The organism is Streptomyces sp. NPDC014870 (assembly GCF_043081505.1).
Classification (GTDB): Bacteria; Actinomycetota; Actinomycetes; order Streptomycetales; family Streptomycetaceae; genus Streptomyces.
In genome coordinates this window covers 147,675-371,755 of record NZ_JBIBWQ010000012.1, presented here as the reverse complement: position 1 = coordinate 371,755, position 224,081 = coordinate 147,675, and the positions used below count along the sequence as shown (strand labels likewise).

Annotated in this window: 162 protein-coding genes, 3 tRNA genes and 8 pseudogenes; 110 read left to right on the top strand and 63 right to left on the bottom strand. The window is 71.4% G+C overall.

Annotation, left to right across the window (positions count from 1 at the left end; all coding sequences use genetic code 11):
• Nucleotides 1-223: 223 nt before the first annotated feature.
• Entirely contained in the window at nt 224-1,561 is a 1,338-nt protein-coding gene (locus ACF09C_RS31790) for an MFS transporter (RefSeq protein ID WP_392096529.1), read from the bottom strand.
• A gap of 297 nt (nt 1,562-1,858) precedes the next feature.
• On the opposite strand from ACF09C_RS31790, the gene ACF09C_RS31785 reads away from it, so the two are divergent.
• From ACF09C_RS31785 to ACF09C_RS31765, 5 genes are all read left to right on the top strand, one after another.
• On the top strand, nt 1,859-2,983 hold the full coding sequence (locus tag ACF09C_RS31785; protein ID WP_392096527.1) for a PfkB family carbohydrate kinase: 1,125 nt from the start codon (nt 1,859-1,861) through the stop codon (nt 2,981-2,983).
• A 106-nt stretch (nt 2,984-3,089) separates the two neighbouring features.
• Nucleotides 3,090-4,115: a PhoH family protein gene (locus tag ACF09C_RS31780; RefSeq protein WP_392096526.1), complete on the top strand. Its 1,026-nt coding sequence runs from the start codon at nt 3,090-3,092 to the stop codon at nt 4,113-4,115.
• A 9-nt stretch (nt 4,116-4,124) separates the two neighbouring features.
• Entirely contained in the window at nt 4,125-4,628 is a 504-nt protein-coding gene (gene ybeY, locus ACF09C_RS31775; protein WP_362410978.1) for an rRNA maturation RNase YbeY, read from the top strand.
• Nucleotides 4,629-4,647: 19 nt separating this feature from the next.
• Nucleotides 4,648-5,958, top strand: a complete 1,311-nt coding sequence (locus tag ACF09C_RS31770) for a hemolysin family protein (protein ID WP_392096524.1) — start codon at nt 4,648-4,650, stop codon at nt 5,956-5,958.
• Complete coding sequence (locus ACF09C_RS31765) at nt 5,948-6,301, top strand: MmcQ/YjbR family DNA-binding protein (RefSeq protein WP_392096522.1); 354 nt, start codon at nt 5,948-5,950, stop codon at nt 6,299-6,301. The genes ACF09C_RS31770 and ACF09C_RS31765 overlap by 11 nt, the downstream gene beginning before the upstream one ends.
• A 13-nt stretch (nt 6,302-6,314) precedes the next feature.
• Here the strand turns inward: ACF09C_RS31765 and ACF09C_RS31760 are convergent, their stop codons facing one another.
• A complete protein-coding gene (locus tag ACF09C_RS31760; RefSeq protein ID WP_392096521.1) occupies nt 6,315-7,718 on the bottom strand; it encodes an MFS transporter in 1,404 nt (467 codons plus the stop codon).
• 93 nt (nt 7,719-7,811) lie between these two features.
• On the opposite strand from ACF09C_RS31760, the gene ACF09C_RS31755 reads away from it, so the two are divergent.
• The 7 genes from ACF09C_RS31755 (at nt 7,812) to ACF09C_RS31725 (ending at nt 14,301) form a co-directional block, all read left to right on the top strand.
• Complete coding sequence (locus tag ACF09C_RS31755) at nt 7,812-8,699, top strand: helix-turn-helix transcriptional regulator (RefSeq protein ID WP_392096520.1); 888 nt, start codon at nt 7,812-7,814, stop codon at nt 8,697-8,699.
• Nucleotides 8,700-8,822: 123 nt separating this feature from the next.
• Complete coding sequence (locus tag ACF09C_RS31750; protein WP_392096518.1) at nt 8,823-9,560, top strand: hypothetical protein; 738 nt, start codon at nt 8,823-8,825, stop codon at nt 9,558-9,560.
• A gap of 27 nt (nt 9,561-9,587) precedes the next feature.
• On the top strand, nt 9,588-9,950 hold the full coding sequence (locus ACF09C_RS31745) for a cytidine deaminase (RefSeq protein ID WP_362410959.1): 363 nt from the start codon (nt 9,588-9,590) through the stop codon (nt 9,948-9,950).
• A gap of 197 nt (nt 9,951-10,147) precedes the next feature.
• Complete coding sequence (locus ACF09C_RS31740; protein WP_392096517.1) at nt 10,148-10,630, top strand: hypothetical protein; 483 nt, start codon at nt 10,148-10,150, stop codon at nt 10,628-10,630.
• 219 nt (nt 10,631-10,849) lie between these two features.
• Entirely contained in the window at nt 10,850-12,193 is a 1,344-nt protein-coding gene (locus ACF09C_RS31735; RefSeq protein ID WP_392096515.1) for a beta-xylosidase, read from the top strand.
• A gap of 102 nt (nt 12,194-12,295) precedes the next feature.
• A complete protein-coding gene (locus ACF09C_RS31730) occupies nt 12,296-13,261 on the top strand; it encodes a WxL protein peptidoglycan domain-containing protein (protein WP_392096513.1) in 966 nt (321 codons plus the stop codon).
• 41 nt (nt 13,262-13,302) lie between these two features.
• Nucleotides 13,303-14,301, top strand: coding sequence for a GTPase Era (locus ACF09C_RS31725; RefSeq protein ID WP_392096512.1), 999 nt, complete (start codon nt 13,303-13,305; stop codon nt 14,299-14,301).
• A 40-nt stretch (nt 14,302-14,341) separates the two neighbouring features.
• Here the strand turns inward: ACF09C_RS31725 and ACF09C_RS31720 are convergent, their stop codons facing one another.
• Both ACF09C_RS31720 and ACF09C_RS31715 read right to left on the bottom strand, forming a co-directional pair.
• Nucleotides 14,342-16,210, bottom strand: coding sequence for an exo-alpha-sialidase (locus tag ACF09C_RS31720; RefSeq protein ID WP_392096510.1), 1,869 nt, complete (start codon nt 16,208-16,210; stop codon nt 14,342-14,344).
• Between the two features lie 133 nt (nt 16,211-16,343).
• Nucleotides 16,344-16,607, bottom strand: a complete 264-nt coding sequence (locus ACF09C_RS31715; protein WP_392096508.1) for a protealysin inhibitor emfourin — start codon at nt 16,605-16,607, stop codon at nt 16,344-16,346.
• Nucleotides 16,608-16,666: 59 nt separating this feature from the next.
• Between ACF09C_RS31715 and ACF09C_RS31710 the strand changes: the two genes are divergently transcribed.
• Nucleotides 16,667-17,359: a hypothetical protein gene (locus ACF09C_RS31710; protein ID WP_392096507.1), complete on the top strand. Its 693-nt coding sequence runs from the start codon at nt 16,667-16,669 to the stop codon at nt 17,357-17,359.
• Between the two features lie 14 nt (nt 17,360-17,373).
• Here ACF09C_RS31710 and ACF09C_RS31705 read toward each other — a convergent pair whose 3' ends face one another.
• Nucleotides 17,374-18,420 carry a M4 family metallopeptidase gene (locus tag ACF09C_RS31705; RefSeq protein WP_392096505.1) on the bottom strand — a complete coding sequence of 349 codons (1,047 nt, stop codon included), beginning with the start codon at nt 18,418-18,420 and terminating at the stop codon, nt 17,374-17,376.
• A 293-nt stretch (nt 18,421-18,713) separates the two neighbouring features.
• Here ACF09C_RS31705 and leuA point away from each other — a divergent pair, with 293 nt between their 5' ends.
• The 3 genes from leuA (at nt 18,714) to ACF09C_RS31690 (ending at nt 22,777) form a co-directional block, all read left to right on the top strand.
• Entirely contained in the window at nt 18,714-20,471 is a 1,758-nt protein-coding gene (gene leuA / locus ACF09C_RS31700) for a 2-isopropylmalate synthase (RefSeq protein ID WP_392096503.1), read from the top strand.
• A gap of 194 nt (nt 20,472-20,665) precedes the next feature.
• Nucleotides 20,666-21,961 carry a choice-of-anchor A family protein gene (locus ACF09C_RS31695; protein WP_392096501.1) on the top strand — a complete coding sequence of 432 codons (1,296 nt, stop codon included), beginning with the start codon at nt 20,666-20,668 and terminating at the stop codon, nt 21,959-21,961.
• A gap of 123 nt (nt 21,962-22,084) precedes the next feature.
• Nucleotides 22,085-22,777, top strand: coding sequence for a TerB family tellurite resistance protein (locus tag ACF09C_RS31690; RefSeq protein ID WP_392096499.1), 693 nt, complete (start codon nt 22,085-22,087; stop codon nt 22,775-22,777).
• A gap of 7 nt (nt 22,778-22,784) precedes the next feature.
• On the opposite strand, the gene ACF09C_RS31685 is transcribed toward ACF09C_RS31690, so the two are convergent.
• Complete coding sequence (locus tag ACF09C_RS31685; RefSeq protein ID WP_392096497.1) at nt 22,785-24,167, bottom strand: FAD-binding oxidoreductase; 1,383 nt, start codon at nt 24,165-24,167, stop codon at nt 22,785-22,787.
• A 198-nt stretch (nt 24,168-24,365) separates the two neighbouring features.
• On the opposite strand from ACF09C_RS31685, the pseudogene ACF09C_RS31680 reads away from it, so the two are divergent.
• Nucleotides 24,366-24,599: pseudogene (locus tag ACF09C_RS31680) on the top strand (glycosyltransferase family 2 protein); the annotation flags it as partial.
• Here ACF09C_RS31680 and ACF09C_RS31675 read toward each other — a convergent pair.
• Together ACF09C_RS31675 and ACF09C_RS31670 are read right to left on the bottom strand one after the other, a co-directional pair.
• A pseudogene (locus ACF09C_RS31675) lies at nt 24,575-24,775 on the bottom strand (CDP-glycerol glycerophosphotransferase family protein); the annotation flags it as partial. The pseudogenes ACF09C_RS31680 and ACF09C_RS31675 overlap by 25 nt on opposite strands.
• 111 nt (nt 24,776-24,886) lie before the next feature.
• Nucleotides 24,887-26,671: a LuxR C-terminal-related transcriptional regulator gene (locus tag ACF09C_RS31670; RefSeq protein WP_392096496.1), complete on the bottom strand. Its 1,785-nt coding sequence runs from the start codon at nt 26,669-26,671 to the stop codon at nt 24,887-24,889.
• Nucleotides 26,672-26,911: 240 nt separating this feature from the next.
• Here ACF09C_RS31670 and ACF09C_RS31665 point away from each other — a divergent pair, with 240 nt between their 5' ends.
• From ACF09C_RS31665 to ACF09C_RS31655, 3 genes are all read left to right on the top strand, one after another.
• Nucleotides 26,912-29,038, top strand: a complete 2,127-nt coding sequence (locus ACF09C_RS31665) for an MMPL family transporter (protein ID WP_392096494.1) — start codon at nt 26,912-26,914, stop codon at nt 29,036-29,038.
• A gap of 63 nt (nt 29,039-29,101) precedes the next feature.
• Nucleotides 29,102-30,298 (top strand): sensor histidine kinase, encoded by a 1,197-nt coding sequence (locus ACF09C_RS31660; protein WP_392096492.1) that lies wholly within the window; start codon nt 29,102-29,104, stop codon nt 30,296-30,298.
• Nucleotides 30,295-30,951 carry a response regulator gene (locus tag ACF09C_RS31655; RefSeq protein ID WP_392096491.1) on the top strand — a complete coding sequence of 219 codons (657 nt, stop codon included), beginning with the start codon at nt 30,295-30,297 and terminating at the stop codon, nt 30,949-30,951. The genes ACF09C_RS31660 and ACF09C_RS31655 overlap by 4 nt, the downstream gene beginning before the upstream one ends.
• Nucleotides 30,952-31,049: 98 nt before the next feature.
• Here ACF09C_RS31655 and ACF09C_RS31650 read toward each other — a convergent pair whose 3' ends face one another.
• Entirely contained in the window at nt 31,050-32,423 is a 1,374-nt protein-coding gene (locus ACF09C_RS31650) for an FAD-dependent oxidoreductase (RefSeq protein ID WP_392096489.1), read from the bottom strand.
• 211 nt (nt 32,424-32,634) lie between these two features.
• Between ACF09C_RS31650 and ACF09C_RS31645 the strand changes: the two genes are divergently transcribed.
• A complete protein-coding gene (locus ACF09C_RS31645) occupies nt 32,635-33,105 on the top strand; it encodes a hypothetical protein (RefSeq protein ID WP_392096487.1) in 471 nt (156 codons plus the stop codon).
• A gap of 12 nt (nt 33,106-33,117) precedes the next feature.
• On the opposite strand, the gene ACF09C_RS31640 is transcribed toward ACF09C_RS31645, so the two are convergent.
• A complete protein-coding gene (locus ACF09C_RS31640; protein WP_392096486.1) occupies nt 33,118-33,966 on the bottom strand; it encodes a hypothetical protein in 849 nt (282 codons plus the stop codon).
• 86 nt (nt 33,967-34,052) lie between these two features.
• Here ACF09C_RS31640 and ACF09C_RS31635 point away from each other — a divergent pair, with 86 nt between their 5' ends.
• Complete coding sequence (locus ACF09C_RS31635) at nt 34,053-34,508, top strand: hypothetical protein (protein WP_392096484.1); 456 nt, start codon at nt 34,053-34,055, stop codon at nt 34,506-34,508.
• On the opposite strand, the gene ACF09C_RS31630 is transcribed toward ACF09C_RS31635, so the two are convergent.
• A complete protein-coding gene (locus ACF09C_RS31630; protein ID WP_392096482.1) occupies nt 34,495-34,770 on the bottom strand; it encodes a DUF397 domain-containing protein in 276 nt (91 codons plus the stop codon). The two genes, ACF09C_RS31635 and ACF09C_RS31630, sit on opposite strands and share 14 nt — an antisense overlap.
• On the bottom strand, nt 34,752-35,585 hold the full coding sequence (locus tag ACF09C_RS31625; RefSeq protein ID WP_392096481.1) for a Scr1 family TA system antitoxin-like transcriptional regulator: 834 nt from the start codon (nt 35,583-35,585) through the stop codon (nt 34,752-34,754). The genes ACF09C_RS31630 and ACF09C_RS31625 overlap by 19 nt, the downstream gene beginning before the upstream one ends.
• A 362-nt stretch (nt 35,586-35,947) precedes the next feature.
• Here ACF09C_RS31625 and ACF09C_RS31620 point away from each other — a divergent pair, with 362 nt between their 5' ends.
• From ACF09C_RS31620 to ACF09C_RS31610, 3 genes are all read left to right on the top strand, one after another.
• Nucleotides 35,948-36,163, top strand: coding sequence for a hypothetical protein (locus ACF09C_RS31620; protein ID WP_362006364.1), 216 nt, complete (start codon nt 35,948-35,950; stop codon nt 36,161-36,163).
• A 112-nt stretch (nt 36,164-36,275) separates the two neighbouring features.
• A complete protein-coding gene (gene recO, locus ACF09C_RS31615; protein ID WP_392096479.1) occupies nt 36,276-37,025 on the top strand; it encodes a DNA repair protein RecO in 750 nt (249 codons plus the stop codon).
• An 18-nt stretch (nt 37,026-37,043) separates the two neighbouring features.
• Nucleotides 37,044-37,889, top strand: a complete 846-nt coding sequence (locus ACF09C_RS31610) for an isoprenyl transferase (protein ID WP_392096548.1) — start codon at nt 37,044-37,046, stop codon at nt 37,887-37,889.
• Nucleotides 37,890-37,977: 88 nt separating this feature from the next.
• Here the strand turns inward: ACF09C_RS31610 and ACF09C_RS31605 are convergent, their stop codons facing one another.
• From ACF09C_RS31605 to ACF09C_RS31590, 4 genes are read right to left on the bottom strand one after another with little or no spacing between them, the layout of a single operon-like run.
• Entirely contained in the window at nt 37,978-38,388 is a 411-nt protein-coding gene (locus tag ACF09C_RS31605; protein ID WP_361965620.1) for a transcriptional repressor, read from the bottom strand.
• Nucleotides 38,389-38,436: 48 nt separating this feature from the next.
• The gene (locus ACF09C_RS31600) at nt 38,437-39,345 is read right to left on the bottom strand and encodes a metal ABC transporter permease (protein WP_392096546.1); all 909 of its coding nucleotides are present in this window, start codon (nt 39,343-39,345) and stop codon (nt 38,437-38,439) included.
• Between the two features lie 10 nt (nt 39,346-39,355).
• Entirely contained in the window at nt 39,356-40,144 is a 789-nt protein-coding gene (locus ACF09C_RS31595) for a metal ABC transporter ATP-binding protein (protein ID WP_392096477.1), read from the bottom strand.
• 23 nt (nt 40,145-40,167) lie between these two features.
• Complete coding sequence (locus ACF09C_RS31590; protein WP_392096476.1) at nt 40,168-41,214, bottom strand: metal ABC transporter substrate-binding protein; 1,047 nt, start codon at nt 41,212-41,214, stop codon at nt 40,168-40,170.
• A 187-nt stretch (nt 41,215-41,401) separates the two neighbouring features.
• On the opposite strand from ACF09C_RS31590, the gene ACF09C_RS31585 reads away from it, so the two are divergent.
• Entirely contained in the window at nt 41,402-42,784 is a 1,383-nt protein-coding gene (locus ACF09C_RS31585) for a glycine--tRNA ligase (protein ID WP_362410883.1), read from the top strand.
• Nucleotides 42,785-42,864: 80 nt separating this feature from the next.
• On the opposite strand, the gene ACF09C_RS31580 is transcribed toward ACF09C_RS31585, so the two are convergent.
• Together ACF09C_RS31580 and ACF09C_RS31575 are read right to left on the bottom strand one after the other, a co-directional pair.
• Nucleotides 42,865-43,449, bottom strand: coding sequence for a TetR family transcriptional regulator (locus ACF09C_RS31580; RefSeq protein ID WP_392096474.1), 585 nt, complete (start codon nt 43,447-43,449; stop codon nt 42,865-42,867).
• A gap of 39 nt (nt 43,450-43,488) precedes the next feature.
• Entirely contained in the window at nt 43,489-44,547 is a 1,059-nt protein-coding gene (locus ACF09C_RS31575; RefSeq protein ID WP_392096473.1) for an aldo/keto reductase, read from the bottom strand.
• A gap of 279 nt (nt 44,548-44,826) precedes the next feature.
• On the opposite strand from ACF09C_RS31575, the gene ACF09C_RS31570 reads away from it, so the two are divergent.
• Nucleotides 44,827-45,066, top strand: coding sequence for a DUF6243 family protein (locus tag ACF09C_RS31570; protein WP_392096472.1), 240 nt, complete (start codon nt 44,827-44,829; stop codon nt 45,064-45,066).
• A 95-nt stretch (nt 45,067-45,161) separates the two neighbouring features.
• On the opposite strand, the gene ACF09C_RS31565 is transcribed toward ACF09C_RS31570, so the two are convergent.
• A complete protein-coding gene (locus ACF09C_RS31565) occupies nt 45,162-46,631 on the bottom strand; it encodes an MFS transporter (protein WP_392096470.1) in 1,470 nt (489 codons plus the stop codon).
• Nucleotides 46,632-46,732: 101 nt separating this feature from the next.
• On the opposite strand from ACF09C_RS31565, the gene ACF09C_RS31560 reads away from it, so the two are divergent.
• From ACF09C_RS31560 to ACF09C_RS31525, 8 genes are all read left to right on the top strand, one after another.
• The gene (locus ACF09C_RS31560; protein ID WP_392096468.1) at nt 46,733-47,626 is read left to right on the top strand and encodes a helix-turn-helix domain-containing protein; all 894 of its coding nucleotides are present in this window, start codon (nt 46,733-46,735) and stop codon (nt 47,624-47,626) included.
• A gap of 33 nt (nt 47,627-47,659) precedes the next feature.
• Nucleotides 47,660-48,796 carry a tRNA dihydrouridine synthase DusB gene (dusB, locus tag ACF09C_RS31555; protein WP_392096467.1) on the top strand — a complete coding sequence of 379 codons (1,137 nt, stop codon included), beginning with the start codon at nt 47,660-47,662 and terminating at the stop codon, nt 48,794-48,796.
• Nucleotides 48,797-48,933: 137 nt separating this feature from the next.
• Nucleotides 48,934-50,151, top strand: coding sequence for a hypothetical protein (locus tag ACF09C_RS31550; RefSeq protein ID WP_392096466.1), 1,218 nt, complete (start codon nt 48,934-48,936; stop codon nt 50,149-50,151).
• Nucleotides 50,148-52,454: a caspase family protein gene (locus ACF09C_RS31545; protein ID WP_392096464.1), complete on the top strand. Its 2,307-nt coding sequence runs from the start codon at nt 50,148-50,150 to the stop codon at nt 52,452-52,454. Before ACF09C_RS31550 ends, ACF09C_RS31545 begins: the two co-directional genes overlap by 4 nt.
• A complete protein-coding gene (locus ACF09C_RS31540; protein WP_392096462.1) occupies nt 52,451-53,443 on the top strand; it encodes an AAA family ATPase in 993 nt (330 codons plus the stop codon). The genes ACF09C_RS31545 and ACF09C_RS31540 overlap by 4 nt, the downstream gene beginning before the upstream one ends.
• A 7-nt stretch (nt 53,444-53,450) precedes the next feature.
• A complete protein-coding gene (locus ACF09C_RS31535; RefSeq protein ID WP_392096460.1) occupies nt 53,451-57,023 on the top strand; it encodes an SAV_2336 N-terminal domain-related protein in 3,573 nt (1,190 codons plus the stop codon).
• Between the two features lie 367 nt (nt 57,024-57,390).
• Nucleotides 57,391-60,102, top strand: coding sequence for a pyruvate, phosphate dikinase (ppdK, locus tag ACF09C_RS31530; protein WP_392096458.1), 2,712 nt, complete (start codon nt 57,391-57,393; stop codon nt 60,100-60,102).
• Nucleotides 60,103-60,710: 608 nt separating this feature from the next.
• Nucleotides 60,711-61,799 (top strand): ArsR/SmtB family transcription factor, encoded by a 1,089-nt coding sequence (locus tag ACF09C_RS31525; RefSeq protein ID WP_392096457.1) that lies wholly within the window; start codon nt 60,711-60,713, stop codon nt 61,797-61,799.
• Here the strand turns inward: ACF09C_RS31525 and ACF09C_RS31520 are convergent.
• On the bottom strand, nt 61,769-62,929 hold the full coding sequence (locus tag ACF09C_RS31520; protein ID WP_392096455.1) for an alkaline phosphatase PhoX: 1,161 nt from the start codon (nt 62,927-62,929) through the stop codon (nt 61,769-61,771). The two genes, ACF09C_RS31525 and ACF09C_RS31520, sit on opposite strands and share 31 nt — an antisense overlap.
• Nucleotides 62,930-63,160: 231 nt before the next feature.
• Nucleotides 63,161-63,742 carry a hypothetical protein gene (locus ACF09C_RS31515; RefSeq protein ID WP_392096453.1) on the bottom strand — a complete coding sequence of 194 codons (582 nt, stop codon included), beginning with the start codon at nt 63,740-63,742 and terminating at the stop codon, nt 63,161-63,163.
• Nucleotides 63,743-63,865: 123 nt separating this feature from the next.
• On the opposite strand from ACF09C_RS31515, the gene ACF09C_RS31510 reads away from it, so the two are divergent.
• Entirely contained in the window at nt 63,866-64,276 is a 411-nt protein-coding gene (locus tag ACF09C_RS31510; protein WP_392096452.1) for a VOC family protein, read from the top strand.
• Between the two features lie 31 nt (nt 64,277-64,307).
• On the opposite strand, the gene ACF09C_RS31505 is transcribed toward ACF09C_RS31510, so the two are convergent.
• The 5 genes from ACF09C_RS31505 to ACF09C_RS31485 form a co-directional block, all read right to left on the bottom strand.
• Nucleotides 64,308-65,069 carry an SDR family NAD(P)-dependent oxidoreductase gene (locus ACF09C_RS31505; protein WP_392096450.1) on the bottom strand — a complete coding sequence of 254 codons (762 nt, stop codon included), beginning with the start codon at nt 65,067-65,069 and terminating at the stop codon, nt 64,308-64,310.
• 107 nt (nt 65,070-65,176) lie between these two features.
• The gene (locus tag ACF09C_RS31500) at nt 65,177-65,764 is read right to left on the bottom strand and encodes a TetR/AcrR family transcriptional regulator (protein WP_392096449.1); all 588 of its coding nucleotides are present in this window, start codon (nt 65,762-65,764) and stop codon (nt 65,177-65,179) included.
• A 46-nt stretch (nt 65,765-65,810) separates the two neighbouring features.
• Nucleotides 65,811-66,152 (bottom strand): nitrite reductase small subunit NirD, encoded by a 342-nt coding sequence (gene nirD / locus ACF09C_RS31495; RefSeq protein ID WP_392096447.1) that lies wholly within the window; start codon nt 66,150-66,152, stop codon nt 65,811-65,813.
• 5 nt (nt 66,153-66,157) lie between these two features.
• A complete protein-coding gene (nirB, locus tag ACF09C_RS31490; protein ID WP_392096445.1) occupies nt 66,158-68,707 on the bottom strand; it encodes a nitrite reductase large subunit NirB in 2,550 nt (849 codons plus the stop codon).
• A 1-nt stretch (nt 68,708) separates the two neighbouring features.
• Complete coding sequence (locus ACF09C_RS31485) at nt 68,709-69,953, bottom strand: NAD(P)/FAD-dependent oxidoreductase (protein ID WP_392096443.1); 1,245 nt, start codon at nt 69,951-69,953, stop codon at nt 68,709-68,711.
• 213 nt (nt 69,954-70,166) lie between these two features.
• On the opposite strand from ACF09C_RS31485, the gene ACF09C_RS31480 reads away from it, so the two are divergent.
• From ACF09C_RS31480 to ACF09C_RS31470, 3 genes are read left to right on the top strand one after another with little or no spacing between them, the layout of a single operon-like run.
• A complete protein-coding gene (locus tag ACF09C_RS31480) occupies nt 70,167-71,624 on the top strand; it encodes a ferric reductase-like transmembrane domain-containing protein (RefSeq protein ID WP_392096442.1) in 1,458 nt (485 codons plus the stop codon).
• Complete coding sequence (locus tag ACF09C_RS31475) at nt 71,617-71,880, top strand: hypothetical protein (protein WP_392096441.1); 264 nt, start codon at nt 71,617-71,619, stop codon at nt 71,878-71,880. Before ACF09C_RS31480 ends, ACF09C_RS31475 begins: the two co-directional genes overlap by 8 nt.
• Before the next feature lie 37 nt (nt 71,881-71,917).
• Nucleotides 71,918-72,706 carry a sulfite exporter TauE/SafE family protein gene (locus tag ACF09C_RS31470; RefSeq protein WP_392096440.1) on the top strand — a complete coding sequence of 263 codons (789 nt, stop codon included), beginning with the start codon at nt 71,918-71,920 and terminating at the stop codon, nt 72,704-72,706.
• A gap of 3 nt (nt 72,707-72,709) precedes the next feature.
• Here the strand turns inward: ACF09C_RS31470 and ACF09C_RS31465 are convergent, their stop codons facing one another.
• The 4 genes from ACF09C_RS31465 to ACF09C_RS31450 form a co-directional block, all read right to left on the bottom strand.
• Entirely contained in the window at nt 72,710-73,330 is a 621-nt protein-coding gene (locus ACF09C_RS31465) for a class F sortase (RefSeq protein ID WP_392096438.1), read from the bottom strand.
• A gap of 92 nt (nt 73,331-73,422) precedes the next feature.
• A complete protein-coding gene (locus ACF09C_RS31460) occupies nt 73,423-73,932 on the bottom strand; it encodes a hypothetical protein (RefSeq protein ID WP_392096436.1) in 510 nt (169 codons plus the stop codon).
• Nucleotides 73,933-74,185: 253 nt separating this feature from the next.
• Entirely contained in the window at nt 74,186-74,590 is a 405-nt protein-coding gene (locus tag ACF09C_RS31455) for a hypothetical protein (RefSeq protein WP_392096435.1), read from the bottom strand.
• A complete protein-coding gene (locus tag ACF09C_RS31450) occupies nt 74,587-76,308 on the bottom strand; it encodes a right-handed parallel beta-helix repeat-containing protein (protein WP_392096434.1) in 1,722 nt (573 codons plus the stop codon). The genes ACF09C_RS31455 and ACF09C_RS31450 overlap by 4 nt, the downstream gene beginning before the upstream one ends.
• A 162-nt stretch (nt 76,309-76,470) precedes the next feature.
• Here ACF09C_RS31450 and ACF09C_RS31445 point away from each other — a divergent pair, with 162 nt between their 5' ends.
• The 5 genes from ACF09C_RS31445 (at nt 76,471) to ACF09C_RS31425 (ending at nt 81,590) form a co-directional block, all read left to right on the top strand.
• Nucleotides 76,471-77,070 (top strand): NADPH-dependent FMN reductase, encoded by a 600-nt coding sequence (locus ACF09C_RS31445; protein ID WP_392096433.1) that lies wholly within the window; start codon nt 76,471-76,473, stop codon nt 77,068-77,070.
• A 13-nt stretch (nt 77,071-77,083) separates the two neighbouring features.
• Nucleotides 77,084-78,817 (top strand): ABC transporter ATP-binding protein, encoded by a 1,734-nt coding sequence (locus ACF09C_RS31440; RefSeq protein ID WP_392096432.1) that lies wholly within the window; start codon nt 77,084-77,086, stop codon nt 78,815-78,817.
• Complete coding sequence (locus tag ACF09C_RS31435; RefSeq protein ID WP_392096431.1) at nt 78,814-80,766, top strand: ABC transporter ATP-binding protein; 1,953 nt, start codon at nt 78,814-78,816, stop codon at nt 80,764-80,766. Before ACF09C_RS31440 ends, ACF09C_RS31435 begins: the two co-directional genes overlap by 4 nt.
• Nucleotides 80,767-80,865: 99 nt before the next feature.
• Nucleotides 80,866-81,198, top strand: a complete 333-nt coding sequence (cutA, locus tag ACF09C_RS31430) for a divalent-cation tolerance protein CutA (protein ID WP_392096429.1) — start codon at nt 80,866-80,868, stop codon at nt 81,196-81,198.
• On the top strand, nt 81,195-81,590 hold the full coding sequence (locus ACF09C_RS31425; protein WP_392096428.1) for a gamma-glutamylcyclotransferase family protein: 396 nt from the start codon (nt 81,195-81,197) through the stop codon (nt 81,588-81,590). The genes cutA and ACF09C_RS31425 overlap by 4 nt, the downstream gene beginning before the upstream one ends.
• Here the strand turns inward: ACF09C_RS31425 and ACF09C_RS31420 are convergent.
• The 3 genes from ACF09C_RS31420 to ACF09C_RS31410 form a co-directional block, all read right to left on the bottom strand.
• Nucleotides 81,544-83,772 (bottom strand): molybdopterin oxidoreductase family protein, encoded by a 2,229-nt coding sequence (locus ACF09C_RS31420; protein WP_392096427.1) that lies wholly within the window; start codon nt 83,770-83,772, stop codon nt 81,544-81,546. The two genes, ACF09C_RS31425 and ACF09C_RS31420, sit on opposite strands and share 47 nt — an antisense overlap.
• Nucleotides 83,773-83,868: 96 nt before the next feature.
• Nucleotides 83,869-84,621, bottom strand: coding sequence for a vancomycin high temperature exclusion protein (locus ACF09C_RS31415; protein ID WP_392096425.1), 753 nt, complete (start codon nt 84,619-84,621; stop codon nt 83,869-83,871).
• A 31-nt stretch (nt 84,622-84,652) separates the two neighbouring features.
• Nucleotides 84,653-85,384: an aquaporin gene (locus ACF09C_RS31410; RefSeq protein ID WP_392096423.1), complete on the bottom strand. Its 732-nt coding sequence runs from the start codon at nt 85,382-85,384 to the stop codon at nt 84,653-84,655.
• 66 nt (nt 85,385-85,450) lie between these two features.
• Here ACF09C_RS31410 and ACF09C_RS31405 point away from each other — a divergent pair, with 66 nt between their 5' ends.
• From ACF09C_RS31405 to ACF09C_RS31375, 7 genes are all read left to right on the top strand, one after another.
• Nucleotides 85,451-86,149: a hypothetical protein gene (locus ACF09C_RS31405; RefSeq protein WP_392096422.1), complete on the top strand. Its 699-nt coding sequence runs from the start codon at nt 85,451-85,453 to the stop codon at nt 86,147-86,149.
• A gap of 89 nt (nt 86,150-86,238) precedes the next feature.
• Complete coding sequence (locus ACF09C_RS31400) at nt 86,239-87,192, top strand: sirohydrochlorin chelatase (protein WP_392096420.1); 954 nt, start codon at nt 86,239-86,241, stop codon at nt 87,190-87,192.
• Between the two features lie 160 nt (nt 87,193-87,352).
• On the top strand, nt 87,353-88,684 hold the full coding sequence (locus ACF09C_RS31395) for a deoxyguanosinetriphosphate triphosphohydrolase (RefSeq protein ID WP_392096418.1): 1,332 nt from the start codon (nt 87,353-87,355) through the stop codon (nt 88,682-88,684).
• A gap of 120 nt (nt 88,685-88,804) precedes the next feature.
• Nucleotides 88,805-90,067: an NAD(P)/FAD-dependent oxidoreductase gene (locus ACF09C_RS31390; protein ID WP_392096416.1), complete on the top strand. Its 1,263-nt coding sequence runs from the start codon at nt 88,805-88,807 to the stop codon at nt 90,065-90,067.
• 22 nt (nt 90,068-90,089) lie between these two features.
• Nucleotides 90,090-91,985 (top strand): DNA primase, encoded by a 1,896-nt coding sequence (gene dnaG / locus ACF09C_RS31385; RefSeq protein ID WP_392096415.1) that lies wholly within the window; start codon nt 90,090-90,092, stop codon nt 91,983-91,985.
• Nucleotides 91,986-92,233: 248 nt separating this feature from the next.
• Complete coding sequence (locus ACF09C_RS31380) at nt 92,234-93,256, top strand: hypothetical protein (RefSeq protein ID WP_392096413.1); 1,023 nt, start codon at nt 92,234-92,236, stop codon at nt 93,254-93,256.
• A 188-nt stretch (nt 93,257-93,444) separates the two neighbouring features.
• Nucleotides 93,445-94,536, top strand: coding sequence for an RNA polymerase sigma factor (locus ACF09C_RS31375; protein ID WP_392096411.1), 1,092 nt, complete (start codon nt 93,445-93,447; stop codon nt 94,534-94,536).
• Between the two features lie 5 nt (nt 94,537-94,541).
• Here ACF09C_RS31375 and ACF09C_RS31370 read toward each other — a convergent pair whose 3' ends face one another.
• The 4 genes from ACF09C_RS31370 to ACF09C_RS31355 all read right to left on the bottom strand — a co-directional run bounded on the left by ACF09C_RS31370 (nt 94,542) and on the right by ACF09C_RS31355 (nt 100,117).
• Nucleotides 94,542-96,470, bottom strand: coding sequence for an ABC transporter ATP-binding protein (locus ACF09C_RS31370; RefSeq protein WP_392096409.1), 1,929 nt, complete (start codon nt 96,468-96,470; stop codon nt 94,542-94,544).
• A complete protein-coding gene (locus ACF09C_RS31365) occupies nt 96,470-98,203 on the bottom strand; it encodes an ABC transporter ATP-binding protein (protein WP_392096408.1) in 1,734 nt (577 codons plus the stop codon). The genes ACF09C_RS31370 and ACF09C_RS31365 overlap by 1 nt, the downstream gene beginning before the upstream one ends.
• Before the next feature lie 68 nt (nt 98,204-98,271).
• A complete protein-coding gene (locus ACF09C_RS31360; RefSeq protein ID WP_392096406.1) occupies nt 98,272-99,711 on the bottom strand; it encodes an FGGY family carbohydrate kinase in 1,440 nt (479 codons plus the stop codon).
• A 103-nt stretch (nt 99,712-99,814) separates the two neighbouring features.
• Nucleotides 99,815-100,117, bottom strand: coding sequence for a YtxH domain-containing protein (locus ACF09C_RS31355; RefSeq protein ID WP_392096404.1), 303 nt, complete (start codon nt 100,115-100,117; stop codon nt 99,815-99,817).
• A gap of 169 nt (nt 100,118-100,286) precedes the next feature.
• Here ACF09C_RS31355 and ACF09C_RS31350 point away from each other — a divergent pair.
• From ACF09C_RS31350 to ACF09C_RS31340, 3 genes are all read left to right on the top strand, one after another.
• Nucleotides 100,287-100,359: transfer RNA gene (locus tag ACF09C_RS31350), tRNA-Asn, on the top strand.
• Nucleotides 100,360-100,364: 5 nt separating this feature from the next.
• Nucleotides 100,365-100,437 (top strand) — tRNA-Asn (locus ACF09C_RS31345).
• Nucleotides 100,438-100,613: 176 nt separating this feature from the next.
• A tRNA-Ile gene (locus tag ACF09C_RS31340) sits at nt 100,614-100,690 on the top strand.
• 299 nt (nt 100,691-100,989) lie between these two features.
• On the opposite strand, the gene ACF09C_RS31335 is transcribed toward ACF09C_RS31340, so the two are convergent.
• Entirely contained in the window at nt 100,990-101,205 is a 216-nt protein-coding gene (locus ACF09C_RS31335; protein WP_392096402.1) for a UTRA domain-containing protein, read from the bottom strand.
• Here ACF09C_RS31335 and ACF09C_RS31330 point away from each other — a divergent pair, their 5' ends adjacent.
• Nucleotides 101,206-101,586, top strand: a complete 381-nt coding sequence (locus ACF09C_RS31330) for a hypothetical protein (RefSeq protein ID WP_392096400.1) — start codon at nt 101,206-101,208, stop codon at nt 101,584-101,586.
• A 107-nt stretch (nt 101,587-101,693) separates the two neighbouring features.
• Here ACF09C_RS31330 and ACF09C_RS31325 read toward each other — a convergent pair whose 3' ends face one another.
• Together ACF09C_RS31325 and ACF09C_RS31320 are read right to left on the bottom strand one after the other, a co-directional pair.
• Nucleotides 101,694-103,277: a beta-N-acetylhexosaminidase gene (locus tag ACF09C_RS31325; protein WP_392096398.1), complete on the bottom strand. Its 1,584-nt coding sequence runs from the start codon at nt 103,275-103,277 to the stop codon at nt 101,694-101,696.
• 80 nt (nt 103,278-103,357) lie between these two features.
• Nucleotides 103,358-104,326: a hydroxyacid dehydrogenase gene (locus ACF09C_RS31320; RefSeq protein ID WP_392096396.1), complete on the bottom strand. Its 969-nt coding sequence runs from the start codon at nt 104,324-104,326 to the stop codon at nt 103,358-103,360.
• Nucleotides 104,327-104,688: 362 nt separating this feature from the next.
• Here ACF09C_RS31320 and ACF09C_RS31315 point away from each other — a divergent pair, with 362 nt between their 5' ends.
• The 3 genes from ACF09C_RS31315 (at nt 104,689) to ACF09C_RS31305 (ending at nt 108,174) form a co-directional block, all read left to right on the top strand.
• Complete coding sequence (locus tag ACF09C_RS31315; RefSeq protein ID WP_392096394.1) at nt 104,689-105,546, top strand: ABC transporter permease; 858 nt, start codon at nt 104,689-104,691, stop codon at nt 105,544-105,546.
• The gene (locus ACF09C_RS31310; RefSeq protein WP_392096392.1) at nt 105,543-106,445 is read left to right on the top strand and encodes a carbohydrate ABC transporter permease; all 903 of its coding nucleotides are present in this window, start codon (nt 105,543-105,545) and stop codon (nt 106,443-106,445) included. Before ACF09C_RS31315 ends, ACF09C_RS31310 begins: the two co-directional genes overlap by 4 nt.
• Nucleotides 106,446-106,506: 61 nt before the next feature.
• The gene (locus ACF09C_RS31305; RefSeq protein WP_392096391.1) at nt 106,507-108,174 is read left to right on the top strand and encodes an extracellular solute-binding protein; all 1,668 of its coding nucleotides are present in this window, start codon (nt 106,507-106,509) and stop codon (nt 108,172-108,174) included.
• Nucleotides 108,175-108,259: 85 nt separating this feature from the next.
• Here the strand turns inward: ACF09C_RS31305 and ACF09C_RS31300 are convergent, their stop codons facing one another.
• Together ACF09C_RS31300 and ACF09C_RS31295 are read right to left on the bottom strand one after the other, a co-directional pair.
• Nucleotides 108,260-109,297, bottom strand: coding sequence for a LacI family DNA-binding transcriptional regulator (locus ACF09C_RS31300; protein ID WP_392096389.1), 1,038 nt, complete (start codon nt 109,295-109,297; stop codon nt 108,260-108,262).
• Between the two features lie 45 nt (nt 109,298-109,342).
• A complete protein-coding gene (locus tag ACF09C_RS31295) occupies nt 109,343-111,124 on the bottom strand; it encodes a heparinase II/III family protein (protein ID WP_392096387.1) in 1,782 nt (593 codons plus the stop codon).
• A gap of 120 nt (nt 111,125-111,244) precedes the next feature.
• Here ACF09C_RS31295 and ACF09C_RS31290 point away from each other — a divergent pair, with 120 nt between their 5' ends.
• From ACF09C_RS31290 to ACF09C_RS31280, 3 genes are all read left to right on the top strand, one after another.
• Complete coding sequence (locus ACF09C_RS31290) at nt 111,245-113,161, top strand: carbohydrate binding domain-containing protein (protein WP_392096385.1); 1,917 nt, start codon at nt 111,245-111,247, stop codon at nt 113,159-113,161.
• Nucleotides 113,162-113,262: 101 nt separating this feature from the next.
• Nucleotides 113,263-116,628: a PQQ-binding-like beta-propeller repeat protein gene (locus ACF09C_RS31285; protein ID WP_392096382.1), complete on the top strand. Its 3,366-nt coding sequence runs from the start codon at nt 113,263-113,265 to the stop codon at nt 116,626-116,628.
• Between the two features lie 124 nt (nt 116,629-116,752).
• Nucleotides 116,753-117,883 (top strand): hypothetical protein, encoded by a 1,131-nt coding sequence (locus ACF09C_RS31280; RefSeq protein ID WP_392096380.1) that lies wholly within the window; start codon nt 116,753-116,755, stop codon nt 117,881-117,883.
• A 6-nt stretch (nt 117,884-117,889) separates the two neighbouring features.
• Here ACF09C_RS31280 and ACF09C_RS31275 read toward each other — a convergent pair whose 3' ends face one another.
• Nucleotides 117,890-118,168, bottom strand: a complete 279-nt coding sequence (locus ACF09C_RS31275; RefSeq protein WP_392096378.1) for a helix-turn-helix transcriptional regulator — start codon at nt 118,166-118,168, stop codon at nt 117,890-117,892.
• A 16-nt stretch (nt 118,169-118,184) separates the two neighbouring features.
• On the opposite strand from ACF09C_RS31275, the gene ACF09C_RS31270 reads away from it, so the two are divergent.
• Together ACF09C_RS31270 and ACF09C_RS31265 are read left to right on the top strand one after the other, a co-directional pair.
• Complete coding sequence (locus ACF09C_RS31270) at nt 118,185-118,307, top strand: hypothetical protein (RefSeq protein ID WP_392096377.1); 123 nt, start codon at nt 118,185-118,187, stop codon at nt 118,305-118,307.
• Nucleotides 118,308-118,395: 88 nt separating this feature from the next.
• Nucleotides 118,396-118,803 carry an ATP-binding protein gene (locus ACF09C_RS31265; protein ID WP_392096375.1) on the top strand — a complete coding sequence of 136 codons (408 nt, stop codon included), beginning with the start codon at nt 118,396-118,398 and terminating at the stop codon, nt 118,801-118,803.
• A 567-nt stretch (nt 118,804-119,370) separates the two neighbouring features.
• Here the strand turns inward: ACF09C_RS31265 and ACF09C_RS31260 are convergent.
• From ACF09C_RS31260 to ACF09C_RS31245, 4 genes and pseudogenes are all read right to left on the bottom strand, one after another.
• Nucleotides 119,371-119,460 (bottom strand): annotated as a pseudogene (locus tag ACF09C_RS31260) (class II aldolase/adducin family protein); the annotation flags it as partial.
• 123 nt (nt 119,461-119,583) lie between these two features.
• The gene (locus ACF09C_RS31255; protein WP_392096373.1) at nt 119,584-121,311 is read right to left on the bottom strand and encodes a sensor histidine kinase; all 1,728 of its coding nucleotides are present in this window, start codon (nt 121,309-121,311) and stop codon (nt 119,584-119,586) included.
• A gap of 74 nt (nt 121,312-121,385) precedes the next feature.
• Nucleotides 121,386-122,207 (bottom strand): ABC transporter permease, encoded by an 822-nt coding sequence (locus tag ACF09C_RS31250; protein WP_392096371.1) that lies wholly within the window; start codon nt 122,205-122,207, stop codon nt 121,386-121,388.
• Nucleotides 122,204-123,196 carry an ABC transporter ATP-binding protein gene (locus ACF09C_RS31245; protein WP_392096370.1) on the bottom strand — a complete coding sequence of 331 codons (993 nt, stop codon included), beginning with the start codon at nt 123,194-123,196 and terminating at the stop codon, nt 122,204-122,206. Before ACF09C_RS31245 ends, ACF09C_RS31250 begins: the two co-directional genes overlap by 4 nt.
• A 313-nt stretch (nt 123,197-123,509) precedes the next feature.
• Between ACF09C_RS31245 and ACF09C_RS31240 the strand changes: the two genes are divergently transcribed.
• From ACF09C_RS31240 to ACF09C_RS31225, 4 genes are all read left to right on the top strand, one after another.
• The gene (locus ACF09C_RS31240; protein ID WP_392096368.1) at nt 123,510-124,190 is read left to right on the top strand and encodes a response regulator; all 681 of its coding nucleotides are present in this window, start codon (nt 123,510-123,512) and stop codon (nt 124,188-124,190) included.
• Between the two features lie 139 nt (nt 124,191-124,329).
• A complete protein-coding gene (locus tag ACF09C_RS31235; RefSeq protein WP_392096366.1) occupies nt 124,330-125,667 on the top strand; it encodes an alpha/beta fold hydrolase in 1,338 nt (445 codons plus the stop codon).
• Nucleotides 125,664-126,182, top strand: coding sequence for an RNA polymerase sigma factor (locus ACF09C_RS31230; RefSeq protein ID WP_392096364.1), 519 nt, complete (start codon nt 125,664-125,666; stop codon nt 126,180-126,182). The genes ACF09C_RS31235 and ACF09C_RS31230 overlap by 4 nt, the downstream gene beginning before the upstream one ends.
• A complete protein-coding gene (locus ACF09C_RS31225) occupies nt 126,179-126,640 on the top strand; it encodes a hypothetical protein (protein WP_392096363.1) in 462 nt (153 codons plus the stop codon). The genes ACF09C_RS31230 and ACF09C_RS31225 overlap by 4 nt, the downstream gene beginning before the upstream one ends.
• 185 nt (nt 126,641-126,825) lie before the next feature.
• Here ACF09C_RS31225 and ACF09C_RS31220 read toward each other — a convergent pair whose 3' ends face one another.
• A complete protein-coding gene (locus ACF09C_RS31220) occupies nt 126,826-127,440 on the bottom strand; it encodes a hemerythrin domain-containing protein (protein WP_392096361.1) in 615 nt (204 codons plus the stop codon).
• A gap of 292 nt (nt 127,441-127,732) precedes the next feature.
• Here ACF09C_RS31220 and ACF09C_RS31215 point away from each other — a divergent pair, with 292 nt between their 5' ends.
• Nucleotides 127,733-128,317, top strand: coding sequence for a hypothetical protein (locus ACF09C_RS31215; protein WP_392096360.1), 585 nt, complete (start codon nt 127,733-127,735; stop codon nt 128,315-128,317).
• Between the two features lie 376 nt (nt 128,318-128,693).
• A complete protein-coding gene (locus tag ACF09C_RS31210; RefSeq protein WP_392096358.1) occupies nt 128,694-129,587 on the top strand; it encodes a LysR family transcriptional regulator in 894 nt (297 codons plus the stop codon).
• Between the two features lie 317 nt (nt 129,588-129,904).
• On the opposite strand, the gene ACF09C_RS31205 is transcribed toward ACF09C_RS31210, so the two are convergent.
• Nucleotides 129,905-131,161 (bottom strand): SGNH/GDSL hydrolase family protein, encoded by a 1,257-nt coding sequence (locus ACF09C_RS31205; protein WP_392096357.1) that lies wholly within the window; start codon nt 131,159-131,161, stop codon nt 129,905-129,907.
• Nucleotides 131,162-131,321: 160 nt separating this feature from the next.
• Nucleotides 131,322-131,666: a DoxX family protein gene (locus ACF09C_RS31200; protein WP_392096355.1), complete on the bottom strand. Its 345-nt coding sequence runs from the start codon at nt 131,664-131,666 to the stop codon at nt 131,322-131,324.
• 1,014 nt (nt 131,667-132,680) lie between these two features.
• Here ACF09C_RS31200 and ACF09C_RS31195 point away from each other — a divergent pair.
• A complete protein-coding gene (locus ACF09C_RS31195; RefSeq protein WP_392096353.1) occupies nt 132,681-133,172 on the top strand; it encodes a pyridoxamine 5'-phosphate oxidase family protein in 492 nt (163 codons plus the stop codon).
• 12 nt (nt 133,173-133,184) lie between these two features.
• Nucleotides 133,185-133,561 (top strand): annotated as a pseudogene (locus ACF09C_RS31190) (oxidoreductase); the annotation flags it as partial.
• Between the two features lie 206 nt (nt 133,562-133,767).
• On the opposite strand, the gene ACF09C_RS31185 reads toward ACF09C_RS31190, so the two are convergent.
• Nucleotides 133,768-134,967, bottom strand: a complete 1,200-nt coding sequence (locus ACF09C_RS31185) for a pyridoxal-phosphate dependent enzyme (protein ID WP_392096352.1) — start codon at nt 134,965-134,967, stop codon at nt 133,768-133,770.
• 353 nt (nt 134,968-135,320) lie between these two features.
• Here ACF09C_RS31185 and ACF09C_RS31180 point away from each other — a divergent pair, with 353 nt between their 5' ends.
• Both ACF09C_RS31180 and ACF09C_RS31175 read left to right on the top strand, forming a co-directional pair.
• Nucleotides 135,321-135,566: a hypothetical protein gene (locus ACF09C_RS31180; protein ID WP_392096350.1), complete on the top strand. Its 246-nt coding sequence runs from the start codon at nt 135,321-135,323 to the stop codon at nt 135,564-135,566.
• 347 nt (nt 135,567-135,913) lie between these two features.
• Entirely contained in the window at nt 135,914-136,381 is a 468-nt protein-coding gene (locus tag ACF09C_RS31175; protein WP_392096349.1) for a DUF3995 domain-containing protein, read from the top strand.
• A 647-nt stretch (nt 136,382-137,028) separates the two neighbouring features.
• Here ACF09C_RS31175 and ACF09C_RS31170 read toward each other — a convergent pair.
• From ACF09C_RS31170 to dapA, 3 genes and pseudogenes are all read right to left on the bottom strand, one after another.
• A pseudogene (locus ACF09C_RS31170) lies at nt 137,029-137,115 on the bottom strand (IS5/IS1182 family transposase); the annotation flags it as partial.
• A gap of 3 nt (nt 137,116-137,118) precedes the next feature.
• The gene (locus ACF09C_RS31165) at nt 137,119-137,760 is read right to left on the bottom strand and encodes a maleylpyruvate isomerase N-terminal domain-containing protein (protein WP_392096347.1); all 642 of its coding nucleotides are present in this window, start codon (nt 137,758-137,760) and stop codon (nt 137,119-137,121) included.
• A gap of 182 nt (nt 137,761-137,942) precedes the next feature.
• Nucleotides 137,943-138,869 (bottom strand): 4-hydroxy-tetrahydrodipicolinate synthase, encoded by a 927-nt coding sequence (gene dapA / locus ACF09C_RS31160; RefSeq protein ID WP_392096345.1) that lies wholly within the window; start codon nt 138,867-138,869, stop codon nt 137,943-137,945.
• Nucleotides 138,870-138,940: 71 nt separating this feature from the next.
• On the opposite strand from dapA, the gene ACF09C_RS31155 reads away from it, so the two are divergent.
• A complete protein-coding gene (locus tag ACF09C_RS31155; RefSeq protein WP_392096343.1) occupies nt 138,941-139,882 on the top strand; it encodes a LysR family transcriptional regulator in 942 nt (313 codons plus the stop codon).
• A 46-nt stretch (nt 139,883-139,928) separates the two neighbouring features.
• A protein-coding gene (locus ACF09C_RS31150; protein WP_392096342.1) for an IS5 family transposase occupies nt 139,929-140,737 on the top strand; the annotation gives its coding sequence in 2 pieces (ribosomal slippage) (nt 139,929-140,268 and nt 140,268-140,737; 810 coding nt in all).
• A 13-nt stretch (nt 140,738-140,750) separates the two neighbouring features.
• On the opposite strand, the gene ACF09C_RS31145 is transcribed toward ACF09C_RS31150, so the two are convergent.
• Nucleotides 140,751-141,638: a PhzF family phenazine biosynthesis protein gene (locus ACF09C_RS31145; protein WP_392096340.1), complete on the bottom strand. Its 888-nt coding sequence runs from the start codon at nt 141,636-141,638 to the stop codon at nt 140,751-140,753.
• A gap of 1,530 nt (nt 141,639-143,168) precedes the next feature.
• Here ACF09C_RS31145 and ACF09C_RS31140 point away from each other — a divergent pair.
• The 8 genes from ACF09C_RS31140 (at nt 143,169) to ACF09C_RS31105 (ending at nt 152,020) form a co-directional block, all read left to right on the top strand.
• The gene (locus tag ACF09C_RS31140; RefSeq protein WP_037923936.1) at nt 143,169-143,366 is read left to right on the top strand and encodes a hypothetical protein; all 198 of its coding nucleotides are present in this window, start codon (nt 143,169-143,171) and stop codon (nt 143,364-143,366) included.
• A 67-nt stretch (nt 143,367-143,433) separates the two neighbouring features.
• A complete protein-coding gene (locus ACF09C_RS31135; RefSeq protein WP_392096338.1) occupies nt 143,434-143,862 on the top strand; it encodes a type II toxin-antitoxin system HicB family antitoxin in 429 nt (142 codons plus the stop codon).
• A gap of 200 nt (nt 143,863-144,062) precedes the next feature.
• A complete protein-coding gene (locus ACF09C_RS31130; protein ID WP_392096337.1) occupies nt 144,063-144,416 on the top strand; it encodes a hypothetical protein in 354 nt (117 codons plus the stop codon).
• 201 nt (nt 144,417-144,617) lie between these two features.
• The gene (locus ACF09C_RS31125) at nt 144,618-147,437 is read left to right on the top strand and encodes a tetratricopeptide repeat protein (protein WP_392096335.1); all 2,820 of its coding nucleotides are present in this window, start codon (nt 144,618-144,620) and stop codon (nt 147,435-147,437) included.
• A gap of 210 nt (nt 147,438-147,647) precedes the next feature.
• Complete coding sequence (locus ACF09C_RS31120) at nt 147,648-147,848, top strand: DHHA1 domain-containing protein (protein WP_392096333.1); 201 nt, start codon at nt 147,648-147,650, stop codon at nt 147,846-147,848.
• A 515-nt stretch (nt 147,849-148,363) separates the two neighbouring features.
• The gene (locus ACF09C_RS31115) at nt 148,364-149,185 is read left to right on the top strand and encodes a DUF4231 domain-containing protein (protein WP_392096331.1); all 822 of its coding nucleotides are present in this window, start codon (nt 148,364-148,366) and stop codon (nt 149,183-149,185) included.
• Nucleotides 149,186-149,505: 320 nt separating this feature from the next.
• Entirely contained in the window at nt 149,506-150,165 is a 660-nt protein-coding gene (locus ACF09C_RS31110; RefSeq protein WP_392096330.1) for a Uma2 family endonuclease, read from the top strand.
• A gap of 64 nt (nt 150,166-150,229) precedes the next feature.
• Nucleotides 150,230-152,020: a hypothetical protein gene (locus ACF09C_RS31105; RefSeq protein ID WP_392096328.1), complete on the top strand. Its 1,791-nt coding sequence runs from the start codon at nt 150,230-150,232 to the stop codon at nt 152,018-152,020.
• A 663-nt stretch (nt 152,021-152,683) separates the two neighbouring features.
• Here ACF09C_RS31105 and ACF09C_RS31100 read toward each other — a convergent pair.
• Complete coding sequence (locus ACF09C_RS31100; RefSeq protein WP_392096326.1) at nt 152,684-152,908, bottom strand: hypothetical protein; 225 nt, start codon at nt 152,906-152,908, stop codon at nt 152,684-152,686.
• A 441-nt stretch (nt 152,909-153,349) separates the two neighbouring features.
• Nucleotides 153,350-153,786, bottom strand: a pseudogene (locus ACF09C_RS31095) (transposase); the annotation flags it as partial.
• Between the two features lie 1,387 nt (nt 153,787-155,173).
• Between ACF09C_RS31095 and ACF09C_RS31090 the strand changes: the two are divergent.
• From ACF09C_RS31090 to ACF09C_RS31040, 11 genes and pseudogenes are all read left to right on the top strand, one after another.
• Nucleotides 155,174-155,938, top strand: coding sequence for an FG-GAP repeat domain-containing protein (locus tag ACF09C_RS31090; protein WP_392096325.1), 765 nt, complete (start codon nt 155,174-155,176; stop codon nt 155,936-155,938).
• A 180-nt stretch (nt 155,939-156,118) separates the two neighbouring features.
• On the top strand, nt 156,119-159,748 hold the full coding sequence (locus ACF09C_RS31085; RefSeq protein ID WP_392096324.1) for a LamG domain-containing protein: 3,630 nt from the start codon (nt 156,119-156,121) through the stop codon (nt 159,746-159,748).
• A 222-nt stretch (nt 159,749-159,970) separates the two neighbouring features.
• Entirely contained in the window at nt 159,971-166,429 is a 6,459-nt protein-coding gene (locus tag ACF09C_RS31080; RefSeq protein WP_392096545.1) for a polymorphic toxin type 43 domain-containing protein, read from the top strand.
• Between the two features lie 1,851 nt (nt 166,430-168,280).
• Nucleotides 168,281-169,627 (top strand): crotonyl-CoA carboxylase/reductase, encoded by a 1,347-nt coding sequence (gene ccrA / locus ACF09C_RS31075; RefSeq protein ID WP_392096322.1) that lies wholly within the window; start codon nt 168,281-168,283, stop codon nt 169,625-169,627.
• Between the two features lies 1 nt (nt 169,628).
• Complete coding sequence (locus tag ACF09C_RS31070; protein ID WP_392096320.1) at nt 169,629-170,627, top strand: 3-oxoacyl-ACP synthase III family protein; 999 nt, start codon at nt 169,629-169,631, stop codon at nt 170,625-170,627.
• The gene (locus tag ACF09C_RS31065; RefSeq protein ID WP_392096319.1) at nt 170,624-171,535 is read left to right on the top strand and encodes a 3-hydroxybutyryl-CoA dehydrogenase; all 912 of its coding nucleotides are present in this window, start codon (nt 170,624-170,626) and stop codon (nt 171,533-171,535) included. The genes ACF09C_RS31070 and ACF09C_RS31065 overlap by 4 nt, the downstream gene beginning before the upstream one ends.
• Before the next feature lie 124 nt (nt 171,536-171,659).
• Nucleotides 171,660-180,812: a type I polyketide synthase gene (locus tag ACF09C_RS31060; protein WP_392096318.1), complete on the top strand. Its 9,153-nt coding sequence runs from the start codon at nt 171,660-171,662 to the stop codon at nt 180,810-180,812.
• Nucleotides 180,809-185,971 (top strand): type I polyketide synthase, encoded by a 5,163-nt coding sequence (locus ACF09C_RS31055; RefSeq protein ID WP_392096543.1) that lies wholly within the window; start codon nt 180,809-180,811, stop codon nt 185,969-185,971. The genes ACF09C_RS31060 and ACF09C_RS31055 overlap by 4 nt, the downstream gene beginning before the upstream one ends.
• Nucleotides 185,972-186,115: 144 nt before the next feature.
• A pseudogene (locus ACF09C_RS31050) lies at nt 186,116-191,794 on the top strand (type I polyketide synthase); the annotation flags it as partial.
• Nucleotides 191,791-193,347, top strand: a complete 1,557-nt coding sequence (locus tag ACF09C_RS31045; RefSeq protein WP_392096316.1) for an FAD-dependent monooxygenase — start codon at nt 191,791-191,793, stop codon at nt 193,345-193,347. The pseudogene ACF09C_RS31050 and the gene ACF09C_RS31045, both read left to right, overlap by 4 nt.
• A 26-nt stretch (nt 193,348-193,373) precedes the next feature.
• A complete protein-coding gene (locus ACF09C_RS31040; protein WP_392096314.1) occupies nt 193,374-194,924 on the top strand; it encodes an acyl-CoA carboxylase subunit beta in 1,551 nt (516 codons plus the stop codon).
• A gap of 69 nt (nt 194,925-194,993) precedes the next feature.
• On the opposite strand, the gene ACF09C_RS31035 is transcribed toward ACF09C_RS31040, so the two are convergent.
• The gene (locus tag ACF09C_RS31035) at nt 194,994-195,386 is read right to left on the bottom strand and encodes a DUF427 domain-containing protein (protein ID WP_392096312.1); all 393 of its coding nucleotides are present in this window, start codon (nt 195,384-195,386) and stop codon (nt 194,994-194,996) included.
• 19 nt (nt 195,387-195,405) lie between these two features.
• Complete coding sequence (locus tag ACF09C_RS31030) at nt 195,406-196,278, bottom strand: aldo/keto reductase (RefSeq protein ID WP_392096310.1); 873 nt, start codon at nt 196,276-196,278, stop codon at nt 195,406-195,408.
• A gap of 98 nt (nt 196,279-196,376) precedes the next feature.
• Here ACF09C_RS31030 and ACF09C_RS31025 point away from each other — a divergent pair, with 98 nt between their 5' ends.
• Complete coding sequence (locus ACF09C_RS31025) at nt 196,377-197,108, top strand: TetR/AcrR family transcriptional regulator (RefSeq protein WP_392096308.1); 732 nt, start codon at nt 196,377-196,379, stop codon at nt 197,106-197,108.
• Nucleotides 197,109-197,165: 57 nt separating this feature from the next.
• Here ACF09C_RS31025 and ACF09C_RS31020 read toward each other — a convergent pair whose 3' ends face one another.
• Entirely contained in the window at nt 197,166-198,956 is a 1,791-nt protein-coding gene (locus ACF09C_RS31020) for an acyl-CoA dehydrogenase family protein (protein WP_392096306.1), read from the bottom strand.
• Nucleotides 198,956-200,212 (bottom strand): cytochrome P450, encoded by a 1,257-nt coding sequence (locus ACF09C_RS31015; RefSeq protein ID WP_392096305.1) that lies wholly within the window; start codon nt 200,210-200,212, stop codon nt 198,956-198,958. Before ACF09C_RS31015 ends, ACF09C_RS31020 begins: the two co-directional genes overlap by 1 nt.
• Before the next feature lie 234 nt (nt 200,213-200,446).
• On the opposite strand from ACF09C_RS31015, the gene ACF09C_RS31010 reads away from it, so the two are divergent.
• The 3 genes from ACF09C_RS31010 to ACF09C_RS31000 all read left to right on the top strand — a co-directional run bounded on the left by ACF09C_RS31010 (nt 200,447) and on the right by ACF09C_RS31000 (nt 204,463).
• Nucleotides 200,447-201,733, top strand: coding sequence for a cytochrome P450 (locus ACF09C_RS31010; protein WP_392096304.1), 1,287 nt, complete (start codon nt 200,447-200,449; stop codon nt 201,731-201,733).
• Between the two features lie 298 nt (nt 201,734-202,031).
• Nucleotides 202,032-203,432 (top strand): MFS transporter, encoded by a 1,401-nt coding sequence (locus tag ACF09C_RS31005; RefSeq protein WP_392096303.1) that lies wholly within the window; start codon nt 202,032-202,034, stop codon nt 203,430-203,432.
• Between the two features lie 242 nt (nt 203,433-203,674).
• The gene (locus tag ACF09C_RS31000; protein ID WP_392096302.1) at nt 203,675-204,463 is read left to right on the top strand and encodes a thioesterase II family protein; all 789 of its coding nucleotides are present in this window, start codon (nt 203,675-203,677) and stop codon (nt 204,461-204,463) included.
• Between the two features lie 168 nt (nt 204,464-204,631).
• Here the strand turns inward: ACF09C_RS31000 and ACF09C_RS30995 are convergent, their stop codons facing one another.
• Nucleotides 204,632-207,487: an AAA family ATPase gene (locus ACF09C_RS30995; RefSeq protein ID WP_392096301.1), complete on the bottom strand. Its 2,856-nt coding sequence runs from the start codon at nt 207,485-207,487 to the stop codon at nt 204,632-204,634.
• A gap of 894 nt (nt 207,488-208,381) precedes the next feature.
• Between ACF09C_RS30995 and ACF09C_RS30990 the strand changes: the two genes are divergently transcribed.
• The 10 genes from ACF09C_RS30990 (at nt 208,382) to ACF09C_RS30945 (ending at nt 221,920) form a co-directional block, all read left to right on the top strand.
• Entirely contained in the window at nt 208,382-208,798 is a 417-nt protein-coding gene (locus tag ACF09C_RS30990; protein WP_392096299.1) for a hypothetical protein, read from the top strand.
• The gene (pstC, locus tag ACF09C_RS30985; RefSeq protein ID WP_392096298.1) at nt 208,795-209,817 is read left to right on the top strand and encodes a phosphate ABC transporter permease subunit PstC; all 1,023 of its coding nucleotides are present in this window, start codon (nt 208,795-208,797) and stop codon (nt 209,815-209,817) included. The genes ACF09C_RS30990 and pstC overlap by 4 nt, the downstream gene beginning before the upstream one ends.
• Nucleotides 209,814-211,073, top strand: a complete 1,260-nt coding sequence (pstA, locus tag ACF09C_RS30980; RefSeq protein ID WP_392096297.1) for a phosphate ABC transporter permease PstA — start codon at nt 209,814-209,816, stop codon at nt 211,071-211,073. Before pstC ends, pstA begins: the two co-directional genes overlap by 4 nt.
• Before the next feature lie 50 nt (nt 211,074-211,123).
• A complete protein-coding gene (gene pstS / locus ACF09C_RS30975) occupies nt 211,124-212,863 on the top strand; it encodes a phosphate ABC transporter substrate-binding protein PstS (RefSeq protein WP_392096296.1) in 1,740 nt (579 codons plus the stop codon).
• Nucleotides 212,860-215,439 (top strand): hypothetical protein, encoded by a 2,580-nt coding sequence (locus tag ACF09C_RS30970; RefSeq protein ID WP_392096295.1) that lies wholly within the window; start codon nt 212,860-212,862, stop codon nt 215,437-215,439. Before pstS ends, ACF09C_RS30970 begins: the two co-directional genes overlap by 4 nt.
• Before the next feature lie 95 nt (nt 215,440-215,534).
• Nucleotides 215,535-216,530: a substrate-binding domain-containing protein gene (locus ACF09C_RS30965; RefSeq protein ID WP_392096294.1), complete on the top strand. Its 996-nt coding sequence runs from the start codon at nt 215,535-215,537 to the stop codon at nt 216,528-216,530.
• A gap of 13 nt (nt 216,531-216,543) precedes the next feature.
• Nucleotides 216,544-218,118, top strand: a complete 1,575-nt coding sequence (locus ACF09C_RS30960) for an Ig-like domain repeat protein (RefSeq protein ID WP_392096292.1) — start codon at nt 216,544-216,546, stop codon at nt 218,116-218,118.
• Between the two features lie 108 nt (nt 218,119-218,226).
• Complete coding sequence (locus tag ACF09C_RS30955) at nt 218,227-220,182, top strand: WxL protein peptidoglycan domain-containing protein (RefSeq protein ID WP_392096291.1); 1,956 nt, start codon at nt 218,227-218,229, stop codon at nt 220,180-220,182.
• Between the two features lie 29 nt (nt 220,183-220,211).
• Nucleotides 220,212-221,135, top strand: a complete 924-nt coding sequence (locus ACF09C_RS30950) for a sortase domain-bontaining protein (protein ID WP_392096289.1) — start codon at nt 220,212-220,214, stop codon at nt 221,133-221,135.
• 8 nt (nt 221,136-221,143) lie between these two features.
• A complete protein-coding gene (locus tag ACF09C_RS30945) occupies nt 221,144-221,920 on the top strand; it encodes a phosphate ABC transporter ATP-binding protein (RefSeq protein WP_392096288.1) in 777 nt (258 codons plus the stop codon).
• Between the two features lie 75 nt (nt 221,921-221,995).
• Here ACF09C_RS30945 and ACF09C_RS30940 read toward each other — a convergent pair whose 3' ends face one another.
• Nucleotides 221,996-222,412, bottom strand: coding sequence for an organic hydroperoxide resistance protein (locus ACF09C_RS30940; protein ID WP_362422045.1), 417 nt, complete (start codon nt 222,410-222,412; stop codon nt 221,996-221,998).
• A 116-nt stretch (nt 222,413-222,528) separates the two neighbouring features.
• Between ACF09C_RS30940 and ACF09C_RS30935 the strand changes: the two genes are divergently transcribed.
• Together ACF09C_RS30935 and ACF09C_RS30930 are read left to right on the top strand one after the other, a co-directional pair.
• Nucleotides 222,529-223,023, top strand: a complete 495-nt coding sequence (locus ACF09C_RS30935; RefSeq protein ID WP_392096286.1) for a MarR family winged helix-turn-helix transcriptional regulator — start codon at nt 222,529-222,531, stop codon at nt 223,021-223,023.
• Nucleotides 223,024-223,145: 122 nt separating this feature from the next.
• Nucleotides 223,146-223,964, top strand: a pseudogene (locus ACF09C_RS30930) (aldo/keto reductase); the annotation flags it as partial.
• Between the last annotated feature and the right edge of the window lie 117 nt (nt 223,965-224,081).

The following is a 224,081-nucleotide window of genomic DNA, read 5'->3' as shown; positions in this document are numbered from 1 at the left end:
GGCGGGGGGTGGGGGGGGGGGGGGGGGGGGGGGGCGGGGGGGGGGGGGGCCCCGGGGGGGGGGGGGGGGGGGGGGGGGGGGGGGGGGGGGGGGGGGGGGCCCGCTGCGCGGGGCTCCTTCCCCACCCCGCCCCTCCCCGAACCGGGGCTCCGCCCCGGACCCCGCGCCTCAAACTCCCCCTACGCCTGGCGGCGTGGGGGGACCCCAGCGGGGCTGGAAAGCCTCAGCCGCGGTCGCTCGGGCGGGCCAGGTGGAAGGCCTGGCGGGTGGCCTTGTGGGGCACGGGGACCGGGATCTCCGCGATCTCCTGTTCCGGCGCGCCCATCTGCGGCACCAGGCCCGGTGTCGAGCCCGTCGTGCCCGCCAGGACCGCCGCCGGGGCGCCGCCGCGGCGGCGGATCGAGCCGGGGACCAGAGGGCGGCCGGAGGTGTGCAGGGCGACCGCTGTCATCGGGGTCGCCGCCAGCAGGAGCAGGGCGCACAGGACCAGGCCCATGCCCGGGTAGCCGGCCTGTTCGGACAGGACGCTGCCGGTGACCGGGCCGCAGGCCACGCCCAGCGAGGACGCGGAGCCGACGAGCACCGCCCACCGCCCGCGCGGGTCGAGGGAGGCGGCGAGGCCGAGCAGGTAGGACAGGACGACCGGGTAGAAGACGTTCCACAGGATCTCGCCGGCCGCGAAGGCCGGGAGGCTCTCCGCGCGCGAGCTCACCAGCACGCAGACGGCGATGATCGCCGTGCCCGCGCCGATCGGCGCGGCCCGGCCGAGCCGTGAGCCGAGCGCCCCCGCGGCCGTCACGCCCGCGAGCCCGGCCCCCAGGGCCACCGCGAACACGGCGCCGACGGTGACCTCGCTCAGCCCCGCCTGGGTGAGCCCGATCCGGCCGCTCACGCCCCACAGGGCGTTCTGGGCCATGGACCAGCACAGGATCGCGGCGGCGAGGACGAGGCCCGAGCGGCGGTGGGGGAGCGGGGGGAGCGGGGTTGCCTCGCCCCGGGACGGCGTCGGTACGGGACCGTGCCCGGCCCCGCTCCCCAGCCCGCCCGTCAGCGGCCACACCGCCGCCGCCGCCACCGCGATCGACGCGAACGGCAGCCCGTGGCCGCCGCCCAGGTGGGGCAGCGTGAGGTAGAGCGCGCCGGCCGTCGCCGAGACGGTGAGCAGGCCGAGCGTGGACGCCCGGTGCGGGTCCCGCTGGGCGGCGATGCCGGCGGCGGCCACCGCCAGGGCCGTACCGGAGCCGAAGCCGCCCACGACCGCGCCGCCGATCACCAGCGGGACGCTCGTGGTCAGGGCCGCGGAGCCGTAGCCGAGGACCATCGCGCCGAGGCCGAACCGGGCCGCGCGGCGCGGTCCGATCCGTTCCACGCGGGAGGCCAGGGTGAAGCCGGCCGAGGCGGAGGCGAGCAGCAGGACCGAGCCGACCAGGCCCGCCTGGGCCGGGGTCAGGCCGAGTCCGGCGGAGAGTCTGCCGACGACGGTGGGCAGCAGGTACGGAGCGAGATAACCGGCCGTGAACAGGGCGACGAGAGGCCCCAGGGCACGCGGGCGCGACGACATGGGCGTTCCAGGGAACGGGAGGGCGAGGAGGGTGGAGCGCCCGGTGTGTGCACGGGATCTCGGGGTCCGGGATCGCGGGCCGACGGGGTCGCGGGGACATTCGTATCAAGTGATCGTGGGCCCCGAGAAGCCCGAAGAGGGCGGAAAGCCCCCATTCCATTTGTGATCTGGGTCACTATGGGGTTTGGGGTGTGTGCGCCCGGGTAGACGCGCGCGGCTCTCCGTCCCGCGTCACCCCTGTCGCCCCACCCCCATCAGGCACACTGGCCTGATCGGCACCACGGACGGGAGCAGGCCGTGACCACAGCACGAGGAGACCAGCAACGCGACGCGGGCGTCGACCCGTTGGTGCGCCTGCGCGAGGCCGGCGACCCCGCCTGCGACGTCTTCCTCACCGGCACGGTCTTCCTCGACATCATCTTCACCGGCCTCGACAGCGCCCCCGTGCGCGGCACCGAGTCCTGGGCCAGGGGCATGGGGTCGAGCCCCGGCGGCGTCGCCAACATGGCCACCGCCCTCGCCCGCCTCGGCCTGCGCACCTCGCTCGCCGCCGCCTTCGGCGACGACCACTACGGCGAGTACTGCTGGGACGCCTTGGAACAGGGCGAGGGCATCGACCTCTCGCTCTCCCGGACCGTCCCCGGCTGGCACTCCCCGGTCACCGTCTCCATGGCCTACGAGGGCGAGCGCACGATGGTCTCCCACGGCCACGAGGCCCCACCCGACGACAACGCAGCCGGCGCCCTGCCCGCCTACCCACCGCCCGCCAGGGCCGCCGTCGCCTCGCTCGTGCCCGGCCGGTCCGAGGAGTGGGTCGCCCGGGCCGCGCGGGGCGGCGCGAAGGTCTTCGCCGACGTCGGCTGGGACGACACGGGCCGCTGGAACCTGGCAGGCCTGACCGACCTGGCGCACTGCGAGGCCTTCCTGCCCAACGCCCAGGAGGCCATGCGCTACACCCGCACCGACTGCCCCAGGGCCGCCGCCCGGGCGCTCGCCGACAAGGTCCGCTACGCCGTGGTCACCCTCGGTGCCGAGGGCGCGTACGCGGTCGACGGCGCCACCGGCGAGACCGCGGAGGTGCCCGCGATCGAGGTCTCCGCCCTGGACCCGACCGGCGCAGGTGACGTTTTCGTGGCCGGGTTCGTCACCGGGACGCTCGCGGACTGGCCGCTCGCCGACCGGCTGGCCTTCGCGGGGCTGATCGCCGCGCTCTCCGTCCAGGAGTTCGGCGGCTCGCTGTCCGCACCGGGCTGGGGCGAGGTCGCCGCCTGGTGGGAGCACGTCCAGGAGCACGTCTGCCAGGACCCGGAGGCCCTGCGCGCCCGCTACGCCTTCCTGGAGCGCATGCTCCCGGCCGCCACCCGTCCCTGGCCGCTGCGCCGGGCGGTCCCGACGATCGGGTTCAGAGCGGCCCCGTCGTAAAAGCCTTCGGCCGTGTCAGCGACAAGTCGTAGGCTTGGTATCCCAGAGGTTGTCGAGCAGCGAGAACCCTGCAACGGGAGGTATGTGCAGGCCACAGTGCCGGCCCATGACTCAGACACCCACAGCCCCCAACGGCGCGCCGGGCGAGACCCGCGCCCACTTCACCGTCCCCGCCAAGCATCCGATGGTGACCGTTCTCGGTTCCGGTGACGCACTCCTGCGTGTGATCGAGGAAGCGTTCCCGAAGGCCGACATCCATGTCCGGGGCAACCAGGTCAGCGCAGTGGGAGAAGCGGCGGAAGTCGCCCTCATCCAGCGCCTGTTCGACGAGATGATGCTGGTGCTCCGCACCGGACAGCCGATGACGGAGGACGCAGTGGAACGCTCGATCGCCATGCTCAGGGCGAGCGAGAACGGCAAGGCGGAGGCGGGCCAGGAGACCCCGGCCGAGGTGCTCACGCAGAACATCCTCTCCAGCCGCGGCCGCACGATCCGCCCCAAGACCCTCAACCAGAAGCGGTACGTCGACGCGATCGACAAGCACACGATCGTCTTCGGCATCGGCCCCGCGGGCACCGGCAAGACGTATCTGGCCATGGCCAAGGCGGTCCAGGCCCTGCAGTCCAAGCAGGTCACCCGGATCATCCTGACCCGGCCGGCCGTCGAGGCGGGTGAGCGGCTCGGCTTCCTGCCCGGCACGCTCTACGAGAAGATCGACCCGTACCTGCGGCCGCTCTACGACGCCCTGCACGACATGCTCGACCCCGACTCGATCCCGAAGCTGATGGCCTCGGGCACGATCGAGGTCGCACCGCTGGCGTACATGCGAGGCCGGACGCTCAACGACGCGTTCATCATCCTCGACGAGGCGCAGAACACGAACCCCGAGCAGATGAAGATGTTCCTCACCCGGCTCGGCTTCGAATCCAAGATCGTCATCACCGGTGACATCACGCAGGTCGACCTGCCCGGCGGTACCAAGAGCGGTCTCCGCCAGGTCCGGGACATCCTGGACGGCGTCCCCGACGTCCACTTCTCCATGCTCACCTCCCAGGATGTCGTCCGGCACAAGCTCGTCGGCCGTATCGTCGACGCGTACGAGCAGTACGACAGCCGCAACGGGAAGCAGTAGAAGAGCACCATGTCGATCGACGTCAACAACGAGTCCGGAACCGAGGTCGACGAGCAGGCGATCCTCGACATCGCCCGCTACGCGCTCGCGCGGATGCGCATCCACCCCCTCTCCGAGCTCTCGGTGATCGTCGTGGACGCGGACGCGATGGAGCAGCTCCACATCCAGTGGATGGACCTGCCGGGCCCGACGGACGTCATGTCCTTCCCGATGGACGAGCTGCGTCCGCCGGCGAAGGACGACGACAACGCGGAGCCGCCGCAGGGGCTCCTCGGGGACATCGTGCTCTGCCCCGAGGTCGCCACCCAGCAGGGCAAGGACGCTCCGACGCAGCACTCCATGGACGAGGAGCTCCAGCTCCTGACCGTCCACGGAGTGCTGCACCTGCTCGGTTACGACCACGAGGAGCCGGACGAGAAGGCCGAGATGTTCGGCCTCCAGGCGGCCATCGTCGACGGCTGGCGCGCGGAGAAGGGCCTCACCGGCCCCTCCCCGGCGCCCACCGTCTCCTGACCCGGGGATCGGGCCCCCGATGAACGCATCGCTCATCCTCGGAGCGGTCGCGCTGGTGATCGTCGCGTGGCTCGCGGCCTGCGCCGAGGCCGGTATCGCCCGCGTCTCCAGCTTCCGCGCCGCCGAGGCCGTACGGTCCGGGCGGCGCGGCGCGGAGAAGCTGGCGCAGGTCGCCGCCGACCCGACCCGCTACCTCAACGTGGCCCTGCTCGTCCGGGTCGCCTGCGAGATGGCGGCCGGAGTGCTCGTCACGTACGCGTGCCTGGAGGAGTTCCCCGAGACCTGGGAGGCGCTGCTCGTCGCGATGGCGGTGATGGTGCTCGTCTCGTACGTCGCCGTCGGCGTCTCGCCGCGCACCATCGGCCGCCAGCACCCGCTGAACACGGCGACGGCCTCCGCGTACGTCCTGCTGCCGCTGGCCCGGATCATGGGCCCGATCCCGCAGCTGCTCATCCTGATCGGCAACGCGCTCACCCCCGGCAAGGGTTTCCGCAAGGGACCCTTCGCCTCCGAGGCCGAGCTGCGCGCCATGGTCGACCTGGCCGAGCAGGAGTCGCTGATCGAGGACGACGAGCGCCGGATGGTGCACTCCGTCTTCGAGCTCGGCGACACGCTCGTACGGGAGGTCATGGTGCCGCGCACCGACCTCGTCTGCATCGAGCGGTACAGGACCGTCCGCCAGGCCCTCACCCTCGCGCTGCGCTCCGGCTTCTCCCGGATCCCGGTGACGGGCGAGAACGAGGACGACATCGTCGGCATGGTCTATCTGAAGGACCTGGTCCGCAAGACGCACATCAACCGCGACGCCGAGTCCGACCTGGTGTCGACGGCGATGCGCTCCGCCACCTTCGTACCGGACACCAAGAACGCCGGCGACCTGCTGCGCGAGATGCAGCAGGAGCGCAACCACGTCGCCGTCGTGATCGACGAGTACGGCGGCACGGCCGGGATCGTCACCATCGAGGACATCCTGGAGGAGATCGTCGGCGAGATCACCGACGAGTACGACCGCGAGCTGCCGCCCGTCCAGGACCTGGGCGAGGGCAGCTACCGGGTCACCGCCCGCCTCGACATCGGCGACCTCGGCGAGCTGTACGGCTTCGGCCCGGACGAGTTCGACGACGAGGACGTGGAGACCGTCGGCGGACTGCTCGCCAAGGCGCTCGGCCGGGTCCCGATCGCCGGCGCCAAGGCGGTCGTGGACCTCCCCGACGGGCGCTCGCTGCGGCTGACCGCCGAGTCCCCTGCGGGCCGCCGGAACAAGATCGTGACGGTGCTCGTGGAGCCCGTGGCGGCCGACCCGGAAGGGACGACGACCGATGACGCCTGACCGGCTGCGCGCCTTCTGCCTGGAGTTCAACGACGCGACGGAGGAGTTCCCCTTCGGGCCCGACACCTCCGTCTTCAAGGTCGCGGGGAAGATGTTCGCGCTGTCCTGGCTCGACGGCCGGCCGCTGCGGATCAACCTCAAGTGCGAGCCGGAGGAGGCGGTCAGGCTCCGCGAGGAGTACCCGGCGATCGCGCCCGGCTACCACATGAACAAGCGCCACTGGAACACGGTGACCGTCGGCGAGCTCCCGGACCGCATGGTCCGGGAGCTGGTCGAGGACAGTTACGACCTGGTCGTCGCGGGCCTGCCGAAGGCGGTACGGCTCCGCCTCGACCGGCCGTAGGACGGAGCGCCGTTCAGGCCTTCCGCCGCAGGCCCACGGCGACCAGCACGGCCGCCGCGAGGACGATCGCCGCGTCGATCGCGAGGACCGTGCGCACCCCGTCGTACAGGCTCGGTCCCGTCGTCGCGAGGACGCCGAGCAGGGGGATGCCGACGGTGATGCCGACCTGCTGGGTCGTCGTGACCAGGCCGGTCGCCAGGCCCTGCTCCGCGTCCGGCACGCCGGAGGTGACGGTCACGCCGTACGAGATGATCGCGGCCAGGTGGAACATGCTCGCCACCGAGACGCCGACGGTCGCGTAGACCGCGCCGGACTCCGTGCCGAGGCCCAGTAGGGCGGCCACGAAGACGCCCTGACCGAGCAGCGAGACCGCCAGCGTGCGGCGGGCCCCGAACCGGCCGATGATCCTCGCGGCCGTCGATCCGGCCAGCACCGACAGGACGCCCTGCACCCCGAAGACCAGGCCGGTGCCGAAGGCCGACAGGCCCAGGGTCTCCTGCAGGTAAAGGGTCAGCACGAAGACCACGGTGGACATCATCGAGAAGGTCACGAGCCCGCCCAGGTTGCCGAAGGCGACCGTCCGGCGGCGCAGCATCGGCAGCGAGACCAGCGGCGTCTCGTGCCGGGACTCGACCGCCACGAAGGCAGCGAGCAGCAGCACCCCGCCCACCAGCGTGACCAGTACGTCCGTACCGCCGAAGCCGCGCTCGGCGGCCGTGGAGAGGGCGTAGATCACGGCGAGCAGCCCGCCGGTCACGGTCACCGCGCCCGGCACGTCGAGGCGCGGCCGCTCGGCGGTCCGCGACTCGCGCAGCACACCGGGGGCGAGCGGCAGCACGATCACGCTGAACAGGGCCAGCAGGGCCATCGTCGAGCGCCAGCCGAAGGTGTCGGTCATGACCCCGCCGAGGATCATGCCGACGGTGAAGCCGAGGGACAGGAGCGTGCCGGAGATTCCGAGCGCCCGGGCCCGCTGCGGGCCCTCGGGGAAGGTCGTGGTCAGCAGGGACATTCCGGTGGGCACGATCGCCGCCGCGCCCAGGCCCTGGAGGGCCCGCCCGGCGAGGAAGGAGGCCGGGTCCCAGGCGAAGGTCGCGAGCAGCGAGGCCGCGCCGAAGAGCGCCAGGCCCGCGAGGAACAGCTTCTTCCGCCCGAACAGGTCGCCGATCCGCCCGAAGAGCAGCAGGAACCCGCCGGACGGCAGCGCGAAGGCGGTCACCGCCCACTGGAGCGCGGACGGGCTCATACCGAGGTCGGCGCCGAGGACGGGCAGCGCCACGTTCAGGACGGAGAAGTCGAGCGCCACCATGAACTGGGCGGCGCACAGCACGAAGAGGACCAGCCGGGCGCGGCCGGTGAGGGCGGGCGGGGACTGCGGAGCGGAGGTACCGGTCGGGGAGTCGAGGGTCGTTGCCATGGACGACACCCTCGGCGCCGCGGAACAACCGTGGGGAGCGGGAACTTATCCTGTTGGTCGTACCACCAGGCATCCAGGGGGAGGAAGCGAGCCGTGGTCACAGCGGTCGAGAGCGGCGCCGCCAAGGCACACCGACTGGGCGAGCTGCGCGAGTTCCTGATGAGCCGCCGGGCCCGGGTCAGCCCCGCCGAGGCCGGCCTCCCGGACGGCGGCGCCCGCCGCCGCACGCCGGGCCTGCGCCGCGAGGAGGTCGCCGTCCTCGCGGGCGTCGGCGTCTCCTGGTACCAGTGGCTCGAGCAGGGCCGGGACATCACGGTCTCCGCCCAGGTCCTCGATTCGGTCGCCCGCGTGCTGCGGCTCAGCCCGGCCGAGCGACGCCATCTGTACGTCCTCGCCGCCCTCAACCCGCCCGCGCCCGAGGTCGATCCGGCGGCGCGGGACATGTGCGCGGGGCTGCGGCGGCTGATCGACGCGTGGATGCCGTTCCCGGCGCACATCATGGACGTGTACTGGAACGCGATCATGTACAACGAATCGGCGTCGGTGGTCCTCGGCATGCGGCCGGAGACCTCGCAGAACTGCCTGATCTCCTTCTTCACCGACTCGCTCTACCGCTCCCGCGCGGCCGACTGGGAGCGCCTCGCACCGCACGTCGTCGCCCAGTTCCGGGCCGCCTGCTCGGACTGCCCCGACGACGAGGGCTTCCGCGCGGTGGTGGAGGAGGCGAAGGCGGCGAGCGCGGAGTTCGCGGCGCTGTGGGAGCGGCGGGACATCTCCCCGGGCGGTCAGCTCCACAAGCGGATCGAGCACCCGGTCGTCGGCGAACTCCACCTGGAGGCCACGCAGCTGCGGGTACCGGCCCGCCCGGACCTGACGATCGTCATGCACACCCCGCTGCCGCTCGCCGACACCGAGGCGAAGCTGTCCTGGCTGGTCTCCCCGGAGGGCAGACGCGGCTCGATGTACCCGATCGCGGGCTGAGCACGGGGGGAGCCCGGCGCACAGGAACGTCACAGCCGCCGTATATCCTCCTGGCGTTCCGGCCGATCCCCCACTGGCGCCGGTCCCTCCGTTCCGCCCGCACCCATCAAAGGTTCCACCACCATGCGCACGCGCATCCGCCACGGCCTGGCCGCGGCCCTCACCGTCTCCGCCCTCTCCCTCGTAGCCGCATGCGGTGGTTCGGACAGCGCCAAGGACTCCGGCAAGGACAAGCCCGCCGACAAGCCGGCCGCCGAGCAGAGCACCTCGGCCGCACCGTCGTCCGCCCCGGCCGCCGCGCCGCTGACGGCCGCGCAGATGAAGGCCGCCGTCCTGGAGGTGAAGGACCTGCCGTCGGGCTGGAAGACCGCCAAGGCGGAGGAGGGCCCGACGCTCACCAAGGTCGACAAGCCCGAATGCCTGCCGATCGCGGGTCTGCTCTCGGAGAAGATCTCCGGCGCGACGCTCGGTGCCTCGGGCGACTTCGAGAATGGCGGAGCCACGACGCTCAACCAGGAGGTCCTGGCCTTCGAGGGCGCCGGTGCCACCGACTTCGTCACGAAGCTCGGCGCCGCCCTGGGGGCCTGCACCGGATTCGGTGCCACGGCGGAGGACATGAAGGTGCGTGCCACCGTCGCGAAGCTCACCGCTCCGCAGGGTGCCGAGGAGGCCCACGCCCTGCGGCTGAAGCTGAGCATCCCCGACTTCGGTTACGAGACGGAGGTGAACCTGCTGGTCGCCCGCCAGGGCACCGGCGTGATCCGGCTGGCGCACGACCCGGCCGCCGCCTCCGGCCACAAGGACTTCGACGCGCTCGCCAAGACCGCGACCGACAAGTTCGTCAAGGGCGCCAAGAGCTGACCCCGCGCCCCGACCTATCCTCGGTCCATGACACTTCAGCCCGACCACGGCGACCTCGGCGCCGAGGACCTCAAGATCATCACGCTGGCGCGCAGCGCCCGCGCTCGTAACGGTGTGCCGGAGGGCGCGGCGGTACGGGACGAGACCGGCCGCACCTACGTGGCCGGGACCGTGGCCCTGGAGTCGCTCAAGTTGAGCGCGCTCCAGACCGCCGTGGCGATGGCCGTGGCCAGCGGAGCCCAGTCGCTGGAGGCCGCGGCCGTCGTCTCGAACGCGGAGGCGGCATCGGACGAGGACCGCGCGGCCGTGCGCGACCTCGGCGGGCCCGAGACCCCGGTGCTGCTCGCCGGGCCGGACGGGCAGCTGCGCGCGGCGGTCACCGCGGGCTGAGGTTCACGAGGCGAAGCGGAGGGAGCCCGGCGGCGCGCCGGGCCCCCTTTGTGTGTTTGTGAAGAATCAACGAAACGTCTCTTGTCTTCCCCGGTCCGTTGCGCATCAATAGCAGCGACCGGTCCGACGGACCGTCAGATTCACGCCTTCACGCAGCGTCCGCACCCCTGCGTGCTTCATCGGGAAGGGGTACGACCATGAGAGGCAGCAGCAGCGGCAGGTTAGGCATCGGCGCGGTCCTCGCGGGCGCGCTCGCGGTCACCGGGCTCGCCTTCGCCCCGGCCGCCGGCGCAGTGACGCCGGGCTCGGCCACGGCCACGTACGACTGCGGGATCTGGGGCGGCGGGCTCGCCACCCTGGCGGCCACGCAGAGCGGCACCGCCGCGACGATCACCCTCACCTCGGCCGTCAAGACGCCGGTCGCGGTCGGGGCGGACACCATCAACGCCTCGCTGACGATGGCCAAGGGCGGCGGTGGCACCCGCGTGTTCACCGGCCAGAAGAATCCGGCCCTGGCCGCGAACCAGTCCGTCACCATCGGCCCGCTCAACGGGACCGTGGCCGCAGGCGACAGCCTCAACTCGTACTTCGCGGGCACCGCGCTCACGATGACTATCTTCGGCGTCACCGTGAACTGCGACGCGGTCACCTCGCAGTCGCCCGGCCCGTTCGTGTTCTAGCGCGCAACCGCTCCACCGTTCCCTCACCGGCGTCGCCACAGGCGGCGCCGGTACCTGTGCTGCCCGCGCAGGGCCGCCGCCATAACCGCTGTGACCAGGAGAAACGTCGATCTTGACAGTATCTGATGGGTCATCAGTCGGTGCATTTCGATTCCATTGACTTCTCCTGGCCCGCAGCCGTCAATGGCGCCCTCTCATCCCTCAGGAGGGGGCACACACATGGCACTTTCGCCCATCCGGACCCGGACCCGAAGACGGCGCTGGACCGCCGCCCTCGGCGCCACGGCCCTGGTGTTCGCCGCGGGCGGCGCACTGGCGGCTCCGGCCGGCGCGCTCGGGCCCACCTCGCAGGAGGTGGAATTCCCCACCCGCTGCGTCCCGCCGCCGATCGCCGGCATCCCGCCCATCGAGGGCGTCACGAAGGCCCAGATCACGGTCGACAACGCCGCGCCCAAGGTCGGCGACACCGTCACGGTGACGTACACGATCACCAAGCCGGCCGCCTCGAACCCCGTCGACCTGGCGCTGCCCGCCGACATCATGACCCCGACCGGCAAGGTCGCCCTCGGCGGCGCCCAGTCCGGCGCGGTCACCGTCACCGGGCCCAAGAAGAACCCGCCGGTCCCCGGCAAGGGCACGTTCCCGTCGTTCTCGATGACCGGCACCTTCACGGTCACCGCGCCGGGATCGATCACCCTCTCGCCCGGTGACTACAACATCCACACCAGCTACATCATGGAGCTGGACACCCCCTGCACGGTCCTCAACCCGCCCGCGCCCGTCTCCGAGACGGTCGTCGCCAGCGCGCAGCCGGGCGCCAACGAGCGGAGCGTCTCGCTCGGCGCGGCCTCCGGCGCACCCGGCGTCCGGGTCACCGTGACCGGTGCCAAGTTCACCCCGCTCGCCGAGGTCACCGTCGTCGGCCGGGCAGGCGGGGCGGAGACCGCCGACAAGATGACCGTCACGACGGACAGCGAGGGCGGATTCGTCGCCCGCCTGAAGGTCAACGACAAGGCGACCACCGGGATCGTGGCGTACGAGGGGGCGGCCTGGGACCCGGAGAAGGGCGCGGGACCGGCCGCGTACACCGTCGTCGACGACACCCCGCAGCCGCCGAACAGCCAGAGGCTGACGGCGGCGGTCACGGCGGGCCAGCTGTCGATGACCCAGGCCGGTGACGCGGTCCAGCTGTCGTCCGTCGACTTCGGTCAGGGCGGCGCGGCGACCGGCGACCTGAAGACGGTGACGGTCAAGGACTTCCGCGGCGGCCCCGCGGGCTGGTCCCTGACCGGCAAGGTCACCGACTTCACCGGCCCCGGCGGCTCCATCGGCGCCGGCGCGCTCAGCTGGACCCCGGCCTGCACCACCAAGGCCGGCAGCCCGAGCACCTGCGTACCCGGCTCGGCGGGCGCGGTCGGCAGTGGCGGGGCGACCCTCGCCTCGACCCCGAACGGCACGCTCACCGGCGGTGAGTTCACCGTCGACGCCAAGGTCTCCCTCGACGTCCCGGCGTTCACCGCGCCCGGTTCGTACGCGGGCGTCCTGACGCTGACGCTCAGCTGACCCACAGCACAGCTCTACAGCTCTACGGCTCCACAGCACGCACACGGCGGGCCGGGCGCGCACCCGGTCGGCCCGCTCCGAACCACGGGAGGTCTCCGCACCGTGCACAGCAAGCTGTACGTCCTCCTCCTCACGACGGCGCTCACGCTGATCGGCGCGGTGGCCGCCCCCGCCGCCCGGGCCGCGGAGAACGGCGAGTGGGCGGTCTACCCGACCGCGTCCCAGCTCGGCAGCCGCCCGTACTTCTACCTCTCCGCCGACCCCGGCACGACCGTGAAGGACCAGGTCACCGTCGCCAACAAGACCGGGGCCCCGCTGACCTTCCGGCTCTACGGAGCCGACGCCTACAACACCGAGCGGGACGGCGGCTTCGCCGTCCGCACCAGCCAGGAGAAGCAGACCGGCGTCGGAGCCTGGATCAGGCCCGAGCAGACCCGTGTCACCGTCCCGCCCCGCTCCGCGGTCACCGTGCCCTACACCCTGACCGTTCCCGAGGACGCCGAGCCCGGCGACCACCCCGGCGCGGTCGTCGCCCTCGACGAGCGGATCGAGGCGGGCACCGGCTCCGTCGCCGTCGGTGTCCAGCGGGCGGTCGGGGCCCGGGTCTACCTCCGGGTGAACGGCCCGACCGTCCCGGCGCTCGCCGTCGAGGACGTCACCCTCGACCAGGACCGGCCGCTCGTGCCCGGCACGGGCGCGTCCACCGCCGTCGTCTCGTACACCCTCCACAACCGCGGGAACGTGACCCTCAACCCCAGGGTGGCCCTGCGCGCCGAGGGAGTCTTCGGCCGCACCCTGCTCGCCCGCGACCTGGCGAAGATCCCCTCCGAGCTGCTGCCCCGACAGAAGATCCGGCTGAGCGAGCGATGGACGGGCGCGCCGCAGTTCGACTGGGGCGAGGTGACGCTCACGGCCACCGCCAAGGACGTACGGGAGTCCGGCCGGGCCTCCTTCCTCGCGCTGCCGTGGCTGGCCGCCGGGGTGGTGCTCGTCGGGGGCGGCGTGGCGCTGATCGCGCTGCGGGCACGGCGGGTCCGGACGGGCCGCGTGGGCTCCGCGGCGGACTGAGGAGGCGCCGAGGTACGTGAGGGGGCCGGGGATCGGGGAGAATGGCCCCCATGAGCGCTCGTAACCAAGAAACCGAAGCCGTCCACCGGGCCGGCTTCGCCTGCTTCGTCGGCCGCCCCAACGCGGGCAAGTCCACCCTCACGAACGCTCTGGTCGGCCAGAAGGTGGCGATCACCTCCAACCGGCCGCAGACCACCCGGCACACCGTCCGCGGCATCGTGCACCGCCCGGACGCGCAGCTGATCCTGGTGGACACGCCCGGCCTCCACAAGCCGCGCACGCTCCTCGGCGAGCGGCTGAACGACGTCGTGCGCACGACGTGGGCCGAGGTCGACGTGATCGGCTTCTGCCTGCCCGCCGACCAGAAGCTCGGCCCCGGCGACCGCTTCATCGCCAAGGAGCTGGCCGGGATCAAGAAGACCCCGAAGGTCGCGATCATCACCAAGACCGACCTGGTCGACTCCAAGACGCTCGCCGAGCAGCTCATCGCCGTGGACCAGCTCGGCAAGGAGCTGGGCTTCGAGTGGCGCGAGATCGTGCCGGTGTCGGCCAAGGAAGGGGCTGAGCAAAGCTCATCGGACAAGGGTGGTGGTGGGCGACGGGCGGGCAAGCAGGTCCAGCTGGTCGCCGACCTGCTGATCCCGCTCCTCCCGGAGTCCCCGCCGCTCTACCCGGAGGGCGACCTCACGGACGAGCCGGAGATGGTGATGGTCGCCGAGCTGATCCGCGAGGCCGCGCTGGAAGGCGTACGGGACGAGCTGCCGCACTCGATCGCGGTGGTCGTCGAGGAGATGATCCCCCGCGAGGACCGCCCGGCGGACAAGCCGCTCCTCGACATCCACGCGAACGTCTACATCGAGCGCCCCAGCCAGAAGGGGATCATCATCGGCCCGAAGGGCAGCCGCCTGAAGGAGGTCGGGATGAAGTCCCGCAAGCACATCGAGGCGCTGCTCGGGACCCCGGTCTTCCTCGACCTCCATGTGAAGGTCGCGAAGGACTGGCAGCGGGATCCCAGGCAGCTCAGGAAGCTCGGCTTCTAGGGCACTGAGGGGCCCGAGGGGGCCGAGGCCCCCGGAGCCGTCAGTTCCACAGGGCGGAGAAGCCCAGGCGGAACCGTTCCGTCGTCGCGTCGACGGTGGCACTGTTGCCCGCCGCCTCGGCCTCGGCCGGGGTCAGCGCCCGTGCGAAGAGCCGGACCTCGTCCAGCGCGCCCGCGAAGTGCTCAAGGCCGTCCGGCCGGGACCCGACACGGAGGACCGGCGGGTCGGCCGGGCTGATCGCACCGCTCGCGTCCGCGCCCGCGGGGGAGACGCCGGTCGCCGTGCCGTCCACGGAGAGCCGCAGCTGCTTGCCCTCGCGGGTGAGGACGGCGAGGTGCCAGAAGCCGTCGTTGTACGCGCCGGGCACCGTCACGTCGACGGCGTCGCGACCCGCGCCGGTGTCCACCAGACCGTGGATCCGCCCGTTGCCGGGCTCCGCCCGCAGCCAGAACTGCGGCGCGTCGGGCCCCTGACCGTAGGCCCACAGGATCGGGTGCGCGCCGGTCTTCGCGGAGTAGCGGAACCACGCGGTGAGGGTGAAGTCGGCCGCGCCGATCTGGAGGTCCGGCGAGCAGGACGTGGTCTGCAGCTGGTCGTCCACCCCGTCGAGCGCAAGTGCCTTGCCCGCGCCGCGCGCGGTCTGCACCGGCCCGCCCTGGACGGCGGGGGAGTCGCGGTGGTCGCCCGCGGCGTCGGTGGTCCGCTGCTCGCGCACCACGGTCTCCTGGGCCTTCAGCTGGCCGTCCGTGAAGGAGGAGAACCGGATGAAGCGGCCGTGCGGGTAGCTCAGGGCCGACTCGTAGACCATCCCGACCGTGCCGGGCGCCAGGAGGGTCAGGTCGGAGTAGCCGGCGAAACCGGGCGCGACGACCGTGCCGGTGCCGGACCAGGTCCGGCCCTCGTCGGTGGTGGAGCGGATCGTGAGGTCCTTCCGGTCCGCCACGGTGCTGCCCGTGCTGGAGGAGCCGGAGTAGAGGATGCGGTTGCCCGCGTCACCGGTGTCCGTGGCGTTCAGGCGGAGCAGCGAGCCGAAGACCGGCGGTGAGTCGAGATCCCCCACCGGCTCGAAGCCGCGGGTGAAGGAGTTGCCGCCGTCGGTCGACTCCGCGTCGAGCCGCCGCTCGTTGTAGCCGCAGGCGAGCCGGTCGCGCGCGTTGAAGAGCAGCGACCCGTCGGTCCGCTCGACGAGGGCGACCTCGCCCGGCTGCTGGGGGACGGCCGTGCTGCCCGCCGGGGCGACGGCGGGCGTGTCGGTGTACGCGCCCAGCGTCCAGTTCTGGCCGCCGTCGTCGCTGACGTACAGCTGCGCGCCGGCGCGCTGATTGTCCTTGTTCTTGTGGTCGCCGGTGACGACGAGCCGCCCCTTGTGCGCGCCACGGGTCAGCTGGATGCCGTGGCCGGGACCGACGGAGACCCAGCCCCACTCGGGCTTCATGTACGTGGGCAGCTGCCGGGGCTCGCTCCAGGAGGTGCCGCCGTCCTCGCTGTTGACGACGCGCACGGTGCGGTTGCCGCGGTCGTGCACCTTCGACGAGGCGTACACCAGGGAGACGCGTCCGGAGGCGGCGTCGACGACGGGCGACGGGTTCCCGTTGGCGAAGTCGTCGTTGGCGCCGACGACGACCTTGGCCGCCGGATCCCAGCTCTGGCCGTTGTTCGTCGACCGCTTCACGAGGAGGTCGATGTGCGTGTCGTCGGTGCAGTCGTCGACCCGGCCCTCGGCGAACGCGAGGAGGTCACCGGAGGCGGTCCTGACCACGGAGGGTATGCGGAAGCACGCGTAGCCGGCGTCGACGCCGATGTCGAACGGCGTGGAGACCTTGGGGTTGATGGCCGGCTCGGCCGCGGAGGCCGGTGAGGGAGCGAGTGCGCCGGCGGCGAGGAGGGTGAGCGCGAACGCGCTCAGCACACCGCGGCGGGCGCCCCTTGACAGAAGATGATCATTATGCACGGCTCGTATGTTTGCACGAATGTCGGGATGACGAGGGGGAGTTGATTCAGCGCGGAGCCACGAGAACTGGAGGTCAGCGCTCCGGGGAGCCCTACGCTCCCTCCTTCAGCACCCTCTCGATCAGCGCCCGCTGCGCCTCCGTCAGCCGCGGGTCGCAGCAGCGGACCGTCTCCCCGTCGACGGTGATCTCGTACGAGAACCCGTCCGGCCCGCCCCGGACGTCACCGTCCCCCTCCCGGACCACGGTCGCGGCCAGCGCGTCCCACTCCCCGGCGTCCGGCCGGCCGGAGGTCTCCACCTCGGCCGACCGCTCGATCCCCGCGAAACCACCGGTGCGCCGCACTCGAATCCGCATAGGGTCTGTCTACCAGCCCCGTTTCCACACCGGTCGGCTTCGGCTCGACCAGGAGGACCATGAGCAAGCAAATCGTCACCGTATGTCTGCCGCCGTGTGGCCCGGACGGGCTGCGCCCCGCGCTCGCTGCGGCCATGGCCCCGTTCGAGTACGACGCGCAGATCGGCAAGCCGGACGACGAGTGGCAGGGGGAGTGGGACTACTGGTACGTCGCCTCCGGTGGCAAGGAGTTCACGGTGCGGCCCGGCGGTGAGGACGATCCGCTGATCGTTCGGGACGGTCTGGACGAGGACCGGCCACCGCGTCCTCGCTCGCTGTGCGACGGCGGGCCCAAGGCCCTGTTGGACCTCGACACCGGGCGCTTCGCCGCAGCGCGGGAGGCGGCCGACGCATGGGACGCTTGGCAGGCCTTCGCCAGCACCTTCCCACCGAGCCTGCCGTACGCGCACTTCGCGCGGATGCCGGAGGCCCGGGCGGTCGAGGCCTTCGAGGCCCAGCCCGTGATCCGGGCCGTCCGGCTCGACCCCGGCCGCGAGGAGCGGTTCGGGTTCGACCCGGTGGCCTGGTTCGGTGAGGACCGCCCCGACTTCGCGGCGCGGGCAGCGGCGGACGTCCTGCCGACGTTCGCGCTTCTCACCGTCGACGGCCGGTGGGTCGAGGGCAGCTCGCATGCGCACCATGTGCGCTTCAACGCCTACCTCGACGGCCTCCCGGACGACACGGTCCTCGTCCGGGTGCTCTACCACTCGTAGGGTGCCGTGCGCGCTCAGTCCGTCGCCACGCCCACCGCCGACCACGCCTTCAGGACCGCCTGGATCTCCGCCCCGTCGCCGTAGCGGGCCTTCGCCGCCGCGACCGTGGCGGCCGCGAACTCCGTGAAGCGGGTCTCGGGGGTGAGCGCGCCGCCCGTCATCACGTCGTACCAGATCTGGCCGGCGCGCTCCCAGGCGCGGCCGCCCAGTTCCGTCGCCGCCAGGTAGAAGGCGTGGTTCGGGATGCCCGAGTTGATGTGGACGCCGCCGTTGTCCCGGCTGGTGCGGACGTAGTCGTCCATGTGGCCCGGCTGGGGGTCCTTGCCGAGGACGTCGTCGTCGTAGGCCGTGCCGGGGGCCTTCATGGAGCGCAGGGCCGTGCCCTGGACGTTCGGGTGGAAGAGGCCCTCGCCGATCAGCCAGTCGGCCTCGTCCGCGCTCTGGCCGAGGCCGTACTGCTTCACCAGGGAGCCGAAGACGTCGGAGACGGATTCGTTGAGCGCGCCGGACTGGCTGAAGTACTCCAGGTTCGCCGTGTACTGCGTGAAGCCGTGCGCCAGCTCGTGGCCGATCACGTCCACCGGGAGCGTGAAGTCGAGGAAGATCTCGTCGTCACCGTCGCCGAACACCATCTGCTCGCCGTTCCAGAACGCGTTGCCGTAGTTCCGGTCGTAGTGGACGGTCGCGTGGAGCGGCAGCCCCGCGCCGTCGATCGAGTCCCGGTCGAAGGCCTTCAGAAAGAGGTCGAAGGTGGCACCGAGCCCCGCGTACGCGCGGTTGACGGTGGCGTCCCCCGTCGCCTCCTGGCCCTCCTCGCGGACCGTGACACCGGGCAGCTCCGTGGCGCCCTGGGCGTCGAAGATCGTCCGCTTGGGGCGGGTGGGCCCGGCGCTCGGCGCGACCGCCGTCGGCGCCGCCGGGAGGGCCAGGGCGCGGTTCGTGCGGTTCGCCGCGTCGGCGACGAGGGTGCGCCGGGCGACGGCCGCGACGGCCGGGTTCGAGGACGCGGCCAGGTGCTCCAGAAGGTGGGGCGGCACGATCGTGCAGAAGACAGAAGTCATCCCAGCAATGTGGCACTGGGTCACGCCAGTGTCACTAGCGGCGACCATGATCCGCGAAATGGAGTGATACGTCACCTTTTCGTATTGACGGTCCGGCCGTCCCGCATACTGAAACAGGAGGTCCGCGCTCCACGGACCTGGGCTAGGCTGCGGCACATCATGCGTTTCGGGCTGCTTCTCCTTAGCTGCCGCGGCGAGGGCCTGTAGTCGTAGGCCGACCCCCTCCCCGCGGGACCTGGTGTTGCGTTCGACAGTCGGCCGTCCCTCTTCTGGACCCCGAGGAGCCCTACGCGATGTCCCAGCCTGTCGGCCGCCCCACGCCCATCACCAACGCCACCCAGACGCAGAAGCCGTCCGGGATGCCGATCCACAAGTACGGCCGCTACGAAGCCGTCCACATCCCCGATCGCACCTGGCCCGAGCAGCGCGTCACCAAGGCCCCCCGCTGGCTGTCGACCGACCTGCGCGACGGCAACCAGGCCCTGATCGACCCGATGAGCCCCGCCCGCAAGCGCGAGATGTTCGACCTGCTGGTGCGCATGGGCTACAAGGAGATCGAGGTCGGCTTCCCGTCCTCCGGTGAGACCGACTTCAACTTCGTGCGCTCCATCATCGAAGAGGGCGCGATCCCGGACGACGTCACCATCTCCGTACTGACCCAGGCCCGCGAGGACCTGATCGAGCGGACCGTGGAGTCCCTGGTCGGCGCCAAGCGCGCCACCGTCCACCTGTACAACGCCACCGCGCCCACCTTCCGCCGGGTCGTCTTCCGCGGCTCGAAGGAGGACATCAAGCAGATCGCCGTCGACGGCACGCGGCTGGTCATGGAGTACGCGGACAAGCTGCTGGGCGACGAGACCGTCTTCGGCTACCAGTACAGCCCCGAGATCTTCACCGACACCGAGCTGGACTTCGCCCTGGAGGTCTGCGAGGCGGTCTGTGACGTCTGGCAGCCCGAGGAGGGCCGCGAGATCATCCTCAACCTGCCCGCCACCGTGGAGCGTTCGACGCCCTCCACGCACGCGGACCGGTTCGAGTGGATGTCCCGCAACCTGACCCGCCGGGAGTACGTCTGCCTGTCCGTCCACCCGCACAACGACCGCGGCACGGCCGTGGCGGCGGCCGAGCTGGCCATCATGGCCGGCGCCGACCGCATCGAGGGCTGCCTGTTCGGGCAGGGCGAGCGGACCGGCAACGTCGACCTGGTGACGCTGGGCATGAACCTGTTCTCGCAGGGCGTGGACCCGCAGATCGACTTCTCGCAGATCGACGAGATCCGTCGCACCAGCGAGTACTGCAACCAGATGGAGGTCCACCCGCGCCACCCCTACGCGGGCGACCTGGTCTACACCGCCTTCTCCGGCTCCCACCAGGACGCCATCAAGAAGGGCTTCGACGCCATGGAGGCCGACGCGGCCGCCCAGGGCAAGACCGTGGACGAGATCGAGTGGGCGGTCCCGTACCTGCCCATCGACCCCAAGGACGTCGGCCGCTCCTACGAGGCGGTCATCCGGGTCAACTCGCAGTCCGGCAAGGGCGGTATCGCGTACGTCCTGAAGAACGACCACAAGCTGGACCTGCCGCGCCGGATGCAGATCGAGTTCTCGAAGATCATCCAGCAGAAGACGGACACCGAGGGCGGCGAGGTCACCCCGGCCGCGATCTGGTCGGTCTTCCAGGACGAGTACCTGCCGAACCCGGACAACGCCTGGGGCCGCATCCAGCTGCGCTCCGGCCAGTCCACCTCGGACACCGACGGCACCGACACCCTGACCGTCGAGGCGGTCGTGGACGGCGTCGACACCGTCCTGAGCGGCTCCGGCAACGGTCCGATCTCGGCGTTCATCGACGCCCTGGCGGCGGCCGGCGTGGACGCCCGGGTCCTGGACTACCAGGAGCACACGATGAGCGAGGGCGCCTCCGCGCAGGCCGCCTCGTACATCGAGTGCGCCATCGACGGCCAGGTCCTGTGGGGAATCGGCATCGACGCCAACACCACGCGCGCCTCGCTGAAGGCCGTCGTCTCGGCGGTCAACCGCTCCGCGCGCTGACCGAGCGTTCCGGCCGCGCCGAAAGCTCGACCGTGATCCACGTCACTCCTTCAGGTTGACTTAAGGAAGATCGGTCGGCGCTGCCTGAATTACCCGTATGTGCGGGCAGTTGACGCCACATCAGGGAGTGCCGGAAGGTTCGGCTCGTCCACTCGGACGCCCCCCTTCCGCACTCCCTGACCTGGAGTTCCGTCATGCGTACGCCCGCTGCCGCGGCCGCCGTCCTCGCGGTCACCGGCACCGCCCTCCTCTGCGCCCCGGCCGCCTCCGCCGCCCCGACGGCCGCCCTGTCGTGCGCGCCCCTCGGTGTCGCCGGCGGTTACGCCGAGTTCGTCGAGAAGGACTCCACGCGCTTCTCCGACTCCGAGGGCGCGGTCGCGGTCGGCGGGGACGCGCGCTTCGGTGACAGCGCCTCGGGCCAGGGCTTCTCGGTCGGGTCCCGGCTCTCCGACGCCGACCTCGCGAAGCTCCCGGGCGGCCACAGCCTCGTCGTGGGCGGCACCCTCCACGCCAACCAGGTCGTCGTGTCCCGGGGCGGCGCCGTCTACGGGCGGCTCGCCGACCGCTCGACGGGCAACTTCGCCGTCGACGGGCGGCACGCGCCCGGCGCCTCCCCGGTCGACTTCGGCAAGGAGTTCGCCGCCCTGCGGAGCCTCTCGGCCGGCTGGGCCGCCATCGCGCCGAACGGCACCGTCGCCGTGCCCCAGGGCTCCCACGGGCTGCTCCTGACCGGGGCGGACAAGGAGCTCAACGTCTTCGCGGTCGCCGCGGGCGACCTCCAGAAGGCCGCCGAGATCTCGATCAGGGTCCCGACCGGCGCCACGACCCTCGTCAACGTGATCGGCGGCTCGTACGACATGGGCGCCACCCCCACGTACGGCGTGAACCTCTGGGACGAGACCGCGGGCCGCTTCGTCCAGGACGACTACGCGGCCGGCAGCGCGGCCTTCCAGCGGGTCCGCTCCGAGCTGCTGTGGAACTTCCCGCAGGCCGAGAGCGTGAAGAAGAACTACACCTCCTGGCCCGGCACGATCCTCGCGCCGAACGCCACGGTGGAGCTGGGCGGCAAGGGCGTCGGCCCCGGCCACGTCAACGGCTCGGTCGTCGCCGAGGAGCTGCTCTCCGTCCCCGGCGCCGAGACGCACCAGATGACGTTCACCGGCTGCCTGCCCAAGGGCGCCGAGCCGGGCGAGCCCGTCACGCCCGAGAAGCCGCAGCCGACGCCGACCGTCGTCCCCGAGCAGCCCAAGCCAGAGGAGCCGAGGTCCGAGGAGCCCGGCGGCACGGAGTCCGGGGAGCCGTCCCCGTCGCCTTCGACACCTGCCGAGAGCGCCGCCCCCGCGCCCGCACCGACCACCCCTGAGGGTGATCTCGCCAGTACCGGATCCGCGTTCGGACCGGGTGTCGTGGGGGTGGCGGTCGCCGCCGTGGCCCTGGGCGGTGGATTCGTCGCGTACTCGGTGCGCGGGCGGCGCAGGCGGGTCTCCTGACGGTGTCGCGTCTCGGCCAAGTCGGTGGCGATCTGCTGACGGGGTGCTGACGCCACATCAAGGATGTGGCTAACATCACTCCCCACGTCGGCAAAGTCGCCGGTTCGTCAAGGGAGGTGCGGCGTGCTGTCTGCCCGAGAGTCACGTGGACGAAAAGTAATTCTCTGCGGCATTCGTACCTCCTGGAACACCATCGGAGACGGCGAGTTCTTCTGCGAGGAGTGCGGGGGCGACCGCAACTACCGCCGCAGGACCGGACGCCGGCGGTTCGCCGTCCTCGGCGTGCCGCTGCTGCCCCGGGGCCACGCCGGGCCGGTGATCGAATGCGCGGGCTGTCACACGCACTTCGGCACCGACGCGCTCGACCACCCCACCACGAGCCGCTTCGCCGCGATGCTGCGCGACGCCGTGCACACGGTCGCCCTCGCCGTCCTCGCGGCGGGCGGCACCGACTCCCGTACGGCCGTCGACACCGCCGTCGCGGCGGTCCGCTCCGCCGGGTACGACGAGTGCACCGGCGTCCAGCTCACCGACCTGGTCGAGGCGCTCGCCGCCGACACCGGCCGGTTCCTGCCGGACGCCGACTGCGGCGGCGCGGCCCTCGCCATCGAGCTGCACGAGGCCCTGGAGCCGCTCGCCCCGCACCTGGCCGTCTCCGGGCGCGAGTCGATCCTGCTCCAGGGCGCGCGGATCGCCCTTGCGGACGGGGCGTACACCCCGTCGGAGCGGGACGTCCTGAACACCGTCGGCAACGCGCTCGCGCTCTGCGCGGACGACACGGCACGTCTCCTCGCGACGGCCCGGACGCTGCTCTGAGGCCCGCTCACGGCTCGATGTTGTGGTTGAGGCGGAAGAGGTTGCCGGGGTCGTAGCGGCGCTTGACCGTCCGCAGCCGGTCGTAGTTCTGCCGGTAGTTGGCCCGTACGCGGTCCTGGTCGTCGGTGTCCATGAAGTTGACGTACCCGGCCTCCTGCGTGTGCGGCCGCAGGGCCTCGTCGTAGGCGCGGGTCCAGGCGATGTTCGCCTCGTTGTCGGCGGGGTCGGTGTGGGTCGTGCCGAACGCGGCGGAGAAGTGCGCGTCCCGGTAGGCGAAGGCGCTCTCCTCGGGGCCGACGCGGTGGCAGGCGCCGTCGATCGGGAAGATCGCGGTGTCGCTCTCCATCGAGGGCAGGGTCGCGCCGTAGCGGACGTGGACGTCGATGGCGCCGTCGGAGAGATCGCGGCTGAAGTTCCCCTTCCAGTAGTGGTAGAGCCCGGGCGGCAGGTCCTCGTCGAAGAGGGTGTTGACCATCGGGTACGGCATCCGCTCCACGAAGCGGCCGACGACGGGACCCAGCTCGTCGAGGAGCGCGAGCACCTTCGCGTCCTCGCCGGGCGGGCCGCTGAAGCAGGTCACGAGGCCGCAGACCGGGCGGCCGTGCCAGCGCTCCGGCAGGAACGGCATGTCGGGGCCGAGCACCATGACGAAGATCGTGTTCAGTTCCTCGGGTGAGCCGGCGACGAGATCACGCCAGTTCCGGGCCACGTCCGCGTCGAGCGGATAGAAGACCACGCCGCCCAGGACGTCGTCGACCGGGTGCAGCCGGTAGACGAACGAGGTGACGACGCCGAAGTTGCCTCCGCCGCCGCGCAGCGCCCAGAACAGGTCGGGGTGCCGTTCGGCGTCGCAGGTGACGAGGGTGCCGTCGGCGGTCACGACATCGGCCTCGACGAGGTTGTCGCAGCTCAGGCCGTAGCGGCGGGCGAGATTGCCCATCCCGCCGCCGAGGGTGAGCCCGGCGATGCCGGTGGTGGAGACGACCCCGCCGGTGGTGGCCAGGCCGAAGGCGTGCGTGGCGTGGTTGAAGTCGCCCCAAGTGCAGCCGCCCTCGGCGCGGGCGGTACGGGCCGCGGGGTCGACGCGCACCGCGCGCATCGGGGACAGGTCGACGACGAGCCCGTCGTCGACGGTCCCGTACCCGGCGACCGCGTGCGCGCCGCCCCGGACCGCGAGCGGCAGCCCGTGGTCCCGGGCGAAGAGGACGCCGGCGATCACGTCGCCCGCGTCGGCGGCCCGGACGACGACGGCGGGCCGCCGGTCGTGCATGGCGTTGTAGACCGCGCGTGCCTCGTCGTAGTCGGGGTCGCCGGGGACGACGACCTCGCCTCGGACGGCACCGCGCAGGGTGTCCAGCGAGTTCGTGGTGAGGGGGTCGGTGGTGTCCATGCACCCGTTGTAGGCCGGGGGAGCGGCGGCGGGCATCGCCCGAACCACCCACATCACGGGGCGGGCGGGGCATGGGCGAAACGGCCCACGCCGGGGCGGCCACCGAACCACCCGTACGCCGTATCCGCCGTGACCGGGCTCTCGGGCCGAGGTTCTCGGAGCGCAGGCCTTACACGACCTCGGTCTCTGGGAAGTTCCATGCCCCGCTTCAGCGTCATCGTGCCCGCGTATCGCGTCCAGGCGTACCTCCGGGACAGCCTGGACTCCGTCCTGAGCCAGTCCTTCACCGACTTCGAACTGATCGCCGTCGACGACCGGTCACCGGATGCCTGCGGCGAGATCATCGACCTGTACGCGGCGCGCGATCCGCGCGTCACCGCCGTCCACCTGCCCCACAACGTGGGCCTCGGCCGGGCCCGCAACGCCGGGCTCGTGTACCGGCTGCCGACCACCCACACGCCCCGGATGTGCGGGGCGAGTTCCCGGGCCGCGGCGTGGATCGCCGCCGGATTGCAGGCCGGACCCCGGCTCCAGTACGCGTTGTACAGGGCGAGGTGCGGATCCAGCGGTTGCCGAGCCCGCGCGAAGCGGTAGGCGGTACGGATCACGGGGCCACGCACGAGTCTGCGGAGAGGGAGAAGCACACCGGCTTTCTAGGCGAACGCGACATCCGGCACAACGAGCCCGTCGGCGATCCGGAGCGCGCGGGGGTGGCGGCCCTAGGCAGGAGTGGGGGTCGGGGCCGGGGGCGGGAGGAGGTCGTGGGCGAAGGCGTAGGTTGACGCGGCGGTGCGGGAGGTCACGTCCAGCTTGGCGAAGATGTTGTTCAGGTGGCGGGCGACCGTGTGCTCGCTGATCACCAGGGCCTGGGCTATCTCCCGGTTCGTGCCGCCCTCCGCGACCAGCCGCAGCACCTCCGCCTCGCGGGCCGTCAGGCCGCCGGGCAGCGCCTGGCGCCGGCGCCGGGTCAGCAGGGCCGACGCGCGACGGGCGTCGGGCACCGCACCCAGCCGCTCGAACGCCGTCCGGGCCGCCTCCAGCTCCAGGCGGGCCGCCTCCTCGTCCCCGGCGGCCCGGTCCGCGGCGGCCAGCAGCATCCGTACCTGCGCCGCCTCGTACGGCACCCGCAGCTCCAGCCAGCCCGCGAGGGCGCTGCGCAGCGGAATCAGGGCCGGTCCGTGGCCGGCGAGCGCGACGGCGCCGCGCGCGGTGTCGGCCATGGCGGTCAGGAGCGGCGAGCCCCCGGCCCCGGCGAGCCCCTCCAGCTCCACGACCGCCGCCTCTGCGCCCGCCACGTCCCCGACGGCCAGGGCGACCTCCGTCATGGCGGCCAGCAGCCTGGCCCGGCCCAGGAGCCCGTGCTGCGGGCCGCAGGCGAGGGCGAGCCGCAGACCGGCCACGGCCGCGTCGGCCTTGCCCTGCGCGAGCCGCAGCAGCGCGAGGCCGGGCTGCGGGACCCTGCCCAGCTCATGGGCGTGCGCGTACGCGCGGGCGGCGGCGTCCAGTCGCCCCTGGCGGCGCCGGATCTCCCCGGCCTCGTAGGACGCCTCGGCGGCCACGTCCAGGCTGTCCACCATCACCTCGCCGCACACCCGCCCGGCCTCGTCCTCGGCGAGCGTCCACGCCCCGAGAAGGTCCAGCACCTCGACGTGGTGGATCCGGCACAGGCCCCGGAAGGGGTTGTCCGTGAAGGAGCCGGCGCCGGGGGCGGGGGTGGGTTCAGGGGTGCGTCCGGGCGCGGGGTCCGGTGCTCCCGCGCTCCCCGGCTCCGGCGGCCGGACGTGCTGGGACCACGGCACCTCGCACCAGGTCATCGCCGCGTCCGTCCACTCCACCGCGCGGGCGAGGTCGGCCGCCTCCATGCACTGGCTGAGCGCCAGGCAGAAGAGGATGCCGGTGTACATGCCGGTCAGCTCGCCCGCCAGGACCGCGACCATCGCGTCGTCGAGGAGGGCCATGCCCTCCTCCCTGCGTCCCTCGGCCAGCAGCACCGAGGCCTCGGTCGTCCGGCTCAGGGCCAGCAGCCCCGGGTCGCCCGACGCGGCGGCGAGCCGCGTCATCCGGCGCGCGGCGGCCAGGGCCGCGGCCGGGTCCCCGCGCTCCTGGGCCTCCGCCGCGTCCGTCCAGGCGAGGAAGCACTGCTCGGGGCAGTCCGGCTCGTGCTCCAGGTGGTGCCGCGACCGGTGCAGCCAGCCTGCGGCGGCCGCCGGGCGGCCGAGGCTCTGGTACTCGAAGTGCAGCCACCAGGCCACGGCCCCCGCGCCCCGGTGGTCGCCCGCCGCCCCGTACGCCGCGTGCGCCCGCAGCCGCGCCGCGACCGACTCGTCCACGTGGCCCGTCCACCAGGCGGCGTCGGCGAGCAGGTCCAGGTCTTCGGGGGCAAGGGCCGCGGAGGGGTGCCGGTCGGACTCGCGCAGCAGGACGTACGCCTCGGCCCACGCGTCCCGGGCCGCCGCGTCCCGCGCCCGCTCGACGGCGGGAGCCTCTTCGACGGGGACGGCCATCGCCGCTCACTTCCCTTCCGGCCGTGCCGGTCCTTCCAGAATATGAGCGCCCGGCGCGTACGGCCTCCGCTTACTCCCGGCTTACTCCCGGGGGAGTAGGCGGGCCTCGGCACCGCCCCCGGCAGTAGCCCTCAACTCGGCCGTCAGCGCGACGAATCCAGGTCGGGGCGACGGGAATCTGGGATCGACCGGACGACATATCCGACCGACTCGTCCGACCGACCGGAGGGAGCCCCCGTCATGGAGGGCCGTAAGAGAATCGTGGGCTGGGGCGTACTGGCCCTGTGGGTGATCGTGCTCGCCCTCGCCGCACCCCTCGCCGGAAAGCTCGGCGACGTACAACGCGACCGCGCCGTCGACTATCTGCCCGCGAGCGCCGACTCGACCCAGGTCGCCAAGATCACCGAGCAGCTGCCCGGGGGCGACTCCACCGACCTCGTGCTCGTCTACCACCGCGACGGCGGACTGACCGCCGCCGACAAGGCCACCGCCGCCCGGGAGGTGGCGCGGGTCGCGGCCGAGCACCCGCTCACCTCGCCCCCGGTCCCCGTCCCCTCCAAGGACGGCACCACCCTGCTGTACGCCGTGTCCAGTACCGAGCCCGGTACGGACGAAAAGGCCAGGGACGCCTTCGTCCTCGACATCCGCGAGACGGTGAGCGGCGAGGTCGGCGGTCCCGGCGCGCTCGCCACCGACGCGGGCGAGGTCTACAACTCCCTCGACGGCCCGCTCCTCTACACGACCGTCGCCGTCGTCGCGATCCTCCTGATCGTCATCTACCGCAGCCCCTTCCTCTGGCTCGTCCCGCTGGTCGTCGCGGGCGTCGCCGACTACCTCTCGATGGCCGTCACGTACGCCCTCCACCAGGGCTTCGACATCAGCGTCTCCGGCCAGAGCACCGGCGTCATGACGATCCTCGTCTTCGGCGCCGGCACCGACTACGCCCTCCTCCTCGTCTCCCGCTACCGCGAGGAACTGCGCCGCACCGAGCGGCCGTACGACGCCATGGTCACGGCCCTGCGCGGCTGCGGGCCCGCCGTCCTCGCCTCGTCCGGCACCGTCGCGCTCGGGATGCTCTGCCTGCTCGCCGCGGACATGAACAGCAGCCGGGGCATGGGGCCCACGGCCGCCGTCGGGGTGCTGTGCGCGCTCGTCGCGATGATGACGCTGCTCCCCGCGCTGCTCGTCGTGCTCGGCCGGCGGGTGTTCTGGCCGCTGATCCCGGCGTACGGAAGCGAGCCGAAGGCCGCGCGCCGCTCCCTCTTCGCCGTGATGGGCTCCTCGGCGGGCCGCCGTCCGCTCGCCGTGCTCGTCACGGGCGCCGCGGCGCTCGCGGCGCTGGCGCTCGGTGCGCTGAACCTGCCGGGCTCCCTCAAGCAGGAGGACTCCTTCACCTCCACTCCGGAGGCGGTCGCCGCGATGAAGACGCTCGCCGCCGCGTACCCGGAGATGGGCACCCAGCCGATCACCGTCGTCGCCCCGACCGCCGCGGTGCCCGGGGCGCTGCGGACCGCCCTCGCGACCGACGGGGTCGCGAAGGCCGAGCGGGGCCGCAGCGGCGGCGGTTGGACGGAGATCTCCGTCGTGGCCTCCGTGCCGCCGCAGTCGGCGGCCGAGACCGCGACCATCAGGGAGCTGCGGACCGCGCTCGGCGACGGCGTGTACGTCGGCGGGCCCAGCGCCGAACAGCTCGACATGACCGACACCAACGCCGGCGACCGGAACATCGTCGTCCCGCTCGTCATCGTCGTCGTCCTCCTCGTCCTGATCGTGCTGCTGCGCAGCCTCGTCGCACCGCTGATCCTGGTCGCCGCCGTCGTCGCGGTCTGGGGCGCGGCCCTCGGGATCGGCGGGCTCGTCTTCGAGTCGCTCTTCGGCTTCGAGGGGACCGACCCCGGCCTGGCGCTGCTCTCGTTCGTCTTCCTCGTCGCCCTCGGCGTGGACTACGGCATCTTCCTGATGCACCGGATGCGCGAGGAGTGCCTGAACGGCGCGGAGCCGGGCGCCGCGGCCCTGACGGCGCTGCGGACGACCGGCGGGGTGATCGCCTCGGCGGGGCTCGTCCTCGCCGCCACCTTCGGCGTCCTCGTCAACATGCCCATGGTGCAACTGGCGGAGCTGGGCTTCGTGATCGCGGTCGGCGTCCTGCTCGACACCTTCCTGGTCCGTACGTACCTGGTCACGAGCGCGAGCGTGCTGCTCGGCCGGAAGGTGTGGTGGCCGGGACCGCTGGCCAAGGCGGGTGCGTCGACGGGTGGTTCGTCGGCGGACGGTTCGTCGACGGGTGGTTCGTCGGCGGGTGGCTCGTCCGAGGACGGTCCGTCAACGGGCGATTCGGGGTCCGAGCGGATTCCCGTACGGGTGTGATCGGGGGCGGGTGGGGGGCTTCCCGGACTGTCAGGAGCCCCGCCCGCAGGGAGGATGAACGTCATGGACTTCGCAGCGGCCTTGACCCGTGATCCGCAGGCGGCGCCGTACCCGGTGAGGTGCGACGCGGCGGCCGCCGCTGTCTTCGCCGTCCTCTCGGCGGCCATCGCGCTCACCGTCGACGACGGCCGCCGGCCGGACCTGCTCGGCTGGGCGCTGCTGCTCGCCGCGCACGTTCCGCTGGCGTGGCGTCGCAAGGCGCCGATGCCGGTGCTGCTCGCCGTGGTGGCCTGCGTCGCCCCCTACCACGCGCTGGACTACATGCACTTGGCGCCGATACCCGCCTCGATGACCGCGCTGTACACGGTCGCGGCCACCGGCCGTCCGCAGCGGACCCTGCTCGTGGGTCTTTCGGTCACGTCCATCACGCTGACCATGCAGATCTTCGTCAACCCGCACGAGATGGTGGAGTTGCTGAGGGTCTCCGGCTGGGTGATCGCGATGCTGGTCTTCGGCGCGAGCATCCGGCTCTACCGGCAGCTGGTGGCGAGCGTGGTCGAGCGGGCGGAGCGCGAGGGCGAGCGGAAGGTCGCCGAGGAGCGGCTGCGCATCGCCCGGGACCTGCACGACCTCCTGGCGCACTCGATCACCCTGATCGGCGTGCAGACGTCGGTCGCCGCCCATGTCCTGGTCGCCGACCCGGACCGGCTGGACCGGGAGGCGCTCGCCCGGGCGCTCGACGGGATAGCCGAGACGTGCCGGGAGGCCCGATCGGAGGTGCGCACGACGCTGGACGTGCTGCGGGCGGCCCCGGAGGGCCCCTTGCCGGATCTCGCCTCGTTGCCCGATCTCGTACGGTCCTCCGGCGCGGAACTGACGCTCAGGACGGGTGGGGTGAAGGTCCCGGCGGCGGTGGGGTCGGCCGCGTACCGGATCGTGCAGGAGTCCCTGACCAACGCCGTCCGCCACGGGGGTGCGGGCGGCGGTGGGGTGCGGGTCGATGTCTCGCTGGTGGACGAGGTGTTGACGGTACGGGTGGTCAACGGCGTTGCGGCTTCGGCCGGTTCGGGTGGCTCGAGCGGTTCGGGTGGTCCGGGTGGCTCGGGCGGGACAGGCGGTGGCTCGGGGTACGGGATTCTCGGAATGAGGGAGAGAGCGCGGAGCGTGGGAGGGACACTGAGCGCGGGCCCGCGGACCGGCGGGGGGTTCGAGGTCACGGCGGCGCTGCCGCTCGTGGCGAGGGAGAGGGTGACGGCGTGATCCGGGTGCTGCTCGCGGACGACCAGACGCTGGTCCGGGCGTCGTTCGCCATGCTCGTCGACTCGGCGCCCGACATGGAGGTCGTGGGCCAGGCGGCCAACGGCAGGGAGGCGGTGGAGCTGGCCCGTTCGGCGCGGGCGGACCTGGTGGTCATGGACGTCCGGATGCCCGAGCTGGACGGGATCGGGGCGACCCGCTTGATCGCCGCCGACGAGGACCTGGCCGGAGTGAAGGTGCTGGTCCTCACCACGTACGACACGGACGAGCACATCGTGGAGGCGTTGCGGGCGGGCGCCTCGGGCTTCGTGGTCAAGGACATCCGCCCGGCCGAGCTCCTCGCGGCGATCCGCACGGTGGCGGCGGGGGAGTCCCTGCTCTCCCCGGGCCCGACGGCGTTGCTGATAGCCAGGGTCCTCGCGACGCCGGAGGCGCCGGCGACGGGAGGACCGGAGGGGCTGTCGGATCGCGAACGCCAGGTGCTCGCGCTGGTGGCCAGGGGGCTGAACAACGCGGAGATCGCGGAGACGCTGGGGCTCTCGCCGCTCACGGCGAAGACGCATGTCAGCCGGATCATGGGCAAGCTCTGTGCGCGGGATCGGGCGCAACTGGTCATCGCCGCGTACGAGTCGGGCCTGGTGGCGCCGAGTCGCTGACGCGCGTCGGACATCGCGGCGCCGCGTCGCGGACACGGGCCGGGCCCCCACCGGTACGTGACCGGTGGGGGCCCGGGAGATCAGGCACGGTGGGCGGGTCAGCCAAGCTCGACCCCGCTCGCGCGGAGCATGTCCTCGCGCTCGACGATCTTCACGCGGTCGCGGCCCTGCGGCTCGCCGAGCGCCTTCTCGGCGGCGTCGAGGGCGTACCAGCCCTCCCACGTGGTGTACGTGATGCCCTTGCCCTCGAGGAAGGCGACGACCGCGTCCGTCTCCGGGTTCGCGGGCGTGAGGAGCCGGTCGTTCGCGAAGTCGTCCAGAAGGTTCGCGACCGTCTCGTTGGCGTCGCCCTTGGTGTGGCCGATGAGGCCGACGGGGCCGCGCCGGATCCAGCCGGTCACGTAGGTCGACGCAAGGTGCGCGCCGCCCTCCTCGATGACCCGGCCGCCCTCGTCGGGGACGGTGCCGCTGACGGTGTCCCAGGGGAGCTTGGGCAGCTCGTCGGAGAGGTAGCCGACCGCGCGGTAGACGGCCTGCACCTCCCAGTCCGTGGTCTGGCCGGTGCCCTTGACGTTGCCGGTGCCGTCCAGCTCTGTGCGCTCGGTGCGCAGGCCGACGACCTTGCCGTCCTCACCGAGGATCTCGACCGGCGACTCGAAGAAGTGCAGGAAGAGCTTGTGCGGGCGGTCGCCGACGTCGCGGATCGCCCAGTTCTCCAGGGTCTTGGCGACCATGTCGGTCTGCTTGTTCTTGCGGCGCTCGGCGATCGAGCCGTCGTCGTAGTCGATGTCCTCGGGGTTGACGATGACCTCGATGTTGGGGGAGTGGTCCAGCTCGCGCAGCTCCATGGGGCTGAACTTCGCCTGCGCCGGGCCACGGCGGCCGAAGACGTGGACTTCGAGGGCCTTGTTGGCCTTGAGCCCGTCGTAGACGTTCGGCGGGATCTCGGTCGGCAGCAGCTCGTCAGCCGTCTTGGCGAGGATGCGCGCGATGTCGAGCGCCACGTTGCCGACGCCCAGCACGGCGACCTTCTCGGCCGACAGGTCCCAGGTGCGCGGGACGTCCGGGTGGCCGTCGTACCAGGACGCGAAGTCGGCGGCGCCGAGGCAGCCGTCCAGCTCCACGCCGGGGATCTTCAGCTCGCGGTCGGCCATGGCGCCGGTCGAGAAGACCACGGCGTCGTAGAACGAGCGCAGGTCGTCCAGGTGTACGTCGGTGCCGTAGTCGACGTTGCCGAAGAGGCGGACCTGCGGCTTGTCGAGCACCTGGTGCAGGGCCGTGATGATGCCCTTGATGCGCGGGTGGTCGGGCGCGACGCCGTACCGGATCAGGCCGAAGGGAGCCGGCATCCGCTCGAAGATGTCGATCGACACGCCCGGCTCGTTGGCGGCCTCGGACTTCAGCAGCGCGTCAGCGGCGTAGATCCCGGCGGGGCCGGCGCCGACGATCGCTACCCGGAGGGGGCGGGTCATGTCTGGGTTCCCTTCGCAAAACGACGTGACGACGATGGGTGTCGTCACTTAGGTCACCCTAAATAACGCCCGAAGCGCGCCGGTACCCACCCCCGGTCTATGACCACATAAGGCGGACTTATGACTTCCCAAAGGAAGCCTGGGGTCCGGGGTGGGTGGCCATAGGGGGAGGGGGTAGGGGTGAAATTCTGCACCCTTTAGGGTGATTTTCATGCGTAATTGGATGTTTGGTGGGGTTTACGGCACGGTTCTTGCCGGCGCGCTCCTGGCCGCGCTGCACAGCGAGGGCGAACAGTTCACGCCCGTCTACGACGCGCTGTGGATCCTGGTCACGGCGGCCGCGGCGGGCCTCGTGCACGGGTACGCCCACCACATGGCCACCCACCACACCGGCAGCGCCTCGGTCCGCTGGCGGCGCCTCCTCACCGCGCTGGGCGAGGAATGGCCCCTGGTGGTCGCCACCCTGCCCACCGTCGCCCTGCTCCTCCTCGCGGCCGCGGCGGACTGGGGCCCGGACGTGGTCACCTCGGTGGGCCTCGGCCTCAACACGCTGCTGCTGGGTGCCTGGGGCACCTTCGCCGCTCTCAGGTCCGGCTACCGGCGCGGCTCGGCCGTGCTCGTGGGCCTGGCGGACGCGACGATCGGCCTTGCGATCGCGGGCGCCAACGCGCTCATCAAGTAGGACGGGGGGCGGTCACCCGTCGAAGGCGGGCAGCGCGAGGGCGACGACACCCCAGGCGATGAGGCCCGCGATGCCGGCGATCACCAGGCACAGGATCAGGCCCCCGATCCGATCGCCCAGGCCGGTGAGGACGACGGCGGTCCCCGGCTTGCGCGGGTGGTAGGCGACCCGGACGGTCCTGCCCTTGTCGGTGCCGCCGACGTAGCGGGTCACGCCGTCGGTGGCGGTGTAGGCGTTGGTGTCCGTGCCGTTCCGGTAGACCTGCCGCGTCTCCACGGTGATGCCGTAGCGGCGCAGGTACCAGCCCTCCCACACGGACATCAGCCCCGCCCAGGCGAGGAAGACGGCCCCGATGGCGAGTTCCCCGAGCAGGAGCGTCGCGATGCCCCGCCCCCAGTTCCCGTCGGCCACCCCGACGGCGACGGCGAGCAGCGCGATCGCGCCGTTGGCCGCCCAGGTCGCCCACTTCGCGGGCTTGGGAAGTCCGCGAGGCCGTGCGTCGTCGGCTTCCCCGTCCTCCCCGTCGTCGCCGGAGACCAGGCTCCGGGTGACGACGAGCGTCGAGCCGTCGACCGCCGGCTCGTCCGCGGTGCGCTCGGGCAGCGCGGCGTTCACCGCGTCGGCGAAGGCCGTGGCGGCGGCCGCGCTCACGTCCGTGACCCCGTACTCGGTCGGCTCGGTCCCCGCGGGGGCCGTCAGCTCGATCGTGACGGCTCGCCTCTCGGCTCGTACGCGCGCGATCGCCACGAGCGGGATGCGCAGCTCGTCGTCCCGCCGACGCAGCAGCAACCCCTCGCCCTCGGAGCGGAGTTCGGTACCTCGGTCGCCATGGAGGACGGGTATGGGCGAAGTGATCGACATGCGCGTGATCGTAAGTCGCCGGATCCCCGCGGGTGAAGAGCCTGTGGGGGTTTCGGGTGGGGCGCGTGGTGTCGTACGGTCCGCCTGTGAACCTGGTGACCGCAGTACTCGTCTGTTTCATGATCGCGTCCGTGCCGGTCTGCATCTTCGGCCTGATGCTCATCTCCGGTGAGCGGTCAGAGCTGAAGAAGATGACGGAGTTGAGCGAGACCGGCATCGAGGTGCGGTCGCGCCTCGTGCGTCTGGAGCCGTTCGGCCCGCGTGGCTACGCGAGCGTCACGTACGAGTTCCCGACCCCGACCGGAGGCGCCGCCCGGCACAACACCGGGGTCAACTTCGGCTCCGCGCACGTGGTCGGCGACGAGTACCCGCTGGTCCACCACCCCACGAACATCAAGATCGTGCACATGGGCACGATGTCGACGGTCCGCCAGGAGCGCGGGCGCCGCAAGGGCTACGTGCGGGGTGCGCAGCGGATCGCGCTCCTGTCCTTCGCGGCGGGCGTCCTCGCGACGATCGGCCTGATCGTCAGCCCTTCCTGACCCCGGCGACGAAGACCGCCCACGCGGGCGCGGCGATGACGAGCGCGGGGCCGGCGGGGTTCTTGCTGTCCCGGACGGGGACGACGCCGCCGGGAGCGTTGTCGAGGACTTCGAGGCAGTTGCCGCCGTCACCGTCGCTGTGGCTGCTCTTGCGCCAGGCGGCGCCGACGAAGTTGTAGGCCACTTCGACGCAGCTTCCGCCGTTGCCGTCGCTGTAGGAGCTCTTCCGCCACTGAGCGGTGCTCAGGTCGTACTCGCGCATCGTCTGTGGTCCTCCGCCGCCGATTCGATCAGTGCGAGGGACGCCTCCGGCGACAGCGCGGCAGCCCTGAGCAGATCGTAGGTCTCCTGAACCCGCTTCACCAGGGCAGGATCGTCCAGCAGATTCCCGGAAAACACCGCCTCTGTATAGGCGGTTGGGGGAGCGTCGTCGAACTCCATGAGAGTCACCATGCCGGTCATGAGGGCATATGCCCCGGCAGCGGTCGGCAGCACCTGTACCAGTACGCGGCGCGCACGAGCGAGCGAAGCGACGTGGCCCAGTTGCTCGGCCATGACGGCCGGACCCCCCACCGCGAGCCGAAGCGCGTGCTCATGCAGGATCACCCAATACACCGGGGTTGCGGGATTCTTGAGCAGTTGGGCGCGATCCAGCCGCCCACTGACCTTCTCCTCGATGAACGCATCTGATGCGAGCGGGTTCATGGCCAGCGTGACGGCCCGGGCGTAGTCGGCGGTCTGGAGCAGGCCCGGCATCAGCGTCGGAGCGAACTCGCAGATCTTCCTCGCCAACGCCTCCAGCTCTGCCGCCGCCTCGAAATAGGACGCGTACGGCGAGGCGTCGATGAGCTTCAGACACGCGCGTTCGAAAAAGCCACCGGTTTGTAGGACCACGTCGATTCGCCGCGCCACATCCAGCTGCGGCTTCCGAATTCCCTGCTCGAACTGGCCGATGTAGCCGCCGGAAACGAACACCAGATCGCCCAACTCCGTCTGCGTGAGCCCCTTCGTCTCGCGCTGCGCCTTCAGCTCCTGGCCGAAGAACGCCCACGTGTCCTGCCGCCTTGCTTTGGCCATGGATTAACTCCTCAACGCTGCCCCGCAGTTGTAGGACCTGCGCATCTATCGAGTTTAGGGATCCGGGACCACGCTGGGGGCGGTAAGTGAGAAATGGATTCGGAAAGGGATGCGTTGGTGAAGGAACAAGGCACGCGGTCGTTCACGGGGGCCGTCGAAGAAGCGAGCGAGACGGTGGCGGAATTGCGCGAGGCACTCGTGCGGGCGGGAATCGTGCTTCCCTCCCTCGGGCTCGACGCCGTCACCCTCGCCGCCGACTCCCCGTCCCGGCCGCCGCTCATCGAATTGGGACGCTGCACGGTGGAAACGGCACGGCTCCTCGCCGGCGCCGTACTCCCGTCAGGGGAAGAAGGGAGCCGGCCATGAAACTGCCCATCGGGTCGTACGTCGTGGAGATCCGCACCGGACGTGTGGGCACGGTCATGGGACACGAGGGGCCGTACGTACAGCTACGGCCGCTCGGCGGCGGGCGGGAGTGGGACGCCGAGCCCGAGGGGGTGAGGGAGGCCACCACGACCGAGCGGCTGCGCGCCGCGACCGCGCACGCGAACGCGCGGAGCCGGGGTGAGGTGCCGTGAAGGCGGGCCGCGCGCTCGGGGAAGCGTGCGATCGCGGCGAACACGGCCCACGAGTGGACGAGGGTGCGCAGGGGGGCCAGGGTCTGCCGTCCCGTACGCGAGAATGGGTCCCATGAGTCTGTTCCGCGACGACGGCATCGTGCTGCGCACCCAGAAGCTGGGTGAAGCGGACCGCATCATCACCCTGCTCACGCGCGGTCACGGGCGCGTACGCGCCGTGGCGCGCGGGGTGCGGCGGACCAAGTCGAAGTTCGGGGCCAGGCTGGAGCCGTTCTCCCATGTCGACGTGCAGTTCTTCGCCCGTGGGAGTGAGCTGGTCGGGCGCGGTCTTCCGCTCTGTACGCAGAGCGAGACGATCGCGCCGTACGGCGGCGGCATCGTCACCGACTACGCCCGCTACACCGCCGGGACGGCGATGCTGGAGACGGCGGAGCGGTTCACCGACCACGAGGGCGAGCCGGCGGTGCAGCAGTACCTGCTGCTCGTCGGCGGGCTGCGCACGCTCGCGCGGGGCGAGCACGCGCCCCATCTCATCCTCGACGCCTTCCTGCTCCGCTCCCTCGCGGTCAACGGCTACGCGCCGAGTTTCGTGGACTGCGCGAAGTGCGGCCTGCCCGGACCGAACAGGTTCTTCTCGGTCGCGGCGGGCGGCGTCATATGCGGCGACTGCCGGGTGCCCGGCAGCGTCGTACCCTCTCCGGAGGCCATCGGCCTGCTCAGCGCGCTGCTCAACGGCGACTGGGCGACTGCGGACGCGTGCGAGCCGCGTCACGTCAGGGAGGGCAGCGGCCTTGTGTCCGCCTATCTGCACTGGCACCTGGAGCGCGGGCTGCGCTCGCTGCGGTACGTAGAGAAGAGCTAGGAGACCCATCGCATGGCCATCGCACGACGCGGAATCCTCGGACGGAAGATCCGGGAGTACAAGACCCCGGAGCCGCACCCGTCCGGCGCGCGCCCGCCGAAGCTCCCCGGCGAGCTGGTGCCGAACCACGTCGCCTGTGTGATGGACGGCAACGGCCGCTGGGCCCAGGAGCGGGGCCTTCCGCGTACCGAGGGGCACAAGGTCGGCGAGGGCGTCGTCCTGGACGTCCTGAAGGGGTGCCTGGAGCTGGGGGTCAAGAACCTCTCCCTCTATGCCTTCTCCACGGAGAACTGGAAGCGGTCGCCCGAGGAGGTCCGCTTCCTGATGAACTTCAACCGGGACGTGATCCGGCGCCGCCGTGACGAGATGGACGAGCTGGGCATCCGGATCCGCTGGGTCGGCCGTATGCCGAAGATGTGGAAGTCGGTCGTCCAGGAGCTGCAGGTCGCGCAGGAGCAGACCGTCGACAACGACGCGATGACGCTGTACTTCTGCGTCAACTACGGCGGTCGCGCCGAGGTCGCCGACGCGGCGCAGGCCATCGCCCGTGACGTGGCCGCCGGCAAGCTGGACCCGTCGAAGGTCAACGAGAAGACCTTCCAGAAGTACCTGTACTACCCGGACATGCCGGACGTCGACCTGTTCCTGCGCCCGAGCGGCGAGCAGCGCACCTCGAACTACCTGATCTGGCAGAGCAGCTACGCCGAGATGGTCTTCCAGGACGTCCTGTGGCCCGACTTCGACCGCCGCGACCTGTGGCGCGCCTGCGTCGAGTACGCCTCCCGCGACCGCCGCTTCGGCGCGATCCCGGCGGCGGACCGCGCGGCGATGGGCTCGGTCCCGCAGCAGGGTCCTGCGGTCTGAGCCGCCTCGTACACGAGCCTCGTACGCGAAGGGGCCCGCACCGGATGCGATCCGGTGCGGGCCCCTTCCGTACTGTCCGTGCGGGCCGCTACTTCGCCGCGCACTCCGCGCACGTGCCGAAGATCTCGACCGTGTGCGCCACGTTCACATAGCCGTGCTGGGAGGCGATCGTCTCTGCCCACTGCTCGACCGCCGGGCCCTCCACCTCGACCGCCTTGCCGCAGACGCGGCAGACGAGATGGTGGTGGTGGTCGCCGGTGGAGCAGCGGCGGTAGACCGTCTCGCCGTCGCTGGTGCGCAGCGCGTCGACCTCGCCCGCGTCCGCGAGGGACTGGAGCGTGCGGTAGACCGTCGTGAGGCCCACCGAGTCGCCGCGGTGCTTGAGCATGTCGTGCAGCTCCTGGGCGCTGCGGAACTCGTCCACTTCGTTCAGTGCCGCCGCGACAGCGGCCCGCTGCTTGGTCGAGCGGCCGCGTACGGGGGGTCCTGCCGTCGCCACAGGGGCCTCCTTGTGAGTTCCGTTGCCCCCGCCATTCTGCCAGGCCGTTCAGACCGTGACGTCGTCCGTGGGACGGCGCGTGAGCGGCACCTGGGCGTCGCAGCCGTCCGTCCCCGCCCCCGAGGCCTCCGCGGCCGCCCGGGCGCGGCGCCTGGCGAGGGGGGCCGAGAGCGCGGTCAGCACGATGAAGACGCCGATCGCGAGCAGCACGATGAGGGAGCCGGGCGGCAGATCCTGGTAGTAGGTGGTGATCGTGCCGGTCAGCGTGACCGCCGTACCGATCACGACCGAGAGGACGAAAGTCGCGCGGAAGGACCGGGACAGCTGCTGCGCCGCCGCGACCGGGACCACCATCAGCGCGCTGACGAGGAGCAGGCCGACGACCCGCATGGCGACCGTGACGGTCACCGCGGCGGTCACGGCGATGAGCAGGTTCAGGGCGCGCACCGGCAGGCCGGTGACGCGGGCGAAGGCCTCGTCCTGGCTGACCGCGAAGAGCTGACGGCGCAGGCCGATGGTGACGAGGATGACGAAGGCCGCGAGGATGCCGATCGCGGTGACGTCCTCGTCCGAGACCGTGGACAGGGATCCGAAGAGGTACGAGAGCAGGTTCGCGTTGGAGCCGCCGCCGACCTGGATCAGCATGACGCCGCCCGCCATGCCGCCGTAGAAGAGCAGCGCGAGCGCGAGGTCGCCGCGGGTGCGTCCGTACGTCCGGATCAGCTCCATCAGCACGGCGCCGGCGACGGCGACCAGGGTGGCCATCCACACCGGGCTGCTGTTGAGCAGGAAGCCGAGGCCGACACCGGTCATGGCGACATGGCCGATGCCGTCGCCCATCAGGGCCTGGCGGCGCTGGACCAGGAAGATGCCGACGGCGGGGGCGGTGATGCCGACCAGGACGGCCGCGATCAGCGCCCGCTGCATGAAGGCGGGTTCGAGGAATTCCATGATCAGGTCAGCTTCCTCAGGTCAGCAGACCCGTGCGGAGCGGCTCGTCGGCCGCGTGCGGATGGACGTGGTCGTGGCCCGGCAGGGCGTGCTGGCCGACCGCCTTGGGCGGCGGGCCGTCGTGGACGACGCAGCCGTCGCGCAGGACCACGGCCCGGTCGATGAGCGGCTCCAGCGGGCCCAGCTCGTGCAGCACGAGCAGGACGGTGGTGCCGCCCGCGACCTGCTCGCGCAGGGTGCCGGCGAGGATCTCCTGGCTGGCGAGGTCCACGCCCGCCATCGGCTCGTCCATGATCAGCAGCTCGGGCTGGGAGGCGAGCGCGCGGGCGATCAGGACGCGCTGGTGCTGGCCGCCGGAGAGGGCGCTCACCGAGTCCTTGGCCCGGTCGGTGAGGCCGACGAGCTCGATGGCGCGGTCGACGGCGGCCCGGTCGGCCTTGGTCAGCCAGCCGAACTTCCGGCGGGAGATCCGGCCGGAGGTGACGACCTCGCGGATGGTGGCGGGGACGCCGCTCGCGGCGGTGGTGCGCTGGGGGACGTAGCCGACACGGGACCAGTCGCGGAAACGCTTCCGCTCGGTGCCGAAGAGCGAGATCGCTCCGTCGGTCAGGGGGACCTGGCCGATGATCGCGCGGACGGCGGTCGACTTGCCGGAGCCGTTGGCGCCGAGCAGCGCGACGACCTCACCGGGGTGCACGGTGAGGTCGACGCCGCGCAGGACCGGGCGCGCGCCGAGGGACGCCGTGGCTCCGCGGACGGATATGACGGGCGTGGCCGGGGTGTCCGGAGTGACGGGCGCGCTCACGGGGGCCTCCTGCTGTGCTGGGGTCACTTGGCGCCGAGGGCCTTCTTCAGCGCGGCGAGGTTGGACTGCATGACCTCGATGTAGTCATCGCCCTGGGACTTGTCCGTGATTCCCTCCAGCGGGTCCAGGACGTCGGTCTTGAGGCCGGTGTCCTTCGCGAGGGTCTTCGCGGTCTTGTCGCTGGCGAGGGTCTCGAAGAAGACGGTGGAGACCTTGTCCTTCGCCGCGATCTCCTGCAGCTCCTTCATGCGGGCGGGGCTCGGCTCGGACTCGGGGTCGAGGCCGCTGATGCCCTCCTGGTCCAGGCCGTACCGCTCGGCGAGGTAGCCGAAGGCGGAGTGGGTGGTGATGAAGGTCTTGGTGGAGGTGTTCTTCAGCCCGTCCTTGAACGCCGTGTCGAGGTCGCCGAGCTTCTTGACCAGGACGTCGGTGTTCTTCTTGTAGTCCGCGGCGTTGTCCGGGTCGGCCTTCTCCAGGGAGGCGCCGACGCCCTTGGCGACCTCGGCGTACTTCACCGGGTCGAGCCAGATGTGCGGGTCGAGACCGGCCTCGGACTCGTGGCCGTGGCCCTCTTCGTGGCCCTCTTCGTGGCCCTCTTCGTGGCCGTGCTCGGCGTGCTCCTCGGGGCTCTCGCCCTCGTGGCCGGGCTCCTCGGCGCCGTGGCCGTGGTCGTGGCCGACGGCGGTGCCGTGGTCCTCCAGCGTCGTGAGCGTCGCGGCGTCGACGGTGTTCTTCACGCCGGCCTGCTTGATCGCCTCGTCGACGGCGGGCTGGATGCCCTTGAGGTAGAGGATGTAGTCCGCGTCGCCGAGCTCGCCGATCTGTCGCGGCTTGAGCTCCAGGTCGTGCGGCTCGACGCCCGGCGCGGTGAGCGTGGAGACGGAGACGTGGTCGCCGCCTATCTGCTCGGCCAGGTACTGCATCGGGTAGAACGACGCCACCACGCTCAGCTTGCCGTCTGCGGACTTGCCGGCCGCGCCGGAGGTCCCGCCGCAGGCGGAGAGGGTGACGAGACCGAGGGTGACGGCTCCTGCGACGGCGGCGGTGGGTATCAGACGGCGTACGTTCATGACACTCATTTTCAACAAAGTTGGAAACGATTGTCAATTGTCCTGGTTGTGTTCCCGGACACCCCAGGACACACCCAGGCATGCCCGTCCGCGTATGCGGCGAGAGGCCGAACCGATTTGATACAGGGGGCAGGGGCGCCGGTAACCTGAAGCATTCGCACTTCGTCGTCGTAATGAAGAGAGCACCGTGGCCGCCGACAAGATCGACACCATCGTCAGCCTGAGCAAGCGCCGTGGCTTCGTCTACCCGTGCAGTGAGATCTACGGCGGCCAGCGCGCCGCCTGGGACTACGGGCCGCTGGGTGTCGAACTCAAGGAGAACATCAAGCGTCAGTGGTGGCGTTACATGGTCACCGCGCGCGAGGACGTCGTCGGCATCGACTCGTCGGTGATCCTGGCCACCGAGGTCTGGGAGGCCTCCGGTCACGTCGCCACCTTCACCGACCCGCTGACCGAGTGCACCTCCTGCCACAAGCGCTACCGCGCCGACCACCTGGAGGAGGCGTACGAGGAGAAGCACGGCCGCCTCCCCGAGAACGGCCTCACCGACCTGAACTGCCCCAACTGCGGCAACAAGGGCACGTTCACCGAGCCCAAGCAGTTCTCCGGTCTGCTCTCCACCCACCTCGGCCCGACCCAGGACTCCGGCTCCGTCGCCTACCTGCGTCCCGAGACCGCGCAGGGCATCTTCACCAACTTCGGCCAGGTGCTGCAGACCTCGCGCAAGAAGCCGCCGTTCGGCATCGCGCAGATGGGCAAGTCCTTCCGGAACGAGATCACTCCGGGCAACTTCATCTTCCGCACGCGCGAGTTCGAGCAGATGGAGATGGAGTTCTTCGTCAAGCCGGGCGAGGACGAGCAGTGGCACGAGTACTGGATGGAGCAGCGCTGGAACTGGTACACCGGCCTGGGTCTCCGTGAGGAGAACATGCGCTGGTTCGAGCACCCGAAGGAGAAGCTCTCCCACTACTCCAAGCGCACCGCCGACATCGAGTACCGCTTCCAGTTCGGCGGCAGCGAGTGGGGCGAGCTGGAGGGTGTCGCCAACCGCACCGACTACGACCTGAAGGCGCACTCCAAGGCCTCCGGCAACGAGCTCCTCTACTTCGACCAGGACGCCCAGGAGCGCTGGACGCCGTACGTCATCGAGCCCGCCGCCGGTGTCGGCCGCACCATGCTGGCCTTCCTGCTCGACGCGTACAGCGAGGACGAGGCCCCGAACGCCAAGGGCGTCATGGAGAAGCGCGCCGTGATGCGTCTCGACCCGCGCATCGCGCCGGTCAAGGTCGCCGTCCTGCCGCTCTCCCGCAACGCGCAGCTCTCGCCGAAGGCCAAGGGCCTCGCCGCCGACCTGCGGCAGAACTGGAACATCGAGTTCGACGACGCCGGCGCCATCGGCCGCCGCTACCGTCGCCAGGACGAGATCGGCACCCCGTTCTGCGTCACCGTCGACTTCGACACCCTGGACGACAACGCGGTGACCGTGCGCGAGCGCGACACCATGAAGCAGGAGCGCGTCTCCCTCGACCAGATCCAGGGCTACCTGGGCAGCCGCCTCCTCGGCTGCTGACGCCTCTGGCGTGACGAAGCCCCCCGGTTCCGCAGGAACCGGGGGGCTTCGCCGTTCTCTCAGGGGCGCAGACCCCGCTCTCAGGGGCGCAGCCCGCGCAGGAGCAGGTCCAGGACCGCGTCGAACTCGGCCTGGATCGTGGGGCGCTGCCACTCCGGGGCGTACATCGGGTCGTGGAAGCGGCCCGTCGCGTCGAAGAGGGCGCGGGCCGTGGCCGCCGGGTCGGGGGCGGCGAACTCGCCGCCGCGCGCTCCCTCTTCGACGATCTCGCGGACCTGCCCGACGAGGACCTCGATGTGCTCGTCGACCACGTCGCTGGCCTCGTCGATCAGCACGCCGTACGTGGCGAACAGCTCGGGGTCGTCGCCCGCCTTGTGGCGCTTGGCCTCGAAGAGGGCGGCGAACCAGGCCCGGAGCTTCTCGCCTGCCGGTGCGGACGAGCCGGCGATCAGCTCGGCGAGCATCACCTCGGCGCGGCTCAGCCAGCGCTCGGTCACGGCCTCCCGCAGCGCCGCCTTCGTACGGAAGTGGCGGTAGACGCTGCCGTGGCTGACGCCGAGGACGCGGGCCACGTCGACCACGGTCGCCTTCGCCGGGCCGTACCGGCGGAGCACCTCCTCGGTGGCTTCGAGGATGCGCTCTGCGGTCAGGGTCTCGGTGGCCATGGGATGACAGTACCTGTCAGTTCGCCCCCGCTGCCCTGATCAGTGCTCGCTGTCCAGGTGGGCCATCTGGGCCGACGGGTACCGCTCGCCGGCCGCCGCGCCCGCCGGGACGGCCTGCTCGATCGCGGCCAGGTCAGTGGCGTCCAGCGTCACGTCCAGGGCGCCGAGGGCCTCGGTGAGCCGGTCCCTGCGGCGGGCGCCGACCAGCGGGACGATGTCCGCGCCCTGCTGCTCCGCCTGCGCCAGGACCCAGGCGATGGCGGTCTGCGCGACCGTCACGCCCTTGGACTCGGCCAGCGCGCGCAGCCGGTCCACCAGGTCCAGGTTCCGCTGGAGGTTGTCGCCCTGGAAGCGCGGGCTCATGCCCCGGAAGTCGCCCGGTGCGAGCTCGCGGTCGCGGGTGAAGTGGCCGCTGATGAGACCGCGCGACAGCACGCCGTACGCCGTGATCCCCACGCCCAGCTCGCGGGCGGTCGGCAGGATCTTCTCCTCGATACCGCGCGAGATCAGGGAGTACTCGATCTGGAGGTCGGCGATCGGGGCGACGGCCGCCGCCCGGCGCAGGGTGTCCGCGCCGACCTCGGAGAGGCCGATGTGCCGGACGTGCCCGGCCTCGACCAGCTCGGCGATGGCGCCGACGGTCTCCTCGATCGGCACGTCCGGGTCGACGCGGGCGATCCGGTAGATGTCGATGTGGTCCGTGCCGAGGCGCTGGAGGGAGTACGCCGCGAAGTTCTTCACCGCGGCGGGACGGCCGTCATAGCCGGTGAAGCCGCCCTCGACCGTGCGCAGGGCGCCGAACTTCACGCTGGTCAGCGCCTGCTCCCGGGCGGCGGCGGGGGCCGTGCGCAGGGCTTCGTTGATCAGCAGTTCGTTGTGCCCCATGCCGTAGAAGTCGCCGGTGTCCAGGAGCGTCACACCGGCGTCGAGGGCGGCGTGGATCGTCGCGATCGACTCGGCGCGGTCGCTCTCGCCGTACAGCGCGGACATGCCCATGCAGCCGAGGCCGAGTGCCGAGACCTGGGGGCCGGTGGCGCCGAGGCGGCGGGTGGGGAGGGCGGAGGGGGCGGGGCGGGTGGAGGCAGAGGTGGAGGTCATGGGGGTCTCCTCGGGAGTCGGGCTGAGGGGTGACGCATGACAAGCATGGCATGACGGCTGACAGATTTCAATGTTTGTCATTCACTCGATGGTGTGGCGGGTCGACGTGCCCGCACCACGCCGGAAAACGACGTGCCCGGGTGCCCGCGGCCGGGGTAGCGTCTGGCGCATGTCGTCTTCGTTCTTCCAGATCTACGAGTGAGAGCGCCGCGGGCGAGGAAAGCCCGCGCAGCGCCAGCCGATTGACCACCGCACCTCTCACCGACGGGAGAACCACCCATGGCCAAGGGCCGCAACAACCTCCTCGGCGTCGGCGGACAGCGCAAGAAGCTGTCCCGCGCCGAACAGCACGGCGCCGGTCAGGGCCGCAACGCCGACCGCAAGGCGGCCGCCGACCAGAAGGCCGAGCTGCTGAAGAAGATGCGCGAGAAGGCCGGGACCGCCGAGGGCGCCGGCTCCGAGAGCGCAGGCTCGGAGGGCGCAGGATCCGAGAGCGCCTCCACGGGCGGCGAGCAGTAGCACCAGCCCGTACGACGACGTGGGCCCGGGTCACGCACCGTGACCCGGGCCCACCTGCGTCCGGCCGGCCCCGCGCCCTCCGCTCGGCTGTGGCCTCAGCTGACCACGCGCGGCAGGCGCAGGCTCAGCGCGACCGTCAGGGCGACGGCCGCCAGCTGGACCAGGAGGGTCACCGTCAGCGCCGTGCCCATCGAGCCGGTCGCCGCGAGCGACAGGAAGAGCGAGCCGAGCGTGGCCACCCCCAGGGCGAGGGCCGACTGCTGGGTCGTCACCATCACCCCGCTGCCGACGCCCGCCCGGTCCGCCGGGACCTCGGAGAGGACGACCCGGAAGAGGACCGGGAGCTGGAGGCCCTGGCCGAGGCCCGCCACGGCCATGCCCGGCAGCAGGCTCCAGGCGGAGAGGTCCGGCCACGAGCGCCAGGCCGCCAGAGCGAGCAGCGCGATGCCGAGCCCCTGCACGAGGCCGCCCGCCGTGACGACCCGCGTGCCCCAGCGCCGTACCAGCCGGGGGCCTGCCAGCGAGGCCCCGAAGAAGGCGACGGCCATCGGGACCAGGGCCAGGCCCGAGACCACCGCGCTCATCCGCAGCCCCTGCTGGAGCGCGACCGCGATCACGAACATGAAGCCGCCGAAGCCGATCGAGAACGGTACGACCAGGGCGAGCCCGCGGCGCAGGGGGACCAGGGAGAGCAGGCTCGGCGGCACCAGCGGCGTACGGCCCCGGCGGTCGGCCCGCAGCTCCACCCACCAGAAGGCGCCCGCGGCGAACGGGAAGATCCCGAGCGCGATCCAGGTCCACAGCGGCCAGCCCGCAGCCCTCCCCTCTGTAAGAGGGGCGAGGAGCGTGAGCAGCGCGAGGCCCAGGAGCAGGGTGCCCGCGACGTCGACCGGCGCCGGGCGCTCGGAGCGGGTCTCCGGCACGTTCCGTACCGCGAGCAGCAGGCCCGCCACCACGACGGGCACGTTGACCAGGAAGATCGCCCGCCAGCCGCTGCCCCAGACGTCGGCGGCGACGAGCACCCCGCCCAGGATCTGGCCGGCGACCATCGCGAGCCCGGCGGTGGCGCCGTAGAGGCTCAGCGCCTTGGCGCGCCGCGTGCCCTCCGTCGAGGAGTGAATGGTGGCGAGGACCTGCGGGAGCATCAGCGCGGCCGCGGCACCCTGTGCCACCCGCGCCCCGACGAGCGTCCAGGCGTCCGGGGCGAGCCCGCAGGCGAGCGAGGTCGCGCCGAAGGCGGCCATGCCCGCGAGGAAGAGCCGACGGCGGCCGAAGAGGTCCCCGAGCCGCCCGCCGAGGACGAGCAGCACGGCGTACGCCAGTCCGTACCCGGCGACGACCAGCTCCAGCATGGCCGGTCCCGCGGCCAGGTCGTGGTCGATGGTCGGCAGGGCGACGTTGACGATGAAGAAGTCGACCAGCGGCAGCGCGGCACCGAGGAGGACGGTGAAGAGGCCGAGGGGGCCGAGGGCGGGGGCCGGGTGGTCGACGACGGCGCTCGCCCCGCCGGCGTGCGTGGCGGGGGAGGCGGCGGGGGAGGAGCTGGGGGAGGCGGTAGTACTCACGCCATCGAAGATCCACCTTCGCTCAGCCTGGTACCAGAGTGTCTTTATCCTGGTACTAGAACTACCCGGCAACGGGCTGAGCACCCCGGCACCCTGGGAGCATGACGACGATGGCGGCCCCTCTCGAAGCGCAGACCCTCGACACTCGGTCGACGGCACCCGCCGACGTCCGGCGTCACGAGCTGGCCGCGTTCCTGCGCAGCCGCCGCGAGCGGATCACCCCCGAGCAGGTCGGCCTTCCCCGGGGCCGGCGCCGCCGCACGCCCGGCCTGCGCCGCGAGGAGGTCGCGCACCTCTCGGCCGTCGGCGTCACCTGGTACACCTGGCTGGAGCAGGCGCGCGACATCCACGTCTCCCCCCAGGTCCTCGACGCCCTCGCCCGGGCCCTGCTGCTCGACCCGACCGAGCGCACCCACCTCTTCGCCCTCGGCGGCGGGACCGACCCGCACCCCGAGTCGCCCTGCCCGACCGTGACGCCCGCCCTGCGCGCGATGCTCGACCAGCTGGAACCGGTGCCCGCCTGTGTCCAGAACAGCCGCTACGACATCCTGGCCTACAACCGCACGTACGGCCGTCTGCTCTGCGACCTCGACGAACTGCCGCGCGAGGACCGCAACTGCATCTGGCTGGCCTTCACCAACGACGACTGGCGCGCCGCCGTCGCCGACCTGCCGGACGTCACGCGCGCGATGGCGGGCAAGTTCCGGGCCTCGATGGCCGAGCACCTGGCCGAGCCCGCCTGGAAGGCGCTGCTGCAGCGACTGGAGACGGCCTCCCCCGAGTTCCGGGAGATCTGGGCGCGGCACGAGGTGGTGGCCCAGGGCGGCCGTACGAAGTTCATCCGCAACGCCCACGTCGGCACGCTGCACCTGGAGCACACCAACCTCTGGCTCGGACCGACCTCCGGGCCGCGCCTGGTGACGTACGTGCCGGTGGACGAGGAGTCCCGCCACGGGCTCGAACGCCTGCGCGAACTGTGTGGCCGAAACGACTGACGGAACACCGTGGCGGTGCGGGACAATGGCGTAATGACCGCGTTCTCCCCTCTCGCCATCGGGCCGCACATCGTGCAGCCGCCGGTGGTGCTCGCGCCCATGGCCGGCATCACCAACGCCCCGTTCCGCACCCTCTGCCGCGAGTACAGCGGTGGCAAGGGGCTCTTCGTGAGCGAGATGATCACGACGAGGGCGCTGGTCGAGCGCAACGAGAAGACGATGCAGCTCATCCGCTTCGACGCCAGCGAGAAGCCGCGGTCGATCCAGCTCTACGGCGTCGACCCGGTGACCGTCGGCAAGGCCGTCCGGATGATCGCCGACGAGGACCTGGCCGACCACATCGACCTGAACTTCGGCTGCCCGGTCCCCAAGGTGACCCGCAAGGGCGGCGGCTCGGCGCTGCCGTACAAGCGGCCCCTGCTGCGCGCGATCCTCAACGAGGCGGTGTCGAACGCGGGCGCCCTGCCCGTGACGATGAAGATGCGCAAGGGCATCGACGACGACCACATCACCTACCTGGACGCGGGCCGGATCGCGGTCGAGGAGGGCGTCACCGCGATCGCCCTGCACGGGCGCACGGCGGCGCAGCACTACGGCGGCACCGCCGACTGGGACGCCATCGCGCGGCTCAAGGAGCACGTCCCGGAGATCCCGGTGCTCGGCAACGGCGACATCTGGTCGGCCGACGACGCGCTGCGGATGATGCGTGAGACCGGCTGCGACGGCGTGGTCGTCGGGCGCGGCTGCCTGGGCCGCCCGTGGCTCTTCGGCGACCTGGTGGCGGGCTTCGAGGGCACGGGCGCGTACGCCCAGCCGGGCCTGCGTGAGGTCGCGGACGCGATGCTGCTGCACGCACGGCTGCTCGGCGAGTGGCTCGGCGACGAGTCGCGCGGTGTCATCGACTTCCGCAAGCACGTGGCCTGGTACCTGAAGGGCTTCTCGGTCGGTTCCGAGATGCGCAAGAAGCTGGCGATCACCTCCTCCCTGGACGAGCTGGGCGCTCAGCTGAGCGAGCTGGACCTGGACCAGCCGTGGCCCACCGGCGCGGACGGCCCCCGCGGCCGCACCTCGGGCAACAACCGCGTCGTCCTGCCGGACGGCTGGCTGAAGGACCCGTACGACTGCTCGGGCGTCAGCGAGGAGGCCGAGTCGGACACGTCCGGGGGCTGATCCCGGACGTCCGTGCGACGTTCGGACAGCGCTGTGGATGTCCCGTGGCCGGATATCGACTCCGCCCTGTGGAAAGCGAGTTGACGGAGGTCACGGCGCCCTAGGATGGCCGCTCAGCACTCACGTTGGGGGGCCGCGTGGTCAATGTCGTCTTCATCCACGGCACGGGCGTACGGCAAAAATCGTACGAGCAGTCCTGGCGCAAGGTCGAGCGGGGGCTCGCCCGGGTCAGGCCGGACGCCCAGCTCGTCCCGTGCTTCTGGGGAGAGAGGCACGGCGCCCGGCTCGCCCTGGACGGCGCCTCGTACCCCGTCCGGGACCAGGACCGTGGCCTGACCGGCGGCACCGACGACGACGGACTCGGCCCCTGGCCCGCGCTCGATGTCGATCCGCTCGCCGAGATCCGCGCCCTCGCCGCGACCACCGGCGAGGACGAGAGCGGCTACGTCCCCGGACGCCGGGACCCCTGGGACGCACTGGCCGACCGGGTTCGCGCACTGAGCGCGGCCGACCTGCCGCGTGACCCCTCCGAACTGCCCGCCGGCGGCGGGGACACGACGCTCTGGCTGACCGAGGAACTCGGTACGTACGTGGCCGACGCCGCCCGTACCGTCGCCGACGAACTCGCGCACGAGCTCTCCGGCGGTGACGCCCCCGTCAACGGCGAGTCCCTCGCCGCCCGGGCCGTCGTCGCCCTCGCCATCCACCTCGCCGACGAGTCCGAGGACGCCGACGAACCCCTGGCTGTCGACGGAGCCGACCGCGACCTGCTAGTCGAGGTGCTCACCGACCGGCTGGGCGGCAAGGACCGGGGCGCGATCGGCGGTGGCGTCCTTTGGGCGGCCGGCGGACTCTTCGGCGCCACACCGCGTCGCCGGGACCGCACGACCGACAAGATCGTGCCCGCGGGCGGCGACATCCTGCGCTACCAGGCCCGCGGCGAAGGCCTGCGCGACCGGATCGCCGAGGTCGTCGAACTCACCCGCGAGCGGGACCCCGAGCGCCCCGTTGTCCTCCTCGCCCACAGCCTCGGCGGCATCGCCTGCGTCGACCTGCTCGCCGGCCGTGCCGTTCCGGGGGTCGACCTGCTGGTCACCGTGGGTTCCCAGGCCCCGTTCCTGTACGAGATCGACGCGCTCGCCGGGCTGCGGCGCGGGGCGGACCTGCCCGGACACTTCCCCCGCTGGGTCAACCTGTACGACCAGCGCGACCTCCTCGGTTTCGTCGGCGAGCGGGTCTTCCCGGGCAAGGTGAAGGACATCCGCGTCAACCTCCGACAGCCCTTCCCGCGCTCCCACACCGGCTACTTCGCCCACGCCCCCCTGTACGACAAGCTGGCGTCGGAGCTGCCGTGACGCTTCCCCGCCCGGCCGCCGCCCCCGACGACCGTCCCCCGGGGAGGACGGCACACCCCACCGACCTCACCGACGCGCACGCCGTCGTCGTCGCCATCGAGGCGTACACGGACGGTGGCGACTCGAACCTCGACGGGCCCGTCGAGGACGCGGTCGGCATGATGCGCTGGTTGACGATGAAGGGGATGCCGCGGGACAGGATCACGCTGCTCGCCTCGCCCCTGGAGAAGAACAAGGGCAAGTTCGACGAGTTCGCGGACATCTCGTACCGTCCCGCGGATCGCGAGACCATCCGCGCCGTCTTCCGGCGGGAGCTGAAGGCGCTGTCCGGGGACGCGCTCTGGGTGTACTGGGCCGGGCACGGGGTCCAGATGAGGGGAAACCGCTGGGGGCTGCTCTACCCGTCGACCGTCGGCGACGACCTCTCCGGGGCCGGCGTCGACAACCTCGTCACGCTGCTGCGCACCTCGCACCTGCCTCCCCAGCGGGTCCGGCGCGCCACCGTCATCATCGACGCGTGCCGCTCCGCCCAGCCCCCCAGGAAGCATGTGAAGGCGACCGATGCCGAGGATCTCACCAACGAGACCCAGAGCAACTTCGAGCGCCAGGTCTTCCTGATGCGGGCCAGCCAAGCCGGTGTCGAGGCCAAGAACCGCGGCGGCTCGGGCTTGTTCACGACCACGCTCCTCGACGTGCTGGAGCGGTTGAGCCCCGTCGGCGCCGCGATCGACCTGGACGCGGCGTGGCTGGCCGTGTGCGAACGATTCGAGCAGCTGCGCGCCTCCGGTGACACTCCGCAGGTACCGACGGCCTACCGGCTGAACTGGGACGCGCAGGAGGACGAGTTCGACCCCCGCCCCGTGCCCGCGGCCGACATCGGAACCGCCCTCGGGTCGTCCCTCATCAGGGTCACCAGGGCCGCCCTCGCCGCCCCCGGGGCCTCCGCCGACCGGGTCGCCCTCCGCCTCTGCGAGCTGCTCGGCATCCGGCAGCCGGACGACGAGGGCGAGGTACGGGCGAACGATCTGGTCTCCTGGGCGCTGACGCGCCCGCACGGCGTCACCACCCTGCGCCACGTGCTCTCCACCGAACCCGGAGGGGCGCTGGACGACGAGTTGTGGAAGACGGTCAGGGCCGAGGTGTGCGACCGCTGGCTCCTGGGCCGCGAGTACGACGAGCTTCTCGAACTCCTCCTCTGCGAGGAGGAGTCGGTCCACAAGCTCTTCGCCGACACCGCGCGGGACGTCGTCGGTCTCGTCCTGGACAGCGACCGGCCCGCCGACGTCGTGGACCAGCTCGAAGCCGTGACGCCCGCCCCTGGCGGTCTCCCTGTGCTGCTGCGCACCGTCGAGCACTCCGCCGCCCTGCTCATGCCGCAGCCCCTCGCGGACGCCTTGCGAGACTGGTCACTGAACTGCGCCAAGCGGCTCGGGGTGGAATCGGCGCTGGAGGAGCGGCGTGCCGCCGCCGAGGCCGCGGCCCGACGCCTCGCATCGGCGGCCGGTCCGGCAACCGCGATCGTCGACTGTGTGCAGATCAGGCTGTCAGGGCCCGACGCGGACGCACGCCGGACCTACCAGGTGTGGACGAGCGGAGCGTTCGGCACCGAGATGCTCGACCTCGACGACACGCCCAAGGGCCTCGCCGCGGTGGAGAGCGACCTGGACACGATCCTGTCGCGGCACGCCCGCCCCGGTCTCACCCGGGTCGAGTTCTTCCTCGCCGACGGTGACCTCGAACTGCCCGTTCACCGATGGCGGATCGGGGCAGGGGACCCCGTAGACCGTTCGCTCGGCGTCGACTTCGACGTCGTCGTGCGCTGTGCGGAGTACCGGGACAAGAACGAGGTCCGCTGGCGGCAGCGCTGGTCCAAGGTAGGTACGGCCGCCACCAGGGAACTGCACGAACTTTCCGGCCAGTCATGGGACAAGCCGAAGGTCTACGCCGAACTCCAGACGAAAGAGAACGCCCCAGGGGTGGTGTTCAGCGGCACCCCGGCCGCCGACCGGGCGGGGGTCCTGACGATGTGCGTCTTCGGCGGCGTGCCTGTCGTCATCTGGCACGGTGGAGCGGAACAGGACGACGTACGGGAGCAGTTGGAGCAGCTGCTGGCCGACCGAAGACTGGCCGACGTGCCCGCGGTGCTGCGCAGACTGCGAGCGGCGTGCGACACCGAGGACGAGCACCCCGGTCGTCATCTCGCCCTGCTCTGGGACAACCCCGAGCGGCCCCTGCCCCGGCCCCTGGTCCTGGCGGCGCCCGCGACCACCCTGCAGGTACCTCCGAGGAGAAGCGGAACATGACCGACAACTGGCGGCTCTTCAAGGGCGGCGACGCCGAACCCCACGAGGTGGACGACTGGCCCGCCGCCCCGCCGTGGCGCACCTTCGGCCGGGCCAAGGACGACGACGAGCAGCGCAAGCGGGTACGGCACGTGATCGCCGACGAGAACCGCGACACCGTCAACGCCGCACTCCATCTGCACCGGCCCCTCCTCGTCACCGGAGGCCCCGGCACGGGCAAGTCGACGCTCGCTCGGGCCATCGCGGACGAACTCATGCTCGGCGAGGTGCTCCACTGGCCGGTCAACAGCCGGTCGACGCTGACCGAGGGCCTCTACCGCTACGACGCCGTGGGCCGGCTGCGCGACGCCTCCCTCGCCCGGCGGGACCCGGACTCCGACACACCGGAGCCCGGCATCGGCGACTACCTCAGGCTCGGCCCGCTCGGCACCGCGCTCCTCCCTGGCGCCAAGCCGCGGGTGCTGCTGATCGACGAGCTCGACAAGGGCGACATCGACCTCCCCAACGACCTGTTGACCGTCTTTGAGGAGGGCACGTACGAGATCCCCGAACTCGCCCGGCTCACCGAGAAGCGGGTCGACGTCCGCACGGCCGACAGCGGAACCCCCGGGAACGAGGGGACGGAGGAGCTCGTCACGACCGTGGCCGTCGAGCACGGCCGGGTCACCTGCCAGGTCTTCCCCGTCGTCGTCATCACCAGCAACGGGGAACGCGACTTCCCGCCCGCCTTCCTGCGCCGCTGCGTGCGCCTCGAACTCAGGCAGCCGGACGAGGAACAGCTCAGGAAGATCGTCCGGATGCACCTCGGCGACGGCGTCGACGACGTGGCGCGCGACCTGATCGCGGACTTCCTGGAGCGGCGCGAGTCGCACTCCCACGACCTCGCCACCGACCAGCTCCTCAACGCGGTCCACCTACGCGTGTCCGGAGTGGACTTCGAGACCATGCGTGAGACCGTCCTACGGTCCCTGGCCGAGTCGGAGGTGTGAGCCGGTCGTGACGATCCAGCGGCTGTGCGGACTGCTCGAGGACGCCGGCGTCGACCTCTCCATGGAGGAGCTGCTCGACGTCCTCTGGCTCGCGGCCACCACTCGGGAGGAAGCTCCGGCAACGGAGTCCGGGGCCGCCGCGCGTCCGCACACCCCCGCTGTCGCCGAACCGGATCCCGCGGGGGACGCCAGGGGCGCCGACCACGCGACGACCGAGCCGGAACGAGGCCCGGCCGACCGCACGACCGACAAGGCCCCCCAGGCGCTGTACGCCCCTGGGGGAGGCCGGGGGCGCCGACTGCCCGCCCGGTCCGTCGGCCTGCGCGGCGTGCGGGCCATCCCCGCGGCCCGTGGCCTGCAACGCGCGCTGCGGCCGCTGCGCAGGCCCACCAAGTCCCGAACCTCGTTCGTGGTCGACGAGAGCGCGACCGCCGACCTCATCGCGGACACTGCGTTGCCGGACGCCGTCCTTCCCGATGTCGTGATGCGGCCCGAGCAGGAGCGCTGGCTCGACGCCGTCCTGGTCGTCGACGACGGACCGTCGATGGTGCTCTGGAGGCAGTACGCGACCGAGGCCCGGGCACTCCTGGAGAACCAGGGAATCTTCCACCGCGTCCGGACGTACGGCCTGGACAGCGCCGATCCGGACCGGCCGGTCCTGCGCTCCCGCCCGTTCGCCCCGACCTCCGCACGGGTCCCGGCGCGGCGCCTCGCCGACCCCGTACGGCCCACGGTCGTCCTCGTGCTCTCCGACGGGGTCGGCCCCGGCTGGTCCGGCGGCGCCCTTCCCGCGCTGCTGGGGCGCTGGGCGGGGCACTCACCGGTCGCGGTGGTCCAGCCGCTGCCGGAACGGCTCTGGCCCGCGCCGGTCATGCCCGCGGAGCAGTGGCTGGTCACCGCCGACCGCCCAGCCGCGCCGGGGCGGACGCTGGACGCCCGACACCCCGTCCTGCCACCCGGGCTCGTCACGCACGAAGGCCCCGCGATCCCCGTCTTCGAGCTGGAGGAGACCCGTCTCTCCGCGTGGACACGGCTGCTGCTCGGCGGAGGCGCAGGCGGAGGCGGAAGGGCGGGAGAGCTGCTGCACCTGCTGGCGCCGCCCGGTCCGGCCGATTCGCACGCCGCCGCGACGGCCCCCGGCACCAGCGGCGTCCGTGCGTCCTCCGCCGAAGACCACCTGCGGGCATTCCGACAGTCGGCCTCGCCAGAGAGCCGCAAGCTGGCCGGCGCACTGGCGTCCGTAAGGCCGCTGACCCTGCCCGTCATGCGTCTCGTCCACCAGGCCGAGCAGCCCGGCCCCGGCACCTTCCACCCGGCGCAGCTTGCAGAGGTGTTCCTCGGTGGGCTGCTGCGCCGGCGCGAGGGCGGGCCCGCGGGGCGCGGCGAGGAGAGAGCGGACTGCGCCGAGTACGAGTTCCTGCCCGGCGTCGCCGACCTGCTCCTGGACACGGTCCGCACCTCGCACGCCGTGGACACGGCGACGCGGGTGAGCGACTTCCTGATGCGGCGCCGGGGCAACGGTCCCGAATTCCGGGCCAGGCTTTCCGGCGGTGGCGGTTCCGTGATCGCCCCCGGCGGCGGCGCGTTCGCCGCGGCCTCCCCGGAGCTGCTCCGCCGCCTCGGGCTGGCGGCCGAACGTCCGCCGGTGGAGGAGCGGGAACCGGAGCCGGAGGACTCGGAGGAGGAGCCGGTTGAGGACGACGTGTCGCTCGCACACGTCTGGCCCCGGATCGCGGCGTTCGCGCGGCGGCTGATGGCGGACGAAGGGGCCCCGGAGATCGTGCCGGAAGTGGCCGGCCTTCTTGAACCGTGGCTCGATCGGCCCGACCCCGGGTCGGTTCCCGTCGCGGTGTTCGAGGCGTTCGCGCGAGCCCTCGTCGAGTCCGGGCAACGCGACGCGGTGGACGAGTTCCGCGGCTTGCTGCGGGACTGCGCCGAGCCGTTTCTCCGGGACGACAGCCTCGCAGCGCGCAACGTCCGAGGCCACACCGCGATCGCCCTGAGCGCGCTCGGGGAAACCGCGGAAGCCGCCGAACGGATGAACGCCGTCATCGCAGTCTCGGCTCGGGTGCACGGTGAGCACCACGGCTACACACTCACCGCCCGCGCCTTCCTCCACGAGATGTACGAGGACGCCGATTGGCTGGCCGAGGGGGCGGCGGAGGGCCGGGAGCTGATCGAGACGCTCCAGCGTCTGCCCCGCACGGACGAGATGCCGGATTTTGGCGACGTCCAGATGGTTCAGGGCCGCATCCTCCATCGCCTGGGAAAGCTGGTCGAGGGGGAACAGGCCTTCAGAGCGGCCTGCGAGGACTACACCTCCGAGCTCGGTGTGGACCACGACAGCACGCTGTACGCCCGTGGCTGGGTAGCGACCGCCCTTCTGCGCCTGGGACGCATGAGGGAGGCGGAGGAGGAGGCCCGCGCGGTCCTCGCCGTCTGTGAGCGGCTCGATGGGGACGAGGGGGCCCCGGCCCGTCCGGGCGGCCAGATGACGGCGCTGGGGGTGCTGGAAGAAGTCGTCCGGCAGGCAGGGAACTACAAGGAACTGCTGGCTGTCCGCAACACGATGATGGAGCTGAGAGAGCTGGGGGAAGGCGCGCTGAGCCGCACCGCGATCGCTGCTCGGCGCGTCTGGGCAGCCGCGCTGCGCTGGGTGAAGGACTACGACGGTGCGCTGAAGGCAGCGGAGGACGCGGCAGAGCGTGCTGGACGCCTGCTCGGTGAGAGCCACATCGAGTCACTCCTGACCCGGGAGATGGTCGCTCTCGTCCTGGCGGATCGCAAACAGTTCGAGGAGGCGGAGCGGCGACAACGCGCCATCCTCGACCAGGGGCGACGCGTGCTGGGGGAGGACCACGCGAACACCCTCGACTTCCGCCACAACCTGGGCAGCACCCTCCTGCGTGCGGAGCGCTTCGAGGAGGCCGAAGCCGTCCTGCGCTCCGCCGCGGAAGACCACGTCCGGGTGATCGGCTACCGCCACGCCAACACCCGGTCCGTTCAGCGGTTGCACGCGGAGGCCCTGGTGCGGCTGGAGCGCCTGGGGGAGGCCGAGGCCGTGCTCAGGCGGCTCCTCGAAAGCGAACTGGGCCTGCCACGCCCGCCGCTGCTCTCGATCATGGAAACCCGCGTGGACCTGGGGCAGATCCTGAGCGGTTCGGAACGCCACGATGAGGCTTCCGAGCAGTTCACCCTCGTGTGGCGGGCACGGAGCACAGCGCTCGGTGGTGATGCACCGAAGACCCTCAACGCCGCAGTGCTCCTGGCATCGAGCCTGATCAACCTCGAGCGGTTCGAGGAGGCTCGAAACATCCTGTCGGGAGTCTTGCGCTCACGTGAGCGGACTCTCGGATCCGAGGGCCGCGAGACGCTCTGGGCCCGCATGTGGCTCGGTGACGCCCTGGAAGGGCTGGGCCGGAACGCGGACGCCGCCGCGCACTGGGGGGCCGTACGAGAGGTGGCCGTGCGGCTCTGGGGTGAGACTGACCGTATGGCCGTGGCGGCACGGCGGTCGCTCGACCGGGTCGGCCTGGGACCGGGCCCCGGCGCCGAAGTGGAGTCGGCTGCCCAGGAGTAGTCCGGATCGTGGAAGGCGAGTCCATCTTCGGGCGTGATCCTCGCCACCCTTGATAGGGGGTGTGCTCAGATGAGCAGATTACGGGGTGTTGCACTTCTGGAGGGGTGGCACTGGGTGCCACCCCTCTTGCGTTCAAGAGTTGAACGCAAATGCTTTGGGAGGCGCTCATGTGAGCGGGTATCCCCAGGTTTGGGTCAAGGGGGCTTCGGAGCCTGAAAGCGGAAGCTACTCGTCAGTTACTTTCGATGTGCTGGCGGACGGGTGGTTAAGACCATGTGACCGGGAGGCATACCTCCACATGAGCCTTCGATCTGGGTATGTTCCTCGCCGTCAGGGCAGCCACCGAGTCCTCGAGGAGTCGAGACACGTGTCGGAAAACAAAGATCAGAAGTTCGTGTACGACTTCACCGAGGGCAACAGGGACCTGAAGGACCTGCTCGGTGGCAAGGGAGCGAACCTCGCCGAGATGACCAACCTCGGCCTCCCCGTTCCCCCCGGCTTCACGATCACCACCGAGGCGTGCAAGGTCTACCTCGACAGCGGCTCCGAGCCCGTCGAGCTGCGGGACGAGGTCAGCGCCCACCTGGACGCCCTCGAGCAGGCGATGGGCAAGAAGCTCGGCCAGGCCGACAACCCGCTGCTCGTCTCCGTCCGCTCCGGTGCCAAGTTCTCCATGCCCGGCATGATGGACACCGTCCTGAACATCGGCCTCTCCGACGTCTCCGTCGAGGGACTCGCCGCCCAGGCCGGCAACGAGCGCTTCGCCTGGGACTCGTACCGCCGGCTCATCCAGATGTTCGGCAAGACCGTCCTCGGCGTCGACGGCGAACTCTTCGAGGAGGCCCTCGACGAGGCCAAGGCCGCCAAGAAGGTCACCGTCGACACCGACCTCGACGCCGCCGACCTGAAGAAGCTGGTCAAGCACTTCAAGAAGATCGTCAAGGCCGAGGCCGGCCGCGACTTCCCGCAGGACCCGCGCGAGCAGATGGACCTCGCCATCGAGGCCGTCTTCAACTCCTGGAACACCGACCGCGCCAAGCTCTACCGTCGCCAGGAGCGCATCCCGCACGACCTCGGCACCGCGGTCAACGTCTGCTCCATGGTCTTCGGCAACCTCGGCCCGGACTCCGGCACCGGTGTCGCCTTCACCCGCGACCCCGCCTCCGGCCACCAGGGCGTCTACGGCGACTACCTGCAGAACGCGCAGGGCGAGGACGTCGTCGCCGGTATCCGCAACACCGTGCCGCTGGCCGAGCTGGAGTCGATCGACAAGAAGTCGTACGACCAGCTGATGCAGATCATGGAGACGCTGGAGACCCACTACAAGGATCTCTGCGACATCGAGTTCACGATCGAGCGCGGCCAGCTGTGGATGCTGCAGACCCGCGTCGGCAAGCGCACCGCAGGTGCCGCCTTCCGGATCGCGACCCAGCTCGTCGACCAGGGCCTGATCGACGAGGCCGAGGCGCTCCAGCGCGTCAACGGCGCCCAGCTCGCGCAGCTGATGTTCCCCAAGTTCGACGAGAACGCCAAGGTCGAGCAGATCGGCCGCGGCATCGCCGCCTCCCCGGGCGCCGCGGTCGGCAAGGCCGTCTTCGACTCGTACACGGCCGTCAAGTGGTCCCGCTCCGGCGAGAAGGTCATCCTGATCCGCCGCGAGACCAACCCGGACGACCTGGACGGCATGATCGCCTCCGAGGGCATCCTGACCTCGCGCGGCGGCAAGACCTCGCACGCCGCCGTCGTCGCCCGCGGCATGGGCAAGACCTGTGTCTGCGGCGCCGAGGAGCTCGAGGTCGACACCAAGCGCCGCCGGATGACCACGTCCTCGGGCCAGGTCGTCGAGGAGGGCGACGTCGTCTCCATCGACGGCTCCACCGGCAAGGTGTACCTCGGTGAGGTACCCGTCGTACCGTCGCCGGTCGTCGAGTACTTCGAGGGCCGGATGCACGCCGGCGCCGACGACGCCGACGAGCTGGTCCAGGCCGTCCACCGGATCATGGCCTACGCCGACCGCGTCCGCCGGCTGCGCGTCCGCGCCAACGCCGACAACGCCGAGGACGCGCTGCGCGCCCGCCGCTTCGGCGCTCAGGGCATCGGCCTGTGCCGTACCGAGCACATGTTCCTCGGCGAGCGCCGCGAGATGGTCGAGAAGCTGATCCTCGCCGACACCGACGAGGAGCGGACCGAGGCGCTGGACGCCCTGCTCCCGCTGCAGAAGAAGGACTTCGTCGAGCTCTTCGAGGCCATGGACGGGCTGCCCGTCACGGTCCGGCTGCTCGACCCGCCGCTGCACGAGTTCCTGCCCGACATCACCGAGCTGTCGGTGCGCGTCGCCCTCGCCGAGGCCCGCAAGGAGCCGCACGAGAACGAGCTGCGCCTGCTCCAGGCCGTCCACCGGCTGCACGAGCAGAACCCGATGCTGGGTCTGCGCGGTGTCCGCCTCGGCCTGGTCATCCCCGGCCTGTTCACCATGCAGGTCCGGGCGATCGCCGAGGCCGCCGCCCAGCGCATCGACGCCAAGGGCGACCCGCGCGCCGAGATCATGATCCCGCTCGTCGGCACCGTCCAGGAGCTCGAGCTCGTCCGCGACGAGGCCGAGCAGGTCATCGCCGAGGTCCAGGCGCAGACCGGCGTGGAGCTGAAGCTCGCGCTCGGCACCATGATCGAGCTGCCGCGCGCCGCCGTGACCGCCGGTCAGATCGCCGAGGCCGCCGAGTTCTTCTCCTTCGGCACCAACGACCTCACCCAGACCGTGTGGGGCTTCTCCCGGGACGACGTGGAGGCCAGCTTCTTCACCGCGTACCTGGAGAAGGGCATCTTCGGTGTCTCGCCGTTCGAGACCATCGACAAGGACGGCGTCGGCGCGCTGGTCCGCAGCGCCGTCGAGGCCGGCCGGGCCACCCGCCCGGACATCAAGCTCGGCGTCTGCGGCGAGCACGGCGGCGACCCGGAGTCGGTGCACTTCTTCCACGAGGTCGGCCTCGACTACGTCTCCTGCTCGCCCTTCCGGATCCCGGTGGCGCGCCTGGAGGCCGGCCGGGCCGCGGCGGAGTCGAAGGGCTCCGACAGCCGCTGAGCCGACGGCTCACGCACCGCCGGGCCCCCGGGCCCGGCGTCTGCTGACGCTCGCTGACCGGGCGTTCAGTAGCAAAGATCACCGGAGTCGCCGTTCGTCCCCGACCCTCAACCGATGGGCGGCGACTCCGGGTCGCAAGAGAGACGGGGCGGACACCTTGTGCGGAGGTGTCCGCCCCGTCGTATTTCGTCCACCCCGCGAGACCCCCGGAGCGGCCCCGGGATGTTCGCCGGATGTGAGTTTGTGTTCAATCGAGGCCGATTGAATTATTGGGCGTTGAACATTCCGTATTGAACTTTCCACGTGTCGTCCCGCAAACAACAGGGCGGGCGCGGCCCCCGGATCCCCACCCGGTGGCCGCGCCCGTTACCCATGCCGGGCAGGTGAGCCGCAACCCTCGCCGACCGCCGCCGGACGTGTGAAGCCCCCCACGGTCTTCGCCACGCCACCTCGGTCCTGAAGGTTTCCTGCCCGACACGCACAGCTTTTCCGTTTGCCCTGGGTCCCCGCGATGCTTTTCAAGTGTGGCTGAAACACCCTGGTAACGTGCTGTGATGATGTGCATACTCATCGACGGGGGTGGTTGCGAGTGCACAGGTGGGGGTTCAATGCTGCGGATTCATTTCACCGAAAGCGACGTGGCGGGCGTACGGATGGCCGCCCGTCCCGACGTTCTGTGGGAAACGATTCTCAGCTTTCACCGGCTTAGAGACCGGCGCGGACCGGTCGTCTACGGAGAATGGCGTTCCCAGACCCGGCCCCGGCTCAACGGGGAGACCCGGCTGCTCGCCGCGCTCGTACCGAGCCGTGGTTACTTCCCCGACTTCCTGACCCCTCCCGAGGGCCTGCAGGGCCTCGACGAGGGCCTCCAGGCGATCCGCGCGACGGCAGGAGCCCGCCTCCACACGGAGCTCGCCCTGCTCGGCGCCGACCGGGTCGGCGGGCGGACCGTGCCGCACTCGCTGCGCGCGCTCGCCGAGGGCGGCGCAGAACCGTTCGGCCGGCTCCTCGGGGCGCTGCGCAGCTACCACCGGGCGGCGATCGAGCCGCACTGGCCGCACATCCGCGCCCGGGTCGAGGCCGACCGGGCCGTGCGCGGCCGGGCCCTGCTCGACGGCGGCGCGGACGAGCTGCTCGCCTCACTGCCGCCGATGTTCCGCTGGCGCGCACCGGTCCTGGAGGCCGACTATCCGGTCGCCCGCGACCTGTATCTCGACGGCAGGGGCCTGCTGCTCCAGCCCTCGTACTTCTGCCGGGGCACGCCGGTCGTCCTGCGCGACCCCGCGCTGCCCCCGGTGCTCGTCTACCCGACGACGCACTGCGAGGCGCCGACCGTGCACGCGCCGGGGCTCTCCTCGCTGGCCAAGCTGGTCGGCACCACGCGCTCCGCGGTCCTGCACGCGATCGGCGACGGCGGCACCACCAGCGAACTCGCCCGCAGGGCCGGGGTGTCGCTCGCCTCTGCCAGCCAGCACGCGGGCGTCCTGCGCGAGGCGGGGCTCGTCGCGACCCTGCGGCACGGCAACGCGGTCCTGCACACCCTCACGCCGCTGGGCGCCGCCCTGCTCGGCGGTGGTGGCGGCGGTGGCGGTGGCGGTGGTGGTGGCGCGGCGCGGAGGGGAGGGGGCGCGGGGACCGTCTCGGTGACGGCCCCCGCGGCGCGTCTCTACGCGCGGAACGGGCCGGTCACCTCGTAGGTGATGCCGCCCGAGGAACTGCCGCTGGTGCCGCGCTGGCTGGAGAAGTACAGCCGCTTGCCGTCGGGGGAGAAGGCCGGTCCGGTGATCTCGGAACCGGACTGGCCGTTGATCCGAAGGAACGGGGCGACGACGTCGTCCGGGGTGATGATGCAGATCTCCATGTTGCCGCCGTCCTCGGCGATGAACAGGTCGCCGGAGGAGGAGCCGGTGACGTTGTCGACACCCGTCAGCGGGGCGCCGCCGCCGGACACCAGGGAGTCGTCGTAGGCGAGCTCGTAGGTGCTGTTGGCGAGGTTGAGCTGCCAGAGGCGGTTGTCGCCCTTGGTGGTGAACCAGACGGTGTCGTTGGCGTAGTGGCAGCCCTCGCCGCCGTTGAACTTCTTCGAGCCGGAGACCTGGCTGCGCGTCGCGGTCGGCGAGCCGTCCGGGTCCGGCACGTTCTGCCAGGTGAAGGAGCCGGAGGTGGCGGTGCCGGCCACCAGGACCTGGAGGGTGCCGGAGCTGAGGTCGCCCCAGGTGGTCGGGATGAACCGGTAGAAGCAGCCGCTGGACTCGTCCTCGGTCAGGTAGACGACCTTGCGGACCGGGTCGGCGGCGGCGGCCTCGTGCTTGAAGCGGCCCATCGCGGAGCGGCGGACGGCCGCGTTCACCCCGTAGGGGTCGGTCTCGTAGACGTAGCCGAGGCTGACCTCCTCGCAGGAGAGCCAGGTGTTCCACGGGGTCTTGCCGCCCGCGCAGTTGGTGCGGGTGTTGGACAGGATGCGGTACGCGCCGGTCACGGCGCCGGTCGAGCTGAACCTGACCGCGCTCGCGCCGCCGCCCGGGTTGATCTCCGAGTTGGAGACATAGATCCAGCCGGATCCGTCGACGAAGCAGGCGCCGCCGTCGGGGGCGTTGTGCCAGGTGTACGAGGTGCCGGGGACGGTCTGTCCCGACCGGGCGATGACCCGGCTGCTGAATCCGCTCGGCAGCAGGATGCCGTTGGCGTCGGCCGCGCCGAGGGCCCCGTAGGGGCCGGCGCCGGGCTGGGCGGGGGCCGCGTAGGCCGCCCCGCGCATCAGGGTGCCGCCGAAGGCGGCCGCCGACGTGCCGATGACCGCTCCGCGCAGGAAACTGCGTCGCTCCACGTCTCACTCCAGAGAGGTGTGTGTGAACCCGCCGCACCGGTCGGCGGCGGGGTCGCGCGCTTTCGGAACCTAGGAGTACGGAGTTGGTACGGAGTTGACGGTGCAGCAACAAGCGATGAAGGGGAAGCGTCGGGCAGAAGGTCACCGCGGGAAGGGCGGAGGACAGGGCGGGAACGGGTGGGGACGGGTGGGAAGGAGCACGTATGCCCCCGGGGGCGTCGGTGCTCGGGGCTACGGTTCCGTCTCCAGGAGGGGCTTGAGGTCTGCGAGGCGTTCGCGCCAGAACTGTTTGTAGGCGGCGACCGCGTCCGCGTCGGGGAGTCTGGTGTGGCCGAGGCCGATCTGGGTCTTCGTCTCGCCCTTCGGCGTCAGATAGACCTCGATCCGGCTCGTCCCGCCGTCCCAGTCCGCCGTCAGCGACTTCCCCGGCCGGTGGGTGCGCACCTCTAGTTCGCCGTCCGGCAGCCAGCGCCGGCGCAGTTCCTCGTCGGCGAAGGCGGCCGTGCAGCGCTCGGCCGGCGCGTCGACCGTCTTGCTCGCGCTCACCTTCCAGCCGCCGTCGGAGGCCTGGCCGACCTGGCGCATCCCGCGCTCCTGTTCGTAGCCGACGGCGATCGACTGGGCGTGCCAGCCGTTGACGCCGTGCGCCTCCACCAGGTGACGGGCGATCGCGGTGTGGTTCCGGCCGGTGGCGTCCCAGGCGTCGAGGAGCGCGAACCAGGACGCCCAGTTCCGTCCGGTGGCGCCGGTCAGGGCCTCGTCCGACAATCGTTCGGTGATCTTCCTGCCGGTGGGGCCGGGGCTGGGGCTCATACCCCGACGCTAGCCCGGTTCCGAAAAAACTTCCCGCGCGCCGATGAGTTCCGTCGCGCCCCGCCGTCTTACCTCTCGAAACACCACGGACACCACGGACGAGCACAGGAGAGAGAACACGTCATGCAGCAGATGATCTTCGTCAACCTGCCGGTGAAGGACCTGGAGACCACCAAGGGCTTCTGGAGCAAGCTCGGCTACTCCTTCAACCCGCAGTTCAGCGACGACACGACCGCCTGCCTGGTCATCAGCGACACGATCTTCGCGATGCTGCTGACCGAGGCGAAGTTCAAGGAGTTCACGAAGCCGGGCAAGGAGCTCGTCGACGCGACGAAGTCGACCGAGGTCCTCCTCACCCTGAGCGCCGAGAGCCGCGCGAAGGTCGACGAGCTCGCGGACGGCGCCCTCGCCGCCGGTGGTTCGGCGGCGAAGGAGCCCCTCGACTTCGGTTCGATGTACGGCCGCTCGTTCTCGGACCCCGACGGCCACCACTGGGAGGTCATGTGGATGGACCCGGCCGCCATCGAGGGCTGAGCACCGCCGGACGAAGGACCGGCCGGGCGCCTCAGGCCGAAACGCCGCCGTCGATCACCAGGTCCGCGCCGACGACCGAACCCGCGTCCTCCGAGGCCAGGTACAGGACCGCCGCCGCGACCTCCGAGGCCGCGGAGATCCGGCCGAGCGGCGACTCGTCCTTCATCCGTACCGCCCGCTCCGCCTCCGTCTCGCCGGGCCGCAGCGACATCGTCGAGTCCGAGGCGCCCGGGCTGACCGCGTTGATCCTGACGCCCTCGGCGACGTGGTCGAGGGCCGCGGCGCGGGTCATCGCGGAGACCGCCGCCTTGGAGACCTGGTAGCCGAAGACTCCGGGGAACCGCACGTGCGGGCCGAGGTTGGAGGAGATGTTCACGATGGCGCCGCCGCCGTGGGCCCGCATGTGCGCGATCTCCGCCTGCAGGGAGTGCAGGACGCCGGTGACGTTGATGTCGAGCAGCGTCTGCCAGTCCTCCAGCGGGAAGTCGGCGGCGGCCGCGCCGCCCCGGAAGACCCCGGCGTTGTTCACGGCGACGTCCAGGCCGCCGAAGGTCTCGACGGTCTCCCGGACCAGGCGGCGGGTGTCCTCGGCCCGCGACACGTCGGCGGTGACCGCGGCCGCGGTGCCGCCCGCGGCCTCGATCAGGGACACGGTCTCGGCGAGGGTCGCCGCGCTGCGGCCGGAGACGACGACCCTCGCGCCCTCGGCGGCGAAGGCGAGCGCGATGGCCCGGCCGAGACCGGTGCCGGCGCCGGTGACGAGGACGCGCTTGTCGGTGAAGCGTGCGGACATGGTGGTGCCCCTCCCTGGTGCATTGTTTATTGACCGTACGTTCCAATATGGAGGCCCGAGAATGAGGCGCCGTGAGGCGCCTCCGTCTCCGTCTCCGTGGCCCGGGACTACCCGTCGAGCAGGGTCAGCGCCTGCTCCGCCGCGTCGCGGACCCTGGCCGGGTCGCTCGACGCCTTGCCGACCACCCGCAGGCCCTGGGCCAGGACGAGGAGCATCCGGGCCAGCGCCCGCGGATCGCGGTCGGGCGGCAGTTCGCCCTGGGCGCGGGCGCGGACCAGGGAGGAGTGCAGCAGGGTCTCGATCTGCTCCCAGCTGAGCTCCACCCGGCGCGCCACCGGCATGTCGTGCGGGCCCAGTTCCGCCGCCGAGTTGGTGACGAAACACCCGTTCAGGCGTGTCGCTTCGGCCCCCGCCTCCGCGGCGAACCGCCTGATCAGGCTCCGTACGGGCGGCAGTGCCGGCCCCGGCGCCGACAGCTCCTCCAGCATCGTCGGCTCGCACGACTCCAGGTAGCGGTCCAGCGCCTTCATGTAGAGCGCGTGCTTGTTGCCGAAGGTGGCGTAGATGCTGGCGCGGCCGATCCCGAGGTGCTCGACGAGATCTGCCATCGTCGTCGCCTCGTAGCCGCGCGCCCAGAACAGCTCGAGGGCCGACTGGAGCGCGGCGTCCGGATCGAATTCCTTGGTCCTGGCCACGCCGTGACTCTACGAGTATCTGGAACGATCGGTCAAGATCGCAGACTCAGTCGCGTGCGACCGTGCGGACCGGGAAGACCGCCACCGACACCGCCTCGTCGTCCAGGCACCTCCCCGACTCCAGGTCGAAGCGCTGCTTGAGCAGCGGCGAGGCCACGAACGTCCGGCCGCCGGCCGAGCCGAGCAGCCCCCGGGACAGCACCTGCGCCCCGGTGAACGGATCGCGGTTGTCGATCGCGTACGCCCGGCCCGCCCGGTCCAGGAAGAGCGCCGCCTGCCGGCCGTCGGGGAGCAGGGCCGCCACGCCCCGGCCCGGCGTCAGCCGGGAGGTCTCGCAGACCGTCGTCCAGGCGTCGGCCTCAGCGTCGTGGGAGAGTTCGAGGTGCATCGGGTTCAGACCCCTTCCAGAGTGCCGATGGTGAGGACCGTCAGGTCCGGCTTGATCTGGTCCCGCTCCGGCACGAACCGCACCGACGGGTCCGGCGCCTCCGGCGCGTTCACGAAGGACACGAAGCGGCGCAGCCGCTCCGGGTCGTCGAGCGTCGCCGCCCACTCGTCCTGGTAGTCCGCGACATGGGCCGCCATCAGCGCCTCCAGCTCGTCGCAGAGCCCCAGCGAGTCGTGCACGAGCACGTCCCGCAGGTGGTCGAGGCCGCCCTCGATGCGCTCCAGCCACACCGAGGTGCGCTCCAGGCGGTCGGCGGTACGGATGTAGAACATCAGGAACCGGTCGATCAGCCGGACGAGTTCGGCGTCCGACAGGTCCTGCGCGAGCAGGTCCGCGTGGCGCGGGGTCGCGCCGCCGTTGCCGCCCACGTACAGGTTCCAGCCGTTGGCCGTTGCGATGACGCCGAAGTCCTTCGACTGCGCCTCCGCGCACTCCCGCGCGCAGCCGGAGACCGCCGACTTGAGCTTGTGCGGGGAGCGCAGCCCCCGGTAGCGCAGCTCCAGCTGGATCGCCATCTTCACCGAGTCCTGGACGCCGTAGCGGCACCATGTCTGCCCCACGCAGGACTTCACCGTGCGCAGCGACTTGCCGTACGCGTGCCCCGACTCGAAGCCCGCGTCGACGAGCCGGGTCCAGATCGCGGGCAGCTGCTCGACGCGGGCGCCGAACATGTCGATCCGCTGACCGCCCGTGATCTTGGTGTAGAGCCCGAAGTCGCGGGCCACCTCGCCGATCACGATCAGCTTCTCCGGGGTGATCTCGCCGCCCGGGATGCGGGGCACGACCGAGTAGGAGCCGTTGCGCTGCAGGTTGGCGAGGAAGTGGTCGTTGGTGTCCTGGAGGGACGCCTGCTCGCCGTCGAGGATGTACCCGCCCACGCCGATCGTAGGGGCGAGGCTGGCCAGGATCGAGGCGACCGTCGGCTTGCAGACCTCGCAGCCCTCGCCGCCCCGCGCCTCCTCCCGACCGTGCGAGTCGAGCAGCGCGGCGAAGGAGGTGAGCCGCAGCGTACGGCTGATCTCGTACAGCTCGCCGCGAGTGTACGAGAAGCAGCCGCAGAGCCCCTTGTCGGCCGGCTCCGGCAGCAGCTGCCCGATGAGCTTCACGCAACTGCCGCAGCCCGTCCCCGCCTTGGTGCACTTCTTCACCTCGGGCAGCGTCGCGCACTGGGTGATCGCGTGCTTGGTGACGTTGTGGCAGGAGCAGATCACGGCGTCGTCCGGCAGTGCGGACGGGCCGAGCGCGACCGGCGCGCCCGCGCCCGCCGGCAGGACCAGCTGCTCGGGGGAGACCGGCGGGACGGTGCCGGTGAGCGGGCGCAGCATGCCGTACGCCTCGGCGTCGCCGACCAGCACTCCGCCGAGGAGGACGCCCTCGCCGTCCACCACGAGCTTCTTGTAGACGCCCGAGCGGGAGTCGGAGTAGACGACGTCGAGGCAGCCCTCGGCGGTGCCGTGCGCGTCGCCGAAGGAGGCCACGTCCACGCCGAGCAGCTTCAGCTTGGTCGACATGTCCGCGCCCGTGAAGGCCCGCTCCTCGGCCGCCTCCGCGATCGTCGCCGCCGCCGTCAGCGCCATCTCGTAGCCGGGCGCCACCAGGCCGTACACCCGGCCGTCCGAGGCCAGCGCGCACTCGCCGATCGCGTACACGGCCGGGTCGGAGGTCCGGCACGAGGCGTCCACCGCGATCCCGCCGCGCTCGCCGACCGTCAGGCCGCAGTCGCGCGCCAGCTGGTCCCTGGGCCGCACGCCCGCCGAGAACACCACCAGGTCCGTGGCCAGTTCGGAACCGTCCGAGAGCCGCATCCCGGTGACCGCGCCGTCCTCGGTGAGCACCTCCTGCGTGCCCGTGCCGGTGTGGACGGTCAGACCCATCCGCTCGATGGTGCGCAGCAGCGCCGCGCCGCCGCCCTCGTCCACCTGCACGGGCATCAGCCGGGGCGCGAACTCCACGACGTGCGTGGCGAGTCCGAGTCCCTTGAGCGCGCCGGCCGCCTCCAGGCCGAGCAGCCCGCCGCCGACCACGGCCCCGGTCGTCGCGGTCTTGGCGTACTCCTCGATCGCGAGCAGGTCCTCGATCGTCCGGTACACGAAGCAGCCCCGCGCGTCCTTGCCGGGCACCGGCGGCACGAAGGGGTACGAGCCGGTGGCCAGGACCAGCGTGTCGTACGTGAAGACCTGTCCGGAGCGGGCGGTGACCGTGCGGGCCGCGCGGTCGATCGACTCCGCCGGGTCGCCGACGTACAGCTCGATGCTGTGCCGCGCCATGAAGCCGTCCTCGACCATGGACAGGTCGTCGGGGGTCTTCCCGCTGAAGTACGAGGTCAACTGGACGCGGTCGTAGGCCGGGCGCGGCTCCTCGCAGAGCACGACGACCCGCGCCCGATCCGTGACGCCCCGGTCCGCGAGGGCCTCCAGGAACCGTTGGCCGACCATGCCGTGGCCGACCAGGACGATGGTGGGCGAGGTGGGGGTGGGCAGGGGCGTGGTCGCCATCTCAGGAGCCTCCGTCATGGGTGAGCAGATGAAGCAGGGGGGCGTCGGGCAGGGCTTCGTCGCCCTCCCAGGCCCGGGCGAGCGTGCCGACGGCGGCCAGGTCGCCCAGCAGCACGCCGCCCACGAGCCGGTCGCCGCGGACGACGACCTTGCGGTAGGCGCGCCGGGTGGCGTCGGTCAGCTGGACGACGTCGTCCCCGGGGAGCGGGGTGGCCTCGCCGAACGCGGCGAGGTCGAGCCCCACGGGGCCGCCGAGCGTGAGCCGGGTCAGCGCCCGGGTGCCGGTGTAGGCGGGGCGGGTGCCGGGGTGGGCGGGCTGGGTGCCGGGGTCGGCGGGCCGGGTGCCGGACGGCTCCTCGGACCGCAGGAGGACCTCCGCGAGCGCGTCCGCCTGTTCCAGGGCCGGGCCCGCCAGGCCGTAGACCCGGCCGGCGTGTTCGGCGCAGTCGCCGACGGCGTGGATGTACGGGTCGGAGGTCCGCAGCTCGTCGTCGACGACGATGCCACGGGCGACCTCCAGGCCGGCGTCCCGGGCGAGACCGGTGCGCGGCCTGACCCCGCAGGCGAGGACCACGACCTGCGCGTCGAGCACGAATCCGTCGGCCAGTTCGACCGCCGTCACCGCGCCGTCCTCCTGCCGAAGACCGCTGACCCGGCACTCGGTGTGCACCTCGACGCCGAGGGACTCCACGTGCTCGCGGAGCAGCGCCGAGGCGTGGGCGTCGAGCTGGCGCTCCATCAGGCGCTCGCCCTGCTGGGTCAGCACCACCTCGGCGCCGAGCGCGGCCAGCGCGCGGGCCGCGGAGACCCCGAGCAGACCGCCGCCGATGACGACCGCGCGGACACCGGGGCGGACGAGGGCCCGCAGCTCCAGACAGTCGTCGAGGGTGCGGAAGGGGAGCACGCCCGCGGGCGGCCGGACGCCCCGGAGGCCGCGCAGGGGCGGCAGGACCGGGTTGGAGCCGGTCGCGAGGACCAGCCGGTCGTAGCCGACGGCCGTCCCGTCCGCCAGCTCCACGGTCCGGGCGGCCCGGTCGATCCGCACCACCCGCACCCCGCGCCGTGCCGGCTCCTGGGGAGCGGGCAGGGCGATCACCTCGGGCGCGTACCGCCCGGCGAGGACGTCCGCGAGCAGCACCCTGTTGTACGGTGCGTGCGGCTCTTCGCCGAGGAGGGTGACCGGCAGCCGCTGGGCGAGCCGGACGCCCGCCGTCCCGCCGCCGACCACCACGATCCGTGTACTCATGTGTCGAAGCGTGCGGCTCGGGTGTTACCCGGCGGAATCCCGATTGTTTCTCCCGCGGAACGCTGATCTCCGTGACGGGGGTCCTCCGGTGTGAGGGCCGATCGGTGTGAGGGTTAATCCGTGCTGAGGCGCTCCTCAAGGGCGCCTTAAGGATCGCGGGGGAGGCGCTGAGCTGCGCACTTGTATACCTCCGGGCCCCTAGGGTCGGCTCTCGTGACGACCGAGGTTCAGGAAACCGGCCACCCGGCGCTCGCCGCGTATCTCGCGCAGCGCGGGGGTGGCGGCGCGCGGGAGCAGGGCCGGGTGCGGCCCGGTGGGGGGCGTGCCCACCCGATCCACTCCGCGGAACGCCTGCCCACGACCCCCAGGGTGAAGCCCACCTGGCTGCGCAACGCCATCGCCGGCGGCGCCGGGGCCGTCGGGCTGCTCTGGGGTGTGCAGGCGCGGCCCTCCGCCCGGCTCGACTCCTTCTTCGCCACCGGAGCCCACCTCACCGGGCTGCTCGCCGGGTACGGCGTGCTCGTCATGCTGTTCCTGATGGCGCGGGTGCCCGCCGTCGAGCACGGGGTCGGGGCCGACCGGCTCGCCCGGTGGCACGCGGTCGGCGGGCGGTACGTGCTCGGGCTCGTCGGCGCGCACGCCGTGCTCGCGCTCTGCGGGTACGCCGTGCACGCCCGTACCGACCTCGTCACCGCCGCCGGGGAGCTGCTCTCCTATCCCGCGCTCCTCGCCGCCACCGTCGGGACCGCGCTCTTCGTCGCCGTCGGGGTCACGTCCGCGCGGGCCGCCCGGCGGCGGCTGCGGCACGAGACCTGGCGGTCGCTCCACCTGCTCAGCCACCTCGCCGCCGCCCTCGGCTTCGTGCACCAGCTCGCCGGGCCCGACCTCACCGGCAGCGTCGTCGCGCTCTGGGCCTGGTCCATGGCACACGCGACGGTCGCCGTGCTGCTCGTCTGGTACCGGATCGTGGTCCCCGTCCGGCAGGCCCTGCGGCACGCCCTGCGCGTGACCGAGGTCCGCGACGAGGCTCCGGGCGTGGTCTCCGTGACCATCAGGGGCACCGGGCTCGATCTGCTCGGGGCCGAACCCGGCCAGTTCTTCCGCTGGCGGTTCCTGACCCGCAGGCTCTGGCGGACGGCGCTGCCGTTCTCCCTCTCCGCGCCCGTCCGCGACGACACCCTGCGGATCACCGTCAAGGCGCTCGGCGACCACACCCGCCGGATCCGCCGCCTGCGCCCCGGCACGCGGGTCCTCGCGACCGGCCCGTTCGGCGCGCTCACCGCGCACCGGCGCACCCGTCGCAAGGTCCTGCTGCTCGCCGGGGGCGTGGGGATCACCCCGCTGCGGGCGCTCTTCGAGACGCTGCCCGGCGGCCCCGGCGACGTGACGCTGCTCTACCGGGCCTCCGACGCGGACGGGCTCGTCCTGCGCGAGGAGCTGGAGCGCATCGCCCACGAACGGCAGGCGGCCCTGCACTACCTCCTCGGCCCGTCCGACGCCTCCTTCGACCCGCTCGCCCCGCAGGCTCTGCGGAACCTCGTGCCAGGACTCGCCGGCCACGACGTCTACCTCTGCGGCCCGCCCGCCATGTCCAGAGCCGCCACCGCCTCGCTCGTCCGGGCCGGGATACCGGCCCACCGCATCCACTCCGAGGACTTCAGCCATGAGTAAGCACCGTGCCCGTTCCGCGGCTTCGGCCACCAGAAGACACCGCGACCGTTCCGAGGCCCCGGCCGTGAGCAGGCACCGCGCCGCTGCCGTCCACCCCGCCGACCGGGCCCGACGGCAGGTCGCCGCCGGGCTCCTCGCGGCCGGGGCGCTCGCCGCGACCTTCCTCACGGTCGCCGTCGACCCGGCCGCGCCGCTCGCGCCCGACCGGGCGCCGATCGGCACAACCTCAGACGTAGCTCAACTCTCCAGGGATTGATGGACGGCGCACGCATCTGCTCCTTAGGCTCACTCGCATGCCTGACATATCCCTGACCACTCTCGTCCTGCTCTGCGCCGCCGCTCTCGTGGCGGGCTGGATCGACGCCGTGGTCGGCGGAGGCGGGCTGCTGCTCCTGCCCGCGCTGCTGCTCGGGGTTCCGCACGTCCCGGCCCCGCAGATCCTCGGCACCAACAAGGCCGTCGCGATCGTCGGCACGACCGGCGCCGCGATCACGTACGTACGCAAGGCGACGGCGCCCGTGCAGGTGAGGACGGCGGTACGGATCGGGCTCGCGGCCCTCGCCGGGTCCATGGGCGGCGCGTTCTTCGCGGCCGGGATCAGCAATGACGTGCTACGTCCGGTGATCATGGTGGTGCTCGTCGGCGTCGCCGCGTTCGTGATGCTGCGCCCGAAGTTCGGCACCCAGGGGGAGGGCGAGAAGCCGCCCGTCGGCCGGGCCCGGATCGTCACCGCGATCGTGCTCGTCGGCGGCGGGATCGGCTTCTACGACGGCCTGTTCGGACCGGGGACCGGCACGTTCCTGGTCCTCGCGCTGACCGCCGTGCTCCACCTCGACCTGGTGACCGCCTCCGCCACCGCCAAGATCGTCAACGTCTGCACCAACGCGGGGGCGCTCGCGACGTTCGCGTACCAGGGCAGCGTGCTCTGGCAGCTGGCGGCGGTCATGGCGGTCTTCAACCTGGCCGGCGGGATGCTCGGGGCGCGCATGGCGCTCAGCAAGGGCGCCGAGTTCGTCCGGGGCGTGCTGCTGGTCGTCGTCTTCTCGCTCGTCGCGAAGCTCGCCTTCGACCAGTGGTCGTAGCGGCTAGCGGACCCCGATGAGGTGGCCGAAGGCGACCACGTTGCCCTGGTAGCCGGACTGCTTGGAGAAGCCCCCGCCGCAGGTGATGACCCGGATCTCGGCCCGGCCGTCCGTCTCCCCGTAGACCTTGTCGTCCGGGAAGGCCTTGTTGTCGTACACCTCGACGGCGTCGATCGTGAACACGGCCGTCCGGCCGTCCTGCCGGTCCACCTCGATCCGGTTGCCCTTCTTCAGCGCGCCGAGGGCGTAGAAGACGGCCGGGCCGCGGGCGTTGTCGACATGGCCCGCGACGATCGCGGTGCCGTCGGCGCCGGGCGGGGTGCCGCCCTCGTACCAGCCCGCGAGATTGCGGTCGTCCGCCGGCGGCACGTCGAGGGCGCCGTCCCGGCCCAGACCGAGCCCCGTCATGGGCGTGTCGACGTCGATCTCGGGGATGCGCAGCCGTACGGGCGCGGAGGGCTCCAGCGGGTCGGCCGCGGCCGTGGTGTGCATGTTCGGGCCCGCGGCGAAGGCCTGCGCGGCGGACGGTACGGGCGGGGTGACGTGCTCCGAGCCGTTCTGGACGAGCCAGACGCCGACGCACGCGGCGGCGGCTATGCCCCACCCCTTGCTCCTGCTGCTCACGGTGCGTTCCTCCGGCCTGAGCGTGAAGGTGTGGCCCTGCCCCCGCCGGGCCGTGTACGGGCGCGCGGCGGGGGCAGGACGCTGCGGTACGTCTAGCCGTCCTGCGCGCCGCTCGCCCGGCGGCGCAGGAGCCACGTACCGCCGACGGCAGCCGCGGCCAGCACCGCCGCGCCCGCCGCGATCTGGGTGGTGTCGGGGCCGACGCTGCCGCCGACACCGGTACGCACATGGCCGCTCGGGCGGTCCTTGTGCTTGACGACGAGCTCGCCCCGGGCGGTCCTGCCGTTGTCGCAGGCCACGCTGATCCAGTAGGTACCGGGCTTGGCGTGCTCCGGGACCGTGAACTGGCCGACCACGACCTCCTTGTGCGTGCTCGGGTTCAGGTGGAAGTCCCCCGCGCCGAGGGACTGCGCGTCGCCGACGCCGCGGCCGTTCTTGCCGCAGGCGAGGGTGTTGACGGTGATGGTGGTGCCGGGGCTCGCGGAGGAGGGGTAGACCTCCAGGGACTCGGAGTCCCCGGCGTACGCGGCGGGGGAGCCGAGTGCGCCGATCGCGGCGACCGTCAGCGCGGTACCGGTGAGCAGGCGGGCAGTGGTGCGCATGGGGTCCTCCGGGGCGCGCGAGCGGTCATGCCGGGAGGCCCGGTCCTGCCGGGAGGGACTTCCCGGGACCTGCCTCCTAGGACCGAGATAAGAGCCGCCGCGCGCGCCGCGCCTGCTGATGGAGGGTCAGAATTACGCCGTCCGGTGCGGTGTGTCGCCTTGCCTGGGGGGTGTTTACGCAGGTCAGAGCGGGTTACGGAGAGTCAGCTGACGGCCCGTGTCGAACGGGTGACACGGCCCGGCCGCGCCGCCGTCAGACGATCAGGCCCTCGATCGCCGTCAGGGCCCACTGCTGGGCCGCAGCCGTCGTGCCGGCCGCGACGCCGGTCGCGACCGGGGCGAGGGCTCCCCTGAGGGTGGCCAGCGAGCGGCGCAGCCGGCCCTGCTCGGGCGCGTCGGGTCCCGCGATCGTGGCGAGCACCTCGTCGGCCGCCGCCACCGTGTCCTCGCGCTCCCGGTCCGCCAGGCCCTGCTCGGGGAGGGCGCGCAGCAGCTCGGCGACGCGCTCGGCGAGCGCCTCGTAGCCCGGGGCGACGCCCGCGCCGTTGACCTGCTGGTTCTGGGTGACCGTCTCGTTGCCCCAGGCGAACTGGTTGTGGGAGACCGTGCCGTGGAAGACTGGTCCCTGGGCGTGGTGGTCGTTCTCGCGCTCGCTCATGTGGTCCTACCGTCCTCGTTCGACTGGTTCTGGGTGACGCTGTCGTTGTTCCAGGCGAGCTGGCTCTTGTAGACGGAGCCGGCGATGTACGGGCCGTCGACGTGGATGACCGTCGGCTGATCGACCGTGCGCACCGTCTTGTCGACGACCTTCAACGAGGTGCGCAGGCCGACGAGCTCGACGCGGCCGTTGTGGATCACGGCGACCCCCTGGGTCCCGTTCACCGCGCAGTCCACCAGGCGGCCGGAGCTCTCGTCGGCGAAGACGGCCCCCGCGGTCGCGCAGTCGGTGAACTCGCCGTCCGCGACGTTCAGATAGCCGGACTCGGCCACCGACAGGCCGTTTCCCTCGGACCCGCGCACGGTGAGCTTCTTCGCGAAGACCTTGCCCTTGCCCGCCACGACGGCCCCGCCGACCCTGACCGTCGTGGCCGTGCAGTCGTGCAGGTGCGCCTGCGCCTCCTCGCCGGCGAAGAAGCCCACGGCCACGCGCTCCGCCGCCACGCCCCTGAGCGTGACCCTGGACCGGCCGAGCGCGGTCACCGCCGTCTCGACCTCGCTGAACACCAGGTCGGTGAGGTCGGCCGTGGTGCCGCCGTCCCCGTTGGTGTCCAGGCCCAGCGTGCAGCGGTCCACCCGGCCGTGCTCGAACGTGCCCTTCGAGCCGTCCATGACCCGCAGCGCGGAGTTCGGCAGGTCCTCGATCCGGACGTGGCTGAAACGCCCCCGGGAGCCCTCCGTGACCGCGATCCCGACGTTGCCGCCCGAGACCTGGCAGCGCACGACCTCCGGCGCGCCGCCCCGGGCCGAGAGCACCCCGACGTTGCGGGCGTCGACGACCCGGCAGTCCTCGTACCGGCCCCGGGCGTCGGTCTCCACGATGATGCCGGTGTCGCGGCACGCGGTGAACACGCAGTCGCGCACCACCGGATCGGCGCCGCTCCCCGCGCCGAGACCGTGCCGGGCGTCGGTGACCCGCGTACGGTCCACGGAGCCGCGGGACTGCTCGATGAACATGATCCCCTCCCCGTGCACGGCGGTGATCGCGCAGTCAGCCACCACGAGCCGGGCGCGGGTGTCCGCCATGAGGGCCGCGTGCCCGGTGCCGGTCAGCTCGCAGTCGGTGACCTCGGCGCGCGCGTCGCAGACCCGGACGCCGTGGATCCGGCTGCCCTCGACCCGGCTGCTCCGGAGGGAGAGCTGGGCGCCCTCGATCGCGGCGATCGCGTTGTCGGCGGCGTCCGTGAACCGGCACCGCTCGATGGTCCCGGTCGACGCGGTGAACAGCGTGCGGCCGTGCAGGAACGTGCTGTCCCGCAAGGTGACCTGGGTGTTCGGCCGCGCGTGCGTGCCGACCCCGCCCGGCGTGCGGACCTCCACGCGGTCGAGCACGAGGCTGCCCTGCGCGCAGGCGACGGCATCCTGCTCGGCGTCCCGGCCGGCCAGCACCAGGCCCTCGACCTGGACCGATCCGTAGGTCTCCAGGACGGTCCCGCGTGCCAGGTGCACCTCGACGGAGCCCGGCCCCTCGGTGGCGACCAGCCGCACGTCGCCGCAGGCGACGAGGCCCTCCTCGTACCGCCCGGCCGCGATCTCGACGACCGCCGACCGCCGGCGGCGTGACACGGCCTGCAGGGCGGAGAAGGCGCGCAGGGCGGACGTGATGTTCGGGTAGGTGCCGCGCCTGGAGTGGGGCGAGACGACGTACTTCACGACCATGTCACGGACCCCCGTCCAGCTCCCGCCTGCGAACCCCCGATGTTACCGGAGGGAGCCGAACGGCCGCTGGTACGAGGCGTGTTGACCGGTCCTGGCCCCCCGAGGAGGCGCGGAGAATCTCCGCTTGACCTGAACCAAACTTGAGGTATCAGGATCGTCTGCATGGACATCACACGTACGGACTCCACGCCGCTCAAGCTCGCCGTCGTCGTCGCCAGCAACCGCGAGGGCCGGTTCGCCCCCGTGCTCGCCGAGTGGTTCCGCGGCCGGCTCGCCGAGCACACCGGCTTCGCCGTCGACTTCGTCGACCTCGCCGAGGTCGAGCTGCCCACCGCCCTCTCCCACCGCCCGGCCGCCGCCGTCCGCGCCGAGCTGGCGAAGGTGTCCCCGGTCCTCGACGCCGCCGACGCCTTCGTCGTCCTCACCCCCGAGTTCAACCACTCCTTCCCCGCCTCCCTGAAGTCCCTCATCGACTGGCACTTCGGCGAGTGGCAGGCCAAGCCAGTCGGCTTCGTCTCCTACGGCGGGATGTCCGGCGGCCTGCGGGCCGTGGAGCAACTGCGCCTGGTCTTCGCCGAGATGCACGCCGTGACCATCCGCGACACGGTCTCCTTCCACAACGCGCACCGGGACTTCGACGAGGACGGCCGCCACAGGGACCCCGCCGGACCCGACGCCGCCGCCAAGGCGATGCTCGACCAGCTCGCCTGGTGGGCCCACGCCCTCCGGGACGCCAGGACCACCCGCCCCTACGGCGCCTGAGGGGAATCACTCCATGCTGCTGCGACTCGTCGCCGGACGGCTCCGCCCCTACCGGTGGACCCTGGCCCTCGTCGTCCTCCTCCAACTCGCCCAGTCCCTCGCCTCCCTCACCCTGCCCCGGCTCAACGCCGACGTCATCGACAACGGCGTGCTGCGCGGCGACACCGCCCATGTCCTGACCGGGGGCGGTCTGATGGCCGCGGTCACCCTGTTCCAGGCCGCCGCCGCGGCCGCCGCCGTCTACTTCGGCGCGCGGATCGCCATGGGCGTCGCCCGTGACGTGCGCGCCGCCGTCTTCCGCCGGGTCCAGGACTTCTCCGCCCAGGAGATCAGCCGCTTCGGCACCGCCTCCCTCATCACCCGCACCACCAACGACGTCCAGCAGGTCCAGACGTTCGCCGTGCTCGTCCTGACGATGCTGGTGGCGGCGCCCCTGCTGTGCGTCGGAGGCGTCGTCATGGCCCTCGACCAGGACGTCCCGCTCGCCCTGCTGTTCCTGCTCTTCGTTCCGCTGATGGCCGGCGGGGTCGGCAGTGTCGTGCTGCGCATGCGGCCGCTCTTCCGGGGCATGCAGGAGCGGGTCGACCGGGTCAACCGGGTGATGCGCGAGCAGATCACCGGCGTCCGGGTCGTCCGCGCCTTCGTCCGCGACCGCCACGAGCAGCACCGCTTCGGCGGGGCCAACGACGAACTCCGCTCGGTCGGCACCCAGGTCGGCCGGCTCCAGGCGCTGATGTTCCCGATCGTGCTGATCGTCTGGGAACTGTCGACCGTCGCGATCATCTGGGTGGGCGCCCACCGCATCGAGTCCGGGGCCCTGCAGGCCGGTTCGCTGATCGCGTTCCTCGGCTATCTGCTCCAGATCATGATGTCGGTGATGATGGTGCTCTTCCTGCTGATGCACATGCCGCGGGCCGAGGTCAGCGCCGAACGCATCCAGGAGATCCTCGACACCGAACCCGCCGTCTCCGCCCCCACCGCCCCCGTCCACACCCTCCACGGCCCCGGTCTCCTCGACGTCCGGGACGCCGACTTCAGCTACCCCGGCGCCGAGGAGCCCGTCCTGCGCGGCGTGCGCCTCACCGCCCGCCCCGGCCGCACCACCGCCGTCATCGGCTCCACCGGCAGCGGCAAGTCCACCCTCCTCGGTCTCGTCGCGCGGCTCTTCGACGCCACCGACGGCCAGGTCACGGTCGGCGGCGTCGACGTCCGTGCCATGGACCCCGCGCTGCTCGCCCGTACCGTCGGACTCGTCCCGCAGAAGCCGTACCTCTTCTCCGGCACGGTCGCGAGCAACCTGCGGTACGGGCGGCCCGAGGCGAGCGACGCCGACCTGTGGCACGCCCTGGAGGTCGCCCAGGCCGCCGACTTCGTCCGCGCCCTGCCCGAGGGGCTCGACGCGCCGGTCGCGCAGGGCGGCACCAACCTCTCCGGCGGCCAGCGCCAACGGCTCGCCATCGCCCGCGTCCTCGTCGCCCGCCCCCGGGTGTACCTCTTCGACGACTCGTTCTCCGCGCTCGACTACCGCACCGACGCGCTGCTCAGAGCGGCACTGAAGGAGGAGACCGCCGACGCGACCGTCGTCATCGTCGCCCAGCGCGTCTCCACCATCCGCGACGCCGACCGGATCGTCGTCCTCGACCAGGGCCGGGCCGTCGGCAGCGGCACCCACGAGGAGCTCATGCGGACCAATGCCACGTACCGGGAGATCGTCCTCTCCCAGCTCACCGAGGAGGAAGCGGCATGAGCGACACCCGCGCGCCGAAGCAGCCGAACGTGCCGCAGAAGGCGAACGCGCCGAAGCAGCCGAACGTGCCGCAGAAGGCGAACGCGCCGCAGACGCCGAAGACGAAGACGAAGACCGCTCCCGAGCGCCGAGGCCCCGCCGTGCAGCAGCGCGGCCCCGGCATCAGCACCCCGTCGCTGGAACGCTCCCTCGACTTCCGCGCCTCCGGCCTCCGGCTGCTGCGCACCCTGGCCCCCGAACGCACCCGCCTCGTCGGAGCCCTCGCCGCCGCGGCCGCGAGCGTCGCCCTCGCCGTCCTCAGCCCGCTGTTCCTCGGCCGCGCCACCGACCTCGTCGTCTCCGGCGCCGCGCGCCCGGCCGGCGTCGACTTCCGCGCCGTCGGCGAGATGCTCGCCCTCTCCTTCGCGGCCGTCGCGGGCTCCGCCGCGCTCAACTGGGTCCAGCAGCGCCTCGCCACGAGCGTCGTCCAGCGCGCGGGACACCGGCTGCGCGCCGAGGCCCAGGCCAAGCTGGCCCGGCTGCCGCTCTCGTACCTCGACGGGCAGCCCCGCGGCGAACTCCTCAGCCGCACCACCAACGACATCGACAACATCGTCCAGACCCTCCAGCAGGCCTTCAGCCAGATGGTCCGGGCGCTCCTCACGCTGGTCGGCGTGCTGGTGATGATGTGCTGGATCTCGCCCCTGCTCGCCCTCGTCGCCCTCGCGACCGTCCCCGTCTCGCTCCTCGTCGCGGCGCGGATCGGCAAGCGCGCCCAGCCGCAGTTCGTCAGGCAGTGGGCGGTCACCGGCCGGCTCAACAGCCACGTCGAGGAAATGATCACCGGCCACGCCGAGGTCGTCCTCTTCGGCCGGCGGGACGCGGCCGTGGCGCGCTTCGACGAGCTGGGCGAGGAGCTGTACGGGGCCACCTTCCGGGCCCAGTTCATCTCCGGCTTCATCCAGCCGGCCCTCACCTTCGTCGGGAACCTCAACTACGTCCTGATCGCGGTCGTCGGCGGCCTGCGGGTGGCGAGCGGCACGCTGAGCGTCGGCGACGTGCAGGCGTTCATCCAGTACTCGTACGAGTTCAACGGCCCGATCAACCAGATCGCGGCCATGGCCAACCTGCTCCAGTCCGGGGTCGCCTCCGCCGAGCGGGTCTTCGACCTCCTCGACGCCGAGGAGGAGTCCCCCGCGCCCGTCGCACCCGTGTCCCCGCGCAGGGCGGCCGAGGGCCGGGTCTCCTTCGAGAAGGTGGCGTTCCGCTACGAGCCGGACAAGCCGCTCGTCGAGGACCTTTCGCTGACGGTGGAGCCGGGGCAGACGGTCGCGATCGTCGGTCCTACCGGCGCCGGCAAGACCACGCTCGTGAACCTGCTGATGCGGTTCTACGAGATCACCGGCGGCCGGATCACCCTCGACGGGACCGACATCGCGGCGATGTCCCGCGAGGAGCTCCGCTCCGGGATCGGCATGGTCCTCCAGGACACCTGGCTCTTCGGCGGGACGATCGCGGAGAACATCGCGTACGGCGTGCCGGGCGAGGTGTCGCGCGAGCGGATCGTCGAGGCCGCGATGGCGACCCACGCGGACCGGTTCATCCGCACCCTCCCCGACGGCTACGACACGGTCCTCGACGAGGACGGCGCCGGACTCAGCGCGGGCGAGAAGCAGCTGATCACGATAGCGAGGGCGTTCCTGTCCGAGCCGGTGATCCTGGTCCTCGACGAGGCGACCAGCTCCGTCGACACCCGTACCGAGGTGCTCATCCAGCGGGCCATGTCCTCGCTCCGGGCGGGCCGTACGTCCTTCGTGATCGCGCACCGGCTCTCCACCATCAGGGACGCGGACGTGATCCTGGTGATGGACCGGGGAGCCATCGTCGAACAGGGCACGCACGAGGAGCTGTTGGCCGCGGGCGGCGCCTACGCCCGGCTGCACGCGGCCCAGTTCGCGGCGGCGGCGTGAGCGCGGGGCCGGGTGCGGTGAGCGCGGGGCCGGGTGCCGAGAGCCCGGGGCCCCGCGGTGCGGGCGCGGGGCGGGTCGGGGGTGAGTACGGTGGGCCGCGTGACCCTCGCACTCACCGTACTCACCACCACCGACAGCCCGGCCAAGGCCCAGGAACTCGCGCGCGGCGCGGTCGAGGCCCGCCTCGCCGCCTGCGCCCAGGTCTCCGGTCCTGTCACCTCCGTCTACCACTGGCGGAAGGCGATCGAGACCGAGGAGGAGTGGCAGGTCCTCTTCAAGACGACGGAGGCGCGCTACGACGAGCTGGAGGCCCACATCCTGGCCGCGCACGACTACGAGACCCCCGAGGTCCTCGCCACCCCGGTGGTACGGGCCTCGGCCGCGTATCTGGCGTGGCTGGAGGCCGAGACGTCGGCCCTTCCCCCGGCATGAGGGAACTGCCCTTCTTCGTCTACGGCACGCTGCGGCCCGGCGAGTACAACCACGACCGCTTCCTCCTCGGCCGCACGGCCCAGGAGGAACCGGCGCGGCTGGCGGGCGCGCTCCTGTACGACGGGCCCGGCTACCCGTACGCCGTGCCGGGCGAGGGCCTTGTCGCGGGCGACCTGGTGACCGCCGCGCCGGGCGGGTACAGCGAACTCCTCGATCTGCTCGACCGGGTGGAACTCCCGGCCGGCTACGAGCGGACCGAGTGCGAGGCGCTCAGGATCGCGGACGGCGCGGCCGTGCGGGCCTGGGTCTGGTTCGCGGCGCCCGGCACCCCGTACGGGCCGCTCATCACGGGCGGGGACTGGCGGGCTCGACCCGGACCGCGCACGTCTTGAACTCGGGCATCCGGGAGACCGGGTCGAGCGCCGGATTGGTGAGGGTGTTGGCGCGGCCCTCGCCGGGCCAGTGGAACGGCATGAACACCGTGTCGGGCCGGATGGCCGCGGTGATCCGCGCGGGCGCGACCGCCCGGCCACGCCGGGACACGACGGCGACCCGCTCGCCCTCGGCGACCCCGATCCGCTCGGCGAGCCGCGGATGCAGCTCCACGAACGCCCCGGGCGCGGCGGCGTTCAGCTCCTCCACCCGCCGGGTCTGCGCCCCGGACTGGTACTGCGCGACGACCCGCCCCGTCGTCAGGACGACGGGGTAGTCGGCGTCGGTCTCCTCGGCCGCCGCCCGGTGCGTGACCGCCACGAACCGGGCGCGCCCGCTCGGCGTCGCGAACCGGTCGAGAAAGAGCCGCGGGCTCCCGGGGTGCGGAACCCGCACGGGGCGCTCCGGCTGCCCGGTGCCCTCGCCGCCCGTGCCCTCCGGGAGCGCGCCCTCCGAGCCGCCCGTGCCCTCCGGGAGCGCGCCCTCCGAGCCGCCCCCTTCCTCCGGGCAGGGCCAGAAGACGCCGTTCTCCTCGCGCAGGCGGCGGTAGCTGATGCCCGAGTAGTCCGCCGGGCCGCCCGCCGACGCGCGGCGCAGCTCGTCGAAGACCTCCTCCGGGTCCGTCGGGAAGCCCTTCTCCCGGCCGAGGAGGGCCGCGAGCCCGTGCAGGACCTCCAGATCCGTGCGGACCCCCGCCGGCGGGGTGATCGCCCGCTGCCGCAGCAGCACGCGCCCCTCCAGGTTCGTGGTCGTGCCCGTCTCCTCCGCCCACTGGGTCACCGGCAGGACCACGTCCGCCAGCTCCGCCGTCTCCGACAGGACCACGTCCGCGACCGCGAGGAAGTCCAGCGAGCGCAGCCGCCCCTCGATGTGCGCGGCACGCGGCGCCGACACCACGGGGTTGGAGCCCATGAGGAGCAGCGTCTTCACCTCGCCGCCGAGCGCGTCCAGGAGTTCGTAGGCGCTGCGGCCCGGCCCCGGCAGCGAGTCCGGGTCCACCCCCCACACGCCCGCGACGTGCGCGCGCGCCGCCGGGTCGTCCAGCTTCCGGTAGCCGGGCAGCTGGTCCGCCTTCTGGCCGTGCTCCCGGCCGCCCTGGCCGTTGCCCTGGCCGGTCAGGCAGCCGTACCCGCTCAGCGGGCGTCCGGCCCGCCCGGTCGCCAGGCAGAGGTTGATCCACGCGCCGACCGTGTCCGTGCCCTTCGACTGCTGCTCCGGGCCGCGCGCGGTGAGCACCATCCCGCTCTCCGCGTCGCAGAACATCCGCATCGCGTCCCGCAGCCGCGGCACCGGCACACCCGTGATCCGCTCGACCAGCTCGGGCCAGTGCGCCATCGCCCCGGCCCTGGCCGCCTCCCACCCCTCCGTCCGCTCCCGGACGAACTCCTCGTCCACCCGCCCCTCGGCGACCACGAGATGGAGCAGCCCGAGCGCGAGCGCGAGGTCGGTGCCGGGGCGGGGCGCGAGGTGGAGGTCGGCCTGCTCGGCGGTGCGGGTGCGGCGCGGGTCGACGACGATCAGCTTCCCCCCGTTCGCCTTCAGCTCGGTCAGGTAGCGCAGCGCGGGCGGCATCGTCTCGGCCAGGTTGGAACCGACGAGGATCACGCAACCGGTGCGCGGGACGTCCTCCAGCGGGAAGGGGAGCCCCCGGTCGAGGCCGAACGCCCGCTGGTGCGCGGCCGCCGCCGACGACATGCAGAAGCGGCCGTTGTAGTCGATCTGCGAGGTGCCGAGCACGACCCGGGCGAACTTGCCGAGCGTGTACGCCTTCTCGTTGGTGAGGCCGCCGCCGCCGAAGACCCCCACGGCATCGGGTCCGTGGTCGGCGCGGGTCCGGCTCAGCCCCTCGGCGACGGCGGAGAGTGCCTCCTCCCAGGAGGCGGACTTCAGGGCACCTGTGTCAGGGCATCGGACCAGGGGCCCGGTCAGCCTGACCCGGGAGGAGAGTACGGCCGGGGCGGTGCGGCCCTTGCCGCACAGCGCGCCCCGGTTGACGGGGAAGTCGGGGCGCTCCACCACCTCCACGGACACCTCCGCGGAGCCCGCCGTGGGGCGGAGCGACATGCCGCACTGGAGCGCGCAGTAGGGGCAGTGCGTGGCGACGGCGGCAGGGGCGGCGGGGGTGGTGACAGCCTCGGACATGCGGAAACTCTGCGACGGCCGTGTTACGGGCGGGGGCGCTCCGCATTACGGGTGCCGCCCGTTCTGCTCCCGTGGCCCCGGTGGATGCCGTGAGGGTCAGCGGGCGGAGGCGAGCGCCTCCGTCACGCCCTTCTCCCGCTCGCCGAGGAAGTGCGGGTCGGGGCGGAGGCTCGCGTCCAGGGCCGCCTTGCCCGCCGCGACGAGCTCGCGGACGCCGCCGTAGTAGAAGACGGAGTCGTGGGGTTCGACGACCTTCACCCCGTACGACTCGATGCCGGCGGCCCGGCAGAGCGCCACGGCCCGCTTGATGTGGAAGTCCTGGGTGACGAGGACGGCCCGGTCGACGCCGAAGATCTTCTTGGCGCGGACGCAGGAGTCCCAGGTGTCGAAGCCCGCGTAGTCGCTGACGATCCGGCCGTCCGGCACACCGCGCTCGGTGAGGTACGTGCGCATCGCGTCCGGCTCGTCGTACTCGACCCGGCTGTTGTCGCCGGTGACGAGGACGACCTTGACCTTGCCCGCGCGGTACAGCTCGGCGGCCGTGTCGAGCCGGTGCGCGAGGTACGGGGTCGGCCGCCCCTTCCACAGGCCCGCGCCGAAGACGACGGCGACCTCCTGGGCCGGCACGTCGGCGGTGGTGCGCAGCCGGCTGTCGGCGACGGCGTGCGTCCAGGTGGCGGGCGCGAGGGCGAGGACGGCGCCCAGCATGACGGCCTGGACCGTACGGCGCCTCGCCCGGGTGGTGCGCGGCACGAGCGGGACCCGGGTCAGCCCGAGCGCGCTCCGCCTCAGCCCGAGCACGCCCCGCTTCAGCCGGGCGGGTACGCGCACGCGTCGCAGGCCGCGCATGGATGAACCTCCGTGGATCTCGACTTCCCGGTCACCCTGTTCGACGCGAACGCGGGCCTTTCGGTTCGTTCCCGCTGCCGTACAGCACGGTGGCGAGGGCGACGCCCAGCAGCGCGCCGAGGAGCTGAGCCCCGACGAAACCGGGGAGCGAGCCGGGGGCTATCCCGGTGAAGGAGTCGGAGAAGGAGCGGCCGACCGTCCCGGCCGGGTTGGCGAAGGAGCCCGATGAGGTGAACCAGATCGCGGCCAGCAGGTAGCAGCCCACGGCGATCGGGGCGAGCGAGGAGCGGCCGATCCGGCGCAGGCCCTGGACGAGCAGGACGAGCCCGGCCGTCGCGACGGTCTCGCCGAGCAGCAGATGGGGATCGGAGCGGGCCGCGGTCGACCAGGTGCCCGGGGCACGACCGAACATGGCCTCGGCGAGCAGGGCCCCGGCGACGGCGCCGACGAACTGGGCGGCCACGTAGACCGCCACCTCGCGGACGCCGGGGGCGCCGTCCTCGCCCCGGCGGGCCCACCACTCGGAGAGGGTGACGACCGGGTTGAGGTGGCCGCCGGAGAGCGGGCCGAGCAGGGCGATGAGCAGACCGAGCCCGAGGGCGGAGGCCAGCGAGTTGGCCAGCAGGCGCACCCCGACGTCCGGGCTGAGCGCGGCCGCCTGGATGCCCGATCCGACGACGACGGCCACCAGCGCCGCGGTGCCCACGAGTTCGGCGGCGGCGCGCCGGGGCAGCCCGGGGGGAGGAGAGGGAGACATTCGCATGACGGAAAAGATATTCCGCTAGATAAAAGAATGAGAGGGGAAGGGGTGAACCCGTACGATCCGCGCATGATCGACGAGGCCGCCCTCAACAACGCGGAGTGGTGCCAGGCGATGTGCGCCGCGCACGGCCGCCCCGGCACCTTCGGGCCGCGCGCCTGGACCAACGCCCGCCGGACCCCGCTCTACTACCCGGACGCGGTGACGCTGACCGACGACGCGTCCGTACGGGACGTCCTCGACTCCATCGACCGCGAGGCGCCCGGCGCCACGGTCAAGGACTCCTTCGCCCGGCTCGACCTGGCCGCCGAGGGCTTCCGGCCGCTCTTCGAGGCGCGCTGGATCCACCGGCCCGGGTGGCTTCCCCCGACGGAGACCGAGGCACCGGCGGGCACCACCTGGCGCGCCGTCGGCACCCCGGAGGGACTCCTCGACTGGGCCCTCGCGTGGAGCGGCGGAGACGCCGACGAAGCGGCGCTCTTCCGCGCCGGACTCCTCACCGACCCGTACACGAAGATCGTCGCCGGGTACGACGCCGAGGGCCGGATCGCCGGGGGAGCGGTGCTCACCGACAACTGGCGCCTCACCGGGATCTCCAACCTCTTCGCCGCACCGGGGGTGGACCCGGCCGAGGTGTGGGCCGCCTGTCTGACACAGGTCGACGCCGGCAGCCCCGTCGTCGGCTACGAGTCCGGCGACGACCTGCCGCCCGCGCTCGCCGTGGGCTTCGAGGAACTCGGCCCGCTCCGGGTCTGGCTGGCGGCCTGACACCTCCGCCCGGGCGGCGGTGAGCGCACGGAAAACACTCGTGACGCCCGCGCAACGGGGCGGCAACGCGGCGCCGTCAGGATCGGTGCATGACGGAGCGGGACGACAGTACGTTCGACACCACGGCCGAGCTGCTCGGCACGATCACGACCCGGCTCGGCGAGCGCCTCAGCCAGGTCCGCCCGTACGGCGCCGCGCGCGACACCCGCCCGACCCTCGTGGCCGTCGGCCACGGCAGCCGCGATCCGCGCGCCGCCGCCACCCTCGGCCGGCTGGCGGAACGCGTCCGCGAACTCCGCCCGGGCCTCGACGTCCGCCTCGCCCACATCGAACTGAACCCCCCGCTCCTCCCGGACGCCCTGGCCGCCCTCGCACCTGCCGCCCCCGCGGACGTGGGCCCGGGTTCGGCGGACCTCGCGCGGACGGACCCGGCGCGCACGGACCTCGCGCGGACGGGGCGCGCCGCGGCCCCCGCCCGCCCCCGCGCCGTCCTCGTGCCCCTGCTCTTCGGGCCCGGGCACCACGTCAAGCACGACCTGCCCGCCGCTGCCGCCGCGCTGCCCGAGGGCCGGGTCAGGATCGCCGCACCGCTCGGCGCGCACCCGCTGCTCGTCGAGGCGCTCGCCGACCGGCTCACCGAGTCGGGCTGGACCTCCGCCGACAGCACCTCGCGCGCCACCGGCGTCGTCCTCGCGGCGGCCGGCTCCCGGGACCCCGAGGGGCTCGCGGCCGTCCGGCTGATCGCCGCCGCGCTCTCCGAGCGGCTCGGCGGCACCCCCGTCCTCCCCGCCTACGCCTCCGCCGCCACCCCCACCGTCCCCGACGCGGTGCGCGCGCTCGCCGCCCGGGGCCGCCACCGCGTCGCCGTCGCCTCCTGCTTCACCGCCCCCGGCCGTTTCGCGGCCCACGCCACCGCCCACGCCCCGTGGATCGCCGCACACCCGCTCGGCGACCACCCCGCCCTCGCCCGCCTCGTCCTGCACCGCTACGACCAGGCGCTCACCGCCCCCGCGGCCTCCTGGCGAGAACTCGCCTCCGCCTGAGGGCCCCAGAACCTGTCCCGGGACCCGCCCCAGCACTTGCACCGGGACCCGCCCCAGCACCTGCCCCTCACCCGCCCCAGCACCGTCCGGACCGGCCACCGGACGTGTCACCCGCACGCCAGGGACCCCATGTGTCCGTCCCGCCCGTTACCTTCGGTGCATGGAAGGCTTCGCGGACACCCCCAGCAGCACGCACACCCCCGGCACCACCGACACCCCCGGCTACGACGACGGCGCCACCGAGCGCTGGGCCGCCGAGCCGGACAAGCGGCCAGGGCGGACCGCCTTCCAACGGGACCGCGCGCGCGTTCTCCACTCCAGCGCCCTGCGCCGGCTCGCGGGCAAGACCCAGGTCGTCACCCCCGGTTCCCGGAGCCACGCCTGGGACGCCAGCCCCCGCACCCGCCTGACCCACTCGCTGGAGTGCGCCCAGGTCGGGCGCGAGCTCGGTGCCGCGCTCGGCTGCGACCCCGACCTCGTGGAAGCCGCCTGCCTCGCCCACGACATGGGCCACCCGCCCTTCGGGCACAACGGCGAGGTCGCGCTCAACGAATTCGCCAAGGACTGCGGCGGTTTCGAGGGCAACGCCCAGTCGCTGCGGCTGCTCACCCGTATCGAGCCCAAGCGGTTCATCGCCGACCCCGCCGGCGGCCGGCCCGTCAGCGTCGGCCTCAACCTCACCCGCGCCGCCCTCGACGCCGCCACCAAGTACCCCTGGCCGCGCGGCGGGCACCCCGAGGACCCCGACTCCGCCAAGTTCGGCGTGTACGAGGACGACCTGCCCGTCTTCGAGTGGGCCCGGCAGGGCGCTCCCGCCCACCGCAAGTGCTTCGAGGCCCAGGTCATGGACTGGTCCGACGACGTCGCGTACTCCGTCCACGACTTCGAGGACGGCCTGCACGCCGGCCACATCGACCCGAACATGCTGTTCGCCGAGCCCGAGCGCGCCGACATCTGGCGCGTCGCCATCGGCCGGTACGTCCCGCACGACACCGACCCGCAGGAGCTCGCCGAGGCGCTCGACCGGCTCGTCGACCAGGACTGGTGGCCGCACGGCTACGACGGCTCCGCCGTCGCCCAGGCCCGGCTCAAGGACGCCACCAGCCAGCTGATCGGCCGCTTCGCCCTCGCCGCCGAGGGCGCCACCCGGCAGGCGTACGGATCCGGCCGCCTCACCCGGTACGCCGCCGAACTCGTCGTCCCCCGCGAGACCCGCAACGAATGCGCCGTCCTCAAGGCCGTCGCCGACCGGTACGTGATGCAGCGCGCCGAGCAGGAGGCCCTCCGCGCCGACCAGCGCATCGTCCTCGCCGAGCTGGCCGAGGCGCTCACCTCCCGCGCCCCCGAGGGGCTCGACCCGCAGTTCCGCGCCCTCTTCGACGCCGCTGACGACGACAGGTCACGCAAGCGGGTGATCATCGACCAGATCGCCTCCCTCACCGACGCCTCCGCCCGCACCCTGCACGCCCGCCTCCGCCCGCGCCGCGCATGAGCCCCGCCCTCTTTCGTCATCACGCTCCGTGCGGGACGCTCGGCGCAGGGCCCGAGGCGGAACGGCTCGCCGAACGCCCGGAGGCGTAGCGTAGAAGCGGTCGCAACGAGGAGGCATCAAGTGGTCGACGCAGATCAGACCTTCGTCATCGTCGGCGGGGGACTGGCCGGGGCCAAGGCGGCGGAGACGCTCCGCTCCGAGGGGTTCACCGGCCGGGTCATCCTCATCGGCGACGAGCGCGACCACCCCTACGAACGCCCACCGCTCTCCAAGGGCTACCTCACCGGGAAGGAGGAGCGCGACAGCGTCTTCGTCCACGAGGCGGCCTGGTACGCCCGGGCCGAGGTCGAGCTCCACCTCGGGCAGCCCGTCACCACCGTCGACCGCGAGGCCCGCACCGTACGCCTCGGTGACGGCACCACCATCCGTTACGACCGGCTGCTGCTCGCCACCGGCTCCGAGCCGCGCCGCCTCGACATCCCCGGCACCGGCCTCGCCGGCGTCCACCACCTGCGCCGGCTCGCCCACGCCGACCGGCTGCGCCACGTCCTGGCCGCCCTCGGCCGGGACAACGGCCACCTGGTGATCGCCGGCGGCGGCTGGATCGGCCTGGAGGTCGCCGCAGCGGCCCGCGGCTACGGCGCCGAGGTCACCGTCGTCGAGTCCGAGCCCACCCCGCTCCACCAGGTCCTCGGCCCCGAACTCGGCCAGCTCTTCGCCGACCTCCACACCGAGCACGGCGTCCGCTTCGTCTTCGGCGCCCGGCTCGCCGAGATCGTCGGACAGGACGGCATGGTCCTCGCCGTCCGCACCGACGACGGCGAGGAGCACCCGGCGCACGCCGTCCTCGCCGCGATCGGCGCCGCCCCGCGCACCGCCCTCGCCGAGGCCGCGGGGCTCGCCCTGGTCGACCGCGCCCACGGCGGCGGCATCGCCGTCGACGCCTCGCTGCGCACCTCCGACCCGGAGATCTTCGCGGCCGGCGACGTCGCCGCCGCGCACCACCCGCTCCTGGACACCCGGCTGCGCGTCGAGCACTGGGCCAACGCCCTCAACGGCGGCCCGGCCGCCGCCCGCGCCATGCTCGGGCAGCACGTCTCGTACGACCGCGTGCCGTACTTCTTCTCCGACCAGTACGACCTCGGCATGGAGTACTCCGGCTGGGCCCCGCCCGGCTCCTACGACCAGGTCGTGATCCGCGGCGACGCGGGAAAGCGGCAGTTCATCGCCTTCTGGCTGAAGGACCGCAAGGTGCTCGCCGGGATGAACGTGAATGTGTGGGACGTCACAGAACCCGTCCAGAAGCTCATCCGGGCCGGGTCCCCGGTGGACACCGACGCCCTCGCGGATCCGTCCGTCCCCCTGGAGAGCCTCGTTCCCTGACCCGCCCACGTAGAATTCCCGCGTGGCAGGCAGGATCAACGATGACGACGTGAAGGCGGTACGGGACGCGGTCCCGATCGACGCCGTCGTGTCCGAGTACCTCCAGCTCCGCAACGCCGGCGGCGGCAACCTCAAGGGCCTGTGCCCCTTCCACGACGAGAAGTCCCCCTCCTTCCAGGTCAGCCCGAGCAAGGGCCTGTTCCACTGCTTCGGCTGCCAGGAGGGCGGCGACACGATCGCCTTCGTGATGAAGATCGACCACCTCTCCTTCTCGGAGACGGTCGAGCGCCTCGCCGCGAAGGCGGGCATCACCCTGCGCTACGAGGAGGGCGGCTACAACCCCGGCCACCAGCGCGGCGAGCGCATCCGGCTGGTCGAGGCGCACAAGGTCGCCGCCCAGTTCTACGTCGACCAACTCGACTCGCCCGAGGCCGAGATCGGCCGGAAGTTCCTCGCCGAGCGCGGCTTCGACCAGGCCGCCGCGGCGCACTTCGGCGTCGGCTACTCCCCGGCCGGCTGGGACCACCTCACCCGCTTCCTGCGCGGCAAGGGCTTCTCCGACAAGGAGCTGATCCTCTCCGGGCTCTCCCAGGACGGCCGCCGCGGCCCCATCGACCGCTTCCGCGGCCGGCTCATGTGGCCGATCAGGGACGTGGGCGGCGATGTCGTCGGCTTCGGCGCGCGCAAGCTCCGCGACGACGACAACGGGCCGAAGTACCTGAACACGCCCGAGACGCCGATCTACAAGAAGTCCCAGGTGCTCTACGGCATCGACCTGGCGAAGAAGGACATCGCCAAGGTCAGCCGGGCCGTCGTCGTCGAGGGCTACACCGACGTCATGGCCTGCCACCTCGCGGGCGTCACCACCGCCATCGCCACCTGCGGCACCGCCTTCGGCGGCGACCACATCAAGATCCTCCGCCGGCTCCTGATGGACAACGGCTCGGCCCGGGTGATCTTCACCTTCGACGGCGACGCGGCCGGCCAGAAGGCCGCCCTGCGCGCCTTCGAGGACGACCAGAAGTTCGCCGCCGAGACCTACATCGCCATCGCTCCCGACGGCATGGACCCCTGCGAGCTGCGGCTCGCCAAGGGCGACCAGGCCGTCGCCGAGCTGGTCGAGCCGCGCACCCCGCTCTTCGAGTTCGCGCTCCGCCAGATCGTCGCCCGCTACGACCTGGAGACCCCGGCCGGCCGGGCCGCCGCGCTCGACGAGGCCGCGCCGGTCGTCGCCCGGATCAAGAACATCGCCTCCCAGCACGAGGTCGCCGTCCAGCTCGCGGGCATGCTCGGCATCCTCGACACCCCGTTCGTGGTCAAGCGCGTCGCCCAGATCGCCCGCTGGCAGCGCGACCGCGGCGGCCGGGGCGCGCCCGCACCGGCGGCCCCGCAGCGCGGCTACCAGAACACCCAGGCGCCCCCGGCCGCGCCCGCGGGCCCCGCGCTCAACCTGCGCAGCCCCGCGCACCGCACCGAGCGCGAGCTGCTCAAGCTCGCCCTGCAGCGCCCCGAGCTGGTCTCCCCTGCGTTCGACGCGTACGGCGTCGACGAGTTCACCGCCCCGCCCTACGCGGCCGTCCGCCAGTGCGTCCAGGACGCGGGCGGCGCCACCGGAGCGCCCGCCGACTACCTGTCCGCGGTCCGCGAGGCCGCCCCCGACGACACCGTGCGCGCGCTCGTCACCGAACTCGCCGTCGAGACGCTCTTCGCCAAGGTCGTCGACGAGATCTACGCGGGCGCCCAGCTCGTCCAGGTCCGGCTGCGTGCCGTCGACCGCCGCCTCCGCGACGTCCAGGGCACCCTCGCCCGCCTCGGCCCGCACGGCGACCCGGCCCAAGTGGCCGCCGTACAGAACGAGTTGTGGGTCCTCACCCAGTACGGCCAGTCACTCCGCACCAACGGCGCCGCGGCCCTCTAGGGCGTGTCCGGAAAGTCTGGCCTGGCTCGCGACGCCCGGCACGCACGCTCGCGGCGTTGCCGACATGCCCACGTAGCTCCGCTACGAGGGCATCCCGGCGCCTTGCGATCGCACGCACCGGACGACGCGAGCCCCGCCCTGCCGGGCGGACGGCCATACTTTCCGGACACTCCCTAGGCCTTTCGTCCGGACCCCAGGGGCGCGGCTCCGCACCGCATGGAGGATGATGCGCGGCGGAGGGGATTCGAATGCGTTCAGAAATGCTGGATCAGGTGCGGGCGGGTGCCCCGTGGCAGGCACAGGTCGCGGCCCCGGCGCAGACGCGGGTCCGGGTGAGCGACCGGTTCGGCGCGGCGTTCACGGCGTCGTTCTCGGTGCTGTTCGTCGAGGCCGTCATCGGGGCGATCGTCTTCTACGTGTGGATGGAGACCCAGGAGGTCCCGGCCCTCGGCTACAACCTGTTCAACATCCTCTTCCTGTTCCTCATGGGACTGATCGCAGTGGCGGCCGGGGCGGTCGGCGCCGCCCTGCTGTCGGCCGGCGTGGTGATACCGCTCGTGGCCGTCGCCGGATGGCTCGGCCGCAAGATCTCGGGGCGTGACGCCTGGTGGTGGGCCCTCCTCCTGGCGGCCGTCGGTGGCACCCTGCCGGGGCTCGTCTTCGCGTCGATGGTGCCCGCCGGGTTCCCGGAGAACGTCGAGTCGGGCCTCATCGGGTGGTTCGTCGGCGCCGCGGCGCTCGGCGTCCCGGCACTGGTCGTCCGCAGGCTGGTGCTGCCGGACCGCCCGCGGGTGTCCGGCGTCGCGATGTTCGGTTGGGTGGCGCTGTACGGGACGCTCGGCGTGGTCGTCACCGGCGCGCTCGCCGGTGTCGCCCTGTACGCCGGGATCGGGTACGAGCCTCCGCGGCTGACCGCGGAACGGCTCGCCGGGACGTGGTCCGACGGCAACGGCGGCAGGATCACCTTCACGGCGGACGGCAAGGTCACGGCCGACGGGGTCAGGACCTTCGGCTTCGACGACGACCGCGACGACACGGGGCAGCCCTGTGCCGGTGCCGGCACCTGGGTCCACGACCCGGGCGACGGGGCGTGGTCCCAGACCGTGGAGGTCTCCGTCGATGCCTGCGCGGGGAGCCTGGGCCCCTGGGAGGTGTTCGGGACCCCCGAGCACCCGAAGCTGTACGTGCTCGTCGGCGACCCCGACGCCTGGGACCTGTACATCCTGGAGCCCGACGACCAGCCCCGCGAGGAGCCCGTCAGGGACAGGTGAAACGGTCGGCGCCGCTCCACGCACCGACCCCAAGAAACCGCCCCCAGAGCACTTCTGACGTTCGGTCACCTCCCGAACTCAAAAAGTCACCGCACGCCCCTCGTGGCGGCGATGTGTCGTACCCCACACTGGGAAGCGGTGCCTGAGCCCCCGGAGCACCGGCAGCGATCACCCTGGAGGTCGCCCCCGTGCAGACCCAGACCCTGTCCGACGTCGTGCCCGGGCAGCGCCCGGCCACCCACCACCCGGAGGCGCCGGCCTCCGCGGAGCAGGCCGAGGGAGCCGATCCGCCCGAGCCCACGGAGTTCGTGGACGACACGCCGGACCCGGAGCCGGTCCCGCGCCGCGTCTCCGACCTCGGCGGGAACGGGCCCTCGTCGGACCTGTTCCGCCAGTACCTCCGCGAGATAGGCCGCATCCCGCTGCTCACCGCCGCCGACGAGGTCGAGCTGGCCCGCCGGGTCGAGGCCGGGCTCTTCGCCGAGGCGAAGCTCGCGGGCACCCCCGACCTGGACTCGCAGCTCGCCCACGACCTGGACCGGCTCGTCGTCCTCGGCCGGATGGCCAAGCGCCGGCTCATCGAGGCCAACCTGCGGCTCGTCGTCTCCGTCGCCAAGCGGTACGTCGGACGCGGCCTGACCATGCTCGATCTGGTCCAGGAGGGGAATCTCGGCCTGATCAGAGCCGTCGAGAAGTTCGACTACGCGCGCGGCTACAAGTTCTCCACGTACGCGACCTGGTGGATCCGCCAGGCGATGTCCCGGGCCCTCGCCGACCAGGCCCGGACCATCCGCGTCCCCGTCCACGTCGTCGAACTCATCAACCGGGTCATCCGCGTCCAGCGCCGGATGCTCCAGGAACGCGGCTACGAACCCACCCCCGAAGAGGTCGCCGCCCAACTCGACCTGGCCCCCGAGCGGGTCGGTGAAGTGCTCCGCCTCGCCCAGGAACCCGTCTCCCTGCACGCCCCCGTCGGCGAGGAGGACGACGTCGCCCTCGGCGACCTCATCGAGGACGGCGACGCGGCCAGCCCCGTGGAGTCGGCCGCGTTCCTGCTGCTGCGCGAGCACCTGGAGGCCGTCCTCTCCACCCTCGGCGAGCGCGAACGCAAGGTGGTCCAGCTCCGCTACGGTCTCGACGACGGCAGGCCCCGCACCCTGGAGGAGATCGGCCGGCTCTTCGGCGTGACGCGCGAACGCATCCGCCAGATCGAGTCGAAGACCCTCAACAAGCTGCGGGACCACGCCTTCGCGGACCAGCTACGCGGCTACCTCGACTAGGGCCCCTAGTCGACCTCCGCGACCGCCCGCGCGAACTGGGCCGCGTACAGCCGCGCGTACGCGCCGCCCGACGCCAACAGCTCGTCGTGCGTGCCCTGTTCGACGATCGAGCCGTTCTCCATCACCAGGATCACGTCCGCGTCCCTGATGGTGGAGAGCCGGTGCGCGATCACGAATGAGGTGCGGCCGTGCGCGAGGCGCGCCATCGCCTTCTGGATGAGCACCTCGGTACGGGTGTCGACCGAGCTGGTCGCCTCGTCCAGGACCAGGATCACCGGGTCGGACAGGAACGCCCGCGCGATGGTGATCAGCTGCTTCTCGCCGGCGCTGACGTTCCCGCCCTCGTCGTCGATGACGGTGTCGTAGCCGTCGGGGAGGGTGCGGATGAAACGGTCGGCGTGGGCGGCCCGCGCCGCCTGCTCGATCCGCTCCCGCGAGACCTCCCCGCCCGCCCCGTACGCGATGTTCTCGGCGATCGTCCCGCCGAAGAGCCAGGTGTCCTGCAGGACCATGCCGATCCCGGCCCGCAGCTCGTCCCGGGACATCGCCGCGATGTCGGTCCCGTCCAGGGTGATCCGGCCCGAGGTCACGTCGTAGAACCGCATCAGCAGGTTCACCAGCGTCGTCTTGCCCGCGCCCGTCGGGCCGACGATCGCGACCGTCTGCCCCGGCTCCACCGTCAGGGACAGGTCCTCGATGAGCGGCTTGTCCGGCTCGTAGCGGAACGCCACCTCCTCCAGGGCGACCTTGCCCAGCGACTCCGACGGCCGCTCGCTGCGCGGCGCGTCCGGCTCCTGCTCCTCGGCGTCGAGGAGCTCGAAGATCCGCTCGGCGGACGCCACACCCGACTGCACCAGGTTCGCCATCGACGCGACCTGCGTCAGCGGCATCGAGAACTGGCGGGAGTACTGGATGAACGCCTGCACGTCACCGATCGACAGCGTGCCGCTCGCCACCCGCAGACCGCCCACGACGGCGACGAGCACGTAGTTGATGTTCGAGAGGAAGACCATCACCGGCTGCATCACGCCGCTGTTGAACTGGGCCTTGAAACCGGCCTCGTACAGCGCCTCGTTCTGCTCGCGGAAGTCGGCGGCCGACTCGTCCTGCCGCCCGAAGACCTTCACGAGCCCGTGCCCGCTGTACATCTCCTCCACGTGCGCGTTGAGGGCGCCCGTGGACTTCCACTGCTGCACGAAGTGCGGCTGCGAGCGCTTGCCGATCCTCGTCGCCACGACCACCGACACCGGCACGGTCACCAGCGCGACCAGCGCGAGGAGCGGGGAGATCCAGAACATCATCCCCAGGACGCCGACGATGGTCAGCAGCGAGTTGATCAGCTGGCCCATCGACTGCTGGAGCGTCTGCGAGATGTTGTCGAGGTCGTTCGTGGCCCGGCTCAGCACCTCACCGCGCTTGGCCCGGTCGAAGTACGACAGCGGCAGCCGCGCCAGCTTGGCCTGCACCTCCTCGCGCATCCGGTAGACGGTCCGGTTGATCACCCTGATCGACATCCGGGTCGCCACCAGCATGAGCAGACCGGCCGCCACGTAGATCGCCAGGACCAGGAGCAGGACCTTGCCGACGGCCGTGAAGTCGATGCCCTGCCCCGGGGTGAAGTCCACCCCGGACAGCATGTCCGCCATCCCGTTGTCGCCCTTGGCCCGCAGGGCCTCGATCGCCTGCGCCTTCGTCGTGCCGTCGGGCATCTGCCGCCCGACCACGCCCGCGAAGACCAGGTCGGTCGCCTTGCCGAGGATCAGCGGGCCGAACACCGAGCCCGCCACGCCAAGGACGCAGGCGACCAGCATCAGCCACAGCGGGCCCCGCTCGGGCGCCAGCTGCTTCAGCAGCCGCTTGCCCGAGCCCTTGAAGTCCATCGACCGTTCGTTGGGGCCGCCACCGGCCATCATCCGTCCGCCAGGACCGGCCATCAGGCTGCCTCCGCCTCGGTCAGCTGGGAGAGCACGATCTCCCGGTACGTCTCATTGCCGGCCATCAGCTCGTGATGGCGTCCGGTGCCCACGACCCGGCCCTCGTCGAGGACCACGATGCGGTCGGCGTCCCGGATGGTCGACACCCGCTGGGCGACGATCACGACGGTCGAGTCCGCCATCTCCGTCTTCAGCGCCTCCCGCAGCAGCGCGTCGGTCTCGTAGTCGAGCGCCGAGAAGGAGTCGTCGAAGAGATAGATCTCCGGCCGTTGCACCAGCGTCCGGGCGATCGCGAGCCGCTGCCGCTGACCACCGGAGACATTGGTGCCGCCCTGCGCGATCGGCGCGTTCAGCCCGTTCTCCAGCTTCTTCACGAACTCCGCCGCCTGCGCGACCTCCAGCGCGTGCCACAGCTCCTCGTCACTCGCGTCGGGCCTGCCGTACCGCAGGTTCGTCGCGACCGTCCCGGAGAAGAGGTACGGCTTCTGCGGCACCAGCCCCACCGTCCGCGCCATCAGCTCGGGCGCCAGCTTCCGCACGTCCACACCGTCGACGAGCACCTCGCCGCCGGTCACGTCGAACAGCCGGGGCACCAGGCCGAGCAGCGTCGACTTGCCGCTGCCGGTCGAACCGATGATCGCCGTCGTCTCGCCCGGCCGCGCCACCAGCTCCACGTCCCGCAGGACCGACTCCTCGGCGCCCGGATAGCGGAAGTCCGCGCTCCTGACCTCCAGGTGGCCGCGCCGCCCCAGCTCGCGCACCGGCTCGGCCGGCGGCACGACGCTGCTCTCCGTACCGAGGACCTCCTCGATGCGCTCGGCGCACACCTCGGCGCGTGGCACCATCATGAACATGAAGGTGGCCATCATCACGGACATCACGATCTGCATCAGATAGGCGAGGAAGGCGGTCAGCGCGCCGATCTCCATCCCGCCGCTGTCGATGCGGTGCGCTCCGAACCAGACCACCGCGACGCTGGACACGTTCACGACCGTCATCACGGTGGGGAACATCAGCGCCATCAGCCGGCCCGTCGCCATCGAGACGTCGGTCAGCTCGGTGTTGGAGACCTTGAACCGGTCCCGCTCGTAGTCGTCCTTCACGAAGGCCCGGATCACCCGGTTGCCGGTGATCTGCTCCCGCAGCACCCGGTTCACCGTGTCGAGCCGCTCCTGCATCGTCCGGAACAGCGGGCGCATCCTCCGCACGATCAACGAGACCGCGATGCCGAGCACCGGCACGACCGCGATCAGCACCGCCGACAGCGGCACGTCGAGGCTGAGCGCCATGACGATGCCGCCGACACACATGATCGGCGCCGAGACCATCAGCGTGAACGCCATCAGGACCAGCATCTGGACCTGCTGGACGTCATTGGTGGTACGGGTGATCAGCGACGGCGCGCCGAAGTGCCCGACCTCCCGGGCGGAGAACGACTGCACCCGGTCGAAGACCGCGGCGCGGACGTCCCGGCCGAGCGCGGAGGCGGTCCGCGCCCCGTAGTAGACGGCGCCGACGTTGCAGACGACCTGGATCACCGAGACGGCGATCATCAGCGCGCCGAAGCGCAGGATGTAGCCGGTGTCCCCGTCCACGACACCGTTGTCGATGATGTCCGCGTTGAGGGTCGGCAGGTAGAGGGACGCGCAGGTCTGCAGGAACTGCAGCAGGACCAGCAGGCCGATGGGCTTCTTGTACGGTCGAAGGTGGGTTCGGAGAAGTCGTAGGAGCACGGGTCCTACTATCGCCCGCGCCCCCACGACGTTACGAGCCGGTTTTGTCGAGTCTTGAAGAGACTCCGCTACGAGCCGAACGCACCCGGGTGGATCTGCTCCCGCGTCGCCACGTACTGCTGCCGGACCGCCTGCCCGACGGCCAGCTCCTCACCCGGTTCGAAGATCTGCGCGGCGGCGCCCTGCCAGGCCGGCGGAGCGGCCGGCGACAGCGTGCCCTGCGCGACCCCGAGCGCCCAGGCGGCCTGCCGGGCCGCGCCGAGCGCCGCGTAGTCGGCGGGCTGCGGGACGACGACCTGCGCCCCGAAGATCGCCGGGGCGATGGCCTGGACGGCCGGCAGCCCGGCCGCCGCACCCAGCAGGAACACCCGGCGCACCTCGACCCCACGCCCGCGCAGCACGTCCATGGCGTCGGTGAGCGCGCACAGCATGCCCTCGAACGCGGCCCGGGCCAGGTGCTCGGGCTTCATCGACTCGCGGCGCAGCCCGCTGAGCGTGCCCGCGGTGTGCGGCAGCTGAGGGGTGCGCTCGCCCTCCAGATAGGGGAGCAGCACGAGCCCCGAGGCACCGGGCGTCGACTTCAGCGCCAGCGCCGACAGCTCCTCCAGGCTCTCCGCGCCGAGCATCTCGGCGGTGCCGCGCAGCGCCCGTACCGCGTTCGAGGTGTGGACGACGGGCAGGTGCATCCCGGCCGCGTCGGCGAACGAGGTGATCAGGCCCTGCGGGTCGGCGAGCGCCTCGTGGTGCACGGCCATCACCGAACCGGAGGCGCCGAGGGAGACGACGGCGTCCCCGATGCCGAGCCCGAGTCCGAGGGCGGCGGCCATGGTCTCGCCGGTACCGGCGGAGATCAGCAGGCCCTCGGGCGTGGTCCCGGCGGCCTCGGCGGGGCCGAGCACCTCGGGGAGGACGGCCTGGTGGCCGAGGGCCAGCTCGACGAGGTCGGGCCGGTACGCGCCGGTCCCGGCGGACCAGTAGCCGGTGGCGGAGGCGGCGCCGCGGTCGGTGGTGCGGCGCACGGGGCGGCCGAGGAGCTGCCAGACCAGCCAGTCGTGCGGCTGGAGGAGCATCGCGACCCGCTGGGCGTGCTCGGGCTCGGAGCGGGCCAGCCAGCGGAGCTTGGCCACCGGCTGCCCGGACTGCGGCACGGAGCCGACGGCCTCGGCCCAGGCCTGCCGGCCCCCGAACGCCTCGACCAGATCCGCGGCGGCCACCTGCGCGCGCTTGTCGTTGCCGACCAGGGCGGGCCGGACGAGCCCGCCCTGCGCGTCGAGGGGGACGAGCCCGTGCTGCTGGGCGGAGACCCCGATGGCCTGCACGCCTTCGAGCAGCCCGCCGCCGGCCGCCTCGCCGAGCGAGAGCAGCCAGGCCTGCGGGTCGACATCGGTGGCCTTGGGCTCACCCGGGTGCGGGGCGTACCCCTGACGCAGTACGGCACCCGTGTCCGCGTCGCAGACGACGATGCGTGTGAACTCGGCTGAGCTGTCCAAGCCGGCGACTATCCCCATGGGAGGAGATTCTGCCGCACGCGGGGGAGTAAGGGGAGCGCCCGCGGGGTAGGGGTGCCGTTTTCGGACGCGCGGGGCTCACGTGGTGCCCGCGCGGGACGGCTCAGGTGTTGCTCACACCCCACTCGTCCTCGGTCACCTGACCGTTGTGGTGCCGCAGCGAGTGGATCCGGTCGGTCACCGAGGCGGGCAGCTTGTCGCCGACCTTGTCGCTCACGGCGTGGTAGGCCTTGCCGGCGAACTGCCGCCCGGTCTGCGCCGCGGACTCGGCGGCGTTGCGCACGGCCGGGTTCTGCGAGAACTCCCTGGCCGACTTCTTCATCTGCTCGTAGCGCTCGCGCCCGGCCCGCGTCCCGATGACGTAACCGAGGGCCAGTCCCACGACGAACGTCAGCTTGTACCGCACGGCGGCACCACCTTCCCTTGAGCTTCGCTGTTGCCTCACTGGTGCCCACGAGCGCCCACGGCATACCGATTGGCGGAGCACCCCCCTGCTTGCGCTAATGTATGTGTCGCAGCGAGCGCGCGCCGCCCGGGAACACCCGAGGTGGATCCGTTCGGTGCAACCGCAGCAATCCCCTGTAGCTCAATTGGCAGAGCAGCCGGCTGTTAACCGGCAGGTTACTGGTTCGAGTCCAGTCGGGGGAGCGCGATCCCCTGTAGCTCAATTGGCAGAGCATTCGGCTGTTAACCGGAGGGTTGCTGGTTCGAGTCCAGCCGGGGGAGCAAGAGAAAAAGGACCCTCAGGGGTCCTTTTTCGTATGCCCGGGAACCATGCGCCACGCTGCGCGGTCCTCATGGTCGAGCAGCGCGCAGCGGAGGCCGACCATCCGGAGCAGGAGATCGTATGAGCGGCTATGCTGCGGCAGACGGCGCGCACACATGTACGCGCCACGCGGTGAGGGGCGGTAGCTCAGCCGGTTAGAGCAGCGGACTCATAATCCGTCGGCCGTGGGTTCGAGTCCCACCCGCCCCACCAAGAAAAACGTTCTGACCTGCGGAAACGCCCCTGAAGGGGTGTTTCCGCGTGTGGCGATCGCCTCGCATTGGTGTGGCGAAACGGATGTCCCTGGCCTGCCTCGCCGGGCTCGAACCTTCTTGACCTGCGGTTTCGGTGGGACGTGGAGGTGCGGAGCCACCTCGATGATCCCACGGAGATCCCACGGCTCCCGTGTGTGACACGCCGCACATCATGCCGAGTTCCTGCGCCCTCCCCGGCTCTCGGGATCGCTCCTTCCGGCGGGCTGTGGAGGACTGACGTACGGGCTGAATCCCGTCTCAGGTGAGGGAGAGTCGGAGTTCGTAGCGGTCGGTGCGGTATGTCTCGTGGCTCTTGGCGCACGGGATGTCGGCGGCGTCGTACGACACACGGGTCGCACGTAGCACGGGCGCGGGCGGAGCCAGGTCGAGGAGCGTGGCCTCTTCCGGGGCCGCCAGGTCGGCGCGGGCGGTGTAGTCGGCGCGTACGGGAGCGTGACCGGCGCCAGTCAGCACATGGCGGGCCGAACGGAGCCACTGGACGCGGCCGGAATGCGGCGCGTTGCCGAGGCGGGCGCCGACGGCGTCCTCGTACCGTTGCCGGGGACCGTGCCCGGCGTGACGCGGGAGATCGCCGCGGTTGCCGTACGGGAGATCCACGGCGCCGGCGCGATCGCGATGGGCACCATCGGGACCAGCCAAGAGGGCTCCCATCGCACCGTCGTGCCCCAACTTGCCCTGAACGCCATGGAGGTCGGCGTCGACGCGCACCACATCGGCGACGCCTACGTGGGCGGGGCCATGGACCCGGAGTTCCTCTACGACTACTCCGTGGCGATCCGCGGACGGCGTCACACCTGGCACCGCATGGCCCGCAACACCCGAAAGCGCAACTGACGCCCCGCGCGTCCCGGTTTCGTGGCATCGACGGTGTCGCGTCCGTCGCCGGCCCGTGCCAGTGGCCGTCCGGGTATCCGTCCTTGACGGCCCTGGCGAAGAGCGGCTCAGTGGGTCTTGGTGGGAGCGGGCGGGCCTCCCTTCCCCGCTCGGCGGTCAGGGCGGCGCTGCCAAGGCCGTGGTCCGTCGGCCGGGCGGTACTCGACGCCGAGGGCGTCCAGCCGGCGCAGGTGGTGCGCCAGACGGGCGGAGAAGTCCGCGAAGTCCCGTTCGGGGCCGCTCCATACGGTCTCGGCGAACGCCGAGAGGCGCGGGAAGGCCTGGTAGTCGAGATTGCGCACCGAGTCGATGTGTTCGGTCCACAGCGCGCACTGCGCGCCGATGACGTACGAGGTGTCATCCCCGGTCAGTTCCCGGGGCACGGGATCGAAGCCGTACACGTCGGCGACGGTGGTCGGCGATCCGATCGCCGACGGGTCCTCGGCGGTGTCGTCCTGCCGGTGGTCCAGGTAGACGCTGTCCTGAGGGCAGGTCACCACCTCGTGGCCCATCCGGGCTGCGGTGACGGCGGCTTCTGTCCCCCGCCAGCTGGCAACCGTGGCGCCCTTCGCCAGGCCGCCTTCGAGGATCTCGTCCCAGCCGTAGAGCCTGCGCCCGCGCGCCGTCAGGTAATCGTCGAACCGCTTGATGTACCAGCTGTGCAGCGCGCTCTCGTCCGGCAGTCCCAGCTCGCGCCTCCGCTGTCGGGTGCGGGGGTCCGCACGCCACTGCTCCGGTACCACCTCGTCTCCTCCGACACAGATGTACGGAGACGGGAAGATCTGCAGCACCTCGTCGAAGACGTGTCGGAAGAACGTCACCGTCGTCTCCTCGGCGTTGAGGAGGTTCTCCTGTACGCCCCACTGCGTGCCCACGTCGACCGGCTGTCCGGTCACGCCCAGTTCCGGGTACGCGGCGATCGCGGCCTGGACATGGCCGGGCAGGTCGATCTCGGGTACGACGGTGACGAAGCGGTCCGCCGCGTAGGCGACGATCTCCCGCAGGTCGTCCTGGGTGTAGTAGCCGCCGTGTGGGCGTTCGTCGTACCAGGCCGTGACCAGGGGGTTGCCGATCATGGTGCGCTGACGCCAGGCGCCGACCTCGGTCAGTCTGGGATAGCGCTTGATCTCCATCCGCCAGCCCTGGTCGTCCGTCAGGTGCAGATGAAGCACGTTGAGTTTGTGCATCGCCAGGAGGTCGATGTAGCGCAGGAGGTCGTTCTTGGGCATGAAGTGCCGCGCCACGTCGATCAGAGCGCCGCGCCAGCGGAATCGTGGCGCGTCCTCCACGGTCATCGCCGGAATGCGCCACGGGCCCTCATGTATCCGGCCCGTGCGGTAGATGTCCGCCGGAAGCAGTTGGCGCAGTGTCTGCGCGCCGTAGAAGGCCCCCGCAGGGCCCCCTGCCTCGATGGTCACGGCGTCCGGCCGTACGGACATCCGGTACGACTCGGCGCCCAGCTCTTCCGCCAGAGCTATCCGGATGCCGTCCTTGCCGGGCGGGAGCTCGTACCCGGTGGCCGGGCGGATGGCTTCCCGCAGCCAGTGGGCCGGCCGCGCCAGGACCGGATCGGCGTTCACGCAGGTCGTGGCGTCCAGGACGAACTCGGCCGAGGCCGCACGTGCCGTGCGCGGTTTGGGGATGAAGCTCACGTGATCCTCCGGTGGGGGCGTTCGGGTCGGTGTCACCGACCCGCACGCGGTCAATCGAGGAAGGGCCTGGGCCGAGGCGCTCAGGCCAGAGTGGGAAGCGCCGTGACCTCGATGGAGCCAAGCAGCCGCTGCCCGTGGGTGTATCGCTCGACCTCAGCGGTGGCGTACGAACCGAAGCGGCGGATCTCGTTGCCCTGGACGCCGGCCAGGTGCGGGGTGATCACGACGTTGGGCAGGGCGAAGAGGGGATGCCCTGACGGCAGTGGTTCGGGGTCGGTGACATCGAGGACGGCGTCGATCCGCCCGGAACCGCAATGCTGGACGAGAGCCTCGGTGTCGACGAGAGAACCGCGTGCGGTGTTGATCAGGATCGCGCCGTCCGTCATGAGGGAGAGCCGCCGCGCGTCGATGAGATGTCTGGTCTCGGGCAGGTCCGGCGCGTGCAGGGACACGATGTCGCTGCACGCGCACAAGGTGTCCAGGTCGCTCGGCTCGGCATCCAGCCGCCGGGCCTCCTCGGGCGTCAGGTACGGATCGTGGACCAGCACCCGGAAGCCGGACGTCCGGAGGCGGGCGATGACGCCGCGTCCGATGCGGGACGCGCCGACGACCCCGACGACTCGGCCGTCGTTGCCGGGACTGTCCCGCAACGCGGGCAGGTGCCCGCGTGCGTAGCGAGCCGCCAGCGGAAGCGCGCGCTTCCCCGCCAGCGTGATCATGGCGATGGTGAAGTCGACGACGGGCTCGATGTTCGCGTCGGCCGCGGACGAGACCAGGATCCCGCGCCGCCACGCCTCCTCGCTCAGGTGGTGCTTGACGGAGCCCGCGGCGTGGATGACGGCCTTGAGGCGGGGGGCGGCGTCGAGCAGCTCGTCGTCCAGCGGGGTGCAGCCCCAGGAAGTGACGAGCACCTCTGCCCGGGCAAGCGCGGAGCGGCCGCGCCGGCCACGCAGATCGTGGAAGGCGTCGGGAGAGCCGAGGTCGAGGCATCGGTTCAGCCGGACCATCAGGTCTTCGGGAAAGAGCAGCGGGAGCAGGCCGGGACGCATGGCCAGTAGGCCACGGGGCCGTGAAGGCACGCTACCTCCAGGGTCTCAGGAGTGAGAGAAGTGATGGAACAAGTCTCAGAAACAGTTTCTATCTGTTTCCGGAGAGTAAGCAGCGCTTGGGCTCCAGTCAATGAGAAAAACACAGCAAGAGTGGTTGACGGACGTATAGAAACCGTTTTAGGTTCCGGCCTGCCGACATCCACACTCGAGCTTCTATGGAGGAGGTAACCGTGACGGTCACCGCCGAAAGCTCGGCCGCCAGGGGGGCCGAGCCCTCCGGGGCCCCGCCGCCACCGCCACCCCCGCCCCGCGCCACTTCCCGCCGCCTCCAACGGCTGTGGCACCAGCGCACGTTGTGGCTCATGCTGGTGCCGGGGCTGGGCTACTTCCTCGTCTTCCAGTACGGGGCCATGGCCATGAACGTCATCGCGTTCAAGGACTACGTGCCGTTCCTGGGCATCGCGGACAGCGACTGGGTGGGGTGGGCCAACTTCGGCGTCCTCTTCGGCGATCCCGACTTCTGGCGTGCGGCCTGGAACACCGTGGAGATCTCGCTGCTCCAGCTGGTCTTCTTCTTCCCCGCCCCGCTCGCACTGGCCCTCTTGCTGCACAGCCTGACCAAGGACGTCCTGCGGCGCTTCGTGCAGAGCGTGGTCTACCTGCCGCACTTCATCTCATGGGTCGTCGTGATCGCCCTGTTCCAGCAGCTCCTGGGCGGCACAGGGGTGCTCAACGGCGTCCTGACGGACAACGGGCTGCACGCCGTGGACATCATCGGCAACCCGGATGTCTACAAACCCCTGCTCATAGTCCAGGTCATCTGGAAGGACTGCGGCTGGGGCACGATCATCTTCCTCGCGGCACTCACGCAGGTCGACGCGCAGCTGTACGAGGCGGCCGCGATCGACGGTGCCGGCCCGTGGCGACGGTTCTGGCACGTCACGCTGCCGTCGATCCGGCCGGTCGTCATCCTGCTGCTGATTCTGCGGCTCGGCGAGGTGCTCAATGTCGGCTTCGAACAGCTGCTTCTGCAGCGCGACGCGGTCGGGCCCGAGGCGGGTGAAGTCATCGACACCTTCGTCTACTACCAGGGTCTCGTGGCGGGCAACTACGGCTACGCGGCGGCCGCCGGACTCTTCAAGGGCGTGGTCGCGGCCCTCCTCGTGTACAGCGCCAACAAGATCGCGCACCGGCTGGGAGAACAGGGGGTCTACCGATGACGACCGTCAAACCGAGCGGCCGTCCGCCATGGGCGGAGAAGCCCTCGCCGTTCACCACCGCCGCCAAGGGCGTCGCCCTGACCATCGTCCTGGTGCTGATGCTCACCCCGTTCCTGGTCGTGGTCTCCACGAGCCTTGCCGGCTCAGGCGAGGTAGCGGCCAACGGAGGGTGGGTCCTGTGGCCTGAGCACCCGACGACGGGGGCTTACCGCACGATCCTCCATGGTGGAGTGGTCACGCGGGCGATGGTGGTCAGCATCGCCCTGACCGTCTTCGGCTCGCTCGCCAGCCTCGCCTGCACCACGTTCCTGGCCTTCGCGTTGAGCAGGCCCCGGCTGGTGGGCGGCAAACCGTTGCTGATGCTGATCCTCTTCACCTTCCTGTTCCCGCCCGGCATCATCCCCGCCTTCCTGATGGTCAAGCAGACAGGGCTGTTCAACTCCTACCTCGCCCTGGCTCTGCCGGTACTGGTGAACGTGTTCAACCTGGTGGTCATGCGCGGCTTCTTCCAAGGCATCCCCGAGGAGCTCTTCGAAGCCGCCCGCCTGGACGGCGCCGGCTACTGGGGTCAACTGAGGCACGTCGTGCTGCCGCTGTCGAAGGCCGTCCTGGCGGTCGTCGGACTCTTCTACGCCGTGTCGTACTGGAACTCCTGGTTCACCGCCATGGTCTACCTCGACGACTCCGGCAAGTGGCCACTCACCCAGGTCCTTCGCTACTACGTGATCCAAGGCGTCTCCATGGCGGACCCCACGCAGAGCGAGGCCGGCCTGACCCAGGCGCCGCAGACGGTGCAGATGGCCGTGGTCGTCATGGCAACCGTGCCGATCCTCCTCGTCTATCCCTTCCTCCAGCGCTTCTTCGTGAAGGGCGTGCTCACCGGCGCCATCAAGAGCTGACCGCCGTCATCCACCCTGATCCACCTCTTCTCCCACCCCGACCCCGCAAAGAGGTAACACGATGTCCCACGCAACCGGTGTCTCCAGACGCTCCGTCCTGCGCGGTACCGTCCTGGCCGCCGCCGCCCTCTCCGCCGCCCCCGTGCTGAGTGCGTGTTCCGGCAGCGGTGGAAGTGGCAAGGGTTCGGTCGGCAATGCCGGCAAGCAGCTCGCCCCCTGGCCCACCTATGTCCCGTTCACCGGCGCCCCGCCGCAGCTCGCCCCCACCGCCCAGGGTGTGCAGGCCGGCTACACCGCCTATCCGTCCAATCTCGCCACCGCCAACCAGGGGGGCGTGCCCGGTGACGGCAGCAAGGTCCGCGTCGCGGTCATCACCTACGGCGCCCCGCCGACCCAGAAGGACCGGAACGAGCTGTGGCAGGCGGTCAACAAGGCGCTCGGCGTCGATCTGGAGCTCACGGTGATCGCCGACGCCGACTACCCGACCAAGGTCGCCACCATGCTCGCCGGCGGCGACATGCCCGACATACTCCACATCGGCGGCGGCTACACCCTGCCGCGCGAGACGCAGTTCATCCAGCACAGCTGCGCCGACCTCACCGAATACCTCTCCGGCGACGCCGTCAAGGACCACCCGAACCTGGCCAACATCCCCACCTACGCCTGGCAGGGAATGGGCCGGATCGCCGGCCGGATCTACGGCGTGCCGGTGGAGCGGCCGAAGTTCGGCAACGCCTGGATCGCCAACCGGGACCTGCTGAAGGCGGTCGGCGCCGACGACGGCAGCTGGGACAAGGTCGCCTTCGCCGCCGCCGCCAAGGCCCTCCGGCAGGGTCGGCGTTACGGACTCGGCGCGAGCGTGCAGAACCCGTACGCGCTCCCCTTGCACGCGGGCTCCTTCGGTGCTGCCAACAATTTCGGTGTCAAGGACGGCCGGATCTTCTCGACCTACGGCACCGAGGAGTTCAAGGAAGCACTGGCCTTCGCCCGCGATCTGACCAAGGCCGGCTGGTACCACCCGGATGCCGGGAGCCTCCAGCTGCTGGACCTCAAGCCGAAGTTCTACGACCAGAGCGTGGCCCTCTACCAGGACGGCCTCGGAGCCGTCGGCCAGGGCCTGAACCAGGTCAAGGGCGCCTTCGACATCGGACTCGCCCAGCCGTACGCCGGAGCCGGCCGACCGACCACCTGGGGCGGTTCGGGCCTGTTCGGCTACACGGTGCTGAAGAAGGCCCCCGCCGCCCGTATCAAGATGCTGCTGCGGGTGATGGACTTCCTCGCGGCCCCGTTCGGCAGCAAGGAGCGCGAACTCTTCGGCTTCGGCATCGAAGGCAAGCACTTCACCCGGGACGGCAGCGGCGCCCCCGTACCCACCGATGACGGCACCGGCCCCGGCGGCCCCGGCTCCCTCGCCCTCGGCTACATCGCCTCTGCGCCCGGTGTGCTGTACTACGCCGGCTTCCCCGCAGAAGTGGTGACCAAGATCCACCAGTGGCAGTCCAAGGTCGCCCCGAACCTCATCCTGGACGCGACCGTCGGACTCAAGTCCGACACCTATGGCGTCTCCGGCACGGCGCTCAAGCAGACGATCACCGACGGTGCCCTGGCGGTCGTCTCCGGTCGGCAGCCGATCAGCAGCTGGGACGACGTCGTCAAGAAGTGGCAGTCCTCTGGCGGGTCCAAGGCGCTCGACGAGTTCTCGAAGGAGTACGCGGCGGTCAAGGGCTGAGCCGACCGCCCCGGGAGACGGAAGGATCCCCGTACCCGCCTGGGTGCGGGGATCCTTCCGTCTCCCGCGCTGCGCCCGGAGTCGCTCAGGCCGTGGTGCGCGGCGCCACCGACCCGCGCACCACGACATGCGTGCCCAGCACCACATGCTGCTTGGTCTGTTCGGACCGCTGCAGCGCGTGCCGCACCGCGGTTCGCCCCAGCTCCTCATGTGGCAGATGCACCGTGGTCAGCGCGGGACGCAGGTCCTCGGCGACCGGGACGTCGTCGAAGCCGACGACCGACACATCGTCGGGAACGGAACGTCCTGCCTCGAACAGGGCCCCGTAGGCACCCGACGCCACGGCGTCGCTGGCCGCGAGGATCGCGGTGAAGTCCTTTTGAGAGACAAGGAGTTCGCGTGTCATCTGGATGCCGGCACCGCGGGTCAGATGTCCGCGCAGCAGCAGGTTCGGATCGGGCTCGATGCCGTAGGCCGCCATCGCCCGCCGGTATCCGTCGAGACGCTGGTCGCTGGTGGTGTACCCGGGCTCGCCCGCCAGGATCGCGATCTTGCGGTGGCCCGCCGAGAGCAGGTGGCTCGCCGCCGCGAAGGCCCCGCCGCTGTTGTCGTACTCGACGGTAAGGGCCGGCACGTCCGGGCCGAGCGGCGGGCGGCCGACCAGGACCAGCCGCGTACCTGACTCGCTCAAGGACTGGGCGTATCGGCGCATCCGGCGGGTGTACTCCTCGGACTCCACCACACCGCCCACGAGGATCACCGCCTCGGCACGTTGTTCGCGCATAGCCTCGACGACTTCCAGCTCCCGCTCGGGGCTTCCGTGCGTGGTGCAGATCAGGCACAGCCGGTCCTCGAGGGTGGCCTGCTCCTCGACACCGGCCGCGATGTACGCGAAGAACGGGGCCTGCACGCTGTGGACGACCAGGGCGACGAACTTGGCCGGCGCCCCGGACAGCGCGCGGGCGTGTGCGTTGACAACGTAGTCCAGCTCTCGCGCGGCACGCTGCACCTTCGCGCGGGTCTGCGCGGCGACCGGGTAGTCGCCCGAGAGCGCGCGCGAAGCGGTGGCGAGCGACACCCCCGCGAGGGACGCGACGTCCCTGATGGTCGGTCGCTTCGTCATCCAACACGCTCCGGGAGAAAACCGATAGGAACAGTTTCTTCCATCCTAGCGGCGCGGCTGTACGACGATCTCGAAAACGGCCTCGTCGGGAGCAGAAACAAGCCTGGTCAGACGCAGTCGATACACCTCGTCCGGCCGGGCGTGATGGTCCGCGGTGGTCAGGATCTCCACGGTCGCCGTCCAACTGTCACCGTCGTAGCCCAGCTCGGCGACGCCGGCGCTGCCTGTCCAGCGCACGGTTCCGTGACCGGTCTCGGGGCGGATGCGGCTGATGAAGAGCTCGTCCACGCGCGCTGCGCCGAGGAAGCGGTCGGTCAGGACGAGGCGTCCCTCCGCACGCCAGTCGAAGCTGCGACGGACCTGTACGGGAACGTCGTAGGCGGCGGACAGGTCCAGTTCCAGGCGGACTCCTTCCTTGGTCTGCTCGCAGCACAGGACGACCGCTGCGGCCTCCCGCCCTGCACGCTGGAGGCTTCCGTCCACGACGGGCAGGGAATGAGCCTCGGCCGAAGGGTGCAGGTGGGCGGTGTAGCGCTCGGGGCCGAAGTATCCGTCGCGGTACTCGCCCGCGCCCAGGTCGGCGAGCAGCTGCTCGCCGCCGGCGCTGAGGATGAAGTGCCCGAGATCGTTGTGGTTGTGCGGCTCGTCGTTGTGTCCGCCCTTGGCGGCGAACGCGATCGGCAGGCCGTCGACGGTGCGCCGGTCGGTCAGCCAGCCCAGATCCGGCAGCCACGCCGATCCGGTGGGTGGTGCTCCGCCGAGCACGTCGGGTGTGGTCCAGGCAAGATCTCTGGAGAGGTGGGCCCAGCGGTAGCAGTGGTCCTCGCCCAGCAGGGGCATGTGTGCCACGGACGGAACGGGCACGCCGAACCGTTCGGCGAGCCGGCCGAGCAGGCCGGTCGCCATCGGGGTCACGGAGCTGCCGTCGGCAAAGCTCACATAGCGGTCGGTGCCCAGTTGCGCCGCAGCCGGGAACCGTGCGGCGGCCATCGCCATCGGCTCGTCGGCCAACAGGTCCAGGCCGGTACGTGCGCGCAGCGCCTCGGCGAAGTAGACGTAGTAACCGAAGCCGTAGACCCAGTAGTTGACACCTTCCGCGCAGCCCCCGTCAGGGGCCAGGCCCGACAGGAAGCGGTCCAACGCGCGCAGGGAACGGACCAGCGCCGAGGCCAGTACGGCCGGGTCGTCCTCCAGCAGGAGCGCGGCCATGCCGGCGGCCCCGCCACAGACGGCAGACCAGTTGTGCGTGTAGGACTCCCACAGCCAGGGCCGCGGGTCGGCGTACAGCGGGTCCAGCACCCGGCGCCGGATCTCGGTGCGCACCCGCCGGACGACAGGGTCGGGGAGCCGGTCCGCGAGCAGGAACGTGATCTCGGCGAGGGCGTGGGCCATCTCGCAGGAGAAGAGGTCGACGCAGGTTTCCATGGACCCGGCCCGCTCGTGTGCCTGGTAGGCGTGGGCCGGCACGGCCCAGCTGTAGTCGTCGCAGACCGACCAGAGCATGTCGGCCAGGGCCGTCTCGACCGCCGGATCGTCGTCGGTGAGGGCGGTGAGTGCCAGCGCGTTCAGACGCCTGCGGCGGGCGAAGAAGTGCGGCTCGTAGGTCATGCGGTCACCCGTGTCGTCGAACAGTCGGTAGAGCGACCAGGTGGGTTGTGGTGGAGGGCCTGCTGCGATGCCGAGCGCGGCCTCCTCGCGCACCTCCGCCATGAACCGGCCCGCATGGGCCGCGCCTGCCGCCTCCCGCAGTCTGTGGTGGGCGACGGACGACACCGGCGGTGACGCCGCGAGCAGAGCAGTCAACTCGGAGATTCCGTAACGGTTCATAGAAACGTTTTCTACTTTCTCTTGACCGGTTTCACAAGCTGCAAGGACACTTCGCAGCGTGTCCCTCTTCAGCAACGAGGAGTTGGAATGAAAACGTTTTCAGCAATAAGAGCCTTCGGTGTGGCTCTGATTCTGGCGGCCGGAAGTCTGCTCGCCCTGCCCGGCCCTGCTCAGGCGGCCTCCACCTCGTACTACGTCGACTGCTCGGCGGCTGCCGCCGGCAACGGAAGTGTCGGCTCCCCCTTCAACACGCTCCCCGCCGTCAACGCCGTCACCCTCGGCCCGGGAGACCAGGTCCTCTTCAAGCGCGGGTCCACGTGCTCGGGCCAGTTCAAGCCGCAGGGCTCCGGAGCGGCAGGCTCGCCGGTCATCGTGGCCGCCTACGGGGCGGGCAGCGCCCGGCCCGTCATCGCGGGCGGCGGCGTGCTCGCCGCCGTCTACCTCTACAACGTGCAGCACTGGGAGATCAACGACCTGGAGGTGACCAACACCGGTCCGACCGTCGGCATCTACAACGGCATCCAGGTCCAGCTCCACGACTTCGGCACCGGCACGCACTACGTCGTCGACGACGTCTACGTCCACGACATCAACGGCGGAGACAGCAAGGCCAGCAATGGCATCAACTTCACGATCAGTGGTACCACTGTCCCCACCCGCTTCGACGACGTCACGGTGCGGAACAGCGAGATCTACAAGGTCGACCGCGAAGGTCTGGCCACCTCGACCACGTGGGGCTGCCGCCCCATCTACGGCACCTGCGCCGCCGGCACGGCGAGCTGGGTCGGCAGCACGCGCGTGGTCTTCACCAACAACACCATCCACGACATCGGTGGTGACGGCATCGTCGTTCGCGCCGCCATCGGCGCCGTGGTGCAGTACAACACCGCCTACGACATCTGGATGCGTTCCGCGCAGAACAACGCCGGCATCTGGACCATCGACTCGGACGGCACTCTCATCCAGTACAACGAGGTCTACCGGGTACGCAAGCCGAAGTTGACCGACGGCATGGCCTTCGACTCGGACTTCGGCAACCGCGGCACGATCATCCAGTACAACTACAGCCACGACAACGAGGGCGGATTCCTGCTGCTGTGCGGCACCTGCAACACGGGCAGCAGCACCTCCGGCACCATCGTGCGCTACAACCTGTCCGTCAATGACGGAGCCCGTATCCTGCTCGGCGCGGGCGAGGAGGCCGCCCAGATCTACAACAACACCTTCTACCTGCCGACCGGCTCCACCACCAAGATCGTCGAGGACGAGCACGGCACCACCCGGGCGGCGTGGAGCAACAACATCTTCTACAACCTCGGCAGCGGAGGCTGGGGCGGCAGCAACTACGTCGCCGGCAACTTCTCCTGGCGCGACAACGTCTTCTACGGGAGCCACCCGGCGAGCGAGCCGGCCGACCCCGGAAAGATCACGGCGAACCCGCTGCTCACCGCGCCGGGCTCCACCAGCCCCTCCGGGTACACCCTCCAGTCCGGCTCTCCCGCCCGCGGCGCGGGCCAGGTCACCACGGACTCCGGTGCGAAGGACTACTTCGGTGCAGCCGCCCCCACCGTGTGCCGCCCGGACATCGGCTTCCAGCAGGCGTCTGCCTTCAACGAGACCGGCTGCGCGGGAACGAACCTGGTGGCCAACCCCGGCTTCGAGACCGGCGCCATCGCACCCTGGGTCACATCCGGCGGCGTGATCGACAACATCTCGCGTCACAGCGGCAGTTACAGCGCCAAGGCGTCACCCGCGCCCAGGTCGTTCGAGCAGACCGTGACCGTGTCGCCCAACACGACCTACGTCCTGTCCGGATGGGGGCGGGTCAATGCCAACGACATGCAGGTCGTGGTCGGCATCAAGAACCACGGCGGCCCGGAGACCCGAACCCCGGCCTTCGTCACCTCCGACTGGCGCGGCGCAAGCGTCACCGTCACCACCGGATCCACCAGCACGACCGCCACGGTCTACTGCTTCATCCGTACCGGCACCTCCACCGGCTGGTGCGACGACATCAGCCTGGTAGCGCAGCCCTGACTCCGGCCGTCCGGCCTCTGAACGCCGCCGCCGCGTGCCAGCGGTGCGGCAGACGGCTCAGGGGCCGGACGGCGCTCACCACACTCCAGAAGGCACAGTCAATGAGACCCAAACGCACGGCAGCCGGGCTCGTGCTCACGCTGCTGTTCCTTGTGCTGGGCATCGGAGCCCAGCCGGCGTTCGCGCACGTGACGCGCGAGCACGCCGAACTGGTCGTCGCCACAGGTGACGACGCCACCAGCGGCCGGCTCATCGTCAGCAGCGCCGTGGTGGCGCCCGGCCAGGCCGGCGACTGGGCGGCCGGACTGCTCTCCGCCGGATGCCCGGCAACCGGTTCCGGTGTGCCCGGGGACGACGGAGGTGTGCCCGGCGGTGTCGTCGTCGAGCTGGCGTGGGGCTGCCATGTCGACGCGCTCGACATGAGCGCGCTCATCGAGGAGGGCGGACTGGCCCAGGTCGTCGTCGAGTTCGACGGCACGACGGGTGACGCCACCGCGGCCACGCCGCTCGTCGACGCCGGCGGCGTCCAGGCGCTGCCGGCGTTCCCCTGGCTCACCGTTGTGCTTGTCACCGCCGCCGGTGCCGTCCTCCTGCTCGTCGCCCGGCGACTGCCGTCGCTCGTACGCGGTCTGCGGCGCGCCCCGCGCAGGCTTCAGGTCGCCACCGCGGGTGCCGTCGTCCTCTCCTGCCTCGCGCCCCAGACTGCGTACGCCGACGACGTCGCCGAACCGGCCGCGACCGCCTCCACCGTCGAGGGAACCGTCTTCAAGGACACCAACGGCAACGGCCTACTGGACAAGGGCGAGCGGCCCATGCCCGGGGTCGATGTCACCGACGGCGCCGTGTGGACCACGACCGGGGCGGACGGCTCGTACCGGCTGCAGCTGGACCCGGCGCGGCGCGAGACCGACCTCGTCAGCATCGTCTCGCCCGACGGCTACACGCCCGCCCTGCGCGAGGACTGGATCCCGCGGTTCTTCCAGAAGGTTCCCGAGACCGGCGGCACCGGCGTCGACTTCGCCCTCGTACCCGACCGCAACGCCTCCGACCCCACCGAGAAGTGGGTCATGAACTCCGACCCGGAGGTCGGCAACCGCACCGACGACGAGGCCCGCCGCATCCTGCCCCAGTGGACCGGACAGGTGCGGGCCATGTCCGAGGTCGACGGCGCGACGATGCAGATCGCCACCGGCGACCTCACCGTCACCGACTACGCGGCCGAGCCGCGCCGCCAGGGCGGCTACGACCTGTTCAGCAAGGGACTCGAGGAGGGCCGGCTCGGCCACCCCTTCTACCCGGTCATGGGCAACCACGACTTCGGCGGCACGGCGGCCTCCCAGGGCTACGCCGGCAGCATGGAGTACTACCGCCGCAACCTCGGCCCCGAGTGGTACAGCTTCGACCGCAACGGCCGCCACATCGTCGTCCTCGAGGACAACTACGACTCCAGCGGGCTGAAGCCGCAGTTGGACTGGTTGCGCGAGGACCTCGCCCGGCATGCGGTCGGTAAGCAGGTGTTCGTCTTCGCGCACCGCTCGCTCTTCACCCAGTGGGGTCCGGGCGCGGGCATGCAGCCCACCATCGACGAACTCGCCAAGTACGACGTACGGATGGTCGCGGCCGGCCACAACCAGCAGGCCGAGTTCCGCCGTGGCGCCTTCAAGCACTCGGTCGAGATCAACAACCAGGGCACGTACGGCATCGACGGTGCCCGGCCCGACTACAAGGTCCTCGACTTCAGCGGCATCACCGACGACCCGCGCACCCATCGGAACGAGGACACCGGGCATGTGACCGGTATCCACCGCCAGTTCGACATCGACGACGACGCCGCGCTCGTCAGCCCCGCCGACGCCGGCGTGCACGGCGAGCGCGCCGGAGTGCCGGTCGAGGTGTACGCGGAGGACGACGGCCGCACGCCCGCCCGCGCAGTGGTGACCGTCCGCGACAGCAGCGGGCACCTGGTGAAGCGCGTGGACCTCCGATTCGGCACGGGCGCATCCCGGCCCCGCGTCGAGAACTGCTACACCCCGCCCGGCGGCAGGCCCGAACCCTGCCCCGACGCGCGCGGCGCCTGGACCCGGGCGAGCAGCACCCTGCACGGGCTGCGGTCCGGCACGTACACGGCCGAGTCGGTCGCCTACGACACCAGGGGCGCGAAGTTCCCCGTCATCACCCACACGTTCGAGGTCGTACGCGAGTCCGTGCTCGGCCGGCCACGGACCGGGAAGGACTGGCTGCGGCAGGGCGGCGACGAGGCCGGACGGTCCGCAAGCGGCGATGCGCCGGGCGCACAGCTCGACCTCCGGTGGGCCCGCCACACCGGCGAGCAGTTCAACCTCAACGGCTCGGTCGTCGCCGACGGCAGGCTCATCGTCTCCTCCCGCGCCTTCGACTCGCCGTACAGCATGATGCTCGCCTACGACATCGCCTCGGGGCGTGAGCAGTGGCGCACCTACCTCGACGGCGACGCCGAGTCGGCGCCCACACTCCATGGCGGCAAGGTCTATCTGACCACCGGCGTCGGCCGGATCTACGCGCTGGACGCGCGCGACGGCCGGATCGTCTGGCAGTCCATCGACCGTGAGGAGAACCACGGCGACACCGTGCGCCGCTACGGCCGCGCGGGTGGACCGGTCAGCGTCTTCGCGCTGGCGGGCGCGGACCGCTCCGTCGCCGTCTACCAGGACGCCTCCACGGTCCGCTGCCGGGACGCCGAGACCGGCGGGATGCTGCCCGGCGGCTTCGGCGCCGCGTTCTCCTGGGGGCAGGCGCACAGCACGGTGATCCGCGAGCCCGGCTCCGACACCGCCTATCTGCACTCCATGTCGAGCAGCACCGTCATCGCGATGGACCTGGCCACCTGTACCCAGCTGTGGGTGACGGGGACCGCGGGCGACATCGACAGCCACTCGTCCCCTGTACTGACCGACCCGGCCGGAGGCGATGCACAGCTGGTGACGTTCACGGCGTACGGCACCCGCGGCCACGACCCGAAGACCGGTGTCGTCGTCTGGGAGTCCAGGCTCGGCGGCGGCAGCACCTGCGAGCCGGGGCGCGCGCCGCTCACCAGCCCCGCTGTGTGGGGCACCACCGCGTACGTCGCGGGCCGTGACGGTGTCGTACGGGCCTACGACACGAGTGCCGCCGATCCGTCCACGCCGGTGTGGGAGACCCGTACCGGCTATCTGCCCGGGGAAAGCCCGACGGACGACAAGTGGCGGGTGGCCATGGGCTGCTCGGCGGGCGCCGGCTCGCCGACGATGCATCCTCTGGTGACGCGGGAGCATGTGTACGTCGGCACCTGGGACGGGCGCCTGCTCGTCCTGGACAGGGCGACCGGGAGGCAGAGCACGTCCTACGACCTCGGCGCGGGAGTGGCCTCGGCGCTCTCGGTGAGCGGTGACTGGATCTTCGCCCTGACGGACGACGGCACGGTCCACGCGCTGGCCGCACGCCGGAAGTAGAGGGGGAAGCACCACTGTGCGAGCACTGCGCACCAGGGTGTTGCTCCTGCTGGCCGCCGTCCCGGCGTTGCTGTTCAGCAGCGCCGGGACGGCCCAGGCGCACCCTCTCGGAACCCCTCCCGTCGTGAAGATCGTGGTGTCGGGCACCAGCGTCGATGCCACCTGGTCCGCGCAACGGGACGATGTCGCCGTACTCGAGAAGGCATCCGACGGCGATACGGCGGGCTATCTGAGCCAGCACATCACCGTACGCCAGGACGGCCACCCCTGCCGGATGGCATCGGCGGCCGGTCTGCGGCTCCGCTTCGTCTGTCCACGGCAGGTGACGCGCATCCAGCTGACGGTCACGGCGCTGACGGACGTCGATCCGGTGTACCGGACGCTGTCGGTGACGGACACGGGCGGAGGCGGGCTGCACACGGCGAAGGAGCCCACACGAACGCTGGCGACGACGTCGGCCGCGGCGGTGACGCGTACGCCGCCGGGCGGCGGCGTGTGGGTGACCGACCTGCCGGCACTGCTGGACCACGGTGCGACCCTCCCGCTGGCGCTCCTGGTGTCGGCGGCCGTGGGCGCGCTGCACGCGTGCGCTCCGGGGCACGGCAAGTCGCTGGCAGCCGGCTATCTCGTCGGCGCCCGGGGCAGGCCGCGGGACGCGGTGTGGCTCGGCGCGATCGTCGCCGTGATGCACACGTTCTCGGTCGCGGCCCTGGCGGTCGGATGGTGGATGGCTGCGAGCAGCACGCCGGACATGGCGGCGCTGACCGGGTGGCTGCAGCTGGCCGCCGCACTGGTGGTGGCGGGTGTGGGAGTGGGCCTGCTGCGGCGACATCTGCGCCACCGTCATCATCATGCTCACGGCCACGGCCACGGCCACGGCCACGGCCACAGCCACGGCCATCACATCCCGGACGCCCCCTCGCTGCTCACGTGGCGGGGGCTGGTTCTTCTCGGCACATCGGGCGGTCTGCTGCCCTCGCCGTCGGCGTTCCTCGTCCTGCTCACCGGGCTGCTGACAGGCAAAGTCGCCATGGCTCTCGCGATGGTCGCCGCTTTCGGTAGTGGTATGGCTCTGACGCTCATCGGTGTCGGGGTGGCCGTACTGCGTGGCCGGGACGCGTTGCTCGACCGGTGGTCCAGATCTCCCGGGCTGCGTACGTGGAGCCTGAGGATGCCGGTGTTCGCCGCTGCCGGAGTGGTGGCTGCCGGCACGGTGGCCTCGGCGGTGGCCGCCGGTGCGCTGATGGCCAGGTAACCGCCCTCACGAAGGCGGGGCCGGTGACGACGACCATCGGGTCGGCCCGGCAGCTATGCCTCCTCTCCGGACAGGCCCGACCGGAACGCGATCCGAGCGGCTTCGACCCGGTTCGAGGCTCCGAGCCGGGGCGAGGAGCTGGGTGACTTGCGACTTGACCGTGGCTTCGGCCATGCCCAGTTCGGCCCCGATGTCGGCGTTGGACAGGCCCCGCCCCAGCAGTCGCAGGACATCGACCTGGCGACTGGTCAACGCGGCGATGCGCGGGTCGGCCTCGGGTTTCATCCGATCGTCACCCTGTGTGGCGAGCTCCGCAGGTGTGGTCTTCGCCCTGCGCATGGCGGCCGTCTTCCGCGGACTGAACCTTCCGCGGGCGCGCCCCCGGCTGTACGTGGTCCAGGAACACGACCGGCTCCGACGCTGACAGAGCGCCCCCCGCGGGGATCCTCCGACGGGAGCGAACGAACGGGGGCGATCCGCCCTCCCCGGCACACCGAGATACGGAGCACTTCATGCACGCACACAGCGGGATCGCCGTACTGCCTCGTCACCCCCGTGCCGCGGCCGACGCACGGCACGTCCTGAACCGAATACCGTCCGTCGGGCACGACGAAACGGACGAAGCGGCGCTGCTTCTGAGCGAGGTGGTGTCGAACGCGGTCCGCCACGCCGACGGGCCGGCCATCGAGGTCGCCGTCGGTTACGACCGGGAGGCGAGGGTGGTGACCGGTGCCGTGTTCGACACGAATCCCCGCATGGGATCGGGAGACAGGTCGAGCCGGGCCGAGGAGGTCGGGGCTGAGACGGAGATGGAGACGGGACGTGGGCTGGACCTTCTTGACGCGGTGGCCGGGGCTTGGGGTGTGGCCACTGTGGGTGACCGAGGCACGTGGGTCTGGCTCCAGATCCACGCGGGCTGAGTCCGCCTTGCCCGTGGTGGCAAACGCTGGTTTCCGCGGTGATGGGGAGGACCTCGTCGAGGCCGGGGGACGTGTCGGAACCCTGCGCGCTGATGTGGAGAAGCCGGTGTGGCGAACGCCTAACGGCCCCCGATCGAGCGGGATCGAGGGCGGACGCAGCGGGATGGAATCGGATTGATATGTCCGATCTTTCGGCGTCGTCGCAGGTGAGACGCGTCACTGAAATGGGTTCGAGTCCCACCCGCCCCACCGAAGAAAAACCGTTCTGACCTGCGGAAACGCTCCTGAGGGGGTGTTTTTGCGTGTGGCGATCGCTGCTCGTCGGTGTGGCGAAACGGGTGCCCCGGTCTGCAGCGTCGGGCTCTAACCGCCTTGACCTGGGGTTTTGGATGGAACGTGAGTGTGAAGTCACGGCGATGATCCCACGTGGATCCCACGGCCCCGCGTGTGACACGCCGCACACCGCGCCGGATTACCGCGCCCCTGTCGACACCCCATCCGCGCTGGTGCTCGGAGGAGCGCGGGGAGGGGCCTGGAACTACCAGCCGCAGAATCTGCGCGTGGCCTGTACATGCGGAGGAAGGCCCGGGCCGCGGTATCGCCGACGGTCAGGAGGCCGTGGTTGCGGAGAACGAGGGCCGGGTGGCCACCGGGCGCGAGGGCGTTCCGGGCATCGCCCAGCGGCGCCACCAAGTCGGACGCGGCCGGGAGATGCGGGAGCGTATCGCTGTTGCCGAACGGACTCCCGGGGTGAAGGGGTGAAGGGGTGAAAGGGGCTGGTCAGGGCCGGCTCGCGGGCACGGTGTCCTTCGCCACCAGGGTGTCGCCGGACCAGCAGAGCCGGTACAGGTCGACCTCGCCCAACAGGTCCCGGCCCGAGCGGTAGAACTCGCACGTCGCGCCGAGGGGCCCGGGCAGGGTACGGGCGTGGTCGGACGGGTAGGGGAAGGCGCGGGCAGGCAGCAGAGAAGCGAGTTCGGCGCGTGGCCGGCCGGTGGCCAGCTCGTCGAACCGGGATGGCGGCAGCACGCTCGTCGTCAGCTGCCAGGCCAGGTAGACCGCGGCGGGCACGAAGAACGCGGCTGCGGCGGCAGGCGCCACGAAAGCGGCGACGGAGCGGCGGCGCGCGGCGCTCCGTACGTGGGCGAGCCGCTTGGCGGACTCCGGTGTGGCGTTGTCCGTGTCCGGGTGGAGAGCACTCTCGGACGCCGACGCGGACCCGGTGTGCCGCCCTCGGGCCCAGGCCGGTGCTCCGGGCGCCTCCACGGGGCCGGGTGCCTCCCTGGGGTTTGGCGCCTTCCCGGGTCCCGGCACCGGTGTCGCAGGGCGGCCGACCGTGGTCTGGTGCGGGAGTACGGCGATGACGCGGAACCCGCCTTCGTACGGCCCCGTTTGCAAGGAGCCGCCGAGGACGGTCACCCGCTCCCGAAGCCCTGTCAGCCCCCGGCGGCCGACGAAGTCCGCCGAGCCGTCGGACGTGCGCGTCGGTCCGCCGGCGGGCGGAGCGGCGTTGACGACACTCACGCGGGTACGGTCGGCCTCGTGTGTGATCCGCACCCGGACCGTACAGCCCGGCGCGTGCTTCACGGCGTTGGTGAGGGCCTCCTGCGCCACCCGGTACATCCCGCGTTCGACCAGGGGGGACAGTTCGGGCACCACCCCGCGCAGCTCCCAGCGCACCGGCACCCCGGAGGCGACCGCCCGTCCGAGAAGGTCCTCGACGGTGTCGTCGACGGGCAGGCCCGCACCCGCTTCCGTTGCGGGCGGGTCGTGCAGGACGGCGACGGTCTCCCGCAGTTGCTCCACGGCGTCCGCGATCGTCCCGCGCAGCTCGGCGAGGTCGGTGCGGTCGCGGTCGGTGAGGTCCGGGGAGAGTTCCAGGGCCCCGGCGCGCAGCGCGACCAGGCTCAGGGCGTGGCCGAGGGAGTCGTGCATGTCGGCCGCGATGTCCGCGCGTTCGGTCAGCCGCGCCCGCTCCGCGACCAGATGCTGCCGCTCCTCCAGGCTCCGGGCCAGCCGCCAGCCCTCCCGCACGAGTTCGCGCCGGCCGCGCCAGTGACGTCCGGCCAGCCAGGGCAGCAGAAGGGCGGCGGGCAGCACGGTCAGCGCGTAGAACCACCACACGGCCTGCGTCCGCAGCACCGCGCACGTCACGAGATCGACCGCGAAGCACGCGGCGAGCACCAGGAGCGGGCGCCCGGCCGCGGCGACCCGGGCACCCAGCAGACAACTCAGGGCGGCCAGGGACAGGACGTGGGCGTTGGCGGGGGTCGCGGAGTCGGCCAGGCCCAGCGCGCACAATCCGTTGACCAGGACGACCCCGGCCCCCGGCCGGCGGCGGGACAGCGGCACGGCCACCGCCAGAACCGCCAACGGGAGGAGCAGGTCCAGGACCAGCGAGGCCGCGCCCGCCTCCCGGAACCCGTAGCCGGTGGCGGCGGCGAGCACGCCCCACAGGGCCACGTCGCCGCGCACAGACCTGGCCAGGGGTATGCGCGTGTGCAGCATGGCGCGTCGACCGTCCCTCCGATGGATGTCCTCACCTGGCCGGATCAATTCTGCGGGACGGACCCGACGCCTGGTCAGGCGTCCCGCCGACGCAGCACGTACAGGCCGGTCAGATGCGCGGCCGCGGCCCACGCCGCCACGACCAGGACCGCCGTCAGCGGCGCGTGCGGGGCCTCGGACCCGACGCGCATGAAGTGGTCCCCGGATCCGTACGGCAGATGGTCGTTGACGTCCGCGAGCGCCGGACCTCCGAGTCCCAGGAGCACGCTCGGCAGGGCCCACAGAAGGGTGAGGAGGAGCGAGAGCGCGCCGGCCGCGTGGCGCGTGGCGAAGGCCACGCCGACGGTCAGCACGGCGACCAACGCCTGGTAGAGACCGACCGCGAGGACCTGCCTGAGGCTCTGGCCCGCGTCGAAGGAGGCCCGTCCGTCGAACGCCACCCAGGCCACCGTCGTGCCCATGACGGCGAACACCGTGCCGGCGACGAACGCCACCACGGCCGCCACCAGGGCCTTGGCCGCCTGGACCCGGTCCCGCCTGGGCACCCACAGCAGGGAGGCCCGCACGCTCCCCGTCGAGTACTCGGAGGTCACCGCGACCGTGGCCAGCACGACGACGGCGAACTGGACGAGGACGGCGGAGGAGGCCGCCGCGTTGCCGACCGGCTGGATGGGATCGTCGTTGATACGGGAGATCGAGGCGTAGTAGTAGGTGAAGACGCCGGTGATCGCGAGGCCCGCAAGGAGGCAGAGGTACGGGGCTCGGACGGACCACAGTTTGGTCCATTCGGAGGCGATCGCCCCGGCGAAGCCACCGGGCGCGCCCCGGCCGGCGGGGCCGGACACGGCCTGGTGCCCAGGGTTCGTCCGCCCGCCGGATGTCGTCGTCGTGGTCACCGTCGTCCCCCTTCGTCCGTCACCGCGGCGGCGCCGGTCGTGTCCGCGGCGCTCCCGCCGACTGTCGCGCCGGTCGCGCCGGTCGTGTACTCGACGCTGCGCGCCGTCAGATCCATGTACGCCTGCTCCAGCGAGACCCGTACGTCGCTCAGCCCGTGCAGCCGGATCCCGCAGTGGTGGGCCAGGTCGCCGATCTCGGCGGCGGTGCGGCCCTCGATGGTGAGTTCGCCGGACGCGGTCGTCTCGACGCTCACCCCGTCGGCCGTCATCAGACGGCGGACCAGTGTCGCCCGCTCCCCGGGGTCGGGTACGACGGCCCGTGCCGACGCGGGAGAGGCGGTGGCGAGGAACTCCGTCATGGAGGTGTCGCTCAGCAGCCGGCCCCGTCCGATGACGACGAGATGGTCGGCCGTCAGCTGCATCTCGCTCATCAGGTGGCTGGAGAGGAACACCGTGCGTCCTTCCGCCGCCCGGTCACGGACGAGTCGTCGGATCCACCGCACGCCGTCCGGGTCGAGACCGTTGACCGGCTCGTCCAGGACGAGCACGGGCGGATCCCCGAGCAGGGCGCCCGCCACCCCGAGCCGCCCGCTCATGCCGAGCGAGTACGTGCCCGCCGCACGGCGCGCCGCCTTCGTCAGGCCCACCGTCTCCAGCACCTCGTCCACGCGGCGTACCGGGATGCCGTTGGCCCGGGCCTGGGCGACGAGGTGGGCGCGGCCGGAACGGGCCGGGTGGACGGCCCGGGCGTCCAGCATCGCGCCGACCGCGCACAGCGGCCGTCGCAGCTCCGCGTAGGGCCGGCCGGCGATCAGGGCCCGCCCTCGGGTGGGGTGGTCCAGGCCCAGGATCATGCGCATCGTGGTGGACTTCCCTGCCCCGTTGGGGCCGAGGAAGCCGGTCACGCGGCCGGCCTGGACGTCGAATGTCAGCTCGTCCACGGCGAGGGTGTCGCCGTAGCGTTTGGTGAGACCTTGGAGGGTGATCACGGAGTTCCTTCATGTCGGTCACGGACAGCGGGCCGCGGAATATGGCACGTGGAAGTGGACGGCGGCGCCCACCGACCGACGACGCGTGGTGGGTCCGACCCGGCGCGGCAGGGCCGGGCCCGGCGTGGCAGCGCCCGGCCCGGGGCTGCCGCCTCGTTTCCCGTACGGAATCGACGCTAGGAGTCCGCGGGGCCGGCGCCCATGGGTCGAACGGCAGCGGACTCATGCCCTTCGTCGGGGGTGTGCCCCGACCCGGGGCGGATCTGCGGGGATCGACGTTCACACGGCACCGCGCCGACCGTAGGCTCGCCGAGTGGAAGCGACGACACCGAGCAGCCGACCGGTCCGGGTCCTGGTGGCCGACGACGAGGCGATGGTCAGGGCGGGTGTGCGGGCCATCCTCGCCAGGGACTCGCACGTCGAGGTGGTCGCCGAGGCGGGCGACGGGCACGAGGCCATCGCGCTCACCCGCCGGTACCGGCCGGACGTGGTCCTGCTGGACATCCGGATGCCCGGAGTGGACGGGCTGACGGCGGCGGCCCGGCTCCACCGGGAGCAGCCGGAGGTCGGCGTGATCATGCTGACGACCTTCGGACAGGACGAGTACGTCACCCGCGCCCTGGAGGACGGTGCCGACGGCTTCCTGTTGAAGGCGGACGACCCGAGGGAACTGCTCAACGGGGTACGGGCCGTGGGAGCCGGCGGGGCCTACCTGTCCCCGCGGGTCGCCGGCCGGGTCATCGCCGGGCTGCGCGCGCATCGGGCGGCGCATCCTCACCGCTCGCTGGACCGGCTCACGGAACGGGAGCGCGAGGTGCTGGCCGGACTCGGGGCCGGGCTGTCCAACGCGGAGATCGCGAACCGGCTGCACCTCGTCGAGGGCACGGTGAAAGCACACGTCAGCGCGGTGCTCGCGAAGCTGGGCGCGCGCAACCGGGTGGAGGCGGCCATCTCCGCGTACGAGGCCGGCCTGGTCCCGCCACGCCCGCACTGACCCGACGTACGAACCCTGGCAGCCCGACCCGATGCGACCCGGGTGTGACGAGGCTGTGACCAGGGCCACAGGGAACGTTCTCCCTGCGTGCCTCCTCCTCAGGGTGTCGGTTTTTCCACCAACACACCGGGGTTCACTCGTGGTTGACATCAGCAGACAACAGGCAGGGCGGGCGCTGGCCGCACTGTTCGCCGTCGACGGCCTCGCCCACCTGTACTGGGCCACCGGCCTCACCTGGCCCGCGCCCGACGAACGGGCGCTGTCCCTCGCCGTCCTCGGCGGGGTCGTGTCCTTCGCGCCGCGCCTGGTGCTCCCGCTGGCCCTGCTCGGACTGACCACCGCCGCCCTCCTGCTCGCCCGCGCCGACGGGCGCGGCGGCCGGCTCGCCGCCGCAGCGGCCTGGACGGTCACCGCCGGGCTGCTGGCACGCGGACTGCTCGGCCTGATCTGGTCGTTCGGCGTCGGCGACGGCGCCGGGCCCGCCTTCCACTGGCTGAACCTGACGCTCTACACCCCACTCTGCCTGGGCTTCGGCTGGCTGGCGGCGACCCGCCTCCTCGGCCCGCTGCCCCGGAAGCTCCTCGCGCTGCCCCTAGCCGTCGTGGCCTTGCTCGCGGGCACCGCGTACGCGTATCAGCCGGCCGAGCAGCGCGGTTACGCCGCCCCGGCGGACTCGCGGTGGGTGGAGACGCCGGTGGCCCGCTTCCACTACGTGCAGCGGGGGTCCGGCGGCTCGCCCGTCGTTCTGCTCTCCCCCGGGGCCTCGTGGACGTTCGCGTGGCGCGAGCAGGTCGCCACCCTGTCCCGTACCCACACGGTGTACGTGGTCGACCTGCCCGGGCAGGGCTTCACGGAGCTCCGCGACCGCTCCCTGACCTGGGACCTGGAGGGCATGACCAAGGCCATCGGCAGCTTCCTGGACGCCACCGGCATCCAGCGGGCCGCGCTCGCCGGGAACTCGTGGAGCGGCGGCTGGGCCCTGGCCTACGCCCAGCGGCACCCGGAGCGGGTGTCCCGGCTGGCCCTGCTCGCCTCCTCCGGGCTGCACGAGCGGGACCCCGCGTTCTGGGAGGCCCTCAAACTGCCCGTCGCCGGCGAGCTGCTGACCGGACTCGGGGCGGGCCGCGGGGCCGCAGAATCGGCCGTACGCGGGCTGTTCGTGAACCAGGACCGGGTCACCGAGGAGATCGTGGACGCGGCCTGGGCGCCCGGCACGCTCGACACCAACCGGCGCGCCACGTACCGGCTGGAGCGCGGCCTGGACTGGCGGGAGACGCAGGCGGCGCTACCGTCCACCCGGCAGCCGGTGCTCGTCCTCTGGGGCCGCCAGGACTCCGTCCTCCCTTCCTGGCAGGCGGACCGCTTCGGCCGGCTGCTCCCGGACGCACGGGTGTCGGTGCTCGACGGGTGCGGGCACGCGCTGACCCTGGACTGCCCGGATCGGGTGAACGCAGCCATGGAAGAGTTCCTGAAGTGACTGACGCGACCAGTGACAGACGGGACAAGGGGGTGGCGCTGGCACGGGCGGCACGGGCCGGCGACACCCTCGCGCTGCACGAACTCCTCGACCACCTCAGCCCGTACATCGCCCGCATCTGCATCCCTATCGCGCTTGCCGACGGCCCGGACGCCACCCAGGAAACCCTGCTGGCCGTGTTCCGGTCACTGCGGTCGCTGAAGGACCCGCAAGCGCTCTACGGGTGGGTGCGGGCCATCGCGGTCCGGGAGGCCGTCCGGATCGCCCAGCGTGCCGCGCGGGCCCGGCCGGCCGAGTTGGCCGATGTGCCGGAGCGTGGGGATCCGCAGCTGGCCGCCGACATCGACGACGTCCTCGCCCGGCTCTCCCCCGAGCATCGGGCCGTGCTCGTACTACGGGACGTGGAGGGGCTGGACGAGGAGGCTGCTGCGGCGGCCCTCCGCATCCCGCCCGGCACCGCCAAGTCCCGGCTGCACCGGGCCCGGATGAGCTTCCGAAAGGCATGGTCCGCATGACACACGATCTCGACACGATCCAGCGGCTGCACGTGATGGCGGCCGGGGTGCGCGGCGCCCGCGTCGCTGAGCACGTCCTCCCCGCGCCCTTCGAGGAGGCGTGGCAGGCCATGTCCGCCCTGGACTTCCTCCCCGACCTGGAGCGGGTCCGGATCCTCCACGCCGACGGCGACCGGCTGGAGGCGCTGGCCCGCAGCAAGTACGGGTTCCGCGCGCACCTGCGAGGTTACCGGCGGCCCGGCTGGTGCTGGCTGCAGAGCCGGTTCCTGATCGCGGGCATGGCAGCCGCCCCGACCCCGGACGGCACCGCCACCCGCATCGCCCTGACCGGCGGCGTCCGCATCCCCACCCGCGCGGCGGTGCTCCCCTTCGGCACCCTGGGTGAACTCGACCACGCGGCCCGCCGCCTGGGCGCGCGGCTCGACCGCCCGCGTCCAACCGGCCGAAGCGAGAGGTGACTTCGACTGATGAATGGCTTCCGGAGGTCGCCGGGCCGGATGACGCGGCATGATGCACGCTGACCGCACGACCATCGATAACGGCCAGGGGACTCCCACGGTCGAGTTGGTCGTACCTCGGGATGCCGCGAACCGGTGTTCTCGTTGGCCGATACACCGCAAGGGCAGAGACTGGTGAAGCTGCGTCAGGCCGCAGTGCCCGGACCCCAGCGGTCGAGAACGGCGTACGCCGGCATCCACCGGGCGGTGCACGCGGCGTACTCGGGAGCGGGCAGTCGGGCGAGGAGCCTCCTCGTCATCGGTTCCTCGGCACCGTCCAGCAGCCACGGCAACAGAAGCGGTGCGTCCTGGTCAATGTGATGGGCATGGACCCGGCCGAAGCGGCCCCACTGCTCGACTGTGAGCACCCGCTGGATCAGGGGGAGGGCCGTTTGCTCCTCGTGGTTGAGGTGCCCGGCCAGACCGCGGGTCAGCGCGTCGGCAAGTTGGCAAAACCGCAGCGAGTCCGAATCGGGGTCGGCCAGCGCATCGTCGATGGCCTGGATCACCAGGGCGATGGCGGCGCGTTCGGCCGGCGTCACTTCCACGAGGGCCAGGTCCTTCGGCCGGCCGGCCAGATTCTTCCGCAGCGATGGCCACAGAGCGTCGTCTTCCGCCGTGTGGTGGGCGTGAAGGGCCTTCTTGAGCAGCGTCCATCCGGCAGCGGTGGCCAGGACATGCCGGGGGTCACGGTCCGCGGAGGTGGCAATCCGGTCCAGATGGGCCAGTTCCCGGCGCAGGGCATCATGCATCGCGTACATCACGGTCAGATTGGTCTTGTAGGCGAGTTCCGGGAACGTCTGCTGCTCAGTTACGAGAACGGCTGGTGCCGTGGAAGTTCGATGCCGCTGAGTTTCGAGAACGCCTGGGTACTTGCTTCCGGAACAGGGATGCGCTCTGCGTGACGAGGTCGGAGGCGGTGCCGGGGCTCGGCCCTGAGTTGCATGCCTGCCCCCCAAACGGGGGAGAAGGTGAGGACCGGCGGTGGATGCGGTGCCGTAAGCGGTGGGGTGAGCATGGCGGTGAAGGAACTCCGGTGAAAGGAAGACCGAGATGAGCCCGAACCACCCCCAGACCGTCGTCGATGTACCCCGCGGCATCAAGTGGGCGGCGTACGCCATCCCTTTGTGCGCTCTGCCATCGGGGCTGTGGCGCATCGCGCTCGTCGTCGGCTGGCCCGACTGGTACGCCGGGCACGACTGGTTGCCAGGGGAGCGGCTGTACGTGCTCTCGCTCTCGTTGGTCGCGGAGTGCTTGGCTCTGCTCACCCTGGGACTCGTACAGCCCTGGGGGGAACGGCTGCCTACCTGGATTCCGTTCGCCGGCGGCCGTGTGCTGCCGGTCCGCGCCGTCGTCGTCCCAGCCGGCATCGGTGCCTTCCTGGCTACCAGCCTCGCCGCGTACGCCACCCTGAACTACGTGTTCCGTTTCGTTCCCCCGCTGAACGACACCGGTGAGGCTTTTCCGACCAGCGGCCCGGGGGCGTGGGCCCTGTGGGCCTGCTACATCCCGATCCTTGCCTGGGGACCGTTGTTGGCGGTGGTAACACGGGCCTACTACCTGCGCCGGACCCAGGGTGAGGCTCTTGCAGAGGTCACCCCCTGCCCGGGCGTGACCCCACAGATCGCGTCGCCCTGAAGGCCGCAGCCCGACGCTGCGTTCCGAGAAGTCGCCGACATCTGAGGAGCTCGCAACTGGTTGGTGCTCTCCATACTCAGCGACAAGCGTTCCCCGTTCTGACCTACGTAGCCAGTCAGATCGATGGCGTCGCTCATGTGCGGTTCCAGCGCGTGCCGACGGGCTTACCGACCACAACGTTGACGTGTTTGAAGACGAGACACGTCGATATCGGGACGAAGGCGTTGCCGGGGTACGTCATCCTCGCGACCGCATGAATATGGGCTTCATCGTGCGTGGCGGCATGCTTCAAACGATCGTGGAACTCGCACGTATGATCAAGGAAGACTTCCAAGTGGTTCGATAACCGCTGGATTATACGGAAGGCCGGGGGCCGGTGGAGCTGCGGGACATCGAGATCTTCCTGGTACTGGCGGAGGAGCTGCATTTCGGTCGGGCCGCACAGCGGCTGCACGTCTCCCAGGCGCGCGTCAGCCAGGCCATAAAGAAGCAGGAACGGCGCATCGGTGCCGACCTCTTCACCCGTACCAGCCGCGTGGTGGGCCTGACCGAGGTCGGCCGACAGTTCCGCGACGATCTGCAACCCGTATACGCGGGCCTGCACGAATCCCTAGAGCGCGCCCGGCTGGCGGCCCGTGGCATCACCGCACAGCTCCGTGTCAGCCTGATGCCCTTCAACGTCGTCGATCTGTACCCCTACTGGAAGGCGTTCCGCGCGCGGTACCCGCAATGGGGACTCGAGATCCGGCAGGTAACTTTCACCGATGTGTTCGGCCAGCTCCGTAGCGGTGCCATGGACGTCGTTGTCATCTGGCTCCCCGTGGAAGAACCGGACTTCACCGTCGGGCCGACCCTGTGCACCGACTCCCGGATCCTCGCCGTGGCAGCCGACCACCGGCTCGCGGGACGGGACTCCGTGCCACTGGAGCTTTTCGCCGACTTCCCTCATGGCACTGCCCTCGGCCTGCCCGACTATTGGGAGGACAGTTACCTGCCCTTCCAAACCCCACGAGGCCGTACGATCGAGCGCATCACGTCCGCTGCCGCGGATACTGGTGATGAGCTGATCAATCGCGTCGGCATGGGCGAGATCATCCACGCCTTCCCCGGTCATGTCACCAGGTATTGGGGCATGTCGAACATCCGATGGCTTCCCGTCCCCGATATGACGACCATGAACTTCGCTCTGGTCTGGCGGACCGAAGCCGAGAACGACCTCATCCGCGCTCTGGCTGACACGGTACGAGATCTCGGCGTGTACCGGTTCTGACACCTGCCGGTTCCCTCGCTCGTCGGCCGCGATGTGCCGAGCAGCTGCACTGCAGCACAGAAACTGAGCCAGAGCCCGAGTCTTGGCGACGTCCGCTGCTGGGCTGCGTGAGGGCGCGGTTCGAGGACGCACCTGCGGCGTCAGCCGCCCCGCCGGGGCACCGGAACCGTGAACGGACTCGGTGGCCCTGGGCGGCCTGGCGGGCGCCGGCGCGAAGCGAGGAGTCAGGACCGCTCGGGGTTGGCCTCTGCCGGCGCCGGCGAGGGATTCGGAGCTCGCGGTGGGCCTCCCCCATCCGCGACACCGGCTTCGCGGCTCTACAGGGAGTCCAGGTCCACGGCATCCGCCATCGCCTGGTACCCGGCGTCGTTGGGGTGGAGGCCGTCCCCGCTGGCGTACGCGGGGAGGAGCTGCCCGGGGTTCAGCGGGTCGGCGAGGACGCGGTCGAAGTCCACGACGGCGTCGTAGGCGCCGCTGGTGCGGATCCACTGGTTGAGCGCGGCGCGGGTCTCGGCGGGAGTCCCGCTCTCCAGGCCCTTGCCGGGCGGGAGCGTCCCGCCGACGACGGTGATCCCTCGGGCGCGGGCCGCGCGGATCAGCGCGCGGTGGCCCTCGATCAACTCGGCCGCCGTCACACGCCGGTTCGTGGTGGTGCAGGGGTTCGCAGCGGTCTCGCCCATGAGGATGTCGTTGGTGCCCTCCAGGACTATGACCGTGCCCACTCGGACCTGGTTGAGGACATCGTGCCGAAAGCGGGTGGTGGCCTTCTCTCCGAAGCACGCGGAGTCGCTCAGCACTCGGTTGCCGCCGATGCCCGCGTTGAGGACCGGACGCTGCCGTCCTTCGGCCGACAGCCGCCGGGAGAGCTGGTCGGGATAGCGTTTGTCGGCTCCGGGGGTCGAGGCTGCCCCGTCGGTGAGGGAATCACCGAAGGCGACGACCGCGTCCCGCCGCACTCCCGCCGGATTCCCGGCCACGTCCACGCCTTCAAGGAAGTACCAGGACGAGCTCTCCTGCGCGAACGCGTTCGCGTTCGCATCCGCGCGGTGGTCGCCATCGGCCCGGTACGCGGTCTCCATCGCCACGTTGTGGAAGGTCGCCGGACCCGACGGACCCTTGAAGAACAGGGTGATGGCGAGCCGGTCACCCGCCTTCACCGGCAGCCGGACCGGGTCGCTGGCCGGCCGCTCCCCGGGCCGGATCGAAGGGGAGACGGATCCGCGGAAGGTCAGCGTGCGGATGGTCTCGGGCCGGACTGCGGCGCCCCCGGCAGATACTCCGACGGTGGCGCCGGCCAACTGGAGCGGGGTCGTACCGAAGGCGTGGGACAGGCGTACGCGCAGGTGGGAGCCGTCCGCGCCGACACGTACGGTCTGTCGCACGGTCTGGTCGTCGAAGCCCGCCTCCGCCCAGGTCGGGTACCAGCTCTGGGAGGGGCGTTGCACGGACGTGGCCCAGCCGGCGGTCCAGCGGTGTGCTCCCGAGGGGGCAGTGGCCGTGTGCGCGGGGGCTGTGGCGGCGATCAGGAGGGTCGCCAAGGCGGCGGCAGTCAGGGGCAGTCGGGGAAGGCGCATCGTGGGACTCTTTCGGATGTGGATGACCGGTTGGGACGGGGCAGGGAACGGTGGCCGGGCCGGTGGGACGTGGGGCGTTCAGACGCCGCGCGTTCGGCGAGGCGGTTCTCCCGTGTCCGATGCTCCGTATCGGCTCGGTTCGAGCGGTGTCGCCCGGGTATCAGGCCGTGAGTCCCAGAGCGAGGGTGGCCGTGACCGGAGCCAGGTAGAGCAGGGGGAACGCGACGGTCTTGTACGAGCGGGCCCGCAGGACGGTCACGACCGCGCCGAGGAAGTAGAGCACCAGGCCGACTGCGGCCAGCACTCCGATCACGGGTACCGCGAGCCCGATCAGCAGGCCGGCCGCGCCGGCGAGCTTGGCCACCCCGAGCCGAGTCCACCAGGACCGGGGCACCCCGTACTGGGCGAGGGGTTCCACGACGAACTGGGCTCTGCGCAGCAGGGAGAGGCCGGAGAAGCCGACCCAGGCGGCGGTCAGGACGCTGACGATCACGGTGGCGGACATGCGGGTACTCCAAAGGTGTTCGGTGGGGGCGAGGGGTGTGCGAGGGGTCGGGCCGAGACCGGCGTGTTCCACTGGTCGAGCGCCGTGTAGGCGGGCTGCCGGTACTGCTCGTACGCGCGTCCTTCGGGCGTGGGCAGGTGTGCGAGCAGCGCCGTGGTAGTCCACGGGTCGGCTCCGTCGAGGAGCCAGGACAGGATCTCGGCCGCGCCTGCTTCGATCCGCTGAGCGTGCACCTGGTCGAAGCGAGTCCACTGGTCGGGTGCGAGGGCCTCCTGGGCCAGGAGGAGGGCGGCCGCCTTTCGTGGTGGAGGTGTCCACCCAGGCCTGTCACCAGGGAGTCGACGAGGTCGCCGGTCAGGTCCGGTCAGCGGACTGTCGCATCGTCGACAGCGCGGACAAGCGGGTCGAGGGCGGCATGCTCGGCTTCCATCGCCTCAAGCAGGGGCGAGGCCACCAGGCCGCGTCCGCGAGGGCATTGCGCAGGACCGGCCGCAACGCTTCGTCGTCGGTAGAGTCGTGGGCGTACAGCGCGTACTTCGGCAGGACCCAGCCCTGTGACCGGGTGCGGGCGTTGCAAGGATCGCGGCCGGGTCGGCCGGCGGCTCGTGCGAGACGCCGCGGTTCCCGCCGGAGCGCGTCGTGCATCGCGTACATCGTCGTCAGGCCGAGGATAGCCGTGTCGTGCATCGTTCCCTCCTGGATCGTCCCGCCAGGGTGTCTTCCGGCGGCTTCCAGGCTCACGCAGACCGCTCGTCCCGATCAAGATCGGATCGCTTATGGTCGGATCACCTCCGGGTTATCTCACCGGCCACGAGAGACGAACGGCGGCGTGAGGCACGGAGGAAATACGCGACGTCGAGATCTTCATGACCTTGACCGAGCAACTGCACTTCGGGCGCCTCATCCCGGCTGCACGTGTCCCAGGCCCGGGTCAGTCAGCCTTCAAGGAGCAGGAACACCGAATAGGCCGCTCCCTGTTCGATCGCTCCACCCGCCGCACCATACGCTCGGGGAATGAGCACCGACACCGACATGCTTCCCCGTGACCCCGCCCAGCGTGCGCGAGACGTGCGGGCGAGGCTCGTGTCCGACATGGATCTGTGGGTCGCGTCCGCCGACGCCGACGGGCGGCCGTACCTCGTGCCGCTCTCGTTCCTCTGGAACGGGGACGCCGTCTGGGTCGTCACACGGCTCTCCAACCCCACCGGCCGCAACCTCGCTGCCGGCGGCCTGACCCGGCTCGCCTTCGGTACCACCCGGGACGTCGTTCTCGTCGACGGCGAAGCGGTCGCCTACACCCAGGACGACGTCCCGGCCCCGGTGGCCGAGGGTTTCCGTGACAAGACCGGCTGGGACGCCCGCGCCGCCGGGCCCGCCTACCGCTGGTTCCGGATCCGGCCAGCGACTGTCGAGGCGTGGCACGAGTACCCCGAGTTCCCGGACCGTCGTCTGATGACCGACGGCGTCTGGGTGGGCGGGGCGGCGGAGGACGTCCGTCAGCGGTAGTCGTCTGGGGTCCTGTCTCCACGTCCTGCTGCCGGGGCGCCGGCCCGGCGGCTGTCACCCTGCGATGTGGGGTCACCGTGGTCAACGCCGAGCCGGACTTCGTCCAGTGGCTGCGGCTCCACCAGCTCGCGGCCGGGCAGGAGATCGCGGCGCCGTCGCTTGCCGAGGTCTTCGCGGGCACGGGCATCGACCTGCGCGTCACCCGTGTCACCGTCGTCGACCCCCGGGCGGCGGACCGTGGCGCTGGAGGACGGTCACGGTGGCGTCGAGCTCGGTTACGAACGCTTGTCCACTTGCTCAGCAGCCACGGCATCGACCACGGCGTCCCCGGCGTGGCCGAGTACGCCTTCGACGTGAGCGCCCGTCCCTCCGCGCTGCGGCTGCGTGAGCTACGCGTGATCACCCAGGACCCGGCCGTCGTCGACTTGGGCGTGCCCGGCGATGGAAGAGGTGCGGCCTCCGGGGCCTCACCGGGGGGCACCTCGACCTGGCCGGCACCTCACCCGCGCGGAGGTGTGTGAGCCCCTCGCAGGAGCGGGTACCGGCTACCGAGCCGTATGCCGTCCTACCCCTGCCCTTCACGGAGTGTGGAGGGCTATGTCCGGGCTTGGGCGAGCCGGGTCTTCAGCTCCTCCCACGTCAGGTTCACCGGCGCGTGCGTGTCGCGGGCCGTGGCCGTGTCCTTGTAGCCGCTGGACGTGGCCACGCAGACGACGGGGCCGTCCTCGTCGGCCGGGCCGTGGGTGCGCAGGCCCGCGAGGCCGGCCGCCGCGGACACCTCGCACCACAGGCCCTGCGCCGCCAACTCGGCCTGTGCCTGGGCCATCTGGTCGTCGGTCACGGTACGGGCCTCGCCTCCCGTCTCACGCAGGGCGACGACGCCGCGGTAGCCGCTGATCTCGCAGTCGATGGCGTATGCGGCGGTCGGCCCGACCGGGACCCGTGCCGTGTCGGCGCCCGTGCGCATCGCCTGGGTGAGGGCGCCCGCGGCGGCCGGCTCGGTCGCGTACATGCGTGGGACGGAGTCGGTGACGCCGAGCCTGGCCAGTTCCAAGAAGCCTTTGGCGACGCCGTACAGCAACTCGCCGTATCCGGTGGGGAGGTGGACGGCTGCCGGGGCGCGGCCGAGCTCGACGGCGATCTCGTACGCGATCGTCTTGTACCCCTCGGGTCCGAAGGGGTGGCCGGTGTGCGCGGTGTCGGTGACGCTGCTGACCGGCTGGTATCCGAGCTCGTCCACGATCCGCCGCATCAGCGGCCGTACGGAGTCGTAGGGGACGGTCAGCACGGTCGCCCCGTAGGCGCGCAGGTGGGACGCGACGGCCGGTGGTGCGTAGGGGGAGGTGAAGACGGTGCAGGGGAGTCCCGCGCGGGCCGCGTAGGCGGCGGCCGACGCGCCGTGGTTGCCCGAGGACGACACGACGATGCCGCGTGCGCCGGACGCCGCGGCGGCGCTCACCGCCAGCCGGTTCAGCCGGTCCTTGTGGCTCCAGGTCGGGTTGCGGGACTCGTCCTTGATCCAGACTCCGTCGGCGAGCCGTACGAGTGGTGTGTTTCCCTCGCCGAGCCCGGGTGCGGCGAGCGGGGGGAGAAGCGGGGCCCAGCGTTCCAGGCCATGGGCGGCGGGGCGGGTGAAGAGGTCGTCGGGGACGCGGTCGTAGTCGTAGTCGATGTCCAGCGGGTACGCAACGGAGTCGGTGGACGTGGCGGGGTCGCCGGCCGTGAGCGGCGGCCACAGGGGGTGTCGCACGGCGGGGTCGCGGAGGGAACGCTGGCCGGAAGCGAGGGAGTTCACAGGATCATTCTCCTCCGGAGCGCGGCAAGGGTGCCAGCGATCGGCCGGGCACCGGGCGGCGCGTTGGACAAGCGCGGGTCCCCGGCAGCATGACCCGGCGCCCGAGGAGCGTGCCGCCCGCGGTCGAGGGCGCTGTCCGAGGCGTCGGTGGCGGGCGAGCCTGAGGCAGCCGAGCGCCAACTGACCGCGATGCGATGCCTGTGTGCCCTGCTCTGGCCGGATTGGACTGCCTCGCCGACGGCGAGCCCCGCCGCCCATGCAGAGGGACGACCTCCGTCGGTCGATCCCGCACGGCAACCGCGATCGCGTGGGAGGCCCTTCCGTCGAACGCCACCCAGGCCACCGTCGTGCCCATGACGGCGAACACCGTGCCGGCGACGAACGCCACCACGGCCGCCACCAGGGCCTTGGCCGCCTGGACCCGGTCCCGCCTGGGCACCCACAGCAGGGAGGCCCGCACGCTCCCCGTCGAGTACTCGGAGGTCACCGCGACCGTGGCCAGCACGACGACGGCGAACTGGACGAGGACGGCGGAGGAGGCCGCCGCGTTGCCGACCGGCTGGATGGGATCGTCGTTGATACGGGAGATCGAGGCGTAGTAGTACGTGAAGATACCCCCGACGAAGCCACCGGGCGCGCCCCGGCCGACGGGGTCGGACACCGCCCGGCCCCCAGGTCCGTCCGCCCGCCGGATGCCGTGGCCGTGATCACTGTCGTCCCCCTTCGTTTCGGCACGGCGGCCGTTGAGTTCCCGGCTTCAAGGCCCCGCAGGGCTACCGCGTGGAGAAAGCCACCGTCGATGGCTGTGTCCTGACCAGATGCGAGCCCGGCGCCAACTGAACGCTGGCGGCGGCTTGTTGATGTCCTTCGGGTGCTTGGTACCGTTTTCGGGTCCGTACGACGGCGTATGGACCCGAGCCCGGCATCCGGCAAAGGGGAACGACCGATGGCGAACGCGCACGAGGGCGGCGGGGTACGGGGGGCAGCGGCGGTGGCCGCGACGGGGCTGGCCGTGGCCGGAGCCCTCCACCTGGTGTGGTTGAAGAGCCCGTGGCCGCTGCGGTCCTACGAGGACCTGGCCGACGCGGTGGTCGGGGTCGAGGCGACGGAGATGCCGGGCCGGCCCGCCACGGCGGCCGTGGCCGGGCTGCTCGGCGCGGCCGGCTGGCTGGTCACCGCCGCGGCCCGGCCCGAGAGCCGGCCTGGCCGCTCCCGGGTGGTGCGGGCGGGGGTGTGGACCGTGACCGGGGTGATGGCCGCGCGGGGCCTGGGGGGCCTCGCCGCCTCCGGGCTCCAGCTGCGCGCGGCCACCCCCCGGTTCCGCCACTGGGACCTGCGGGTGTACTCCCCGGTCTGCCTGGCCCTTGGCGGGCTCACCGGGTACGTGGCGGGCCGGACGCGCGCCGGCGGCTGAGCCGGCCGGTCTTGGGCGCCGCCCTGATATGTGACGGCTCAGGACTTGCTTGACGCTCCGTTCTCATGACTCTCTTGACGCGGTTCGCGTGGCTGACCGCTCGGCCATGCCTAGAACCGGGTGACGGGCTTGTCGCTGGTGCGGGGGTAGGACGCCAGTTCCACGGCATCGTGGACGCCGCGGAAGCGGGTGTTGGGTGTCCTCCACGATGACGTCTACGGTCTTGCCACGGTGCGGATCGTCAATGAGTAGTGATTGACGGGCCACCATCACACGACCGGTCTTGTTGACCAGTCGCTGCACGGTCAGTGGTCCGGCCGGGCCTCCGGGTGGCAGAGGGCCAGCGGCAGCCCGGACGCCCTTGAGTCGCGGGAGCCTGCCGACTGGGATGGGCAGGGGGCAGATCCTGGGCGACCACAGCGATCGGCGGTACCTCCAGCCCCGCGCACGCCGGCACAATCCGTGCGCGCAGGGCCAGAGCCTGGGCCGACGTCGCCCGTCGCGTCCACCGCTCCAACGCCGCCCGCTCATGAACGGACAACAGCAACGGCTCCAGCTCCGGGCCCCGACGAGGAACAGACACACCAGCAGCAACAAGTAACGATCAACTACTGGCGCAGCCAGGGCCTGTCGTTTAACTGATCGTTTCAGAATGAGGTTCGCAGGCGGCGGAAGCATATGAGGCTGCAGGCCAGTTCGAGCAGCCCCTGGTGGAGATCGGCGCGTCGTTCGTATACCTACAACACACGTAGGGCCTGGTCGACGTCGCGCTCACGCCTGGCGAGCGCATGCAGCACGGCTTGGTCGCCGTGCCGGTCCCGGGCGGCGGCAACGAGCACGTCCACCGCGACGGCGAGCGCAGCATCGGGCACTCGGCATGGCGCGTCGACACTGAGCGCGAGGTCATCGAGGTGAACCGCCAGTTCGACGCAACGGGTCTGCAGGTATCCGTCGAGCAACATCTCCTCTCCCGGCCGGTGAAGGACAGCCACCCGCCGATCGGCCGACTCCATGCCCAGCCGCTGCGTCAGCCGCACCCACGCTGCCCGGGCCTGCTCAGCCACGACTGCGGGGCCGGCTGCGGCAGTTTCCTCGCTGCGGGCACGCACTCCGACGTTCAGCGCAGAGTCCGGCAACGACGTATCGGCGAGCCGCGCGTAGTACCGAACCGGTGACACCGGTTCTGCGCCGGCTGCCTGACCGTCGAGGAACCACTCGACCTGGAGGACGCTACGCGCAAGGTGGCCGGCCAGCCCACCCACTGACATCCCGGGGAGCACGGATTCGGTCTCCCAGCGTCGGGCTACCTGCTCTGTGGCCAGCAGGTGCACCGCCTTCTCGGCAGCCTGCAGGTAGGTCTTCCGGATCTCATCAGTCATTCGGGCATCGTCGCAATCTCATCATCACAACCGCTGACAGGTCCACGTTGTGGATCGACCCGCCGCCTTGGCCGCCTGGACAGCTCGCCCATGTGGGGAGTGTGGTGGCACGGGAGCGGGCCGGGCCCCATCGGCCTGCATCGAAGGTCTACGGGGTTCCCCCCGGGGACCACGGGTCTGTCTCAGGCCGCGGTCCCTTGGTGGGCTTGGTGGGTCCTGGTGGCGGACAGGTCCGCCGCTCGCCGGACCGAATCAGCGGAGGCGGCCAGCAGCGGCAGCCGGACGGCCGGGCTGGGAATACGGCCCTGGGCGTGCAACACCCCCTTGATCACGGTCGGGTTCGGCTCGGCGAAGAGCGCGGCGGAGAGCCGGGCCAGCTCCGTTCCCAGCCTGCGGGCCGGTCCGGTGGCGTCGCGCTGCCACAGCGAGATCAGCTCGGCGAAGTCAGCGGTGCGGACATTGGCCGACGCCAGGATGCCGCCGCGGGCGCCCGCCGCGAGCAGCGGCGAGATGACGGCGTCATCGCCGCCGAGCACCGCGAAGCCCGGTGCCGACGAGCCGAGCAGTTCCATCGCGGCCGCGTCGATCGCTCCGGTCGCGTACTTGACCCCGACGACCTCCGGTAGGTGCCCGAGCGCGTTCAGGGTGCTGGTGCTGAGGGGCTGACCGGTGCGGTACGGGATGTCATAGACGACCAGCGGCAGGCCTCCGTGTTCGGCGAGTGCCGTGAAGTGCGCCAGGGTTCCCGCCTCGCCGGGCCGGGTGTAGGGCGGCGTGGGAACCAGCGCCGCGGCGACGCCACCGCTCTCAGCGAGCTCCCGCAGTGTCGTGATGGCGGCGGCGGTGTCGTTGGTGCCGACGCCGACGATCAGCGGAGCTCCGTGTGCCCGGCAGGCGGCCGAGCAGATGCGGACCACCGCCCGCTTCTCCTCGGTGGTCAGCGTGGCCGCCTCCGCGGTGGTGCCCAGGGCAACGAGTCCGCGAGCTCCGCCGACCGCCAGCGCCTCGTCGGCGAGGCAGGCGAGCGCGTCCGGGGCGAGGCGCAGGTCGTCGGTGAACGGAGTCACCAAGGGGACAAACAGGCCGGTGAGGTTCTCTTCGGGCTTCATGGGCCCAGCCTGACCGACACCAACCCAGTAGATCCAGTTCATATTTCTTCGCTTATGCGTAAGCTCATCTTATGCTCGATGTCCGACGTCTCCACCTGCTGCGCGAACTGGACCGACGCGGCACCATTGCGGCCGTCGCCGAGGCGCTGACCTTCACCGCCTCGGCCGTCTCCCAGCAGCTGAGCGTGCTTGAGCGCGAGGCGGGCGTACCCCTGCTGGAACGAAGTGGCAGACGGGTGGTACTCACCCCCGCGGGCCGCACCCTCGTCACCCATGCCGATGCCGTCCTCGAACGCCTCGAACTGGCCGTCTCCGAGCTGGCCGGGGCACGCGAGGGCATCGGCGGGCCGCTGCGGATCGGGACGTTTCCCTCTGGCGGCCCCGCGATCGTGCCCGCCACGCTGGCCGAATTGGCCCAGCGGCATCCCGCGCTGGAGCCGATGGTGCAGGAGATCGACTCGGCGCGGGTCTCCGACGGCCTACGCGCCGGCGAACTCGACGTGGCCCTCGTCCACGACTACGACTTCGTGCCCGCGTCCCCGGACACCACGGTCGACCAGGTGCCCCTGTTGGAGGAGCCGATGTACCTGGCCACCGGCGGCGCACCCGCCACCGGTCTCGTCGCCTGCGGCGAAACGCTGGCGGAGCTGCTCGGACCGTGGGCCACGTCCCCATGGATCACGGCCCGGGACGGCACGACCGGTCACGCGATGGCCGTGCGCGCCTGTCAGGCAGCCGGATTCCAGCCGCGCATCCGCCATCAGGTCAACGACTTCCGTACGGTCCTGGCACTGGCCGCCATCGGCCAAGGCGCCGGATTCGTACCGGAGATGGCCACCGCACACGCCCCCGAGGACGTGGTCCTGACCCGGCTGCCCCTCTTCCGCCGCTCGAAGGTCGCCTTCCGCGCGGGCGGCGGCACCCACCCGGCGATCGCAGCATTCGTGGCGGCGGCGCGAACAGCGGTGGGTGCCACGGGCCGTGCCTCCTTACTGATCGCTTCAGTGAGTTGAGTCGCGGGTCTTGTGCTCGGCGATCTTGGTCGGCAGGGTGTCCGGAGTGCGTGCTGATCTTGTTCCTGACGACCTGTGGGAGCGGGTGGCCCCGCTGCTGCCGCCCGCTGCCGAACGGTGCCGCCGCTACCCCGGTCGGCTGCCTGTTCCCGACCGGGCAGCACTCGCCGGCGTCATGTACGTGCTGCGGACCGGTGTCGCGTGGCGCGATGTCCCCGCAGGGACCGTGGGCTGCTCCGGAGTGACGGCCTGGCGTCGGCTGCGGGACTGGACCGGGGCCGGCGTCTGGCCACGCCTGCACGCCGCCCTGCTGGCCGAGCTTCGGCGCGCCGACCTGCTGGACCTGGACGACTGCTCCGTGGACGGGTCGCACGTCCGGGCTCTCAAAGGGGGGATCACGTCGGTCCCTCGCCCGTCGACCGCGCCCGTTCCGGCTCCAAGCACCACCTGATCGTGGATCGCCACGGAACCCCGCTCGCCGTGATGCTGACCGGCGGGAACCGGCATGACGTCACCCAGCTCCTGCCGCTGCTGGACGCCGTTCCGCCGATTCGGGGTCGGCGGGGACGTCCCCGCCGCAAGCCCCGCCGTCTGTACGCGGACCGGGGCTACGACTTCGACAAGTACCGCCGCCTGCTGCGGAAACGCGGCATCAAGCCGTTGATCGCACGACGCGGCGTCGCCCACGGGTCCGGACTGGGCAAGGTGCGCTGGGTGGTCGAGCGTGCCTTCGCCTGGCTGCACCAGTTCAAACGGCTCCGTACCCGATACGAACGACGCGCCGGTCTCCACCAGGGCCTGCTCGAACTGGCCTGCAGTCTCATCTGCCTCCGCCGCCTGCGAACCTCATTCTGAAACGATCAGTAAGTCAGGCCGGGATGCGGGTCCCTGCGCCGCTGACCCTGATCCGCTGGTCGCCCGCCCGCAGTTCCACAGTCAGGACGCCGGGGCGTCCCATGTCTTCCCCTTGGTGGAGAGTGAGGACCGTCGCCTCGGGCACGAGTCCGAGCTCACGGGCGTACGCGCCGAAGGCGGCGGCCGCCGCCCCGGTCGCCGGGTCCTCGACCACACCGCCCACCGGGAACGGGGCGCGGACGTGGAAGACGTCCGCAGATGCACGCCAGACCAACTCCAGCGTCACCAGGTCGAGCCGGTGCATCAGGGCCTCCAGGCGGGCGAAGTCGTAAGCCAGGTCGGCCAGGCGCTCTCGGCTCGCGGCGGCAACGACCAGATGGCGGGCGCCCGCGAAGGCGATGCGGGGAGGCAGGGCGGGATCGAGGTCGCCGGCCGGCCAGTCGAGCGCGGCGAGTGCCTCTGTCAGGTCATCGGCCGCGATCTCCTCCACGTGCGGCTCGACGCTCGTGAGAGTGGCCCGCAGCACCCCGCCCTCGCGTGTCACGGTGACCGGCACGGTCCCGGCCTGCGTGTGGAATACCAGGTCGCCGGGGCCGATGCGCTCGCCGAGGGCCACGGCCGTCGCGACGGTCGCGTGACCGCAGAAGGGCACTTCGGCCTTGGGACTGAAATAGCGGATGGTGTACGCGCGCCCGCCGTCTGACGCGCCGGAGCCCGCTTCCCCGGACGGCGCCGTCAGGAACGCGCTCTCGCTGTAGCCGACTTCGGCGGCGATCGCCAGCATCTCCTCGCCGCTGAGGCCGGTGGTGTCGAGAACGACTCCGGCGGGATTGCCTCCCTCGGGATCGTCGGAGAAGGCGGTGTAACGCAGGACGTCGGGGGTTTCCCGTATGGAGCTCATGCCGGGGCAACGGCGGGGACCCCCGGTTGGTTCCCCAGAGTTGGACGGTCGACTCGTAGCGGACAGCGAGCTTCTCGTACCTGGTCGCGACGCCTCTCGCCTTCTCCAGAAGGCTGATCCGGCACTCGACTCTATGTCTGTGCTTGTACACTTCGCGGTCGAATCCGGTTGGACGGCCGAAGGAACCAGGCCGGACCCGGTGTCCGGGCCTGGTCCCGCTTCTCCGAGAAGGTGTGCGTGATCCCGCGTTTTGTGCAGGTAGGAGCGGACCCGGCGGGAGGAGTACGCCCGGTCGGCAAGTACAAGTTCCGGTCGGGTGCAGGGGCGTCCACAGCCGATCCGGGGGACGGATCCGGTTCATCGCCTGTTCGAAGATCGGTGCGTCGCCCCGCTGGCCGGCGACCATGTGCCGGCTGGGAACGCGACGGCCGGTAGCCAGCGTGGTCGATGATCGTAAGGAGAGGTCCTTCAGGCCATCGCATCGTCTGTTGGGCGGGGCCGTCGACGGCTCCTGCGGTCAGCTGCCCGGCGGCGGGTACGAGGACGTCCTCACCGCCGACGTGAGGACGCCCGAGGCCACAGACTCAACGCTACGCAGCGTGACTGCGTGGAGTGGGTGAACGTGGGTCAGGGCGTGGGGAGCCCGTGGCTGCCTGGGCAGCGATTCGGGGATGCCGATGGGTAGCGTTCTCCTCAGCGTCTCGGGTGCGACGTGGGCGCCAGGACACAGGGGAAGTGGTGTGGCGAACGCCTAACGGTTCCCGATCGTGCGGGATCGAGAGAGATGCAGCCGGATGGAAACGGATGGAAATGTCCGGCCCTTTTACATCGTCGCAGGTGAGGCGCGTCACTGATTTGGGTTCGAGTCCCACCCGCCCCACCGTAGAAAAACGTTCTGACCTGCGGAAACGCCCCTGAGGGGGTGTTTCCGCGTGTGGTGATCGCCTCGCGTCGGTGTGGCGAAACGGGCGTCTCTGGTCTGTGTCGCCGGGCCTGAACCATCTTGACCTGGGGTTTTGGATGGAACTTGAGTGTGGAGCCGCGACGATGATCCCACGGGGATCCCACGGCTCCCGCGTGTGACACGCCGCACTCGGGTCGAATATCCGCTTTCTGTCTGTCCGCTGGGCCAAGTTCCGCCGGCAGGCGTCGGGGGCTGTCCTTCCTTCTGTGTTGAGGTTGACGGGTAGATCATTTCCGCAGTGCCCGTGCCCGGGAAGGCGAGTTCCGCCGATGTCGGCGACGGAGGCGATGTCTCAGTCGGCCTAGGCGTCACCGATGATCATGCGGGCTTCCTTGGTGGAGGCCCCGGTGCAGTCGATGAAGTCCGCGGCTGGTCGCTCGTGGTGGGGGACGGGTCGGACGGCTTGTCTCTCGTGGCATCCCCGCGGTGTTTCGCCGGGGTCTCGAACCCGATGCCGTTCCGTGAAGAGAGCTGGGGCGCATCGCTGCAGTTCGGTGACCCCCAGGGGGATCCCTGCGGTTCAAATCAGACTTGAGTCTCGACTCAAGCTGCATTAGAGTTGCTACGTGAAGCGAAGAGACCTCATGAAACGGCTGAAGCAGATCGCAGCTGAGAAGGAGGTTGACTTCACGGGGCCGGAAGGTAGCGGACGCGGTCGGCACGAGACATACAGGATCGGCGCCGTCAAAGTCCATGTCCCCCGGCACTCCGAGATCGCGGAGGGCACCGCCGCATCGATCATCCGGACGGCGGAGGGGGCGTGAGTCCCCTCGGCCGTCCGGGCCAACCGTCTCCACATCATCGAGCTGAGCGGAAAAAGGGGCGCACTGAATGACCACGTACAAGGCAACAGCAGAGCGTCAGGGACGCTTCTGGGTCGTGACCATCGACGGCCTTCCAAATGGAGAGCAGAACGTCACGCAGGGCCTGACCTGGACCGAGGCGCACGAGAACGCAAGAGATCTGGTCAGCCTCGTTCTGGACATCGAGGACGATCCGGTCGTCTACACCGTCGACCTGACCCCGGCCGACCCTGCGATGTTCGAGGTCGTGCGGGAGGCTGAAGAGGCCGACGCTGCCGTACGGGAGGCGGAGACCCGCCGCCGCGCCGCAATGACACGAGCAGCAAAGACACTCGTCGGCCTCGGGCTGACACAGGCCGAGGCCGGTCGCATGCTCGGTGTCACACACCAGCGGATTGCACAGCTCGCGCCCAAGGCGCCGAACAAGGGCACCAAGAAGAAGACCGTTGCCGCCTGACAGGCAGGACGTGAGAGCTGCCCGACGGCTCCGCTTCGACTTCGCCCACTTTGCCCCCCTCACCACAGAGCAGCTCACTGCCATCGAGCGACGTAACCACCAGAACCGCGGCGCTGCAAGATGTGATCCTTATCCAAGAGGAAGCCAGGTGGATTCATCAGCCCTATCGCGGCGGTCGCGTGGGGTGAGGGGAGTTACCCATGTCGCAGGGATGGAAGATCACGGTCATCGTGCTGGCGGCGGCCGGAGTCGTCTCCACACCGCTGATCTGGCTGCTGAACAGTCCCGACGCGGGACAGCTGACGGGAGCCTCCATCCAGGCCGCCGTAGGCATTGCAGCCTTGGTCTGGGCGCTGTTCCAATCCGGAGGTAGCCACACGGATGACACCGCGGTGGGTACCGGACAAGTCCGGGCAAGTGCTGGGGGTACAGCTGTTTCGGGTGTGAGGCGACCGAAGGGACGGGGCAGTGGGTCCGCGAAGGCGGAAAGTACGGGGAATGCCACCGCCACCGGCAATGACAGCAGCGCCATCAGTGGTATCGACTACAGCTGATAGGCCAGCTGGGCCGCAGAAAGAGGGAACGGTCGCGTGACCACTGGGGGTAAGCGCGCAGAGGACCCGATCGGAGCCGCAGAGGCGCACGTGGTGGTCACCGATACGGGGAACGCCACGGCTGCGGCCGGCGCCATGGCGGTGACCGGCTACCGAGGAGCGGCGCCAGGGGCGGACGGCATCCCAACTGTTCCGATCTGGGTGTCCGACACCGGGGATGCGAGGGCTGCTGAGGGCGGGTTCGCTAATACTGGCTACATCTACCAGGTGAGTGCCAGCCATTTGACCATGGTGCAGCAGCGCTTGCCCCGCGAGCCGGCCTCCTGGCCGCACCAGGTGGGAGTGCTTCCTTCCCGCGCTCATTCCTTCCAATACCGTGCCGAGTCCGACCGGCTGCGGGCGGTGGTCGCCAACGGTGGCACGGCCGTGCTGGGGCAGGTGCTCACCGGTATGGGAGGGGTAGGCAAGACCCAGCTCGCTGCCGATTTCGCTCGCACCGCATGGCAGGACGGCAGCCTGGACGTCCTGGTCTGGGTCACCGCGAGTGCCCGTTCGTCTGTGGTGGCCGGATACGCGCAGGCCGGCGTTGAACTGTGCCGGGCCGACCCCGATGACCCAGAAGGGGCCGCGCAGACGTTTCTGGCGTGGCTGACACCGAAAGCAGGGGCGACGCCATGCCGGTGGATGATCGTCTTGGACGACGTAGCTGACCCAAATGACCTACGCGACTTGTGGCCGCAGGCCAGCCCTCACGGCCGTATCCTGGTTACAACCCGCCGTCGTGACGCAGCCCTGGCTGGAGACGGCCGTCACCTCATCTCTGTTGGGCTGTTCACTGAAGCGCAGGCAGTTGCCTATCTGGTCCAGTCTCTATCCGTCTGTGGCCGACAAGAACCCGTTGAACAGCTGACGGCCTTGGCGCGTGATCTCGGATTTCTTCCTCTGGCCCTGGCCCAGGCTGCCGCGTACCTCATCGACACTGGCCTCGACTGTGCCGCGTACCGTGCGCTCCTGGCCGATCGGGCGACCAACCTCGCGGATGCCGCCCCCGACGCTTTACCCGATGACCAAGCCGTCCCTGTCGGCGCCGCATGGTCGCTGTCCATCGACCGTGCCGATACGCTCCGCCCCGTAGCTCTTGCCCGACCTATGCTTCGCTTGGTGGCCATGCTCGGGCCGCACGGCATTCCCGGCAGCGTCCTGAGTAGTCCACCGGCTGTCGCGTATCTCGCCCAACACCGCAGCATCGGGCAAGAAGGCACCACAGATTCTCCAGGAAGTGTGTCGGCTCAGGATGCGATCCTCGTCCTCAGGGTTCTGCACCGGCTCAGCCTGATCGAGCATGTTCCTCAGACACCACATCAAGCTGTCCGTGCCCACCAGTTGATCCAACGCGCCGTTCGTGACGATCTCACTCGCGAAGAACACGCTCAGGCCGCAAGAGCAGCCGCTGATGCGCTGGTATCGGCGTGGCCCGGCGTACCCCGTGATATTCGGCTTGAGGAATCCCTGCGAGCCAGCAGCAAGGCGTTGAGCCAGTGCGCCGAAGAGGCTCTGTTTTGCGGCGATGCACACGACGTATTGTTCCGGGTCGGGAGAAGTCTTGGAGAGACCGGCCAGGTAAGGGCTGCCCGCGACTACTTCGAGCACCTCGTTCAGACCGCCACCGATCGTCTGGGCCCCGATCACTCCAGCACCCTTGCCGCTAGAGGCAACCAGGCCCAGTGGCAAGGACAGGCCGGTGATGCCGCGGGCGCTGCAGACGCCTTCCGGGAACTAACGGAGCAGATGTTGCAGTCCATCGGTGCCGACCATTCCTACACCCTAACCTCCCGTGATCACCTCGCCACGTTTCAAGGGGAGGCAGGGGACGCGGCTGGTGCCGTTGCCGTAGCAGAAGCTCTCCTCCAGGACCGGCTGCGCGTGCAAGGGCCGGACCACCCTCATACCCTCACGACACGCGGTGCCCTCGCTCGCTGGAAGGGCGAAGCCGGAGATCCCTCTGGCGCGGCAGATGCTCTTGAGTCCCTATTGAAGGACCAACTGCGCCTTTTAGGCCCAGACGGCCCAGACACTCTGACCACACGCGGCGCCCTCGCACACTCTCGGGGCCTAGCAGGGGACCCGGCCAGAGCTGCAGATGAGATGGCGCAGTTGCTGCAGCACATGCTGCGAGTCTTTGGAGCTGATCACCCCGAATTCATGGCCGCCACTTACAACTTGGCGCACTGGAGAGGTGAAGCGGGCGACCCTGCCGGCGCTGCAGAAGCCATTGAGCAATCGCTAGGGCAGACGCTGAGAGTGCTGGGACCCGACCACCCGTCGACGCTCATCGCCCGAGGAGTGCTGGCCAATTGGAAGGGGCAGATCGAGGATCCAGCAGCCGCCGCAGACGACTTGGAGAAACTGCTCGATCACATGCTTCGGGTACTGGGCAAAGACCACCCTCACACGCTGACTTGCCGAGGAAATCTTGCCTTCATGCGGAGTCTGGCGGGAGACCTGCACGCTGCTGTGGATGCCCTGGAAAAGCTACTCGCAGATCAGCTTCGTACTATTGGCCCTGACCACCCTTCCACACTCACTTGTCGCAACAACCTCGCTAGATGGAGAGGGCAAGCCGGGGATCCAGTCAGCGCAGTAGCTGCTCTTGAGCTGTTGCTGGAGGACAGGCTGCGAATCCTGGGACCGAACCACCCCGACCTATTGATCACTCGCCACGATCTCGCCGTCATGCAAGGACTGGCAGGGGAGCCGGCCAGTGCAGTCGCTGCTCTTGAGGTGTTGCTGGAGGACAGGCTGCGACTCCTGGGACCGGACCATCCTGACCCATTGACCACTCGTCACGATCTCGCGGTTATGCAAGGACTGGCAGGAAATCCAACCGCCGCAGTGGACGCTCTCGCAAGGTTACTGAAGGATGAGGCACGGATCCTTGGCCCCGATCATCCTGACACCCAGACAGTTCAGTACAGCTTGGAACAGTGGCTCAAGGTCGTAAGACAGCGGCCCTTGGGATGACGAACTGGCCGTCCGTACCGCTGGAATGGTGTGGCTCGACGGCCTTCTGAACCGTGTTAGACGAGCGCGCGTCGTCGTCGATGCCACGTACGCCCTTTCGTAAGTCGTCGACCGCGGCGTTGAGCCGAGTCAGGCGGTGATGGCGGGTCGGCCCCGCGGGCATGCAAGGGAACGATCAGCCACAAAACTGACGAGCACGCCAGCTAGGCCATGCTCGTCGCGGCTATCACGGCCGATCTAATTGACCAGGCCCCTGCCGAGAGACTCATCGCCCGGGCCGCGAAGGCGGTCGGCGGCGGAGGTGGCGGTACTGGCGCCATCGCCAGCGCTGGCGGACGCCATCCGGAGCGCTTGGACCAAGCCGTTGCCGTCGCGGCCGAGGACGCCGCCGCCATACGCGGCCCTCGATAGGCCGACGTGGGGGAGACCCTGGCTGGTGACGACACTGGCCGGACCGCGCGGGGACCGCGCCTGGCGGCTCTGCGGGGGAGAGGCAGTCCTGGAGACCTTCAGCTGCTCATACCCAGCCACCGGCGGCTCTCTCTGCTCGCGTGATCCCTGGCTGTTCGTCCCCGTCGACGCGTTGTCGAGAGGGGTGGGCGTCGTGCTGCCACATTGCCGCGCGATTTGTCAGGGGGAACCCATCGCATTTAACGGAGGTCGAATGGGGCGGCAGTGGAACGTGTGCTCGATCAGGCGCCTCCAGGGTCGATTGATCATGGCTCGAACTGCTTGCATGCGTGTGATTTCGCTGGTCGGCTAGTCGCGTTTCAGTCAATCGGATCTTGGCGCAAATTCCCTCAGCTCCTTGGCTGGTAGGGAGCCCTTGTTGAGTCCCCGGGTTCTTGCCTATTCTCGCCGGCTGGCGTCGATGAGATCTTGGGGGTGGGGCGTTGACGGCTGAGGTTGAGGGGTCGCGTTCGCGCTTGTCGGAAGATGAAGAGCGCGGCTTGCAGGAGGAATACCGAGCGCGAGTAAAGGCCTTCGATGAGATCGATGCTGAGCTCAAGGCGTCTCGTGCCTTCCAGCGTGTCTACTGGCTGTGCTTAGTCGGCGCGATCATGCTCGCGGCGCTTCTGGGTTATACGGTTATCGTTGGCCTCTGGCAGACCAAGCCGGTCTTCGCTCGCTATGCGGGCCTGGTTGCTGTCACGTGCCTCTGGGTGGCAATGGGCTGGCTGCTCCTGAAAAACCGCAGGAAGATCGTTGACCGCACTGGCGAGCTGCGTAACGCCCTCCAGGACCGGCAAACGGCCGCAGCCAGCCTGCCTCTCGACTCGCCATCCGGTCTTCGGATCTACCGGGAGGCTTCGCTCGACCTCATCGCCCAGTATCGCAAGTCGGCCAACATCAACCGGCGTATCCACAACTTCTTCCAGCTGATTATCATTACGGGGTCGATCATCACGTCAACGCTGACGGCGATGAACGAGGGGAGTAGCCTGGTTCTCCGGATCATTACGTCCGCCCTGAGTGCGCTGGTCGGCATTTCGGCGGGTGTGACGGGGTACTTCAAGTTCCGCGAGCGCGGATACAACCTTCAGTCGACGGCAGACGAAATCGAGAAGCATTACAACGCATCTCAGTTCATGCTCGACGAATACGCAGGGCAAGGGGATGTTCCCTTACCTGAAGGTGAGCGGCTGCGGAAGTATGCCGGATTCGTTGAACGCCTGAAGGAAGAGCAGAGGAAACGCGAACTCCAGCTTGAGCAGTCCAGTTCATCGAGCGAGGAGCGCGGGGGGTGATAGCGACGTATTATGGCGCATGCGTAGTGCGACGTCGACGCATGGGAAGTCAGCAGCCCCGTGCAGGGTTTACGTTCGGACACAGCGAATGAATCCGCAAGTGAGCCGATGGCTGCTGGCGCCGCGTTGGCAGTGGAAGGCGTGGCGCCTCAGAGGCGCCCACGGACTCTCCATGGCCCCCACGACGGCATGGTGCCTGGTCGCTCTTGCTCAGGATCCCGGAACCATCCCTTTCGTCCGGCACGTGGCAGCCCAGTACTCGAAAGAGATGAGAGGTAGGCCAGGAGTGACCCTCGACTGCTGGACGGCATTGGACCCGGATGAGCAGGCACGGCGCCGCGCCTGGCTCGACAAGTATGGAGCGACTCCGCTCCATCGTCTGGGGGTTCTCGAAGAGGTCATCGAGTTGGCGGGCCTCCACGTCGTTGAATGGAAGCTTCCTCCTGGACGGGATGCAGCCTCCATCGTCGCTCAGAGCCGCCCGAACTCCGCATGAGGTTCGTAGGACTCCGCAGAGCCTGGAACACTCCAGCACGATCAAGTCGTTGCAGTACGACACGATCGTGTCGTTCGGGCGCCACGCGAAGACTGTCTCGGACGTCTATCTTGACTTCCCCGCGGTCGAGAACTCCCCTCCCGATCTGGCGATCCTGCGTGAGGACTCCCAGAGGGTGGGCAAGCGCTACAGCTTCGAGGACGTCCTGCGGATCGCGGAGGTGGTGGCCGTCTCCTCGGCGCGCAAGGATTACGACGACTGCACCGCCAAGTACGGCCGCTACGGCATCCCCATCTACATGGCGGTGGACTCGTACGCGGCGGAAGTCGTTGTCCATGCCCAGCCCACCGATACGGGCTACATCGCGGTCTACACGCACAAGTACGGCACCGGCAAGCTCCCCATCGTGCCGGCCGACGGGCGGACCTTCACCCTCGACCTGGACGAGCTGCCCCGGCCTGAACCGGAGACCGGCGCGCGCTGACGAGCCGGCTGCCGGTGGCCGGGAAGAAGCCGGTGTGTCAGCGGTGGTCATTAAAGTGCGGAGTGTGAGTGACGATTCCAGGCCGCGACCGACTGTCGATGATCTTGTCCAGCTGATTCCGGCGGTCTTCCCCCTTGAGGGAGTCGACGCGGAGCTGGTGGTGATCGGGGAGCGGTACTGGGCGCTCGCCGGTTTCGCGCCCGAGCTTGGGACTCCGGTCTGGTGCGAGAAGGTCAAAGACATCGACACCGCCGGCTGGGGGCACCAGATCTACGCCGTTGCCGCGGCCGGTGTCCGGGCCATGGTGGCCGGAAGGCTGTGCCCGCAATGCGGGGGCCCGCTCAGCCTCACTTCCCGAGCAGCCTTCCAGCAGGTGTGCGAGGGGTACGACCCTGTGTGCGTGGACTGCAACGAGTCGCTGACCGCCGCCGTGCGCGTCATCGTCGATCCTGCGCGGAAGGCCAAGCGCGAAGCCGCCAGAGCCAAAGCCCAAGAGCGGAACGCCGTCGACTCCGCCCACGCACGCTGGAAGCAGCTCCAGCGGGACGTCATCGCCGAGGAGTACGCCGCCGTCTTCCCCTCGAACGGGGGAGTGCCTGCCTCGGGGGTACGGGAGATGGTTGGCGCGCTGGCTCTACTGCGGTACGCCCCGTCGACTTCTCCCATCACCGCGGTGGGCTCCTGGCCGGACCCGCTCCATCCGGACAGCGGAAAGATCGGCTCGCTCCTTGGAACGTTGATCCGGGCCGACCTCCTCAGGATCCATGCCTCCAGCCCCGTGACCGCGTTCGTCTGGGAGCCGGCGACCTTCGAAGAAGCCCTGCGCGAAGCCGAGGGGGATCTGGATGCCATCGGCGCGCCCCAACTGTCCGGCAGCTTCTACCCGCTGGCCGCCCACTACTACGCACCCCACGGTACGAGCGCGGGCAAGGCCGTCGAGGAGCTCGACGCTCACCTCACCGCCGCTGTGGCGCCCGCTGGGATGACCGAAGCCCGCCAGGAGGATCTGCTGGCCGTCGCCCGGGAGCTCATCGCGGAGGAGGCGCTCCGCTATTTCACCAACCGACTCGACGACCTCAACCTGCCCGCCGTACCCGAGAACCACGCTGCCCGGCTCTCCGAAGCCGCGTACAAGGTGGCCGAGATCAGGCCGATCGGTGAGATCTACAACCTCGTCTGGCGCGCCACCCGTGCGGCGGCGGAGGCGGCACAGAAGAACCCCCGGGCTCCGCGCGCCCACATGACCACGCACGCCGTCAACCGGTTCGAGACCGACGCGCAGCGGGCGACCGCCGACCCGGGTTGGGAGCTCAAGCCCTTTACCGCGATCACGGGGCAAGGTCCGTCAGCCATGACGCGGGCCCTGTTCTACAACGTCCTCGACAGAGACCCGATCGACACGGGTCTCCCGGAGCTCAGGGAAGCGCTGCCGGAACCCGTCGTCGCTCCGAGAGCGGCGGAGGCCGCCCCGGCGGGTGAGGGTGACGAGCTGGCGGCCACGGTCGCCTGGCTGAATTCTCGGCCCGACGCCTGGGATCCGTACCTCGTCGCCGCCGGCCTCGGCGTCCTCGCGGAGGAGCGGCGGGACTCCCCGGAGTGGCACTACGAGGGCAAGATCCTCGCGCGGGGAGCGGGGCAGCTCCTCCGGCTCCACGAACGTCTCGCCCCGGTCATCGGAGTGCGGGAAGCCGTCCTCGCCGTCCTCGCTGCCACCCCGATGCTCGTACACCCGGTGACGATCGATGGCATGACGTTGAACAGCGGAACCTGGATCCTCGACAGGATCTGCACCCTCTTCCTCACCCCGCCCGTCGAGGAGACGGGCGGCACGGAGGACGACGCGCAGGACGAGTGACTCGACCGCAGGGGAGTCCTCACCGTTGCGACTACGTGGCGTAATCACGGGCAGCGGGTGGACATAGGCTGGTCTGTGCAGTGGTTCCGGGGACACCGGCGGGCTGAGTCGTCTTCAGCTCCGCGGGGGCGGGACGAGTGCGCGGCCCGGAGGAAGCGGTGTGGCGAACGCCTAACGGCCCCCGATCGAGCCGGATCGAAGGGGGACGCAGCCGGATGGAATCGGATGGTTATGTCCGGTCCTTCGGCATCGTCGCAGGTGAGACGCGTCACTGAATTGGGTTCGAGTCCCACCCGCCCCACCAACAAAAACGTTCTGACCTGCGAAAACGCCCCTGGAGGGGTGGTTTCGCGTGCAGCGTTCGCCTTGCATCGGTGCGGCGAAACGGGCGCTCCTGGCCGGTCTGGCAGGGCTCGAACCGTTGTGACCTGGGGCTTTCGGCGGGACGTGGGTGCGGAGCCACGATGATGATCCCACGGCGATCCCACGGCTCCTGAGTGTGACACGCCGCACATCGCAGCGAATATCTACGCCGCGCGTGGGTCGGCTTCGCTGCGGTGGAGGGGATCAATGGAAGTGCAGGCGCGAGCCGTACGCGTCTGAACGGCTGCGTAGACGACTCGCCGAGGGCCCTGGGTGGGAACCCTGGGCCCTCGACGCCTGTCAGAAGAGGCGGTTGTACGTGTTCCAGCCGCCGCCGATCTTTGTGCGGGTGGTGAAGGGGGTGGTGGTGTTGCCGGTGCCCTTATACAGCCAGAGCATGCCGGTGGTGTCGCGGGCGAGGAGGTCCATGAATCCGTCGCGGTTCGCGTCACCTGCGCCGGCGAGCTCGTTGTAGACGAACTGGCTGTCGTAGTACCAGAGGGTGCCGGAGGCATCGCGCCCCACGAGGTCACCGAAGTCCTGAGTGACGCGAGATGGTCTGATGTCGCTGCGGTAGTACGGCTCAGCTTGATCGGGGAAGGGCGGAGAGGGTGTTGTAGGTCTGCCAGCCGGGACCGGCCTGACTTCGTTTGGAGAAGGCGGCAGCGGCCTGGCCTGGACCGGGTTACCACCACAAGGTGCCGTACGTGTCGCGGCCCAGGAAGCTGCGGCGGGGGAGTGCGGGCTTTCCGAGGGTGGAGAAGGGTGCACTCGTCTGTTGGACGTCGGTGTACTGGGTGCCGAAGTCGTAGATGTCGTAGCGGGCGAACGCCTGGAGTCGCAGTGCGTACTGGTTCTGGGGGGTGCTCAGCTGGTAGCTGATGGTGTGATCGCCGGGCTCAAGTCGGCAGTGGAGGTTCGTCGTGCCGGAGAACAGAGTGGTGGAGTTGTAGGAGCAGGTCGCGCCTGTACGAGCACCTGCATGGGTGCTGAAGGGGATTTGGAGAGCCAGCCGCGCCGCAGCACGGACCAGATTCCTTCGACGCTGTTGAGGTCGGGTGCGTAGGGCGGCAGGTAGTAGAGGGTCAGCCAGTCCCGGGCTTCGGCGAACTCCCGCAGCCCGGCAGCCTTGTGGACGTTGAGGTTGTCGCGGACGAGCACGATCGGACCGCCGAGCTGCTGGTGGGCGGCGACTAGCAGGTCCAGGTAGTCGCGCCATGAGAAGCTCTTGCGGCCGTCGCGTCGCCCGTCGTCCCGGCGCGGCCGCTAGGTCAGCCGAGAGCGGTGGCCGGGCTTGTGGCGGGTCAGCGCCGCGATGGACACCCGTCTACGGGAACGGCCGCGGACCCGTACCACCGGGTCCGGCTGCGCTGCGACCATGTCTTCGCCTGCGGTGGCGCCATGGAGAACCTGGCTTCGTCCTCGAAGGCGAGCCAGGCTCCACGGGCCGCCGCGAGTTTTCCGCGCAGGGCCACACCCCTTGCCCCACCCGGCCACCGCCTCGTCGTCCCGCTCGATCGCACGTCGGGCTGGGACCTGGCGGGACCGCCGTTGCGCACCAGCAGCTTGCGCACACCCTGGATGGTGTAGGTCAGGTGGAAGCGCTGGACGATCACCGTCTTCATATGGCTCAGGGTCCATCGTTGGTCTTCCCAGCCGTGGGCGGGCCAGCCCCTGGGCCGGCTCCGGCTCCAGCTTGGCGAATTGCTCCTCGCTCAGCCTCGGCAGCGATGTTGTCCCTTGGGACCGCAGGGCACGCGGACCGCCCTCGTCCCACGTCCGCCGCAATCGCCGCACCGGGCGGACGATGACCCGCAGGTTCTTGGCGATCGCCGAGCTCGCCTCGCCCTGGGCGAACCACTCGGCCGCCTTGAGCCGTAACACCTCGCGGAACTAAACCTGTTCGGCCGTCGGCCTGCCCCTTGTGGATAGCGCATGCCCCGGTGATACCGCAGCGACGTCCAGCCGTAGGCCCCTACGACACCACGAGTTCAATCTCGCCAACAAGCCTGACTGCCCCACCGGAGCCGTGGAACCCAGCGCCCACCCGCTGCGACAGCCACGCCACCGGCATACCCGCGAAAGGCCCGCAACGCCGAAACGCCCGCCAGAGGAACCGACCGTCACGAAAGGTCGAGGTTAGCCGTGGAGTGGCTGGCGGAGCTGGCGACGGAGTCCGTACGAGAAGCCTTCCGGTAAAACAGATATTGCCTGGGAGTTTTTTATCCGTAGGCGGTCGAAGTGTGGAGATTTACTTCTTGCGTGCTTGTCGCCCTTTGCGGAATGGCGAAAGTGGCCGGGCGGTCGAGAGCGGTGTGGGATCTGCCCTCTTCGCTGGACCGTCAGTGCGGATGCGGGATGTCGCCGGCTGCGGCTGGATGCAGCATTTGCGCGACCGCGCTGAACAGTGCCTGGGTGAGCCCTGCTTGTGCTCATCTGTCCGACAGGGGCCACCTTTCCGTGTGTATCGCGCACTGCGTGCCGCGATGGTGGCCTACGCCAGAAAGCGATCGTTCTTGAGGGGAATTGTGTCCCACGGTCGATTCGTTCTGATTGAGTGTCAGATTCGTTGACGATCAAGCAAGATGATGGTGAGATTTGCTGCTTACATTTCGTTGCATGGACATTGACCTTTCCTTCACTTAAACGGAAAAGAGGTGTGGTATGGCGCGAAGATGGCGATCTGGTCGTATGGGCTTGAGGACCTTGTTGGCGACTGTCGTTGCTGCCGGTACGACGGCTGCTGTGTACACGGCGGTGACGGGACCCGGTGCAGAGGAACCCGACACCATGATGGTCGCGGCCAGCGTGGCGACCACGGGCATGGCCGAGGTTGTCGTGGACGACATCGACGGCGACAGGACCGATGACGTGGTGGCTGTCGAGCGGGCCACCGGCAAGCTGTGGATGTATGCGGGCACCGGCCGGGTCGAGATCGGTACCGGTGGCTGGAACGGCATGCACGACCTGGCGGCCGGTGACTTCAACGGCGACACCAAGGCGGACCTTGTCGGGGTGGAGCAAGCCACCGGAAAGCTCTGGCTGTACCCAAGCGTGGGCAAGGGGCTGGCATCCCGGGTCGAGATCGGTACCGGTGGCTGGAACGGCATGCACGACCTGACGGTCGGCGAGTTCAACGGCGACGGCAAGGCGGACGTCGTTGTCGTCGAGGAGGTCACCGGAAAGCTGTGGCTCTACCCGGGTACGGGCGCGGCGCTGAGTAGCCGGGTGGAGATCGGCAGCGGTGGTTGGAACAGCATGCACGACGTGGTCGCCATGGACCTCGGTGTCGACGGCAAGAGCGACGTCGTCGCGGCTGAGACGTCGACCGGCAAGCTCTGGTTGTACAAGGGCACCGGAACCGGCCTGGCGAGTCGGGTCGAGATCGGTAGTGGTGGTTGGAACAGCATGCGTGACCTGGCCGGCGGGGACTTCTTCGGGACGGAGGAGGACGATCTGGTGGGCGTTGAGGCGGCGAGCGGCAGGTTGTACGTCTACGCAGGAAAAGCGACGGGGTTGGAGGCGAGAAACCAGATCGGCACCGCCGATTGGTGACCGGTGTGGTGGCATTCCGGTTCTCGCGTCGCGTGGGAATGCGAATGGGTTGAACGTCCACCATGTGTGGCATGCCGTGATCAGAGTTTTGGGGTGGGGATGAGTGCGAGATGGAGACGGGGCATTGGCAGCGTACGTGGGAGGGGAAGACCCCTTGTCATAACAGGTGTTGCCGCCGCCATGATTCTGTCGGTTGTGCCAGCACTGGATAGCGTTGCTTCGACGGCGTCAGCCTCTGCGTCGACGGATATGTCGGAGCTTACGGAGGCGCAGCGAGCTTTGGTGGACGCCAAGGAGACGGGCGTCCGAGTCGAGGTGACCGGCGACCGGTCTGAGCGTACGACGGTCTACGCGAACCCCGACGGCTACAGCTTCACGCTGGAGGAGTCCGCCATACCCGTTCGCGTGGCCAAGCCCGGGGGCGGGTGGCAGGCTCCCGACGCGACGCTGGAGCGGAGGGCCGATGGGACGATCGGGCCCAAGGCGTCGGCTGTGGACATGGAATTCTCCGGCGGAGGGGGGAGCGATCCGCTGGTGAGGATCGAGGAGAGCGGTCATTTTCTCGCTCTCGGATGGTCCGAGACTCTCCCAGAGCCTGAGTTGGAGGGTTCGAACGCGGTCTACAGGGAGGTCATGGAGGGTGTCGACCTTCAAGTGACCGCCTCGACCGAAGGTTTCCGTCACCTCCTCGTCGTGAAGACTCCCGAGGCCGCGGCCAATCCGAAGCTCCAGCAGATCAGCTACTCCCTGAAGGCCGAGGGCCTGAAGCTCACCAAGGGGAAAGCCGGAAACCTTGCCGCGGTGGACGCGGACGGCAACCGTGTCTTCCGTGCACCGCCGGCCCAGATGTGGGACTCGGCAGGTGCCCCCGACGTCGCAGAGACCACCGAATCCCCGGCAAGCCGTACTGCGGCCGTCCTCGGACCCGAATCGCCGTCGCCGTCGGAGCCCGCCTCCGGCAGCGACATCAGCGAGCCGTCGAGCGGCGACACGGTGGCGACGATGGACGTGAAGGTCACGTCTGACTCGCTGACTGTCGTACCGGACGCGGACATGCTCCGCGCCACGGATGCCGGCCACTTCCCCCTGTACATCGACCCCACGGTGACCTGGGACGAGTCGGAGCGGACACTACTGCGTTCAGACGGCTACGAGTCCTACGCCTGGGGGAACGACAGCGACAATCTGGGCAAGGGCGTTGGCAAGTGCGGTCAGTGGGGCGTCTATTACTGCGGCCCCGGCTACGTGCAGCGGCTCTACTTCGAGTTCTCACCCGAAAAACTCAAAGGCAAGCACGTGCTGGACGCGACATTCCGGGTCACGGAGCCGTGGGCTTTCCAGTGCGACCCCCGCTGGGTGGACCTGGTCCGGACGGACAACATCTCCTCCGCCACCACATGGTCCTCGAAGCCCAAGGAACTCGACTGGATGGTCGACAGGTACGTGTCGGCAGGCCGGGGATCCCTCTGCGATCCGGACTCGCCCGACGCTCCCATCGAGTTCAACGACAACCCTGAAGAGCCCAACGAGAACCTCACCCCGACCGTGAGGAGTTTCGCTGCCGGTAGCATCTCCCGGCTCACCCTGGAGCTGAGAGCACAAGACGAGACGGACACCTCGGCCTGGAAGCGGTTCCGCAACGACGCCGTTCTCGCTGTGGACTTCGTCGGGCTTCCTGACAAGCCGACCGGTGTGGGAGTAGTGACGGGTTCGGGCACGGTCTGCGACAGGTCGGAGGCCGACCCGGCAGTGGTGTCCGATCCCACTCCGACACTCAACGCGGTCCCGCAGACGAAGGCCGGCGGTGAGCAGGAGGCACAGCTGCGGGTCTACTTCGACCTGGATCACAAGAACGCCGACGGAACCTGGACCGACACCACAGCAGGCAACGGGTCCGTGCGGCCTTCGACCGGCTATAACGCGGACGGGCAGCTCGCCACGCTGCCGTGGTCCACGCTCTCCGACGGAAAGCTGTACCGCTACCAGGCGTGGACCTACTCCTACTACAACGGCGGGGCGAGCTACCTCGTCGGCCCCACATCGGGCTGGTGCTACTTCAAGATCGACTCCTCTGCGCCCAAGGCACCGCAGATCCTGGTCCGCGGCCCGTACTCCCAGTGCCTCCCCAACAACTGCGCGGCGGCTGGTGGACCGGGGGTCAAGGCCTTCTTCCTTTTCTCGCCCGCTGCCGGTGACGACAACGTCACGGACTTCCAGTACCGGACCACTCAGTCGGCTTCCTGGACCAACGTGTGTCAGTCGGGCGCCCCCTGCCTCTTCACGGCCGGCTACACGCCTCCGAAGTCTGGCACCTACGACATCTACGTCCGTGCCAAGGACAGCCTCGGACGCTGGGGCGCGCAGAGCACACTCCAGTTCAAGGTGGACCAAGGCGGGGCCCCGGTGGGCCGCTGGCGCTTCGACGAGCCCAGTGGCGTGGCAATCGACACAGCGCTCGGCGGTGGCGGATCACGTCAGGACGCGACCCTGGCAGGTGGAGCAGTGCGTGATGATCGCGGACGGCTCGGGATGGTCACGCACGACGCCGAAGGGCAGCCGCTGGCGACGCCCAAGGACGACCGGGGGTTGTCGCTGAACGGCACGGGAGCGTACGCGGCGACCACCGCACCCGCTGTGAACACCGAACTGGCGTACACCGTCTCCGCGTGGGCGCGGCTCGACGGGAAAGCACAGGACGGCGCCGTCCTGTCTCAGGACGGCACGCGCTACAGCCCGTTCCTGCTCTGGTACGACAAGGAGGAGGACAGGTGGATGTTCGGCGTCAAGGAGAAGGACGAGGACACCGGAGCGGGGCACATCGGACTGGCAGGCAAGGACACGGCCACGCTCGGGGTGTGGACGCATCTCGCGGGCAGCTACGACCCCGACACGAAGGAAGTCCGCTTCTACGTCAACGGGAAGCTGCAGGGAACGAAGGTCGTGGCCGGCTCCTGGTCCGCCACCGGGTCGTTCAACGTGGGCCGTCACCTCTGGGCAGGTACACGCATCTCGCCGTTCAAGGGATCGGTCGACGAGGTGGCCGCGTGGCAGCGCTCGCTGACCGACGGCGAGGTCGCGGATGAGGCCCGGTCCCTGATCAACGAGAGCTACGCCGGCGCCGAGCTGGTGGCGAACTGGGCCGCCGATGCGGCGTCCGGGGCCACAGTCACGGACACGACCTCTGGTTACGGCAGGTCGCTCGCCCTTGCCGGCGGCGCGGCCGTCGTGGACGGCGAGATCGTTCTCGACGGTGTGGACGACTCCGCCACGACCGCGGGCCCTCTCGTGGACGACACCGGTTCCTTCACCACGACCACCCTGGTCGCCCTCGACGGCGCCGAGCTCGCTGCCAAGGATGTGGGCTACAAGGGCCAGGTGCTGGGCCAGCGGACGGCGGACGGATCGTCCTGGGGCTTCTGGTTCGAGCTCACCGACAAGGACGTCGTGGTGGACGAGGAGACGTACGAGGACCGCACCGTTCCGGTCGGCAAATGGCACTTCGGGCGCCTGAGCGCTGACGGCACGTTCTCCTCGGTCGTCTCCGACGAGGTGGCCGCGCTGGACGGGCTGGTCCGGCTGACCGGCGTCCACGACGCGCAGTCGGGCGAGATCAGCCTCTACCTGGGCCGCAACCAGAACGGTGCGGAACTGGCCTTCACCGCAGAGCTGGGATCGGGGGAGTTCGCCATCGGCAAGGGCTTCACCTCGGGAACCTGGAGCCACTACCTGCCCGCCCGCATCGCGGAGGTCCGCGTCTGGGCCGGCGCGATGGCGAGCTCCGAGCAGATCGACAACAGCGTGGGGGACTGACCCCGTAGGGGCGTGCGGGCGGCAGCAGCGCTGCTGCCGCCCGCATGGCGGCCGCATGCGGCCGCCGCGATGACTTTGTGACGTATCACTTCCGGAGGGGTAGGGGCGGAACAGATGGTGTTTGGCATAGGCAATACACGTAAGCGAGGTGGCGGGGGGCGCCGGAGCCTCAGACGGCTTCTCGTGCACTCGCTTGCTCTGGCACTCGTAGCGCCCGTGACCATGGTGCCGGTGGCGCAGGCTGCGGAGGGCAGTGGGGGGCTGGGGCGCCTGAAGCTGCCCGATCAGCGGGTGAGCAAGGTCAAGGCGGTCGACTCGCTGGGAGCCCAGAAGGCCCGGGAGAAGGTCGCCAAGGACCAGAAGAGCAACGCCGAGCAGGCCCGGCGGGCCCTTGCGGAGCAGACGGGAACCTGGCCCCGGCGGGGTGAGGCGACCGTCACGCTCGCCAGTGACAAGGCGGGCAGGGCGGAACCGGGTGGTGTCCCGGTGACCGTGGAGTCGAAGCCGGGGAACAGCACCGGTACGACGGCCTCCGAGGCCCGGGTCACGGTCCTGGATCAGGAGACGGCCGGCAAGGCCGGTATCACCGGCGTCCTGCTGACAGCGGAGGCGGACAGCGCCGGCCCGGCCGGCATCAGCGTCGACTACTCCGGCTTCGCCTCGAAGGTGGGCGGCGGCTGGGCCCAGCGCCTGCAGCTGGTGCAGTTGCCCGCCTGTGTGCTGACGACGCCCGAGAAGGCCGACTGCCGCAAGCAGACGCCGCTCAAGTCGACGAACGACGTTCGTGAGCAGTCCGTCTCGGCCCAGGTGACGCTGTCCGACAACGCGGACGGCTTCTCGACGCAACTCGCTTCCGGCACTTCAGGCGCGACGGTTCTGGCGGTCACGGCCGCCGCGGGTGCGGGCCAGTCACCGTCGGGCGGCGGCAACTACTCGGCGACCGAACTCTCGGAGTCCTCCTCCTGGCAGGCCGGCAGCAGCTCCGGGTCATTCAGCTGGACGTACGGCTTCACGCTGCCGCCCGCCGCCGCCGGTCCCGCGCCCTCGCTCGGCCTCTCGTACGACTCGGGCAGCATCGACGGCCGAACGGCGACGACGAACAACCAGGGAACCTCGGTCGGTGAGGGCTTCTCCCTCACCGAGTCCTACATCGAGCGCAGCTACGGCTCGTGCGACGACGACGGCCAGACGGACGTCTTTGACCTGTGCTGGAAGTACGACAACGCCCGACTGGTCCTCAACGGCAACGCCTCGCGCTTGGTGAAGGACACCGCCACGGGTACGTGGCGTCTGGAGAACGACGACGCCTCGACGGTGACCCGGTCGACCGGCGCGGAGAACACGGACAACGACGGCGAATACTGGACCGTTACCACGGGCAACGGCACCCGCTACGTCTTCGGTCGGGACAAGCTCGACGGCGCCACCACCCAGCGGACAAACTCCACTTGGACCGTCCCCGTCTTCGGCGACGACTCCGGTGAACCCGGCTATTCGGCAGGCAGCACGTTCGCGGCCCGGTCGCTGCAGCAGGCGTGGCGCTGGAACCTCGACTACGTCGAGGACGTCCACGGCAACGCCTCCACCTACTGGTACGCCAAGGAAGACAACTTCTACAAGAAGAACAAGGCGACCACCGCCGACGCCTCCTACATCCGCGGCGGCTACCTGAAGGAGATCACGTACGGTCTCCGGAAGGACGCGCTCTTCACGGACGACGCCGACGCCAAGGTGACCTTCGGGTACGACGAGCGCTGCACCGCCTCCGACTGCGGTTCACTGACGGAAGCGACCTCTGACAACTGGCCCGACGTCCCGTTCGACGCAATATGCACCGACGGCGACGACGAATGCCTGGCATCCTCGCCGTCCTTCTTCTCGCGCAAGCGCCTCACCGCGGTGAACAGTCTTTCCTGGTCCTCCGCGACCAGCGCCTTCCAGCCGGTCGACACCTGGGAACTGACCCAGAAGTACCTGGACGGCGGTGACATCGGGGACACCAGTGACCACGTCCTGACCCTGCAGTCGATCAAGCGGACCGGCAAGGCAGGCACCACCGCCATCGAGCTTGACCCGATCTCGTTCACATATCAGATGCGCCCGAACCGAGTAGACGCGACCGAGGACATCCTGCCCCTGACCCGGCCGCGCGTCTCGACCATCACCTCCGAGACCGGGGCGATCACCACCGTCACACTGTCCTCGCCTGAGTGCGTGCGCAGCGAGGTGATGGGCGCGGCAGAGGACACCAACACCCGTAGCTGCTACCCGCAGTACTGGAACATCAACGGTGCCGAGGACGCATCGGTGGACTGGTTCCACAAGTACCGTGTCCTGGCCGTCACCGTCTCCGACCCCGCGGGGCAGAACGAGGCCGTCGAGCACGCCTACGAATACGCCGGCGCGGCCTGGCACCACAGCGATGAACCGTTCACGCCGAAGGACGAGCGAACCTGGTCCGGCTGGCGCGGATATCGCCAGGTCACCGTCTACACCGGCGCACTCCAGACGACCCGCTCCAAGACAGTGTCCCTCTACATGCAGGGCATGGACGGCGACAAGAAGAAGGACGGCACTACCCGCAGCGTCAGCGTTGCGCCGCTCGCAACCCCGGCCCTCGGCCTCACGACGATCAACGACACCAACCAGTATGCCGGTCACCTCCGAGAACAGATCACCTACGACGGTGCCACCGCCATCAGCGCGGTATCCAATGAGCCGTGGTCGAGGGAGACTGCTCGTCAGAGCGACGTGCCTGACGCGGGCGATCACGTCGCGCGTTTCGTCCGTACCAAGGCGACTACGACCCACACGTACCTGACGGTTCCCCAGACCTGGCGGGCGCGAACGGTCAACACGACCTTCGACGACTACGGCATGCCTTCTGCTTCGGAGGACCACGGCGACGACGCCAAGACTGGCGACGAGGTCTGCAAGGTGACCTGGTACGCCCGTGATGCAGCCGCCGGACTGACTGCCTTCGCCTCGCGGACCCGCACGGTCGGCCGGGCATGCAGTGTGGCCGACAGCGGTCTCGACCTGCCGACGGATTCCACACGGCGCGGCGACGTGCTCTCCGACACTGCCATCGCCTACGACGGCGCCACCACCTGGTCGGCGACGATGAAGCCGACCAAGGGCCTGGCGACCTGGACCGGCCGCGCGCAGGGCTACGGCGCCGCCGGTGCGGTGACGTGGCAGAAGACGGCCACGACCACATATGACGTTCTCGGGCGCGCGCTCAGCGTGACCAATGCCGATGGCAAGACAAGCAGCACGGCCTACACCCCGGCCACGGCCGGCCCGCTGACCAAGACCATCGTCACCGACCCCAAGGGCTACAAGTCGGCCACTTTCCTGGACCCGCGGCGGGGGCAGGCCGAGCGTACCTTCGACGCGAACCAGAAGAAGACGGAGCTCGCCTACGACGCACTCGGTCGACTCACCGACGTGTGGCTGCCCAACCGGAACAGGGCCGGCGGCTACAGCCCGAACAGCACCTTCGCCTACAACTTGAGCAAGACCAAGCAGTCCTGGGTGTCGACCGCGACGCTGAAGAGGGACGGCACCACCTACAACACCACCTACGCGATCGTCGACTCTCTACTGCGGCCGCTGCAGTCCCAGTTGCCGACACCGCATGGCGGAAGGCTGCTGACCGATACTCGCTACGACTCCCGCGGTCTGGCGTACGAGACCTACGCCGACATCTTCGACAACACCACCACTCCGAACGGCTCCTACACGCGGGCCGAGTATGGAGAGGCTCCCACCCAGACCGAGGTGCGCTTCGACGGCGCGGGCCGGGCGACGACCAGCACGCTGTATGTGTTCGGCGTCAAGAAGTGGTCCACGTCCACCGGCTTCACCGGTGACTCCACCGCCACCACGGCACTTCAGGGGGGATCGGCGGCCCGAGTCATTACGGACGTGCGTGGGCAGACGGTCGAGAGCCGGGAGTACGCGGGGGCCGACCCCGCGGACGCGGGATTCGGCTCTGGTCTTGGTGCCTCGTACAGGTCCACGAAGTTTGCCTTTGCACTGGATGGCAGTCAGACATCGGTCACCGGACCTGACGGCTCCCAGTGGTCCTACGGGTACGACCTGTTCGGCCGCAAGACGAGCGCGAAGGACCCGGACAAGGGTGAGTCGAGCACCGGCTACAACGTGCTCGACGCGGTCATCAAGTCCACCGACCTGGGTGGCACGATCCTGACCGACTACGACGAGCTCGGCCGGCCCACCGGAACGTGGTCGGGGACGAAGACCGACGCCAACCAGCTCACCGCCTACACCTACGACACCCTGCTCAAGGGCCTGCCCACCTCCTCCACCCGCTATGTCGGAGGCAAGACGGGCCAGGCCTACACCAAGAGCGTCACTGCCTACGACACCCTCGACCGGGCAGTCGGAACCACGCTCCAGCTCCCCGCCAACGACCCGTTCGTCCAGGCAGGGACCCCCGCCACGCTGCAGTACTCCGCCTACTACAACATCGACGGAAGCCTGCAGAACACCGCAGAGCCGGCTCTGGGCGGCCTGCAGTCCGAGATCATCGGGTACGGGTACGACAACCTGGGCAACCTGACCTCGATAGGCGGGTCCACCGGATACCTCCTGGGCGTCGACTACTCCGCGCTCAGCCAGGCCCAACAGCTCATCCTCGGCAACGCCAACACCGAGGAGTACAAGAAGAGCTACGTCACCAACACCTTCGAGGAAGGCACCGGCCGCCTCACCCGCAGCAACGTCACGGACCAGACCCACCCGTACATGCTGCAGGACCTCAACTACACCTTCGACCAGGCCGGCAACATCATCTCGATCGCCGACCCGACCACCCTCGGCGGCACTTCGGCGGCCGAAACCCAGTGCTTCGCCTACGACGGTCACCGCCGTCTCGCCGAAGCCTGGACCCCCAGCTCCCAGAAGTGCAGCGACGCCCGGAGCGCCTCCAGCCTGTCGGGCCCGGCGCCCTACTGGACCAGCTACACCTACAAACCGTCCGGCCAGCGCGACACCGAGACCATCCACCAGGCCGGCGGCGACACCAAGACCACCTACTGCTACCAGGGAAACCAGCCGCACGCCCTCACAGGCACCAGCACCGCGGCCAACTGCACCACCCCGGCGCGCAGCTACACCTATGACGCCACTGGCAACACCACCAAGCGCCCTGGCAAGACCGGTACTCAGGACCTCATCTGGTCCCCGGAGGGCAAGCTCACCAAGCTCACCGAGTCCGGCAAGAGCACGGACTACCTGTACGACGCCGACGGCAACCTGCTGATCCGCGCCACCCAGGGCGGCGAGAGGATCCTGTACGCCGGAGCCACCGAAGTCCATCTCAGGGCCGACAGCACCGCCTGGGCGCAGCGCTACTACAGCTCCGGCAGCCTCAGCGTCGCCGTCCGCTCCAACGAGAGCGGCACCCAGAAACTCACGTATCTTGCCGGCGACCACCACGGCACCCAGAGCCTGGCCATCTCCGCTGACGCCACCCAGACGTTCAGCAAGCGCTACATGAGCCCCTTCGGCGCCGAACGCGGTATCCCAACGGGAACCGCCTGGCCCGACGACAAGGGCTTCCTAGGCAAGACCGACGACAAGACGACCGGTCTCACCCACATCGGTGCCCGCGAGTACGACCCGACGGTCGGCCAGTTCATCAGCGTCGACCCGCTGCTCAGCCTCGACCAGCCCGGTTCCCTCAACGGATACAGCTACGCCAACCAGAACCCCACCACCGCCAGCGACCCGACGGGCCTCGAAAGCTGCTTCCCGAATTACTGTGCGGGCGACAATGGGACCTACGGCGACTACAACCCGGAAGACGACCCGGCAGCCAGCGGCACATCGGACGAAGGGGACGGTACTGATCCGACCACTGGGTCGACCTCTGGCAATGGACAGCCTGTTGTTCACGGCATCGTCCTGCTGACAGAGGAGGAAATGCGAGCCATGCCGTTTGCGTGGCCCGGGGACACGTACGAGGAGCTTGCTCAAAAGTGGGCGAAGAGTAAGTGTTTCGGTACGGGTGGATGGCAGGGAAGCACGGAAGCGTTCTGCGATGCGGCCGACTCTGCGGGTCTCCTCGAAGTCGGCCCTGACCCTTGGGGCGTGAAGTACAACATCAATTGCATCACCGGCAAGGGAGACTGTACAGAAGCGCTGATATCGGACGTCATCACTCTGGTCACGTGGGGATGGGGACGCCTCATCGCCGGCGCTGGCGGGAAAGCGGTCGCAGGAGCCCCCGTTCGCGGCGGAGCTGGTGCCGCCGAGGAAAGCGCCCTGGTGAGGCTTCTCGAGGGAAGCGGTCCAACTAGAGGCGTGCTTGAAGTAAGCGACCGAGTGAAATCGGTCGGCGCGGTGAAGAATTTTACCGCGAAGGAGCCGAGAGATTTTGTCTTCGATCCGACCACTGGACGCTTCGCGACTGGCGCCAATCAAGGGGTTGGTGGTCACGATACCCTAGGGGACGCTATTGGTGCAGACAAGTCGACCATGGTGGGAGGACGGATACGCCGAGGATCTAACGGGGAGCTGGAGACCAATGAATGGTCCGGTCACTATGGAATGAACTGGAATGACTCAAATCGCAAGGCATTCCAGAGCTTCATGGATCAGTACGGAATACCCGTGAGTCACACTACGAGCATGCATTGGGGAGTAAGGTGACAGCCAAGTCTACGTTCCTAGCGAGGCGAGTGTCGTGACAGAAGGTGAGCTGGCTGCCGAGCTCTCATCCGTGCCTGGTAGGAACTGGGTTGTCTCCTCCTATCCAGATCAGGCTGGAACCGTTACGTGGCTTCCGCTGGTGTCGATCAGCAGGACTGGAATTTGGTTGGGTCTCGACAGGCAGGGGGTGTGGACGCTCGGCAGACTCGATGGTGCAGTCGAGCCATCGGCGGAACGTCTTCCCTCATCATGGGTGACGATTCTGGACGAAGACGAGTCGTCATTTCGATCAAGACTGACGTCTGCGGCCGAGCTGAGGCGGCTCTCGCCAGAGAATCTTCAGAACCTGGTTCCCATTGAAGGCGTCCTGGCGATGGCAATTGAAAGCAGAAGTGCTCACTGGGTCGAGCGAGCAGTGCATTGGATGTCTGCGAGGGCTCTCTCGCAGGACCAACTCGCGCTACTTCAAGAAGTTTCCACAGCCAAGTGGGCGAATCAACGGACTCGGCATATCGCCAGACGTCTGGTGAAACTCTCTAACCTCGACCCGTCAGCGGGTTTCGGTGGCTGACCCAGGGGCTATCGAAAAATAACTCCTCGGTTCTGGCGCAGGGCTGATTCAAGGTCCTGATGATCATGTGGGTATGCAGGTCGGGCCGGTGCGACGGGGTCCGGGTGGGCCGTGTCGAATGCAACGAAGCTCCGGTTGTCCGGGGTGACCTTCCCAAGTCGCCCTGAACCACCGGAGCTTCGAGGTGAACCGGTCCGACCTTCCTGCCGATGTTCTGCTGGCCTGTGATCAGTCGACTCGTGGTTTTGTGTGCGCTCGTGGCTCAAGTTTGGCAGCATCTGCTGCCCAGCTGCCGGTCGCATTCGGTGACAGGTGGTGTGCCTGGGGCGTTCAGCCCGTTGGCAGGCCACCACCGGCGGACGCCCCGGCTTTGAATGTGGATGCTGGGCAAGGCCGGGAACGGTGACGTCGGAGGTCCCCGGTGACTCCACCCCGATGGTGGTCCCCCCCCGTGACGATCGGCGGCACGACGCGGAATAGCGGAACCTGGATCCTCAACAGGCTTTGCACGCTCTTCCTCGCCCCGCCCGCCGAGGAGACAGGCGACACGGAGGGCGAGCCGGACGAGTGACTCGGCCGCGGGAGAGTCCTCACCGTCGCGACTACGTGGCGTAACCACGAGCAGCGGGCGAACCTGTGCCAGTCCGGGCAGTGGCTCCAGGGGCATCGGCAGACAGAGCCGTCTCCAACTTCACGGGTGTGGGGCGAGCGCGCAGCCCCAAGGGGGCGGTGCAGCGAACGCTGCACGGTCCTCGATCGAGCGGGATCGAAGGGGGACACAGCCGGATGGAGTCGGATGGGTATGTCCGGCATTTTGGCATCGTCGCAGGTGAGGCGCGTCACTGATTTGGGTTCGAGTCCCACCCGCCCCACCGCAGCCCGTGACCGCAGGAAGGTTTCACCTGCGGTCGCGGGCTTCTTGGTTCCCAGGGTGCGCCGCCCTCGACGGCACCTTCGCCACGACACGCCGACGTCACCCGGATGCCTCGCGCACTGCGACACGGGACCCCTGTGCGCAGGGGTGGGGGACCCCAGGGGGTGGGGCTCGGGGCCGGGGGCTGCGGTGGGGTCGTGGGTAGGGGGCGGGTAAGGGCGGTTAAGGGTGGGGCGGCGGGGTCGGCGTGCGTACCGTCGTTCGTACCGGGGCGATCGAACGGCTCACAGCGCGGTGAGGACCGGCCCCGAGTTCCCGCACCACCCACCTCGGCACCCGAAGTCGCCGGCGGACGCATGCGTACGCCGTGGCCGCCGCGCGTGCCGAGCTCATCCAAGGGGGAACCATGGATGCTCTGGCCGAGGCCCTGCTCGCCGGGGCCGGACCGGACGAGCTGGAACGGCACGCGTTACCCGCGGAGTACCTGGCCGCGCACCTGCGCGACTCGGACGTGGACATGTTCGCCGGCATCGAGGACCGGGACGTCCGGAAGTCGCTGCAGGTAGGGCCGGTGCCCATGCCGGAACTCGCCCCGGACGAGGTCGTCGTCGCGGTCATGGCGAGTTCGGTGAACTACAACACCGTCTGGTCGGCCACGTTCGAGCCGAAGCCCACCTTCGACTTCCTCCGGCGGTACGGCCGCCAGCGCGGCGACGCGGCCCGGCACGACCTGCCGCACCACGTGCTCGGCTCGGACGCCGCCGGGGTCGTCGTCCGGGTCGGCGCCGGGGTCCGGCGCTGGAAGGCCGGAGACCATGTGGTCGTCAGCTGCGTCCAGGTCGACTCCGAGGAGCCCGCCACCCACGCCGACGCGATGCTCGGCGCCGAGCAGCGCATCTGGGGCTACGAGACGAACTTCGGCGGCCTCGCCCACTACAGCGTCGTCCGCGCCAGTCAGCTGCTGCCCAAGCCAGGCCACCTGACCTGGGAGGAGGCCGCCGGCGTCATGCTGACCGCGGCGACCTCCTACCGGATGCTCGTCGGCGACAACGGCGCCCGCGTCAAGCAGGGCGACATCGTGCTGATCTGGGGCGCGACCGGCGGGCTCGGCGCCTTCGCCGTCCAGATGGTGAAGAACGCGGGCGGCATCCCCGTCGGCGTCGTCGGCTCCCCGCGCAAGGCCGAGCTCCTGCGCCGGCTCGGCTGCGACGTGGTCATCGACCGCTCGGAGATCGGCCTCGGCGGAGACTCCGCCCCCGGCCCGGAACGGACCATCGAGTTCGGCAAGGCGCTCGGCCGCGAGATCCGGCGCCAGGTCGGCGAGGACCCGCACATCGTCTTCGACTACATCGGCCGGGCGACCTTCGGCATCTCCGTCTTCGTCGTCCGCCGCGGCGGCACCGTCGTCACCTGCGGCTCCAGCACCGGCTACGACCACCACTACGACAACCGCTACCTGTGGATGAACCTGAAGCGCATCGTCGGCAGCCACGCCGCGAACCTCCAGGAGCAGGCCGAGTGCAACCGGCTCTTCCAGCTCGGGCACCTCTCCCCGATCCTCTCGGAGGTCTACCCGCTCGCCGAGGTCGGCGAGGCCGCCCGCCTCGTCCAGGAGAACCGCCACACCGGCAAGGTCGGCGTGCTCTGCCTGGCACCCGAGGAGGGCCTCGGCGTCACCGACCCCGCACTCCGCGCCCGCCTCGGCGACGAGCGGATCAACCCGCTGCGCAGCACGTCGAGGGCGGCGGTCTGACATGACGGAACGGCATATCGGGATCCTCGCCACGGGCTCCTACCTGCCCAAGCGCGAGGTCGACAACGAGGAGATCGCCGCCCGCGTCGGGGTCACCCCCGAGTGGATCGAGCAGAAGACCCAGATCCGCTCGCGGCGCTACGCCGCCCCCTACGAGGCCACCTCCGACCTGGCCGTACGCGCCGCCGAGAACGCCCTCGAACAGGCCGGACTGACCGCGGACCTCATCGACCATCTCATCGTCTCCACCTCCACCGGCGACTTCCCCCAGCCCCCGACCTCCTACCTCGTCCAGACGGCCCTCGGTGCGGTCAACGCCGCCTGCTTCGACGTCAACGTCGTCTGCAGCGGCTTCGTCTACGCCCTCGAACTGGCCCGCTGCCTCGTCATGGCCGCACCCGACAGCCGGGTCCTGGTCATCGGCGCCGACCTCTACTCCCGCATCCTCGACTTCGACGACCGCCGCACCGCCGTCCTCTTCGCCGACGGCGCGGGCGCCGCCGTCGTCGGGGCCGTACCCGCCCCGTACGGGATCCTCGGCATCGACCTCGCCAGCCGCGGCGACGCCCACGGACTGATCCGGGTCGAGGCGGGCGGCAGCCGCAACCCGGCCTCGGAGACCACCGTGGCCGACGGCGGCCACTACTTCCGCATGGACGGCCGAGGCGTACGGGACTTCGTCGCCGAGCACGTCCCGCCCGCGCTCGCCGGCCTCGCCCGGCGCACCGGCGTGGACCTCGCACAGGTCGACCACTTCGTGCCCCACCAGGCCAACGGCGTCCTGCTGAACGACGTCGTGGAGCGCGCCGGCCTGCGCCGCGCCATGACCCACCGCACGCTGCGGACGTACGGAAACGTGGGCAGCGCGTCGGTTCCCGTCGCTCTCGACGACGCCCACCGCAGCGGCGCGCTGTCCCCGGGGCAGCTGGTGCTGCTCGCCGGATTCGGCGGCGGCATGTCGATCGGAGCGGCGCTTCTCACCTGGGGGACCGGAGCATGACCGAAACCGTGACGGATGCGACCACGACGACCACGACCACGGGTGCCGCCTCCGCCATCCGGCGTGTCGGCGTCGTCGGCAGCGGCATCATGGGCAGCGGTGTCGCCGAGCTCTGCGCCCGGGCCGGCCTGGACGTCGTCGTCCAGGTGTCCTCCGCCGGCTCCCTCGTCACCGGACCGCAGCGGCTGACCCGGTCCCTCGACCGGGGCGTCGCCAAGGGGAAGCTGACGGAACAGGAACGCGAAGCGACCCTGGGCCGGGTCTCGTTCACCCGCGACCTCGACGAACTCGCCGACCGGCAGCTCGTGATCGAGGCCGTAAAGGAGGACGAGCGGCTGAAACTGGAACTCTTCGCCACCCTCGACAAGATCGTCACGGACCCGGACGCGATCCTCGCCTCCAACACCTCCTCACTGTCGATCGTGCGGCTCGCCGGCGCCACCGACCGGCCCGGACACGTCCTCGGCCTGCACTTCTTCAACCCCGCGCAGGTCCTGCCGCTGGTCGAGGTCGTCGACTCGGTGCTCACCGAGCCGCGGGTCAGCGACCGGGCCCTGGCGTTCGTGCGGGACGTCCTCGGCAAGAAGCCCATCAAGTCCCCCGACCGGGCCGGCTTCGTCGTGAACGCCCTGCTCTTCCCGTACCTCCTGTCGGCCGTCCGGATGCTCGACTCCGGCCTCGCGACGGCCGAGGTCATCGACGACGGCATGGTCCACGGCTGCTCGCACCCCATGGGGCCGCTCCGGCTGGCCGACCTCATCGGCCTGGACACCACCGTCTCCATCGCGCAGGCCATGTACGAGGAGTTCAAGGAGCCGCTCTACGCGCCTCCGCCGCTGCTCCTGCGCATGGTCGACGGCGGCCTGCTGGGCAAGAAGTCCGGCCGCGGGTTCTACGCGTACGGCTGACAGCCCCCGTCGCCGTCTCATCTCGTTCGCTTGTCTCCGAACTCCCTCCCTCCCCGCACCCCTTCAGCACACCTCGCCGCGCCCTTCAGCGTGCCCGCGCGACCACGGAAAGGACGAGCACACCATGGACACTGCAGTGCCCGAGGAGCCCATCGCCGTCGTCGGGATGGCCTGCCGCTTCCCCGGAGCCGCGGGGCCGGAGGCGTACTGGCGGCTGCTCACCGCCGGGGAGAGCGCGGTGTCCGACCGGTCGCCCGGCTCCCGTCCCGGCCTCCCGGCCGGGGCGGTGCGCCGTCCGGCCGGATTCGTCGACGGCGTCGACGGGTTCGACCCCGAGTTCTTCGGCATCACCCCCCGGGAAGCGGCGGCCATCGACCCGCAGCAGCGCCTCATGCTCGAACTCGCCTGGGAGGCACTGGAGAACGCCGGAATCGTCCCGGGCACGCTGCGGGGCGCGCGGGCCGGGGTCTTCGTCGGCGCGATCTGGGACGACTACGCGAAACTCGCCCACGAGCAGGGCGCCGACGCCGTCAGCCACCACACCATCACCGGCGTCAGCCGGGGCATCATCGCCAACCGCGTCTCCTACGTCCTCGGCCTGCGCGGCCCCAGCCTCGTCGTCGACACGGCCCAGTCCTCGTCCCTCGTCGCCGTCCAGCTCGCCTGCGAGAGCCTGCGCAAGGGCGACTCGGAGGTGGCCCTCGCGGGCGGCGTGAGCCTGAACCTCCTGCCCGAGGGCTTCACCGTGGCCGAACGGTTCGGCGCGCTGTCGCCCGACGGCCGCACGTACACCTTCGACGAGCGCGCCAACGGATACGTACGGGGTGAGGGCGGCGGCGTCGTCGTCCTCAAGACCCTGAGCCGGGCCCGCGCGGACGGCGACACCGTGCACGGCCTCGTCCTCGGCGGCGCCGTCAACAACGACGGTGGCGGCGGCAACCTCACCGCCCCGAACGGAGCCGCCCAGGAGGAAGTGCTGCGCCGCGCCTACGAGCGGGCCGGCGCCGACCCCGCGGCCGTCCGCTTCGTCGAGCTGCACGGCACCGGCACCCCCCTCGGCGACCCCATCGAGGCGGCCGCCGTCGGCGCCGTCCTCGGCCACGGCAGCGGCCGGGCCGCGCGCACCCCGCTGCTCGTCGGCTCCGTCAAGCCCAACATCGGTCACCTGGAGGGCGCCGCGGGCATCGCGGGCCTCATCAAGGCCGTCCTCTCCCTGCGCGAGCGCACCCTCCCCGCGAGCCTCGGCTTCCGCTCCGCGAACCCCGCCATCCCCCTCGACGACCTCCGGCTGCGGGTCAACGACCGCCTCAGCCCGCTGGAGAGCGCGGAGGGCGCGGAGAGCGACGGGCGGATCCTGGCCGGTGTCTCCTCCTTCGGGATGGGCGGCACCAACTGCCACCTCGTCCTCGCCGACCCGGGGACGGTCGCCGCACAGCAGAAGCGGCAGGAACCGTTCGAGACCAGCTCCTCGCCCGTCCCGCTCGCCGTCTCCGGCCGCACCCCCGACGCACTGCGGGCCCAGGCCGACGCCCTGCGCGCCCACATGGAGAGCCACCCCGGGCAGCGGCTCGACGACCTCGCGCACGCGCTCGCCGTCACCCGCACCCCCTTCGAGCACCGCGCCCTGATCCTCGCCGAAGGCCCCGACGCGGCGTGGACCGCGCTCGCCGGGCTCGCCGCCGGGACCACCCCCGCCACCGCCACGACGGGCACCGTCCGCCCCGGCGGACTCGCCTTCCTCTTCACCGGCCAGGGCAGCCAGCGCACCGGCATGGGCCGGGAGCTGTACGAGACGTATCCGGTGTTCGCCACCGCACTGGACGAGGCCTGCGCCGCGCTCGACGCACACCTCGCACACCTCGACCGCCCGCTGCGCGAGGTGATGTTCGGGACCGGGTCCGACGAGGACACGAGGACGGGCACGGGTAGCGAGGCCGGTGCTGCCGAGAGCGGCCCGCTGCACCGGACCGCGTACACCCAGCCCGCCCTCTTCGCGTACGAGACCGCGCTCTTCCGCCTGCTGACCGACTGGGGTCTCGCCCCCGACGTCGTCGTCGGCCACTCCGTCGGCGAGATCGCCGCCGCCCACTGCGCCGGTGTCCTCTCCCTCCGGGACGCCGCCGCCCTCGTCGCCGCGCGCGGCCGGCTCATGCAGGATCTGCCGGCCGGCGGAGCCATGGTCTCCGTCCAGGCCTCCGAGGAGGAGGTACTGCCCACCCTCGCCGGACGGGAGGACCTGGTCTCCGTCGCCGCCCTCAACGGCCCCCTGTCCACCGTGCTCGCCGGCGACGAGGACACCGTGCTCGAACTCGCCGAACTGTGGCGCGCCCGCGGCCGCAAGGCCACCCGCCTGCGGGTCAGCCACGCGTTCCACTCGCCCCGCATGGACCCGATGCTCGACGCCTTCCGGGAGGTGGCGGCCGGTCTCGACTACCGGGCGCCCCGCATCGACGTGGTGTCCAACCTGACCGGCCGTACCGTCGCCGCCGAGGCCGCAGCCGCGGACTCCGTCGCCTCGCCCGAGTACTGGGTGCGGCACGCCCGTGAGGCCGTCCGCTTCCACGACGGCATGCGCGCGCTCGCGGAGCGCGGCACCCGTCTCTTCCTGGAGATCGGTCCCGACGCGGTGCTCGCCGCGATGGGCCGCGACTGCCTGCCGGACCAGGACGGGGCCGTGTTCGCCGCGACCGCCCGGCGCGGCAGGCCCGAGGTGCCCGCGCTGCTCGGCGCCCTCGCCGCCGTCCACACCAACGGGGCCACCGTGGCATGGGAGCGGACCGTCGCCGACCGGGGGCAGCGCCGCCGGGTGCCCCTGCCGACGTACGCCTTCCAGCGCCGTTCCTACTGGCTGCCGAGGGCCGCGGGCGGGAGGACGGGGACGCTTCTCGCGGGCGGTGCCTGGACGCCCCTGGACCTCGCTCCGGTGGAGGAGCCGACCGGTCTTTGGGCCGTCGCGGGCCAGGACGACTTCGGCCTGGCCACCGCCCTCACCACCGGCACCGGAGGCGTGACCGTCCACCCGGACATGACCACCCTCGCGTCCGCGTCCTGCGGCGGAGCGCCCGAGGTGATCCTCGTGTCGTGCCCCGCACCGGCCATCGCCGGGCCGCTCCTCGACGAGGTGCGCGGCTGCCTGGCGGACGACCGCCTCGCCGGAGCCCGCCTGGTGTGCGTCACCCGGGGCGCGGTCTCCACCGGCGTCGCGGACAAAGCGCCGGAACCGGCCGATGACGGCACCCTGTGGGAGCGGCTCCGCGCCCTGGGGGCCGAACACCCGGGCCGGGTCGCCCTGTTGGACCTGGGCGGCGCGCGGGAGTCGCTGCGGGCGCTGCCCGCCGCCATCGCCTCGGGCGAGCCGGAGACCGCCCTGCGCGACGGGACCGTGCTGGTGCCGAGCACCGGGCGCGCGGTGACGACCCCGACCGCGAAGCCGCAGGACTCGTCCGCCGCGACGTCCGCCGCAGGGCTCGCGGGACGCGTCGCGGGAATGCCCCGGGAGACCGCCGAGCAGCTCGTCGACGAGGCCGTCCGTACCGACGTCGCCGCCGTGATGGGGTACTCATCGGCGGACGCCGTCGACACCGTACGCACCTTCAAGGAGCTCGGGTTCGACTCCCTCACCGCCGTGGAACTCCGCGACCGGCTGAACACGACCACCGGTGTCCGCCTCCCCGCCACCCTGATCTTCGACCACCCCACGACCGACGCCGTCGTCCGCCACGTGTGCGACGAACTCCTCGGTGCGGATGAGGAGTTCGCCGTCGGCCGCGCCGCTTCCGGCCCGTCCGCCCAGGAGGACGACCCGATCGTCGTCGTGGGGATGGGGTGCCGGTATCCGGGTGGGGTGGCGTCGCCCGAGGATCTGTGGGGGTTGGTGGAGTCGGGGCGGGACGCGGTTTCCGGTTTTCCGGTGGATCGTGGGTGGGATCTGGAGGAGTTGTACGACCCGGGGGCGGAGCGGCCGGGTACTTCGTACACGCGTGAGGGTGGCTTCCTGCATGAGGCTGCCGAGTTCGATGCGGAGTTCTTCGGTATCTCGCCGCGTGAGGCGTTGGCGATGGATCCGCAGCAGCGGTTGTTCCTGGAGGTGTCGTGGGAGGCGTTGGAGCGGGCCGGGATCGACCCGGCCGTGCTCAGGGGCAGCGCCACCGGCGTCTACGCGGGGACGTTCGGCTTCCGCGACCAGGGCGACGGCGGACAGGGCGGCGCCGAGGGACAGCGGATGACCGGCAGCGCGGCGAGCGTCCTCTCCGGCCGAGTGGCCTACTCGTTCGGCCTTGAGGGTCCTGCGGTGACGGTGGACACGGCCTGTTCGTCGTCGCTCGTCTCGTTGCACATGGCGGTGCAGGGCCTGCGTCAGGGCGACTGCTCGATGGCGTTGGTCGGTGGCGTGACGGTGATGTCGTCACCGGGGACGTTCGTGGAGTTCAGCCGGCAGAAGGGGTTGTCGGCGGACGGTCGGTGCAAGGCGTTCGCGGCGTCCGCGGACGGCACGGGCTGGGCCGAGGGCGTGGGCGTGCTGGTCGTGGAGCGGTTGTCGGATGCCGTACGGAACGGGCGGCGGGTTCTGGCGGTCGTGCGGGGTACGGCCGTGAACCAGGACGGCGCCTCGAACGGGTTGACGGCGCCGAACGGGCCTTCGCAGCAGCGGGTGATCCGGCGGGCGTTGGCCGAGGCGGGGCTCGCGGCGCGGGACGTGGACGCGGTGGAGGCGCACGGGACCGGGACGCGTCTCGGCGATCCGATCGAGGCGCAGGCGCTGCTCGCCACCTATGGGCAGGACCGGGCGGCCGGTGAGCCGCTGTGGCTCGGGTCGTTGAAGTCCAACATCGGGCATGCGCAGGCCGCTGCCGGAGTCGGTGGTGTGATCAAGATGGTGATGGCGATGCGGCACGGTGTGCTGCCGCGGACGCTGCACGTGGATGAGCCGACTCCGTTCGTCGACTGGGAGGCGGGTGCGGTCGAACTCCTTACCGAGCAGCGCGACTGGCCCGAGACCGGGCGGCCCCGCCGCTCGTCGGTCTCCTCGTTCGGGATCAGCGGGACCAACGCGCACGTGGTCCTCGAACAGGCGCCCGTCGAAGCCACGGACGCGGTGCCGGTGGCAGAAAGTACGCCGCCCCGGCCCTTCCCGCTCGTCCTCTCCGCCACCTCGCCGCAGGCGCTCGCGGAGCAGGCCGTGCGGCTCCGTACCCATCTCGACACCCTGGACGAGGTGGGCCTGTCGGCCCTCGGACGCTCCCTCGCCCTCGGGCGGACCGCCTTCGCCCAGCGTGCGGCCGTCCTCGCCGAGAGCCCCGAGGACCTCCGGGAAGGACTGGACGCGCTCGCGGCCGACGGCCCGTCCGCGCGGCTCGTCACCGGCGCGCCGGTGAGCGGCCGGACGGCCTTCCTCTTCACCGGACAGGGCGCCCAGCGGGCCGGCATGGGGCGGGGACTGTACGACACCCACCCGGTGTTCGCCGCCGCCTTCGACGCGGTGTGCGAACAGCTCGACCGGCACGTCGGCCGCTCGGTGCGCGACGTCGTCTTCGCGGGCCCCGAGGACTGGGAGGAGGGCCTGCTCGACCAGACGCTGTTCACACAGACGGGCCTGTTCGCCCTGGAGGTGGCCCTGTTCCGGCTCGTCGAGAGCCTGGGCCTCACCCCCGACTACGTGGCCGGCCACTCGATCGGTGAGCTGGCGGCCGCCCATGTGTCGGGTGTGCTGTCGCTCGCGGACGCGGCGGCGTTGGTGGCGGCGCGGGGCAGGCTGATGCAGGCGCTGCCGCAGACCGGTGCGATGGTGTCGGTCCTGGCGGCCGAGGCGGACGTGGCACCGCTGTTGGTGGGGCGTGAGCACGAGGTGGCCGTCGCCGCGGTCAACGGGCCCGGGTCCGTGGTGATCTCCGGTGACACGGAGGCCGTGCTCGGCATCGCGAAGGACCTGGGCACCCGGGGCGTGAAGACCCGGCGTCTGACGGTCAGCCACGCCTTCCACTCGCCCCACATGGACCCGATGCTCGACGACTTCCGTGCCGTGGCCGAGGGCCTGACCTACGCGGCCCCGGTCATCCCCCTCGTGTCCGACGTGACCGGTGAGGTGATCCCCGCCGAGCAGGTGGGCACGCCCGACTACTGGGTCCGGCACGTACGCGAGGCCGTCCGCTTCGCCGACACCGTGCGCACCCTGCGCGACGCGGGCGTCACGACCTTCGTCGAACTCGGTCCCGACGGCGTCCTGTCGGCCCTCGGCCGGGACTGCCTGCCGGACGGGGACGAGGAGACCGAGTTCGTGCCGCTGCTCCGCAAGGACCGCGACGACGGCCCCGCCCTCGCGCACGGCCTCGCCCGGCTGTGGGTGCGCGACGCCGCACCGGCCTGGGACGCCGGGCTCGGCGGCGGCTCCGGCACCCACCCGGGCGACCTGCCCACGTACGCCTTCCAGCGCAGGCGGTACTGGGCCATGCCCGTCCGTCCTGCCGGAGACCTCGGCGAGTCCGGTCTCGCACCGGCCGCACACCCCCTGCTCGGCGCGGTGCTCACCCGGGCCGACGCCGACGAGACGCTCTTCACCGGACGGCTCTCGCTGAAGACCCATCCCTGGCTCGCCGACCACGCGGTGCTCGGCCGGGTGCTGCTGCCGGGCACGGCCTTCGTGGAGCTGGCCGTACGGGCCGGCAGCGAGACGGGCGCAGGACACCTGGAGGAACTCGCCCTGGAGGCGCCCCTGGTGCTGCCCGAGCGCGGAGCCGTCCGCCTCCAGGTGGCCGTCGGCGCCCCCGACGCGACCGGACACCGCTCCGTGACCCTCCACTCCCGCCCCGACAGCGACGACTTCGAGGAGCCGTGGACCCGGCACGCCGACGGCACCCTCGCGCCCGAGCCGACGGCCCCCGGCTTCGACCTGGCGGTCTGGCCGCCGAGGGACGCCCGGCCGGTCGAGCTCACCGGACGCTACGAGGACCTCGCCGCACAGGGCTTCGCCTACGGCCCGGCCTTCCAGGGCCTGCGGTCCGTCTGGCGCCGGGGCACCGAGGTCTTCGCCGAACTCGCCCTGCCCGAAGGGCAGAAGGAGCAGGCGGCCGGCTTCGGCCTGCACCCCGCCCTGCTGGACTCGGCGCTGCACGCCATCGAGCTGGGTGTGCTGCCGGGCACCGGTGAGCCGCGGCTGCCCTTCGTGTGGAGCGGAGTCTCGCTGTACGCCACCGGCGCCGCCGCCGCCCGGGTCCGACTGGCCCCCGCCGGGGCGGGCTCGGTGACCATCGAACTCGCCGACGCGACGGGCGCCCCGGTCGCCGCGGTCGCGTCGCTCGCGGTACGGGCCGTCTCCGCCGACCAGCTCGCCGCGGCGGGCGGGCGCGCTCACGAGGCGCTGTTCCTGCCCGCCTGGACGGCGGCCGCGAGCGGCGACGGGACGTGGCGCGAGCCGTGGACGGTGCTCGGCGACGAGGCCCTGCTCGCGCTGCCCGCGGCCGAACGGTTCGCCGACGTGGCCGCCCTCCGTGACGCCGTCGCCGCCGGCAGGACCGCGCCCGCCGTGGCCGTGCTGCCGCTGACCGGCCCGGCCGGGGCGGGCACCGACGCCGGCGCCGTACGCGACGCCGTGGATGGTGCCCTGTCCGCCGTACGGAGCTGGCTGGCCGACGAGCGGCTCGCCGAGTCCCGGCTGGCCGTGGTCACCCGCCGCGCGGTCGCCGCCGCGCCCGACGAGGACGTGCGCGACCTGCCGAACGCGGCCGTGTGGGGCCTGCTGCGGGCGGCGCAGACCGAGCACCCCGACCGGCTGGTCCTCGTCGACCTCGACCTGGATCTCGACGAGGACGGCGCGTCCGTCGCCGAGGCGCTCGGCACGGCGCTGTCCACGGACGAACCGCAGGTTGCGGTCCGCTCGGGCGTCCCCCGCGTGCCGCGACTCGAACGCGCCGTGGTCCCCGACGGCGACCAAGGCCCGTGGGACCCGGACGGCACGGTGCTCGTCACCGGCGGCACCGGAGCGCTCGGGGCCCTCCTCGCCCGGCACCTCGTCGAACGGCACGGCGCACGGAGCCTGCTCCTCGTCGGCCGTCGGGGGCTCGCGGCCGACGGCGCCGCCGCACTGCGCGACGACCTGACGGCGCGGGGGGCGGAGGTGACCGTCGCGGCCTGCGACGTCGCCGACCGGGAGGCCCTGGCGGCGCTGCTCGCCGGGATCCCATCCGGGCGCCCCCTGCGGGCGGTGGTGCACGCGGCCGGTGTCCTCGACGACGGCGTCCTGGAGTCGCTGACGCCCGAGCGCATGGAGCGTGTGCTCCGGCCCAAGGCGGAGGCCGCGTGGAACCTGCACGAGGCCACGCGAGACGCGCGGCTGACCGCCTTCGTCCTCTACTCCTCCATCCAGGGCCTCCTCGGCGGCGCGGGACAGGCGAACTACGCGGCGGCCAACACCTACCTGGACGCCCTGGCCCAGCACCGCCGCTCCCAGGGGCTTCCCGCCACCGCGCTCGCCTGGGGCCCCTGGGCCGACGGCGGCATGGCGGCCGGCCTCTCGGCCGCCGACCGCGACCGGTTCGCCCGCACGGGCATGGCCGCGATCGGCGCCGAGCAGGGCATGGAGCTCCTCGACGCGGCCCTGCGGCTCGACGCGCCCGCGGCCGTACCGCTGCCGATCGACCCGGCCGCGCTGCGCGCGCTCGGCGCCGGGATCCCGCCCCTGCTCAGCGGACTCGTCCGGCCCACGGCGGCCCGCAGGGCGGCCGCGTCCGGCGGCCAGGCCGCAGGTCCTGCCGCGGGGCCCACGCTCGCCGAGCGCCTGGCGGGCCGCACCGAGGACGAGCGACGGCAGATGCTCCTGGACCTCGTCCGAACCGAGGTCGCCGGAACCCTTGCCTACGGCGGGGCCGACTCCGTCGACGTGAAGCGGGGCTTCAAGGAGCTGGGCCTCGACTCGCTGACCGCAGTCGAACTGCGCAACCGGCTCGGCAGGACGACCGGTCTTCGGCTGTCCGCGACGCTCGTCTTCGACTACCCGACGCCCGAGGCCGTCGCCGACCATCTCGTGACGGCGCTGGCACCCGAACCGGCCACGGCGCCCGCCGACGCGCCCGACGAGAACGAGGTCCGCCGCCTGCTCGCGGCCCTCCCGGTCGACCGCCTGCGCCAGGCCGGCCTGCTCGACGGCCTGCTCAGGCTCGCCCACGAGACCGCCGCCGGAACCGGCACCGAGGCCACTGCGGCCGGCCCCCAAGACAGCGCCGACATCGACGACATGGACGTCGACGCCCTCATCCGCATGGCCCGCGCGGGCTCCGAAGTCTGACACGTTCCGAACGGGAGAGAATCATGACGAACACGGCGCCCGACGAACTCGTCGCAGCCCTCCGCGACTCGCTCAAGGAGAACGCAAGGCTCCGCCTGCAGAACCGGCAGATCACCGACGCGGCCCAGGAACCCATCGCCATCGTGGGGATGGGGTGCCGGTATCCGGGTGGGGTGGCGTCGCCCGAGGATCTGTGGGGGTTGGTGGAGTCGGGGCGGGACGCGGTTTCCGGTTTTCCGGTGGATCGTGGGTGGGATCTGGAGGAGTTGTACGACCCGGGGGCGGAGCGGCCGGGTACTTCGTACACGCGTGAGGGCGGTTTCCTGCATGAGGCTGCCGAGTTCGATGCGGAGTTCTTCGGTATCTCGCCGCGTGAGGCGTTGGCGATGGATCCGCAGCAGCGGTTGTTCCTGGAGGTGTCGTGGGAGGCGTTGGAGCGGGCCGGGATCGACCCGGCCGTGCTCAGGGGCAGTGTCACCGGCGTCTACGCGGGCCAGATGTACTACGACTACGGTCCGCGCCTCCACGACCTGGTCGAGGGCGTCGAGGGCTATCGGCTGACCGGTGGCCTGGCCAGCGTGCTGTCGGGCCGGGTCGCGTACACCTTCGGTCTTGAGGGCCCTGCGGTGACGGTGGACACGGCGTGCTCGTCGTCGCTGGTGACCCTGCACATGGCGGTGCAGGGCCTGCGTCAGGGGGATTGCTCCTTGGCGTTGGTGGGCGGGGTGACGGTGATGTCCTCGCCGGGGACGTTCGTGGAGTTCAGCCGGCAGAAGGGGTTGTCGGCGGACGGTCGGTGCAAGGCGTTCGCGGCGTCCGCGGACGGCACGGGCTGGGCCGAGGGCGTGGGCGTGCTGGTCGTGGAGCGGTTGTCGGATGCCGTACGGAACGGGCGGCGGGTTCTGGCGGTGGTGCGGGGTTCCGCGGTCAATCAGGACGGTGCGAGCAATGGTCTGACGGCGCCGAACGGGCCTTCGCAGCAGCGGGTGATCCGGCGGGCGTTGGCCGAGGCGGGGCTCGCGGCGCGGGACGTGGACGCGGTGGAGGCGCACGGGACCGGGACGCGTCTTGGCGATCCGATCGAGGCGCAGGCGCTGTTGGCGACGTATGGGCAGGACCGGGCGGCCGGTGAGCCGTTGTGGCTCGGGTCGTTGAAGTCCAACATCGGGCATACGCAGGCCGCTGCCGGTGTCGGTGGTGTGATCAAGATGGTGATGGCGATGCGGCACGGTGTGCTGCCGTCGACCCTGCATGTGGACGAGCCGACTCCGTTCGTCGACTGGGAGGCGGGAGGCGTGGAGCTGCTCCGGGAGCGGCGGGAGTGGCCCGAGACGGGTCGGCCTCGGCGTTCGGCGGTGTCCTCGTTCGGGATCAGCGGGACCAACGCGCACGTGGTCCTCGAACAGGCCCCGGTCGAGGCCGTGGCCGAGGAACCGGCCGACGAGACCGGGCCGCCCCGGCCCCTCCCGCTCGTTCTCTCCGCCAAGAGTCCGGGCTCGCTGGCCACGGGGGCCCGGCGGTTGCGCGAGCATCTCGCCGAGCACGGTGCCGACCTGGCCGCCGTGGCCGACATCGGCTTCTCCCTCGCCGCCCGCCCGGCTTTCGAGCACCGCGCGGTGGTCCTGGGCGCCGACACGGCGGAGCTGCGCGACGGTCTCCTCGCGCTCGCCGAGGGGCGTCCCGCCCCCGGCCTCACCTCGGGCGTGGCCGACCGGGCCGGCAAGGTGGCCCTGCTCTTCACCGGTCAGGGCAGCCAGCGGCCGGGCATGGGCCGCGAACTGTACGACACCCACCCGGTGTTCGCGGCCGCCTTCGACGCGGTGTGCGAGGAGGTGGACGGTCTGCTCGAACGTCCGCTGCGTGAGGTCGTGTTCGCCGAGGAGGGCACCGAGACCGCGGAGCTGCTGCACCACACCGCGTACACCCAGACCGCCCTGTTCGCGCACGAGGTGGCGCTGTTCCGGCTCCTGGAGACCTGGGGTCTTCGCCCGGACGTGCTGATGGGGCACTCGATCGGTGAGCTGGCGGCCGCCCATGTGTCGGGTGTGCTGTCGCTCGCGGACGCGGCGGCGTTGGTGGCGGCGCGGGGCAGGCTGATGCAGGCGCTGCCGCAGACCGGTGCGATGGTGTCCGTCCTGGCGGCCGAGGCGGACGTGGCACCGCTGTTGGTGGGTCGTGAGCACGAGGTGGCGATCGCCGCCGTCAACGGGCCCGGGTCCGTGGTGATCTCCGGCGACACGGACGCGGTCCTCGCCGTCGCCGACGACCTGGGCGCTCGCGGTGTGAAGACCCGGCGTCTCACGGTCAGCCACGCCTTCCACTCGCCCCACATGGAGCCGATCCTCGACGAGTTCCGCGCCGTCGCGGGCAAACTGACCTTCTCCCCGCCGACCGTGCCGATCGTCTCCAACGTCACCGGCCGTCTCCTCACCGCGGAGGAGGCGTGCTCCCCGGAGTACTGGGCCGACCACATCCGGGGAGCCGTACGCTTCCACGACGGCCTGGCCACGCTGTGGTCCCAGGGAGTCGGCACCTGCGTGGAACTGGGGCCCGACGCCGTCCTCACGGCCATGGCGCAGGAGGGCCTGGCCGCCGACGGGGCCGCCGAGGCCGCCGACGGCGTCGCCCCCCTGCTGATCGCCGCCCAACGGCGCGGCAGGCCCCAGGTCCGTACCCTCACCGAGGCGATGGCGCAGGCCCACGCGAGCGGGGCGGTCGAGACGGCCTGGCGCGTGCTGTACGAGGGCGCCGGCGCCCGGAGCGTCGAACTGCCCTCGTACTCCTTCCAGCACAAGCGGTACTGGCTGGAGCAGTCCGTCGTGCCGTCGGCCGACGGGACCGCCGACGGCGGCCCGGAGCAGCGGTTCTGGTCCGCCGTGCGGGAGCGGGACCTCGACGGTCTGCGCGCCATGTTCGGGCCGCGGACCGCCGACGCGCTCGCCGACGTCGTACCGGCTCTGGCGGAGTGGAGCGAGGACGGCGCCCGGCGCACCGCCGTCGAGAACTGGCGCTACCGCGCCGCCTGGTGGCCCGCCGACGTACCCGACGACACCGACCTCACCGGCACCTGGCTGGTCGTCGAGCCCCCGGCCGCCACCTCCGCCGCCTCCGCCGCTTCCGGCCTGGCCGCCGAGGTCACGACGGCGCTGGCCGCCCGGGGCGCCCACCCGGTCCGGGTCGTCGTCGACCCGGCGCGGGCGGACCGGGCGTCCGTCGCCCGGCAGCTCGCCGAAGCGGCGGACGGTGCTCCGCTCGCGGGTGTCCTGTCGCTGCTCGCCCTCGACACCACCCCGCTCGACGCCCACCCGGGCGTGTCGCGCGGCACCACGGCCACCCTGCTGATGATCCAGGCCTGCGCCGACGCAGCCGCCCCCGAGGGCGCGTTCGCCCCCGAGGGCGCCGCCGCGCCCCGCCTCTGGCTGCTGACCCAGGGCGCCGTCGCCACCGGCGGCCAGGACCTGACCGCCGACCCGGCCCAGGCCCAGGTGTGGGGTCTTGCCCGGACCGCCGCGCTGGAGCATCCGCGGCTCCTGGGCGGCGCCGTCGACCTCCCGGCCGCACCGGACACGGACGCCCTGCGCCGCCTCACGGCCGCGCTCGCCGCGCCCGCCGACGAGGACCAGCTGGCGATCAGGCCGGCCGGCACGCTCGTACGACGTCTCGTACGCGCCGCCGCCGGCCGCCCGGGCGACGCCGCCTGGACGCCCCGGGGCACCGTCCTCGTCACCGAGGGCACCTGGGGCACGGGCGCGCGGGTCGCCCGCAGGCTCGCCGCCCTCGGCGCCGAGCACCTGCTGCTCACCCACGCCCCCGGGGCGACCGCCCCCGGCACCGGGGAGACCGTGGCCGAACTCGCCGCCCTGGGCGCCGAGGTGACCGTGGCGCCGTGCGACCTCGGCGACCGGGCCGCGGTGGCCGACCTGCTCGCCGCCGTCCCCTCGGACCTGCCGCTCACCGCCGTCGTGCACACCGCCGCCGAACTGGGCGCCGTGCCGCTGGCCGAGACGGACGAGGCGCAGTTCGCCGGCACGGTGAGCGCCACCGTGGCGGGCGCGGCGCACCTGCACGAACTGCTCTCCCACGGCGGCGGCGCAGGCGAAGGCGGCGGCGAAGGCGCCGACGACCTGGACGCCTTCGTGTTGTTCACCTCGGTCGCCGGGGTGTGGGGCAGCGGCGGCCAGGGCGCGTACGGCGCCGCCACCGCTCACCTCGACGCGCTCGCCGACCACCGCAGGGCCGGCGGCCTGACCGCGACCGCGCTGGCCTGGAGCGTCTGGGCGGACACCGCCGTGACCGCCGACGCCACGGTTGACCCCGCTGACCCCGCTGACCCGGCTGACCCCGTTGACCCGGCTGGCGAGGCCGGCGCGGCTGACCCGGCCGACCCGGCCGCCGAGCAGCTCCGTCGCGAGCAGCTTCGCCGGCTCGGCCTGGCCGAACTCGACCCCGAGCGGGCCCTGGACACCATGCTGGAGGCGGTCGGCCGGGCGCACACGGGGCACGTCGTCGCCGATGTCGACTGGGCCCGCTTCGCCCCCGCCCTCGGCGCCGTCCGGAGCACCCCGCTGCTGCGCGCCCTGCCCGAGGCCGTTCAGGCCCTGGAGGAACCGGCCGCCGACGGCTCAGGCACCCCCGCCGAGGCCGAGACCCTGCGGGCGTCCCTCGCGGGCCGGTCCGAGGCGGAGCAGGACCACCTGCTGACCGAGCTGGTCAGGTCCGAGATCGCCGCCGTCCTCGGCCACTCGGGATCCGAGGCCGTGCCCGCGGGCAAGGCCCTGAAGGACCTCGGACTCGACTCGATGGCCGCCGTGACCCTGCGGAACAGACTGGGAGCGGCGACCGGTCTGCGGCTGCCGGCGACGCTCGTCTTCGACCACCCCACCCCCGCGGCCGTGGCCGCCCTCCTGCGCGCCGAACTCGCCCCGGAGGAGCCCGGCTCGGACGTCGAGCAGGAGATCGACCGGCTGGAGGCCCTCCTCGACGGGCTCTCCCCCGACCAGGGTGCCCGCGACCGGATCGGAACCCGGCTGCAGTCGCTGCTGGCCCGGCTCGCCGACCGGGACGCGGAGGCCCCCGGAGCGGGAGTCGCCGAACGCCTCGACGCCGCGTCGGACGACGACATCTTCGCCTTCATCGACAGCGAACTCGGCACCGGCTGACCCCGGCCGAACGGCAGCGTGGCGGCGCAGCCGCGCCGCCACCCGCCGGACCTCAGGCCCTCCCGACCCCCGTGGGCCCCGCCCCGCCCGACATCGGCGCGAAGCCTTCCCGACATCAGCGAGGAACCGATGAACGCCACACCAGACGAGAACAAGCTCCGGGACTATCTCAAGCGCGTCACCGTCGAGCTCACCGAGTCGCGCCGCCGTCTCAAGGAGACCGAGGACCGGCGCCACGAGCCCATCGCCGTGGTGGGGATGGCCTGCAGGTTTCCCGGCGGGGTGCGCTCCCCGGAGGACCTGTGGCGGGTGGTGGAGGGCGGCGCCGACGCGATCGGCGGCTTCCCGACCGACCGGGGCTGGGACGAGGACCTCTACGACCCCGACCCCGACCGGGTCGGCCGGACCGTCACCACCCGGGGCGGATTCCTCTACGAGGCGCCCGAGTTCGACGCCGAGTTCTTCGGGATAGCGCCGCGCGAGGCACTGGCGATGGACCCGCAGCAGCGCCAGTTCCTGGAGGTCTCCTGGGAGGCGCTCGAACGGGCCGGGATCGACCCGGCCGCGCTGCGCGGCAGCCGAACCGGTGTCTACGCGGGCTGTGTCACGGACGACTACCAGCTCACCCTCCAGCAGGCCCCGGGAGAGATCGAGGGTTACCGGATGACGGGCGCCGCGCGCAGCGTGGTCTCCGGCCGGGTCGCGTACACCTTCGGCCTCGAAGGGCCGGCTGTCACCGTGGACACCGCCTGCTCCTCCTCCCTGGTCGCCCTCGACCTCGCCGTGCAGGCGCTGCGCCGCGACGAGTGCGGGCTCGCGCTCGCCGGCGGTGTGACGATCCTGGCCACGCCCACCGAGTTCGTGAACTTCAGCCGCCAGCGCGGCTTCTCCTCCGACGGCAGGTGCAAGGCCTTCGCAGCGTCCGCGGACGGCACGGGCTGGGCCGAGGGCGTGGGTGTGCTGGTCGTGGAGCGGCTGTCCGACGCCCTGCGCAACGGGCGGCGGATCCTCGCGGTCGTCCGGGGTACGGCGGTCAATCAGGACGGTGCGTCGAACGGGCTGACGGCGCCGAACGGGCCCTCGCAGCAGCGGGTGATCCGGCGCGCGCTCGCGGAGGCGGGGCTCGCGGCGCGGGAGGTGGACGCCGTCGAGGCGCACGGGACCGGCACCCGGCTCGGTGACCCGATCGAGGCGCAGGCGCTGCTCGCCACCTACGGTCAGGACAGGGCGGCCGGCGAGCCGTTGTGGCTGGGGTCGCTCAAGTCGAACATCGGGCACACGCTCGCCGCGGCCGGCGTGGGTGGCGTGATCAAGATGGTGATGGCGATGCGGCACGGGGTGCTGCCGTCGACCCTGCACGTGGACGAGCCGACGCCGTTCGTCGACTGGGAGTCCGGGGCCGTCGAACTGCTCACCGAGCGCCGCGCGTGGCCCGCGACCGGGCGGCCCCGCCGCGCGGCCGTCTCCTCGTTCGGCATGAGCGGGACCAACGCGCACGTGGTCCTCGAACAGGCACCCGTCGAAGCGGAATCCCCCGAAGGGCCGGAGGCAGCGGCGACAGCTGTCGAAGCCGCCGGACCCCCCTTCGAGCAGCCCGTGCTGCCGTTCCTCGTCTCGGGGCGCGGTCCGCAGGCGCTGCGCGCCCAGGCCGCCCGGCTCGCGGCCCATCTGCAGGCCCACCCGGCGGACGACCTCGCCGACATCGCGCACGCGCTCGCCACCACCCGGACCGGCCTCGACCACCGCGCCGTCGTCCTCGGCGGCACCCCGGACGCCGTCCTGGCCGGTCTCACCGGTCTCGCCGAGGGCGAGGGCCGAGGCGCGTCCGTCACGGGCGTGACCCGGGAGCGGGGCCGTACGGTCTTCGTCTTCCCCGGGCAGGGGTCCCAGTGGGCGGGCATGGCCGTCGAACTCCTCGACACCGCACCCGTCTTCGCCGAGCGCCTGCGCGCCTGCGCCCGCGCCGTCGGTGCCCACGTCGACTGGGATGTCGAGGACGTCCTGCGCGAGCGGGAGGGCGCACCGTCGATCGAACGCATCGAGATCGTCCAGCCCGTGCTCTTCTCGGTCATGGTGGCCCTGGCCGAGCTGTGGCGCTCCCACGGAGTGGAACCGGACGCCGTCGTCGGCCACTCCCAGGGCGAGATCGCCGCGGCGGCCGTCACCGGCGCGCTGACCCTGGAGGACGCCGCCCGGCTCATCGTGCTGCGCTCGCAGCTCTTCGCCGACGAACTCGTCGGCCGGGGAGCCGTCGCCTCCGTCGCGCTGTCCCGGGACGAACTGGAGCCGAGGCTCGCGCCGTACGGGGAGCGGCTCACCGTCGCGGGCCTCAACAGCCCCCGCCTGGTGACGGTGGCCGGTGAGACGGAGGCGCTGGAGGAGCTGGTCGCCGCGCTCGACGCCGAGGGCGTACGGGCCAGGATCGTCCCCGCCACCGTCGCCTCGCACAGCCCCCAGGTCGACCGGCTGCGCGAGCGCATCGCCGAGCTGCTGGAGTTCGTACGGCCCCGGGCGGGGCGGGTCCCGCTCTACTCCACCGTCACAGGCGAGGTGCTCGACGGGTCCGAACTGACCGCCGACTACTGGTTCGAGAACTGCCGGCGGCCGGTCACCTTCGAACCGGTGCTGCGCCGGCTGTTCGCCGACGGTTTCGACGTCTTCGTCGAGTCCAGCGCCCACCCGGTGCTCACCCTCGGCGTGGAGGAGACCGCCGAGGCCGTCGGCGTCGAACCGCTGGTGTCCGGCACGCTGCGCCGGAACCAGGGCGGCCTGCCGCGCTTCTGGACGACCCTCGGCGAACTCCACGTCGGCGGCGTCCCGGTCGACTGGACCCCGGCGTTCGCCGGCCGCGCCGGTCGCCGTACCGACCTGCCGACGTACGCCTTCCAGCACCGCCGCTACTGGGTCGAGGGGGCGGCCCCCGGGCAGGACCCCGCGCCGGCCGACGCCGTCGACGCCGCGTTCTGGGCGACCGTCGAACGCGAGGACCTCGACGCCCTCGCGGCCACCCTCGGCATCGAGGCCGGGCCGCTCGGCGCCGTCCTGCCCGCCCTCGCCTCCTGGCGGCGCGACAGCCGCGCGGACGCCGAACTGGAGTCGCTGCGCTACCGGGTGACATGGCACGCCGCCGGCGACCCCCTCCCGGCCGCGCCCACCGGACCGTGGCTCGTCGCCGTGCCCGCCGGCGCCCCGGACGAGCCCCTGGTCAAGGACGTCGTCCGGGCCCTGGAGGCGGGCGGCGCCCGGACCTCCCTCGTCACCGTGGCGGCGGACGACGACCGCGCGGAGCTCACCGGGCGGCTGCGCGCCGCGACCGCCGGTGCCGCACCGGCCGGGGTGCTGTCCCTGCTCCCGCTGGACGGCACGGCGGACACCGACCGCCCCGCACTGCCGAAGGGCCTGGCCGGGACCCTGCTCCTCCTCCAGGCCGTGTCCGACGCGGGCCTCGACCGCCGGGTGTGGTCGGTGACCCGCGGCGCCGTCGCGGTCGGCGCGGCCGACCGGGTCGACGCGCCCGAGCAGGCCCAGGTGTGGGGCCTCGGCGAGGTCGCCCGGCTCGAGGTGCCGCACCTGTGGGCGGGGATCGTCGACCTGCCCGAGGCGCCCGGCGAGCGCGACCTGATCCGGCTGACCGCCGTCCTGGCCGGTTCGGCCGACGAGAGCGGTCTTGCCGTCCGGCCCTACGGGCTCTTCGCCCGCCGGCTGGTGCGCGCCCCGCGCGCCTCGGCCCGTCCCTCCTCCGACGTACGGCAGGCCCACGGCACCGTCCTCGTCACCGCCGGCACCAGCGGGCCCGGCGCCCACCTGGCTCGCCTGCTCGCCCGGGACGGAGCCGCCCACCTGCTGCTCACCACGGACCCCGAGAACCCCGAGAACCCCGAGATCCCCGAGAACCCCGAGATCCCCGAGGGCACCGCGGACGGCAGGACGGCCGAACCGGTCGCCCTGCTCGTCGCCGAACTGGAGAGCTCGGGCGCCCGGGTGACCGTCGCCAGGACCGATCTCGCCGACCGCGAGGCGCTGGCCAGGCTGCTCGCGGGGCTCCCCGACGACGCGCCGCTCACCGGCGTCTTCCACACCGCCGGGCTGCTGGAGGAGGAGGCGCTCGGCACCCTCACCCCCGACCGTCTCGCGGCCGTCCTGCGCACCAGGACCCTCGGCGCCCGCCACCTGCACGAACTGACCCGGGATCGGGAACTCTCGGCCTTCGTGCTGTTCTCCTCCGTCACCGCCGTCCTCGGCGCCGGCCTGGGCCTGGCCGGACACGCCGCCGCCAACGCCTACCTGGACGCGCTGGCCGAGCAGCGCCGCGTGGACGGGCTGCCCGCGACCTCGCTGGCCTGGGGCGTCTGGGACGAGGAACCCGCCGGGCCCGCGGCGGCGGCCGAGGCCGTCACACGGCGCGAGCGCCTGACCCGGCGCGGCCTGCCGCCGCTCGCCCCGCGGCGGGCCCTCGCCGCGCTCCGCCGGGCCCTCGACACGGACACCCCCACCCAGGTCCTCGCCGACATCGACTGGGACACCTATCTGAAGGTGCTGGTGGCCGGGCGGCACGAACCGTTCCTCGGGCTCGTCCCCGAGGTCGCGGCGGCCGTCGGCCAGGGCTCGGGCGGACGCGACCGGGCGGCGGCGGAGCTGGTGAAGCTCCAGGGGGCGAGCCCGGCCGAGCGCCACGCGCTGCTGCTCGGCCTGGTGCGCGCCGAGATCGCCGAACTCCTCGGGCACGACGGCCCGGAGGCCGTGGAGACCCGCCGCGACTTCCTCGAACTCGGCATGGACTCGGTGGGCGCCGTGGCACTCCGCAGCCGACTCGAAGGGGTCCTGCGGCGCAAGCTGCCCGCCCGGCTCGTCCTCGACCGGCGCACGCCCGAGGCCCTCGCCTCCTTCCTGGCCGGGGAGTTCGGCCCGGGGACCGGCAGCGGCGGCGCGGGCGAACCGTCGGACGATCCGGCGGACGGACTCGCGTCCCGGTACCTGGCGGCCGTCGCCGCCGACGGGCGGGCCGACGAACTCGCCGGACCGCTCGCCGAGGCGGTCGCCGCCCGCGCCTCCTTCGAGGAGCCGGGGCCGGACGACATCCCCGACTCGGTGCTGATCACCCCCGGCGGCAGCAGGACCGCGCTGATCTGCCTGCCCACCGTGCTCGCCACGTCGGGACCGCACCAGTTCGCCCGCCTCGCGGCCGGCCTCGGCGGCGAGCAGCGGGTCGCGGCGGTGAACCTGACGGGCTTCGCCGCCGGGGAGCGACTGCCCGCGTCGCTCGACGCGCTCACCGCGGCCCTCGCCGAGGCGGTGCGCCGCCGCGCCGACGGGGCCCCCTTCGCGCTCGCCGGCTACTCGTCGGGCGGCGTCCTCGCCCACGCGGTCACCGCCCGCCTCGAAGCGGACGGCGTGCTCCCGGAGGCCCTGGTCCTGCTCGACGCGTACGTCCCCGGCAGCGCCGAACTCGCCACCGTGGGAACGGCGCTGATGATGGGCATGGCCCGCCGCCTCGGCGAGTTCGAGCCGCTCGGCGCCGAACGCGTCACCGCCATGACCGCCCACCTGGACCTCCTCGCCGACTGGCGGCCCGCCGACATCAAGACCCCGGTCCTGCTGGTCCGGCCGGACCGGCCCGTACCGGGGGTCGAGCCCCCGGCCGACGACGCCTGGCGGTCGGTCTGGCCGGGGCGGCACGACGCCGTCACCGTCCCGGGCGACCACTTCTCGCTCATCGAGGAGGACGCCGTCACCACCGCGCACGCCGTCCGCAGCTGGTGGGACCGCACGGTCCCCGGCGACGCGACGACCGCCCCCGACCCGGCGAAGGAGCCGTCCGCATGACCGAGAAGGACCTGACCGGGCAGGACCCGGCAGACAAGGACACCGCACCGCAGGACTCGGCACCGGACGAACAGCGGAACCCGCGCACCCCGGTCCTGGTCGTGGGTGCCGGACCGGTGGGTCTGGCCGTCGCCTGCGCCCTGTGGCAGCGCGGTGTGCCGGCCCGGGTCGTCGAGGCCCAGGCGGAGCCGCACCAGGGCTCCCGCGCGGTGCAGCTCCACCCCCCGACGCTCCGCGTCTTCAGGGAGCTCGGCATCCTCGACGAGGCCGAGCGGCTCGGCCTGCGGATCCGTACGACCAGCTACCACCTGGCCGGGGGCCGCACGCTGCGGGTCGCGCTCGGCACCGAGAACGAACCGCTGATGCTCCCGCAACAGGAGACCAGCCGCCTCCTCGAAGAGGCCCTCCTCCGGGCCGGCGGGCGGGTGGAGCGCTCCGTGCGGGTCACGTCCGTGGCCCTCGCGGACGACGGCGTCACCGTCAAGGCCGAGGGGCCGCGGGGCACCGAGGTCATCGAGGCCGACTGGCTCGTCGCCGCCGACGGCGTCCGCAGCACGGTCCGCGACCTCCTCGGCGTCGACTTCGCCGGTTCCCCGGTCGCCACCGGTTTCCTGCTCGCCGAGGGCCGCATCGACGGCGCCTTCGAACGGGACGCGGTCCACTACTTCCTGGGCCACAAGGGCTCGGTGGTCTTCGCCGCCATGCCCGGCGACCGGATCAGGGTCTCCGGCGCGGTCCCCGACGACCACCCGACGACCCCCGAGGGCGTCCAACAGCTCCTCGACGAGCGCGGTCCCGGCGGCATCACCATCGAGGACCTCGACATGGTCGGCCGGTTCACCAGCCAGGAACGGATCGCCGTCGCCCTGCGCAAGGGGCGCTGCCTGCTCGCGGGGGACGCCGCCCACACGCACTCCCCGCTGGGCGGGCAGGGCCTCAACCTCGGTATCCAGGACGCGCACAACCTCGCCTGGAAGCTGGCGGGCGTGTGCACCGGCGCACTGCACGCACGCGTCCTCGACACGTACGAGGCGGAGCGGCGCGGAGCGGCCGAGCAGATCGTCCGGATCACGCACCGGTTCCTGAAGGTCTTCATGCTCGGCCCCTTCGCGGCCCGGGTGCGCAACACGGTGTGGAGCTCCCTGGAGGCGGCCGGTGTGCTGCGCCGCTGGTTCGTCCCGCTCCTCGCCGGCTGGCGCATCCACTACCCCGACACCCTGTCCGACGGGGACGGCCGGGCCGGCTCCGCCCGGTCGTCGCGTTCGCGCGGGCTGCCCGTCCCCGGCCGGCGGGCGCCGCACTGGGTGCCGGAGGACCCGGCGAGCGGACCGGCCGGATTCCGTCTGGTGACCTCCGGGCCCGCGGGCGGCGCGGTCGCCCGGCGGGGCCGGGAGTGGGCGGAACGGGCCGCGCTGCCGGTCGGGCACGTCCATGTGACCCGGCGGGCCTCCGGCTTCCTGCTCGTACGGCCCGACGGCTATGTCGCGGCCTCCGGTGCCACACCCGCCGAACTCGCCGACGCCGGGCGCCTGCTGGCCCGTATCGCGCGCTGACCCGACGAGGACGAAGGAGTCCAGCCATGCCGGCCACAGACCGCCTCGCGGAACTGATCGAGCTGAAGTCGCGGGTACGCCGGGGGACGGACCCGGCCGCCACCGCCCGCCAGCACGCCCGGGGCAAGCTCACCGCGCACGAGAGGATCGAACTGCTCCTCGACGAAGGCTCGTTCCAGGAGATCGAGGCGCTGCGGCGGCACCGCTCGTCCGGCTTCGGCATGGAGCGGCGCCGCCCCCACTCCGACGGGGTGGTCACCGGATGGGGCACGGTCCACGGCCGGACCGTCTTCGTGTACGCGCACGACTTCCGGATCTTCGGCGGCGCCCTCGGCGAGGCCCACGCCGCCAAGATCCACAAGCTGATGGACCTCGCCGCGTCGTCCGGCGCGCCGCTGGTCTCCCTCAACGACGGGGCGGGCGCGCGGATCCAGGAGGGGGTCACCGCGCTCGCGGGCTACGGCGGGATCTTCCGCCGCAACACCCGCAACTCCGGGGTGATCCCGCAGATCAGCGTCATGCTCGGGCCGTGCGCGGGCGGGGCGGCGTACTCGCCCGCGCTCACCGACTTCGTCTTCATGGTCCGGGAGACCTCGCAGATGTTCATCACCGGGCCGGACGTCGTGCAGGCCGTGACGGGCGCTCAGGTGTCCATGGACGGGCTCGGCGGCGCGGACGTCCACGCGGGTGTGTCGGGCGTCGCCGGTTTCGTCTACGACGACGAGGAGTCCTGCCTGGAGGAGGTGCGGTTCCTGCTCTCGCTGCTCCCGCAGAACAACCGGGAGATGCCGCCCGCGGAGATGTGCGACGACCCGGTCGACCGGCAGAACGACGCGCTGCTCGATCTGGTCCCCGACGACCCCCACCAGTCGTACGACATGCGGGCGGTGATCGAGGAGATCGTCGACGACGGGCAGTTCTTCGAGGTCCACGAGCGGTGGGCGACGAACATCGTCTGCGCGCTGACCCGGCTGGACGGCCGGGTCGTCGGCATCGTCGCCAACCAGCCGTCCTCCGCCGCCGGGGTGCTTGACATCCACGCCTCGGAGAAGGCGGCCCGGTTCGTCTCCCTGTGCGACGCGTTCAACATCCCGCTCGTCACCCTCGTGGACGTGCCAGGCTTCCTGCCGGGCGTCGACCAGGAGCACAACGGCATCATCCGGCACGGTGCCAAGCTGCTGTACGCGTACTGCAACGCGACCGTGCCGCGGATCAGCCTGGTCCTGCGCAAGGCGTACGGCGGCGCGTACATCGTCATGGACTCCCGCTCGATCGGCGCGGACCTCTCGCTGGCCTGGCCGAGCAACGAGATCGCGGTGATGGGCGCCGAGGGCGCGGCCAACGTGATCTTCCGGCGCGAGATCGCGGACGCGGACGACCCCGACGAGGTGCGCGCCCAGAAGATCAAGGAGTACAAGGCCGAGCTGATGCATCCGTACTACGCGGCCGAACGCGGCCTGGTCGACGACGTGATCGACCCCCGCGACACCCGCCGGGTGCTCATCGGCTCGCTGGACATGCTGAGTTCCAAGCACGCCGACCTGCCGGCCCGCAAGCACGGCAACCCGCCGGCCTGAGCGGACGGCGGGTACCGGGGGCCGGCGCGGAGTCCGCGCCGGCCCGTCGTGCGTCGGAACGCGGTCGCGTCAGACCGCCGGCGCCTCGGGCGCCGGTCCTGTCACGTCGACGGCGGCGATGTCGTCGTAGAACGACAGGTACCCCTTGATCTCGGGGACCGCGTCGATCGGATCGAGGTACGACCACGCCACGTCCGGGTGGGCCGGCGCGTCCGGGCCGTCGCCGCGGAACGACCAGTAGGCGGCCTCGCCCTTGTAGGGGCAGGTGGTCCGGGTCTCGGAGGTGGCGAAGAGCGTCAGTTCGACGTCCTCGGGCGGAAGGTAGTAGCGCACGGGCAGACCGGTCTCGTGGACGAGGACGGGCCGGTCGGACGCGGCGACCGTACGGCCGCCGATCGACACCCGCACGGTCTGGGACCCGTGGACGGCCACGACGCGGTGACCGTGCTCGGTGGGCGGCATCCGGGCTCCTCTCGTGCCGTCAGGCGACGGCGGTCATGGACCGGTAGTCCTCGTCGGACAGCCGGATCGCCGCGCTCGCCATGTTCTCCTCCAGGTGCGCCACCGAGGACGTGCCGGGGATCGGGAGCAGGGCGGGGGAGTGGCGCAGCAGCCAGGCGAGCGCGAGCTGCGCGGGCGTGGCGTCGCCCTCCGCACCGCCTTCGGCGCCGCCCTGCGCGCCGTCCGGCGCGGCCAGCTGTCCCATGGCGAGCGGGAACCAGGCGATGAACGCCAGGCCCTGCTGCTCGGCGTGGAGCAGGACGTCCTCGTACTTGCGCTCGGCGAGGTTGTAGAGGTTCTGCACGGAGGCGATCGGGGTGACCGCCCGCGCCTTCTCCAGCTCCTCCACCGTGACCTCGGACAGGCCGATGTGCCGGATCTTGCCCTCCGCGCGCAGCTCGGCCAGCGCGCCGACCTGGTCCTCCAGGGGGACGGCCGGGTCGATCCGGTGCAGCTGGAGCAGGGGTATCGCGTCGAGGCCGAGGTGGCGGAGGTTGAGTTCGACCTGCTGGCGGAGGTACTCGGGGCGCCCGACCGGACGCCAGTCGTCGGGGCCGGGCCGCGTGAGGCCGACCTTGGTGGCGATGACCAGGTCGTCCGCGTACGGGTGCAGGGCCTTCTTGATGAGGAGGTCGCTGGTGAACGGGCCGTAGGCATCGGCGGTGTCGATGAAGTTCACCCCGAGCTCCACGGCCCGCCGGAGCACCCGGACCGCCTCGGCGGGGTCCGCCGGGTCACCCCAGATGCCCGGTCCGGTGAGCCGCATGGCGCCGTAGCCGAGCCGGTTGACGGTGAGATCGCCCCCGATGCGGAGGGTGCCGCCCGCCTGGGGCCGCGTGATGGGCTGAGTCATGTACACAGTGTTCATCATTTGCACTCCGCCCGTCAATTACATGCCGTGAAGGAACCAGGGAGCGGTATTTATGTTTCAACACTGCTAAGATGCCGAGCATGGGACAGGTGAATCAAAGCCGGAGGATGCGGCTGCGCGAAGCGACAACCGCGGAGATCAAGGCGACCGCCCTGGAGCACATGGCCACCAGCGGGACGGCCGCGATCTCGCTGCGCGCCATCGCCCGTGACATGGGAATGACCGCCGGTGCCATCTACAGCTATTTCGACACCCGGGACAACCTGGTCAGCGTCCTGATCGCGGACGTCTACGGCCGGCTGGCCGACACCCTGGAAGCCGCCGTCGAGAAGACGCCCAAGGGGGACGCGGCCGCGCAGGTGCTCGCGTTCGGGCAGGCCTACCGCGACTGGGCGGTCGGCAACCCCGAGGAGTTCCGCCTGGTGTACGGCGACGCCGTGCCCGACTACCAGCCCCCGGAGGGCGGCGCGGCCGCCGAGGCGGAGCACCGCTCCTGCGCCGTCCTCACCAGCATCGTCGCCGCCGCCTGGCCCAAGGCGCAGCACCTCTACATCGGCAGCGACCACGCCTGGTCCGACTTCGACCCGGACTTCGGCGACCTGATCCGCCGCTCCTTCCCCGACCTGCCGCCGGCCGCCGTCGCCCTCTCGCTGCGCGTCTGGGGCCGGATGCACGGCCTGGTCTCGCTGGAGGTGTACGGCCACCTGGCCCCCCAGGTCCGCGACCCCGCGAAGCTCTACCGCGCCGAACTCATCGACCTCTCCAAGTCCCTGGGGCACGTGCCGACGGGCGAGCCGGTGGCCGCCGCCTGACGTGAAACGCCGACGGCCGGGCCGGGGAGTCGCCCCCCGACCCGGCCGTCGCACGTCTCAGGGACGGTCCGCACAGCCCGCCAGCCAGCGTCTGCCGAGCCCCGCGTAGTCGGGTTCCCGGCCGGTGCCGAGCCGCCGCCACAGATCGGCGAGCCGGTGCCCGGCCTCGACGCAGTACACCTCCGCGAGCGTCCCCGACGCCGCGTCCGCGTACACGCCCTCGCCGCCGCCCTCGTCACGGGGGCGCGCCTGCGCCGCCCTCGCGAGCACCGCGTACATCGCGAACAACTCCGCCCCGATCCGGCCGAGCAGGATCAGCGTGTGCTCCTTCTCGAAGAGCTCCTCCTGCTCCGGGTGGGCCTTCACCAGGGCCGCGCAGGTCTCGTGGAACCGGGCCACCTGCTCCCGTACGGCCGTCAGATGGACCCGGTTCGCCCCCGTCAGGCCCGCCGCGCCTGCCCCGTCCGCGGTGTGCCCGGGGAGGCCGGCGGCCGGCGCGTCACCTGTCGTCGCGTAGTACCGGGTCAGCAGCCGCCGCCCGGCCTGGGCGTCCAGCTGGAAGTCCACGTTCCCGGCGATGCGCAGCCCGCGGGCGTCGCGCATCCGGCGCTCCAGCGGGACGGGGGGCGCTCCCCGGCGGAGCTTGCTCGGCACCGTCTCGACGCCCTCCGCCCCGTACAGCGACACGGTCCGGTCGACGATCCGCCAGGCGGTGCGCACGGCCAGGTTCTTGGCCGTGAGCCGCTCGAACCAGCGGTCCTCGGCGCCGGGGCCGATCAGTGCCCAGCGGATCACGCTGTCCATCGCGTGCACCTCGGCGAGCGTCCGCGCGACAAGACGCTGGACGGCGTCGTACTCGATCAGGGCGCGGCCGTTGACGCTCCGCCGGGCGAGGAACTCCGCGGACCAGCGGCGGCAGAGCCTGGCGATGGCGAGCGCCGGGGCGCCGGTGAAGTACAGCTGGCCGTCGAGGAGGACGTCGGCCATCCGGTCGGAGAAGCGCGGCTCGTCGGGCGCGCCGCGCACGACGTGCTCCGCCGGCACACGTACCCCGTCCAGGCGCAGCGCCCCGTTGGGCAGCCCCCGGCTGCCGGCGAACTCGATCGACGACGTCACCTCGAAACCGTCGGCGGACGTGTCCACGAAGCAGACGCACAACCGGCGCCCCTCCGCCGTGTGCTCGGTGGCCGCTACCGCCAGTAGGTCGGCCACGGGGCCGTGCCCGGTGAACACCTTCTCTCCGCGCAGGACGTAGGAGGCGCCGTCGGCGGCCGGCGTGGCCGTGGTGCCCGGCCAGGCGTTGTTCTGCCCGGCGGGTTCGGTCAGCGCGAACCCCGAGACCGCGCCGTCGGCGAGCCGCCCGGTGAGGTGGTCGCGCAGCGGCCCCTCGGGCAGCGCGGGCAGCAGCGCGGGCGCGCCGACGCCGGCCTGGACGGCGAGCATCTGCCCGGCGGGCATGCAGAGCCCGGCGGCGTGCTCGACGGCGCGGAAGGTGTTGTACGGCGAGAGCCCGAGGCCCTCGGCCTCCGGTCCGAGACGCAGCTTGAGGAAGCCGCTCGTCCGCAGGTCGTCGAGGAACCCCTCCGGGAGTTCTCCGGTCAGGTCGACCAGGTCCGGGTCGAGCCGGGCGCGCAGGAACGCGTCGAGCCGGGCGGTGGTCGCGTCGCCCTCGGACCGGTCCGCCGCGTCCTGTTCGGGGAAGGCGGGTGGCTCCGGGCCGAGCAGCCCGCTCTCCAGCGCGGCGGCGAAGCCACGGGTGGGGGGAGCCTCGACGTCGGGGGCGGTGGGCGGCGCGGTGGTCCCAGGGGCGGTGGTGCCAGCGGCGGTGGTGCCGGGGGCGGTGGTCATCACACCCCCTGCGCGGGGACGAGTTCGACCGGGACGTCGAGCAGCACCGTGTGCTTGTTGTTGGGCGCCCAGGTCTCGGGTCCGGCGGGCCGGATCTCCTCGACCCGGTCGAGCAGCGCGTCGAGCGCGAGCCGGATCTCCAGGCGGCCGAAGGCGTCGCCGAGGCAGTAGTGGACGCCGTGGCCGAAGGACAGGTGCGGATTGGGCTCGCGCCGGATGTCGAACCGTTCCGCGTCCGGGAACACCGTCTCGTCACGGTTGGCGGACGGCCACCACAGGGTCACCTTGTCGCCCGCGCGCATGCGCGTGCCGTGCAGTTCCACGTCCTGGGTGAGGGTGCGTCGGTTGTACGGGTTCGCGGGCAGCCAGCGGAGCACCTCCTCGACCGCGGTCGGCAGCAGTGCGCGGTCCTTGCGCAACTCCCGCCACTGGTCGGGGTGGTGGGCGAAGGCCAGCAGACCGCCGGCGATCGTGTTGCGCGGCTGCTCGAAGCCGCTGACGAGCAGCACGCTCGCGTTGGTCTCCCGCTCCATCTCGGTGAGGGGCGGCTGGCCGCTGCCGGTGGGCAGTTCGCCGTTGGCGAGGACCGAACCCAGATCGTCCGCGGGGCGCCGTCGCTTCTCTTCGAGGAGCGAGGTGAAGTAGGAGCGCAGATTCTGGTAGACGGCCCGCGAGGCGTCGTCCACGCGTCCCGTCCTGCGGTGGGTGAATCCGAGGACGGCGTGCACCCATTCCGTGAGCCGGGGCCAGTCCTCGCGCGGAATGCCGAGGAGCAGGGCCACCGAGCGCAGTGCGAAGGGCTCGGTGTAGTCGTCGACGAGGTTCACCCGGCCGCGCGTGACCAGTGCGTCCGCCAAGTCCGCCGCGGTCGAGCGGAGTTCGGGCTCCAGGGCGGTCACGGCGGTGCCCAGGGCCGGGCCGAGCAGGTGCTTGAACACGTCGTGCCGGGGGTTGTCCATCATGGCCAGCACGCTGCCGGTGAGGCCGCCGCCGAACGGCAGGTCCTCCAGGTGGGAGCCGCCGCCGGCGCGACCGCCGCCGCCCTGCGAGGAGTAGACCGGGTCCACCGACGCCGCCGCGATGTCCGCGTGCCGGGTCAGCACCCAGAAGCTCTCGCCGTCCGGGAGGGTGCCGGCGGGGTGCAGCAGGACGGGCGCCTCGCGGCGGAGTCTCGCGAACAGCTCGTACGGAATCCCGTCGGCGAATCCCGCATGGTCCGTGAGGTCGAATCCGTCGAGGATCTCAGGGAATTCCATGGAATTGTTCCGGTCGCTGCCATTGTTCATCCGAACCTCGTGTCAGGGAGTTTTCGGTGCGATACTCTGCGATTTCCCCGGTGAAAGTAGTGGGCCCCTCCCCCTAGTGCCAACCCCAGATTTTCTGGGGTACCCCAGTCCGCCTCGCGCGGTGAGAGGGGTTGGCCCTAGGGGGAGGTCGCAAGTAATTTCCGGATCCCAGCAGACGGTCCTCAATCGAGTGGGATGTGGAAAATGACCGAGGCGTCGACCGCGAAAATCCCGGATGTCATCACGTACGACCCCGAAGCCGCTCGGCGGGCGCTTCCCTTCGACCCGTTCGACCCCGATTTCCATGCCGACCCGTTTCCGTACCACCGGAAGACCAGGGAGGAGCACGGCAGGGCCTTCCGTACACCGGGCGGCATCGTGGCCGTCTACGGCTACGAGGAGGCCGCGGCGCTCATGAAGGACCCCCGGTTCGGCTGGGGGGTCAACCCGATGGTCGCCGACCAGTTCGTGGAGAACCCCGCGAGCGGGGAGTCCGGCCGCATCCTCATGTTCATGGACCCGCCGGACCACACCCGGATCCGCGGCCTGGTGTCCAAGGCGTTCACGCCGAAGATGATCGCCGACCTGCGCCCCAAGGCGGCGCGGTACGCGGAGGAGTTGCTCGACCAGGCCCTGGCGGAGCGCCCCGACGGCCGCGTCGATCTCCAGCAGGTGCTGTCCCGGCCGCTGCCGGCCCGGGTCCTCAGCGACATGATGGACATACCCGAGCACTACCACCCGCTCTTCTTCGCCAACACCATGGAGAGCGGACGCGGTCTCGACCCCGGCTTCACGCTCACCGACGAGCAGAAGACCGGCCGCAACGGCGCCCGTGACGTCTTCATCAACGCGGGCATCGAGATGGTGGCCGCGCGTCGGGAGGCGCCCGGCGACGACCTCATCAGCGAACTGGCCCGCGCGGAGCAGGAGGGCGACCGGCTGTCCGAGTGGGAGCTGGCCATGCTCCTGATGAACCTGCTGGCCGCCGGGTTCGGCGCCACGGCCGCGCTCATCGGCAACCAGGTCCACAACCTGCTCTCCCACCCCGCGCAGTTCGCGTGGCTGCGGGCGAACCCGGACCGGGTGCCGGCCGCCGTCGAGGAGCTGCTGCGCTACGACAGCACCCTGGCGATGGTGACCAGGACCGCCCTGGAGGACGCGGACGTGGCGGGCATCCCGGTGCGCGCAGGGGAGTACGTGGCGGTGATGATGGCCGCCGCCAACCGCGACCCGGCGGCCTTCGACGACCCGGAGCGGCTCGACATCACCCGGGAGCAGACCCGCAACCTCGGCTTCGGGCACGGCATCCACTTCTGTGTCGCGGCGCCGATCGCGCGCATGATCGGGCAGGAGGCGCTCGCCGCCCTCATCCGGCGTGAGGTCCGCCTGGACGACAGCCGGCGGGTGGAGCGCTGGCCCGGCATCTCGCTGCGGGTGATCGGCGAACTGCCGGTCGTGCTCGGGCCCGTCGGCGACGCCGACCCCGCCTGACCTGCCCTGCGCCGCCGGTGCGGCGCCCGCCTCCGCTCGATCGCCGGCCCCGGACCGCGCACACGGTCCGGGGCCGGTTCGCGCGCACGCCTCAGGGCCGGTTCGCGCGCACGCCGATTCCGCTTGACAGTGAACGGTGTGGCGGTACCATCTCCCATGCGAACTCTGAACACCGCTCAGCAATCGAACGACATGTAGAGAGCGGCTCGCCGTTCTCCTTTTGCAGAAGGGCTCCAATCCAGTGGAAGGTTCCGTTAGCTCGCATCAGCGGTCCGGCCTGAGGCTTGCGCTGCTGGCGTTGGCCCAGTTCATCATCGCCGTGGACTACAACATCGTGTTCGTGGCGCTGCCGGACATCGGCAAGGCACTCGACTTCTCCCCGCAGACCCTCCAGTGGGTCGTCAGCTCCTACGCCGTGGCCTTCGGCGGCTTCCTGCTCTTCGGTGGACGTGCCGCCGACCGGCTCGGCGCCCGCCGGGTCTTCGTCGCGGCGCTCGTCCTCTTCGGCGTCTCGGCCCTGGTCGGCGGCCTCGCCGGCTCGGCGGAGCTCCTGGTCGCCGCGCGGGCCGTGCAGGGCCTCGGCGGCGCGCTGCTCTTCCCCGCGACGCTCACCCTGGTCGTCACCAGCTTCGAGGAAGGCCCCTCGCGCAACAAGGCGCTCGCCGTCTGGGGCGCCACCGGCAGCGGCGGCCTCGCCGCGGGCGCGCTGCTCGGCGGTGTGCTCACCCAGTGGCTCGGCTGGGAGTGGGTCTTCTTCTTCATGGCCCCGCTGGCCCTCGTCGCGCTCCTCGGCGTGCCCAGCCTGCTCGCGCCGGACGCCCCGCGCACCGGCGCCCGTCAGGGCTTCGACGTCCCGGGTGCCCTGGTCGTCACCATCGGCGCCACGCTCGTCGTGTTCGGCCTGGTCAGCGGCCCCGAGTCCGGCTGGACCACGCCGCGGGTGCTCGGCTCGCTGATCGTCGGCCTGCTGCTCGTCGCCTCGTTCTTCCTCATCGAGGCCAAGACCAGCGCCCCGCTCGCCCCGCTGCGGATGTTCCGCAACCGCAGCCTCGTCACCTCGATGATGGTGGCGTTCCTGCACATGAGCGCCCTGAGCGGCGGCTACTACCTCTTCACCACGTACATCCAGAACATCCTCGACTACAACGCGCTCCAGGCCGGCCTCGCCTTCCTCCCGCTGGGCCTGCTCGCGATGCTCGCCGGCGGAAAGATCGCCGCCACCATGCTCAACAAGACCGGTCTGCGCGGAGCTCTCTCCCTCGGCATGCTCATCTACGCGATCGGCATGGCCGCGATGGCCGCGGGCATGGTCGCCGGCGGCACGTACTGGGCGGTCCTGCCCGGTGTCGCCCTCTACGGCTTCGGCGGCGGCCTGGCGTTCACCTCGATCTTCGCGACCGCAGGGGCGGGCGTGGACCCGGCCGAGCAGGGTGTCGCCTCCGCCCTCGCCTCCACCTCGCAGCAGATCGGCGCGGCCGTCGGACTCGCCGTCATCCTGGTCATCGCCAACTCCGGCCTCGACCTGACCGCCGGCGCCCCCGCCCCGGCCGACGCCGACGTCATCGCCGGTCTGCGGCTGGCCGGCTGGGTCACCGCCGCGGCCGCCCTCCTCGGCGCCGTGGCCGCGCTCAACCTCCGCAAGCCCCCCGCCGAGGCCCCCGCCCCGGCCGAGGAGAAGCCCGAGGTGCGCGTCTCCTGACGCCCACCACGTCCCCGACGGGGACCCGCGGCCGGGAATTCCCCCGTACCGGCCGCGGTCCCGACCAGAGGCAGGACCCGTGGACCCTCGCCGACTCGGCGAGGGTCCACGGGTCTTCGTGCGGGACCACCCCGCGGCGGACAGGAGTCGCAATAGGGGTCGCCGGGGTGCGCGGGGGAGCGGTCCGCAGGGCGCCGGAGTAGGGGTTCCGGCAGGCCCGGACGGCTGCCTACGCTCCTGACGTGGACATCCAACACGCGCACACGCGTCTCTGGTTACGTCGATTCACCCCGGTGCCGGACGCCGCGCCGACCCTCGTGTGCTTCCCGCACGCGGGCGGCGCCGCGAGCGCCTACACCGCGCTCTCGCGGACCCTCGCCCCGGACGTCGAGGTCCTCGCCCTGCAGTACCCCGGCCGCCAGGACCGACGCCTCGAACCCCCGGCCGAGAGCATCGACGCGCTCGCGGACGCGGTCGTCGCGGCGCTCGGCCCCGAACTCCCCGCCGACTGCGCGTTCTTCGGCCACAGCATGGGAGCGGCGCTCGCCTTCGAGGTGGCGCGCCGCTACGAGCGGCCGGCCGGTGGATCCGGGCCGGTGCGGCTCTTCGTGTCCGGGCGCCGCGCGCCCTCCGTACGCGGGGAGGGCGGCACCCGTCCGCCGGACGACGCCGAGATCCTCGCGCGGGTAAGGCAGTTGAGCGGCACCGACGAAGCGCTGCTCGCCGACGAGGACATGATGGCGCTGCTGCTGCCCACGCTGCGCGCCGACTACCGGGCCGTCGCCGGGCACTACGCGCCGCCCGAGGCCCGCGTCGGCTGCCCGGTCACCGTGCTCGTCGGCGACGCCGACCCGGTCACGTCCGTCGAGGACGCGGCGGCCTGGCGCACCCACTCCACGGCCCCGGTCGACGTACGGGTCTTCCCCGGCGGTCACTTCTACCTGGACGCGCGGCGCGACGCGGTGGCCGGAGTGATCCGCGAGGCCCTCGCCGTCCGCCCCGCGGCCACGGCGCCGGACCGTACGCGCTGACGACCGCCGTGACGACTGCGGTGACGACCGCCCTGGCCACAGCCGTGCCGACCGCCGTGACCACAGTCGTGACCACCGCCACGGGGAGGCTCACCGCGGTCCGGGTGCCGCGCACCGCGTGAGGCCCGGCCGGCGGAGGCCGCCGGGCGGGCCCGTGGCGCTCCGGGCTCAGGAGGCGCGCCGGGCGGTGGCTCCCGGCGCGCCCTCGCCGTTCACGGCGAGGACGAGGTCGCTGCGCCGCTTGATCCCGAGCTTCCGGTACACCCGGGTGAGGTGCTGCTCGACGGTGCTGACGGTCACGAAGAGCTTGCCCGCTATCTGGCGGTTGCTGTGGCCGCGCACGGCGAGGGCCACGACCCGCATCTCCGCGTCGCTCAGCAGGGCTACCAGTTTCTCGCCGCCGGTCGCCGCGGCGAGCTCCTGAGGTCTTCGCGCCGCTTCCGGCGGTGTCCGCGCGGGCAGCGGCACGCCGGACTGCTCGGCGAGCTGACGGGCCCGGCGCAGCGCCATCCGGCCCTTGCTGTACTGCCCGGTGTCGAGGTGGCACCGGCTCAGCGCGTTGAGCGTGTACGCGAGTTCCAGCGGGTTGCCGCACTTCTGCGCGGCCTCCATGGCGTGCCCCAGGAGCTTGATCCGCTCCTGCGGGGGCGCGGTCGCGGCCAGCGTCCGCATCGTCACGGAACGCGCCTCGTGGTGCCCGGGCCCGACGAGGACGGACTGCTCGGTGGCCAGTTCGCGGGCGCGCGCGAGCTCGCCGCGCGCCAGATGGGCCCGTGCCGCGTCGGTGCGCCAGGGCAGCAGGGCCGGGACGTCCATCTGCCAGCGGGTGGCCAGCTCGCCCACGGCGGCGAAGTCGTCCAGGGCCGCCTGCGACTGGCCGCTCGCGAGCAGCGCGTTGCCCCGGGCCCGCAGGTAGCCGACCCCGATCGGGGTCTGGAACATGCCCTCGGGCGGCTCCACCTGGAGCTGGGCCAGCGCCCGTTCGTGCGAGCCGAGCGCGGTGTACGCCTCCAGGGCGACGGTCAGCGGCAGCCCGATGAGGACGCCCCAGCCGGCGGCCGGGGTCTCGCCGAGGGCCCGCTCGGCCAGTCGCGCGGCCTCGGCCGGGTCGCCCCGGTGCAGGGCCAGCTTCGCCCGCAGGCTCTCGAAGAGCGCCTGCCAGACGGGCGCCGACTGACTCCGGGCGGCGGCGGTGAGCGAGTCGATCCACTGCTCGGCCGAGGTGTACATCCCGTTGAGGATCAGCGTGCTGACCGCGACCACCAGCGGGATCAGGGTGTCGTCGTCCAACTGGTGGCTGACCAGGGCCTGTTCCGCGCAGAGGGCGGTGAGCGGCCCGGGACCGTCCCGCAGCACCCGCGGCAGCTCGGCCAGGGTCTGTCCCCGGGTGGCGGCGGGCGGTACGTACGGACCGCCGGCCGTCGCCGTGGCGTCGCCGCCCTCCGCCGCCGCCGGGTACAGCAGGGCGAGGGTGGTCCGGCACCTGCGCAGGGTGGCCGACGCCTCCGCGTCCTGGCGGAGCCGGGCGTGCCCCTCCATCTGCTCCAGGATCTCCAGGGCCGTGCTCGGGCGGCCGAACCAGAGCAGCGCGTCGACGGGCGCGGCGACATGGCGGCCCGTCAGCAGTCCGCAGCGGGCCGCGTCCAGGAGGGCCGGCAGCCGGCGGGCCGCGGTGCGCGGATCGGACCGCCACTCGGTGCGGAAGAGCATCGCCGTGGTGGCGGTGAAGTGCTCCTTGCTCCGGTCGTACCGGTACGCGACGGAGAGGCAGTCGGTCGCGAGGGTGGTGTCGCCGGTCGCGAGGCCCTCCTGCGCGGCTTCGAGCAGCACGCCCGCGGCGCAGTCGTTGTCGATCTGGCTCGCGGCGACGAGGTGATGGGCGACCGCCGTCACCGGAGCGCCGTTCTTGAAGAGCAGGGTCCCGATCCTGGTGTGCAGCTCGGCGCGCGCCTCGGGGGTCATGTCGTGCAGCACGGCGGTGCGCGCGTCGGGGTGGCGCCAGGAGCCGTTCGCCAGCAGGCCCGTCTCCTCCAGCGTGTGGAGCGCCAGGTCGAGGGATTGCGGGTGCGTGCCGGGGAACTGGACGAGCAGCGGGATGTAGCGGGGGTCGTGCAGGACGGCCATGATCCGGGCGATGGTCCGCACCGATGTGGCGCAGCGGTAGAGGCAGCCGAGGACGGCCTGCTCGAAGAGGGTGCCGGAGGAGAGCACCGGGGCGGGCCACTCCGGTGCCGCCGCGATGCTGTCCTCGACCAGGCCCCGGACGAGGAAGGGGTTTCCGCCGGTGGCGGCCAGGCACTCCGTGCCGAGGGTCTCGGCGGCGCTCGGGCCGAGGCGCGAGGCGAGCAGCTCGCGCACCCCGACGAGGGACAGGGGTGGCAGCCGTACGCGGTGGCAGACCGGCTCCGGGGGGAGCTCCGCGCGGAGCAGGGTGCTCGACCTGCGGGGGGAGGGGAGTTCGTTGAGGACGAGGAGGAGCGGAGTGACCCGCAGCCGGCGGGTGAGGGAGGACAGGCACAGCAGGGACGGGGTGTCCGCGTACTCGACGTCGTCGACGCTGATGAGCAGCGGCCGCTCGACGTATTTGACGAGGTCGTGCATGGCCGTGCCCATCTCGTGGAAGAGGCGCGGCGGGACGGTGGCGGCGTCCTGCACGTTCGCGGCGTCGGCGCTCAGTGCCCGGTCGAGCAGGCGGGCCACATGTCCGGCCGCCGCGGGCGGCAGGTCCACGTTGCGGAACAGCTGGGCGAGGACTCCGAAGGGCACGTACCGCTCCATGCGGGAGGCGGTCGCGGAGAGGTGCATGGCGCCCGCGCCCTCGGCCTCTTCGGCCAGGGCGGCGAGGAGTTCGGTCTTCCCGTGTCCGGCGGCGCCGCTGACGACGGCGATCCTGCTGTTTCCCGCCAGTGCTTCGCCGAGGAGGCGCCGCAGGGCCGATAACTGCTCCTCGCGCTCGCACATGAGGTGGGGATGGGGCGGGGTGGGGAGCTTGTCCAGAACGACCGACGCTGTTCTTGCAGGCATTCTTTCGACTCCGCTTCGTATTCAGCTATATCGGAGAACGGGGTGCGCCAGACGTGTCGAGGGGATCTTCCGCTGGCAAGCTCTGCCCAGTAAAACCCGGTCGCCCCAGCACGGCAACCAACGTCCACAGCGGAGGTCGAGGCTCCGATTGGCCGCTGAATACAAGGGAGTCCATCGTGCCTGGACCGACCACGGCGCGCGGACGGAATGTCGCCCGGAGAGAGGGATTCCGTGAGACGCGTCACATTCGCCCGTGGCGCGGCTGATGGGCCGTCCTTCCGGGCGGGTGTGCCGGTCGGGCGGTGGAGATCGGCCACGCGGGGTGGGGTGTTCCGGCCGCCGGCGATCCGATCCCGCTGCATGGCGCCGTGCTGCCGTATTTTTTCGGCCGGAAATCAGACTTTAACGTGGCTGTTCGGCGCGGCCCCGCGGTGCCGACAAAACCGCCCGATGCGGACGCCCCGAGTGATCTTCCCGTCTGGGTCCGGACTGTACGAACTCTTGACGCGCGGCCTCCCCCTGTGCCGACGCTTCGACTCCGCCCGGTCCTCGCTCGCGTGAACCGCCCCCGCACCGCGGTGAATCGGCCCTATGGCCTGAAGTCGTCCTCCGGCGGATCAGGGGCCTCGTGCGCCGCCGAATGCCGCAACTCCCCCAGCGCCGTACAACAGCGGACCGAGTGGCTCCGGTCCCTGCCGACTCCTCCCGAGGACCTCTACCCCTCGTTCATGTTTTCTCCGTCTCTGCTTCACCGGCCCGTGTAGCCACCAGCGCCCAGCGCCGTGATTGTCATGCGCGCAGCTGTGAACGCGTGGTCGATTGTCGGCCACGCGTGAAGTCCGGGCGAAGGGGGCGGGTGTCGTGTCTCGGCCACGGTTTCTGTTTGTTTCCTGGGTGGACGTCGAAAGACGTCAGGCGCCGCACGAGTGGACGCCTGGCGATGTCGGTGCGGAGGCCGTGAGCTGGCGGCTCGTCGGGGCCAACAACCACGAACTCGGGCGCGGACCCGACCTCCACGGCGGTCACACCGCCTGCTGCGCAGCCGTACGGCGGCTGCGCGAGGGGCTCGACCGCGCCGCCCCGCTCGTCACCATGGCCGCCACCACCGGCCTCTGGAGCTGGCAACTCGCCCTGGACGAGCGGTGCGTCGCCGTCGCCGCGCGGACCTTCCGCCGCCAGCGCGAGTGCCGCCACAGCCTGCAGCTCTTCCTCGCCGCCGCCGCCGAAGGCCAGCTCGCCGCGGGCGTCACCCACACCCGACGGCTGCGTGGGCTGCGGCTGCCCGACGCCGTCCGGGGGACCGCCTCGTGAGCACCGCGAGCCCCACCGTCACTCCCGCCGTCGCCCCGGACGCGGACGTCCCGCGCCCCCGGTCCAAGGCCGGCGACCCCGCCGACCGGTTCTTCCGGGGCGGCGCGCGCGGTGCCGGTGCCGTCGTCCTGGTCACCATGACCCTGGTCGGCGTCTTCCTGACCGTCCGCGCGGCCCAGGCCCTCGGCGACGCCGGCTGGTCCTTCGTCACCACCTCGGCCTGGGAGCCCGACTCCCACCGCTTCGGCATCGCCGCCGTCCTGCCCGGCACCGTGCTCATCGGCGTCACCGCGATCACGTTCGCCCTGCCGCTCGCCCTCGGCACCGCGCTCTACATCACCGAGTACGCGCCCCGCCGGCTGCGCCGGACCCTGGTCAGCCTCGTCGACCTGATGGCGGCCGTGCCCAGCGTGGTCTACGGCCTGTGGGGCTTCTTCTTCCTGCAGCCCCACATCACCGGGCTCGCCCGGTGGATCTCCACGTACTTCGGCTGGATCCCGGTCTTCGCCGTGGACGGCGCCGACCCGCGCGACCCGCTCGCACCCGCCACCGTCTACACCTCCTCCACCTTCATCGCCGGGCTCGTCGTGGCCCTGATGGTCACCCCCATCGCCTGCTCGGTGATGCGGGAGGCCTTCGCGCAGGCCCCGCCCGGCGAGCGCGAGGGCGCCTTCGCGCTCGGCGCCAGCCAGTGGGGGGTCATCCGCACCGTCGTCCTGCCCTTCGGCAAGGGCGGCATCATCGGCGGGACCATGCTCGGGCTCGGCCGCGCGCTCGGCGAGACCATCGCCGTCGTCATGATCATCTCGCCGGTCTTCTTCTTCCAGCCGCACATCCTGGAGAACGGCGCCAACTCCGTCTCCGCGCTGATCGCCCTGCGCTACGGAGCGGCCAGCCCGCTCGGGATGTCCGCGCTCATGGCGGCCGGCCTCTCGCTCTTCCTGATGACCCTCGTCGTCAACTTCATCGCGTCCTCCGTGGTCGCACGCAGCCGGTCCGGAACGGGAGCCGACGCATGACCCTGACCACCGCCGAACCCGCGGCGACCGACGAGGCGCCCACCACGGTCACCCCCGACGTCGTCCCGCACGGCCCCGGCGCGCCCGCCGAGACCCGCCGCGCCACCTCCTCGCTGCACACGAGGGACGTCTTCGCGCTGGTCGGCTCGGGCGCCGCGGCGGTCGCCCTGACCGCCGTGGTCTTCGACCGGGTGCTGCCCTGGAACGCCCCGCTCGGCTTCACCGTCGTCACGTACCTCGCGTTCATGGCGCTGTACGCCGTCCTCGTCTCCCTCGACGAGAACGGCGCCACGGTCCGCGCCCGGCTCGCCCAGACCCTGGTGCACGCCCTCGCCGGACTGCTGCTCGCCGCGCTGCTCTTCATCGTCGGCTACGCGCTCTGGCGCGGGTACGAGGCGCTCGGCCACCTGAACTTCTTCACCGAGGACATGTCCGGCACCGGACCCCTCCAGCCGATCACCGACGGCGGCATGGTGCACGCCATCGTCGGCACGCTCCAGCAGATCGGCATCTCGCTGCTGATCACCGTGCCGCTGGGACTCGCCTGCGCGGTCTTCCTCAACGAAGTGCCGGGCCGCTACGCGCGGTTCGTCCGCACCATCGTCGAGGCGATGACGGCGCTGCCGTCGATCGTGGCCGGTCTGTTCATCTACGCCACCGCGATCCTCGCCCTCGGCCTGGACAAGTCCGGCTTCGCCGCCTCGCTCGCGCTCTCGGTGATGATGCTGCCGATCATCATCCGGGCCGCCGACGTGGTCATCCGGCTGGTGCCCGGTTCGCTGCGGGAGGCCTCGTACGCGCTGGGCGCCGGACAGTGGCGCACCGTGTGGACGGTAGTCCTGCCCACCGCCCGATCGGGCCTGACGACCGCCGTCATCCTCGGCACCGCGCGCGGCATCGGCGAGACCTCCCCGGTGCTGCTCACCTCGGGCGCCGCGACCGGCCTCAACCTCAACCCCTTCGACGGGCCGCAGACCTCGCTGCCGCTGGCCACGTTCACCCTGGTCGCCTCGCCCGAGAAGACCATGATCATCCGCGGCTTCGGCTGCGCGGCGCTGCTGATGGCGCTGGTCCTGCTGCTCTTCCTGCTCGCCCGGGTCATCGGCGGGCGCGGCCCCGGCCAGCTCAGCCGCCGCCAGCAGCGCCGCAGGGCCGCCGCCTCGCTCAAGGACGCGGAGCGGATGGGCTCCCGCCCGGCCTCGCCCGCCGCCGTCGGAGCCACCCCGCCGTCCCCCCCACCGCCCACGGCCGGCTGACCACTCGCCGCCGCACCGTACGACCCGCCACCCCCGATCAGGAGACCTCCATGTCCGGACGCCCCCCGGCGCTCCCCCCGCGCGTGCTGCGGCGCACCCTGGCGGTGCTCGTCACCGCCCTCGCGCTGCTGGTGACCGGCGCCCTGCCCGCCGCCGCCGACAGCTACGTACCGGTCTCCGGCGCGGGCTCCACCTGGAGCCAGAACGCCCTCGACCAGTGGCGGGCCAACGTCAAGCAGTACGGCATGACGGTCAACTACAACGGCACCGGCTCCTCCGACGGCCGCAACCAGTTCCGCAACGGCACCGTCGACTTCGCCGTCTCCGAGATCCCCTACGGCATCAACGACTCCGGTGTCGCCGACCCGCCGCCCTCGCGGAAGTTCAGCTACATGCCGATCGTCGCGGGCGGCACGGCGTTCATGTACAACCTGAGGATCGGCAACCGGCGGGTGACCAACCTCCGGCTCTCCGGCGAGAACGTCGCCAAGATCTTCACCGGCACCGTCACCATGTGGAACGACCCGGCGATCAAGGCCGACAACCCGGGCCTCGCCGCCGCCCTCCCGGCCCGCCGGATCGTCCCCGTGGTCCGCTCCGACGGCTCGGGCACGACGGCCCAGCTGACCACCTGGCTGAGCAAGAAGCACGCCGGCCTGTGGGACGCGTACTGCGCCAAGGCCGGCCGCCGCACCCCGTGCGGCCCGACCTCCAACTTCCCCGTCATCGGCGGCAAGGGCTTCGTCGGCCAGTCCGGCTCCAACGGCGTCTCCGGCTACGTCGCCCAGGACGGCAACCAGGGCACGATCACCTACGTCGAGTACTCGTACGCGGTCTCCACCACCGGCTTCCCGGTGGCCAAGATCCTCAACGAGAAGGGCTACTACACCGAGCCCACAGCCCAGAACGTGGCGGTCTCGCTCACCAAGGCGGCCATCAACCCCGACCTCACCCAGCGCCTCGACGGCGTCTACAACTCCACCGACCCGCGCACCTACCCGCTCTCCAGCTACAGCTACATGATCGTCCCGACCGCCCTGGAGTCGAACTTCAACCCGCAGAAGGGCAAGTCGCTCGGCGCGTTCGCGTACTACTTCCTCTGCCAGGGACAGCAGTCGGTGGACCGGCTCGGCTACTCGCCGCTGCCCATCAACCTGGTCCAGGCGGGCCTGACGCAGGTCCGCCGGATCCCCGGGGTGGCAGCCGAGAGCATCGACATCAAGAAGTGCAAGAACCCGACGTTCTCCAGCGACGGCACCAACACCCTGGCCAAGTCCGCGCCCTACCCGCCCGCCTGTGACCTCAAGGGCGCCACCCAGTGCGACACCGGCACCGGCGGCAACAAGACCCCCACCAAGACCGGGGGTTCCTCGGGCGGCGGCTCGGCCACGGGCGGCTCCGGCGGCGGCAGCGGCGGCGGTGCGACCGGCGGCAGCGGCGGTACGGCCTCCGGCGGCGCGACCGGGGGAGCCACCGGGGGAGCGACCGGCGGCACGACCGCCGGTACGGCGGCAGCGGGCGGAGCCGCCACCGGCGGCGCGACGGGCGCGGCCACGGGAGGCGCGCTCGACCCCGACACCGGCCAGCCGATCGCGGCCGGCGACGCGGGCGGCTCCGGTGGAGGCGGCGACCTGTACGGCGTGCCGGTGACCACGGCCGCCGGACTCGGCAGCGGGCTCCAGACCGCCCTGATGGTGCTCGGCGCCCTGCTCTTCCTCGGCATCACCGTGGGCCCGCCGCTGCTCCACCGGCGCCTGGCCGCCCGCCGGACGGGGGAGGGATCCCGATGACCCGCGCGCGCACCCTCGGCGGCCGGTCCCGGCTGCGGCACCTCCTCGGCACCCTCTGCCTGGCCCTGGTCCCCGTCGTCGCCACCGTCGGCACAGGACTCGACCCGGCCGCGCCGCCCGCGTACGCCGCCACCGGCGACGACTCGCGGACGACCGTGTCCGGCAAGGGCGAGTTCGCCGACCTGAAGATCACCGTCAGCCAGACCCGGAACCTCGTCAACCAGGTCGTCAGGATCACCTGGACCGGCGGCGCGCCCACCGTCTCCGACACCGCGTACGCCGCCAACTACCTGCAGATCATGCAGTGCTGGGGCGACGAGCGCGGACCCGGCACCGACCAGTGCCAGTTCGGCGGCTCCTCCGCGCTCGGCGCGGGCGCCGGCAACCAGGCGGCCGGCGCGTACACCAACAGCCGGCAGCTGAACTACGGCGCGCACCTGAAGGACTCCGAGAACCAGCCGCTGCCGCCGCCCAGCCCCAGCGGCATCTCCTACGCGCCGTTCCGCTCGGTCACCGGCGACGAGGTCAGCCCGGGCAACTGGAACGAGTTCTTCGACGTCAACAGCACCAACGAGATCCCGTACGCCCGCACCAACGCGCGCGGCGAGGGCGAGGTCTACTTCGAGGCGCAGTCCGGTGTCGAGGCCCCCGGCCTCGGCTGCGGCGACGCCACCGAGCAGCAGGGCGGCACGGTCACCGGCCGGGGCTGCTGGCTGGTGATCGTCCCGCGCGGCACCAGCGAGGTCGACGGCAGCGGGTACACCTCCCAGTCCAGCGGCCAGCTGCAGTCCTCGCCGCTCTCCCCGGCCAACTGGAAGCACCGCATCACCGTCCCGCTGGGCTTCGAGCCGATCGGCAGCCACTGCCCGATCGGCGCCGAGGAACGGGGCACGCTGGGCAGCGAGATGGCCGCCGAGGCCGTCACCCGCTGGCAGCCCGCGCTCTGCCGCACCGGCGCCAAGGCCATCTACGGCTACGCCCAGGTCCCCGACGAGACCGCGCGCGTCAAGCTGCTCTCTGGCAGGCCCGGCCTGGTCTTCGTCGGTGAGCACGCGCCGGTCACCACCCCGCGCGAGGCCCACCGCAAGCCCGTGTACGCGCCGGTCGCGCTCTCCGGCATCACCATCGGCTACTTCATCGAGAGCCAGGCCTCCTTCCGCGCCCCCGACGCGGTCAAGCAGCGCAACGGCACCCGGATGGGCACCCTGCGGCTGACCCCGCGCCTGGTCGCCAAGCTGCTCACCGAGTCCTACCGCGACGGCGTCTCCCGCTTCGCCGAGAGCGTCGCCAAGAACCCCGAGAACCTCGGCCGCGACCCGGAGTTCATCCGCCTCAACCCGGAGTACGCCGACCTGGACTTCGGCGGCAAGCTCGGCGACGCCCTCGTGCCGCAGCCGCTCGCCGACACGACCCGGCAGCTGTGGGCGTGGGTGGCGCAGGACCCGGCCGCCGCCGAGTTCCTCAAGGGCACGCCCGACAACCAGGGCGCGCACGGCGACCCCAAGAACGCGGGGACGACCGTCAACCCGCACTACAGGAACATCAAGCTGCCCGTCGACTCCTTCCCCAAGAGCGACCCGTACTGCCAGCCCTTCGACGACCGGCCCGACTTCCCGCTCTGCATCCAGGACAAGAAGCCGTACGCCACCGACATGCACGCCGCCGCCCGCGCGGCCGGGCGCGGCGACACCCTGGCCCGTACCTCCTGGGACCCGGCCGCCACCCCGCCCGCGTACAAGAAGGACCCGCCGCAGCCGGCCGGTCAGCGGGCCGTGCTCGCCGTCACCGACACCGCGACCGCCGAGCGGTACGGGCTGCTGCGCGCCGAACTCCGCAACTCGGCGGGGAAGTTCGTGGCGCCCGACACGGCCTCCCTGACCGCCGCGGCGAACGCCCGGAAGCCGGGCACCGACGGGGTGACCGTGCCGGACCCGGCCACCAGGAACCCGGCCGCCTACCCGCTCACCGTCGTCACCTTCGCCGCCACCGTGCCCGCCGACCTGACCCCGGCCGAGGGCCGTGACTACGGCACCCTGCTGACCTACGCGGCCGGCGCGGGCCAGACCCCCGGAGTCGCCTCCGGCACCCTGCCGCACGGCTACGCGCCGCTGCCCGAGGCCCTGCGCGCGCAGACCCGCACGATCGCCCACCAGGTCACCACGCAGGCCGGCAAGAACCCGTCGACGACCACGCCCGCGCCGGGCACGGGCGACGGCGGCACGAACGGCGACGGCGGAGCCGGTGGTTCCGACGGCGCGAGCGGCGGTACGGGCGGGACGGCCGGCGGGTCCGGCACGGGGTCCGGCGGTGTGGCCGCGGGCGGTACGCGGGCCACGGCAGGCCCGAGCGCGAGCCCCGGCCAGGTCGTCGCGCCGCCGGTCACCAAGAACCCCTCGCCGGGAGCGCCCGCCGCTTCCGCCCTGGGCGACCCGACCCCCGGCTGGGCCGTCGGCTTCGTCCGGAACGCCCTGCTCATCTGTCTGATCGTCGGCGCGGTGGCGGCCTTCACGGGCCCGCTGCTGCCGCGCTACCTGCCGCGTCTGCTGGCGGCCGCACGCACCCGACCGAGGAGGTGATGCCCGAAAACGTCTGATTCGTCCGCGCCAACGGAAGTCCTGCACACGCGCCCCGGGCACCACCCGGTGCGCAGCCTAGCTGAGGAGAACCCCCAGTGAACAAGAAGAAGACCGGCCTCGCGCTCGCCGCCGCGGCGCTCGCGGCGGTCACCGTCGGCAGTGGCCTCGCCTCCGCCGACCCGGCCGGCCCCCCGCAGCACCGCGTGCTCTCCGGTGTCGGCTCCGACACCACCCAGGACGTCATGAACGGCCTCGCCGACGCCGTCACGGTGAACGGCCAGAAGGTCATCGGCTCCTACGACGCCACGGGCTCCGCCAACATCACCACCAAGAACCCGGCGACGAACCCGAACTGCACCATCGCGCGCCCCAACGGCTCGGGCGCCGGCCGTGCCGCGCTCCTGAACTCGCTCCAGGCCGGCAACGGCTGCCTCGACTTCTCCCGTTCCTCCTCGCTGAGCCTGGGCGCGGCCAACCCGGGTCTGACGTACGTGCCGTTCGCGGTCGACGGCGTCACCTACGCCATCACGCCCGGCTCGTCGATCCCGCGCAAGCTGACGCTGGCGGACCTCAAGGCCATCTACCACTGCGACCCCGACTACGTGGGCGCCGGGCCGAACTACGACATGACGGTCTACCTGCCGCAGGCCGGTTCCGGCACGCGCTCCTTCTGGCAGTCGCAGATGGGCATCACCGAGGCCGACGTGGTCGCTGGCGTCTATCCCTGCATCAAGGACAAGAAGGGCACCGCCCCGGTCCAGGAGCACGACGGCCGCGTCCTCGACGACAAGTCGATCGTGCCGTTCTCCATCGCGCAGTACCAGTCGCAGTCCTCGCAGACCATCGCCGACCTGCGCGGCCGGGCCATCCTCGGCACCGTCGACGGCCTGTCGCCGACGGTCCTCAACAGCGGCTTCGGCGTGAAGCGCGACGTCTACAACGTCATCCCGACCAGCAAGGTCGCCACCTCGCCGTGGAGCGACGTCTTCGTCGGCCCCAACTCCGGCATCTGCAAGCAGACCGCCGTGATCAACACCTACGGCTTCGCGACCAACCCGAACTGCGGCGACACCACCAAGCAGACCCCCTGATCAGGAGCCTGACGTGCTGAAGAACAGAATCTCCCGGGCCCTCGCCCTCGGTGTCGCCGCCGTCACCACCGCCTTCGCGGCCGGTCTGGCGACCGCGGGCGCGGCGTACGCGGCGCCGATCGGCACCCTCGACATCACCCCCGCCACCGGCGCGGACACCAGCGGCATCTCCTTCACCACCTCGGGCGCCTGCCCGGCGAACGCCACCAACGTCCTGGTGAAGGTGGAGGGTTCCGGCTTCCCGGCGGGTGGCCTGAACGTGGTCGGCAACTCGCCGATCACCACCTACCCCACGGCGGGCAACGGCGGCATGGTCATCCCGCTGACGTCCACCATGCGCGACTACGCCTCCCAGGCGGGCTTCACCACCCTCCAGGGCAAGTACGACTTCACCGTCATCTGCCGGACCGCGTTCAACGGCACCAGCCTCGGTGACTTCACCGGCGCCATCTGGTTCACGTCCAACACGACGTACCAGGCCAACGACCCGGCCGTGAAGACGGACACCAGCACCTCGCTCGCGGTCACCCCGGCCGGACCGGCGCAGGTCGGCACCGCCGTCACGCTGACCGCCACGGTCACTCCGTCCGGCGCCCCCGGCACCGTGCAGTTCAAGGACGGCTCCGCCGACCTCGGCACCCCGGTCACGGTGACCGGCGGCGTCGCGGCGCTGACCACGAGCAACCTCACGGCCGGCACGCACGCGCTGACCGCCGTGTTCACGCCGTCCAACGCCTCGTACAACGGCTCGACCTCGTCGGCCGTCTCGTACCAGGTCAACCCGGCCGCGGCCACGCAGACCACGACGGCCCTCGCGGTCTCCCCGGCGGCGAGCACCCCGCAGTACAGCCCGGTCACCCTCACCGGCACGGTCTCCCCGGCCGGCGCGGCGGGCTCGATCAAGTTCACCGACACCGTCGGCGGCACCACCACCCCGCTCGGCACGGTCCCGGTCGTGGGCGGCACCGCCACGCTCACCACCTCCAGCCTGCCGGCCGGTCCGCACTCCTTCACCGCCGTCTTCGTCCCGGCCGACCCGGCCCGGTACACCGGCTCCGACTCCGCCGCGATCCCGTACACGATCGGCGCGTTCGCCGGCGTGACCGCCTCGGAGACCATCACCACCACCGTCAACGCCGGCGCGCTCGTCATCAGCGTCGACAACCCGCAGGTCACCCTGCCGTCGCCGGTCCTGAACAACGACGGCGACCTGCTCACCACCGCCGGTGCCCTCAGCCCGGTCACGCTCACCGACACCCGCGCCGGCAACCCCGGCTGGACCGTCAGCGGTCAGGTCGCCGACTTCTCCGACGGCGCCACGCACACCATCAACGGCCAGAACCTCGGCTGGTCCCCGAAGGTCGTCGACAAGGCGCCCGCGCAGACCGTCACCCCGGGTTCCGCCGTCCCGGCGGCGAACGGCGCCGCCCCCGGCGACGCGGGCACGGCCGGTCTGAAGGCCGCCCGCACCCTCGCCAACGGCACCGGCCTCGGCACCGCGCACATCGGCGCCGACCTGGTCCTGAACGTCCCGACCTCCACGACGGCCGGCACGTACACCGCCACGCTCACCCTCACCGCCATCTGATCCAGGCGTGAGTTCCGGGGCGGAGCCGCGCCGCGCACGGCCGCGAGACCCGAACCACCTGCCGCGCGCCCGGGGTTCCGCCCCGCCCCTGACCTCTGGAGAACCGTCATGACCGCTCACCGTCCGCTCCGACCGGCCGGAACCCTCGGCCTGTTGCTCCTGCTCTTCCTCACGCTGCTGCCGGCCGGTCCGGCCGCCGCCGAGGGCCCCAAGGACAAGAAGGCCGTCTTCGGCGTCCAGCCCGCGGGCCCCAAGAGGCCCGACCAGCGGCCCCACTTCTCGTACGGGGTCACCGGCGGCGCGGCGGTCCGCGACCAGATCGCGCTCTGGAACTACGGCTCCGAGCCGCTGACCCTCGCCGTCTACGCGAGCGACGCCGTCAACACCGTCGACGGCGGTTTCGACCTGCTCGCCGCCGACAAGAAGCCGACGGACACCGGCAGTTGGATCAAGCTGGCGAAGAACCAGGTGAGGGTGAAGCCCAAGAGCCACGTCATCGTCCCCTTCACCCTGACCGTCCCCGCCAAGGTCACCCCGGGCGACCACACCGGCGGCATCGTCGCCTCGCTCTCGGGCACGGGCAAGGACGCCAAGGGCAACCAGGTCCGGCTCGACCAGCGGGTCGGCGCCCGCGTCTACCTCCGGGTCGCGGGGGCGATCAAGCCCGAGCTCACCGTGGAGAACGTCCGCGCCGAGTACCACGGCACCCTCAACCCCTTCGGCACCGGCTCGGCCACCGTCACGTACACCGTCCGCAACAGCGGCAACGTACGGCTCGGCGCCCGCCAGGCCGTCCGCGTCAACGGAGTCTTCGGCTCCTCGGTCACCGCCAAGGGCGTCCGCGACCTCGGCGAGCTGCTCCCCGGCAACGCCCTGACGGTCACCGCCGAGGCCGACGGGGTGGCCCCGCTCGTGCACGCCTCCGCCGTCGTCTCCGTGCAGCCCGTCGCGACCCGGGAGGGCGTCGACCCCCGGCTGCCCTCGCTGACCAGGACCGTCTCGATCTGGGCGGTGCCCTGGACGTTCCTCGCGCTGCTGCTCCTCCTCGTCGCGGGCTTCCTGTGGCGGCGCCGCCGGTGGCGTACGGACCGGCGGGTGGCGGCCGCGGAGACGGACCGGGCCCGGCAGAACACCCGCGCGCATCCCGAGACCCCCGAGACCCCCGACAAGGAGCTCATCGTGCAGTTCACCCGCCTCCTCACCCGGCGGACCGCGGCCGGTGCGGCCGCCGCCGCGGCGGTGGTCCTCGCCGGTGTCGGTGTCCTCACGGTGCCGACGGCCTCGGCCGCACCGCTGGGCACGGCGAAGGTCGACCCGGCCACCGGCACCGACGAGACCAGCATCGACCTGACCACCTCGGCCACCTGCCCGGCGCCCGCCACCAACGTCCTGGTGAAGGTGGCCGGCAAGGGCTTCCCCGCCGAGGGCAAGAACGTGGTCGGCAACTCGCCGCTCACCACCTACCCGAAGGACCCGAACGGCGCCGGCTTCATCGTGCCGCTGACCATGACCATGCGGGACTACGCCAACGAGGCCGGGTTCACCACCCTGGAGGGCCGGTACGACCTGACGGTCGTGTGCCGCAAGGCCTTCGGCTCGGAGACCTTCGGCGAGTTCACCGGCTCCGTGTGGTTCACCTCCAACACGGTCTACCAGGACACCGACCCGGGCGGCACGCCCACGGGCACCCCCTCGGGCACCCCCTCCGGGACCCCGTCCGGCACGCCCTCCGGCACGCCCTCCGGCACTCCGTCGAGCACGGACACGCCGACCCCGACCGACACGGGTTCGCCCTCGGCGACCGCGACCGAGGGCGACACGGTCGGCGTCTCCACCAGCATCCCGCCCAGCACGGCGGCGCCCACGACCACCGATCCCGCGTCCTCCGGCGCCTCCGGATCGGGCGGCACCTCCGGCTCGGGCGGCGGCGACGGCGGTGGCCTCGCCGACACCGGCACCGACCCCGTCGTGCTCGGTCTGCTCAGCGCCCTGCTGGTGGCCGTCGGCGCCCTCGCCGTCCGCTGGGCCCGCAGGCGCGGACTGATCACCTTCGGCAGCAACTGACGCGACAACCGACGTACGGAGCACACGCCATGACAGCCACCACCACCCTGGTGGACGTGCGTCCCGTCCCCGCCGGGCCGGAGGAGCCGAGCGCTTCCCCGGCCCGCCCCGGGCACGCACCCCGCACCAGCCCGCTGTGGGCCGTCGGCGGCGCGCTGGCCATCCTCGGCGCGCTGCTCCTCGGCTTCGTCGCCCAGGTCGGCCCGCTCGGGCACCTCAAGCACGAGCGGGACCGCCGCGTCGGCTACGCCGAGGTCCGCGGCTCGCTGGCCAACGCCACCACGCCCATCGGCGCGGGCACCGAACCGGGCACGCCGATGGCGCTGCTGACGATCCCCCAGCTCGGCATCAAGGAGGTCGTCCGCGAGGGCACCTCCTCGGAGGTGCTCGCCTCGGGACCCGGCCACCGGCGCGACACCGTGCTGCCCGGCCAGGCCGGCGCCAGCATCCTGATGGGCCGCAAGGCGGGGTACGGGGGTCCGTTCGCGCACCTCGCGGACCTCCAGGGCGGGGAGACCTTCAAGGTCACCACCGGGCAGGGCGACCACACCTACCGGGTGAGCGGCGTCCGGCGCGAGGGCGACCCGCAGCCGCCCGCGCTGCAGGCCGGGACGGGCCGGCTCACCCTGATGACCGCCACCGGCGACGCGTACCGTCCCGCCGGGGTCGTCCAGGTCGACGCGGACCTGATCTCGGCGCCGCAGCCGGGCGTGGCCCCCGCGTTCCGCTTCGGCAAGGTCCCCGCCGACGAACTCCCGCTCGCCGGGCAGCCCTCGTCGTGGCTCCCGTTCGTCCTCTGGTCGCAGGCCCTGCTGCTCGCCGCCGCCGCGCTGGTCTGGGCGCGCTCCCGGGTGCCCCGCGCGCACGTCTGGCTGGTCGGCTTCCCCGTCCTGGTCGCCCTCGCCCTCGCGGCCGGCGACCAGGCAGCGCTCCTCCTCCCCAACCTCCTGTAAGGACAGTCGTGGCCTCCCACCTGGACGCACGTTCCATCTCCGCCTGGTTCGGTACCCACAAGGTCCTCAACCGCGTCTCGCTGACCATGCCCGCGGGCCGGGTCACCGCGCTCATCGGCCCCTCGGGCTGCGGCAAGTCGACGTTCCTGCGCATCCTGAACCGGATGCACGAGCTGATCCCCGGCGCCGAGCTCGCCGGCGAGGTGCTCCTGGACGGCGACGACATCTACGCGCGCGGGCGTCGGCTCACCGAGGCCAGGCACCGGATCGGCATGGTCTTCCAGAAGCCGAACCCGTTCCCCGCGATGTCGGTCTACGACAACGTCACCGCCGGTCTGAAGCTGACCGGCACCCGGATCGCGGCGGCCGACCGGGACGACCTGGTCGAGGAGTGCCTGACGAGGGCCGGTCTGTGGAAGGAGGTCCGCGACCGACTGCGGCAGCCCGGTGGCGCGCTCTCCGGCGGCCAGCAGCAGCGGCTCTGCATCGCCCGCTCGCTGGCGGTCCGGCCGCGGATCCTGCTGATGGACGAGCCGTGCTCGGCGCTCGACCCGACCTCGACCCGGCGCGTCGAGGAGACCATCCGCGACCTCGCGGACGAGGTCACGATCGTCATCGTCACGCACAACATGCAGCAGGCGGCCCGCGTCTCCGACCAGTGCGCCTTCTTCCTGGCCGAGCAGTCCACCCCCGGCATGATCGTCGAGCACGGGCCGACGGAGGCCATGTTCGGCAGCCCCCGGGACCCGCGCACGGCGGACTACGTGGAGGGCCGCTTCGGCTGAGCACACGGGACACGCCCGAGGGCCCGTACGTGTCGGGGGACGCGTACGGGCCCTCGGGCGTGTCCGGGACCAGGGTTACTCGACGACGAGCTCGACCTGGATGTTGCCGCGGGTGGCCTTGGAGTACGGGCAGAAGGCGTGGGTCTTCTCCAGGAGCGCGTGGCCCGGCTCGCCCTGCAGGTGGTCGGGGAACTCGGCGCGCATGACGACCGCGAGGCCGAAGCCGCCGTCCGTCTCGTCCTTGCCGATGGAGACCTCGGCGGTGATCGAGGCGTCCGCGATGTCGATCTTCTCCTGGCGGGCCACGAGGGCCATCGCGCTGGCGAAGCAGGCCGCGTACCCGGCGGCGAAGAGCTGCTCGGGGTTGGTGCCCTGACCGTTGCCGCCGAGCGCCTGGGGGTGGGCGAGGGGGAGGTCGATGTGGCCGTCGGAGCTGACGGCGCGGCCCTCGCGGCCGTTGGCGGTGGCGACGGCGGTGTAGATCGCGTTCATGGGGTCCTCGTTCCGTTCCGGGTGCGGTGCGGTCGGTGTCTGCGGTAAACCGTAGCGTGCAATTCAGTTGTGCGCAACTCAATGGCTCGCGAGATGCTGTCCCGTACCCTGGAGCCATGGCGACGCTCGACACCACCCCCGGCACGGACCTGGACGCGGAGTTCCTCCGGCTCGACCACCAGATCTGCTTCTCGCTGCACGCCGCGACCCGCGCCTTCAACGGCGTCTACCGCGCCGCGCTCAAGGAGCTCGGGCTCACCTACCCCCAGTACCTGGTCATGCTGGTGCTCTGGGAGCACGGCGAGCTGCCGGTCAAGCGGATCGGCGAACACCTGCGACTCGACTCCGGAACGCTGTCGCCGCTGCTCAAGCGGCTGGAGGCGGCCGGATACGTCGAACGCCGGCGCAGCCCCGAGGACGAGCGCTCGGTCACCGCGCGCCCCACCGAGGCCGGGGCCGCGCTCCGGGAGCAGGCCCTCGGCGTGCCCAGGCGGATCGCCGCCGCCACCGGCCTCGACCTGGGGGAGATCGGCGCCCTGCGGGCTCAGCTCAACGCCCTCGCCGCCCGCCTCGACGCCGCCGACCCGGAGGCCCTGGGCGGTCCGGCGTAGAGCGGAGGGCGGCGCCCGCCGGGGTGCGGGGGCGGTGGGGGTACGGGAACGTGGCTGGGGAGCCCGACCGCCCGTGCCACCGCCCGTACCGGCCACCGCCCGGACCACCGAACGGAAGCCCGATGGAGTACGTCACCCTGAACAACGGCGTCCGGATGCCGATCCTCGGCTTCGGCGTCTACCAGATCCCGCCCGAGCAGACCGAGCGGGCCGTCACCGACGCCCTCGCCGTCGGCTACCGGCTGCTCGACACCGCCGCCGCCTACGGCAACGAGGAGGCCGTCGGGCGCGCCATCCGCGCCAGCGGCATCCCGCGCGAGGAGCTGTTCGTCACCACCAAGCTCTGGGTGCAGGACGCGCCCGCGCAGGAGAACGCCGAGCGCGCCTTCGAGGCCTCCCTGTCCCGGCTCGGCCTGGACCAGGTCGACCTCTACCTGATGCACCAGCCCTACGGCGACGTGTACGGACAGTGGCGGGCCATGGAGAAGGCGAACCGCGAGGACCGGGCCCGGGCGATCGGCGTCGCCAACTTCTACCCCGACCGGCTCCTCGACCTCCTCCTCCACAACGAGATCACGCCGGCCGTGAACCAGATCGAGACCCACCCCTTCTTCCAGCGCGCCGCCGACCAGGCCCTCATGCGCGAGCACGGGGTGCAGATCCAGTCCTGGGGCGGCTTCGCCGAGGGCCGGAACGACCTGTTCAGCCACCCCCTGCTCAGCCGGATCGGCGCCGAGCACGGCAAGTCCGTGGCCCAGGTGGTGCTCCGCTGGCTGATCCAGCGCGGGGTCGTCACGATCCCCAAGTCGGTCCGCGCCGAGCGCATGGCGGAGAACTTCGCCGTCTTCGGCTTCGAACTCGCCGACGACGAGATGGCGGCCATCTCCGGCCTCGACACCGACCGCTCCCTCTTCTTCGACCACCGCGACCCGGCCGCCGTGGGCCCCCCCCGCCCCGGGCCGGGGGGGGGTGGCGCGGGGGGGCCCCCCCGCCGGGGGGCGGCCGGCGGGCGGCCCACGGGGGGGGGGGCCCGGCCCGCGGGGTGCGCCGGGCCCCCC

Bases quoted from the DNA above. Each gene is read 5' to 3' on its own strand.
- ACF09C_RS31220 (WP_392096361.1), bottom strand. From the start codon at position 127,440: ATGTACGCGATGCATGATGCCCTGCGCCGGGAACTGGCCCATCTGGAC.
- ACF09C_RS31790 (WP_392096529.1), bottom strand. From the start codon at position 1,561: ATGTCGTCGCGCCCGCGTGCCCTGGGGCCTCTCGTCGCCCTGTTCACG.
- ACF09C_RS31450 (WP_392096434.1), bottom strand. From the start codon at position 76,308: ATGGTCGTGAAGTACGTCGTCTCGCCCCACTCCAGGCGCGGCACCTAC.
- ACF09C_RS31505 (WP_392096450.1), bottom strand. From the start codon at position 65,069: ATGTCCGCACGCTTCACCGACAAGCGCGTCCTCGTCACCGGCGCCGGC.
- ACF09C_RS31135 (WP_392096338.1), top strand. From the start codon at position 143,434: ATGACCACGTACAAGGCAACAGCAGAGCGTCAGGGACGCTTCTGGGTC.
- ACF09C_RS31285 (WP_392096382.1), top strand. From the start codon at position 113,263: ATGAGACCCAAACGCACGGCAGCCGGGCTCGTGCTCACGCTGCTGTTC.
- leuA (WP_392096503.1), top strand. From the start codon at position 18,714: ATGTCCCAGCCTGTCGGCCGCCCCACGCCCATCACCAACGCCACCCAG.
- ACF09C_RS31715 (WP_392096508.1), bottom strand. From the start codon at position 16,607: ATGCGGATTCGAGTGCGGCGCACCGGTGGTTTCGCGGGGATCGAGCGG.
- ACF09C_RS31765 (WP_392096522.1), top strand. From the start codon at position 5,948: ATGACGCCTGACCGGCTGCGCGCCTTCTGCCTGGAGTTCAACGACGCG.
- ACF09C_RS31085 (WP_392096324.1), top strand. From the start codon at position 156,119: ATGATTCTGTCGGTTGTGCCAGCACTGGATAGCGTTGCTTCGACGGCG.
- ACF09C_RS31570 (WP_392096472.1), top strand. From the start codon at position 44,827: ATGGCCAAGGGCCGCAACAACCTCCTCGGCGTCGGCGGACAGCGCAAG.
- pstA (WP_392096297.1), top strand. From the start codon at position 209,814: ATGACCCTGACCACCGCCGAACCCGCGGCGACCGACGAGGCGCCCACC.
- ACF09C_RS31215 (WP_392096360.1), top strand. From the start codon at position 127,733: ATGAGCCCGAACCACCCCCAGACCGTCGTCGATGTACCCCGCGGCATC.
- ACF09C_RS31645 (WP_392096487.1), top strand. From the start codon at position 32,635: ATGCGTAATTGGATGTTTGGTGGGGTTTACGGCACGGTTCTTGCCGGC.
- ACF09C_RS31435 (WP_392096431.1), top strand. From the start codon at position 78,814: ATGAGCGACACCCGCGCGCCGAAGCAGCCGAACGTGCCGCAGAAGGCG.
- ccrA (WP_392096322.1), top strand. From the start codon at position 168,281: ATGGATGCTCTGGCCGAGGCCCTGCTCGCCGGGGCCGGACCGGACGAG.
- ACF09C_RS31575 (WP_392096473.1), bottom strand. From the start codon at position 44,547: ATGACCTCCACCTCTGCCTCCACCCGCCCCGCCCCCTCCGCCCTCCCC.
- ACF09C_RS31685 (WP_392096497.1), bottom strand. From the start codon at position 24,167: ATGGACACCACCGACCCCCTCACCACGAACTCGCTGGACACCCTGCGC.
- ACF09C_RS31660 (WP_392096492.1), top strand. From the start codon at position 29,102: ATGGACTTCGCAGCGGCCTTGACCCGTGATCCGCAGGCGGCGCCGTAC.
- ACF09C_RS31590 (WP_392096476.1), bottom strand. From the start codon at position 41,214: ATGAACGTACGCCGTCTGATACCCACCGCCGCCGTCGCAGGAGCCGTC.
- ACF09C_RS31415 (WP_392096425.1), bottom strand. From the start codon at position 84,621: ATGCGCGGCCTGCGACGCGTGCGCGTACCCGCCCGGCTGAAGCGGGGC.
- ACF09C_RS31460 (WP_392096436.1), bottom strand. From the start codon at position 73,932: ATGCGCACCACTGCCCGCCTGCTCACCGGTACCGCGCTGACGGTCGCC.
- ACF09C_RS31155 (WP_392096343.1), top strand. From the start codon at position 138,941: ATGCTCGATGTCCGACGTCTCCACCTGCTGCGCGAACTGGACCGACGC.
- ACF09C_RS31180 (WP_392096350.1), top strand. From the start codon at position 135,321: ATGACGGCGAACACCGTGCCGGCGACGAACGCCACCACGGCCGCCACC.
- ACF09C_RS31320 (WP_392096396.1), bottom strand. From the start codon at position 104,326: ATGCGTCCCGGCCTGCTCCCGCTGCTCTTTCCCGAAGACCTGATGGTC.
- ACF09C_RS31420 (WP_392096427.1), bottom strand. From the start codon at position 83,772: ATGTCCGAGGCTGTCACCACCCCCGCCGCCCCTGCCGCCGTCGCCACG.
- ACF09C_RS30940 (WP_362422045.1), bottom strand. From the start codon at position 222,412: ATGAACGCGATCTACACCGCCGTCGCCACCGCCAACGGCCGCGAGGGC.
- ACF09C_RS31540 (WP_392096462.1), top strand. From the start codon at position 52,451: ATGACCGACAACTGGCGGCTCTTCAAGGGCGGCGACGCCGAACCCCAC.
- ACF09C_RS31310 (WP_392096392.1), top strand. From the start codon at position 105,543: ATGACGACCGTCAAACCGAGCGGCCGTCCGCCATGGGCGGAGAAGCCC.
- ACF09C_RS31255 (WP_392096373.1), bottom strand. From the start codon at position 121,311: ATGCTGCACACGCGCATACCCCTGGCCAGGTCTGTGCGCGGCGACGTG.
- ACF09C_RS31735 (WP_392096515.1), top strand. From the start codon at position 10,850: ATGGCACTTTCGCCCATCCGGACCCGGACCCGAAGACGGCGCTGGACC.
- ACF09C_RS31745 (WP_362410959.1), top strand. From the start codon at position 9,588: ATGACACTTCAGCCCGACCACGGCGACCTCGGCGCCGAGGACCTCAAG.
- ACF09C_RS31045 (WP_392096316.1), top strand. From the start codon at position 191,791: ATGACCGAGAAGGACCTGACCGGGCAGGACCCGGCAGACAAGGACACC.
- ACF09C_RS31040 (WP_392096314.1), top strand. From the start codon at position 193,374: ATGCCGGCCACAGACCGCCTCGCGGAACTGATCGAGCTGAAGTCGCGG.
- ACF09C_RS31010 (WP_392096304.1), top strand. From the start codon at position 200,447: ATGACCGAGGCGTCGACCGCGAAAATCCCGGATGTCATCACGTACGAC.
- ACF09C_RS31090 (WP_392096325.1), top strand. From the start codon at position 155,174: ATGATGGTCGCGGCCAGCGTGGCGACCACGGGCATGGCCGAGGTTGTC.
- ACF09C_RS31560 (WP_392096468.1), top strand. From the start codon at position 46,733: ATGACGACGATGGCGGCCCCTCTCGAAGCGCAGACCCTCGACACTCGG.
- ACF09C_RS31165 (WP_392096347.1), bottom strand. From the start codon at position 137,760: ATGACTGATGAGATCCGGAAGACCTACCTGCAGGCTGCCGAGAAGGCG.
- ACF09C_RS31625 (WP_392096481.1), bottom strand. From the start codon at position 35,585: ATGGCCAAAGCAAGGCGGCAGGACACGTGGGCGTTCTTCGGCCAGGAG.
- nirB (WP_392096445.1), bottom strand. From the start codon at position 68,707: ATGGCGACCACGCCCCTGCCCACCCCCACCTCGCCCACCATCGTCCTG.
- ACF09C_RS31440 (WP_392096432.1), top strand. From the start codon at position 77,084: ATGCTGCTGCGACTCGTCGCCGGACGGCTCCGCCCCTACCGGTGGACC.
- ACF09C_RS31080 (WP_392096545.1), top strand. From the start codon at position 159,971: ATGGTGCCGGTGGCGCAGGCTGCGGAGGGCAGTGGGGGGCTGGGGCGC.
- ACF09C_RS31725 (WP_392096512.1), top strand. From the start codon at position 13,303: ATGGCCCCCATGAGCGCTCGTAACCAAGAAACCGAAGCCGTCCACCGG.
- ACF09C_RS31750 (WP_392096518.1), top strand. From the start codon at position 8,823: ATGCGCACGCGCATCCGCCACGGCCTGGCCGCGGCCCTCACCGTCTCC.
- ACF09C_RS31395 (WP_392096418.1), top strand. From the start codon at position 87,353: ATGGAAGGCTTCGCGGACACCCCCAGCAGCACGCACACCCCCGGCACC.
- ACF09C_RS31630 (WP_392096482.1), bottom strand. From the start codon at position 34,770: ATGCGCGAGTACGACCTGAGCACCGCTCAGTGGCGGAAGAGCTCCTAC.
- ACF09C_RS31650 (WP_392096489.1), bottom strand. From the start codon at position 32,423: ATGACCCGCCCCCTCCGGGTAGCGATCGTCGGCGCCGGCCCCGCCGGG.
- ACF09C_RS31265 (WP_392096375.1), top strand. From the start codon at position 118,396: ATGCACGCACACAGCGGGATCGCCGTACTGCCTCGTCACCCCCGTGCC.
- ACF09C_RS31025 (WP_392096308.1), top strand. From the start codon at position 196,377: ATGGGACAGGTGAATCAAAGCCGGAGGATGCGGCTGCGCGAAGCGACA.
- ACF09C_RS31300 (WP_392096389.1), bottom strand. From the start codon at position 109,297: ATGACGAAGCGACCGACCATCAGGGACGTCGCGTCCCTCGCGGGGGTG.
- ACF09C_RS31275 (WP_392096378.1), bottom strand. From the start codon at position 118,168: ATGAAACCCGAGGCCGACCCGCGCATCGCCGCGTTGACCAGTCGCCAG.
- ACF09C_RS31060 (WP_392096318.1), top strand. From the start codon at position 171,660: ATGGACACTGCAGTGCCCGAGGAGCCCATCGCCGTCGTCGGGATGGCC.
- ACF09C_RS30955 (WP_392096291.1), top strand. From the start codon at position 218,227: ATGACCGCTCACCGTCCGCTCCGACCGGCCGGAACCCTCGGCCTGTTG.
- ACF09C_RS31695 (WP_392096501.1), top strand. From the start codon at position 20,666: ATGCGTACGCCCGCTGCCGCGGCCGCCGTCCTCGCGGTCACCGGCACC.
- ACF09C_RS31445 (WP_392096433.1), top strand. From the start codon at position 76,471: ATGGACATCACACGTACGGACTCCACGCCGCTCAAGCTCGCCGTCGTC.
- ACF09C_RS31295 (WP_392096387.1), bottom strand. From the start codon at position 111,124: ATGAACCGTTACGGAATCTCCGAGTTGACTGCTCTGCTCGCGGCGTCA.
- ybeY (WP_362410978.1), top strand. From the start codon at position 4,125: ATGTCGATCGACGTCAACAACGAGTCCGGAACCGAGGTCGACGAGCAG.
- dapA (WP_392096345.1), bottom strand. From the start codon at position 138,869: ATGAAGCCCGAAGAGAACCTCACCGGCCTGTTTGTCCCCTTGGTGACT.
- ACF09C_RS31035 (WP_392096312.1), bottom strand. From the start codon at position 195,386: ATGCCGCCCACCGAGCACGGTCACCGCGTCGTGGCCGTCCACGGGTCC.
- ACF09C_RS31175 (WP_392096349.1), top strand. From the start codon at position 135,914: ATGGCGAACGCGCACGAGGGCGGCGGGGTACGGGGGGCAGCGGCGGTG.
- ACF09C_RS31225 (WP_392096363.1), top strand. From the start codon at position 126,179: ATGACACACGATCTCGACACGATCCAGCGGCTGCACGTGATGGCGGCC.
- ACF09C_RS31200 (WP_392096355.1), bottom strand. From the start codon at position 131,666: ATGTCCGCCACCGTGATCGTCAGCGTCCTGACCGCCGCCTGGGTCGGC.
- ACF09C_RS31020 (WP_392096306.1), bottom strand. From the start codon at position 198,956: ATGACCACCGCCCCCGGCACCACCGCCGCTGGCACCACCGCCCCTGGG.
- ACF09C_RS31705 (WP_392096505.1), bottom strand. From the start codon at position 18,420: ATGACTTCTGTCTTCTGCACGATCGTGCCGCCCCACCTTCTGGAGCAC.
- ACF09C_RS31770 (WP_392096524.1), top strand. From the start codon at position 4,648: ATGAACGCATCGCTCATCCTCGGAGCGGTCGCGCTGGTGATCGTCGCG.
- ACF09C_RS31510 (WP_392096452.1), top strand. From the start codon at position 63,866: ATGCAGCAGATGATCTTCGTCAACCTGCCGGTGAAGGACCTGGAGACC.
- ACF09C_RS30970 (WP_392096295.1), top strand. From the start codon at position 212,860: ATGACCCGCGCGCGCACCCTCGGCGGCCGGTCCCGGCTGCGGCACCTC.
- ACF09C_RS31760 (WP_392096521.1), bottom strand. From the start codon at position 7,718: ATGGCAACGACCCTCGACTCCCCGACCGGTACCTCCGCTCCGCAGTCC.
- ACF09C_RS30935 (WP_392096286.1), top strand. From the start codon at position 222,529: ATGGCGACGCTCGACACCACCCCCGGCACGGACCTGGACGCGGAGTTC.
- ACF09C_RS31400 (WP_392096420.1), top strand. From the start codon at position 86,239: ATGACGGAGCGGGACGACAGTACGTTCGACACCACGGCCGAGCTGCTC.
- ACF09C_RS31740 (WP_392096517.1), top strand. From the start codon at position 10,148: ATGAGAGGCAGCAGCAGCGGCAGGTTAGGCATCGGCGCGGTCCTCGCG.
- ACF09C_RS31110 (WP_392096330.1), top strand. From the start codon at position 149,506: ATGAGCAGGCACGGCGCCGCGCCTGGCTCGACAAGTATGGAGCGACTC.
- pstS (WP_392096296.1), top strand. From the start codon at position 211,124: ATGTCCGGACGCCCCCCGGCGCTCCCCCCGCGCGTGCTGCGGCGCACC.
- ACF09C_RS31130 (WP_392096337.1), top strand. From the start codon at position 144,063: ATGTCGCAGGGATGGAAGATCACGGTCATCGTGCTGGCGGCGGCCGGA.
- ACF09C_RS31470 (WP_392096440.1), top strand. From the start codon at position 71,918: ATGCCTGACATATCCCTGACCACTCTCGTCCTGCTCTGCGCCGCCGCT.
- ACF09C_RS31370 (WP_392096409.1), bottom strand. From the start codon at position 96,470: ATGGCCGGTCCTGGCGGACGGATGATGGCCGGTGGCGGCCCCAACGAA.
- ACF09C_RS31780 (WP_392096526.1), top strand. From the start codon at position 3,090: ATGACTCAGACACCCACAGCCCCCAACGGCGCGCCGGGCGAGACCCGC.
- ACF09C_RS31455 (WP_392096435.1), bottom strand. From the start codon at position 74,590: ATGAGCGAGCGCGAGAACGACCACCACGCCCAGGGACCAGTCTTCCAC.
- ACF09C_RS31580 (WP_392096474.1), bottom strand. From the start codon at position 43,449: ATGGCCACCGAGACCCTGACCGCAGAGCGCATCCTCGAAGCCACCGAG.
- dusB (WP_392096467.1), top strand. From the start codon at position 47,660: ATGACCGCGTTCTCCCCTCTCGCCATCGGGCCGCACATCGTGCAGCCG.
- ACF09C_RS31120 (WP_392096333.1), top strand. From the start codon at position 147,648: ATGCTCGTCGCGGCTATCACGGCCGATCTAATTGACCAGGCCCCTGCC.
- ACF09C_RS30995 (WP_392096301.1), bottom strand. From the start codon at position 207,487: ATGCCTGCAAGAACAGCGTCGGTCGTTCTGGACAAGCTCCCCACCCCG.
- ACF09C_RS31665 (WP_392096494.1), top strand. From the start codon at position 26,912: ATGGAGGGCCGTAAGAGAATCGTGGGCTGGGGCGTACTGGCCCTGTGG.
- ACF09C_RS31405 (WP_392096422.1), top strand. From the start codon at position 85,451: ATGATCGACGAGGCCGCCCTCAACAACGCGGAGTGGTGCCAGGCGATG.
- ACF09C_RS31620 (WP_362006364.1), top strand. From the start codon at position 35,948: ATGAAACTGCCCATCGGGTCGTACGTCGTGGAGATCCGCACCGGACGT.
- recO (WP_392096479.1), top strand. From the start codon at position 36,276: ATGAGTCTGTTCCGCGACGACGGCATCGTGCTGCGCACCCAGAAGCTG.
- ACF09C_RS31525 (WP_392096457.1), top strand. From the start codon at position 60,711: ATGCTGCGGATTCATTTCACCGAAAGCGACGTGGCGGGCGTACGGATG.
- ACF09C_RS31640 (WP_392096486.1), bottom strand. From the start codon at position 33,966: ATGTCGATCACTTCGCCCATACCCGTCCTCCATGGCGACCGAGGTACC.
- ACF09C_RS31330 (WP_392096400.1), top strand. From the start codon at position 101,206: ATGGCGGGCCGAACGGAGCCACTGGACGCGGCCGGAATGCGGCGCGTT.
- ACF09C_RS31065 (WP_392096319.1), top strand. From the start codon at position 170,624: ATGACCGAAACCGTGACGGATGCGACCACGACGACCACGACCACGGGT.
- ACF09C_RS31475 (WP_392096441.1), top strand. From the start codon at position 71,617: ATGAGTAAGCACCGTGCCCGTTCCGCGGCTTCGGCCACCAGAAGACAC.
- ACF09C_RS31515 (WP_392096453.1), bottom strand. From the start codon at position 63,742: ATGAGCCCCAGCCCCGGCCCCACCGGCAGGAAGATCACCGAACGATTG.
- ACF09C_RS31205 (WP_392096357.1), bottom strand. From the start codon at position 131,161: ATGCGCCTTCCCCGACTGCCCCTGACTGCCGCCGCCTTGGCGACCCTC.
- ACF09C_RS31410 (WP_392096423.1), bottom strand. From the start codon at position 85,384: ATGCGAATGTCTCCCTCTCCTCCCCCCGGGCTGCCCCGGCGCGCCGCC.
- ACF09C_RS31360 (WP_392096406.1), bottom strand. From the start codon at position 99,711: ATGGGGATAGTCGCCGGCTTGGACAGCTCAGCCGAGTTCACACGCATC.
- ACF09C_RS30950 (WP_392096289.1), top strand. From the start codon at position 220,212: ATGACAGCCACCACCACCCTGGTGGACGTGCGTCCCGTCCCCGCCGGG.
- ACF09C_RS31195 (WP_392096353.1), top strand. From the start codon at position 132,681: ATGAGCACCGACACCGACATGCTTCCCCGTGACCCCGCCCAGCGTGCG.
- ACF09C_RS31380 (WP_392096413.1), top strand. From the start codon at position 92,234: ATGCGTTCAGAAATGCTGGATCAGGTGCGGGCGGGTGCCCCGTGGCAG.
- ACF09C_RS31670 (WP_392096496.1), bottom strand. From the start codon at position 26,671: ATGGCCGTCCCCGTCGAAGAGGCTCCCGCCGTCGAGCGGGCGCGGGAC.
- ACF09C_RS31485 (WP_392096443.1), bottom strand. From the start codon at position 69,953: ATGAGTACACGGATCGTGGTGGTCGGCGGCGGGACGGCGGGCGTCCGG.
- ACF09C_RS31015 (WP_392096305.1), bottom strand. From the start codon at position 200,212: ATGGAATTCCCTGAGATCCTCGACGGATTCGACCTCACGGACCATGCG.
- nirD (WP_392096447.1), bottom strand. From the start codon at position 66,152: ATGCACCTCGAACTCTCCCACGACGCTGAGGCCGACGCCTGGACGACG.
- ACF09C_RS31305 (WP_392096391.1), top strand. From the start codon at position 106,507: ATGTCCCACGCAACCGGTGTCTCCAGACGCTCCGTCCTGCGCGGTACC.
- ACF09C_RS31710 (WP_392096507.1), top strand. From the start codon at position 16,667: ATGAGCAAGCAAATCGTCACCGTATGTCTGCCGCCGTGTGGCCCGGAC.
- ACF09C_RS31070 (WP_392096320.1), top strand. From the start codon at position 169,629: ATGACGGAACGGCATATCGGGATCCTCGCCACGGGCTCCTACCTGCCC.
- ACF09C_RS31315 (WP_392096394.1), top strand. From the start codon at position 104,689: ATGCTGGTGCCGGGGCTGGGCTACTTCCTCGTCTTCCAGTACGGGGCC.
- ACF09C_RS31030 (WP_392096310.1), bottom strand. From the start codon at position 196,278: ATGACTCAGCCCATCACGCGGCCCCAGGCGGGCGGCACCCTCCGCATC.
- ACF09C_RS31145 (WP_392096340.1), bottom strand. From the start codon at position 141,638: ATGAGCTCCATACGGGAAACCCCCGACGTCCTGCGTTACACCGCCTTC.
- ACF09C_RS31425 (WP_392096428.1), top strand. From the start codon at position 81,195: ATGAGGGAACTGCCCTTCTTCGTCTACGGCACGCTGCGGCCCGGCGAG.